Origin of the sequence: Vitiosangium sp. GDMCC 1.1324 (genome assembly GCF_003044305.1) — a bacterium.
Lineage (GTDB): Bacteria > Myxococcota > Myxococcia > Myxococcales > Myxococcaceae > Archangium.
Map to the genome: position 1 here is coordinate 55,848 of NZ_PZOX01000010.1, position 230,686 is coordinate 286,533.

General features: G+C 68.8%; 187 protein-coding genes and 1 tRNA gene (2 of these 188 only partly in view). 91 read left to right on the plus strand and 97 right to left on the minus strand.

All coding sequences use genetic code 11. From position 1 onward, the window contains the following. The 3 genes from DAT35_RS27590 to DAT35_RS27600 form a co-directional block, all read right to left on the minus strand. Positions 1 to 1,494: the 5' portion of a PhoX family phosphatase gene (locus tag DAT35_RS27590; RefSeq protein ID WP_108070430.1), read on the minus strand. It extends 513 nt beyond the left edge of the window; only the first 1,494 of its 2,007 coding nucleotides appear in the window; its start codon is at positions 1,492 to 1,494; the stop codon falls past the left edge of the window. Positions 1,495 to 1,670: 176 nt separating this feature from the next. After that, positions 1,671 to 2,192, minus strand: a complete 522-nt coding sequence (locus tag DAT35_RS27595) for a DUF192 domain-containing protein (protein WP_369946093.1) — start codon at positions 2,190 to 2,192, stop codon at positions 1,671 to 1,673. An 11-nt stretch (positions 2,193 to 2,203) separates the two neighbouring features. Then, positions 2,204 to 2,599 carry a TIGR02266 family protein gene (locus DAT35_RS27600; protein WP_108070985.1) on the minus strand — a complete coding sequence of 132 codons (396 nt, stop codon included), beginning with the start codon at positions 2,597 to 2,599 and terminating at the stop codon, positions 2,204 to 2,206. Positions 2,600 to 2,624: 25 nt separating this feature from the next. On the opposite strand from DAT35_RS27600, the gene DAT35_RS27605 reads away from it, so the two are divergent. Further along, the gene (locus DAT35_RS27605; RefSeq protein WP_108070432.1) at positions 2,625 to 4,991 is read left to right on the plus strand and encodes a hypothetical protein; all 2,367 of its coding nucleotides are present in this window, start codon (positions 2,625 to 2,627) and stop codon (positions 4,989 to 4,991) included. Positions 4,992 to 5,084: 93 nt separating this feature from the next. Beyond that, a complete protein-coding gene (locus tag DAT35_RS27610) occupies positions 5,085 to 5,552 on the plus strand; it encodes a nuclear transport factor 2 family protein (protein ID WP_108070434.1) in 468 nt (155 codons plus the stop codon). Positions 5,553 to 5,576: 24 nt separating this feature from the next. Here DAT35_RS27610 and DAT35_RS27615 read toward each other — a convergent pair whose 3' ends face one another. Continuing rightward, on the minus strand, positions 5,577 to 6,548 hold the full coding sequence (locus tag DAT35_RS27615; RefSeq protein WP_108070436.1) for a homoserine kinase: 972 nt from the start codon (positions 6,546 to 6,548) through the stop codon (positions 5,577 to 5,579). Positions 6,549 to 6,696: 148 nt separating this feature from the next. Here DAT35_RS27615 and DAT35_RS27620 point away from each other — a divergent pair, with 148 nt between their 5' ends. Beyond that, positions 6,697 to 8,292: a tetratricopeptide repeat protein gene (locus DAT35_RS27620; RefSeq protein WP_108070438.1), complete on the plus strand. Its 1,596-nt coding sequence runs from the start codon at positions 6,697 to 6,699 to the stop codon at positions 8,290 to 8,292. Between the two features lie 12 nt (positions 8,293 to 8,304). Here the strand turns inward: DAT35_RS27620 and DAT35_RS27625 are convergent, their stop codons facing one another. The 3 genes from DAT35_RS27625 to DAT35_RS27635 are packed head-to-tail and all read right to left on the minus strand — an operon-like array spanning position 8,305 to position 12,225. After that, on the minus strand, positions 8,305 to 8,796 hold the full coding sequence (locus tag DAT35_RS27625; RefSeq protein WP_108070440.1) for a hypothetical protein: 492 nt from the start codon (positions 8,794 to 8,796) through the stop codon (positions 8,305 to 8,307). 18 nt (positions 8,797 to 8,814) lie between these two features. Beyond that, positions 8,815 to 10,155 (minus strand): cyclic nucleotide-binding domain-containing protein, encoded by a 1,341-nt coding sequence (locus DAT35_RS27630; RefSeq protein WP_108070442.1) that lies wholly within the window; start codon positions 10,153 to 10,155, stop codon positions 8,815 to 8,817. A 42-nt stretch (positions 10,156 to 10,197) separates the two neighbouring features. Beyond that, entirely contained in the window at positions 10,198 to 12,225 is a 2,028-nt protein-coding gene (locus DAT35_RS27635; RefSeq protein ID WP_146209904.1) for an FHA domain-containing protein, read from the minus strand. A 355-nt stretch (positions 12,226 to 12,580) separates the two neighbouring features. Here DAT35_RS27635 and DAT35_RS27645 point away from each other — a divergent pair, with 355 nt between their 5' ends. From DAT35_RS27645 to DAT35_RS27655, 3 genes are all read left to right on the plus strand, one after another. Beyond that, positions 12,581 to 13,843 (plus strand): acyltransferase, encoded by a 1,263-nt coding sequence (locus DAT35_RS27645; protein ID WP_108070448.1) that lies wholly within the window; start codon positions 12,581 to 12,583, stop codon positions 13,841 to 13,843. Positions 13,844 to 14,107: 264 nt separating this feature from the next. Continuing rightward, a complete protein-coding gene (locus DAT35_RS27650; protein ID WP_233261769.1) occupies positions 14,108 to 15,019 on the plus strand; it encodes an MbnP family copper-binding protein in 912 nt (303 codons plus the stop codon). Positions 15,020 to 15,051: 32 nt separating this feature from the next. Next, a complete protein-coding gene (locus DAT35_RS27655) occupies positions 15,052 to 16,188 on the plus strand; it encodes a methanobactin export MATE transporter MbnM (RefSeq protein WP_108070452.1) in 1,137 nt (378 codons plus the stop codon). Here the strand turns inward: DAT35_RS27655 and DAT35_RS27660 are convergent, their stop codons facing one another. The 5 genes from DAT35_RS27660 to DAT35_RS27680 all read right to left on the minus strand — a co-directional run bounded on the left by DAT35_RS27660 (position 16,189) and on the right by DAT35_RS27680 (position 21,084). Further along, positions 16,189 to 17,973, minus strand: coding sequence for a cupredoxin (locus tag DAT35_RS27660; RefSeq protein ID WP_108070454.1), 1,785 nt, complete (start codon positions 17,971 to 17,973; stop codon positions 16,189 to 16,191). It abuts the gene before it with no gap. A gap of 2 nt (positions 17,974 to 17,975) precedes the next feature. Next, complete coding sequence (locus tag DAT35_RS27665; protein WP_108070987.1) at positions 17,976 to 18,854, minus strand: cytochrome c family protein; 879 nt, start codon at positions 18,852 to 18,854, stop codon at positions 17,976 to 17,978. A 14-nt stretch (positions 18,855 to 18,868) separates the two neighbouring features. Next, complete coding sequence (locus tag DAT35_RS27670; RefSeq protein ID WP_233261749.1) at positions 18,869 to 19,333, minus strand: copper chaperone PCu(A)C; 465 nt, start codon at positions 19,331 to 19,333, stop codon at positions 18,869 to 18,871. Next, positions 19,330 to 19,968 (minus strand): SCO family protein, encoded by a 639-nt coding sequence (locus DAT35_RS27675; RefSeq protein WP_108070456.1) that lies wholly within the window; start codon positions 19,966 to 19,968, stop codon positions 19,330 to 19,332. The genes DAT35_RS27670 and DAT35_RS27675 overlap by 4 nt, the downstream gene beginning before the upstream one ends. A gap of 90 nt (positions 19,969 to 20,058) precedes the next feature. Then, a complete protein-coding gene (locus DAT35_RS27680) occupies positions 20,059 to 21,084 on the minus strand; it encodes a deoxyhypusine synthase (RefSeq protein ID WP_108070458.1) in 1,026 nt (341 codons plus the stop codon). Between the two features lie 367 nt (positions 21,085 to 21,451). Here DAT35_RS27680 and DAT35_RS27685 point away from each other — a divergent pair, with 367 nt between their 5' ends. The 20 genes from DAT35_RS27685 (at position 21,452) to gspN (ending at position 41,971) form a co-directional block, all read left to right on the plus strand. Beyond that, the gene (locus DAT35_RS27685; RefSeq protein WP_158501903.1) at positions 21,452 to 22,801 is read left to right on the plus strand and encodes a hypothetical protein; all 1,350 of its coding nucleotides are present in this window, start codon (positions 21,452 to 21,454) and stop codon (positions 22,799 to 22,801) included. Between the two features lie 90 nt (positions 22,802 to 22,891). Further along, complete coding sequence (locus tag DAT35_RS27690) at positions 22,892 to 23,881, plus strand: ParB/RepB/Spo0J family partition protein (RefSeq protein WP_108070462.1); 990 nt, start codon at positions 22,892 to 22,894, stop codon at positions 23,879 to 23,881. Between the two features lie 138 nt (positions 23,882 to 24,019). After that, positions 24,020 to 24,493: a hypothetical protein gene (locus DAT35_RS27695; protein ID WP_146209906.1), complete on the plus strand. Its 474-nt coding sequence runs from the start codon at positions 24,020 to 24,022 to the stop codon at positions 24,491 to 24,493. Beyond that, positions 24,477 to 24,944, plus strand: a complete 468-nt coding sequence (locus DAT35_RS27700) for a hypothetical protein (protein ID WP_108070466.1) — start codon at positions 24,477 to 24,479, stop codon at positions 24,942 to 24,944. The genes DAT35_RS27695 and DAT35_RS27700 overlap by 17 nt, the downstream gene beginning before the upstream one ends. A gap of 197 nt (positions 24,945 to 25,141) precedes the next feature. Next, positions 25,142 to 25,780, plus strand: coding sequence for a hypothetical protein (locus tag DAT35_RS27705; RefSeq protein ID WP_233261750.1), 639 nt, complete (start codon positions 25,142 to 25,144; stop codon positions 25,778 to 25,780). Positions 25,781 to 25,880: 100 nt separating this feature from the next. Beyond that, positions 25,881 to 27,281 carry a sigma-54 dependent transcriptional regulator gene (locus DAT35_RS27710; protein ID WP_108070470.1) on the plus strand — a complete coding sequence of 467 codons (1,401 nt, stop codon included), beginning with the start codon at positions 25,881 to 25,883 and terminating at the stop codon, positions 27,279 to 27,281. 192 nt (positions 27,282 to 27,473) lie between these two features. Beyond that, the gene (gene gspC, locus DAT35_RS27715) at positions 27,474 to 28,388 is read left to right on the plus strand and encodes a type II secretion system protein GspC (protein WP_108070472.1); all 915 of its coding nucleotides are present in this window, start codon (positions 27,474 to 27,476) and stop codon (positions 28,386 to 28,388) included. A 24-nt stretch (positions 28,389 to 28,412) separates the two neighbouring features. After that, a complete protein-coding gene (gene gspD, locus DAT35_RS27720) occupies positions 28,413 to 30,971 on the plus strand; it encodes a type II secretion system secretin GspD (protein ID WP_108070473.1) in 2,559 nt (852 codons plus the stop codon). 2 nt (positions 30,972 to 30,973) lie between these two features. Then, positions 30,974 to 32,767, plus strand: coding sequence for a type II secretion system ATPase GspE (gene gspE / locus DAT35_RS27725; RefSeq protein ID WP_108070475.1), 1,794 nt, complete (start codon positions 30,974 to 30,976; stop codon positions 32,765 to 32,767). A 66-nt stretch (positions 32,768 to 32,833) separates the two neighbouring features. Then, positions 32,834 to 34,090 (plus strand): type II secretion system inner membrane protein GspF, encoded by a 1,257-nt coding sequence (gene gspF / locus DAT35_RS27730; RefSeq protein WP_108070477.1) that lies wholly within the window; start codon positions 32,834 to 32,836, stop codon positions 34,088 to 34,090. Positions 34,091 to 34,103: 13 nt separating this feature from the next. Then, positions 34,104 to 34,271, plus strand: a complete 168-nt coding sequence (locus DAT35_RS60035) for a hypothetical protein (RefSeq protein ID WP_199243015.1) — start codon at positions 34,104 to 34,106, stop codon at positions 34,269 to 34,271. A 39-nt stretch (positions 34,272 to 34,310) separates the two neighbouring features. Further along, entirely contained in the window at positions 34,311 to 34,724 is a 414-nt protein-coding gene (gene gspG, locus DAT35_RS27735) for a type II secretion system major pseudopilin GspG (protein WP_108070479.1), read from the plus strand. Positions 34,725 to 34,771: 47 nt separating this feature from the next. Then, positions 34,772 to 35,254, plus strand: a complete 483-nt coding sequence (locus tag DAT35_RS27740; protein ID WP_108070481.1) for a type II secretion system protein GspG — start codon at positions 34,772 to 34,774, stop codon at positions 35,252 to 35,254. Beyond that, complete coding sequence (locus DAT35_RS27745) at positions 35,251 to 35,970, plus strand: Tfp pilus assembly protein FimT/FimU (protein ID WP_108070483.1); 720 nt, start codon at positions 35,251 to 35,253, stop codon at positions 35,968 to 35,970. The genes DAT35_RS27740 and DAT35_RS27745 overlap by 4 nt, the downstream gene beginning before the upstream one ends. Next, positions 35,967 to 36,812, plus strand: a complete 846-nt coding sequence (locus tag DAT35_RS27750) for a prepilin-type N-terminal cleavage/methylation domain-containing protein (protein WP_108070485.1) — start codon at positions 35,967 to 35,969, stop codon at positions 36,810 to 36,812. The genes DAT35_RS27745 and DAT35_RS27750 overlap by 4 nt, the downstream gene beginning before the upstream one ends. Then, positions 36,809 to 37,483: a type II secretion system protein GspJ gene (locus DAT35_RS27755; protein WP_108070487.1), complete on the plus strand. Its 675-nt coding sequence runs from the start codon at positions 36,809 to 36,811 to the stop codon at positions 37,481 to 37,483. The genes DAT35_RS27750 and DAT35_RS27755 overlap by 4 nt, the downstream gene beginning before the upstream one ends. Position 37,484: 1 nt before the next feature. Continuing rightward, positions 37,485 to 38,819 carry a general secretion pathway protein GspK gene (locus tag DAT35_RS27760; RefSeq protein ID WP_108070489.1) on the plus strand — a complete coding sequence of 445 codons (1,335 nt, stop codon included), beginning with the start codon at positions 37,485 to 37,487 and terminating at the stop codon, positions 38,817 to 38,819. 3 nt (positions 38,820 to 38,822) lie between these two features. Next, complete coding sequence (gene pilM, locus DAT35_RS27765; RefSeq protein WP_108070491.1) at positions 38,823 to 40,421, plus strand: pilus assembly protein PilM; 1,599 nt, start codon at positions 38,823 to 38,825, stop codon at positions 40,419 to 40,421. 3 nt (positions 40,422 to 40,424) lie between these two features. Continuing rightward, a complete protein-coding gene (gene gspM, locus DAT35_RS27770) occupies positions 40,425 to 40,982 on the plus strand; it encodes a type II secretion system protein GspM (protein WP_108070493.1) in 558 nt (185 codons plus the stop codon). Positions 40,983 to 40,984: 2 nt separating this feature from the next. Beyond that, positions 40,985 to 41,971, plus strand: coding sequence for a type II secretion system protein GspN (gene gspN, locus DAT35_RS27775; protein WP_108070495.1), 987 nt, complete (start codon positions 40,985 to 40,987; stop codon positions 41,969 to 41,971). Here gspN and DAT35_RS27780 read toward each other — a convergent pair. Further along, positions 41,968 to 42,408 carry a hypothetical protein gene (locus tag DAT35_RS27780; protein ID WP_108070497.1) on the minus strand — a complete coding sequence of 147 codons (441 nt, stop codon included), beginning with the start codon at positions 42,406 to 42,408 and terminating at the stop codon, positions 41,968 to 41,970. The two genes, gspN and DAT35_RS27780, sit on opposite strands and share 4 nt — an antisense overlap. 218 nt (positions 42,409 to 42,626) lie before the next feature. Here DAT35_RS27780 and DAT35_RS27785 point away from each other — a divergent pair, with 218 nt between their 5' ends. Beyond that, entirely contained in the window at positions 42,627 to 44,264 is a 1,638-nt protein-coding gene (locus DAT35_RS27785; RefSeq protein ID WP_108070499.1) for a sigma 54-interacting transcriptional regulator, read from the plus strand. 114 nt (positions 44,265 to 44,378) lie between these two features. Further along, the gene (locus DAT35_RS27790; protein WP_108070501.1) at positions 44,379 to 44,888 is read left to right on the plus strand and encodes an RNA polymerase sigma factor; all 510 of its coding nucleotides are present in this window, start codon (positions 44,379 to 44,381) and stop codon (positions 44,886 to 44,888) included. A gap of 13 nt (positions 44,889 to 44,901) precedes the next feature. Here the strand turns inward: DAT35_RS27790 and DAT35_RS27795 are convergent, their stop codons facing one another. Further along, entirely contained in the window at positions 44,902 to 45,570 is a 669-nt protein-coding gene (locus DAT35_RS27795) for a hypothetical protein (protein WP_108070503.1), read from the minus strand. Continuing rightward, a complete protein-coding gene (locus DAT35_RS27800) occupies positions 45,570 to 47,741 on the minus strand; it encodes a S46 family peptidase (RefSeq protein ID WP_108070505.1) in 2,172 nt (723 codons plus the stop codon). The genes DAT35_RS27795 and DAT35_RS27800 overlap by 1 nt, the downstream gene beginning before the upstream one ends. Positions 47,742 to 47,939: 198 nt before the next feature. On the opposite strand from DAT35_RS27800, the gene DAT35_RS27805 reads away from it, so the two are divergent. Continuing rightward, entirely contained in the window at positions 47,940 to 48,671 is a 732-nt protein-coding gene (locus DAT35_RS27805; RefSeq protein ID WP_108070507.1) for a M50 family metallopeptidase, read from the plus strand. A 3-nt stretch (positions 48,672 to 48,674) separates the two neighbouring features. Here the strand turns inward: DAT35_RS27805 and DAT35_RS27810 are convergent, their stop codons facing one another. Continuing rightward, entirely contained in the window at positions 48,675 to 49,334 is a 660-nt protein-coding gene (locus tag DAT35_RS27810) for an MBL fold metallo-hydrolase (RefSeq protein WP_199243016.1), read from the minus strand. Between the two features lie 141 nt (positions 49,335 to 49,475). Between DAT35_RS27810 and DAT35_RS27815 the strand changes: the two genes are divergently transcribed. After that, the gene (locus tag DAT35_RS27815; protein WP_108070511.1) at positions 49,476 to 50,138 is read left to right on the plus strand and encodes a hypothetical protein; all 663 of its coding nucleotides are present in this window, start codon (positions 49,476 to 49,478) and stop codon (positions 50,136 to 50,138) included. Between the two features lie 20 nt (positions 50,139 to 50,158). Here DAT35_RS27815 and DAT35_RS27820 read toward each other — a convergent pair whose 3' ends face one another. Beyond that, complete coding sequence (locus DAT35_RS27820) at positions 50,159 to 50,911, minus strand: immunity 52 family protein (protein ID WP_369946103.1); 753 nt, start codon at positions 50,909 to 50,911, stop codon at positions 50,159 to 50,161. Beyond that, complete coding sequence (locus DAT35_RS27825) at positions 50,908 to 52,008, minus strand: Tox-REase-5 domain-containing protein (RefSeq protein ID WP_233261752.1); 1,101 nt, start codon at positions 52,006 to 52,008, stop codon at positions 50,908 to 50,910. The genes DAT35_RS27820 and DAT35_RS27825 overlap by 4 nt, the downstream gene beginning before the upstream one ends. A 515-nt stretch (positions 52,009 to 52,523) precedes the next feature. Here DAT35_RS27825 and DAT35_RS27830 point away from each other — a divergent pair. The 6 genes from DAT35_RS27830 (at position 52,524) to rho (ending at position 63,944) form a co-directional block, all read left to right on the plus strand. Further along, entirely contained in the window at positions 52,524 to 54,908 is a 2,385-nt protein-coding gene (locus tag DAT35_RS27830) for a DNA topoisomerase (ATP-hydrolyzing) subunit A (RefSeq protein WP_199243017.1), read from the plus strand. Between the two features lie 12 nt (positions 54,909 to 54,920). Next, a complete protein-coding gene (locus tag DAT35_RS27835; RefSeq protein ID WP_108070517.1) occupies positions 54,921 to 56,858 on the plus strand; it encodes a type IIA DNA topoisomerase subunit B in 1,938 nt (645 codons plus the stop codon). A 93-nt stretch (positions 56,859 to 56,951) separates the two neighbouring features. Beyond that, entirely contained in the window at positions 56,952 to 58,373 is a 1,422-nt protein-coding gene (locus DAT35_RS27840; RefSeq protein ID WP_158501904.1) for a PEGA domain-containing protein, read from the plus strand. A 47-nt stretch (positions 58,374 to 58,420) separates the two neighbouring features. Beyond that, complete coding sequence (locus DAT35_RS27845) at positions 58,421 to 59,641, plus strand: PEGA domain-containing protein (protein ID WP_108070521.1); 1,221 nt, start codon at positions 58,421 to 58,423, stop codon at positions 59,639 to 59,641. A 48-nt stretch (positions 59,642 to 59,689) separates the two neighbouring features. Then, on the plus strand, positions 59,690 to 62,173 hold the full coding sequence (gene sppA, locus DAT35_RS27850; RefSeq protein ID WP_108070523.1) for a signal peptide peptidase SppA: 2,484 nt from the start codon (positions 59,690 to 59,692) through the stop codon (positions 62,171 to 62,173). A gap of 256 nt (positions 62,174 to 62,429) precedes the next feature. Next, a complete protein-coding gene (rho, locus tag DAT35_RS27855; RefSeq protein WP_108070525.1) occupies positions 62,430 to 63,944 on the plus strand; it encodes a transcription termination factor Rho in 1,515 nt (504 codons plus the stop codon). A 107-nt stretch (positions 63,945 to 64,051) separates the two neighbouring features. Here the strand turns inward: rho and DAT35_RS27860 are convergent, their stop codons facing one another. Continuing rightward, on the minus strand, positions 64,052 to 65,662 hold the full coding sequence (locus tag DAT35_RS27860; RefSeq protein ID WP_108070527.1) for a serine/threonine-protein kinase: 1,611 nt from the start codon (positions 65,660 to 65,662) through the stop codon (positions 64,052 to 64,054). 301 nt (positions 65,663 to 65,963) lie between these two features. On the opposite strand from DAT35_RS27860, the gene DAT35_RS27865 reads away from it, so the two are divergent. Then, positions 65,964 to 66,338, plus strand: a complete 375-nt coding sequence (locus DAT35_RS27865; RefSeq protein WP_108070529.1) for a glutaredoxin domain-containing protein — start codon at positions 65,964 to 65,966, stop codon at positions 66,336 to 66,338. A gap of 19 nt (positions 66,339 to 66,357) precedes the next feature. Here DAT35_RS27865 and DAT35_RS27870 read toward each other — a convergent pair. The 3 genes from DAT35_RS27870 to DAT35_RS27880 all read right to left on the minus strand — a co-directional run bounded on the left by DAT35_RS27870 (position 66,358) and on the right by DAT35_RS27880 (position 69,032). After that, a tRNA-Gln gene (locus DAT35_RS27870) sits at positions 66,358 to 66,428 on the minus strand. 113 nt (positions 66,429 to 66,541) lie between these two features. Beyond that, positions 66,542 to 67,726: a heparin lyase I family protein gene (locus DAT35_RS27875; protein ID WP_108070993.1), complete on the minus strand. Its 1,185-nt coding sequence runs from the start codon at positions 67,724 to 67,726 to the stop codon at positions 66,542 to 66,544. Between the two features lie 430 nt (positions 67,727 to 68,156). Continuing rightward, a complete protein-coding gene (locus tag DAT35_RS27880; protein ID WP_108070530.1) occupies positions 68,157 to 69,032 on the minus strand; it encodes a LysR family transcriptional regulator in 876 nt (291 codons plus the stop codon). Between the two features lie 2 nt (positions 69,033 to 69,034). Here DAT35_RS27880 and DAT35_RS27885 point away from each other — a divergent pair, with 2 nt between their 5' ends. Then, positions 69,035 to 70,135, plus strand: coding sequence for a medium chain dehydrogenase/reductase family protein (locus DAT35_RS27885; RefSeq protein ID WP_108070532.1), 1,101 nt, complete (start codon positions 69,035 to 69,037; stop codon positions 70,133 to 70,135). Positions 70,136 to 70,218: 83 nt separating this feature from the next. Here DAT35_RS27885 and DAT35_RS27890 read toward each other — a convergent pair whose 3' ends face one another. From DAT35_RS27890 to DAT35_RS27920, 7 genes are all read right to left on the minus strand, one after another. Further along, entirely contained in the window at positions 70,219 to 72,981 is a 2,763-nt protein-coding gene (locus tag DAT35_RS27890; RefSeq protein ID WP_146209908.1) for a hypothetical protein, read from the minus strand. 137 nt (positions 72,982 to 73,118) lie between these two features. Next, on the minus strand, positions 73,119 to 73,862 hold the full coding sequence (locus DAT35_RS27895) for a hypothetical protein (RefSeq protein ID WP_108070536.1): 744 nt from the start codon (positions 73,860 to 73,862) through the stop codon (positions 73,119 to 73,121). A gap of 12 nt (positions 73,863 to 73,874) precedes the next feature. Further along, positions 73,875 to 75,989, minus strand: coding sequence for a PilZ domain-containing protein (locus tag DAT35_RS27900; RefSeq protein ID WP_108070538.1), 2,115 nt, complete (start codon positions 75,987 to 75,989; stop codon positions 73,875 to 73,877). A gap of 414 nt (positions 75,990 to 76,403) precedes the next feature. Continuing rightward, a complete protein-coding gene (locus tag DAT35_RS27905; RefSeq protein WP_158501905.1) occupies positions 76,404 to 77,003 on the minus strand; it encodes a DUF2378 family protein in 600 nt (199 codons plus the stop codon). Between the two features lie 83 nt (positions 77,004 to 77,086). Next, positions 77,087 to 79,195, minus strand: a complete 2,109-nt coding sequence (locus DAT35_RS27910; protein WP_108070542.1) for an ATP-binding domain-containing protein — start codon at positions 79,193 to 79,195, stop codon at positions 77,087 to 77,089. Between the two features lie 39 nt (positions 79,196 to 79,234). Further along, on the minus strand, positions 79,235 to 80,017 hold the full coding sequence (locus DAT35_RS27915) for an ATP-grasp domain-containing protein (protein ID WP_108070544.1): 783 nt from the start codon (positions 80,015 to 80,017) through the stop codon (positions 79,235 to 79,237). Then, a complete protein-coding gene (locus DAT35_RS27920) occupies positions 80,018 to 80,587 on the minus strand; it encodes a DUF2780 domain-containing protein (protein WP_108070546.1) in 570 nt (189 codons plus the stop codon). It lies immediately after the preceding gene. Positions 80,588 to 80,827: 240 nt separating this feature from the next. Between DAT35_RS27920 and DAT35_RS27925 the strand changes: the two genes are divergently transcribed. Genes DAT35_RS27925 through DAT35_RS27935 form a run of 3 tightly spaced genes read left to right on the plus strand, consistent with a single transcriptional unit; the run spans position 80,828 to position 85,648 of the window. Continuing rightward, positions 80,828 to 81,466 (plus strand): YfiR family protein, encoded by a 639-nt coding sequence (locus DAT35_RS27925; protein ID WP_108070548.1) that lies wholly within the window; start codon positions 80,828 to 80,830, stop codon positions 81,464 to 81,466. After that, entirely contained in the window at positions 81,463 to 83,406 is a 1,944-nt protein-coding gene (locus DAT35_RS27930; RefSeq protein WP_108070550.1) for an ATP-binding protein, read from the plus strand. Before DAT35_RS27925 ends, DAT35_RS27930 begins: the two co-directional genes overlap by 4 nt. 7 nt (positions 83,407 to 83,413) lie before the next feature. Next, positions 83,414 to 85,648 (plus strand): TonB-dependent receptor, encoded by a 2,235-nt coding sequence (locus tag DAT35_RS27935; protein ID WP_108070552.1) that lies wholly within the window; start codon positions 83,414 to 83,416, stop codon positions 85,646 to 85,648. A 28-nt stretch (positions 85,649 to 85,676) separates the two neighbouring features. Here the strand turns inward: DAT35_RS27935 and DAT35_RS27940 are convergent, their stop codons facing one another. After that, on the minus strand, positions 85,677 to 86,162 hold the full coding sequence (locus tag DAT35_RS27940) for a hypothetical protein (RefSeq protein ID WP_108070554.1): 486 nt from the start codon (positions 86,160 to 86,162) through the stop codon (positions 85,677 to 85,679). A gap of 162 nt (positions 86,163 to 86,324) precedes the next feature. Between DAT35_RS27940 and DAT35_RS27945 the strand changes: the two genes are divergently transcribed. From DAT35_RS27945 to DAT35_RS27970, 6 genes are read left to right on the plus strand one after another with little or no spacing between them, the layout of a single operon-like run. Next, positions 86,325 to 87,218: a phosphate ABC transporter substrate-binding protein gene (locus DAT35_RS27945; RefSeq protein ID WP_255415214.1), complete on the plus strand. Its 894-nt coding sequence runs from the start codon at positions 86,325 to 86,327 to the stop codon at positions 87,216 to 87,218. A 50-nt stretch (positions 87,219 to 87,268) separates the two neighbouring features. Next, the gene (locus tag DAT35_RS27950) at positions 87,269 to 87,541 is read left to right on the plus strand and encodes a hypothetical protein (RefSeq protein ID WP_108070558.1); all 273 of its coding nucleotides are present in this window, start codon (positions 87,269 to 87,271) and stop codon (positions 87,539 to 87,541) included. 1 nt (position 87,542) lies between these two features. Then, on the plus strand, positions 87,543 to 89,426 hold the full coding sequence (locus DAT35_RS27955) for a DUF4129 domain-containing protein (protein WP_108070560.1): 1,884 nt from the start codon (positions 87,543 to 87,545) through the stop codon (positions 89,424 to 89,426). Beyond that, a complete protein-coding gene (locus DAT35_RS27960) occupies positions 89,419 to 90,714 on the plus strand; it encodes a DUF4350 domain-containing protein (protein WP_108070562.1) in 1,296 nt (431 codons plus the stop codon). The genes DAT35_RS27955 and DAT35_RS27960 overlap by 8 nt, the downstream gene beginning before the upstream one ends. Then, positions 90,711 to 91,712 carry a MoxR family ATPase gene (locus DAT35_RS27965; RefSeq protein WP_108070564.1) on the plus strand — a complete coding sequence of 334 codons (1,002 nt, stop codon included), beginning with the start codon at positions 90,711 to 90,713 and terminating at the stop codon, positions 91,710 to 91,712. Before DAT35_RS27960 ends, DAT35_RS27965 begins: the two co-directional genes overlap by 4 nt. After that, the gene (locus DAT35_RS27970) at positions 91,709 to 93,016 is read left to right on the plus strand and encodes a DUF58 domain-containing protein (protein WP_108070566.1); all 1,308 of its coding nucleotides are present in this window, start codon (positions 91,709 to 91,711) and stop codon (positions 93,014 to 93,016) included. The genes DAT35_RS27965 and DAT35_RS27970 overlap by 4 nt, the downstream gene beginning before the upstream one ends. Positions 93,017 to 93,049: 33 nt before the next feature. Here the strand turns inward: DAT35_RS27970 and DAT35_RS27975 are convergent, their stop codons facing one another. The 10 genes from DAT35_RS27975 to DAT35_RS28020 all read right to left on the minus strand — a co-directional run bounded on the left by DAT35_RS27975 (position 93,050) and on the right by DAT35_RS28020 (position 115,979). Next, complete coding sequence (locus DAT35_RS27975; protein WP_108070568.1) at positions 93,050 to 93,430, minus strand: DUF4288 domain-containing protein; 381 nt, start codon at positions 93,428 to 93,430, stop codon at positions 93,050 to 93,052. Positions 93,431 to 93,584: 154 nt separating this feature from the next. Beyond that, the gene (locus DAT35_RS27980; RefSeq protein ID WP_233261753.1) at positions 93,585 to 94,103 is read right to left on the minus strand and encodes an O-methyltransferase; all 519 of its coding nucleotides are present in this window, start codon (positions 94,101 to 94,103) and stop codon (positions 93,585 to 93,587) included. Positions 94,104 to 94,737: 634 nt separating this feature from the next. Next, on the minus strand, positions 94,738 to 97,233 hold the full coding sequence (locus DAT35_RS27985; RefSeq protein ID WP_233261754.1) for a serine/threonine-protein kinase: 2,496 nt from the start codon (positions 97,231 to 97,233) through the stop codon (positions 94,738 to 94,740). A gap of 100 nt (positions 97,234 to 97,333) precedes the next feature. Further along, positions 97,334 to 101,305: a serine/threonine-protein kinase PknK gene (locus DAT35_RS27990; RefSeq protein WP_108070995.1), complete on the minus strand. Its 3,972-nt coding sequence runs from the start codon at positions 101,303 to 101,305 to the stop codon at positions 97,334 to 97,336. 65 nt (positions 101,306 to 101,370) lie between these two features. Continuing rightward, a complete protein-coding gene (locus tag DAT35_RS62145) occupies positions 101,371 to 105,354 on the minus strand; it encodes a serine/threonine-protein kinase PknK (RefSeq protein WP_108070572.1) in 3,984 nt (1,327 codons plus the stop codon). After that, entirely contained in the window at positions 105,347 to 109,306 is a 3,960-nt protein-coding gene (locus DAT35_RS28000) for a serine/threonine-protein kinase PknK (protein ID WP_108070574.1), read from the minus strand. Before DAT35_RS28000 ends, DAT35_RS62145 begins: the two co-directional genes overlap by 8 nt. Before the next feature lie 129 nt (positions 109,307 to 109,435). Continuing rightward, positions 109,436 to 110,446 carry a stage II sporulation protein M gene (locus DAT35_RS28005; protein WP_108070577.1) on the minus strand — a complete coding sequence of 337 codons (1,011 nt, stop codon included), beginning with the start codon at positions 110,444 to 110,446 and terminating at the stop codon, positions 109,436 to 109,438. A 37-nt stretch (positions 110,447 to 110,483) separates the two neighbouring features. Further along, entirely contained in the window at positions 110,484 to 112,856 is a 2,373-nt protein-coding gene (locus tag DAT35_RS28010) for a FecR domain-containing protein (RefSeq protein ID WP_146209909.1), read from the minus strand. Continuing rightward, on the minus strand, positions 112,834 to 114,126 hold the full coding sequence (locus tag DAT35_RS28015; protein WP_108070581.1) for a serine/threonine-protein kinase: 1,293 nt from the start codon (positions 114,124 to 114,126) through the stop codon (positions 112,834 to 112,836). Before DAT35_RS28015 ends, DAT35_RS28010 begins: the two co-directional genes overlap by 23 nt. Next, the gene (locus tag DAT35_RS28020; protein WP_108070583.1) at positions 114,126 to 115,979 is read right to left on the minus strand and encodes an adenylate/guanylate cyclase domain-containing protein; all 1,854 of its coding nucleotides are present in this window, start codon (positions 115,977 to 115,979) and stop codon (positions 114,126 to 114,128) included. The genes DAT35_RS28015 and DAT35_RS28020 overlap by 1 nt, the downstream gene beginning before the upstream one ends. A 192-nt stretch (positions 115,980 to 116,171) precedes the next feature. On the opposite strand from DAT35_RS28020, the gene DAT35_RS28025 reads away from it, so the two are divergent. Together DAT35_RS28025 and DAT35_RS28030 are read left to right on the plus strand one after the other, a co-directional pair. After that, positions 116,172 to 116,873, plus strand: a complete 702-nt coding sequence (locus tag DAT35_RS28025; protein WP_108070585.1) for an expansin EXLX1 family cellulose-binding protein — start codon at positions 116,172 to 116,174, stop codon at positions 116,871 to 116,873. A 20-nt stretch (positions 116,874 to 116,893) separates the two neighbouring features. Further along, positions 116,894 to 119,473 (plus strand): hypothetical protein, encoded by a 2,580-nt coding sequence (locus DAT35_RS28030; protein WP_146209910.1) that lies wholly within the window; start codon positions 116,894 to 116,896, stop codon positions 119,471 to 119,473. Here the strand turns inward: DAT35_RS28030 and DAT35_RS28035 are convergent, their stop codons facing one another. Further along, positions 119,474 to 120,520 carry a hypothetical protein gene (locus DAT35_RS28035; protein WP_108070589.1) on the minus strand — a complete coding sequence of 349 codons (1,047 nt, stop codon included), beginning with the start codon at positions 120,518 to 120,520 and terminating at the stop codon, positions 119,474 to 119,476. A gap of 244 nt (positions 120,521 to 120,764) precedes the next feature. Here DAT35_RS28035 and DAT35_RS28040 point away from each other — a divergent pair, with 244 nt between their 5' ends. After that, positions 120,765 to 121,562, plus strand: a complete 798-nt coding sequence (locus DAT35_RS28040) for an RDD family protein (RefSeq protein ID WP_108070591.1) — start codon at positions 120,765 to 120,767, stop codon at positions 121,560 to 121,562. Positions 121,563 to 121,860: 298 nt separating this feature from the next. Beyond that, a complete protein-coding gene (locus DAT35_RS28045; protein ID WP_158501906.1) occupies positions 121,861 to 122,346 on the plus strand; it encodes a hypothetical protein in 486 nt (161 codons plus the stop codon). Between the two features lie 78 nt (positions 122,347 to 122,424). Here DAT35_RS28045 and DAT35_RS28050 read toward each other — a convergent pair whose 3' ends face one another. Beyond that, positions 122,425 to 122,940 carry an outer membrane beta-barrel protein gene (locus DAT35_RS28050; protein ID WP_108070595.1) on the minus strand — a complete coding sequence of 172 codons (516 nt, stop codon included), beginning with the start codon at positions 122,938 to 122,940 and terminating at the stop codon, positions 122,425 to 122,427. A 114-nt stretch (positions 122,941 to 123,054) separates the two neighbouring features. On the opposite strand from DAT35_RS28050, the gene DAT35_RS28055 reads away from it, so the two are divergent. Then, on the plus strand, positions 123,055 to 124,110 hold the full coding sequence (locus DAT35_RS28055) for a tetratricopeptide repeat protein (protein WP_199243018.1): 1,056 nt from the start codon (positions 123,055 to 123,057) through the stop codon (positions 124,108 to 124,110). 33 nt (positions 124,111 to 124,143) lie between these two features. Next, on the plus strand, positions 124,144 to 125,253 hold the full coding sequence (locus tag DAT35_RS28060) for an FHA domain-containing protein (protein WP_108070597.1): 1,110 nt from the start codon (positions 124,144 to 124,146) through the stop codon (positions 125,251 to 125,253). 54 nt (positions 125,254 to 125,307) lie between these two features. On the opposite strand, the gene sctV is transcribed toward DAT35_RS28060, so the two are convergent. Next, positions 125,308 to 127,431 (minus strand): type III secretion system export apparatus subunit SctV, encoded by a 2,124-nt coding sequence (gene sctV / locus DAT35_RS28065; RefSeq protein WP_108070599.1) that lies wholly within the window; start codon positions 127,429 to 127,431, stop codon positions 125,308 to 125,310. Positions 127,432 to 127,504: 73 nt separating this feature from the next. Next, on the minus strand, positions 127,505 to 127,897 hold the full coding sequence (locus DAT35_RS28070; RefSeq protein ID WP_369946111.1) for a tetratricopeptide repeat protein: 393 nt from the start codon (positions 127,895 to 127,897) through the stop codon (positions 127,505 to 127,507). Between the two features lie 268 nt (positions 127,898 to 128,165). On the opposite strand from DAT35_RS28070, the gene DAT35_RS28075 reads away from it, so the two are divergent. Beyond that, positions 128,166 to 128,390, plus strand: coding sequence for a hypothetical protein (locus DAT35_RS28075; protein WP_108070604.1), 225 nt, complete (start codon positions 128,166 to 128,168; stop codon positions 128,388 to 128,390). A gap of 136 nt (positions 128,391 to 128,526) precedes the next feature. Here DAT35_RS28075 and DAT35_RS28080 read toward each other — a convergent pair whose 3' ends face one another. Both DAT35_RS28080 and DAT35_RS28085 read right to left on the minus strand, forming a co-directional pair. Then, positions 128,527 to 129,105, minus strand: coding sequence for a hypothetical protein (locus tag DAT35_RS28080; protein WP_108070606.1), 579 nt, complete (start codon positions 129,103 to 129,105; stop codon positions 128,527 to 128,529). Between the two features lie 202 nt (positions 129,106 to 129,307). Then, entirely contained in the window at positions 129,308 to 129,685 is a 378-nt protein-coding gene (locus DAT35_RS28085; RefSeq protein ID WP_108070608.1) for a hypothetical protein, read from the minus strand. 212 nt (positions 129,686 to 129,897) lie between these two features. On the opposite strand from DAT35_RS28085, the gene DAT35_RS28090 reads away from it, so the two are divergent. After that, complete coding sequence (locus tag DAT35_RS28090) at positions 129,898 to 130,122, plus strand: hypothetical protein (RefSeq protein ID WP_108070610.1); 225 nt, start codon at positions 129,898 to 129,900, stop codon at positions 130,120 to 130,122. Between the two features lie 168 nt (positions 130,123 to 130,290). Here the strand turns inward: DAT35_RS28090 and DAT35_RS28095 are convergent, their stop codons facing one another. The 22 genes from DAT35_RS28095 to DAT35_RS28200 form a co-directional block, all read right to left on the minus strand. After that, on the minus strand, positions 130,291 to 130,854 hold the full coding sequence (locus DAT35_RS28095) for a hypothetical protein (RefSeq protein ID WP_108070611.1): 564 nt from the start codon (positions 130,852 to 130,854) through the stop codon (positions 130,291 to 130,293). Positions 130,855 to 130,956: 102 nt separating this feature from the next. After that, positions 130,957 to 131,436 (minus strand): SycD/LcrH family type III secretion system chaperone, encoded by a 480-nt coding sequence (locus DAT35_RS28100; RefSeq protein WP_108070613.1) that lies wholly within the window; start codon positions 131,434 to 131,436, stop codon positions 130,957 to 130,959. 4 nt (positions 131,437 to 131,440) lie between these two features. Next, complete coding sequence (locus DAT35_RS28105) at positions 131,441 to 131,917, minus strand: hypothetical protein (RefSeq protein WP_108070614.1); 477 nt, start codon at positions 131,915 to 131,917, stop codon at positions 131,441 to 131,443. Between the two features lie 50 nt (positions 131,918 to 131,967). Further along, a complete protein-coding gene (locus tag DAT35_RS28110) occupies positions 131,968 to 132,249 on the minus strand; it encodes an EscU/YscU/HrcU family type III secretion system export apparatus switch protein (protein ID WP_108070616.1) in 282 nt (93 codons plus the stop codon). 30 nt (positions 132,250 to 132,279) lie between these two features. Continuing rightward, complete coding sequence (sctU, locus tag DAT35_RS28115; protein ID WP_108070618.1) at positions 132,280 to 133,344, minus strand: type III secretion system export apparatus subunit SctU; 1,065 nt, start codon at positions 133,342 to 133,344, stop codon at positions 132,280 to 132,282. Between the two features lie 15 nt (positions 133,345 to 133,359). Further along, positions 133,360 to 134,178, minus strand: a complete 819-nt coding sequence (locus tag DAT35_RS28120) for a flagellar biosynthetic protein FliR (RefSeq protein WP_108070620.1) — start codon at positions 134,176 to 134,178, stop codon at positions 133,360 to 133,362. Further along, positions 134,175 to 134,441, minus strand: coding sequence for a flagellar biosynthesis protein FliQ (gene fliQ, locus DAT35_RS28125; protein ID WP_108070622.1), 267 nt, complete (start codon positions 134,439 to 134,441; stop codon positions 134,175 to 134,177). Before fliQ ends, DAT35_RS28120 begins: the two co-directional genes overlap by 4 nt. Before the next feature lie 7 nt (positions 134,442 to 134,448). Continuing rightward, a complete protein-coding gene (gene sctR / locus DAT35_RS28130) occupies positions 134,449 to 135,285 on the minus strand; it encodes a type III secretion system export apparatus subunit SctR (protein ID WP_108070624.1) in 837 nt (278 codons plus the stop codon). 11 nt (positions 135,286 to 135,296) lie between these two features. Next, positions 135,297 to 135,950, minus strand: coding sequence for a flagellar biosynthetic protein FliO (locus DAT35_RS28135; RefSeq protein ID WP_108070626.1), 654 nt, complete (start codon positions 135,948 to 135,950; stop codon positions 135,297 to 135,299). 155 nt (positions 135,951 to 136,105) lie between these two features. Then, positions 136,106 to 137,473: a type III secretion system cytoplasmic ring protein SctQ gene (gene sctQ, locus DAT35_RS28140; RefSeq protein WP_108070628.1), complete on the minus strand. Its 1,368-nt coding sequence runs from the start codon at positions 137,471 to 137,473 to the stop codon at positions 136,106 to 136,108. Continuing rightward, on the minus strand, positions 137,470 to 138,366 hold the full coding sequence (locus DAT35_RS28145) for a flagellar hook-length control protein FliK (protein ID WP_108070630.1): 897 nt from the start codon (positions 138,364 to 138,366) through the stop codon (positions 137,470 to 137,472). Before DAT35_RS28145 ends, sctQ begins: the two co-directional genes overlap by 4 nt. 28 nt (positions 138,367 to 138,394) lie before the next feature. Next, the gene (locus DAT35_RS28150; RefSeq protein WP_108070632.1) at positions 138,395 to 138,886 is read right to left on the minus strand and encodes a flagellar assembly protein FliH; all 492 of its coding nucleotides are present in this window, start codon (positions 138,884 to 138,886) and stop codon (positions 138,395 to 138,397) included. A 33-nt stretch (positions 138,887 to 138,919) separates the two neighbouring features. Next, entirely contained in the window at positions 138,920 to 140,230 is a 1,311-nt protein-coding gene (sctN, locus tag DAT35_RS28155) for a type III secretion system ATPase SctN (RefSeq protein WP_108070634.1), read from the minus strand. Positions 140,231 to 140,233: 3 nt separating this feature from the next. After that, positions 140,234 to 140,905 (minus strand): FliH/SctL family protein, encoded by a 672-nt coding sequence (locus DAT35_RS28160; RefSeq protein ID WP_108070636.1) that lies wholly within the window; start codon positions 140,903 to 140,905, stop codon positions 140,234 to 140,236. 30 nt (positions 140,906 to 140,935) lie between these two features. Beyond that, positions 140,936 to 142,747: a hypothetical protein gene (locus DAT35_RS28165; RefSeq protein ID WP_108070638.1), complete on the minus strand. Its 1,812-nt coding sequence runs from the start codon at positions 142,745 to 142,747 to the stop codon at positions 140,936 to 140,938. A 53-nt stretch (positions 142,748 to 142,800) separates the two neighbouring features. After that, positions 142,801 to 143,598, minus strand: coding sequence for a type III secretion protein (locus DAT35_RS28170; protein ID WP_108070640.1), 798 nt, complete (start codon positions 143,596 to 143,598; stop codon positions 142,801 to 142,803). Between the two features lie 132 nt (positions 143,599 to 143,730). After that, positions 143,731 to 144,120 carry an ATP-dependent helicase HrpB gene (locus tag DAT35_RS28175; protein ID WP_108070999.1) on the minus strand — a complete coding sequence of 130 codons (390 nt, stop codon included), beginning with the start codon at positions 144,118 to 144,120 and terminating at the stop codon, positions 143,731 to 143,733. Between the two features lie 31 nt (positions 144,121 to 144,151). Next, a complete protein-coding gene (locus DAT35_RS28180) occupies positions 144,152 to 144,982 on the minus strand; it encodes a sigma-70 family RNA polymerase sigma factor (RefSeq protein ID WP_108070642.1) in 831 nt (276 codons plus the stop codon). 9 nt (positions 144,983 to 144,991) lie between these two features. Then, positions 144,992 to 145,396 carry a hypothetical protein gene (locus DAT35_RS28185; RefSeq protein ID WP_108070644.1) on the minus strand — a complete coding sequence of 135 codons (405 nt, stop codon included), beginning with the start codon at positions 145,394 to 145,396 and terminating at the stop codon, positions 144,992 to 144,994. Positions 145,397 to 145,439: 43 nt separating this feature from the next. Further along, the gene (locus tag DAT35_RS28190; RefSeq protein ID WP_108070646.1) at positions 145,440 to 145,877 is read right to left on the minus strand and encodes a tetratricopeptide repeat protein; all 438 of its coding nucleotides are present in this window, start codon (positions 145,875 to 145,877) and stop codon (positions 145,440 to 145,442) included. 95 nt (positions 145,878 to 145,972) lie between these two features. Further along, positions 145,973 to 146,506 (minus strand): hypothetical protein, encoded by a 534-nt coding sequence (locus DAT35_RS28195; RefSeq protein WP_108070648.1) that lies wholly within the window; start codon positions 146,504 to 146,506, stop codon positions 145,973 to 145,975. 141 nt (positions 146,507 to 146,647) lie between these two features. After that, a complete protein-coding gene (locus DAT35_RS28200; protein ID WP_108070650.1) occupies positions 146,648 to 146,926 on the minus strand; it encodes a hypothetical protein in 279 nt (92 codons plus the stop codon). A 258-nt stretch (positions 146,927 to 147,184) separates the two neighbouring features. Between DAT35_RS28200 and DAT35_RS28205 the strand changes: the two genes are divergently transcribed. From DAT35_RS28205 to DAT35_RS28240, 8 genes are all read left to right on the plus strand, one after another. After that, entirely contained in the window at positions 147,185 to 147,760 is a 576-nt protein-coding gene (locus DAT35_RS28205; RefSeq protein ID WP_108070652.1) for a hypothetical protein, read from the plus strand. Positions 147,761 to 147,977: 217 nt separating this feature from the next. Next, complete coding sequence (locus DAT35_RS28210; protein WP_108070654.1) at positions 147,978 to 148,502, plus strand: GbsR/MarR family transcriptional regulator; 525 nt, start codon at positions 147,978 to 147,980, stop codon at positions 148,500 to 148,502. 47 nt (positions 148,503 to 148,549) lie between these two features. Beyond that, entirely contained in the window at positions 148,550 to 149,311 is a 762-nt protein-coding gene (locus DAT35_RS28215) for an ABC transporter ATP-binding protein (protein ID WP_108070656.1), read from the plus strand. Beyond that, entirely contained in the window at positions 149,311 to 151,416 is a 2,106-nt protein-coding gene (locus DAT35_RS28220) for an FtsX-like permease family protein (protein WP_108070658.1), read from the plus strand. Before DAT35_RS28215 ends, DAT35_RS28220 begins: the two co-directional genes overlap by 1 nt. A gap of 4 nt (positions 151,417 to 151,420) precedes the next feature. Next, on the plus strand, positions 151,421 to 152,722 hold the full coding sequence (locus tag DAT35_RS28225; protein WP_108070660.1) for an FtsX-like permease family protein: 1,302 nt from the start codon (positions 151,421 to 151,423) through the stop codon (positions 152,720 to 152,722). Positions 152,723 to 152,727: 5 nt separating this feature from the next. Further along, a complete protein-coding gene (locus tag DAT35_RS28230; protein WP_108071001.1) occupies positions 152,728 to 153,513 on the plus strand; it encodes an outer membrane lipoprotein-sorting protein in 786 nt (261 codons plus the stop codon). Then, complete coding sequence (locus tag DAT35_RS28235; RefSeq protein WP_108070662.1) at positions 153,510 to 155,075, plus strand: hypothetical protein; 1,566 nt, start codon at positions 153,510 to 153,512, stop codon at positions 155,073 to 155,075. Before DAT35_RS28230 ends, DAT35_RS28235 begins: the two co-directional genes overlap by 4 nt. A 31-nt stretch (positions 155,076 to 155,106) precedes the next feature. Further along, positions 155,107 to 156,432: an NAD(P)/FAD-dependent oxidoreductase gene (locus tag DAT35_RS28240; protein ID WP_108070664.1), complete on the plus strand. Its 1,326-nt coding sequence runs from the start codon at positions 155,107 to 155,109 to the stop codon at positions 156,430 to 156,432. Positions 156,433 to 156,438: 6 nt separating this feature from the next. Here DAT35_RS28240 and DAT35_RS28245 read toward each other — a convergent pair whose 3' ends face one another. After that, a complete protein-coding gene (locus DAT35_RS28245) occupies positions 156,439 to 156,855 on the minus strand; it encodes an OsmC family protein (protein ID WP_108070666.1) in 417 nt (138 codons plus the stop codon). Positions 156,856 to 156,891: 36 nt separating this feature from the next. Continuing rightward, entirely contained in the window at positions 156,892 to 157,443 is a 552-nt protein-coding gene (locus DAT35_RS28250; protein ID WP_108070668.1) for a YceI family protein, read from the minus strand. Positions 157,444 to 157,572: 129 nt separating this feature from the next. On the opposite strand from DAT35_RS28250, the gene DAT35_RS28255 reads away from it, so the two are divergent. The 3 genes from DAT35_RS28255 (at position 157,573) to DAT35_RS28265 (ending at position 160,253) form a co-directional block, all read left to right on the plus strand. Then, complete coding sequence (locus tag DAT35_RS28255) at positions 157,573 to 158,493, plus strand: LysR family transcriptional regulator (RefSeq protein WP_108070670.1); 921 nt, start codon at positions 157,573 to 157,575, stop codon at positions 158,491 to 158,493. A 110-nt stretch (positions 158,494 to 158,603) separates the two neighbouring features. Continuing rightward, on the plus strand, positions 158,604 to 159,533 hold the full coding sequence (locus tag DAT35_RS28260) for a pirin family protein (RefSeq protein ID WP_108070672.1): 930 nt from the start codon (positions 158,604 to 158,606) through the stop codon (positions 159,531 to 159,533). Positions 159,534 to 159,617: 84 nt separating this feature from the next. Beyond that, on the plus strand, positions 159,618 to 160,253 hold the full coding sequence (locus DAT35_RS28265; RefSeq protein ID WP_108070674.1) for a hypothetical protein: 636 nt from the start codon (positions 159,618 to 159,620) through the stop codon (positions 160,251 to 160,253). Here DAT35_RS28265 and DAT35_RS28270 read toward each other — a convergent pair. Beyond that, complete coding sequence (locus tag DAT35_RS28270) at positions 160,247 to 161,344, minus strand: EAL domain-containing protein (protein WP_108071003.1); 1,098 nt, start codon at positions 161,342 to 161,344, stop codon at positions 160,247 to 160,249. The genes DAT35_RS28265 and DAT35_RS28270 overlap by 7 nt on opposite strands. A 9-nt stretch (positions 161,345 to 161,353) precedes the next feature. Next, entirely contained in the window at positions 161,354 to 162,790 is a 1,437-nt protein-coding gene (locus DAT35_RS28275) for an LVIVD repeat-containing protein (protein WP_108070676.1), read from the minus strand. Positions 162,791 to 162,970: 180 nt separating this feature from the next. On the opposite strand from DAT35_RS28275, the gene DAT35_RS28280 reads away from it, so the two are divergent. After that, positions 162,971 to 166,510 carry a PD40 domain-containing protein gene (locus DAT35_RS28280; protein ID WP_108070678.1) on the plus strand — a complete coding sequence of 1,180 codons (3,540 nt, stop codon included), beginning with the start codon at positions 162,971 to 162,973 and terminating at the stop codon, positions 166,508 to 166,510. Positions 166,511 to 166,522: 12 nt separating this feature from the next. On the opposite strand, the gene DAT35_RS28285 is transcribed toward DAT35_RS28280, so the two are convergent. Beyond that, a complete protein-coding gene (locus tag DAT35_RS28285) occupies positions 166,523 to 166,993 on the minus strand; it encodes a hypothetical protein (protein WP_108070681.1) in 471 nt (156 codons plus the stop codon). Positions 166,994 to 167,143: 150 nt separating this feature from the next. On the opposite strand from DAT35_RS28285, the gene DAT35_RS28290 reads away from it, so the two are divergent. Then, entirely contained in the window at positions 167,144 to 168,373 is a 1,230-nt protein-coding gene (locus tag DAT35_RS28290) for a phosphatidylserine/phosphatidylglycerophosphate/cardiolipin synthase family protein (protein WP_158501907.1), read from the plus strand. A gap of 56 nt (positions 168,374 to 168,429) precedes the next feature. Here the strand turns inward: DAT35_RS28290 and pbpC are convergent, their stop codons facing one another. Then, positions 168,430 to 170,799, minus strand: coding sequence for a penicillin-binding protein 1C (gene pbpC, locus DAT35_RS28295; RefSeq protein WP_108070685.1), 2,370 nt, complete (start codon positions 170,797 to 170,799; stop codon positions 168,430 to 168,432). A 60-nt stretch (positions 170,800 to 170,859) separates the two neighbouring features. Beyond that, on the minus strand, positions 170,860 to 176,571 hold the full coding sequence (locus DAT35_RS28300) for an Ig-like domain-containing alpha-2-macroglobulin family protein (protein ID WP_108070687.1): 5,712 nt from the start codon (positions 176,569 to 176,571) through the stop codon (positions 170,860 to 170,862). Positions 176,572 to 176,901: 330 nt separating this feature from the next. Here DAT35_RS28300 and DAT35_RS28305 point away from each other — a divergent pair, with 330 nt between their 5' ends. Then, positions 176,902 to 177,966: a tetratricopeptide repeat protein gene (locus DAT35_RS28305; RefSeq protein ID WP_108070689.1), complete on the plus strand. Its 1,065-nt coding sequence runs from the start codon at positions 176,902 to 176,904 to the stop codon at positions 177,964 to 177,966. 66 nt (positions 177,967 to 178,032) lie between these two features. Next, positions 178,033 to 178,764: an RNA methyltransferase gene (locus DAT35_RS28310; protein ID WP_108070691.1), complete on the plus strand. Its 732-nt coding sequence runs from the start codon at positions 178,033 to 178,035 to the stop codon at positions 178,762 to 178,764. Here the strand turns inward: DAT35_RS28310 and DAT35_RS28315 are convergent. Next, positions 178,761 to 179,756: a DUF1028 domain-containing protein gene (locus tag DAT35_RS28315; protein ID WP_233261756.1), complete on the minus strand. Its 996-nt coding sequence runs from the start codon at positions 179,754 to 179,756 to the stop codon at positions 178,761 to 178,763. The two genes, DAT35_RS28310 and DAT35_RS28315, sit on opposite strands and share 4 nt — an antisense overlap. Positions 179,757 to 179,924: 168 nt before the next feature. Between DAT35_RS28315 and DAT35_RS28320 the strand changes: the two genes are divergently transcribed. Next, entirely contained in the window at positions 179,925 to 180,158 is a 234-nt protein-coding gene (locus DAT35_RS28320) for a hypothetical protein (protein ID WP_233261757.1), read from the plus strand. Positions 180,159 to 180,185: 27 nt separating this feature from the next. Continuing rightward, positions 180,186 to 181,013, plus strand: coding sequence for a pseudouridine synthase (locus DAT35_RS28325; protein ID WP_108071009.1), 828 nt, complete (start codon positions 180,186 to 180,188; stop codon positions 181,011 to 181,013). Between the two features lie 26 nt (positions 181,014 to 181,039). Here the strand turns inward: DAT35_RS28325 and DAT35_RS28330 are convergent, their stop codons facing one another. Then, positions 181,040 to 181,378 (minus strand): hypothetical protein, encoded by a 339-nt coding sequence (locus DAT35_RS28330; protein WP_108070693.1) that lies wholly within the window; start codon positions 181,376 to 181,378, stop codon positions 181,040 to 181,042. Positions 181,379 to 181,702: 324 nt separating this feature from the next. Here DAT35_RS28330 and fusA point away from each other — a divergent pair, with 324 nt between their 5' ends. The 8 genes from fusA to DAT35_RS60980 all read left to right on the plus strand — a co-directional run bounded on the left by fusA (position 181,703) and on the right by DAT35_RS60980 (position 195,382). Further along, positions 181,703 to 183,817 carry an elongation factor G gene (gene fusA / locus DAT35_RS28335; RefSeq protein ID WP_108070695.1) on the plus strand — a complete coding sequence of 705 codons (2,115 nt, stop codon included), beginning with the start codon at positions 181,703 to 181,705 and terminating at the stop codon, positions 183,815 to 183,817. Between the two features lie 134 nt (positions 183,818 to 183,951). Beyond that, positions 183,952 to 185,469: a DEAD/DEAH box helicase gene (locus DAT35_RS28340; protein ID WP_108070697.1), complete on the plus strand. Its 1,518-nt coding sequence runs from the start codon at positions 183,952 to 183,954 to the stop codon at positions 185,467 to 185,469. A gap of 48 nt (positions 185,470 to 185,517) precedes the next feature. Beyond that, positions 185,518 to 187,440: an ABC-F family ATP-binding cassette domain-containing protein gene (locus tag DAT35_RS28345; protein ID WP_108070699.1), complete on the plus strand. Its 1,923-nt coding sequence runs from the start codon at positions 185,518 to 185,520 to the stop codon at positions 187,438 to 187,440. A 64-nt stretch (positions 187,441 to 187,504) separates the two neighbouring features. Then, complete coding sequence (locus DAT35_RS28350) at positions 187,505 to 189,127, plus strand: ABC-F family ATP-binding cassette domain-containing protein (protein WP_108070701.1); 1,623 nt, start codon at positions 187,505 to 187,507, stop codon at positions 189,125 to 189,127. Positions 189,128 to 189,519: 392 nt separating this feature from the next. Beyond that, positions 189,520 to 192,039 (plus strand): bifunctional aspartate kinase/homoserine dehydrogenase I, encoded by a 2,520-nt coding sequence (gene thrA / locus DAT35_RS28355; RefSeq protein WP_108070703.1) that lies wholly within the window; start codon positions 189,520 to 189,522, stop codon positions 192,037 to 192,039. A 56-nt stretch (positions 192,040 to 192,095) separates the two neighbouring features. Beyond that, positions 192,096 to 193,268, plus strand: a complete 1,173-nt coding sequence (locus DAT35_RS28360; protein ID WP_108070706.1) for a PLP-dependent transferase — start codon at positions 192,096 to 192,098, stop codon at positions 193,266 to 193,268. Between the two features lie 8 nt (positions 193,269 to 193,276). Then, on the plus strand, positions 193,277 to 194,452 hold the full coding sequence (locus DAT35_RS28365; protein WP_108071011.1) for an aminotransferase class I/II-fold pyridoxal phosphate-dependent enzyme: 1,176 nt from the start codon (positions 193,277 to 193,279) through the stop codon (positions 194,450 to 194,452). Positions 194,453 to 194,560: 108 nt separating this feature from the next. Next, entirely contained in the window at positions 194,561 to 195,382 is an 822-nt protein-coding gene (locus DAT35_RS60980) for a peptidoglycan-binding protein (RefSeq protein WP_108070708.1), read from the plus strand. 27 nt (positions 195,383 to 195,409) lie between these two features. On the opposite strand, the gene DAT35_RS28375 is transcribed toward DAT35_RS60980, so the two are convergent. After that, positions 195,410 to 196,780, minus strand: a complete 1,371-nt coding sequence (locus DAT35_RS28375; protein ID WP_108071013.1) for an FAD-binding oxidoreductase — start codon at positions 196,778 to 196,780, stop codon at positions 195,410 to 195,412. Positions 196,781 to 196,885: 105 nt separating this feature from the next. Between DAT35_RS28375 and DAT35_RS28380 the strand changes: the two genes are divergently transcribed. Continuing rightward, on the plus strand, positions 196,886 to 197,584 hold the full coding sequence (locus tag DAT35_RS28380) for a hypothetical protein (RefSeq protein WP_108070710.1): 699 nt from the start codon (positions 196,886 to 196,888) through the stop codon (positions 197,582 to 197,584). Positions 197,585 to 197,646: 62 nt separating this feature from the next. Here the strand turns inward: DAT35_RS28380 and DAT35_RS28385 are convergent, their stop codons facing one another. From DAT35_RS28385 to DAT35_RS28405, 5 genes are all read right to left on the minus strand, one after another. Further along, positions 197,647 to 199,533: an OPT family oligopeptide transporter gene (locus DAT35_RS28385; RefSeq protein WP_108070712.1), complete on the minus strand. Its 1,887-nt coding sequence runs from the start codon at positions 199,531 to 199,533 to the stop codon at positions 197,647 to 197,649. 67 nt (positions 199,534 to 199,600) lie between these two features. Further along, positions 199,601 to 200,083, minus strand: a complete 483-nt coding sequence (locus DAT35_RS28390; RefSeq protein WP_108070714.1) for a peptidylprolyl isomerase — start codon at positions 200,081 to 200,083, stop codon at positions 199,601 to 199,603. Between the two features lie 72 nt (positions 200,084 to 200,155). Further along, entirely contained in the window at positions 200,156 to 201,442 is a 1,287-nt protein-coding gene (locus DAT35_RS28395; protein WP_108070716.1) for a dicarboxylate/amino acid:cation symporter, read from the minus strand. 64 nt (positions 201,443 to 201,506) lie between these two features. Then, positions 201,507 to 202,340, minus strand: coding sequence for a DNA methyltransferase (locus tag DAT35_RS28400; protein WP_108070718.1), 834 nt, complete (start codon positions 202,338 to 202,340; stop codon positions 201,507 to 201,509). A gap of 31 nt (positions 202,341 to 202,371) precedes the next feature. Beyond that, on the minus strand, positions 202,372 to 202,614 hold the full coding sequence (locus DAT35_RS28405; protein ID WP_108070720.1) for a hypothetical protein: 243 nt from the start codon (positions 202,612 to 202,614) through the stop codon (positions 202,372 to 202,374). A 266-nt stretch (positions 202,615 to 202,880) separates the two neighbouring features. On the opposite strand from DAT35_RS28405, the gene DAT35_RS28410 reads away from it, so the two are divergent. Continuing rightward, the gene (locus tag DAT35_RS28410; protein ID WP_108070722.1) at positions 202,881 to 203,273 is read left to right on the plus strand and encodes a hypothetical protein; all 393 of its coding nucleotides are present in this window, start codon (positions 202,881 to 202,883) and stop codon (positions 203,271 to 203,273) included. A gap of 20 nt (positions 203,274 to 203,293) precedes the next feature. Here DAT35_RS28410 and DAT35_RS28415 read toward each other — a convergent pair whose 3' ends face one another. Continuing rightward, the gene (locus DAT35_RS28415; protein WP_369946118.1) at positions 203,294 to 204,484 is read right to left on the minus strand and encodes a TfuA-like protein; all 1,191 of its coding nucleotides are present in this window, start codon (positions 204,482 to 204,484) and stop codon (positions 203,294 to 203,296) included. Beyond that, a complete protein-coding gene (locus DAT35_RS28420; protein WP_233261758.1) occupies positions 204,481 to 205,623 on the minus strand; it encodes a YcaO-like family protein in 1,143 nt (380 codons plus the stop codon). The genes DAT35_RS28415 and DAT35_RS28420 overlap by 4 nt, the downstream gene beginning before the upstream one ends. A gap of 105 nt (positions 205,624 to 205,728) precedes the next feature. Here DAT35_RS28420 and DAT35_RS28425 point away from each other — a divergent pair, with 105 nt between their 5' ends. Then, positions 205,729 to 206,196 carry a peroxiredoxin gene (locus DAT35_RS28425; protein WP_108070726.1) on the plus strand — a complete coding sequence of 156 codons (468 nt, stop codon included), beginning with the start codon at positions 205,729 to 205,731 and terminating at the stop codon, positions 206,194 to 206,196. Here DAT35_RS28425 and DAT35_RS28430 read toward each other — a convergent pair. Both DAT35_RS28430 and DAT35_RS28435 read right to left on the minus strand, forming a co-directional pair. Continuing rightward, on the minus strand, positions 206,193 to 206,774 hold the full coding sequence (locus DAT35_RS28430; protein ID WP_108070728.1) for a TIGR02265 family protein: 582 nt from the start codon (positions 206,772 to 206,774) through the stop codon (positions 206,193 to 206,195). The genes DAT35_RS28425 and DAT35_RS28430 overlap by 4 nt on opposite strands. Positions 206,775 to 206,889: 115 nt before the next feature. Continuing rightward, the gene (locus DAT35_RS28435) at positions 206,890 to 207,522 is read right to left on the minus strand and encodes a hypothetical protein (RefSeq protein WP_108070730.1); all 633 of its coding nucleotides are present in this window, start codon (positions 207,520 to 207,522) and stop codon (positions 206,890 to 206,892) included. Between the two features lie 234 nt (positions 207,523 to 207,756). On the opposite strand from DAT35_RS28435, the gene DAT35_RS28440 reads away from it, so the two are divergent. From DAT35_RS28440 to DAT35_RS28450, 3 genes are read left to right on the plus strand one after another with little or no spacing between them, the layout of a single operon-like run. Next, positions 207,757 to 208,338: an RNA polymerase sigma factor gene (locus DAT35_RS28440; RefSeq protein WP_108070733.1), complete on the plus strand. Its 582-nt coding sequence runs from the start codon at positions 207,757 to 207,759 to the stop codon at positions 208,336 to 208,338. Beyond that, positions 208,338 to 208,886, plus strand: a complete 549-nt coding sequence (locus tag DAT35_RS28445; protein WP_108070735.1) for an anti-sigma factor — start codon at positions 208,338 to 208,340, stop codon at positions 208,884 to 208,886. The genes DAT35_RS28440 and DAT35_RS28445 overlap by 1 nt, the downstream gene beginning before the upstream one ends. Continuing rightward, positions 208,886 to 209,437, plus strand: a complete 552-nt coding sequence (locus DAT35_RS28450; RefSeq protein WP_233261759.1) for a hypothetical protein — start codon at positions 208,886 to 208,888, stop codon at positions 209,435 to 209,437. The genes DAT35_RS28445 and DAT35_RS28450 overlap by 1 nt, the downstream gene beginning before the upstream one ends. An 11-nt stretch (positions 209,438 to 209,448) precedes the next feature. Here the strand turns inward: DAT35_RS28450 and DAT35_RS28455 are convergent, their stop codons facing one another. Next, positions 209,449 to 210,420: a 3-oxoacyl-[acyl-carrier-protein] synthase III C-terminal domain-containing protein gene (locus DAT35_RS28455; RefSeq protein ID WP_108070738.1), complete on the minus strand. Its 972-nt coding sequence runs from the start codon at positions 210,418 to 210,420 to the stop codon at positions 209,449 to 209,451. Positions 210,421 to 210,565: 145 nt separating this feature from the next. Here DAT35_RS28455 and DAT35_RS28460 point away from each other — a divergent pair, with 145 nt between their 5' ends. After that, positions 210,566 to 211,204 (plus strand): SGNH/GDSL hydrolase family protein, encoded by a 639-nt coding sequence (locus tag DAT35_RS28460; RefSeq protein ID WP_108070739.1) that lies wholly within the window; start codon positions 210,566 to 210,568, stop codon positions 211,202 to 211,204. A gap of 12 nt (positions 211,205 to 211,216) precedes the next feature. Here the strand turns inward: DAT35_RS28460 and DAT35_RS28465 are convergent, their stop codons facing one another. Together DAT35_RS28465 and nrfH are read right to left on the minus strand one after the other, a co-directional pair. After that, positions 211,217 to 212,641: an ammonia-forming cytochrome c nitrite reductase subunit c552 gene (locus DAT35_RS28465; protein WP_108070741.1), complete on the minus strand. Its 1,425-nt coding sequence runs from the start codon at positions 212,639 to 212,641 to the stop codon at positions 211,217 to 211,219. Then, positions 212,638 to 213,165, minus strand: a complete 528-nt coding sequence (gene nrfH / locus DAT35_RS28470; protein ID WP_233261760.1) for a cytochrome c nitrite reductase small subunit — start codon at positions 213,163 to 213,165, stop codon at positions 212,638 to 212,640. Before nrfH ends, DAT35_RS28465 begins: the two co-directional genes overlap by 4 nt. 182 nt (positions 213,166 to 213,347) lie before the next feature. Here nrfH and DAT35_RS28475 point away from each other — a divergent pair, with 182 nt between their 5' ends. Continuing rightward, entirely contained in the window at positions 213,348 to 214,751 is a 1,404-nt protein-coding gene (locus DAT35_RS28475; RefSeq protein WP_108070743.1) for an aminotransferase class V-fold PLP-dependent enzyme, read from the plus strand. A 52-nt stretch (positions 214,752 to 214,803) separates the two neighbouring features. Here the strand turns inward: DAT35_RS28475 and DAT35_RS28480 are convergent, their stop codons facing one another. Together DAT35_RS28480 and DAT35_RS28485 are read right to left on the minus strand one after the other, a co-directional pair. Continuing rightward, positions 214,804 to 215,514, minus strand: coding sequence for a hypothetical protein (locus DAT35_RS28480; RefSeq protein WP_146209912.1), 711 nt, complete (start codon positions 215,512 to 215,514; stop codon positions 214,804 to 214,806). Positions 215,515 to 215,765: 251 nt separating this feature from the next. Beyond that, a complete protein-coding gene (locus DAT35_RS28485) occupies positions 215,766 to 216,767 on the minus strand; it encodes an aldo/keto reductase (protein ID WP_108070747.1) in 1,002 nt (333 codons plus the stop codon). A gap of 73 nt (positions 216,768 to 216,840) precedes the next feature. Here DAT35_RS28485 and DAT35_RS28490 point away from each other — a divergent pair, with 73 nt between their 5' ends. The 3 genes from DAT35_RS28490 (at position 216,841) to DAT35_RS28500 (ending at position 221,837) form a co-directional block, all read left to right on the plus strand. Continuing rightward, the gene (locus DAT35_RS28490) at positions 216,841 to 217,815 is read left to right on the plus strand and encodes a LysR family transcriptional regulator (protein WP_108070749.1); all 975 of its coding nucleotides are present in this window, start codon (positions 216,841 to 216,843) and stop codon (positions 217,813 to 217,815) included. Positions 217,816 to 217,941: 126 nt separating this feature from the next. Continuing rightward, positions 217,942 to 219,519 carry a DUF6119 family protein gene (locus DAT35_RS28495; protein WP_158501908.1) on the plus strand — a complete coding sequence of 526 codons (1,578 nt, stop codon included), beginning with the start codon at positions 217,942 to 217,944 and terminating at the stop codon, positions 219,517 to 219,519. Between the two features lie 176 nt (positions 219,520 to 219,695). After that, a complete protein-coding gene (locus DAT35_RS28500) occupies positions 219,696 to 221,837 on the plus strand; it encodes a DUF262 domain-containing protein (RefSeq protein WP_108070753.1) in 2,142 nt (713 codons plus the stop codon). A 38-nt stretch (positions 221,838 to 221,875) separates the two neighbouring features. Here DAT35_RS28500 and DAT35_RS28505 read toward each other — a convergent pair whose 3' ends face one another. The 5 genes in view from DAT35_RS28505 to DAT35_RS28525 are tightly spaced (at most 30 nt apart) and all read right to left on the minus strand, a layout consistent with a single transcriptional unit that may run on beyond the window. Then, the gene (locus tag DAT35_RS28505; protein WP_108070755.1) at positions 221,876 to 223,447 is read right to left on the minus strand and encodes a serine/threonine-protein kinase; all 1,572 of its coding nucleotides are present in this window, start codon (positions 223,445 to 223,447) and stop codon (positions 221,876 to 221,878) included. An 18-nt stretch (positions 223,448 to 223,465) separates the two neighbouring features. Continuing rightward, positions 223,466 to 224,965 (minus strand): serine/threonine-protein kinase, encoded by a 1,500-nt coding sequence (locus tag DAT35_RS28510; RefSeq protein WP_108070757.1) that lies wholly within the window; start codon positions 224,963 to 224,965, stop codon positions 223,466 to 223,468. A 30-nt stretch (positions 224,966 to 224,995) separates the two neighbouring features. Then, a complete protein-coding gene (locus DAT35_RS28515) occupies positions 224,996 to 227,791 on the minus strand; it encodes a DUF1998 domain-containing protein (protein ID WP_108070759.1) in 2,796 nt (931 codons plus the stop codon). Continuing rightward, positions 227,788 to 230,184: a hypothetical protein gene (locus tag DAT35_RS28520; RefSeq protein WP_108070761.1), complete on the minus strand. Its 2,397-nt coding sequence runs from the start codon at positions 230,182 to 230,184 to the stop codon at positions 227,788 to 227,790. The genes DAT35_RS28515 and DAT35_RS28520 overlap by 4 nt, the downstream gene beginning before the upstream one ends. A gap of 1 nt (position 230,185) precedes the next feature. Further along, on the minus strand, positions 230,186 to 230,686 hold the end of the coding sequence (locus DAT35_RS28525) for a tubulin-like doman-containing protein (RefSeq protein ID WP_108070763.1). The gene runs 2,724 nt beyond the window's last position; 501 of the gene's 3,225 nt are visible here — the last part of the coding sequence; its start codon lies beyond the right edge, outside the window — the gene reads right to left on this strand; the stop codon is at positions 230,186 to 230,188.

Sequence of the window (230,686 nt, forward strand, 5' to 3'; positions counted from 1 at the left end):
GACCATCTCGTAGACCGCGCCGCAGTCATTGCGGGCGACCTGGACGTGGTTCGGCCCGCCCAGATCCCTGCTCGCCGGATCGTTGATCATCCCGTTGTTCAGCTCGCTGAAGGACACGTAGAGCCGGCTGGCGGTGGGGTTGAACGTGATGCCCTCCGTCTTGCGGAACTCGGTGGTGGCCCCCACGTAGGCCGCGTAACGACGGCTCTCCAGGCGCGAGGCCGCCAGTTCCTGCCCGGCCTTCAGCCGCAGGCACTCGCGGCCGGTCTCGGTGTTGATGGCGCGGAACCCGGAGGCCGCGCTCGGGCAGGTGCCATCCGTGGCCTGGGCCTCGGTCTCGAAGATGTCGGAGAACTTGATGCCGCCGTCGATCAGCGCCTTCACCTCCGCGTCCTTCGCGCTGGGGCCCAGCGGCAGCCAATAGATGTCCGCCCGGCCCGCGGGCTGGCCCGAGATGCTGGTCTGGAACCACCGCGCCGCGTAGAGCTGGCCCTCGGACAGGTCTCCGGCCCTGCGCGCCACGAACATGTAGAAGCCGTCGTTGGTGCCGTCGTCGCTCAGGTACACGGTCTTGTTGTCCGGCATCACATAGGCGAGCTCGAGCGCGCGCCGGCCGGCCGCGTAGTGCTTCTGGACGGTGGTGGTGCCCGAGCCATCCACCGCGACCTCGACCACGTAGCCATAACGGTACGGGGAGTAGGCGGCCTTGGCCTCCTCGATGGTGGCCGTGGCCGGATCGAGCCCGAAGTACCGGAGCATCGAGCGCTCCGCCGAGCTGAGACCGAGCACCGTCGTCGCGTTCTCATACAGCTTCGCATCCGCCGGGTACTCCTCGCTGCCCAGGTGCGTGTTCCACGGGGACACGCTGCCAGCGCACGGAGTCCAGAGCCCGTCCACGCCCGAGAAGTCGACGGGCCGGGTGCTGATGGCCGTGAGCTTGCCGTTCGACTCCTGGCGAAGCTCGGAGACGTACATCGCCGCCGGCGTGGTCTCGAAGTGGGTGACCTCGAAGAGCCTGTTGCTCACCGGCAGGATCGACGAGAAGTCGTTGGACGGAGAGATGAAGTCGGAACCGTCCGTGTTCTTCACCGGCGTTCCATCCTTCCGGGTCAGGCGCCCGAAGACGTTGCCCGTCAAGGACTGACCGCTGCGCAGCACGGTCTCATAACCGATGGAGACCTCCTTGCCGTCCACGAGCGCCTTCGGGCTGGCGTAGACGGACTTCTTCTGCTCCGGCGTGAACGCGGCATTCACCGGCGTGAAGCTGAGCGACTTGCCATTTCCGGCCGGGCCCTGCGACCCCGGGGTGCCAGGGGCGCCAGGGGCGCCAGGGGCACCAGGGGCACCTGGGGCGCCAGGAGCACCCGGCTCGCCCTTGGTCCCCGTGGCGCCCGGAGCTCCCGCTTCACCCGTGCACGCGGAGAGACCGAGCGCAACCAGGGACGCCAACACCACGCGCCCCGTGCGGCGCTTCCAACTTGAATCAGCTCGCATCCTGTCCTCACCTCGCGAAGTGAAGGATGGCGGAACGCGCTGGCGCCCCCGTCATCCTCGGAGACCCTGTCGATGAGCCGGCTCCGACGGCGCGCGGACGCTACGAGCGCCAGGTGGCGTTCATGCGAACTCTTCGTGTCGCGACTGCCACGAACGCATCGGCCAGGCCGGGCGTCTCAGGGAATGACCCGGATGCCTTCCAGACCCTGGAACCGCACGGTGCCGCCGCTCGCGAGGCCTACCTCCCTGGACCAGCCTCCAGGCACTTCCAACACATAGCGCCCGGGCTCTCCCACCGAGCGCGGGGTGCGCGTGCGAGGCTCGGCGCGCTCGACGATGCCCACAATCCGCCTCGCCGAGTTGATGAAGATCATGTCCAGCGGGATGAGCGTGTTGCGCATCCAGAAGCTCTGGACCTCGTCCTCGGGGAAGATGAAGAGCATGCCCTGGCCGGCGGGCAGCTCCGTGCGCCACATCAGTCCGCGCGTGCGCGACTCGGGGGTGGCGGCCACTTCCACCTCCACCCGGTGCACGCCTCCAGACGCGTCCTCGAGAATCACCCACGCCCTGGGCAGCGTGGGTCTCACATCCTCCGCTCTCACGTCCTTCACCTTCCTACCCGCCGGCGGGGACGACCTGTCCTTGGCCTCGGAGGCCGGGCAGACCGTCAACATCAGCACGAAACAGAGCGCTCGCAACCCGCTCCGGCTCATCCCAGGTGGAGTTGTTTGTTGAGCAGCTTCTCGGTGAGCTTCGTCCCGAGGCTGTCCGCCATCAACCGCTCCACCACGCCCTCGAACTCGCCGCGCTGGCGCTCGTCGTTGTAGATGAAGCGGATGCCCATGCCGGGCTCCTCGGCGTCGGCCTTGGACCAGACCACCTCGCCCAGCAGCTCGAAGGGCGCCTCGCGCTGGGGCACCGTCAGCTTGAACAGGAAGCGCGTCCCGATGGGCAGCGGCTTCTTCGTCTTGATGAAGGTGCCTCCCTTCGAGATGTTCTTCGTGTAGTCCGCGAAGAACGAGTTGAGCTTCTTGTAGTCCACCTTCAGCTCGATGGGCGCCCGAGCGTGTTGGCGGATTTCAGCGCCTGTCTTCTGTTCGGCCATGCTGGGCGGAGTATAGGAGAAGGCCATGCGCCAAGTCCTGTTCCGTGCCATCGACCTCCTCCGGCGACCGCCCGTGCTGGTCCTCGCCGGGGCCCTGGCGCTCGGCGGCTCGGCCCTCGTCTTCCTCCCCCTCTTCGGGGTGCCGGGCTTCGAGCTGGGGCTCACCCTGTCCATCGCCGTGGGCCTGCTCGGGGGCGGGGTGGGCATTGCCGCGGTGCACCAGGAGCGCCGCCTGCTCGCCGGACAGGCCACCGGGGAGGGGCAGGCCGCGGAGGCCCGCCGTCCGGATAGCCCGGCTCGAGTGGTGTGGGGACCCCTGGCCACCGCCCTGCTCATCAACCTGGCCGTCCTGGTTCCCCCCTTCCTCGCCGCCACCCTCTACGCCCTGGCCGGCACCCAGTGCGACCCCTTCGCCCTGGTGGGCTTCTACCCCCTGCTCACCCTCCCCTCCGCGGTGCTGTCCGCCACCGTGGGCGTCTTCTGCGGCTTCGCCACCCGCCGCGGGGGCCGGGCCGTCCTCCTCTACGTGGGGCTCGTCCTCGTGTCGGCCGTGTTCACCGCCTGGCCCATCGTCTTCGGGCCCCAGGTCTACGCCTTCAACCACTTCCTCGGCCACCTGCCGGGGCCCCTCTATGACGAGTCGCTCGCCATCTCCGGCGCCTTCCTCTGGTTCCGGCTGGAGACGCTGCTGCTCGCCCTCGCCGTCTTCGCGCTCACCGTCCTCTCGGTGGACGTCGCCGAGGCCCGCCTGCGCCGCCCGCGCATGCGCCTGGGAGCGCTCTCCCTGCTCGTGCTGGTGCTCGCCCCCATCATCCTCATCGAGGCGCATGGCACGGACCTCGGCCTGCGGATGACGGACGAGGCCCTCCAGGCCCGGCTCGGGGGCGTGCGGGACTCGGAGCACTTCCAGCTCATCTACCCGCGCGGCCTCCCCCGCGAGCAGGTGGACCGGACGGTGAGGGACCTGGAGTTCCGCTACGCCCAGCTCTCACGCTTCCTCGGCGGCGCGCCCGAGGGCCGCATCCGCATCTGGCTCTACCGCTCCGAGGAGGAGAAGCAGGCCCTGGTGGGCGCCGGCCGCACCCAGTTCGCCAAGCCCTGGCGCCTGGAGCTCCACATCAACGGGCGCGACTTCCCCCACCCCACCCTCAAGCACGAGCTGGCGCACGTGATGGCGGCCCCCGCCGGCAGCGGCCCCTTCCGCGTCACCACCCGGCTGGGCCTCTACCCGCTCATGGGCATCATCGAGGGCATGGCGGTGGCCGCGGACAACCCCGTCCAGGGAGACCTCACCCTGCACGAGTGGGCCGCGGGCATGCGCCGGCAGAAGCTGGCTCCGGACATCCGCAAGCTGGTGGGCCCCGAGGGCTTCTACCAGTCCGCCCCCGCCCGCGCGTACACCCTGGTGGGCTCCTTCCTGCGCCACCTGGCCGACACCCACGGCTCGGACAAGCTGCGCGCCCTCTACGCCCACGGTGACTTCGTGGCCGCCTACGGCCAACCGTTGGATGCCCTCGCCACCGAGTGGGAGAAGTACCTGGACTCGCTGCCCCTGGACGAGGCCACGGTGAGCCGCGCCTTCCAGCGCTTCCGCACCGGCAGCCTCTTCGCCCGCGCGTGCGCCCGCGAGGTGGCCCGCATCCAGGAAGAGGCCCGCGACTACCTCGCGAGCAACCCGCAACAGGCGCTCGAGCTCTACCAGCGCGCCGCCCACCTCCAGCCCCAGGAGCCCTCCTTCCTGCTGGGCCAGGCCACCGCCCTGGACAGGCTCGAGCGGCCAGAGGAAGCCTCCCAGGTGCTGGTGAAGCTGGCCGAGCAGGTGAAGGGCCAGCCCGCCCTGGAGGCGGAGGTGGCGCTCGCCCAGTCGGACGTGGCGTCGCGGCAGGGCAACAAGGAGCAGGCGCGTGCCCTGCTCGAGCGCGTCCTCTCCCTCTCTCCGAGCCCCGAGGCGACACGCACCGCCCAGGTGAAGCTCGCCGCCCTGGACTCCGAGGCCCGCGCCGCCCCCATCCAGGCCTACTTCCGGGAGAGCCATGAGGAGCTGCGCCTGCTGCGGCTCGCCAACGCCCTGCAGACGATGCCGAAGGACCCCTACCTCCATTACCTGCTCGGCCGGCGCCTGCTCCAGGTGGACGCCCCCGCCGAGGCCCTGCACCACTTCACCCAGGCGCTCGAGGGCGAGCTGCCCGAGGCCATCCGCCGCGAGGCCCTCCGCCTGCGCGTGCAGGCCGCATACCTGGCCGGCGACTGCGGGGCCGTGCGGCACGAGGTGGGGGCCCTGCCGGATTACGGCCCCGGCTTCCGCGCGGTGGCCACCGAGTGGGCCGAGCGCTGCGACTTCGAGGACACCCACTTCGGCGGCCCCCTGGTGCCCCGCGACGCTTTCCGCTAGACGCGCCTCACGCGAGGCCTCACCTCCTCCTCCCGGCACGGGGAATGCACGTTCCCGTGCGCGGTTTCCCCCTTTACGGAGAACCCCACGACCATGAACGTCCGTCCGTTGCTTGTCTGTGCCCTCCTGGTGTTCGCGGCCTGCGGCCCCCGCTACATCTCGGGCACGCAGATCCCCGATACCAATGAAACCCGCGCCATCCTCAAGGTGCTGGAGCAGTACCGCTCCGCCCTCGAGGCCCGCGACGCCAAGGCCATCCAACAGCTCGTGTCGAAGTCGTTCCGCGACAACGGCGGCACCGAGGACCCCGAGGACGACCTCACCTACGACAACCTGCCCGAGCAGCTCCCCGCCCTCTTCGCCCGGCTGCAATCGCCCAAGGTGGACCTGGACATCCGCTCGGTGGATGTGAAGCGCAACGGCATCGCCACCGTCGTGTACTACTGGAACGCGAGCTACCGGGTGCCCGGGCTGCTCGACAAGCCCCAGCGCGACTCCGAGCTGGAGCAGATGGTCCTCCAGAAGGAGGAGGGGCAGTGGCGCATCGTCAGCGGCTTCTGAGCCCCTGAGCCCCGCCGCGCGCGCTCACACGCCCACGAGCGCGCGCAGGCCCTCGGGCCCCATCTTCGCGAGGGCCCGGGCCCGGGCCAGGTAGGTGCGGAAGTCCTTCGGTGCCAATTTGTCAGGCGGCAGCCCGGAGAGGTGGAAATCGCGGATGCGGCTGGCCGTGTAACGCACTGCTCCGAAGAGCGCGTGGCCGAAGAGGCTCTCGCGCTCCACCGGCACCAGCGCGCGCTCCACTTGGTAGCCGCGCAGCAGCCCCCGGCACAGCTCCGGCCGGTAGGTGCCGTTGTCGAAGCACCACGCGTTGAGGGTGATGGCCACGTCCAGCGCGAAGAAGTCCCGGCACGCCATCTCGAAGTCGAAGAAGGCGCTCACCCGGTCCCCCAGCCACTTCACGTTGTCCAGGAAGAGGTCCGCGTGGATGACGCCGCGCGGCTCCAGGCCTCCGCGCGCCGACTCGGCCCGCTCCAGGTAGCCCTCCAGCTCCCCGGCGATGGCCGACAGTTCCGCGTCCGGGTGACGTTTGAGCCCCTCCAGCCAGCCGCGCACCACCTCCGGGCCATACGGGTTGGCGCGCTCGCCGCCGAAGGACAGGCTGATGCGGTGCAGCTTGCCCAGCTCCAGCCCCAGCGCCTCCAGGTGTTCGGGGGTGAGCTGTGCGCGGGTGAGCTCCTCGCCCGAGAGCCACGCGAAGACACACGCCCGGCCTCCCTCCCACTCCAGGAAGGGCGCGCCCTCGCGCGTGGAGACGAGCCGCGGCGAGGGGAAGTGTGACTCGTTGAGCAGCGTCAGCAGCGCCGCCTCGAAGCGCAGATCCTCCGCCGAGCGCACCGTGGTGTGGCGCACGAAGTAGCGCCCCGAGGTCGTCACCAGCCGGGAGTTGGTGTTGATGGAACCCTGCGGAATGCCGGTGAACTCGCGCACGGTCCCCAGGCCATAAGCCTCCGCCAGCCGGTGGAAGGCCGCCGCGTCGAGCGTGGTGTAGAGCGCCATGATGATGTCCTGTCCGCGGCATACGCGCCGCGCCCGATGAGCCCCCCTCGTTGACGCTCCGGGGGGCCGTGCCTATCTACGAGCCACCCCATCGTCTCATCCATAAACATCTGAAACCATTCAAATTCTCGTTTCGGAGGCCACCCCCATGCCCGCGACGAACGGAAGCCACGACGGACCGAGGGACTGGCGGAGGCGGGAGAGCCTGCCGAGCGCGCTCGTGCAGGTAGCCGTGGTGGGAGTGCTGCTGGCGAGCGCGGTGACGTACGTGGTGCACCGGGGCTCGGTGCGCCAGCAGATGGGTGCGCGGATGAAGGCGGCGCGGACGCTGGCCCAGCGCGACAACCCGGCGGACCTGCGCAAGGCGCTGGCCGAGCTGGAGGCCCTCTTCCGGCTGGACGCGGATGCGCGCGACGCCCAGGCCCTGGCGGCGGACGTGAACGCGCGGCTGTGGCTGGAGTACCGCCAGCCGGACGCCGAGGCCCCGGCCCGCGAGCACCTGGCACGCGCCGAGGCGTTGGACTCCCGCTCAGGCGAGCGCTACGGAACGCGGGCTCTCATCTTGCTGGCCGAGGGCAAGGCCACCGAGGCGGAGCAGTTCCTGGAGGGGCTGAAGGCGCAGGGCGCCAAGAGTCCCAAGCTGTCGCTGGCGGAGGCCCAGGCGCTGCTGGCGCGCGGGCGGCTATCGGAGGCGCGGCAGGCCTTCGCGCGAGCCAGCGAGGCGGCCTGGCGGGAGCCGCGCTACCCCGTGGCCCACGGGGAGGCCCTGCTCGACGAGGGCCTGTACGCCCAGGCCGCCGAGGCGTTGAAGAAAGCCACGGCCGCCAACCCGGACCACCTGCGCGCGAGGCTCTCCCTGGCACTCGCGCGGCTGTACCAGGGCACGGGACGAGACGAGGCCACCAAGATCGTGACGGATGTGCTGGCGCGCGAGGCCGAGCTCTCCCCGGCGTTGAAGGCCCGGGCCCGGGTGGTACGGGCCGCGGTGGCACTGGCGGACGGCAACACGGACGAGGCGCTGAAAGACGCGGGTGAGGCGCTCGCCGCGTCTCCGGAGGAGCACCATGCCCTCTTCATCCGCGCGCGGGCGCTGGCCCTGAAGAAGGATCCGGGGGCTCGTGCTGCCTTCCAAGAGGCGGTGGCGAAGCGGCGGACGGCCCCCCTGCTCTACCTGGACGGCGCGAGGGCCTTGCAAGAGGCGGGGGATGGCGAGGGCGCACTGGCGCTGCTGGATGCCTACGAGGCCGTCTTCCGCGGTGTCCAGGTGCCAGCTCCCGAGGGAAAGACGGTGGGCGCGCTGGAGCGGGATGAGCGGTACTGGCTGGCACGAGGCCACGTGCTGGAGGCGCTGGCACGCGCGGATGACGCGATGGCGGCGTACGACCGGGCCCTGGCGGTGAAGGGCGTGGGCATGGCGCGGGCGCAGTACGCGAAGGCGGCGCTGCTGCTGGCGCGCAAGGACTACGACACGGCCCGGCCCCTGCTGGTGGAGGTGGCGCCGGAGAGCGGCATGGGCACCCTCCCCGAGGCCTACGAGGCCATGGGCGAGCTGCTCTTCGCGAAGGGCGAGTTCGCCCACGGCTGCCAGCACTACTTCTTCGGGCTCACCCGGGCGCGCCTGCAGGGGGCTCCGCTGGAGGCGCTCAAGGTCAAGGCCTCGGACGTAGAGAAGCACCTGGCGGCCGCGGGCCAGCCCACCATGGCCAAGGCGTGGAAGACCGAGACGGACGCGCTGCTCCAGTAGGCGCGCAAGGGCTCAGAACAGCTCGGTCGGGCTCAGGGGGCGGTGTTTGGCCTGCACCACCCGCCACTCCCCATCGCTCTGCTTCTCGAAGGTGCCTTCGATCAGGTAGGCGCTCAGCACGCTGTCCTGCGCCAGCTTCTCGAGCTGATCCGCCTCCGAGCGGCCGAAGATGATCTTCACCTGCACGTCGCCCCGGCTGGGGTTCACCTCGGTCACCTGCAGGTCGCGCACGAAGACGCGCATCCAGTTGCCCCTGAGCACCTGGCCCAGCAGCACGCCCTTCACGTCCTGTTTGCTCCACCCCTCGCCCGAGCTGAAGGTGTCGGAGACCCCCGCCATCAGCTCGGCCATGTCCTTGCGCTCGGCGGCATCCGTCATCTTCACCACCTTGCGCGTGATGGCCTCCTTCACCCCGGGCTCCTCCTGGGGCCAGAAGGCCAGCACCCCGCCGGCCGCCAGCAGCGCCAGCACCACCCCCAGCACGTGCCCTCTCGACAAGGTCATCCGAGTGCTCCCACGGCCTCAGGCCGTCCCCGTTCCTTCGCTCTCCAGCAAGAGCTCGTCCGCGTCGAGGATCTCCGCGGGCCGCAGCGCCTCGCCGATCTGCTTCAGCCGGCGATCCGAGAGCTGCTCCAGGTACTTCTTGATGTGCGGATAGGTCTTCACCAGCTCGTGGAAGGCCGCGCGCTCCAGGAAGGCCGCCGCCGTCTTGCGCGCGGACACCACCGTGGCCGTGGCACGCAGGCCGGTGAGCAGGGAGATCTCCCCCGCCACCTCGCCCTCGCGCAGCACGCCCAGGCGCACGGCGCCACCGGCCGGGTCGTCCTTCTGCACCACCAATTCGCCCGCGAGCACCAGGAAGAGGCCCGGCGAGTGCTCGCCCTCCACCAGCACCTTCTCCCCCGGCTGCAGCGCGCGGAAGGCGAAGCGCTGCAGCAGCGCGGTGCGCTCGGACTCGGGCATGGGCTGGAACAGCGGCGAGGTGGCCGTCAGGTTCCGCTCCATGCGCTTCTGCGCGAAGTTGGCCAGCACCTGCGGCATCGCGGGGAAGCTCTTGGCCACCGCATTGAGGTGCTCGCGGCGGATCTCGAACACCTCCATGTCCGAGACGGCCGTGATGGTCGCCGAGGGCGGAGCGCCCGTGAGCAGCGACAGCTCGCCGAAGATGGAGCCGCCGCCGAGGAAGCCCAGCGTGCGCGCCTCGCCCTCCACCTGCCGCGTCACCTCGGCCTTGCCGGCGACGATGACGTGCAGCCGGTCCGAGGCCGCGCCCTCGGCGCTCACCACCTCGTCGGGCTTGATGGAGCGCAGGCCCATGCGGCCCACCAGGTCGATGAACGCATCGAGCTCCAGGTCCGCGAAGAGCGGCAGCGGGGGCCGGTCGTTCGGGTTGGCGGCACCACCCGGGTCCGGCGCGGCGAGCACCTCGATGGCGCGATCGCTCAGCTCCTCACCGGACAGTCCCATCAGGTCCGTGTCCACCTTGCCGTCATAGAGCGTCTCCGGCGGCAGCGGCGGGGGCACCGAGGCACGGCCCGCCACGTTGCGCGCCGCGCGAGTGTGCAGACGCACCAGCGTGTCCTTGAGCCGCCGCTCCTGGGGTGCCAACTCCAACCCCAGCTTGCATGCCGCCATCGCGGACAGCAGGTAGTCGCGCCGCAACAGGCCCTCGGCACAGGCGTGATACGCGGTTACCGCCCGCTCACGCTCTCCCAACTCCGACAGGCAGCGCGCGGCCAACATCCGCGAGCGGTGATCCGCGGGCACCCGGCGTACCGCCTCGGCGAACACCGCGAGCGCACGCTCGAACTGCCGGTCCTCCAGCAGATCCAGCCCGAGCTCCCGCAACGATGACTCGTTCATCCCTCTCCTCCACGAACCATGGGGGGTGACCCTACTCCATCCCTACTGTTCCAGCGCCTGGAGTTGTGCCTGTGCCCTGCTCTTGAGCTCGGAACCCTCGGCCGCAAGCTGGGCGATCAACCGGAACTTCTCCGCCGAGCCCTCGGGATCTCTATCCCGCTGGATGTAGGCCTGCTTGAACAGATCGCTCAGCTTGCCCTGGATGGCCTCCATGCCGGACTGGACCTTGGGGTCGTCCGGGTTCAGCCGCAGGGCCTCATTGAAGTAGGTGGCGGCGTTGGCCACGTCATTGCGAGCCAGGGCGGCCTTGCCCGCGACGACGGCGGACGAGGCGAGCTGACCGTTGAGGGTATCCCCGAGGGCCCCCTTGAAGCCCATCTGCCGGTACAGGTCCGCCGCCGAGCGCAGCGGGCGCGCCGCGGACTCCAGCGCGTTGGCCTGCAACTTGCGCTGCGCGTCCTGGTAGAGCCGCGCGAACTGGGGGATGAGCTTCTTGAGCGCCTTGGCCCGATCGCGGATCTCCTTGTCGTCCGAGTGGTCCTCGATGACCCGGTCGCACTCGAGCACCGCACGCGAGTAATCCCCCGCGTTGAAGCGCGACTCCACGCCGCTGAAGGCGGAGGCGATGAACGCCTCGCGCTGCTCCTTCGCCCTGCGGGCCGCGGCGGCTCTCTGGGCCCGGTCCTGGGCGGCGGCGTCCTTGGCGGCCTCGGCGAGCATCGCCTCCAGATCCCCCACCTTGCCCAGATAGAGAGGCTGGCGCTCCAGGGGCAGCCGCTGGATGAGAGCCCGAGCCCCCTCCGCGTCCTGGGCCTCCAGCGCCGCTTCCACCTGCTTCACCAGGAAGGCGACCTCCCCCAGCGCCAGCTCGGCGTCGAGCGTCTCCCGCTGCTGCTCCGTGGGCTGCATGGTGCTGGTGGGCGTCTTCGTCAGCAGCTCGCGCGCCTCGGTGAACTTGTTCTCGCCCGCCAGCTGGCGCACCTGGGCATACGCCTCCACGATGGCCAGCTCCTTGCGCGCCGCGTCCAGGAGGCCGCCCTCCGCGTCCACGCCCGCGAAGGTGGCGTCCGCCTCTTCGGCCAGCTTCACCGCCTTCTCGTACTCGCCCATCCGGAAGGCGACGCGCGCCTCCTTCATCAGTCCCCGAGCCTGCTCCTGCTTCGGGTTGGGAGGCGGCGGAGGGGGCGGACCCCGCTTGCTGAAGAGCGCCCCAACTCCGATGAGGGCCACCAGCAGCACCAGCACGCCCGCCACGATGAGCCCCACCGGGTTGCTCTTGGGCGGGGCGCGGCGCGGGATGTCCTTGATGGAGCGGATCTGCGTCTTCTTGTCCTTCTCGCCGTCGACTCCCTCTGCGTTGGCGCCCTCCTCACCTCCGGCAGCCGCGGCCTCGGCGGCCTTCTTCTTGGCCTCTTCCTTCTCGCGGGCCTTGCGCTCGGCCTCTTCCTTCTCCTTGCGCTCGGCCTCCTCGGCCGCCACGCGCATCTGCTTGATGCGCTCCTGCTCGTCGACGAAGCGGATCCTCGTGCGGCCGATGGCGATGACGTCGTCGTGCTTGAGCTTGCAGTCTTCCACGCGCTCATCGTTCACGCGCGTGCCGTTGCCGCTGACCAGGTCGCGCAGCAGCACACCATTCTCGCCGCCGAACACCAGCTCCACGTGGCGGCGCGACACGGACTGATCCAGGAGCACGACGTCGCAGTCCTGCCCCCGCCCGATGACCATGCGCACGCCCCTGAAGCGCTTGCGCCGGCCCTTGTCCGGGCCCTCGATGATCTCCAACGTCAGGGGCGGACCGGCACGCGTGGCGTCCGGATTGTCGTCATCGTCCTCCTGGACGGGCGTGCCATCCTCGTCATAGGACCCCGTGTCATAGGAGCCCTCGTCGCCGGACTCGTTCCCGGCCACGTCGCCCGTATCCTCGGAAGACTCGTACGCCTCCTCTTCCTGGGCAGCAGGGCGACGCACCGCGCTGACGGACTTGATGCGGGTACGATCCTGCGAAGCCGGCATCGATTCGCCGGACGGCTCGGCGGGCCTGCGGGGTGAGCGGCGATCAGGGGGAGCCATGCGGGCTCGCATATTAGAGACCCCCGGAAACGCATCCAACCCCGCTGAACGAAAGGCCTTCCGGGCGCCAGCGGACCGCGTTCAGCCCCCTGGAAGCGGATCACCCGTCGTCGACCACGAGCGAAGAAAAACACACATGTAGGCCCAAGACCCACCCGCATTCGTAGTCGACGACGAGTGCTCGCAGCTCCCGGCCATTTTCCTGGCGGACAGAAGCGGCCAGCAGACGGCGCACCGTTTGTCCTGTGATGGCGCCCCCGGTTCCCGCGAACGTCATCGACTCCAGTACCACGCAGATCAACGTCACGCCCGCCGCTCTGTGCGGCAGCGGAACTCCCGGATATACGCCGGAACCATGGACGGGACCGACCCTTTCTTCCTCACCCTGGAGAGCCGATGGCACTGGGTGGGAGCGCTGAGCGCGCTGGCGGTGGCGCTGGCGACGGCAGCGTGGCTGCTGCGGCGTGACGCCTTCTTCCGAAAGGAGGTGGAAGCCGCGCTGGCGGACCCGTCCTACAACACTCAGCTCGAGGGCCTTCGGGGGTTGCTCGCAACGGGCGTGTTCCTCTGCCATGCGATCGCGACCCGGACCCTGCTCACCGTCAATGAGTGGAAACACCCTCCCCACGGAGAGATCCTCGAGAACGCCGGAACCTCCTCGGTGATGATCTTCTTCTTCATCACCGGCTATCTCTTCTGGTCGCGCGCCCGGAAGGGGCCGCTCCACCCCGTGGCGTTTCTGCGCGCCCGGGTCCGTCGGCTGGTCCCCGCGTACCTGGCAAGTGTGGGCGCCATCTTCCTCATCGTGGCGGTGCTCTCGGGTGGCACGCCGCGGCTCCCGTTGGCGGTGCTCGGCAAGCAGGTGGTGGACTCGCTGACCTTCTGCCTGTTCACCGGCTACTTCCAGGATCTCAACGGCGTCCCCCTGGCGAACCTGATCGACGCGGGCGTCGTCTGGTCCCTGCGGTTCGAGTGGATGTTCTACGCGCTCCTGCCAGCCATTGCCTGGGCGGCACCACGCTGGCGGTGGCTCTGGCTCGCGGTGGGGCTCGCGGTGTTCAGGTGGGCGTGCCCGAGCCCGGTGCTCCAGTCGATCCTCGACGCCACCCGGTTCGCCCACCCGTACTTCCTCCATGGCTTCCTGCCCGGAATGCTCATCGCGTACCTGGTGGAGCTGGCGCCGTTCCAACGGCTGGCGCGAAGCGGGGTGGGCCAGGTACTGCCGCCCTTGCTGGCGGGCTGGCTGACCGTGACGATGCACCCGGAATGGGATCTCCTCCACTCCGCGGTCTTCGGCAGTGCGTTCGCGCTGGTGGCCGGAGGGAGCTCGGTGTTCGGTCTACTGAAGACCCGACCGCTGCTGTGCCTGGGGAAGATGAGCTACAGCATCTACCTCTTCCACGGCATTGTGCTGTTCCTCGTCACCCGGACCGTCGCCGCGTTCGTGCCGATGCGGTCCATCCCCATGGCGGCGTATTGGGGACTGATCGCCGCTACCTCGGTGGGAGTCATCGCCGTGAGCGGATGCGTGTACCGGTACGTCGAGTGGCCGTTCCTCCGCAAGGAGACGGCGAAGCGGCGGGAGGTGCTCCCCGCCGCCGTCCCGCTCGCCAAGTGACGAGCGATTGGACCCTCACCCCCGGCCCCACACTCCGAGGGCCTGTCGGCCCGTGCGGACAGGAAGCGTCAGGGTAATGCCGCCCCAACCATCGCGCCCCCGCACGCGCTCCATGGCTCTCGGACCTTGAGAGTGGTGAACACCTCCAGCACGCCGGGTGGGAGCGATATGCCCGAGGGGACGAGACGTTCGCCCTGTGGCCAACATGCGGCCGTCCCTTCGATGCGACACAATGCCGCACGAAGCAGCGGAACCGTGACTGCTATGGCTGGCATCACCTACTCCGCTGGCCATGCCCAGCACGTCCCGAGGTGGATGATGAAGTTCCTGAAGAAGCCTCTCCCGACCTGGCTGCTGATCTCCGCGCTCCCCCTGCTCCAGGCGTGTGGTGGAGATGGCTCCGCCCAGAAGAAGTTCACCGTGAGGTTCAGCCCGCAGGTGGGCGAGCAGCCGCTGCGCTGCGACACCTCCTATCCCCACATCGGCAAGACGGGCACCACCATCGAGCTGCTCTACTTCAAGCTCTACGTGCGGGACGTCACGCTGGTGCGCGCCAACGGAGAGAGGCACCCGCTCGTCCTGGACCAGGACGGAAAGTGGCAGCAGGACACCATCGCGCTGCTCGACTTCGCGGACGGGACGGGCACCTGCGACACCGACAACCCCGACACCCGCGTGGAGGTGGTGGGCCAGGCGCCGGACTTCAATGACTATACCGGCGTGGAGTTCAAGATCGGTCTGCCCGAGGAGAAGAACCACCTGAGCTTGACCGCTCCGCCGCCGCTCGGCCTGCCGGGAATGTGGTGGGGCTGGACGGCCGGCTACAAGTTCATGCGCCTGGACGTGCGTAGCTCGATGAATGACAGCTGGGTCTTCCACCTGGGCGCGTCCGGCTGCACCGGCAACACGGCCGAGGGCTACACCTGCGCCAGCACCAACCAGTCCACGGTGTCCTTGAGCGGTTTCGATTCGACGAAGAACCAGGTGGTGCTCGACGTGGCGGCCCTCTTCGCCGACTCGGATCTCGACCACGCCATCGACAACAAGACGGACCACGACGCCGGCTGCATGTCGCACCTCAGCGACCCCGAGTGCCCTGCGCTCTTCGCCCAGGTGGGGCTGGCGGCGGATGGCACTCCGCAAGCCGTGCCCGCCTCGTTCATCCGCGTCCGCTGACCCGCGCCGCGGAGTGAAAGGAGTCCACCCCGATGCCCTCACGAGCCCTGTTGACGTGGAGCACCGCGCTGCTGTCGGTGCTGCTCCTCACCGCCTGTGGCGAGGAGAAGAAACCCTATGCGTGGCAGTTGCCACCGGGCTTCCCGGAGCCCTTCGTCCCCGCGGACAACCCCATGTCCGAGGAGAAGGTGGTGCTGGGCCGCTACCTCTTCTACGACGAGCGCCTGTCCGGCAACGGCACCATGGCCTGCGCGAGCTGCCACGAGCAGAAGCGGGCCTTCAGCGACGGCAAGGCCACGCCCACCGGCTCCACGGGGCAGCATGTCGCGCGCAACTCGCCCGGCCTGGCCAACGTGGCCTACCTCGCCACGTACACCTGGGCCAACCCCGTGCTCGACACGCTGGAGAAGCAGGCGGTCGTGCCACTCTTCGCGGAGGCGCCGATCGAGCTGGGCATGGGCACGCGCCCGGACGAGGTGTTGCAGCGGCTGCGCGACGACGCGCGCTACCCTGCCCTGTTCCGCGAGGCCTTCCCGGACGACGAGCAGCCCATCACCAAGGACAACGTCGTGAAGGCGATCGCGTCCTTCCAGCGCACGCTGCTGTCGGGCAACTCCCCCTATGACCGCTACCTCCAGGGGGACATCAACGCCCTGTCCGCCTCCGCCAAGCGGGGCCTGGAGCTGTTCTTCGGTGAGCGCGCCGAGTGCTACCACTGCCACAGCGGGCCACACATGACGAACTCCTTTCGCTCGAAGGACACGGTGCTGACCGAGCGGGACTTCCAGAACACGGGCCTCTACAACGTGGACAGCCAGGGCGCCTACCCGGCGGACAACACCGGCCTCTTCGAGTTCACCGGCCTCGCCAAGGACATGGGCCGCTTCCGGGTGCCCGGCCTGAGCAACGTGGCCCTGACGGCGCCCTACATGCACGACGGCAGTATCGCCACCCTGGAGGGCGTGTTGGACCACTACATGGCCGGCGGGCGCGACGTGACGAGCGGCCCCTACGTGGGGGATGGACGGACGAGCCCGTTGAAGAACCCGCTGGTGCGCCCCTTCGACCTGAACGCCCAGGAGCGCGCGGACCTCATCGCCTTCCTGGAGAGCCTCACCGACACGGACTTCGTGAACGACCCGAGGTTCAGCAACCCCTTCGAGGAGTAGTCACGGGGCCCGGCCGGGCAAGGGGGCGAGCTGGGGCTGGCGCTCGGAGAACACGCGCCAGGAGAGCCGCTCGCCCCCGGTGGAGTGGTTGGGCATGTGGCAATGGACGACGAAGTCCCCGGCCATCCTCGGAAACCCCTCCGTCCCGGCAGTGGCCAGGGTGAGGCCACGGCCTGGGCTCAGGAGGTGGGGCAGCTCGAGTGAAGAGCCCGAGGAGGGCCGGGCACCACGGCCCCGGCGCTCGTCCCAACCATGCAGGTGATGGACGTGGAACTCCGCGCTTCCCGCGTGCGCCACGCGCAGCTTGACGGGCTCGCCCAGGTACGAGCGAAGCAGTGGAGTCGCCAGCCCTCGGGTGGTGGCGCGGCGCGGCTCGCCGTCCTCGGACAGGAGCGCCTCCCGCTCGAAGTGGGGCTCGCTGCGGTAGTTGACGGCGAAAGCACCGGGCCGGAAGGGACCCGCCATCTCGTCCAACACGGGCAGGAGAGCGCCACGGGCGGAGCGCACGTCGGCCACCTCGGGCGGACCCATGGCGTGGTAGAGGAGCACCATCTCCCGGAAGGCCTCGCCCGAGGGAACGTCGATGATGGCCTCCCACCCACTGCCGCGCCGCAACGGCTCGCCCGTGGACGAGTCCCGGTACACCGCACCCGCTGGCTCCAGGACGAGCGCTCCGAAGAGCCCGCGCGCCTCGCGCTCCCCACCGTCCTCCGAATCATGCAGAAGGTAGATGCCCTCCTCGGCCACCGGCTCGGACAGGGAGAGGACGTACGTGAGGCGCTGGCCTGGATCCACGGACGTACCCGGAACGAACCCACCGGCACTGCCCCTCACGGTGGCTCGCAGGCCCTCGATGCGCAGCGCCGCGGGCCCGTCGGCCAGCCGGTTGGTGAAGTGGAGGACGAGGCACTCCCCCAGGTTGGCGCGCAATACCAGCGGCTGGAGGGGCCCGGCATTCCTCTCCTTCTCCCGGACGGCCGGCAGCTCCTCTTCGAGGACGTACATGAAGCTCCGCGGCACATGATCCCCCCACGCATTGAGCGGGAGGTCCACGGAGATGGCCGCCACGAAGTACGACCTCACCGGAGCACCCGGAAGACACCCACTCTCCTCCTCGCGAGGGGACGGTTCGCCTGGAAGAGGACGCTCCCCATCCGTCTTCCAGACCCAGAAGAGCCCCAGGCAGAGCAGGAGCGGAAGGAGACTCCCGACGGCACGTGAGCGGGACGCGGCGGGCCTCGAGCGGCGACGCAGCAGGAGGAGCATCAGGGGAAAGACGGGAACCTGAAGCAACAACGCATCCCGCACTCCGGCCTGGGCCACGGCCACCCGAGAGTCATTCTCCCGCACCACCGAAGCAGTGGGGACCTCTTGAGCAATCGCGGCACAGAGGAAGCGATCCGCGCGCTCCCCATCTGGGCCAGCGACGGAGACAGCCCCCCTCGCCTGTGCTCCCGTTGGCTGACGCGGGACGTTGCGGCCGAAGGTCACGGGGAGCAGCATCAAGAGGAAGCTCGAGGACACGGCGGCGGCCTTCTGCACCGTCGTCCGGGCCAGACCGCCGCTCCGAGGACGAGGGCCCGCGAGGGACAGTGCCACCACGGCCACGAGGAAGAGGCTCGCCGCGTCCCGGGCGAGCCGAGGCCCCAACACGCTCACCGGCATGCCGAAGTCCCCCGAGAGGAACCACAGCAGGACCAACTCCCAACCCAGCAGGCCGAGCGTGAGGAGGACGGCGAGCCGCACCAGCGTTCGCCACCACGGCCTCGCGGACTCACCGTCCATGCTCACTCCTCCGCTCGCGAGCCCACGAGGTAGCTGATGAGATCCGCCATCTCCTGCTGCGACAGCACCTCTCCATACAGAGGCATGATGCTGGGGCGGGAACAGGGAGCCTGCCCGGAGCACTCCGGGGCGATGAAGGCGTTCGGGTCGAGCAGGGACTCGTAGGCGTACTGCGCCGCGCTCTGGCCCGCGACGCGGGTGGCGCCCACCCGGGCGAAGTCGCCGAGAGAAGGCCCGAGGCGGGGACTGTCCGGCTCCGCGGGATTGCCGTGGCAGGAGATGCAAGCAAGCCGGCCCCGGTAGAGCGCGGAGCCCGCGACCGCGTCGCCCTGTGGGAGCCCTTCCACGAGCCGGGGCCATCGCGCCACCGGGGCTCGCGGTGGAGCAGCACCCTGGGGCCGCTGCGTGGAGAAGAGCAACGCGCGCTCCACTCCCCTCCGCCACTCCAGACGAAGGGCCTCCGGAGTGGGCGGTACATCGAAGCTCAGTGTCACGGGCAAGAGCTCCGCGGGCCGCAGGGTGAACGCGGTGGAGCCCTCCAACGTGGGCGCCCACACCGTGCCCTCCGAGGATTCAGCGAGGAAGAGCTCCCGGGGAGCGAAGTCCCGCGGGGTACGCCCCGGATTGAAGAGGGTGAGCGTCACGGAGAGCCGGCGCTGACCGGGTTTCGGAGCGCCCTCCGAGGAGGGCAGAGAAGCCGCGTCGCCATGGTCCGTTGGCTCGTGCATCCAGACGGCGCGCTCGAGCCGAAGTCGAAGCCCTCCCAGCTCCGCTTCCCGGCGTGGCTGGAGGAGCCGCGCGCGGACGACGAGCACGCTTCCGGCGAAAGTGGCCAGCAGCACGAGGACCAGGAGGGCTCGCGCCCATGAGTGCGCGAACATGAAGCCCCTGGAGCTCACGGCTCGTCGGCACCGGGCGGTGAAACGGGAACGACGAGCTGGAGGGTGCCCGCCTTCTCGAAGTGGAGGGTGAGGGATAGCTGCGCGGGCGCGTCCCGGACGGAGTACAGCATGAGGTGCTTGCCACCCGGCCTCAGCTCGACGCGGCCTCCCGCTGGCACCACGAAGCCCTCGGGCCTCGCGAGCATTCGCAGGACCTCTCCCTGGGCAACCACCTCGTGCATCTCCACCCGCTCGGCGGTGGAAGTCTCGGCGGAGAGGAGCCGATCCTCCTGCGCAGCGGTATTGACCAGCGTGAGGTAGACAGCCCCGACCTGAGCGGGGGTCAGCCGGGCGCGAGCCCGCTCCACGCGAAGCCCGGGCTGGACCGGAAGGGGCGCCTGCGTCTCCGAGCAGGAGCAGCCCCCCATGAGCACGGCCACGAGAACAACCACCGCCCGGCCTTCGCGTCCGTGACTCACGGCGAGCCCTCCTCCGAGAGGAGCCGGTCGACCTCCGCCCGGAGTTGCTCAGCGGTCACGGTATAGGGGATGCGAGCGCGCAATGCGCCCCGCTTGTCGATGAGGAAGTAGGCCCCCGTGTGGTCGACGGTGTAGGGGATGTCCCCGGCAAACGGATGCTCCCGGTAGCGCGTGGCCTCCGGGTAGCGGCGGGACGCGGTGACGCGGTAGGCGGCCAGCACCTCCGAGAGCGCCTGTCCCTCCAGACGCAGGCCGATGAAGCGGGGGTTGAAGGCATGCACGTACGCCTCGAGCCGCTCCGCGCTATCGCGCTCCGGATCCACGGAGACGAAGACCACCTCCACATTCTGGGAAGCAGTGCCCAGCAGCCCATAGAGGTGGGCGAGCCGAGACAAGGTGGTGGGGCACACGTCCGGGCAGGTCGTGTAGCCGAAGGACAGCACCACCACCCGCCCCCGCTGCTCGCTCAGCCGGAAGACACCGCCGGAGGCCCGAGGAGCCTCCAGCACCGGAGCGGGACGCACCGGCTCCACGGCGAAGTCCTCACCCTGGCCGCGCTGGCAACTGGCAGCCAGCAGCAGCGCGGCCCATGGCGACAACCACCGCCAGGCCAGTCCACGCCTTCGTGCGCCCATGTCGAGCCCCCCTGCCGGGCAGGTGGGGGCTGAGTTAAGGCGGATGAGCCGGACAGGCGAGGTGCCCTGGAAGGCGATTCATCTGTCGGGTCAGAGACACGCCTCGACCAGCCTGCGTGCGGGCCGCTTCTCCCAGGAGCGCTGATGGAAGGCGTAGCCCACCACCAGGGGCATCGTCACCGTGGCCTCGCCGTACACCATCTGCTCGTGGGTGGTGGCCACCTTGCCCCAGCTGCTGGCCTCCCGGAGCGTGGAGCCGGAGAGGGCTCCGTCGCGCTCATCGGCGACCGTGAGCTGCAGGGCGTACTTGTGCATGGGGACGGGCTGGCCGATGAAGTCCGCGGCCACGACCACATCCTGGGCGAAGTTCTTCGGCACGCCTCCGCCCACCATGAAGAGCCCCGAGTCCTTCAAGGCGAGCCGGCAGCGCGTGAGCTCCAGGAAGTCCCGTGCGCTGTCGATGGACAGATGGGGCCTGCCCCGCCGCTCCCACTGATGGTGGACGAGGCCGAAGCCCGCCGAGCAATCACTGAAGGCCGGGCAGAAGATGGGGACACCCGCCTCCCAGGCGGCGAGCACCACGCTATCGCGCGTCTTGCCATGCCGAGAGAGGTAGCGCCCCATCTCGCCGATGAACTCCCGAGACGAATAGGGACGCGGCTCCAGCTCGCTGGCGAGCTTCGCCACGGTGGCGTCGCACACACGCAGCTCGTCCTCGTTGATGAAGGTGTCGTAGATGCGATCGATGTGCAGCTCGCGCAGGGCGTTGTCGTCCGCATACGGGCTGCCCAGGTAGTGCCGGAAGCCGAGGCCCTCGAAGAAGTCCTGGTCCACGATGAGGGCCCCGGTGGACACGATGGCGTCCACCATGCGGTGGCGCACCATGTCCACCACCACCTGCTTGAGGCCGGCCGAGAAGAGCGAGCCGGCCAGGCAGAGGATGACGCCGCACGGCTCATCGCTCAGCATGGCGTCATAGAGCGAGGCCGCCCGGTGGAGGTTGCGGGCCTGGAAGGCCATGTGTCCCATGGCCCTCACGAGCGGGCGCACGTCGTGGGTCTTGATGTCGATGTGCTCGACGGTGTCGCGGAGCAGCTCGGATTGAGAGGGGTTCATCTTGCTTGCGTCCAACGCAGCCGGTGGAACATCCCGGGGACTCTGGGCCACAAGCAAAGCCACCCGGAGCGTCCTACGGTTCAACCGTGAGGTGAACCGCCATCGAGACGCCGAATGGCTTGCGCGGATGCACCTACCACGAACCGGCGCGGGCACGCGAGCGGGAAGCGTGGGCCCGCATCGGAGCACGGCAACCGCATCCCTTCGACGATGGGCGGTGACACATCCCGGAACGAGAAGTGTTCCAGGGACGCGGGCCGAGAAGCCCGCTCTCTCACCACCTGGAGCCGATGTCATGTCCCGAGCCGTCCCTGGGCCCGAGGGTCACCGCCCTCCGTCCGTCCCCGTCCAGGCTGTCTCAGTTGCCATGCTGGTACATCTGTTCACCGGATGCAGCCCATCCCCCTCCCCTCCCCCGCCCGCCACCTCGCCCACCTTCAGCGAGCACGTCGCCCCCATCATCGAAGCGCAGTGCGTGTCGTGCCATCGAGAGGGAGGCGTCGCGCCCTTCCGGCTGGACAGCTACGCCGGCGCGCGAGACTACGCCCAGGCCATCAAGGCGGCCACCTCGGCGCGGACCATGCCGCCCTGGGGCGTGGAGAGCGACGGGAGCTGCAACACGTTCCGTGACGCGCGCTGGCTGAGCGACGAGCAGATCGACACCATCGCCCGCTGGGTGGATGCCGGCGCGCCCGAGGGAGCACCAGGCTGGAAGCCACAACCGGTGGCGTCCTCCTCGCTCGGTGCGGGCGCGCTCGAGCTGGCCATGTCGGCGCCCTACACGCCGGCCCCCAGCGAGGCCAGCACCACGGATGACTACCGCTGCTTCCTGCTCGACCCGAAGCTGGACGAGAGCCGCTTCATCACGGGCTTCGAGGTGCTGCCGGGCAACACCGCGCTCGTGCATCATGCGCTCGTCTACTCGGTGGATCCGGCGCAGGTGGTAGGCCAGACAGAGGACGGGCAGCCCATCACCAATGGACAGAGGATGGAGGCCCTCCAGAAGGAAGCGGGCCCGAAGGGTGGATGGCCCTGCTTCGGCGCCGCGGGCGAGGGCGTCACCCCCAACGGCTTGAGCGTCACCTGGGCGCCGGGCACGGGCGTGACGCACTATCCCGAGGGGACGGGGCTGGCCCTGGCCAAGGGGCATCAGCTCGTCATGCAGATGCACTACCACCTGCACACGTCGGCCGCCCACCTGATGCACGAGGAGACCGGGGGCACGGACCAGACGCGGCTCCGGCTGGAGCTGACTCGGAGCGTGGCCCGGCCCGCCATCTCGGTTCTCCCCGACGAGTTCCTCAACACCCGGGGCACGCCCCGGGAGCAGCCGCTCCCACCGGGCCAGGCCGCCGTCCCGGTCGAGTGGACCATCCCCGGGCAGGTGGCGATGAGCTACGTGGAGGAGATCATGGGCATGAAGCCCTCGCGCATCGACGTCTATGGCGTCTTCCCGCACATGCACGGAGCCGGGCGCGAGCTGAGCGCCACCTTCGAGGGCAAGGGCACCTCCACCTGCGCGGCCCAGGTGTCCCGGTGGGACTACAACTGGCAGCGGACGTACTTCTACGAGACGCCCCTGAGCTGGACGGCGGAGCAGTCGATACACGTGAAGTGCACCTACGACACGCGCGGGTACAGCAAGCCCATCCGTCCGGGACTCGGGACGGAGGACGAGATGTGCCTCTTCGGCCTCTACATGGTGCCGGTGCCATGAGGTGACACAGGCACGGGGCCGGGCGCGAATCCCCCTGCACCCGGCCGCCGCGATGACCTAGGGTCCTCCTTCCGCGACAAGGGGGACCCCATGGCAGCGAAGTCACCGCGCAAGAAGGCAGCGACCACCACGACGACCCGCCGGCCCCGCCGCAAGAAGGCCGAGCCCGCCTCCAAGGGACTCAACGCCGCCGAGGTGGCGAGCGAGGCCGCCACCCCACCTGTCGAGTTGGTGCAAGGCATCCAGGAGGACGGCGGCCAGGTGCTGAGCGTCTACCGGGATCCGCTCGGCGGGCACACGGTGGTGTTCGCCGCCCTGCCCATCGACAAGGTCGAGCCCACTCCCTATCAGCGAGACGTATCCGAGCCGCACATCAAGAGGCTGGCCTCGGCGATGGAGCGGCTGGACCGCTACCTGGATCCCATCATCGCCATCCGCAAGGAGGGCCGGTACTGGACGCCCAACGGCAACCACCGGCTCCAGGCGTCGAAGCTCCTGGGCGGCAAGTCCATCATGGCGCTGGTGTTGCCCGAGGAGGACGTGGCCTATCAAATCCTCGCGCTCAACACGGAGAAGGCCCACAACCTGAAGGAGCGCTCGCTCGAGGTCATCCGCATGCACCGGGGCCTCACCGGAGCGAGGGCCGGGCGCGAGTCCGCCTTCGCGCACCTCTTCGAGGAGCCGGCGTTCCTCACGCTCGGAGCCGCCTACGAGAAGCGCCCGCGGTTCTCCGGAGGCGCCTACCATCCCTTCATCAAGCGGGCGGAGTCCTTCCTCGACCTGCCTCTGGCCGAGGCGCTTCAGGTGCGAGAGACCCGCGCCGACAGGCTGCTGGAGCTGGACGACGCGGTGGCGAAGGTGGTGGAGGGCCTCAAGGCGCGGGGCATGCAGAGCCCCTACCTCAAGAACTTCGTGGTGGCCCGCATCAACTTCCTCCGCTTCAAGAAGGAGGGCCCGGTCGAGTTCGAGCCCACCGTGGCCCGGATGATCTCCAGCGCCCAGCGGTTCAACCTGGACAAGGTCAACCGCGAGGACCTCAGCAGGATGAGTGGCCCCCTCCTGGCCGAAGACGCAGAATAGGCCATGGAGCGCGCGCAGAGGAACACCGGTCCAGGAGCGCGGTGTTGGGCGGCCCTGCTTCTCGTGTGGATGCTCGCCGGCTGCGCTACGGCTCCCGGCACGCAGGCCCCCTCCACCTGGAGCCAGGGGGCGTCACGATTGAGAACGCCGCTGAGCCCCGCTTCGCCGCCGCGGCTCCTGTTGGCCATGAGCGACGGCCCGGCGACTGGTGCAGAGCCCACCAGCCCGGCTATCCAGGGCTACAACGTCCCCGGCCGGAATCCCAACTCGCAAGCACCCTGGAAGTTCTTTCTCGGCAACGCCGCGCACCGGATGATTGCGTACATGTATGGCGTTAACCACCCAGGCGGCCAGATCTATTACAACACCGCGACAATCAAATTCATCCTCGAAGAAGCGAGGCTCGGGGACACGTCCCGCCTGCGTCCGGACGAGCGCAATCTACGCCCGGACATCACCGACGTTGATGCACTGTCTGTCTTCGAGATCAAGCCCTGGAATGTTCAGGGCCTCCAGGAAGGCAGACGGGAAGTCACCCTCTATCTGGCTGCGTTGAACCGGGCCGCGGCGCCAAGAGTGAGCTTCTCGGGGGGGCATGGAATTCCAGGGTGAAATCCTCATCCGATTCGCCCAGGGGGAGCACATCTGGCGCCTGGAGTGGCAGACCACCGAGCCAGGAGTGGTCCCGTACCGCTGGACCCACAGCCAACAGCGCTTCGAGTCCAAGGAAGCGGCGTATGAGGCCGGGCAGTGGGTGGAGCTCACCGAGCAGGAGATGCGGCAGTACGGTGGGTGGGTGGCCCAGGCCGTGGAAGACATCGTCAACCGACGCGAGAAACTCGCCTCATTCAGTGGGGCCGTGGGCCTCGTCATCGACATCGTCGGCACCGCCGCGACGGCGACCTTCTCGAGTGCGATTTTCGGCCAGATGGGCTCGGGCTCGAAGGCTCAGCAGCCCCCCACTCAAGGAGGTGGGCAGGTCATCCCCTTCCCAGCCCGGCCTCCACCGACCGCGCCACCAGCCCGGGTGCCGGCCGCCGCGGGCATGTCCCTTCCTCAGTAAGGACTCGGCTTGATAGGACGCGCACCATGGCACCTGGACAGCCTGCTTCTCTTCAACTGCCGTCCTTCCTGCATGGCACCTTACGCTCGGTCCAGCAGAAAACGAGGAAGGAGGGCCTGCGGTGCGGCGAGCAATACCGCAAGGACGGCACCTTCCCCGCCCCTTCGCAGATGCTGGAGGTGCCTCCTGGCGAAGTAGTGCTGACGCACGAGGTGTCCGACTTCCAGCGCGAGCGCCCAGCCTGGCGGCTGTACATGGTGTCCACGCTCATGGGCAACTTGTCCGAAACCCTGTCCGGCGAATGGCAGAACCCGTTCCCCGTGAGGGATGCTTATGAAGCGTTCTTTCGCGAGACTGCCTGGGGCGCGCTGTACTTCGCGATTGATCCTGATGCTCCGAGGAGCGCGGCGCTCACGGCGCTGCGCCTCCAGGCGGCGCTACGCTTCTGGGAGCCGCTTCATTCCGCGCGCTACTTCTTCAAAACCCTCGGTGCCGCGCATACCCTGGAGGAATTGATGGCGGCCTCCTGCGCTTGGGCCATGGATGCGTGGTGCCCGGTAGGAGAAGCTTCGGTGCGTGCGCGCCTGGAGATCGCGGCGGAGCGTATGGCGCGGGCGACGCGGGAGGACAGCATCGAGGCCATCTTCCGGGAAATGCCGCGGGCCCTCGCATATGCCCGCAACCTGAAGAATCGGAACGTGGTGGCCGATCCCGCCTTCCAGCGCCAGCGCCTCCTTGCGCTCGATGCCGAAGATTTCGAGCGGGTGTCCGGTGCCTGCACGTCGGATCTGCTGGGGCTGCTGTATGCCTGGGATCGGCAACTCGGGAAGCACTAGCGGCAAACACCCGGCGGGATGATCTCCAGCGCCCGGTGGTTCTACCCGGACCCGTTTACCCGCGAGGACGCGGAATAAGGATTGCAAGGTAGCCAGCGCCATGACGACACCGCCCACCACCGTCCTGGTCGTCGATGACGACCGGGCCAACCTCGACTCGGTCGCTCGCATCTTCCAGCGCGAGGGCCTGGAGACGCTCATCGCCAGCAACGGCACCGAGGCGTTGGATCTGCTGCGCCGGCCCGAGGTCAGCGTGATGGTGACGGATCTGATGATGCCCGGCATGGACGGGCAGGAGCTGCTCAAGGCCTCGCGCACCATCCGTCCAGACGTGGAGGTGGTGCTGATGACGGCCTACGGCACGGTGGAGACGGCCGTGGCCGCCATGAAGGACGGCGCCTACGACTTCATCACCAAGCCCCTCAAGCGCCACTCGCTGGTGAAGTCGGTGCAGAAGGCGCTGGAGAAACACGACTTGGCCGCGGAGAACCGCGTCCTCAAGGCGAAGCTGGCCGAGATGGGAAGCACCGGCGGCCGCTCCATGGTGGGCCAGTCCCCCGCCTTCCGGGCGATGATGGACACCCTGCGTCAGGCCGCTCCCTCCACGGCCACGGTGCTGCTGCTGGGCGAGTCCGGCACCGGCAAGGAGCTGGCCGCCCGCGCCCTGCACGAGCAGTCCAACCGGGCCAAGGGCCCCTTCGTCGCCATCAACTGCGGCGCCCTCCCCGAGAGCATCCTCGAGGCGGAACTCTTCGGCGTGGAGCGCGGCGCCTTCACTGGCGCGGTGGCTCGCCGCGAGGGCCGCTTCGAGCGCGCCACCGGCGGCACCCTCTTCCTGGACGAGGTGGGCGAGATGCCCCTGTCCGCCCAGGTGAAGCTCCTGCGCGTGCTCCAGGAGGGTGAGCTCGAGCGCCTGGGTGGCACCCAGACCGTCAAGGTGGATGTCCGCATCGTGGCCGCCACCAACAAGGACTTGCAGCGCGAGGTGGCCGAGGGCCGCTTCCGCGAGGACCTCTACTACCGTCTCAACGTGGTGGAGGTGCGCATCCCCGCGCTCGCCTCGCGCCGCGAGGACATCCCCCTGCTGGCCGACGCCTTCCTGCGCCGCTTCGCCTCCAAGAATGGCAAGGTGCTGCGCGGCTTCTCCCCGGACGCCCTCTCCGTCCTGGAGAACTACGCCTGGCCGGGCAACGTGCGGGAGCTCGAGCACGCGGTGGAGCGCGCGGTGGTGCTCGCCCGGAGCGACGTGCTCGAGGTCAGCGACCTGCCCGAGACCGTGCGCAAGGGGCCCCAGGGCTCGGCCGGACAACTCGTCATCCCCATTGGCACCCCCATGGAGGAGGTGGAGCGCCGGGTGATCCACGAGACCCTGCGCCACACCAAGGGGGACAAGACGCTGGCCGCCCGCCTGCTGGGCATCGCGGCGCGCACCATCTACCGCAAGCTCGAGCGCGAGGCCTCGGGCGGCGGTGAGGGGCCCGGCTCGCCCCCCGCCGAGTGACAGCCCGTCATGCCGGCCGCCCGGCCGCTGACATTTTGTCCCACGCCGTCACGACGCCCGCTTCTGCCACCAGCGGTCCGGCTTATTCCGGAATGATTTCAAGTACTTGGCTGTAAGGGTCGGGCTGCCCGCTACCCTTCGTGAGTGGCACCCCGCTTGCTCAATCCCGGGCAGGCCCTCTCTGGACGCGTGATGGAACTCTTCTTCCGCAAGTACTTCTGGACCGTGAACCTGGTCTTCATCCTGCTCGTGGCCCTGTTGGCCGCGCGCACGGTGAACCTGTTCGTCGAGTCCGCCCTCACTCCCATGCCCTCGGGCGAGGTGTCGGCACGGCAGAAGGCGAAGCCCACGGAGGCGCTGGCCTCGCTGGATCTCAAGCGCCTGTCGGAGCTGACGGGCGTGAAGATCCCCGAGCCCGAGCCCGTCGTGGCCGAGCCCACCGCTCCGGCCGTGGACCCCAACGCCGCGCCCGTGAAGAGCGGCCTGCGGGTGAAGCTGCTGGGCACCCTGGTGGCCAACGACAACCTGTGGTCCGTGGCCTCGGTGCTGGACATGGGCAACCAGCGCTCCACCACGTACATGGTGGGCGACCGCATCCAGGGCGCCGAGGTCATCTTCATCGAGCGCGAGCGCGTCATCATCCTCAACAACTCCCGCAAGGAGTTCATCGACGGCCAGCCGGGAGATGGCGCTACGCCCGTGGCCTCCTACACCCCGCCGCCCGTGCCCAGCGGCCCGCCCGTGCAGCCGCCCAACGGCCTGGGCAATGGCATCAAAGCCGTCAGCGAAAACGACTACGAGGTGCCGCGCACGGAGATCGACCGCACGCTGGCCAACCTCAACGACGTGGCCATGCAGGCGCGCATCGTCCCCGCCTTCAAGGATGGCCAGGCCCAGGGCTTCAAGCTCTTCTCCATCCGCCCGGACTCCATCTACTCGAAGATTGGCGTCCAGAACGGCGACGTCATCAAGCGCATCAACGGCTTCGAACTCAACAGCCCGGAGAAGGCCCTCGAGGTCTACACCAAGCTGAAGGAAGCCTCTCGGATTGAAATCGAGCTGGAGCGCAACGGCTCGAGCATCCGCAAGAACTACACCATCCGCTAACCCACCGCAGTACCCCGTCCCTCCATGAAGACGCTTCCGTCCTGGTTGCTCCTACTGTGCCTGGCGCTCGGCTCGCCCGCCCTGGCGCAGCGCCGCCCCGGTCAGTCGCCTCCCGCGGGAACTCCCGCTGGAGCCGCTGGCGAGCGGCAGATCTCCCCCCAGTCACCCACCGGCCCCGAGGCGGGGGGTGCCAACGTGCGGCCCACGCCCACGTGTGAGGAGGTCCGCCGCCGCGCCCGCTACGGCATCTACTTCGACAAGGTGGATATCGAGAAGCTGGTGCAGACCGTGTCGGATGCGACCTGCAAGACGTTCATCCTCCCGGAGAACGTGCGCGGGAAGATCTCCATCATCGGCCCGGAGAACGGGCGCGTGGAGGTGGACGCGGACCAGTTCTATGCCGCCTTCCTCGCGGCGCTCGACGCCAACGGACTGGCCGTCTACCAGCACGGGCGCTTCCTGAAGATCGTCGACAAGCGCGCCGCCAAGCAGAACCCCATCCCCACGATCATCGGCGAGGAGGGGCCCTACACCACCAACGAGCAGATGATCACCAAGCTGTTCCGCATCAAGAACGTGGAGGTGGAGCCCCTCCGCGGCGTGCTGCAGCAGCTGGTGTCCAAGGACGGCGACACCATCCCGTACCCGCCGGACATCATCATCATCAACGACGTGGGCTCCAACGTGCACCGCCTGGAGCGGCTGATTGATCAGCTCGACTCGCGCTCGGCCAGTGACGAGGTGCGCATCATCCAGGTGCAGTACGCCACCGCCCAGGACATCGCCGCCACGGTGCAGAAGCTCTTCGAGCAGAAGGGCGGCACTGGCCGGCCCGGCGGCCGCGCGGGCGCTCCCACGGTGATGCCCGTGCCCGGCGGCCCCGTCGGAGAGGGCATGCCCATGCAAGCGGGCGGCCCGGAGGGCAGCTCCAGTGGGCCGGTGACGTTCTCGCAGATCATCCCCGACGAGCGCACCAACAAGCTCATCGTGGTGGCCAGCCCCGCCGCCTTCGAGCGCATCCAGAGCATGGTGCGCGAGCTGGACATCCCCACCGCCGGCACGGAGCGCATCAACGTCTACCCGCTGGAGAACGCCAACGCGGAGGAGATCGCCAGCACGCTGCAGACGCTGTCGCAGGGCACCTCGGGCAGCCGTCCGCGCCCGCCCATCCCCACGCAGCCCACCCCGGGCGCGGCCCGTCCCGCCGGCACCACCGGCTCGGCCGAGCTCTTCGCCGGTGAGGTGAAGATCTCCGCGGACAAGGGCACCAACTCGCTCGTCATCATCGCCAGCCAGAGCGACTACCGCAGCCTCGTCCGGGTCATCCGCCAGCTGGACAAGCCGCGGCGCCAGGTGTTCGTCGAGGCGGTCATCATGGAGGTCAACCTGGACCGCAACAACCAGTTCGGGCTCAACCTCCACACCGGCTACTCGCTGAGCACGCCGCTGGGCCAGGGCTCGGGCATCATCGGGACCAAGTACACCAGCAGCGGCACGCCCCCCTCCTTCTCGCTGACGAGCCTGGCCAGCTACGGCGGCTTCCTCGCCGGCCTCCAGGGCCCCGTCATCCCCGAGCTGAAGGCCCTGGGCATCGACATCCCCGCCTTCGGCGTGGTGCTGCACGCCCTGCAGCAGAGCTCGGACGCCAACGTGCTCTCCACCCCGCACATCCTCACCAGCGACAACGAGGAGGCGGAGATCACCGTGGGCCAGAACGTGCCCTTCCAGTCGGGCTTCACGCCCTCCTCGCTGGGCACCGGCATCGGCACCACGGGCACCACCTCGGGCACCAGCGCGTCGCTGCTCGGAGCCCTGGGCGGCCTGGGCAGCCTCTACGCCCCCATCACCCGCCAGAACGTGGAGCTCAAGCTCACCGTCAAGCCGCAGATCAACGAGAGCGACTTCATCCGCCTCACCATCACCGAGCAGACCGAGGAGATCGCCTCGTCGGACCCCGTGCTCGGCCCCACCACCGCCAAGCGCAGCGCCAAGACGACGGTGGTCGCGAAGGACCAGGAGACGGTGGTCATCGGCGGCATCATGCAGGACCGCACCATCGAGTCCGTCTCCAAGGTGCCCATCCTCGGCGACGTGCCCCTGCTCGGCCACCTCTTCCGGGATACCACCCGCCGCAAGACGAAGACGAACCTGCTGCTCTTCCTCACGCCCTACATCATCCGTGAGCAGTCGGACTTCCGGCGTATCTTCGAGCGCAAGATGCTCGAGCGGCAGCAGTTCGTGGAGCAGTTCTACGGCCAGGTGCCCGGCTACGACGTGCCGGTGGACTTCAGCCGCAAGAGCGGGCCGCTCAGCCGCATGCGCCAGGTGGTGTTTACCGAGGAGCAGAAATTGGAGAACGGCGGCCCCGGGCAGCCGGGCGAGCGCGTCGTGAAGCCGGCCAGCCCCTCGCCTGCTCCCTCGCAGCCAGCGCCCCGGAGTGGGGAAGTCCCGCCGTCCACGGGGGGTTCCTTGACTCCAGCGCCATCGGAGGGGCCGGTCCCCGTGCAGCCGCCTCCGTCTGCGCCTCCTCCGGAGGACCAGGAGCGCCTGCGTATCCAGCCTGACACCGGGGACGAGAGATAGACATGAGCCTGCTCGCTGACGCCCCCCTCGCCAAGCCCGCGACCGACGCCACCCAGGTCGTCTCCCATGGTCCCGCCTATCTGTGCGGCCGGCCGCTGGGGGAGATCCTCCGCCACACGAGCGGCCTCACGGAGGAGAAGCTCCAGGAGGCCCTCCAGCTCCAGGCCGAGAAGGGTGGCCGGCTGGGTGAGGTGCTGGTGGGCCTGAAGGCCATCGGCGAGGAGGACGTGGCCAAGGCGCTCGGCCTCCAGCTCGATCTGCCGTACCTGGCGCGCATCTTCCTCGAGGAGGTGGACGCCGAGCTCATCAAGCGCGTGCCCATCAACTTCGCCAAGCAGGCGAAGATCCTCCCGCTGTCCGTGGAGGGGGACGTGGTGGCCCTGGCGGTGGCGGATCCCCTGGACACCACCGTGCTGGACCACGCGCGGATGCTGCTGGGCCGGGACGTGAATCCGCGCATCGCGCTCGCCTCCACCGTCGTGGACGCCATCAACAGCGTCTACGACCGCGCGACCAACGAGGCCGAGCAGCTGGTGGACGAGCTGGAGGCGCAGGACCTGGACTCGCTCGCCCAGGAAATCGAGGAGGTCAAGGACCTGCTCGCCGACGAGGGTGACGAGGCGCCCATCATCCGCCTCATCAACTCCGTGCTCTTCCGCGCCGCCAAGGAGCGCGCCAGCGACATCCACATCGAGCCCATGGAGCGCGAGCTGCTGGTGCGCTTCCGCATCGACGGCGTGCTGCAGGAGATCATCAAGCCGCCCAAGCGCTACCAGAACGCCATCGTCGGCCGCGTGAAGGTCATGGGCCAGCTCAACATCGCGGAGAAGCGCCTGCCCCAGGACGGCCGCATCCGCATCAAGCTGGCCGGCCGCGACATCGACATCCGTCTGTCCACCATCCCCACCACCTACGGGGAGCGCATCGTCATGCGCTTGCTGGACAAGAACACCACGCTGCTGGATCTGACCGAGCTGGGCATGGCTTCCCAGATGCTCGAGCAGATGGAGCACGTCATCCGCCGCCCGCACGGCATCATCCTGGTGACGGGCCCCACCGGTAGCGGCAAGACGACCACGCTCTACGGCGCGCTCTCGCGCATCAACACCCCGGACCTCAACATCCTCACCGTCGAGGATCCGGTGGAGTACCAGCTCAAGGGCATTGGCCAGATGGCCATCAGCCCGAAGATCGGCCTCACCTTCGCCCAGGGCCTGCGCTCCTTCCTCCGCCAGGATCCGGACGTCATCATGGTGGGCGAAATCCGCGACAAGGAGACGGCGGAAATCGCCATCCAGGCATCGCTGACGGGCCACCTGGTGTTCTCCACGGTGCACACCAACGACGCGGCCAGCGCCATCACCCGTCTGGTGGACATGGGCGTGGAGCCCTTCCTCGTGGCCTCCTCGCTCACGGCCGTGCTCGCCCAGCGCCTCGTGCGCCGCGTGTGCCCGGACTGCCGCGTGCAGTACACGCCCACGGACGAGGAGCTCAAGGAGATCGGCCTCAACCGCGCGCAGCTCAAGGAGCGCTACGGGCTGGAGAAGATCTACAAGGCCACTGGCTGCCCCTCGTGCAACCAGAACGGCTATCGCGGCCGCACCGGTATCTACGAGCTGCTGCTGGTGGATGACAGCGTGCGCCAGCTCGCCCTGAAGAACGTGGACTCCTCCACCATCAAGAAGGCCGCCATGTCCAACGGCATGCGCACGCTGCTGGACGACGGTGCACGCAAGATCGCCCTGGGCGAGACCACCATCGCCGAAGTCCTCAGCATCACCCAGGAAGACCTCTAAAGAACTGCCGCCCCCCCTCTCCCGGAAGGGAGAGGCTCGGGGTGCGGTTTTACTCCGCGACCCACCATGCCAGTCTTCGAGTACAAGGCCCTTGATCAGGCCGGAAAACCCATCCGTGGAATGTTGGAAGCGGACTCGCCGAAGACCTTGCGCTCGCAGCTGCGCAAGGACGGCAAGTTCCTGACGGAGGTCATCGGCCAGGCCGAGGGCGGCCGGGCGGGCGTGCGCAAGGGCGCCAACGCGGCCCAGGCCAACCGCGAGGTGAACTTCGGCAAGCTGGCCCGCGGCCGCATCACCACCGACGACATCGCCATCACCACGCGTCAGCTCGCCACGCTGCTGGGCGCGGGCGTGACGCTCGTCGAGTCCCTCACCGCCCTGGTGGACCAGGTCGAGAAGGAGCGGCTCAAAATCATCCTCTCGGACGTGAAGGGCCGGGTGAACGAGGGCGCGTCCCTGGCGGACGCGCTCGGGGTGCACCAGAAGGTGTTCGGCTCGCTCTACGTGAACATGATTCGCGCGGGCGAGCACTCGGGCGCGCTCGACACGGTGCTGCTGCGCCTGGCGGACTTCACCGAGAGCCAGTCCAAGCTGCAGCAGAAGATCATCGGCACGATGACCTACCCCGCCATCATGATGCTGGTGGGCGCGGGCATCCTCACCATGCTGATGGTGGTCGTCATCCCGAAGGTCACGAAGATCTTCACCACGATGAAGGCCACCCTGCCCATCACCACCCGCATCCTCATCTGGGTGAGCACCTTCCTGCAGAACTGGTGGTTCATCATCTTCCCGGTGCTGGGCGTCACCATCTTCGCGCTGACGTCCTACTTCCGCAGCCCGAAGGGCAAGCCCGTGTGGGACCGCTTCGCCCTCAAGGCCCCCATCTTCGGCGGCCTGCTGCGCCTGCTGGCCATCTCGCGCTTCGCCCGCACGCTCGCCACGCTCCTCAAGAGCGGCGTGCCCCTGCTGACGGCCATGGACATCACCAAGGCGGTGGTGACCAACTCGGTGCTGTCCGACGTGGTGGAGAAGGCCCGCGACGCCGTGCGCGAGGGTGAGAGCATCGCCTCCCCCCTCAAGCGCTCGGGTGAGTTCCCTCCGCTCGTCTACCACATGGTCGCCATTGGAGAGCGCTCCGGTCAGCTGGAGGACATGCTGCTGTCCGTGGCGGACAGCTACGAGAACCAGGTGAACGTGCGCATTGGCGCCCTCACCTCCATGCTCGAGCCCATCCTCACCGTGATGATGGGCGTGGTGATTGCATTCGTGGCGTTCTCGGTCCTGATGCCGATTCTGCAGGTGAACTCGGCCATCCGGTGACGGAGACACCTTGATGAACGACACGCTCGACCGGTGGATTCAGCGCGTCACCCTCGCGGCGCTGCTCGCCCTCACGGCGACGCTGCTCACCGTGGGGGTGGCCCTGTACGCCGCCGACTCCAAGGCCGGTACGTCGGCCAGCAGCCCGTCTCCGGACATTTTGACAGGAACAACGCGTTAACAGCCCGGTGGCTTGCCGAAAAGTCACGAGAGGAAAGACATGAGCGACAAGAAGACGAAGCAGCAGCGCCGCCGCCGCGGCATGACCCTCATCGAGATCATGGTCGTCATCACCATCCTCGGCCTCATCATGGCCGCGGTGGGCGTGGCGGTGATTCCCAAGCTCGACGAGGCCAAGCAGGACACGGCCCGCCTGGACATCGCCAACATCCACAACGCCCTGAAGCTCTACTACACGAAGAAGGGCAAGTACCCCGACACGGGCACCGGCCTGCGCGCCCTCGTGGAGACGCAGAACCTGGAGAAGATTCCCCAGGATCCCTGGGGCCACGAGTACGTGTACATGAACGAGGGCGGCAAGCCCGTCATCATCTCCTACGGCGCCGACGGCACGCAGGGCGGCGAGGGTCCGGACTCGGACATCTCCTCGAAGGACGCCGCGGCCCAGAAGTAGCAAGGAAGCGAACCGGCCCCCGCGCCAGGCAGGAACAGGAAACGACCATGAGCCACGAGCACGCACCCACCCAGCAGCAGACCGGAGCGCCGGAGCGCCCGTCCCGCGTGGGGCAGGTCATCGTCGCCGGGGTCATCGTCCTGGCCACCGCGGGGGCCTTCGGCATCGCCGCCCTCACGTTCGACAAGTCGCTCAGCCCCCTGCAGCGGCAGGCGCGCGCGGAGATCCGCGGGCTGGAGGGCTACTTCAAGTCCTTCCACCGCATCACCGGGCGCTTCCCCTCCCAGGCGGAGAACTTCTATCCGCTGCTCCAGGTGGGGCTGCTCAAGGAAGTGCCGAACGATCCCTGGGGGCGTCCGTATCAGTACCGGATGTCCGACGAGGGGAAGGGCTACATCATGTCCTACGGCTCGGACGGGCTGCCGGGTGGCAGCGGCGACGCCGCGGACCTCATCAGCGGTGGCGTGCTGAACAACGCCATCGTGGGGACGCCCGAGCAGCAGGAGGCGGCCAAGGGAGAGCACCCATGAGCACCCTCGCCCAGCGCAGGGCGCGCGAGCGCGGATTGACGCTCATCGAGGTGTCCATCGCGCTCGGTATCGCCGCGGTGTTGTTCGCCGCCGTCACCGTCTCTGTCGGTGCCATCACCGGGGCCAAGGCCAAGGCCTCCGCCAGCGAGCTGGCCGGTGTCATCCGCTCGCTGTACGACACCGCCGCGCTCAGCGGGAAGACGTGCCGGCTCGTCTTCGAGCTGGCCGACCCCAAGGGCGAGGGTGGCACCACGCGCTACCACGCCGAGTGCGCCGCGGGGAACGTCACCACGGCCCGCGACCGCGACGCGCTGCTGCGCGAGGAGGACCGGGCGCGCGAGGACGACAAGCGCAACAAGGGCCGGAGTGACACGCGCCGCAACTACACCCGCGGCAGCGATGACCAGCCGGGACTGGACGAGCTGCTCGCCCAGGAGGAGGGCCGCGTGGAGAACGCCGCGCGCTTCTCCGCCTTCACCGCCGAGGAGGTCCGGCCGCGCGAGCTGCCCCAGGGCGTCACCATCTCCGTGTGGACGCGCCACCAGCGCGAGCCCGCCGACAAGGGTGTGGCCTACCTCTACTTCTTCCCCCAGGGCTTCACGGAGAAGGCCCACGTCTACGTGCGCCAGGGTGAGAATGTCTGGACGCTCGCCGTGTCACCGCTGACCGGTAAGGTCGACATCGCTGGCGAGGCGCTGGAGGTGCCCAAGTCATGAGACGCTCCCGTGGCTTCACCCTGTTGGAGACGGTCGTGGCGCTCGCCATCCTGGCGCTGGCGCTCATGGCCATCTTCGACATCAACTCCGGCGCGGTGTCCAACCACGCCTACGCCAAGAAGCTCACCGTGGCGACGCTCCTGGCCCGCTCGAAGATGACGGACATGGAGCAGAAGCTCTACGACGAGGGCTTCTCCAACGACGACCAGGAGGAGTCCGGCGACTTCTCCCAGGAGGGTTGGGGCAGCTTCAAGTGGCGGGCGAAGATCATCGCCCCGCGAACCGAGGGCGTGTCGCCGGAGCAGCTCATCGGCGCCATCTTCAACCTGCCCATCGGCGAGGGAGGAGATCTCAGTGGCATCGCCTCCATGTTCGGCGGCGGCGGAGGCAAGGACGCCAAGAGCGGCTCCTCCACGACGACCGCCAACCCCATGGCGGGCGCCATGATGGGCATGGCCCAGCCCATGTTCACGCAGATGGTGCAGCAGATCACCCAGACGGTCCGCGAGGTGCACCTGACCGTGTACTGGAAGGAAGGCACGCAGGTGGAGAGCCTGGACCTGGTCACCCACGTGGTGTCGCTGGGCCCCGGCTCGGATCGCAACGGTGGCTTCTCGCCCAACAACGGCACGCAGTCCCAGGACATGACCAACCAGTGGGTGGACCCCGCCACCGGCTTCATCGTGCAGGGCACGCCCGGCGCCAATGGCCAGATGATGAACCCGCAGACCGGCCAGCCGCTGATGCGGCGCTCGGACTACCTCCAGCAGCGCGGCGGTGGCACGGGCGGCGTGGTGCCGGGCGGTGGCCTGCTGGGCACTCCCGGGAGGTTGACGCGATGAGGCGGACGATGCGTCGTGGCTTCACGCTGATGGAGGTCATGATCGCCGTGGCCATCACCGCCCTCATGGGCGCGATGGTGGGCATGGCCTTCCAGACGGGCTTCCACGCCAAGGAAGTGGTGGAGGAAGAGGCCGACCACTACCGCATGCTGCGCACGGCGATGAACCGCATGGCGCGGGAGATCGGCTCCGCGTACGTGAGCGATCGCTACGACGCCCAGCGCTACCGCGATCAGAACGACCGGCCCACCAACTTCATCGGCGAAGAGGACAAGCTGACCTTCACCACCTTCGCGCATCAGCGGCTGTACACGGATGCCAAGGAGTCCGACCAGGCGATCGTGGAGTACTCCGTCCAGACGTCCTCGGAACGAGGGGCCAACGGCCGCATGGATTTGATGCGCCGCGAGAATCCGAATGTTGAAGGCCGAATGGATCGCGGCGGAACCACGGACGTGCTCTTCGAGGGAGTGAAGAAGCTGGAGCTCTCCTACTGGGACTCCGAGCGGAAGGAGTGGCGGGACGAGTGGGACACGCGCCGCACGGAGTTGAAGTCCAAGCTCCCCACGCGTGTTCGCATCACCCTGGTGGCGCTCGACGAGAATGGCAAGGAAGCGCGCTACACCACCCAGACCCGTGTGATGCTCAACACGGAGCTTCCCAGGTACTGACATGACGAGCCCCCAGCACACAGAGGCCCGGCGGGGAGATGCCCGCCGCGACGCCCGGGCCAACCGCCGCCGGCGGGGCGTGGCGCTCATCATCGCGGTGGTGGCCATCACGATCCTCACCGTCGTGGCCACGGAGTTCGCCTACAACACCCGCGTGGACCTGCAGCTGGCGGCCAACCAGCGCGACGAGGTGCAGGCCATGTACATGGCCCGCTCCGGCGTGGCGCTCTCGCGCCTGCTGCTGCGCTTCCAGAAGCAGGTGGACCAGACGCCCATCCCCAACATCGGGGACCTGGCCCGGCAGCTCACCGGAGGGGCGGCGGGCGGCCAGCAGCCGGCCTCCACGCTCAACATCCAGCTGTGGAAGCTGGCGCGCGTGGACTGCCACATGCTCAAGGGCCTGGTGCCCGCGGGTGGGGCGGACGGCGAGGAGGAGGCCGCGCCCGCCCCCACGCTCCACGAGGACGACGCGGTGGAGCCCGAGCTGTCCCTGGGGACTTCGGCGAAGCGCTCCTTCGGCAGCTTCTCCGGCTGCTTCCTCTCCACCATCTCCGACGAGGAAGAGAAGCTCAACCTCAACCGTCTCAATGCGGGCAGCGGCGATGCACTGCCCACCGTAATGCGGCTGGTGGACCTGCTCGAGGACAAGCGCTTCGAGTTCCTGTTCTCGCGCGAGGACGCCAATCGCGTTCGCGCCAACCCGCGGGACGTCGTCATCGCCATCAAGGATTGGATCGACGAGGACAAGATGAAGTCCGGGCTCGACCTCACCAACGCGGTCGGCCCGTTCGCCAATGGCTTCTCCGACGAGGGCTCGGACTATAGCCGCTACGAGCCGCGCTATGAGCCGAAGAACGCCCGCTTCGACAGCATGGACGAGCTGTACCGCATTCACGGGGTGAACGACCGCTTCATGGCGGCCTTCCGGGACCGGCTCACGGTGTACCCGGACGTCAACTCCAAGCCCAACGTCAACACGGATGACCCGATGATGATGTACATGGCCATCCTGTCTGCGGCGGATCCGGCGCGTCCGGACCCGCGCTTGAAGGATCCGGTCTTCGTCCAGGAGCTCATCACCCGCATCCGCTCGGCGCGCGCCTTCAGCTTCTTCGGCACGAGCGTGGCGGACTTCGTGAGCGCCATCGAGACCGCGGGCATCGCCGTCAACCCAGCGCTCAAGGCGAACGTGGCCGGCAACCGGCTGCTGGGTGACAAGAGCACCACCTTCACCATCAAGTCCGTAGGAGAGGCGGGTTCGGTCCAGAAGACCATCACCGCCGTGGTCCGGCTCGACGACGGGCTGGGCAAGCTCCTGTACTGGAGAGAGGAATAACGAATGGCCCGGATTCTTGGTCTGGACCTGGGCAGTCACTCCGTGAAGGGGTTGCTGCTCGACGCGAACGTACGAAGCTCGACCGTGAAGGCCTGGGCCGAGGTGCGCCGCGCGGCGGAGGGAGATCGTCAGGAGACGCTGCGCGCGGCGCTGCGCGAGCTGCTCGCGCGCCCGGAGCTGCAGCACGCGGATCAGGTGGTGGTGGCGCTGCCCGGCCCGTCGCTTGCCACGCACCAGCTCGCCCTGCCCTTCAGCGACCCCAAGCGGATTGAAGCCACCATCCCCTTCGAGGTGGAGAGCCAGATTCCCTTCGACCTGGGCGAGGCCGTCTTCGACTACCAGGTGGCCTCGCAGGTGAAGGACAAGGGCAGCGAGCTGCTGGTGGGCGTGGTGCGCCGCGAGGAGCTGGCGTCGCTGCTGGGGCTGATGCAGGAGGCGGGGGTGGACCCGCGCGTGGTGACCCACCCGGGCATCACCTACCAGAACATGCTGCTGCAGCAGCCGGGCCTCTTCGCGGGCATCGACGCGGAGGCGGTGGCCATCGTGGACATCGGCCACGAGCGCACGACGCTGGCCATTGGCCGGCCCGGGGTGGGCGTGGAGTTCGCGCGCACCTTCTCCGGCGGCGGGTTGAACCTCAGCCGCGCGCTGGCCACCGAGTTCCAGACGGCACTGCCGGAGGCGCACCACTGGAAGGAGACGCACGGAGCGCTGGCGAGCGCCGCCCAGGCCCAGGGGCCGGACGGTGAGCGCGCCGCGGCGGCCTTCGTGCGCGGCCTGCAGCCGGTGCTGCGCGAGCTGCGTCCGTCCTTCAAGTCCTTCACCGCGCGCACCCGCCGGCAGGTGGGCGCCGTGCTGCTGTGCGGTGGGACGGCGCGCATGCCGGGCATCGCCGAGCAGCTGGGCAAGGACCTCGGGCTGCCCACGCGCGTGCTGGCGCTGCCGCAGGAGGCCTCGGCCACGGTGCCCGCCTCGGATCAGCCCGCGGTGATGCAGGCGTACTCGCTCGCGCTGCGCGGCCAGGCCACGGGCGCCAAGGCACCGCGCTTCAACCTGCGCCGGGGCGAGTTCGCCTTCAAGGGCGACTACGACTACGTGAAGGACAAGCTCGGGCTGCTGGCCTCGTTCGCCGCCACCCTGCTCCTGCTGCTGATCGCCAGCGGCGTGGTGCGCAACTCGGTGCTGGCGCGGCGCGAGGCCCAGGTGGACGCCGTGCTGTGCGACGTCACCCAGCGCATCCTCGGCGCGTGCGAGAAGAACTACGACATCGCGCTCAACCGGCTCAAGGGCGTGGAGAGCCCCGCCGCGGCGCTGCCCAAGCTGTCGGCCGTCAACCTGCTGGCGGAGATGACGCAGCGGGTGCCGGCGGATGTGCCGGTGACGTTCGACCGCATCGACATCGACCTCGAGCGCATCACCGTGCGCGGCCTCACGGACAGCTCCAAGCAGATCGACACCATCGCCGCGGCACTCAAGGGCCACCGCTGCTTCAAGGAAGTGAAGGAGGGCAAGGTGGAGAAGACTCGGGACGGCAACAAGGTCACGTTCCGCCTGGACATCCAGGTGCAGTGCCCCGAGCAGCCGCAGGGCGGGGAGGGCTAGGACATGGAAAAGATTCGAGGACTCCTCAACGACGCCCGGGCCTGGTTCGAGCGGCTGAGCACCCGGGAGCGCCAGATGGTGCTGGGGACCGGGGGCGCGGTGCTGGCCTTCGTGCTCTTCATCATCCTCTTCTCCTTCTCGAACAGCGCGGACGGCTACCGCAAGCGCACGGACCAGAAGATGGCGAAGCTGCGCGAGGTGCAGGCGCTGGCGGCCAGCTACCGCGAGGCCACCCAGGAGCGGCAGATGGTGGAGCAGCAGCTCACGGGCAACAACGTGCGGCTGATGAGCTACGTCGAGGAGAAGGCCACGCAGGCGGGGCTGACCGTGCCCAACATGACGCCCAAGAACGACGTGGGCATCGGGGATGGGAAGATCGTCGAGAGCTCGGTGGAGCTGACGTTCACCGACGTGGACCTGCGCAAGCTGCATGACTTCCTGTCGATGGTGGAGCGCGGCCCGGGCGTGGTGAAGGTGAAGAGCCTGCGCCTCGAGCCGCATGACGCCACCGAAACCCTGACGGCGTGGACGACCGTCGCCACCTACAAGATGAAGCAATGACCATGGCCGCAGAGACCAAGATCGCCCGCTGGAAGCTCGCTCTTGGCTACGGTGCTTTCTCGCTCGTGGCCTTCGTGTTGTGTCTGTTCCTCACCTTCCCGTACGACACGCTGCGGCGGCGCGCCGTGGACGCGGCGGCGGACGCGGGGTACGCGCTGCGCATCGGCTCACTGAGGCCGGGGCTGCGCGGACTGACGGCCACCCAGGTGCGCATCAGCAAGGTGCCCAACGGGATGACGCCCGAGCTGCACGGCATGCTCGCCAGCAACGCGTCCATGCTGCCCGGTCCCGAGGAGCTGGGTGAGCCGCTGAACATCGACTCGGTGGCGGTGCGGCCCTCGCTGCTGCCCCTGGGGGTGGCCTTCCACGCGGGGCTGCTGGGCGGCAGCATCAGCGGCAACGTGGGCGGGCTGAGCGACGTGCAGGTGTCGGTGAAGCTGTCGGACCTGGATCCCTCGGGGGGCAACCTCAAGGGATTCAGCGGGATGGACCTGACGGGCAAGCTCAACGGCTCGCTCAACCTCACCCTGCCGAAGACGCGGGGGCAGCCGGACCTGAGCCAGGCCAACGGCCAGCTCACGCTGGACTCGAAGGGACTGCTCATCCAGGGCGGCAACATCACCGTGCCCATGTACGGCCAGCCCACGCCCATGGACCTGCCGAAGATCGCGCTGGGTGACATCGACGCGCGCATCAAGATCGAGAAGGGCCAGGGCACCGTGGAGGCCTTGCAGGCCAAGAGCGAGGACCTGGAGATCCAGGGCTCGGGCACGGTGAAGCTGGGCCAGCGGCTGGACGTGAGCCAGCCGGACATGGACTTCAAGCTGCGCGCCGAGCCGGAGTTCGTGAAGCGGCTGGGCCTGCTGGGCGCGGGCCTGTCCATCCTGCCCGCGGACAAGACGGACCCGAAGTTCCGCGTGGCGCACCTGAGCGGCTTCTTCAACCGCCCGACCTTCGGCCCCGCTCGCCAGCAGCCGCAGATGCATTAGGCCCCAGGCCCGGACTGGAAACCGGTCCGGGCCCGGAGCGCCAGCAGACGTGCCAGCAACTCCTCACGGCGCGTGTTTCCGCGTGGAAGGCGGCGGATGCGCCGCTCGGCTTCATCCAACAAGCGACGAGCCTCTCGAGCATCGTGTTCCGGATGCTCCCCGCACCACTGCGCGTACAGGCATGCCACGTGGTAACGGCGCTCGACGTCCGTGTAGCCCAATCGTTGGATGCGCCGCAGGGTGCAACCAAAGACCGGCCATGGACAGTTGCGCCCGAATGCTTCAGTGAAGAGCGCCTCGGCGATACGCCGCCGGACTTCCCGCTGCTCGAACTCCGTCTTCACAACAGAGCGCAGCAGGCGGCGCTCCAATGCGGCGAATCTGGGCTCCAATTCCTCAAAGGAACTCTCGAAGGTTGTCACGAGCAGTTGATCCATTGCCCGTGCCACTTCTCCGAATCGTCGCTTCGAACGCTCAGACATCACCATCGTCGCCTCCTCCGGGAGGAGATTGAGCAGGCACGCGCACAGAACGAAGTGTCCTGGCTACTCTCCTGGTCGGACAGTCCGGCACTACCCCGCTAATCATGTTTGGGTGTTGCGTGTCGGACACTCCACGGGTTAGGAGTGTCCTGTAACCACACAGGGAGTGCTCGATGCCGGAGCTGGTTTTTTTTCGTCGGGGCGAGGAGGTGTTGCGGGTGGGTCTGGGGCTCGAGCGCATGGTGCTCGGCCGCGGCGAGAAGAGCGACGTCGTCATCCCAGACCCCGAGGTGAGCCGGCAGCAGGCCGCCCTCGTCTTCGATGGCGAGCAGTGCACCCTGGAGGACTTGTCGGGTAAGGGCACCCAGGTGGCGGGGTCCTCCATGAGCAAGGGCGTGCTCGCGGATGGCTCGGACATCGCGCTCGGCCAGTGGCGTGCCGTGTTCCGGCTCCACGGCAGTGGTCAGTCCGAGGTTCCCACCGAGGTCGGCTCCCGCACGGCGCTCCAGCCCCGCGACTCCACCTCCCGCTGGCAGCCCGCCCAGGTGCGCATCAAGCAGGGCGCCGACGAGACCGTCCACAAGCTCGGCAGTGACACGGACAGCTTCACCGTGGGCAAGGATCCGTCCTGCGACCTCGTCGTCCAGGATCCCTTCATCTCCGGCCGCCACCTCAAGGTGACCCGGCGCGATGGTCACTTCCACGTGGTGGACACCAACTCCACCAACGGCACCTGGATGGGCTCCGTGCGCGTCTACGAGGTGCAGGTGGGCCTCCCCACCACGCTGCGCCTGGGCGAGACGGACCTCATCCTCGAGCCCGTCACCCCCACCCGCAAGGACCTGTCCTTCCACGGCATCATCGGCGGCGACCCGTCCGTGCGGCAGCTCAACGAGCTCATCGAGCGCGTGGCGCCCTCCTCCGCCGCAGTGGCCATCCTCGGTGAGTCCGGCACCGGCAAGGAGCTGGTGGCCCGCGCCATCCACGAGTGCTCCCAGCGCGGCGACAAGCCCTTCATCCCCGTCAACTGCGCCGCCATCTCCAAGGAGCTCATCGAGAGCGAGCTGTTCGGCCATGAGAAGGGCTCGTTCACCGGCGCCACCAACGCGCGCAAGGGCGCCTTCGAGGAGGCCGACGGCGGCACCCTCTTCCTCGACGAGATTGGCGAGCTGCCGTTGGATCTGCAGGCCAAGCTGCTGCGTGCGCTGGAGAGTGGGGAGATCAAACGCGTGGGCGCCAGCCGTCCCACCCACGTGGACGTGCGCGTGGTGGCCGCCACCAACCGCGACCTGCTCAGCGCCGCGCGAGAGGGCCGCTTCCGCGAGGACCTGTACTACCGCCTGTGCGTGGTGCCTCTGCATCTGCCGCCCCTGCGCAACCGGCGCGGGGACATCCTCTCCCTGGCCGAGCACTTCCTGCGCACGTACTCGCCCCGGGGCCAGACGGTACGGCTCACCCCCACCGCCGTGGACCGGCTGCAGCAGCACACCTGGCCGGGCAACATCCGCGAGCTGCGCAACGTGGTGCACCGCGCCCTGCTGCTGCGCAAGGGCCCCAACATCGAGCCCACCGACATCTCCTTCGACCAGGAGGTGAACCGCGAGACGGGCGTGGCGGTGCCCGAGCTCCCCCCCGGCATGACGCTGGAGCAGATGCTCCTCAAGCTGGAGCGGCAGATCGTCGAGGCCGCCCTGCGCCGCTACAACAACAACCGCGAGCGCGTGGCCCGCGAGCTGGGCGTGGCCCGCTCCACCCTCTTCAAGCGGCTCAAGGAGTGGGGTCTCACCAAGCAGGAAGAAGAGGCGGAGTAGCTCTCGGACCCGCCGGGCTTCACGGAGAGTGAATTCCGTTCCATTAGATCCTTTTGGCGGCCCATTCGTTCCAGCTTCCAGACACCCGATGAGGGTGTCCAGGAGGCAGACATCATGGATGCCGCGGTCATCGCCCTTCCCCCATTCGCCGAGCTGTACCGCCAGTACCGCACACGGGCACTGGCCATCGCACGCCGCATCGTGGGCGACGCGGACGACGCAGAGGATGTGGTGCAGGACGTCTTCACCCGCCTGGCGCAACGCCCCAACGGCTTCGATGGCCGCTCCTCATGTTCCACGTGGTTGCATCGTGTGATGGTGAACAGCAGCATCAACTGGCTGCGCGCCCGCAAGCGCCGCGAGCGGTTGCAGCACGAGCCCGAGGCCCCGGCTTCGCCCGAGGCCCAGGCGGTGGGCACCGAGATGCAGCGCCACTTCGAGGAGGCCCTGGAGAAGGTGAGCGAGCAGCAGCGCCAGGTGCTGTGGCTGCGGGAGATGCGCGGCTACAGCTACCCGGAGATCGCCACCATGCTGCGCATCCCCGAGGGCACCGTGAAGAGCGCCCTGCACCGGGGCCGCCAGCGCGCCCTCGCGGAACTGGAGGAGCGCGACCAGGAGCTGTGAAGGTAACGGAGGCTCACTCCTCCGTCTTGGAGCCCACGAAGTGGTCTTCCTTGTCGCGGAAGAGCAGGTTGAAGCTCGTCAGCGAGCCGTAGATGCGGGTGATGTAGCTCTGCATCTCCACCTTCTCGGCGTCCGACAGCTTCGGGTGAGCGTTGAGCTTCTGCTCCATCACCCGGAGCTTGTCGCGCACCATGATGATCTTGTGGAAGAAGGTGTCGATGGGGATGTCCTTCCCCTGCACGTCCGACTTGCCGGGCACCAGCTTGAGGGTGCCGCCCTCCCACTTGTTGGCCAGTGGCGCCTCACCGCCCTCGCCCACCGCCTCCCGGATCAGCTCCATCAACTCCGCGCGCGTCATGTTCAGCTCCAGCCCTTCCAGGTCCACCACTTCGTTCGGATCCCGCTCCCGCCGCCGCACCACCACCGGCCCCACGCCGCGCACCGGGCGCTCGCGCCGGGCCGTCTCCTCGGCCACCTTCGCCGCCACCCCGCGCTGCAGGAACTTGTTGCAGAAAGGCGCCGAGGGCGGGAACAGCCCCCGCTCCGGCTGCAACCGGCAGACGCCCACCCAGCCGCGGTGATCCACCGAGTGCGCCGCCCACAGCTTGCAGTTGCCGCACACCTTCTCCTCCGGTCCGAAGACCGGCAGGGAAGGCGGCCCGCTCCCGGCACCATCCGACATCAGCGGCTCTCCTGGGCCTTCGGCCCCTTGCGGACGCCCAGCTCCCTCAGCAGCCCATCCGCGTCCTCGACCTGATCCAACAGCCACAGCACGTAGCGCACGTCCACGTTCACGTTGCGCGCCACCTCCGGGTTGTAGCCGAAGTCGTTCGCCACGTTCTCCCACACGCGGTCGAAATTGACGCCCACCAACTGTCCCTTGCCGTTCACCGTGGGGCTGCCCGAGTTGCCGCCCGTGGTGTCCGCGTCCGCCAGGAAGTTCACCGGCACGTCCTTCAGGCGCTTGTCCGCCCACGGCCCGTAGCGCCGGGCCTCGGCCGCCGCGGCCACCTTCTGCGGGACGTTGAAGGGCTCCTCGCCCGTGTGCTTCTCCATCACGCCCGCCAGCGTCGTCTGCGGCGTGTAGATGGCACCGTCGCGCGGCGCGTAGCCCTTCACCTTCGCGAACGTCACCCGCAGCGTGCCGTTGGCGTCCGGCGCCACCGGCTTGCCCGCATGCGCCAGCACCGCCCGCCTCCACTCGGGCATCAGCCGCACGTTCGCGCCCGCGCGCCGATCTCTCAGGTCATCCAGCGCCACCAGCTCGGCCGCCAGGTCGAAGCCGAAGTCGAGCAGCAGATCCTTCCGCGCCCGGAGCTGCGCCTCCGTCTCACCGGCCATCTTCTGCCGCTCCGCCAGGTCCAGCACCTTCGAGCTGGCGTACAGCGCGTCGATCTTCGCGGACGCGTCCTTCTCCGAGTACGTACGGCCGAAGAGCTTGTCGATCGCCGCGATGCGCTCGCCCTCGCCGAGCGCCTGCGCCCGCCGCACCAGCGAGAGGAACGCCCGCTTGTCCGCCGGCGCGAAGTAGTTCTTCTGCTCGCGCTCCAGCCGATCCTTCAGCCGGGGCAGCTCCCGGTCCATGTACTCGGGCTCGCGCTCGAGGTCCGGCTTCGCGCGCTCCTGCGCCATCCGCACCAGCGTCACCGCGAGCGACGACCCCTTCGACGCGCCCCGCATCGCATCGAGCAGGAACTCGCGCTCGAAGGTCTTCGTCTTCTCCGCCTGCAGCGACAGCAGCTCCGTGCGGGCCTTCAGCGCGCCCGCGTACTCCGGGCGCTTCTCCGCCCAGGCCACCACCGCCGCCTCGGCCTCGCGCTGCTTCTCCACGATGTGCCCCCGCTTGAGTCCCGCGAGCTGCCCGCCCGCGTTCTTGTAGCGGTTGTGGAGGCCCTTGAGGTTCGACGCCACGGCGATCTTCCCCGCCGGGTCCTTCTCCCCCTCCTCCTCGAGGATGCGGATGAGCTCGCCGTACACGTCGACGACGCGCGGGTAGTAGCGCGCCTGGCGCTCGGCCATGTCGTCCGCCAGGAGCGCACGGAAGGTGGCGCCGGGGTAGCCCAGCACCATCACGAAGTCGTCCGGCTTCACGCCCTCGGTGGCCAGCGGGAAGAAGAACTCCGTCTTGTAGGGCACGTTCTGCGCGCTGTACTGCGCCGCCGAGCCGTCCGGCGCCGCGTAGGCCCGGATGATGGCGAAGTCACCGGTGTGGCGCGGCCACATCCAGTTGTCCTCCTCTCCGCCGTACTCGCCCACCGCGCGGGGCGGCGCGTACACCAGCCGCACGTCCGCCAGCTCCACCGAGTCGATCAGCACGAACTGCAGCCCGCCGTCGAAGCTGGCCACCCTGCAGCGCGTGGCCGGGCGCTTCTCGCACTCGGCGACCAGCTCCTTCTCCTTGCGCTCCATGGCCTTCTGCCGCGCGAGGTCGTCCGCCCCCGCCGGCACCGCCGCCTGCATCTCCTTCGTCACGTCCGTGAAGCTGCGCGGCACCTGGACACGAGCGCCCTTGCCCGGCAGCTCCTCCTCGCGGCTCTTCGCCAGGAAGCCCTGGGTGATGAGGTCGCGCTGCGGCGTGCTGTGCTCCTGGATGATGGAGAAGGCACAGTGGTGGTTGGTGATGACGAGGCCCGACTCGGAGATGAAGGCCCCCGTGCAGCCGCCCACGTTCACCGCGCCCGCCAGCAGGCCAGTGCCCCGCTTGGGGTCCCACAGCCGCTTGGGCGGCACCTGGAGACCCTGGGCCTTCAGCCACGCCGGATCGAGCTCGAGGACCTGCTGGGGGGTCCACTTCCCTTCCCCGGCCAGCGCCGGGGCAGCCATGAGCGACAGGAACAAGAGCGTCTTCTTCATGTTGTCTCCTCCCTATCGCTTCTTCCGCCCGCTGGCGATGGCTTCGGACGGACAGTGAGGGTGGGGACTCCCCCACCCGGGAGAGGCGACATCCGCGGAGCCTCACTCCCAGCGACTGCCCGCCCCCCCCACGGCCAGCCCAGGGAGAGGAAGAAGTGCCGTGGAAGAAGTCGCGCACGAGCGTGTTGTGGGCCCCGCATGCAGACCTCGAGCGGTGCAAAGCTGGACTTTGGCCGGGTGGCCCTCCTCCTCGTGCTCCTGGGCGTGGGTTGGTTCTTCTGGGACTCGCCCGCCCTGTGGCCCCTGAAGTTGCTGGTGGTGATGATGCACGAGAGTGGTCACGCCCTCGCCACCCTGCTCGCCGGGGGCGCCGTGGACCGCATCACCCTGGCCGCCAACGAGTCCGGTGCCTGCCTGTCCCGCCTGCCCGCCAGCATGCTGGCCCAGGTGGCCGTCTACTCCGCCGGCTATGTGGGCAGTGCGCTCGCGGGCGCCTTCCTGCTGCTGGCCACCTTCCGCTTCCGGCTGCGCCGCCTGATGCTGTTCGCCTCCTGCGCGTGCCTCGCGGCCATGGGCGTCCTCTACGCGGGGGATGGCTTCACCCTGGCCTTCTGCCTGGGCACCGCGCTCGTGCTGGGGCTCGCGGCGAAGTACCTCCCGGATGGCGGCGTGGACATGCTCAACCTCTTCCTCGCCGCCTTCACCGCGCTCTACGTGGTCGTCGACCTGCGCTCGGACCTGTGGAACGGCGCCGCCCGCTCCGTCAGCGATGCCGCCCTGCTCGCCGACCTCACCCCCGTGCCCTCCTGGGCCTGGGCCGCGCTCTGGTCGTTCCTGTCGCTCACGCTGCTCGGCCTGTTCGCCCGCTGGTCCCTGCGCGCCGCGCGCCCGGAGGGCCTGGGCTCCTCGCTGCTCTCCAGCCGCCGTTAGGGCTCAGCGCCTCGGGCGCATCCGGTAGGCCACGAAGGAGGCCACGTCCGGAAAGCCGAAGTAGGGGTTGTGGTGGCGCACATCCCCCAGCTCCGCCACCGGCACGTCCGCGTAGTCATGCCCGGGGAAGAGCCGGGTGTCGTCCGGCACCTTCAGCAGCACCTGGGACAGGGAGTGGTACATCGCCTCCGGGTCTCCCCCGCGTAGGTCGCACCGTCCGCAGCCGTTGATGAAGACGGTGTCGCCCGACACCAGGGCGTCCTGCGCCAGCAGGCAGTGCGAGCCCGGCGTATGTCCCGGGGTGTGCAGCGCCTGGAAGCCCCGCCCCCCTACCGTGAGGGGATCGCCCGGCCCCAGGGGACGCAGCGCTCCCGGGGCCAGCCCGCGCAGCTCCGCCGAGAAGTCCACCTCGGCGCGCTGGGCATACACCGGCACGTCATGGCGCGAGAGCAGCTCCGGCAGCCCGTTGGTGTGGTCGCCATGGCAGTGCGAGACGAAGGCCCCCACCAGGCGCTTGCCGTCCGCCACGAGCGCCTTCTCGATGGCGGGGACGTCCCACGCCGGGTCCACCACGAGGACTTCGTCCGAGTCCTTCGGGCCCACCAGGTACACGAAGTTGTCCATCGGCCCGAGCTTCAACTGGCGCACGTACAGAGATTCCATCGGCATCCTCCAGGCGGACCTCCGCCCCACGGCGTCCGGCCCCACTCTACGCGCTGGGAGGGAACGTGGAACCGAGCTTGAGGCGGAACACCGCTTCGCATTTGAATGTGGCCCCTTTTTCCCACCGAGGAGGCCCCCCCCTTGAGGACACCGCTCATCCCCCTGGCCCTCACCCTGCTCGCCACGAGCGCCATGGCCAAGGACCGGGCCAGCTTCCGCTACACCCCTCCCATGGACGAGGAGCGCCCCGTGGTGGTGGACGCGACGGTAGGCCCCCAGGGCAGCGACTTCGCCCTGCGGCTGCGCTTCCAGAAGCCGCCCTTCGGACAGGACTGTGGCAGCCGCTGCGCCAATGCCACCCTGCTGCTCGACACGGATGCCAGCCTCCAGTCCGGCATGAAGCTCCCCGACAAGGCCGCCGAGAACGGCGCGGACCTGGCCATCATCGTCCAGGGCACGAGGGACCTCTCCGGTTCGACCTCGGACCACTTCGTGCGCGTGAAGGTGCGGCGGCTCACGAACGAGGCCCGCACCGTGGATGAGGGTGAGCTGATCACCGAGCTCGACAGCCGGAAAGATCCCGAGCGCATCCACATCGAGGGCAACACCGTCTTCCTGCTCATCGACGGGAGCAACGACCTGCCCTCGGGGCGCAAGGTGCGCGTGGTCTACCACCCGCCCGGCAGCAAGGCGATCCAGGCCACCGTCCCCGGCATCCTCAGCGGGAGCGCGAACAGCAAGGTGATGCTCTTCCGCCGGGGCTCGTGGGGGAAGGCGCAGCGCGTCGGCAGCGAGAACAAGTAGGCGCGCGAGGAGGACCGCGCTCAGAGAGAGGGAAGCGGGGGACCCAGCAACCCGGCGCGGTCGAGCAGTCCGCGGACACGCTCGGCCAGGGCGACGTGCTCGGGGTTGCGCGCGGTGAAACGCTCGGGGGTGAGGACGAGGAGCGTTCCCTGGTTCTCGACCCGCTCCATGCGCACGGGCGCGGGCAGCGGCGGCACCCGGCCCACCGCGTCCGAGTAGTAGGTCACCCAGCCCCACAGTCTCGCCGGCCGAGGCCTCGGTATGAACTCATCCCTGTGCGCGTGAGACGTGGCGATCGCCCATTCCGGCTCCCAGGCCACCGCCATGGCACGCACCAGACCGGAGAGCACGGTTGCCGTCAGCACCCGCTGCGAGCTCGGGCTTTCTTTGCCGTCCAGCCCTGGACTTGGCAGATTGAACACGCACGCATTGGTGACGAACTCCGAGTAGATCCCCACACTGAAAAGGAAGGAACTGGCCTCGTCGTCATCCGCGCCGTTCCAACCGCTGATGCGAAAGCCAAGATCTTCAAACATCCGGTCCTTCCCGCGCCGGAACATCTTCGTCAACGTGGCTCGGTCCGTTTCGATGGGATGCTGAAGTGCCTCTCTACGAGACCGCCCCTGCTTGAGCCAATGGGCAAAATCCGGCGCAACCGTGCGCAGCGCGGAGAACATTGACTCCGCGCGACGGCCACATTCCTCTGGAGACTCCTTTCGAGCGCCCCAGTAGGCCCCCGCGTAGTAGGTCTCGATCACGTCATCCTCCGTCACGGAAGCGCCGGGGTGTGAATCACCTCAATCCCATGTAGACCGGCGTCATCCAACATCTTTCGGATGGCATCTGCGGCCCTGGCTTCCGCGACGTGCCAGCGGATGGGCGCGCCACGAGCGGCTCGGAACTGCCGTTGAGCCTGATCGACTATGTTGCGCGCCCCCCTTGTGAACCACGGCTTGGGTTCAAGCCTATCGGTGAACTTGTTCGCGTAGCCGGGCCCCTTGGCCTCCAACATCAGCCGGAAGCGCTCGAGGTATTCCGGCGAGTGCAGGACGAGCTCCGCTACGCCCCGAGGCATCCGCGAGAGTGCCGCGAGCGAATCCGCCGGGTGGAACACCAGCCCGCCCAACGCCAGCACGGTGTCGCGGAAAACGTCCTCCGCGCCATCCAGCGAGCGGTTGATGACATCCCCATCGTCGTACACCTCGGCCAGGGGAGGACGGCTCCGCACGCGCTCGAGGCGCTCATCCACCGGGAAGAAGGCCCCACTGCGACCGTCGTAGAAGACGCCCACCTCGAAGGGCCCAGCGCGCAGAGCGCCGTCCTTCAGCGCGACCGCTCCCACGCGCTGCTGGGTCCTGCCGCTCAGCGCCCAGGCCACGTAGCCGTCGGGGCGCAGCACCGCCAGCCCCTCGAAACGCGCCACACGTGCGAGGAGGGCCGGGCGCGGCAATTCCTCCTCGCCCTCCATGACCTCACGCAGCAGGGTCGAGGCCACCAGACGTGGGCCAAATCTGGCCAGGGTCACAGGCCTGCCGAGCAGTTCCTCGTACAGTTCCGCCGCGTCCTCGGGCGTGAAGTCCGCCGTGCGAGAGAGAAGCTGTCTGGAGTCCTCCAGCCCGGCCCGACGCAGGAGTGCCTCGAAGCCGTCCAGTTCCACCAGCCGGCCCTGCACCAGGTAGGGGGGCATCGAAGCAGGGCCGCCTCCACCCACATCGCGGGACGCATCCCTGCCATCCAGCGATGACCCTGAAAACGGCCGCCCCGTCGCACAGCCCGCGAGCGACAGCAGGGCCACCAGGACCCACAGGAGTCTCGTGCGGTCACTCCACCTGCTCCAACGGGGCGCCAGGACAGCGGGATGCATGGACATGGGATGCCTCCTCGGCAGGAGGGCTGAAGGCCCATCCCCACGCTATGTCGCCCGCCTGACGTCCCTTCGACCGAGCAGACCGCCCAGGTCGTGTCAGACCCCTGAGGCAGTATCCGCCAATGGCCCTCGACTCGGGTCCACGCCGTCCCCCCATGTCCTCCCCGCCCCATCCTCCAGGGCAAGCAGGGCCTTCTCCGCCGCTCGCCCGCCTACCCTCTGAGTAGGCACTCCCCCCTGTACACCGCGCCCACCACCCGTCCCGTTTCCAACCCAGGCAGGCAAGCGCGGCCACCCCACCCTCGGCACCTCCTTCGACTGGATTTCGTGGATCAAAACACTGAACATGCGTATAGCAACCCCACCCCCGAGGCGTTGCAACCCCTCGAATTTGTTCCCTTTGACGGATGGCCGTGGTAGTCCCGCCGGTTCATCACTAGCTGGCCCGGGCACGGAGTGCGCGAGCCGCGCCCCGCGTTCCACTGGGATACGGACGGTCCTGACCTGAACACATGAGCATGCTCGCACAAGCGGAAAACAAGACTCGCAAGAAGCACGGAGCCTCGGGTGGCGGCGGTGATGGCTCCGCCGCGGCCGCTGGTGGCGGTGGCGGTGGTGCCACTCCCGCTCCGCTCGCCGACGAGGCCCGCCGGCGCTACCTCAACTACGCCCTGTCGGTCATCACCTCGCGTGCCCTGCCCGACGTGCGTGACGGCCTCAAGCCCGTGCAGCGCCGCATCCTGTACGGCATGTGGAACGACCTGAACCTCACCCACGACGCCAAGTACAAGAAGTGCGCCCAGGTCGTCGGCGCCATCATGGGCCCCTACCACCCGCACGGCGACACCGCCATCTACGACGCCCTCGTGCGCATGGCGCAGGACTTCTCCCTGCGCTACCCCCTCGTGGACGGTCACGGCAACTTCGGCTCGCTCGATGGCGACGCCGCCGCCGCCTACCGCTACACCGAGTGCCGCCTGGAGAAGCTCGCCGACGAGCTCCTCAACGAGCTGGGCCAGAAGACGGTCGACTTCCGGCCCAACTACGACGGCACCCGGCAGGAACCCATCGTCCTGCCCTCGCGCGTTCCCCACCTGCTGATGAACGGCACCACGGGCATCGCCGTGGGCATGGCCACCAACATCCCGCCCCACCATCTGGGCGAGCTGATCGACGCGCTCGTCGCGCTCGTGGATGACGCCAACCTCACCACCAAGCAGCTGCTCAAGTGGGTCAAGGGCCCGGACTTCCCCACCGGCGGTGAGATCCTCAACTCCCAGAAGGAGCTGCAGGAGATCTACGAGACCGGCCAGGGCAGCGTGCGCCTGCGCGGCGAGTACGAGCTCGAGGACCTCAAGCGCGGCGGCCAGCAGATCGTCATCACCTCCATCCCCTACGCGGTCAACAAGTCCACGCTGGTGGCCAAGATTGGAGAAATCGTCCGCGAGCGGAAGCTGCCGCTCGTGGTCGACGTGCGCGACGAGTCCACCAAGGACGTGCGCATCGTGATGGAGCTCAAGAAGGAGGCCAGCCCCGAGCTGGTGATGGCGTACATCTACAAGAACACGCCCCTCCAGACGAACTTCAACGTCAACCTCACCTGCCTGGTGCCCAACCCGGAGAACCCCGAGGTCGGCACCCCCAAGCGCCTGGGCCTCAAGGAGATCCTCCAGTACTTCCTGGAGTTCCGCCTGGAGGTCATCAAGCGGCGCATCCAGTACCAGCTCGACGAGCTCAAGAAGCGCGTCCACATCCTCGAGGGCTTCGAGAAGGTCTACGACGCCCTGGACGAGATGATCCGCATCATCCGCGCCTCCGAGGGCAAGCAGGACGCCGCCAAGAAGCTCATCGCGCGCTTCAAGCTGGATGAGCTCCAGGTGGACGCCATCCTGGAGATGAAGCTCTACAAGCTGGCCCGCCTGGAGATCCTGGTGGTCCAGAACGAGCTCAAGGAGAAGCGCAAGCAGATCAAGGACCTGGAGGCGCTGCTCAAGAGCAACACGCGTCTGTGGGGCACCGTGAAGGACGAGCTGGCCGAGGTGAAGGCCGCCTACGGCATGCAGAAGCGCCGCACCAAGGTGAGCCGCGGCGGCGCCGAGGAGATGACCTTCGACGCCGAGGCCCTCATCGCCGACGAGGACGCCCACGTCGTCATCACCCGCGACGGGTGGATCAAGCGCGTGCGCGAGGTGAAGGATCCCTCCTCCACCCGCCTGCGCGAGGGCGATGCCGTGATGACGGTGCTCGCCGGCAGCCTCAAGGCGAACCTCGTCCTCTTCAGCAACTTCGGCACCGCCTACGTCACCCGCTTCAACGACGTGCCCGCCTCCACGGGCTACGGCGACCCGGTGCAGAAGCTGTTCAAGTTCGACGACGGCGAGCGCATCGTGGCCGCCCTGTCGCTCGACACCCGCCTGTGGCGCCCGGAGAAGCTGCTGGGTGTCACGAAGCAGGGCCTGGGCATGCGCTTCCCGCTCGCCCCGCACCTGGAGATCTCCACCCGCGCCGGCCGCCGCTACGCCAAGACGGGCGAGGGCGATGAGATCGTCGGCGTGCAGCCGGTGGAGGACAAGGACCTGGTGGGCGTGCTCACCGAGCACACCAACGCGCTGGTGTGCAAGGTGGCGGAGATCAACGAGCTGGCCGGCCCGGGCAAGGGCGTCACCGTCATCAAGGTGGACGACGGCGACCGGGTGGTGGAGTTCGTGGTCGCGCCCCACGGCAACAAGGAGGCGGGGATCACCTTCGAGACGCAGAAGGGCCGCAAGCTCACCCTGCACGCGGGCCGTTACGAGGTGACGGGCCGCGGCGGCAAGGGCCACGAGATGTCGCGCAAGGACGCGGTGAAGGAGGTGGCGCGCGCGCCTCTCTACATCCCGCTGCCGGAGCAGAAGAAGGAGTAGCCGGAGACTGTCATGGCGACGACCAAGAAGACGACCTATACGGGCGCGGACATCCAGGTCCTCGAGGGCCTGGAGCCGGTCCGCAAGCGCCCCGCGATGTACATCGGCGGCACCGACAGCACGGGCTACCACCACCTGCTGTGGGAGATCCTCGACAACTCGGTGGACGAGGTCATCAACGGCTACGCGTCCACCGTGGAAGTCGTGCTCCACAAGGACGGCCGCACCGTGACGGTGGTGGACGATGGGCGAGGCATCCCCATCGACATCATGCCCAAGTACAAGAAGCCGGCGGTGGAGATCATCCTCACCACGCTGCACGCGGGCGGTAAGTTCGAGCAGGGCAACTACGTCCACTCGGGCGGTCTGCACGGCGTGGGCAGCTCCGTGGTGAACGCGCTCGCGCGCAAGCTCGTCGTGGAGATCAAGCGCGACGGCAAGCGCCACGTGCAGACGTACAGCAAGGGCAGGCCCACCAGTCAGCTCAAGGTGGAAGGCCCCGCGCGCGGCACCGGCACGTCCACGACGTTCGAGCCGGATCCGGAGATCTTCGGCGAAAAGCTCAAGTTCGACGCCAAGCTCATCCGCGAGCGGCTCGAGGCCAAGAGCTACCTCCACAAGGGCATGACCGTCATCTGGAAGGACGAGACGGCCACCCCGCCCGTGAAGGAGGAGTTCAAGCACGACGGCGGCATCGCCGAGTACCTCACCATGGTGGTGGGCGAGCGCGGCAAGCCGGTGGTGCCCTCGGGCAGCACGGCCATCTTCTACCACTCGCGTGACAACGGGGTGCGCCTGGAGGCCGCGCTGGTGTGGACGGAGGCCACGGACGAGCACATCCGCTCGTACGTCAACGGCATCCCCACGCCGCTGGGCGGCACGCACGAGGCCGGCCTGCGCAGCGCGGTGGTGAAGGCGGTGCGCAACTACATCGAGACGCACGACCTCACCTTCAAGGGCGTCACGCTCACCGCGGAGGACATCCGCGAGGGCATGACGGTCATCCTCTCCACGTACGTGGTGGAGCCGCAGTTCCAGGGCCAGACGAAGGGGCGCCTCAACAACCCCGAGACGACGGCCCAGGTGGACGGCGTCATCCGCCCCGCGCTGGAGAAGTGGCTCAACGACAACAAGTCCATCGCCGAGGCGGTGGTGGCTCGCATCGTCCTGGCCGCCCGCGCCCGCGAGGCCAGCCGCGCCGCCTCCCAGGCCATCAGCCGCAAGACGGCCGTCAGCCACCGGCTCAACCTGCCGGGCAAGCTGGCGGACTGCTCCTCCACCGACCCGCTCACGAGCGAGCTCTTCCTCGTCGAAGGTGACTCCGCAGGTGGCAGCGCCAAGCAGGGCCGAGACCGGCGCACCCAGGCCGTGCTCCCGCTGCGCGGCAAGGTGCTCAACGCCGAGCAGGCCTCCACCGACAAGGTGGTGGGCAACAAGGAGCTCACGGACATCGTCAGCGCCCTGGGCTGCGGCATCGGCAGCGACTTCGACATCAGCAAGCTGCGCTACGGCCGCGTCTTCCTGATGATGGACGCCGACAGCGACGGCAACCACATCGCCACGCTGCTGCTCACCTTCTTCTACCGGCACCTGCGCCCGCTCATCGAGCAGGGGCACGTCTACCTCGCCCAGCCTCCCCTCTTCCGGGTGGACATCGGCAAGGAGACGTACTGGGCGCTCGACGAGGCCCACCGCGATCGCATCATCCGCGAGAAGACCAAGGGCAACGCCAAGCCCAGCGTCATGCGCTTCAAGGGTCTGGGTGAGATGACGCCGGACGAGCTGAAGGAGACCACGCTCGATCCCAATCAGCGCCAGAGCCTGCAGGTGACCATCGACAACCCGCTCCTCACCGACCAGGTCATCAACGACCTGATGGGCCGGGATGTCAGCGCGCGCTTCAAGTTCATCATGGAGAGCGCGGACGAGGTCGAGGACCTCGACGTGTAGGACTCCGCCGGGGGCGGGCTCCGGGCCCTTCCGGAACCGCCCCCTTGGCGTGGCATGGTGCCCGGCCCCCCGGCTCGGCTAGCATCGTGCCCCGTGAGCCTGAAGACCCCCCTCGCCCTCTCGCTCGCGCTCCTGCTGGGTACGGCCTCCGGTGTCAGCGAGGCCGCGTCCCGCCGTGGCGCGTCCACTTCCTCGGTCCGCAAGTCCAAGAAGAAGGCGCAGCCGCAGGCCGGGCAGGATGAGTCCGCTTCGGAGCCCACACCCGCCCCGGCCGACCAGGAGCCAGCGCGCGCCGCGGATGCTCCCGTTCAGGCCCACAAGCCCGCTCCCGTACAGCCCACGGCGGCCTCCACGCCGCCTCCTCCCGCCTGGGCGGGCCGCGTCGCGGTGCTGGCCGTTCCCATGGACGGCAGCGCCTCCGAGTCCGCCTCCCGCCTGGAGACGGGGCTGCGCGGGGAGCTCGGCGCCTGGACGGACCTCCAGTGGGTGGACATGGCCGCCGTCTTCCCCCCTCCGCCGCCTGCCTCCCTCGCGCAGGGAGATGCCCTCTTCGAGGAGGGCAAGGGCCTCTACGACAACCTCGACCCGGAGGCCGCGTCGAAGAAGTTCAGCGAGGCGGCGGCCTTCTACCAGCGCCACCCCGTGGACACGAAGCCGGAGCGGCTGGCCCGCGTCTTCATCTTCCTGGGCGCCTCGCGGCTGCTCAACGGGGACTCCGCCGGAGCCCAGGAGGCCTTCACCCACGCGCTCCTCTCGGCGCCCACCCTCCAACCCGAGTCCGAGCTCTTCGGGCAGGAGGTGCTCGACACCTTCAACGCCGCGAAAGCGGCCCTGTCCCGCCAGCCCCGGGGCACGCTCGCCGTCGACTCCCTCCCCGCTGGCGCGCAGGTGCTGCTGCACGGACAGAGCCTGGGCACCACGCCGCTGAAGGACGTGGAGCTCGCGCCCGGCCCGCATCAGGTGGTGCTCACCCTCCCCGGCTACAAGCCCCTGGGGACCTTCCAGGAGGTGGAGCCCTCCCAGCGCGACGAGCTGCGCCCCACGCTGGAGCCCCTCCCCGAGCTGGCCTCGGTGCGGGCCCTGGCCGCCGAGGTGTCCACCTCGAAGGCGCTCGACTCCGACCCGCTCCCTCCCGGGGTGGCCCGAATCGCCGAGAAGCTCGGCGCGCGCTATGTGGTGCTCGCGCGGGTGGCGCAGGAGCGCCAGGGCCGTGCCGAGGTCTCACTCTACGCCTGGGACGTGCAGCTCAAGAACCGCCTGCGCGGGGTGAAGGTGAACCCCGCGGATGCCCGCGAGCGCCAGGAGGCCGTGCGCCAGGTGCACGACTTCCTCACCGGGAAGCTGGCGCCCGACTCCTCCCTGCCCATCGCGCTGCCCGCGGTGGTGAAGAAGCCCTGGTTCTGGGCAGCCGTGGGCGGCGTGGCCGTGGCCACCACCGCGAGTATCCTGCTCGCGACCCAGCCCCAGAAACCGCCGCTGGGCATCCGCCTGGGGAACCCCGGCGCCGGTTGGTAGCGCTCCTCGCGGCCCACCCCCGGGCTCGCGCACTCGAGGTCCAACGAATGAAAGCCCTAGCGATCCTCCTGCTCCCCACCCTCGCGCTGGCGGCCCCGCCCTCCGGGCCCCGGCGCATTGGCGCCGTCATCGTCCCCATGGATCCCACGGCCGAGGCGAGCGGGCCCAAGCTGGAGAGCTACATGAGCGAGGCCCTGGGCCAGTTCCAGGACTTCACCGTGCGCAAGTCCGAGGACTTCTTTGGCCTGCCCGCCGACGACGAGGCCCTGGTCGCGCTCAAGCGGGGCCAGCAGGGCTATCAGGAGAGCCTCGCCGCCTTCGACAAGAAGGAGTACGAGGACGCCGAGCGCAAGGTCCGCGCCACCCTCAAGGAGTTGCAGAAGGCCGCCGCCGCGATGACGGCCTCCTGTAACCCGCTGTGTGACGCCACCGCGCTCTACGCCGCGGTGATGCACCAGCGCGGCGACGCGGAGGAGGCGAAGCTGGCGCTGCTGGACCTGATGGCGCTCAACCCCACCTACGAGATGGACACCAAGCGCTACAGCCGAGACTTCATCTCGCTCCGGGTGCAGGTGGCCACGGGCGTCAACGCGGCGCTGCGCGGCGGGACGACGGTGAAGTCCCGCCCTGCCGGTGCGCGTGTCTTCATCGACAACGAGTTCAAGGGGTACACCCCGGTGACGGTGTCCACACTGCCCGTGGGCAAGCACCTGCTGCGCCTGGAGCGCCCCGGCTTCCGCATCTACGGACAGGTGCTCGAGGTGAGCCCGGACGAGAGCGAGGCGAGCACCGCGTTGCAGCCCACGGACGACTACAAGGCCTTTGACGCCCGGCTGGACAACGTGGCCACCGAGGTGATGCGCGCGACCTCTCCCAACAACCCGGCGGTGGCCGCCCTGGGCAAGGCGCTCGGGCTGGAACGGGGCCTGGTGGGCACGGTGCGTGACATTCCGGACAACAGCACCACCGAGCTGGTGCTGGGCCTGTATGACATGGGCACCGGCAAGCGGCTCGGCGTCAAGCGCGTGGTGCTCCAGGGCGACGAGTTCGGCCAGCTCAAGTCGGAGGTGAACCGGCTGGTCAATCACCTGCTGAACAATGCCGACGGCGGCGCGGAGAAGCGGGTGAAGTCGTCGGATCCACTGGAGAACGCCCACGGCATGGACGAGTGGAATGGCGAGGACAAAGGCGGCAAGCGGCGCACCCAGGAGAAGAAGGCCAAGAAGGGGGATCCGCTGGAGGGAGTGAACGGTACCGAAGATTGGTGAACCGCGGCGCTTGTGCGCGGGAATGCGGTGCCTAGAGTCCGAGGGCCTATGCGTGCCCTCCCCTTCCTGCTGCTGCTTCCCGGCCTCGCGCTCGCCCAGACGGGGCTCATCGTCCAGCCCGCGGTGCCTCCTCGGGGGGTGACGCTGCCCCCCACCTCCGCCGCGCTGGTGGACGAGGCCACCGCCCTCTCCGTCAACCCCGCGGGCCTGCGCTTCATCGGGCCCGGCCAGCTCTTCTACCTGCACGAGCGGGACCTGGCGCGGGACCAGTTGGGCGACGGACTCTTCCTGGGCACGTCGCTGTTCGGCGGCCTGGGCGTCGGCTTCAGCCTCGAGTGGATGCGCGGGCACGGGCTGCCGGACTACCGGAAGACGTCTTTCGGACTGGCGCTCGGCTCGGGGAAGCTGTCGCTGGGCGCGGGCTACCACAACATCTCCTCGCGCGATGGCTCGCTCGACAGACTCTACGGCTGGGACCTGGGCCTCACCGTGAGGCCCGCGCGCTACCTCTCCGTGGGCGCGGTGGTGAAGGACGTGAACGCGCCCAGTGAGGGGCCCTACACGATGCCCCGCAGCTACAACCTGGCCGTGGGCGTGCGCCCCTTTGGCGAGCGCCTGACGCTGGGCGCGGACTACCTCGCCTCGGAGGGGAACTGGGGCGACGGCCGCCTCTCCTACACGCTGCAGGGCACCGTCATCTCCGGCGTGCGCCTGGGCGCCGGCCTCTCGCATGGCCTCGGCACGGACAACGCCCTGGCGCTGCAGTTCTCCCTCACGCTGGACTCGTCGAACTTCGGCCTCACCTACGCGGGAGGCGGTGCCGAGAGCGGCGGGCTGGACCACGTGGTGGCGGTGCGCGTCTCCAGCCAGAGGTACCCGAACCTGCAGCTCGGCGGCGGCTCGGTGGCGCTGGTGGACCTGGATGACCAGTTGGTGGAGCGCGGGGGCCTCGGGCTGCCGCTGATTGGTGGCTCCGGAGAGGACCCCTTCATCCGGTTGATGCGGTGGATGGACGAGGCCACGAAGGATCCGCGCCTCAAGGGCGTGCTGCTGAAGGTGTCGGGCCTGCCAGGCGTGGACTGGGCCAAGGCGGACGAGCTGCGCCAGGCGGTGCTGCGGATGCGCGCGGCCGGCAAGCGGGTGATGGCGGTGCTCTACAGCGTGGATGACCGGGCCTACTTCGTGGGCTCGGCCGCGGACGAGGTGTATGCGCTGCCCGCCTCCTCGCTGCTCGTCAACGGCCTGGCCGCCAGCATCCTCTACCTGGGTGGGACGATGGAGAAGCTGGGCGTCACCTGGGACGTGGCGCGCGTGGGCGACTACAAGACGGCCCCCGAGCAGTTCACCCGAAAGGATCTGAGCCCCGCAGAGCGGGAGACGGTCGAGGCCTACCTGGACGCGCAGACGGCCCACGACGTGGAGGCGGTGACGACGGCGCGCCACATCACCCCCGAGCGCCTGCGGGAGGCGTGGACCGCGGGCATCCTCACCGCCGTCCGGGCCAAGGAGCTGGGCCTGGTGGACGGGGTGCTGCTCCCCGAGGAGCTGGACTCCAAGCTCAAGACGCTCGTGCCCGGAGCCCACTACAACCCCTACTACGCGCCGCACGACGAGAGGGATCCACGCTGGAGCGGGCGCCGGCGCATCGCCGTGGTGCCGGTGCTGGGCACCATCGCCGGGGGCAAGAGCCGCAAGACTCCGCTGGCGGGCGAGGCCATCGCCGGCGCCGAGACGGTGGCGCTCGCCCTGGAGCGGGCCCAGAGGGACCCTTCCGTGGTGGCCATCGTGCTGCGGGTGGACTCGGGCGGTGGCGACGTGCTGGCCTCGGAGCTGATGTACCGCGCCGTGCTGGAGGCGAAGAAGTACAAGCCCGTCATCGCCTCCATGGGGGACGTGGCGGCCTCGGGCGGCTACTACACCGCCATGGGCGCGGATGAGATCTGGGCCTCGCCCACCACCCTGACGGGCAGCATCGGCGTCTTCTTCGTCAAGCCCGCGCTGCGCGGCCTGCTGGGCGACAAGCTGGGGGCGAACGAGGAGATCATCAGCCGCGCCCCGATGGCCACCCTCCTCAACTCGTGGAATCCCTGGACGGAGGCGGAGCAGAAGGCGGTGCAGGCCTGGGTGAACTCGGCCTACGACGACTTCATCACCCAGGTGTCCGTGTCGCGGAAGCTGGACAAGACGAAGGTGGACTCCGTGGCGCGCGGGCGGGTGTGGACGGGCGCGGCGGCGAAGGAGCGCGGGCTGGTGGACCAGATGGGCGGACTGATGGACGCCATCACCTCGGCGCGCAAGCGGGCGGGAGTGCCTTCCCAGGAAGAGCTGGAGCTGAAGGTCCTCGGCGAGCCGGGCGGGCTGTTCTCCTCCCTGGGCGGAGAGCCGGGAGTGGACTCCGTGCTGCGCCCCGCCGAGACGCCCGCCCTTCCCCCGGGAGTCCAGGCGCTCGTGCGCGACTCGGGCCTGGATACCCCCTGGCTGCTGGAGCCGGGCCTGAAGGCCGTCCAGCCCTTCACCCTGACCGTCCGCTGACGTCACGGAGAGGACACCCGGGAGCGAAATTCTCCAGTCGTCCGGCGTGTCCTCTGTTAGTGTTGCCAAGCGCTTTCCGGTCGGCCTCGATGCCGCCGGGACGCTCCAGGAGCCGGCGGTTCGGTCGGCGGGTGGCTCGTGCCAGACGCGGGCCTTCTCGAAGACCCCGCGCCGGGCTCCTGTCCCACAGACCGCAGAACCTCGTGCGCCTTCCGCCGGGGAATCCCTCCCAGGGACGCGCCGAATCCCGTAGACCATGAGCGAAACCGATAACCGAGATCCCCGAGACCTTCCGCCCCCCATCGCCGCCGGAGCGGAGGCGCCGCAGGACGTGGATGAAGGCGATGACGAGGGCGACGAGGGCCCCGACGAGGGCGAGGGCTCGGCCCACGCGCCGGGACAGTCCGCGGGTGGCCCGCCCGGCCAGGGTGGAGGCCGCCGCCGCCGCCGCCGCCGCCGTCGCAGGGGTGCACAGGTGCACTTCACTCCGGACGGACAGGCCTACCGCCTGGTGCCCGGCCCGGATGGCCAGCAGCAGCAGGTCTTTCTCACGCCCCAGGAACTGCAGCAGCACCAGCAGCGGATGGCCCAGCAGCAGCAACAGCAGCAGGGCGGCGGTCATCCGGGCGGCCAGCAGCAGCAGCCGAGGGCTCCTCAGCCGGCCCCCCAGCCCTCGCTGGCACCGGTGGAGGGCGTGCTCGACACCGAGGCGAAGGGCCCCAACGCCTTCCTGCGGCAGCTCAAGCGCAACCTGCTGCCCGCGCCGGACGACGCGGAGATTCCGAAGAACCTGGTGCAGAAGCTGCGGCTGCGCTCGGGCCAGTACCTCAACGCGTACGCGCAGATGAAGGGCTCCAAGGGCATCATCCAGCGCGTGGAGCAGGCGGATGGCCGCCCGCTGGAGCAGATGAGCCGCCTGCCGCACTTCGCGGACCTGACGTCGGTGGATCCGGTGGAGCGCATCAAGCTGGAGAACGGCCACCGCGAGATGGTGACGCGGGTGCTGGATCTGATCTCCCCCATCGGCAAGGGCCAGCGCGCACTCATCGTAGCGCCGCCGAAGACGGGCAAGACCATCATGCTGCAGCGCATTGCCCAGGCAGTGGTGGCCAACCACCCGGAGATCCACCTCATGGTGCTGCTCATCGACGAGCGCCCCGAGGAAGTGACGGACATGCGCCGCAGCATCAAGGCCGAGGTGCTGGCCTCGAGCTCGGACCGGCCCACGGGAGACCACCTGAAGGTGGCGGAGCTGGCGCTGGAGCGGGCGCGGCGGCTGGTGGAGAGCGGCAAGGACGTGATGATCCTCCTGGACTCCATCACGCGGCTGGCGCGCGCCTACAACAAGGAAGTGGACAACTCGGGGCGGACGCTGTCGGGCGGTATGGACAGCCGGGCGCTGGAGCGGCCCAAGCGCATCTTCGGCGCGGCGCGAGCCACCGAGGAGGCGGGCAGCCTGACCATCGTGGGCACGGCGCTCATCGACACGGGCAGCCGCATGGACGAGGTCATCTTCGAGGAGTTCAAGGGTACGGGTAACTCCGAGGTGACGCTGGACCGGTTGCTGGCGGAGAAGCGGGTGTTCCCGGCCATCAACATCGGCCAGTCGGGCACGCGCAAGGAGGAGAAGCTCTTCACCCACAAGGAGTACGAGAAGGTGAAGAAGATGCGCCAGATGCTCTTCGCGGTGAAGCCGGTGGAGGCGATGGAGGCGCTCGTGAAGCGGCTGAGCCGCTACACCTACAACGACGAGTTCCTCGACGAGCTGTGAGCGGCTGAAGCGCGCCACCGCGAAACGAGAAGCACCGAGGGCCCGCGCTCCGCCATCACCGGCGGGGGGCGGGCCTTTCGTTTTGCGCGGGAGCGGTGAGCGGACCCCTACGCCACGCGGCCGATCAGCTCCGTCACCAACGTCTGCGTCCCGGTGAGGGCCGAGGGATCCTTCCGGGGCCGGGCCACCTCCACCTTGGAGCCGTTGGCCTCCCACCAGAGATCGGCGTCCACCTCCGTCCACCTGCTCGAATCCGCACAGGCCTCCAGCGCCGTGCGCAGCTCCCGGGCATTGGCGAACCGGTCATCCGGATGCTTCGCCAGGCAGCGCAGGAGCACGTCACACAGGTCTCGAGGCAGCTCACGACCCAGCCGCGCACTCGGCGCGGAGGGAGTCGTGTGCAGGTGGTGCGAGCAGATCTCCACCGAGGTGCGGCCCTCGAAGACATGGCACCCGGTGAGCAGCGCGTAGCCCACCGCCCCCAGCGAGTACAGGTCCGCGCGGCCATCGACTCGCCCCGGGGAGACGATGGCCTCGGGCGCCATGTAGAGCGGCGTGCCGACGACCATGTGCACCCGTTGAGGGGTGACCTCCTCGGAGCCCCCCACCTCCTTCACCAGCCCGAAGTCGAGCACCTTCACCATGTCCGGCATGCCGCGCCGCCGGCACAGGAACAGGTTGGCCGGCTTGATGTCGCGATGCAGCAGCCCCAGTCCATGCGCCTCCTCCAGCGCGCCACACGCCTGGCGCAGGATGTGGATGACCCGCGCGGGAGACTGGGGACCGGAGAACGCCAGCAACCCATCCAGGTCCACGCCCTCCAGGTACTCCATCACGTAATAGAAGAGACCATCAGCGGTGCGGCCATAGTCATAGATGGCGATGGTGTTGGGGTGCGTGAGCTGGCTGGTGAGCTGGACCTCACGCTCGAAGCGCTCCAGACCATGGCCGTCCACATCGGCGCGCAGCAGCTTGATGGCGGTGCGGCGACGCAGCAGGGCGTGACTGGCCAGATACACCTCGCCCATGGCCCCGGCGCCCAGCAACTTGAGCAGCGTGTACTGACCCAGCTTGCGAGCCGCCTGCACCTCCTTCCGCAGGCCGTAGATGACATGGGAGACCAGGGTGGCCATGAAGACGGCGACCGCGCTCCACAGCACGGCATCCAGCGTGGGCACGGCCGAGCCGGAGTGAGCACGCGCATGGAGCAGCGCCATCAAGGCGACGACGGCCCCATCCGGCAGGGCGCCCATCAGGGAGATCCAGAACGTCCTGCGCACGGAGCTGGGGACGATGACCGCGTGGGAGATGAGCGCACCATTGGTGCCCAGCAGGAGCGACAGGGGATCCATGTCGAAGTAGGCATCCAGCTTGAGCAGGAAGAGCACCCCCAGCAGACCCGCGCCGTCCAGCCAGGACAGGGTGCGCACGGAACGGGGCGTCTTGCGGCACACCATCCAGAAGACGAGCGACATCAAGGCGCCAATCAGGTGGAAGGCGTACGCCGGGTCCACCAGGGCGTGGGTCCACGGCACGCCGACCACGAGGATCGCCGCCAGGGTGGTGAGGGCGTAAAAGGCGGAGGTGAGGAAGAAGAGCGCCCGGTAGAGCAGCTCGAGCCGCGCCTGAAGGAAGGCGCGCGCCTCCTCGGACACGTGCGAGGTCGCGTCGAAGGAATGAGGCGATGAGAAGTGGGGCTTGACCGGGGGGAGCTCCATCGCCCCCCTGTTCTACACTACCCGGCCAGCAGGTGTGGATCCCCGGCCAGACCCGGAAGAGCGGATGCTGGATATCAAACCCATGTCATCGGGATGTCATCGGGGCGGTGGCCACGCCCGACCCGGCGAGCGCGCTGAGGAACCGGCATCGGCAGAATGCTTGGGGTTCATCGCGCCCGGCGTCGCCGTCACCGGCATGACCACCGCCCCTCTCGGCAAAGAGAGACGCGAGGCGTGCCAATGGCTGACATGGCCTTTTGGATTGCGAGCGCGAGGAAGGACTCGTTAGGGTGAGCACCCCATGACAACCCCCCGCCCTCTCCTCTCCGAAGACAAACGCTCTCCCGCCGTGGCCGAAGCAGCGGCCCGCTTCCATCGTGACATCATCGACCAGGTGCGTGCCGCCGTGGAGAAGGACCCCGTGGTGGTCGTGGGCATGGCCCAGAACCCCTTCGTCAAGCGCGCCCGCCAGGCACTCGAGCAGGCGGGAATCCAGTTCACCTACCTCGAGTACGGCAGCTACTTCGGCATGTGGAAGCAGCGGCTCGCCATCAAGATGTGGAGTGGCTGGCCCACCTTCCCCCAGGTCTACGTTCGCGGCGTGCTCGTCGGCGGCTTCGATGACACGCGCAAGGCCCTGGAGGATGGGTCCCTCAAGAAGCTGCTCGGCGGCTGAGCACGGCGCGCTCGAGTGAATCCGGGAGCAGGGGTCGAACCTGCACCTACGGGGTCAAAGCCCGCCGTCCTGCCGTTAGACGATCCCGGAGAGAGTTCCCTCAGGGACGCGACGGCGGATGGGGCCTGACAGGCTCCGCTCCCCTGCCCTCCCCCCGAGCCGCCGGGCACACCCACGCCCGGCGGGGAGGAGACGATGGGTGGCTACTGCACGTCCGCCAGGCTCCGGCCCTGGATCCACCCGTCGTGGTACACCACGCCCACCTGGGAGATGGTGCTGTTCCGGTAGAGGCCCACCTTCAGGTAGTTGGTCTGCCCGGAGTACATGGTGGCGACGTTGCGCTTGGGCAGGACGCGCTGTCCGTTGAGGTACAGCTCGACGAAGCCGACGCTCGAGTTGGCCGACCACTTCACGTGGAAAATGAAGTCCTGCCACTGCCCGCGCACCAGCTTCGTGCTCCACACCACGGTGCTGCCCTGGACGCGCAGGTAGACGGTCTCTCCGTTGACGTAGAACTCCACCGGCGGCGAGCCGTTGTCACCGCTGTGGTGCCACTGGGTGAAGAGCTGCCAGGTGTTCGCGCTCGGGAAGTCCGAGGCGAACATCGTGCTCCAGCGGTAGAAGTACTCGTCGCCTTCCTTCTCGTTCGTCATCCGCACCAGCTCGTTGCGGTTGCCGCTGGCGCTGATGGGGTTGTCCCCCTGACGCACCGTGGCCTTGAGGGCGTAGCTGCCCTGGTGCACCGGTGAGGCCACCACCTGCAGCCGGTCCGCGTTGACCATCTGCGTGCCGCTCCACTGGCTGCGGTCACCCGTCTCGAAGTCGCCGCGCCACACCACGCCCGAGCCGCCGCCAGACGTGGAGGCGCCACAGATACGGGCCTCGGCGATGCTGGCCCAGTCATTCAGGGTGTTGCCGTTGACGGTGATGCGCACGCGGCGCGTGGAGCGAGCGGCGAAGGAATACGTCTCCGCCGCCGTCGTCGCGCCACTGCTCTTGCCAGTGTAGATGGGGGTGTAGTTGATGCCATCCGAGGAGACGGACAGGGCGAAGTTGTTGGCGCGCAGGTTGCCCTCGTGCCACGCGATGGCCACGCCCGAGATGGAGCGCACCGAGCCCAGGTCGTAGTCGATCCACGAACCCTTGCCGAGGCTGCTCCAGCGCGTGTCGAGCCGGTCGTCGCCCGTGTTGCCCGGCCCGTTGCCGTCATCCCCCGAGGCCACCACCGCAGTCGTGGGGAGCTGCACGCAGTTCTGTGTGGTCAGCGCGTCCGAAGCGACCGCCACCGTTTCGGGTGGCAGCGCGTTGGAGACCGTGTCATCGGGGTTTCCGCAACCCACACCAGCGAGGACGAGCAGGGCTTCAACCAACAGGAGAGTCTTCTTCACGTAGCAGCGCTCCGGGGAGATGAACAACAGACAAGGGGGACACCGGACCGCGAGCAGCGGCCGGCGATTGATGGACTGGGTTGTTTTTCGAGACGCGGCGCTCCCGTTGCGCCAATCAGGACCAGGCCCGATCAACGAAAGGGATTACCCCGCGTGTGAGACGTTGACTCCTTATCCAGACGCCCGCGATCAGCGGACGCACTGGATGGTCAGGAGCATCCACGAAATCTGTCGACCAGGCAACACACCGCGTCGGAGCTCGCGCGGAGAGCAAGGTGACAGGCATCCACGAGCCGGAAAGCGCCTGGAGAGAATTTCGTTGCTAATCACAGACAGCCTTGCCAAGGGCAGCGTCCACGTGACAGCCCGCGCTGCCCAGCGACACACAATCCACGGCCACGCATGGGGCACTCTCGTCGAAGGGTCCAGACTATCCCGGGTCGAGCAGTTCCCTGACACGCGTGGCCACGACCCGGACCGCGGCACGCTCCCAGGCCTCGGGCTGGATGACCAACCACATGGGCCGGCGCGGAAGCTCGGGGACGTCGAAGAGGCGCTCCAGGTTCTGCTCGACCTGGGCCCACCCCGCCGGCAGCACCCCCAGACCCACTCCGTTGCGCACCGCCGCCACCAGCGCCGGCATGCTGTTGGTCCGCAACACGATGCGCCCTCCCTGCTGCCCCTCCATCCACCGCGCTTCCGGCAACGCCCCCAGCTCGCCTCCCACCACCACCAGGTCGTGCCCTCCCAGCTCCCGCTCGCTCCGAGGCCGTCCCCGCTGCCGCAGATAGCCCGGCGCGCCGTACACCGCGAACCCCTGCGCCTGGAGTTGTCTCACCTTGAGGGTGGCGCCCTCGGGCTTCGTCACCCGGAGGGCCATGTCCGCCTCGCCCCGCGCCAGATCGACGGGTCGGTTTCCCCCGAGCAGCTCCAGCACCAGCCCCGGGTGCTCCTCCTTCAACGCGCACAGTCCGCGATCCACCAGGTACGCGGCCAGGGCCTCCGTCGTGGCGAGCCGCACCGTGCCGGCCACCGCCTCGGCCGGCGTCAGCTCGCCCCCGATGAGCCGCGCCAGCTCCGGCTCCAGCTTCGCCAGCCGTTGACGAAGCTGCTCGCCCGCAGAGGATGGACGCAATCCCTCGCGCGTGCGAAGGAAGAGGCGCACGCGCAGCGACTTCTCCAGCGCCTGGATGCGGCGCCCGGCGGTGGAGGCATTCACGCCGAGCTCTCGGGCCGCCGTGGCCAGCGTCCCGTGTCTCGCCACGGCGAGGAAGAAGCGCAGATCGTCCCAGCTCGCTGATTGCATGGATGCAATGCAGTATTGCACGCGTGCGCATCGACGCCCACGGCCCGCGGCGCTACTTCATGGGCATGACATCCACCACCTATCGTGCGGTCCTGTTGACGAGGAAGGGCGGCCTCGATGCGCTCGAGCCGAGGGAACTGCCACTCGAGCCACCCGGTCCCGGCCAGGTGCGCGTGCGTGTGCGCGCCACCGGTGTCGGCTTCACCGACATCATCATGCGGCGCGGCTACTACCCCTACGCGCCGAAGTTTCCCTTCACCCCGGGTTACGAGGTCGTCGGTGACGTGGACCTGCTCGGCCCTGGTGTCACCGGGCTCCGGGTCGGCCAGCGTGTCGCGGCGCTCACCGTGCACGGAGGCCAGGCCGAGTACCTCACCCGCGGCGCGGAGGAGTTCGTCCCCGTCCCCGAGGGGCTCGATGACGCGGAGGTCACTGCGCTCATCCTCAACTACGTGACGGCGTACCAGATGATCCACCGCGTCGCCCGAGTCCAGGCGGGTACACGCGCGCTGGTGACGGGAGCGGGAGGCGGTGTGGGCTCGGCGCTGCTCCAACTGCTGCGCGTGGTTGGCGCCGAGGTGTATGGCGTGGACTCCGCGCCCAAGGCCGAGGCCGTGCGCTCCCAGGGAGCCACGTTCATCGACTACCGGGAGCGCCCCTTCGACCAGTCGCTGAGGGCGCTCGTCCCCCAGGGCGTGGATGTGGCCTTCGACGGCATTGGTGGAGCGAACATCTCCCTGTGCTCGCACGCGGTGCGCCGGGGTGGACAGGTGGTGTCCTACGGCTTCACGAGCGCGGTGCGGCGCGACGGAAGCAACGACAACGTGGGCAGCCTCCTGGGCATGCTGTCCCTCTTCGTGGGGACGCGCCTCCGGGGCCGCCGCTCGGCCTTCTACGGCATCACCCAGCTCTACCGGAAGGATCCGAGACCCTTCCGTGAGGACCTCCCGAAGCTCTTCGAGCTGCTGGCGAAGCGGAAGGTGGAGCCCCTCATCGCGCACCGCCTGCCGCTCCTGTCAGGACAGGCGGGCCAGGAGCTGCTCGAGCGCGGAGGAGTCCGGGGGAAGATCGTCCTCCTCCGCGAGCTCACCGAGGCCGCTTGAGAGATGAGCGGCATCTCGGAGCTCGAGGTGATTCACGGCACGTCCGCCGGAGCACGCCCGGCACTCCGGCGGACGGAATGGGCTCACGGCTGGAACGAGCTCGTGAGCGCCGAGGCGTAGTGGAAGCTCGGCCCGGCCATGAACGGCAGGTCCGGACTGGAGCCCGGCATGTACTGGGCGTTGATCTGCAGATAGTAGGTCTTCCCGGCGACCAGGAAGCCCGGCGGCACGCGGAACTGCGTCTGCGACGTCAAGAAGTAGCCCACCTGCGTTCGGGTCGTGCCACCGGTCGCCGAGGCGCTGAGCACATAGAGGCGCACCTGGTAGCGATTCGCAGTCCCCAGGGCCGGCACCGTCCAGCTCACTACTGGAGTCGTCCCCACGCCCGAGAGGCTGCTCGTCGCGGACAGCCCGTTGATGCGCAGGTCGCGGGCCGGGCCCACCTGGGGCACGAGCGTCTGCGTCACCCCATCCGTCACCTGCGCCTGCGAGAAGGCATTCGCCGAGTACCAGGCCGTGCGGGTCGTGCCGCCATCGGGCTGGCTGACGGAGAAGGGAACCCGCGAGAGCGCCTGGGCGACGACGACCCGCTGCCAGTGGCTCGGGTACGGATTGCCGTACTGCAAGTTCACGTGGAAGTCGCCCTCGCCGGGCGACCAGTTGTTGGCAAGGGCGAGGTCCGGGAAGCCTTCGTACTGGCCGTAGTCCGAGAAGCGCGGCAGCGTCCCGACGTCCACGTAGTCATAGTACGGCACCGCGCTGGGATGGGCGGCGAGCACCTGGGTCTCGAACTGCGACGCGCGGAAGTCGAAGGCCTGCGCCGTGGTGGGCAGGGGCGCCAGCGTTCCCTTCAAGAAGATCGTCCCCGCATCCGAGGAGCCACCGTCGGCCGTCCCCAGGGAGTGGATCTGCGTGGACAGGCGCGTCTCGGTGATATCCAACCCCGACGGCAGCCCCGCGTCCCAGTCGAGGCGGTTCACGTTCTGGGTGACGTAGACGAAATCCCCCTTGGCCGGCTCGATCCGGGAGGGCACGGCACCACAGAGCCTGAGGGACCCGACATAATCGATGGTGTCCGTGTAGACCGTGGTGCCCTCCGGGGGATCATGGTACGGCGTGGAGCAGGATCTCGAGAAGTAGCCGATCCCCGCGCCCGTCGAGTGGATCTGCAGCTCATCCGAGACCTGCCAGGGAGAGAGCCCGTCGATCTCGAAGGCGAGCTGGGTGCCCACCGGCTCCTCCAGCGTGTCCGGGCGGCCCAGTCTGGCGAAGCTGAGGTCCAGGTTCCGGCTGTTCATCCACAGGTAGGTGGTGCCAATCCGGAGGAAGTAGGGAGTGCGGTCCACGCCCGGGATGAGGAAGGTGCCGTTGGCCTGGCCGGAACCGTCGCGGTAGACGTAGCCCGAACCATCCGCGGTGGGCACCCACGCGCCGATGACGACAGTGGACAGGTCGGCTGGGAGCACGATGACCGAGCCATCCTCCTGGACGTGGTGGGTGTTGCGCACGCCGGTCACCGCCAGCGGGCCGCACTTCGCGCTCTCGAGCGGGGCGATGGAGAACGTACGCGACACCGAGGCCCCGTCCGCATCCGTGACGGTGGCGATGACGGAGATGGGATTGTCGAAGCACACCGGCGCCACCCAATCCGCCTCGCTCGAGCCCGAGGTCCAGCGGGGGGGCCGCAGCGTCCCGGAGGCCGCGCTCCAGGAGAAGACCACGGCCTTGCCCTCGGGGTCATGCGCGGCCAGGCCCACGGTCACCACCTCGCCACCAGCGGCCTGGGTGGTGCTCTGCCAGGTGCTGTCGATCTTCGGCGCCACGTTGACGCGCGGCGCGTTCCCCACCTGGAGGATGAGGGTGCCCACGTTCTGGCCCCCGCGCCCGTCTGAGACCGCCACCCGGAAGGCGCAGCGGCCGGAGGCCGGCACCGTGCTCAGGGTGAAGGAAGGAGTACGGCTCGCCGGAGTGGCCAGGGTTCCCGCGCAGTCGGTGGTCCAGACATAGGACAGGGTGTCTCCCTCGGCGTCCACGGCCGTGACGGACAGGGCGGTCGTCCCGCCGAGCGCCAGGACGGACGGCGTCCCCTTCATGGCGTTGATCTCCGGCCAGGTGTTGAAGCCAATCGACACGTCGGCGCTCCCCGTGGCGCCATCGTGTTGCACGCCGATGTCGAAGTTGACGGAGACGCTCGTGCCCTTCGCGTCCGTCACGTCCAGCTGGATGCGCTGCACGCCCTCGGTGGTGGGCGCCGTCCAGGTGGTCGTCGCCGCGGCGGCGGAGCTGAAGCTCCCGGCGGTCGCCGTCCAGGAGTAGCTCAGCGCATCTCCGTTCGGATCATGCGCGGTGACCGCCAGGTTGATGTACGACCCCGGCTGCACCGTGTTGGCGGACACCACCACGGAGTCGATCTGCGGCGGCTCGTTCTCGTAGGGCGGCGGAGGCGTCACCTGCTGCAGCGTCAGCATGACGCTCACCGTGGCACCCGTGCCGAGCGACGTGGAGCTCGAGCTGCCCCGGTAGAGGACTGCCCCGGCCGCGTCGTACGCGAAAGCCTCGAAGACACGCTCGGGGCCCGCCGGAATGTTGCCGATGGTGCCCTGCCACGCACTGCCCGTCTTGACGAGCTCGGCGGTGACGGGGGACGAGATGCCCGGGCCCCGGACCTCGACGCGCACGCCCTTCACATCCGCGCTCGAGAGCTCCTGCGGCAGCGCGACCTGGACCTGTGCGCTCCCGTTCTGGGCAACCCCTTCCTGCTTCCCGCAGCCCGCGGAGACAGATACGACCAGCAACACGGCCGCCCACATGGCGGCGGCTCGCGTCCACCCATACCAAGACGTCATGAGAGACTCTCCCCTTGAAACAGCAAACTGTCTGAGGGTTTGCCTGTATCAGAGGTTTTGCAGGGAGAGCCAGCAGGGGTGACTTCAGGTTAGACGCCAACCGCTGTCGCACACGCGCCACCGGTTGCCCGGCGGTTTCATGCCACGGCGCGCAACGGGGCCAGCAGATCCTCCGCGATGTGGAGGCAGTCACCCATGAAGCGGATGTACGTGTTCATCGCCCGGGCGCCCGTCTCCGCGTAGATGCGCGCCTGCTCGGGCGAGCGGGAGATGGCCTCCTCCAGCATCTTCTCGTTGAGCAGGGTATGGCCCACATCCACGGCCGTGTGCTCGGCCAGGAAGGTGAGCTTGTCGGCCACCTCCTTGCCCAGGACGTTCTTCACCTGCTGCATCACGCGGGGGACGTAGTGCACCGCCAGGAAGCCGATCTCCCGCTCGATGGCGATCTGCCCCACCGGGTACGGGCCCTCGATGGTCTCGTCATGGAGCTGGCGGTACTCCTTCATGGACTCGGTGGGCGTCTGCGCGAGCAACTCCTCGAGGTTGAGCTTGGACGCGTAGCGCGTGTTCCAGTGGCCCACCAGGGAGCGGGCGTCGTCGATGGTCATCAGGTGATGGCCCGTTTCACTCTTCGCGTGGGTGATGAGCGACTGGCCGAGCTTCTCCATCCCCAGCTCGATACAGCGCTGGCCCGTGCGGCGGATCCATCCGTCCACCGGCTCGGTCATGTACGCCGCACGCGACATCCACTCGATGAGGAAGCGCTCCAGCACCGCGGGCCGGATGGACGGATCCACGAGCCGGCGCATGGAGGAATCAGAATCCAGACGGCTGCGCGCCAGCAGGGTGTGCGGCTCATACAGCTTCTTCAGCAGATCCATGGTGTGACTCCTTTACGACGCGTGGTGGGAGTTCTCGTGATGAGGGTTTGACCGCGAGCGTCCAACGGACTGCTCGTTGATGTGCTCCAGGAACTCGGGGATCAGCGAAGCGGAGATGATCCACAGACAGGGCTGAGCCGAGGGATCGTCATGCAGACGGGCCGCCTGCGCGTAAGCGCCATCGTCCTCGCACAGGTAGACGAAGGCGGTGCGCCCCCGTTGCGCGAACCACCGGCGGGCCTCGTCCAGCAGCGCCACGTAGGCATGGCGCCCCTGCGGTGCCAGCGGGAACAGACGCGCGGAGTCGAGCAACCGGAAGAGGTTCGTCCCGGGGTGTCCCAGCTCGACCACCAGCGCGGCCAGCGGGAGTCCCTGACGGCGCGCCACGAAGATCTTCCGCTCCCGCTCCAGCCCCTCGCCCTGCCAGGTCCGGGAGATGCCCCACATCTCCAGGCGCTCCCGGGTGAAGTCCAGCGACTCGACGTAGGCGGCCGGGCGGGTGCGGGCGATCTCCCGGGCGAGCAGGTACTTCTCACCGATGGACGCGGGCCCGATGTCCAGGTCTCCCGTGGGCAGACCGCTCGGCTCGTTGCACTCCGCGTCCATCATCCGCAGACCCATCACCAGCGTCTGGCCACTGTCCTGCAGCCGCTGAGCGAATCGAACGTGCGTTCGATACATCCAGGGCACGGTCGACTCGCAGTAGGCGACCATCCACCGGAAGTCCGAGTCCCCCTGCGCGTGCTCCAGCGTGCGCTGGTAGGTGTCGCGGAGAATCTGCCCCGGCACCGGAGGCAGGTTGGCCGGCTTTCCGGGCCTGCGGCCCAACTGATGGATGAGCCACGAGTGACGGTAGGCCTTGAGCGAGGACAGCGACGCCTCCACGCCCCGCTCCGACGGCCACACCGTCTGACAGAAGAGCTGGGGCAGCTCCCCCGCGCGCCTGCCGAGGTCGATGAAGCTCCGGCGCAGCTCGTCGAACTGCTCGGTCGACCTGCCCGCCAGGCTGAAGTAGCCCGAGGCGTCGTACAAGTCCCACAGCGGCTCGAGCAGCGTCTCGCTGGTGCGCGTGGAGGGGCAGAGCGACTGGGAGACGAAACGCTTCCACAGCGCGGCGTCCCGCTCCGTGCGCGGGCGGACCTCCAGACCACACAGCCGCCGCCCGTCCTCCCGGGCGAACGACACGTGACGCACCTCGCCAGACAGATAGATGCACTCGCCGTCGGCCATCTCCAGCTCGAGGGTCAGGAAGAGCCCCGGGAAGACCAGGTCTCCGGGGTCGATGCTCAGACCCAGCCCGGTGAAGGAGAGATCGACGACCTCGCGCTCGCGCCGCCCCAGATCCCTCCACATCGGATGATCGAAGCGGGCCCGCAGCCCCGCGGGCGCCGGGATGCGCCGGTGAAAACGGTGGCGCACCCGCCACAGCTGCTCGGGCAGCCGCGTCACCATCCGGTCCCCGTCCACGCTGGCGGCCTCCAGGCGCATCCGGTAGGCCGAGTTGTACCCCACCAGCTCGAGCTCATAGGGCGCCTCGCCCCAACCGGCACCCGGCTCGGTGCACCGCCAATGCACCAGGCCCCGCTCCGAATCCAGACGCTCCAGCGCCACCCGCACCGTCCGCCCCGGCCGGCGCAGTACACCCCTGTTGCGCATGGCGGAGATCGCCGTGAGGATGGATTCAATCCGCTCGCCGTCGGAGATCTCCTCCTGCACCGGCAGGGGCGAGGCCTCGGGCTCGGCGCTGCCCTGACGCAGTGCGTCCTCCAGCAATGACAGGATTTGCCGGCCCTGCGCCGAGGAGACGCCCACGAGCTGGATTCCCAGTGCGCTGCCCCGCCCTCCGGCGTCGCTCCACCGGGCCTCGCCCTTGAAGGGCCCGAGGGAGGTTCCTCCCGTATCCAGACACACGCGCAGCATCCGCTCATGCGACAGCGGCGCGGGGGCGAACCCGGGCTGGGTCCACACCGCCGCGGGGCTCAGCAACGTCGCGCGGCCCAGCACCATGCCCTGCTCGGGCAACACCACCTGGATGCCACTGGAGTCATGGAGCGAATACCCCGAGTAGGGGTTCGCGCCAGAGGCGCCCAGCGACAAGCCTGTCAGTCGTTGCGTGATGGCATGCATGGATTTCCCCTTCGAGGCTCCCAATCCCTTGCATCCAACAGGAAACATACCCGGCCAACCCCCGTCAAGGCCCTGGCTGAAAGTCATTGACACGCACCTGAATTTCAGCCTGAGACGGGAAAGCGTGACCCGAGCCGCACCGGATCTCCAGGCTTCCGCTCTCTCGCGGCATACTCCGCGGGAGCGCATGTCGAGAGGAATCCTGAAAAGCTCTCACGCACTTTGGACCCGCACGACCCTTCCGCCAGTGTTTTCAACTCATTGCGCCCGGACCGCGAAAAGGCGTGCGAGGAATTGAGGCTCTCACCGGGCTTCCCTCACTGTTTGAGGCTGGCGGGAAATACACGACCCGCAACCGCGGCCACACGTCGCCCGTGGTGAAGGGATTGGGAACCGCCAGTGAGAAAGGGGGCCCTACCAGCTGATACGCAGCAGGAAACTGCTGGCATCCGCGTCCGTCGGGATGGCCTCGAATTCCAGCTCATTCCGGCCCAGGGACAGCGCCGCGGAGGTGCTGGCCACCACCATGCCCGTGTTCCAGGACATGCCAATCAGGTCCTGCTTGAAGACGAGCTCGCCCGAGTTGGGGCTCAGCCGGCGGTAGGAGACCTCGCCGAAGTTCACCGCCAACGCGGCCGCGCTCGGGATGCCTTCCAGCGTGCGATGCAGTCCCGAGGCGGAGGCCACCAGGGCCCGCATGCGTCCCACGGAGGTGCGGACATAGGAGAGCCCCGCCTCGCGCCCCGTCTGGAAGAGGGCCTCACCGTAGTCTCCACCCCGGGCTACCGCGGCCTGCCCGATGACGTCGAGCATCCCCAGCATCCAGGCCACCGGGTAGCGGTAGTTCTCCACCAGCCGCCCCCCATCGGAGATCTGCTTCCGCGCGAGCTCCGCCACCTCGGTCCCCCGAGCCTCCGCCGACTCGAGCGCCGCTCCCAGGAACATCCCGGGCACCAGATGCTCAGGCCTGCATCTGGCCAGCCGAGCGAGCAGCTGTGGGCGGTCCTCCATCATCACCCACATTCTGCCACAATTGTTCAAATCCGGTCACAACGATTTTCTCAAGGGCCGGTACTCGCCCCCTCCCCGGGGGGCCCTCACGCTCCGGCGAGCAGGGGCGAGCGGACTCCGGCGGAAACAACCCAGAGCTGGTGCGAGGTGCGGGTGATGGCGATGTGCAACCTTCGACGCGCCTCGTCATGGGCGGGGTAGGCCCAGGCTGTCGCGTCCGGGATGACGACGTAGTCGAACTCGAGCCCCTTGACGTTGTCCACGTCCGTCACGTCGACGCCCGGCTCGAAGGAGAAGTCGCCCTCCAGCACGAGGCGGGCGGACATGTCCGCGACGACCCGGTGGAAGGTCCGCGCCTGCTCGGGGCCGCTGGCGATGACGGCGATGGAGGCGTGGGGCTCACGCTCCATCAAGTCCCTCAGCGCCTCGCCGATGAACAGGTACGCCTGGGCCTCGTCCGGGAAGTGGTGCAGCCCCACGGGCGCTCCCTCCCGGCCCGCCTGCGGCGCCGCGGTGGTGGCCTGCGAGCCCAGGACCTTGCGCGCCAGCTCCGTCACGGGCCTCGGGCAGCGGTAGGACACCTGGAGCCGGCACGTGGCCGCGTCGCGGATACCGAGCTCCGCGAGCACCGCCGGCCACCCCGCGAAGCTCGTCGAGGTCTGCTGCATCTCGTCGCCCGCGAGCGTGCAGCTGCGCGCCTCGCCCAGCAGCTTGCCCACCACGAAGAGCTCGACGAGGGAGAAGTCCTCGACCTCGTCCAGCACGACGTGCACCAGCCGCCCCACGGCCCCCAGGCTCCCCGCCTGGGCCCGGAGGAACAGCAGCAGCGGAAGGTCCTCCAAGTCCAGCGTGCCGGCCAGCTCGTCGGGCGTGTCGCTCTCCAGGGACTTGCCATCCAGCGTCTGGAGGCGCTCGGGGTCCACGCCCTCCAGCTCCTGCGCGAGCGGCGTGGCGATCTGCAGCATCGTGTGGCGCACCGTCTCGTCCACGGCCGTGAGCGGCAGGTCTCCGTTCGAGTGGGCGACGACCCCCTCCAGGAAGCGCCGATCCGTGAAGATCTCCGCGAGCCGCTTGCGCAGGCGCGACAGCGAGGTGGCGGACGACGACCGGGGAACCCCCAGCCGGGCCGCGAGCGCGCGGCGCAGGGCCGGGTGGCGCTTGAGCTTGGACACGAGCGGCGGCGTGTCCTCCCACTGCTTGATGGCCTTGGCGCCGAACGAGACCCGCGCGGCCGTGGCCGCCCAGCCATCGAGCGTCTCGACGGACACCTTGCCCAGGCCCAGTGGCGCGAGCAATCGCCGGGAGAGCCGCGCCAGGCCCTCCTCGGGGACGATGACCTTCATCCGGGACTCGGGGTAGCGCGCATGGTCGTCGAAGGCGATCTTCGCAAGCCGGTGCAGGGCCACCGTCGTCTTTCCGCTGCCCGCGCTCCCCAGGACGAGCAGCGGCTCGTCCGCGGCCACGCTCACGGCCTCGAACTGCTCGGCATCGAGCATCGCCGTCACGTCGAGCATGCCCTCGCGCCGGGTGATGCCCTCCCCCACCCCGAGCTGCCCCGGACGCACCGCCGTCCCCGTTCCGCCGCCCGTGAGCTGGGAGGCGGGCCCCGAGCCCATCATCCGCCACGTGCCCTCGGCGGTGCGCGCGAGCACGAGCATGCCGGACTGGATGCGTGTCAGCTGGCCGCGATCGATGACCACCAACCGCCGCACCTCGACGGTGCCCTCGGACAGCCGCTCGCCGAAGTACTCCTCGTATGAGTCCCCTTCCCCATAGCGGTAGAAGACCCGGGCCACCGGAGCGAAGCGCCAGTCGATGATGCGTACGTCCGCGGAGGCGTCGGCGAAGCTGGTCCGGCCCAACAGGTAGTCCCGGATGCCCGTGGGTCCATCCACGCGCAGGTGCGCGAAGTACGGAGCACTCACCTCCGGAAGAAGGGCCGTCTCCTGACGCTCGAGGAGGGCTCGCGCCTGGTTCATCTGGTGCAACAGGTGCGGGAGGTCCGCCACAGGGGCGGTCGCCGCCTCGTCGCGCAGCACCTGCAACTGGGCCACCAGCCCCTGCGTCTCCTGGTTGCGGCTGGCCCCCCGGTGCCGCGCGGCCTCCACCGAGGCGAGCACGCGGCGGAGGAGCTCTTCCTCCTCCGCGATGATGGCCTTTGCCTCCGCGGGCAGCTCTCCGTCAGGGTTGCTCATGGTCGTGGGCAAGCAAGGTGACGCGGTGGGTCGAGCCGGTCAACCGGGAAGATCGCGCGAGGCCTTGCGGGAGGACGCTCCCCCGGTCAGCTCGGCCCAGCGCGTGAGCGTCAGCTCAGTGTAGAGCGCTCTGTCCAGCCCGTAGGAGCCCAGCGCGAAGCCGTCATTCCACTCGACGAGCGCCGTCTGGCCGTCCTCCAGGACTCCGAAATCGACCCCGTAGGCCGAGGTCCCCTCGCCCGCGTCCTCCATCAGCCGCACCGCCTGCTCCACCCGTGTTTCGTCCACGCGAAGGGCCGGGTCTCCCGCGTAGTGCTGGATGCCCACGATGCGGCCCTGGATGACGAACACCCGGTACTCGCTGAGCCACCGCACCACCTCGGAGCACAGGATGGGCGTGCTCAGCGATGCCCTGCGCAGAAAGAGCAGATCGTCGTAGCCGCCGAAGACGTGACCGGTGAATCGCTTCTTGCGTCCCAGCGGCTTGGCGAACACCGGCGGCCCCGAGCCATTCTCGACGGCGGCGGTCAACTCCCGGACGGTGCTCGTCCAGAAGCGCCGGTGCAGGAAGGGCTCGAGGCTCCTCGGGTAGTCGTTCGTCGGCGGCGGCTCGATACCCAGCTGCGCCAACGCCCCCAGCACGGAGGGCACGTCACCCGCGACCAGCGTCTCCCGGTCCAGGGGCAACTGGCGCCGTTCGATGCGCCTCGCCGTGAACAACTCGGCGGGAATGCCTCGCTCCTGGAGCCCGGCGAGCAGATCCCTCATCTCCGGCTCCATCCGCCCGCTGCCCAGTTCCTGGATGAACGCTCGACGGATCATTCAGCGGATGAGTCCGCCCAGGAGCCCGCCCAGTCCTCCGCCTCCGCCCTGGGAGCCCCCACCCTCCGGCGTGGTGCCTCCTCCACCGCCCAGGTTGGCGAGCATCGGCATCACCGCGAGGATGCCGCCCACCAGCTTCGGATCGAGCCGGGACTTGAGGAAGTTGAGCAGCAACGGCGCCACCAGCGAGGCCTTGCCCGCATCGAGGTTGAAGCGCTGGAGCAGCGCCACCAACCCCGCCACCTCGCCCGCCTGCCCCATGGCGCCACCGAGCGCCCCCATCAGCCCGCCACCCCCGGACTGACCCTGCCCTCCGAGCAGCCCGCCGAGCCCTCCCAGCGCCCCCATCAGCCCGCCCCCCTCTCCTGCCCCTCCTTGCTGGGTCTGCGCCTCCGCCTGCTGCTGCCACCCCTGCATCTCGGGGATGGCCTGGCCCAACTGGTCCGCCGCCTGCGGCCCCATCTTCTCCTGCACGGTCCCCTGCACCAGCTTCAGCAACGAGCCCGCGAGTCCCTGCGCCTGGTTCGAGTCCACGCCAAGCTGCTGCGAAAGCTGTCCGATGAAGTCCATTCCGTTCTCCTCCCCTGCTCGGGGGCGACGGTTCTAGCGGACCTGACGCCTCACCCCACCGGGAAACCTCCCACCTCCCGCATCGGCGTCCGTTGCAGAACGGACAAACCGTGTCAGCCGCTTCCGCGAGCACCCCCTGATTCGATGAAAACCAACACCCGGAGTCACACCTGGACCCCCCCTGATGCGAATTCTCAGAAAGAGGTGAATACTGGATAAGTCGCAGGTGGGGGGAGTCCCATGCAGCAGTCATACGGCACCGTGTCCTGGAGGAGGCCCCGCCGGGAAGTACGGCAACCCTGGCTGAGCGCCCTGAGCGTGCTGCTCGTGCTGCTCATCGGCGGGGCTTCACGAGCCGAGGGACTGCCACCCACCCTTCAAGCCTCGTTGCTGGTGCGCATCCTCGCCTACGACCGGCGGATGAACACCACGCCTCCGCCCCTGACCGTCGCCGTCCTCTACCTGGAAGGGAATGGAGATTCGGAGAACGTGGGCCAGGAGCTCGCCCGCGCACTGGAGGCGGTCTCCCGCGGGAGGACCATCGCGGGACGGCCGGTGCGGATCATCCGCGTGGGCTTTCGTGATCCACCGCAACTCCAGGAGGAGCTCTCCCGGGCTCGCGTGGCGGCGCTCTACGCGTGCGAGGGGCTCACGGCCTACACGGACAGCATCGCCCGGGTGACGCGACAGCTGTCCATCCTCTCCTTCACCGGGGACAGGACCGAGCTCGAGCAGGGTCTGGCCATCGGGCTCGGCCGGCAGGGCGATTCGCCCATCATCCTCGTGCACCTCTCGGCGGCTCGCGCGGAGGGCGCGGACCTCGACGCCGGGTTGCTCAGCCTCTCGCAGCTCGTCGAGCCCACCCGGAGGACTCCATGAACATCGAGCCCCGTCACCTCTCGCTGCGGGCCCGGCTGGTCTCCCTGGTGGTCCTGCTCTTCGCGGCCTTCTCCGTCTTCTTCCTCCTCTTCTTCCCCGCGCGCATGGATGATCAGGCGCGGCGCTGGATGCTCGACCGGACCCTGGTCATCGCCCGGCTGCTGGCCAGCGCCACCGAGCCCGCGCTCGACTTCGGGGACGCGGCCAATGGACAGCGCCACCTGGAGACGCTCGCCTCCAGCCCCGAGGCCCTCTTCGGCCTGCTGCTGCGCGAGGACGGCATGCCGCTGGCCGCCTGGCACCCGGAGCTCGCGCCCAGCGAACCCCTGGACGAATCCCAGGAGACGTTCATCCGCGGGCAGGTGGTGTTCGCGCGAATCCTCATCCAGACCCGCGGGGGTCAGCGGGGCACGCTGCTGTTGGGATTCAGCCTCGCCCGACTGCGGCAGGAGAGCCTGCAGACGCAGCAGCTCGCCGCCGGCATCTCCACGCTCATCCTCGCCATCGGCGTGCTGGCCGCCTTCGGACTGGGGACGCTGCTGGTGAGGCCCCTCAAGCGCGTCACCCATGTGGCCCTGCGCATCTCCGAGGGCGAACACGAGGCCCGGAGCGAGCTCGACCTGACCCGGCGCGATGAGATGGGCACCCTGGCCGCGGCGTTCTCTCGCATGCTGGACCGGCTCTACGAGCAACGCACCCTCATCGAGACCCAGGTGCGCGAGCTGCGCAGCGCCCAGGACCAGCTCATCGTCGCCGACCGGCGCACCTCCGTGGGCACGCTCGCCGCCGGCGTGGCGCACGAAATCAACAACCCGCTCGCCTATGTCACCGCGAACGTCCAGTTCGCGCTCCGGGAGCTCCCGGAGCTGCGGCAGCTCGCCCGGAAGGACGCCCCGGACCACCGCCCCCTGGAGGACGAGGAGGACTGGGAAGAGGTCCTCAGTGCCCTCAACGAGGCCCGCGAGGGTTGCGCCCGCGTGCAGCATATCGTCCAGAGCCTCAAGTCCTTCTCGGCCGGAGACGACGACAAGCGCGAGCCCACGGATCTCTCACATACCCTCGAGGCCGCCATCAACATGGCTGGCAATGAGATCCGCCACCGGGCCCGGCTGGTCCGCGACAACCAGTCCGCGCCACCCGTCGAGGCCAACGAGGTGCGGCTCGCCCAGGTCTTCCTCAACCTGCTCATCAACGCCGCGCATGCCATCGAGCCGGGCGCCGCGGACCAGAATGAGATCCGTGTCTCCCTCCGCACGGGCGAGGATGGACGGGCACGGGTGGCCATCACCGACACCGGCAGCGGGATGACGCCCGAGGTCCGCGCCCGGCTCTTCACCCCCTTCTTCACCACCAAGCCCGTGGGCGTGGGCACCGGGCTCGGGTTGTCCGTCTGCCAGGGCATCGTCACCCGGCTGGGCGGGCTCATCGAGGTCCAGAGCGAACCGGGGCACGGGAGCACCTTCACGGTGGTGCTCCCGCCCGCCGCCACCCCGGTGGAGAGAAAGAGGCCCGGCGAGACGGCTCCGCCCGGGAAGCTGAAGCGGGCGCGCATCCTGGTGGTGGATGACGAGCCCCTCGTGGGAGCCGCGCTGCGTAGGACCCTGGGCAGCGAACACGAGGTGCTGGTGATGACGGACGCACGGGAGGCGCTGTCCCGGGTGCGCCAGGGCCCGCCGTTCGACGTCATCCTGTGTGACCTGATGATGCCGGAGATGACGGGCATGGAGTTCTTCACCGAGCTCCAGCGCACGAGCCCCGCACAAGCGGAGGCGGTGATCTTCATCACCGGCGGAGCCTTCACCGAGGTGACGCGCGCCTTCCTCGAGCAGCACCAGGAGCGGGCGCTGGGCAAGCCCCTCGACATGAAGGCCCTGCGCGAGCGGCTCCGCGTCCTGCTTGAGGGCCAGAACCCACCACCCACGCTCGCGCCCACCGGCTGAGACACCCATGCCGCACCTCTCGCTCCGCTCCCGTGTCCCACGTCCGGGCACGCTGCTGCTGACCCTCACCCTGTGCGCGAGCCTCGCCGCCGCCCAGTCCCCTCCCACCGAGGAGGCTCCCGCGAGCACCGAAGGGGAGCCGCTCTGGTCCCACGAACTGTCCCTCGACGAGCTGCTGCGCATCGAGCTGTCCACCCCGTCCAAACAACTCCAGACGGCCCGGGAGGCGCCCGGCGTGGTCTCGCTGGTGACGCGCGAGCAGATCCGCCAGTTCGGCTGGAGGACCCTCGACGACATCCTCTTCAGCCAACCCGGCTTCTTCCCCTCGCACGACTTCGAGCGCACCGTGGTGGGGGCGCGGGGACTCCAGGAGGGGTGGAACAACAACCACCTGCTGCTGCTGGTGGACGGCGTCCCCATGAACGACAACGAGGCGGGCTCCGCCTTCACCTGGGACATCACGCCCCTCTTCATGGTGAAGAGCGTGGAGATCATCCGCGGGCCCGGCTCCGCCCTCTATGGCTCCAGTGCCATCAACGGGGTGGTGGCGCTCAACACCATCTCCTCGGCCCGGGTGCTGAGCGAGAACGAGCGCCTGGAGGTCAACAGCGAGGCCCGGCTGCTCGTGGGCAACCTCGGCACCGCGAGCGTGGAAGTGGTGGCGGCCACCTCCGCCCCGCATGTCTCCGCGGTGGTCGGGTTCCAGCACCTGCGCACCGACGGGTTCTCCTACCTGTCCTCCGACGGCTCGGGCCGGGTTGACGGCTCGGGCACGCTCGAGCGCTTCCTCATCCGGGACCGCCACGGGAGCGACTACCTCTTCGTCAAGCTGGAGGGCCACAAGCACCTGGAGGGGCTGTCCCTGCAGTACCACCTGCAGGACTGGGACTACAGCACCGGCCACGGCTGGCTCTACTGGGCACCCGACTCCGACGGGACCATGCGCGAGCGCAGGCACATCGCGGTGCTGCGCTATCACTCCGAGCCCGGCGGCCGGGTGGAGCAGGAGTATGTGCTCAAGTACCAGCGGCACGAATACGACAACCAGGTGCGCTTCTACCCGGATGGAGCGCTCGACGGGTACTACCCCTCCGGGGTGACCGAGGTGGCCAAGTACGCGCTGGACGAGCTCTTCGGGCGGCTCCAGCTCTCGTTCAAGCCCGCCGAGCCCCTCACCCTGCTGGGCGGCGTTGAGTACTCCGCCATCCTGTACCGGGGCGACCAGGAGCACTACAGCAACGCCGACCTCACCAGCACCGCCGAGGACCCCCCTCCCATGCCCACCCGGGTGCAGCTCGGCCCGGTCTATGCGCCGATCCTCGATCGGCCCAACCACAACGTGGGTGCCTACGCCCAGCTGAGCTGGACCCGGCTGCTGAATCTGCCCCTCTCGCTCACCGCGGGGCTTCGCTACGACCTGAAGTTCTTCCAGTACGTCGACCCGTGGCAGACCGAGCAGCCCCCGCGCTCGAAGCGGTACGACCAGCTCAGTCCCCGGCTCGCGCTGGTGTTCACCCCCAGCCCCGCGTTGAGCCTCAAGGCCCAGGCCAGCCGCGCCTTCCGCGCTCCGGCGACGAGCGAGCTCTTCGGCTTCAACACGTGGATTGTGCAGTCCACCGTCGAATCGATACGCCCCGAGCAGGTCACCACCCTCGAGCTCAGCGCGGACTGGAGGATCAGCCCCCAGCTGAGCTGGCGGAACACCCTCTTCCACTCGCAGTACAGGAACCTCATCGGCTACGGCTACGACGACACGGGCAACGTCTCCAACCAGCTCACCCAGCGCAACGCGGGCCTGGAGACCGAGTTGATGGCGGAGCTGGACCTCGGCAGCCGCGGCCGCTGGAGCGCCTTCGGCAACTACAGCTACGTGCACCTGCTCGATGGAGCGGATGGCTCCGGGAGCCTCACCTGGGCGCCCGCCCATCTGGCCAGGGCGGGAATCAACTACCGCTGGCAACGGCTCGGCCTCGCGCTACGAGCCCAGTACCAGGGAGCCGTGCGGCGCCGGGACGCGGATCGGGTGACGCCCCTCTTCGTCGAGGCGAGGTCCATGAATGTGCCCGCCTGGGTACAGCTGGACTTCAACGCCCGCGTGCAGCTCACCGATTGGGCCAGCGCCGGGCTCTCTGTCACCAACCTGCTCGACGCGGAGCGCTACCTGGTGAAGACCGGCGACTTCCCCTTCGACTACCGGATGGAGGGCCGCCGCGTCTTCGCGACCCTGGAGCTCAACCTCTGAGGGCTGGGTGAGGGACATGGACTCCCGCTCACCTCATGTGCGGGACCAGCCAGGGCCGCGTCGGCAGGAAGCTCGACTGGCAGTCCTGCAGCAGCCCGTAGTTCAGGCTCGGGCTGCAGAGCTGGAGGATCTGCGGCGTATCCAGGGTCGTCTCATGGTCCGCCCGCTGGAAGCACTCCGCCGGCTCGGTGGACGTCGCACAGCGGCAGAGCTCGATGGCCTGCTCGGGCTCCAGGAACACCCCGGGAGACTGGCTGGCGATGTAGCACTCGGCCGGCTCCACGGATGCCGCCCCCTGGCAGAGCCGGAGCGCCTGCTCCTCGGAAAGTGAGACCTCGCGCTCCGCCCGCTTGAAGCAGGCCAACGCCCCCGTGGCCGCCTCCTCCTGGCCCGTGTCCCCCCCGCCCGTCTGCTGGGCCCTCGCGCTCCCCGCCCCCAGGAGCACTCCCGCTCCCCAGAGCCCCAGCCCGAAGAGCCTCGCGACCCGGAAACCGCCTCCGTGCTTCCCCCGCATCGCCGTGCACCTCACTCCCCGTCCTGAAGAAAATGGAGCCCGCGAAAGGGCGCTTCAAGCGGATGGAACCGGAAAGCCATGCCCTCGCGCCCGCCAGAGAGGCGACCCACCGTGTATCCTCGGGGATGTCCTCGAACCGGGGCCCGGCCCCAGGTGGTGTCATTGAGAACGGTGCTCTCCCTGCTCTTCACCCTCGGGCTCGTCACCCTGGCCTCCGGGTGCAGGCGCCCGACCGGGTCCGCTGGAGAGGACGCGGGCCTGCCGAGCCCCCAGGGTGCCCCCAAGGTGCCCCAGGAGACCATGACAGTGAAGGGCTCGGACACCCTGGTCATCCTCGTCCAGCGCTGGGCCGAGCGGTTCATGAAGGCCCACCCCGAGGCGAAGATCCAGGTGACGGGCGGCGGTTCGGGCACGGGCATCGCGGCGCTCATCAACGGCACCACGGACATCGCCATGTCCAGCCGCCCCATCAAGGACGCGGAGAAGCAGAAGCTGCGGCAGCGCGAGCCCCACGGCCCGGTGGAGCTCCCCGTGGCCCGCGATGGCATCACCTTCTATGTCCACGAGAGCAACCCCCTGGACACCCTCTCCATCGCGCAGCTCAAGGGCATCTACCTGGGAGACATCACCAACTGGAAGGACGTGGGCGGCAAGGACGCCCCCATCGTCGTCTACTCGCGGGAGAACTCCTCGGGCACCTACGTCTTCGTGAAGGACGAGGTGCTCGGCGGCGAGGACTTCACCGTGCGGGCCCAGACGCTGCCCGGTACCGCGGCGGTGGTGCACGCGGTGGCCCAGGAGAAGAACGGCATCGGCTACGGCGGCGCCGCCTACGCCAAGGGCGTCAAGGAGTTGAAGGTGAAGAAGGAGCCCCAGGGCGAGGCCGTCGCCCCCACCGCGGAGAACATCCAGAGCGGCACCTACCCGCTGTCGCGTGGCCTCTACTTCTACCTGCCCCAGGAGGCCTCCGGCGTGGAGAAGTCCTTCATCGACTACGCCCTGTCGCCCGAGGGTCAACAGATCGCCACCCAGACAGGCTACTTCCCGGTGAAGTAGCGCTCGCGACCCGCTGGCACGAGCGGCCCCGGATTGCGTAGGCTGCGCGAATGATTCAGGGGTCGGGCCGCTGCCACTACCACCCGGAGCGAACCGGGTTGGGCATCTGCGTGGAGTGCCGCCGCGTCATCTGCCGCGAGTGCACCACGCAGTTCGAGGGCGTCAACCGGTGCGCCAGTTGCCTCGAGAAGCGCCTGAAGGCGCTGCAAGGGCCGGCCGAGCGCCGGGAATGGAGCGTGAGCAACGTGCTGCTGGCCCTCATCGGCGCCGCCGTGGTGTACGGCGGAGTCCTGCTGCTCGCGCAGATGGCGTCGGGGCTCTGAGATGGCCATCTCCGCGCTCGAGTTGCGCCCCCGGGGGGCGATCGCCATTCTGGACGCGGGCCTGCGCGTGTGCGTGCGCAGCTCCGGCGTGTGGGCCCTCACCCTGCCCGGCGGGGCGCTCGTCACCGCCGCCCTGCTGCACCTGACGGACGCGGTGAGCCACCGTCATTCGCTCGCCCTGCCCGCGCTGTGGTTCACCCTGGCCTGGCTGGCCCGCGGCCTCTTCCAGGGCGCCGCCTGCCACCATGTGCAGGAGCTGGTGCTCGGCCAGGGAACTGGAGAGCCCACTGCATGGGCCTCGCTGCGCGCCGCGCTGGCCCGCGCCCCGAGCCTCCTGTGCGCCGTGGCGTACCTCTTCACCTTCAACCTGCTGACGCTCGGCCTCTCGCTGGGCTTCGCCTTCTTGTTCCTGTCCGCACACCTGGTGGGCTACGCCGTCACCCTTCAGGGCAAGGGCAGCCCCCTGGGTCTGTATGGGGTGTGCTCGCAGATGCTCGGCCCGGCTCGAGCGAGCGCCACCGGCGTACGCATCCTGCTGCTGGTGCAGCTCCTGGTCTTCTTCAACCTCCACATCGGGGCCAACACCCTGCTCTACGTGGGCCGCAAGCTGATCGGCATCGACCTCACCTTCGCCGAGCGCTTCGCCTCGCTGGACAACGCCTCCTGGGTCGTCTTCCTGGTAGCCGTCACCTTCACCCTCTTCGAGCCCCTGCGCGCCGCCACGGCCACGCTGCTGTTGGTGGACGGGCGGGTGCGCCAGGAGGGATTGGATCTGCTCGCGGCGGTGCAGCAGATTCCCTCCCGGAGCCCGGCCACTGGCACGGGAGCCCGGAGCGCGGCGCTCGTGCTGCTCGCCTTCCTGGGCACCTGCCTGCTCGCCACGCCCGCCCGGGCCGAGCAGTCCGAGGCGCCCGTCTCCCGCGCGGCCCTGCAGCAGCGCGTGGAAGAGCTGGCCGGGGCGTGTGAACTGGAGGACTCCGAGACAGTGGAGTGGAAGCGGACGCTCACCTCGCTGAGCCAGTCCGAGGCCCAGAAGCTCCAACGGCTCGTGCGCGACGTGGAGCACGAGGTGTACGAGAACGAGGACTGCGAGGCCGTGGAGCGGCTCGAGCAGGGACTCACGCTGGCGGCCCAGACGGCGGAGCTGGAGAAGCAGCAGGCGGACGCCCGGGCGAGCCAGGCCCGCGCCCGGGACATCCTGTCGCGGCCCGAGTTCCAGGTGCCCGATCCCGAGGCCCCGAAGGGAGAGACTCCCAAGGAGGAGGAGCCCCCCGGTGCCTGGCAGCGTTTCCTCAAGTGGTTGGCGGAGCTGCTCGAGAAGCTCTTCCGCCGCGACGAGAACGACCCCGTGAGGTCGACCCCCGCCGTCCCGGGAGGCGGCCAGGGCGTGGCCAACGTGCTGGTGGTGGTCCTCATCGCCGGGGTGCTGGTGGTGCTCGCGCTGGTGCTGTTGCGCGCGCTCGGCAAGGACAAGAAGGCTGGCGAGAACCAGCAGCTCGAGGTGAGCACACAGGACGCGGCGGCGCTGGCGGCGGATCCGATGAACGCCCTCTCCCGCCCTCCCGAGAGCTGGGCCCACCTGGCCGACGAGCTGGCCGCCCGGGGCGAGTACCGCGAGGCGGTGCGCGGCCTGTACCTCGCCCTGCTCTCGCGCCTGCACCGCGAGGGCGTCATCCACTACGACACCACGCTGAGCAACTGGGACTACCTGCGTCAGTTCCGCAGCCACCGCGAGTGGCTGCCTCCCTTCCGCGAGCTCACGCTGCGCTTCGACTTCGCCTGGTACGGCAACCTGCCGGTGGGCGCGGACGGCTACCGTGACTTCCGCGCGCTGTGCGCCCCCATGCTGTCCACTCCCGCCACGCAGGAGGCCTCCGGTGCGTGACCGTTTCCCGCTGCTGGTGGTGGGCGGCCTGCTCGTCACCGCCGTGATGGGCACGTGGCTCGTGCGCGGCGCGGCCCGCGGCGGCTTCGCCGACACGCTCTCCACCTGGCGCGCCCAGCCGGATGGGGCTCGGGGCCTCTACCTGCTGGCCGAGGAGAGTGGCCTGCCCGTCTCCCGCCGCACCACGGACCTGCAGATCCTCCACGGCACCAACCCCCTGGTGCTGCTCGCGGTGGAGGTGAAGGGCGCGCGCGAGGACGATCCGGACCAGACGGCGCTCGCCGCCGAGAAGGACTCGACGCTGGAGGACGAGGACGTTCCCCGCCACGGCTTCAACCGGCTGCACGTCCCCGAGCTGAGCGACTCCGAGACGGAGAAGCTGCTCGACCACGTCCGCGAGGGGAGCAACCTCATCTATGTCCCCTGGGGCTCGAAGGAGAACCGGCTGCTGGACGCGCTCGGGGTGAAGCTCTTCAAGGCGGACACCTCGCTGCCCATGCGCACGCTCGTCCCGCCCCTGTCCAGTCCGTACACGCTGGGAGTGGAGCGCGTGGAGGCGAAGGTGCAGGCCTACCTGACGCTGCCCGAGCAGGGCGCGGTGCCGGTGCTGAAGGACGAGCCCCTGGACATGACGGTGGCGGCGGTGGTGCCCTACGGTGCGGGCAAGGTGCTGGTGGTGGGCGCGCCGGAGCTGGCGATGAACCAGGCGCTCGGACGCGCGGACAACGCGCAGTTCTGGCTGAGTGCCCTGAGTGCGCTGGGCCCCGGGCCCTTTGAGTTCGACGAGCACCACCACGGCTTCACCAACGAGCGCTCCATCGTGGACTTCGCGCGCCGCTACGGCCTGCACTTCGCGGTGGCGCAACTGCTGCTGGGGCTGTGCCTGTGGGCGGTGGCCCTCAAGCGCTTCGGCCGGCCGCGTCCGCCGCCCGAGTCCACGCGCGTGGGAGCCACGGATGCCCTCTTCGCCATGAGCCGCCTGTACCGAGAGGGCCGCCACCACGCCTTCGCCGCCGGCCTCATCACCCGAGGCCTCACCCAGGAGCTGGCCCTGCACGCGGGAATGCCACCCCATGCTCCGGCGAAGAACGTCGCCGAGGGGCTGGCCGCTCGCGGGCGGGAGGACCTGGCCAACGGCCTGCGTGCCGTGGTCCGCAACGCCGAGTCCGTGTCCGGCGAGAGTGACTTGCAGCAACTGGCCACGCGCGCCGCGACGCTGCGCCAGCGCATCCATCCTTCCGGGCCGCCCGAGCGCGCGCCCCTTGCTTCGACCCACGAGGAGTCATGACTTCGTCCCCCTTCGCCCCCGCCTCGACCTCTCCCGCCGGCAACGCCGTGGCCGCCGCCCATGCCATCCGAGAAGGCGTGCTCTCCGAGGTGCGCAAGGCTGTCGTCGGCCAGGACGAGCCGCTCGAGTTGATGCTCGTCGGGCTCATCGCCGGTGGCCACGTGCTGCTGGAGGGCGTGCCCGGCGTGGCCAAGACGCTGATGGCCAAGGCGCTCGCGCGCAGCGTCAGCGCGGACTTCAAACGCATCCAGTTCACCCCGGACCTGATGCCCGCGGACATCCTGGGCACCAGCATCTTCGACTTGAAGAGCCAGTCCTTCGTGCTGGTGCGAGGCCCCATCTTCACGGACCTGCTGCTGGCGGATGAGATCAACCGCGCTCCCGCCAAGACGCAGTCCGCGCTGCTGGAGGCCATGCAGGAGCGGGGCGTTTCGCTGGAGGGCCGGAACCTGGCGCTCTCGCCGCTCTTCACGGTGTTCGCCACGCAGAACCCGGTGGAGTCCGAGGGCACCTACCCGCTGCCCGAGGCGCAGCTGGACCGCTTCCTGCTGAAGATCGACGTGGGCTACCCGGCGCCCGAGGAGGAGGACGCCATCCTCGCGTCGGTGCACCGGGGCTTCGACGCGGGCGACCTGGCGCGAGCGGGCGTGGGGGCGGCGGTGACGAAGGAGGGGCTGCTGGCGGCACGGGCGGCGCTCAACGAGGTGACGGTGGAGCCGCCGGTGCTCGCGTACGTGCGCAAGCTGGTAGCGGCCACGCGCACCTCCAGCCGCATCCGCCTGGGCGCGGGACCTCGCGCGGGCGTGCACCTGCTGCTGGCCTCGAAGGCGCTGGCGGCGCTGCGAGGCCGGGGCTTCGTCACACCGGATGACGTGCGCTTCCTCGCGGGGCCGGTGCTCAAACACCGCCTGCTGCTGTCGCCGGACGCGGAGCTGGACGGGGCCACGCCCTCGGATGTGCTGCGCGAGGTGGTGCAGTCCGTCGAGGTCCCCCGGTGATTCCCACCGGGCGCCTGTGGGTGCTGCTGTGCCTGCTGGCCGTGCCGATGATGGCGGCGGGATTCTTCCCGGGCCTCGGCGGCATGGTGCTGGTGCTGGACGCGCTCGCCCTGGTGCTGGCGGCGCTGGACTTCCTGATGGCCCGCCGGGTGCGCCTGGAGGTGAGCCGGAAGCTGCCCGCCCGTCTGTCCGTGGGCGCGCCCAACAAGGTGGAGCTGCTGCTGGTGCACCGGGGCGGCCAGGCGGTGGACGTGCGCGTGCGGGACGACGTGCCCGAGTCCTTCACCGCCACGCCCGAGGAGGCCCCGCTGCACCTGACTCCGGACAGCCAGACGCGCTGGGTGTACCGGGTGTCTCCGGCGAAGCGGGGCAAGTTCGGCTTCGGGGACGTGAACGTGCGGGTGCGAGGGCCGCTGGGGCTCGTCTTCCACGAGCGGCGCTTCCCCGCGGCGCAGAGCGTGTCGGTGTTCCCGGACCTGCGGGGCGCGAGCCGCCTGTTGCTCTCCGGCGCGGCGTTGGACCTGGTGAACCTGGGCCTGCGGCAACTGCGCCGGGACGGCCGGGGCAGCGAGTTCGCACGGCTGAGGGACTACGCGCAGGGAGACTCGGTGCGCGAGGTGGACTGGAAGGCCACCGCCCGGCGCACGAGGCCGGTGACGCGAGTGATGGAGTCCGAGCGCTCGCAGTCCATCCTCATCTGCGTGGACGCGGGCCGCTCGATGGCGGCGCAGGTGGACGGGCTCACCAAGCTGGACCACGCCGTGAACGCGGCGCTCTTCCTGGCCTTCGTGGCGGTGCGCAACGGAGACCGGGTGGGGCTGGCGGTGTTCGCGGACGGGGTGAAGGCGTACCTGCCTCCGGCGGCGGGACGCATGCAGTACCGGAAGATCTTGGACACGCTCTACTCCACCACGCCGAGCCTCACGTATGTGGACTACCTGGCGCTCTTCAAGGAGCTGAACGTGCGCCTCACGCGGCGCAGCCTGTTGTGCGTGTTCACGGACTTCCTCGACGAGGAGCAGGCCTCGACGATGGTGGCACCGCTGCACCGGCTGGCGAGACGGCACGTCCCGCTGTGCCTGTCCGTGCGGGACACGGCGCTGGCGAATCTGCTGCGCACGCCTCCCGCCGGGGCCGAGCAGGCCTTCCAGCAGGCCGTGGCCAGCGAGCTGCTCACGGACCGCGAGGTCCTCAAGGCCAGGGTGAGCGCCGGGGGCGTGCAGATGCTCGACGTGCAGCCGGATGAGCTGAGCCTCGCCGCGGTGAATCGCTACCTCGACATCAAGGCGCGCGGCGTGCTGTAGGCGCCGCATTGAAGGGCCGGCCCACGAGGAAGTTCATTCCTCGTAGAGCACACGCACGGGCTCGCCCTTGATCAAGGCATTGAGCTCTTGCCGGCTGGAGACAACCAGGAACGAGTACGTCGCCTCGACACCATCATCGAGGGTTTCAACCGTGGAGGGGCCAGGCTTCTCCGGATCGGCGGCACAGGAGATGATCTTTCTCACGCCACCGAAAACGAGACGGGCGGGCCGACCATTGACGCGCAAGCTCTCATCGTCCGTGCAGTCGGAACGTCCACGCTTCTCGGCCTTGGCAAAGGCCTCATCATCGGTCTCGGCCTGGATGAGATAGACGTTCTCCATGACCGGGAACTCCTCCTGAGGTCCCTCCCTGAACTCGTGATAGAGCACGACATGCGCGGCATACCAGGGCATCGTATTCTCGATTCCTTCACTCCTTGCGCCTCTGCTTGTTACGACAACGGAGGAACTTCTGGGCGAGTTGAATCTTGTCACGCTCTTCCCCCGTCGCTATTCGAACGGAACGTCAGGGGCGAGCATTTGAGGCGTGCTGTAGGCGCCGACGCCGCTATTCGCCCACGTAGACGGAGTACTCGAAGCCGTCGGCGATGGTCAGCGTGGTGGACTGAAAGCCATTGCGCCCTGACTGCATGTGTTCGACGTAGGGCCTGAGCGCCTTGCGGAAGGTGAAGATGTTGTCCGCCAGCACCACCGCCCCCTTGCGCAGCTTCGGCGTCAGCACCTGGAGGACCGGCAGGTAGAGGTCCTTCCACCCATCGAGCAACACCAGATCGATGGGCCCCTCGACAGTGGCCAGCGTCTTCACCGCATCTCCGAGCCGGACCTCCACCAGGTCCGAGAACCCGGCCTCGGCCATGTTCGCCGTCGCCTGCCGCTGCTTGCTCTCCTCGAGCTCCGAGCCAATCACCCGGCCACCGCCCGCGTCGCGCACCGCCGCGGCCAGGTACAGGGTGGAGATGCCAAACGAGGTGCCGAACTCCACCACCGTCCGGGCGCCAATCGACCGTGCCACCAGGTAGAGGAACTTGCCCTGCTCGGCGCTGATCGGGATGTACACGTCCTTCATCGCCCGGCTGCGCATCTCCGGCGTGAGGCGCCGACCGCTCAGCTGGGTGAGAGCATTCCCTACAACCGCCCGAGGCAGCCTGAAGAGGTCCCCCCGTGCGGAGCGGTGGAGACGCTCCAGCACGCCCCGGACCCGAGCGTCCTGCAACGAGCTCCCAGCGGCCTGCATATCCCTTCGCGTCCCATTCCCAGCGGTCATGCGCCCCTCTTTAACGCCGCAACCGTCCCACGGAACAGACATACCGTCTCGCGCTCCGGACACACCGTCTCATTCCTCGGACTCCACGATGCACCACATGAGACTCCCCTCCTCTGAATCCACGTGGCATCGGTTCTGCAATGCCTGGAAAGCACCCACGCGCGCACCGTCCGAGAAACTCACTCACGTTGTCCCCCACTTGGCGCAGGACGGACGGTGCGCGCGCGGGTTTTTGGCGCCTGTAACCGTGGGCAGGCACCGTGCGCGCCCTACCTGAGAGCACCCTGGGGCAGGCGGTGAAGGTCCGCGCAGCGCCGATACCTCTGCGACATCAGCTCGCACTGTCCGGCGCTGGCTGAAGCGTCACGGCACTCACTCCTGCATGTCTGGGCTGGCCGGGCTCTGCGGTGGCTGTCGCACCGCGGTGAGCGCCTCGTCATTCCCTGCGCTCGTCGTCAGGTTCCTCGATGACGGGGCTCGGCGAGGACTGACGAAGATGCTGGCCACCCTCAGCACCTGACGGGCCGCCGGGCTCCATCCGCATCAAACGCACCTGGAGTACCGCCAACACCGTCTCTGGCTCGCGCTCCTCTTTCCCTTCGGCCACCCTGCGGATGAGCTCTTCCAGGAAGAGTGCATTGCCGCCCGACTGACGCACGGCCCGCCACACCACGTCCTCGGGCACCTGCGGCCCCAGCACCTCTCGCACCAGTTGCGCGCCCGCATTGTCGCTCAAGCCCTTGAGCGGCAACTCCTGCAGGCGCCTCGTCCACAATCCCGGGAAGAGCTCCTTCACCTCCGGCCTCGCCAACGCCAGCACCATGAAGGGCTGCTCGGCCAGCTCCCTCAGCGCCTCCTCCACCAGCTTCACCGTCAGCGCATCACTCCAGTGCAGATCCTCCAGCACCAGCAGCACCGGCTGCCGGGCGCACTCGGCCCTGAGGAAGGCCACCAGTGCCCTGCCCATCTGTGCACTCATCAACCGCGGGTCGCTCCTCGCGGCACGCAGGCGGGGACTGTCCTCCTCCGGGAAGGGGATGGCGCACAGCTCTCCCAGGAACCCCGCAGCCTCCTGGGCTTGCGCATCGGGCAGGTGCCGGGCCACCCGCTGGTACAACCGGGCGCGGCGCGTCTCCAGGCTCTCCCCCTCCACAATGCCGCACAGCCGCCGCAGCACCTGGCCCAGCAACCCGCACGAAGCCCCCGCGCTCGTCGGGTCTCCCCGCCCCACCAGCAGCAGCGGAGACTGCTCCCGCCGCTCGAGCCGCCGCAAGAACTCGTGGCGCAGCCGGGACTTTCCCACTCCTGCCGGCGCCGTCACCAGCAGCTCCTGGGCGGCGGGTTCATTGATGCAGGAGTTGAGGGTGAAGTCGAGCAGGGTCAGCTCCCGCTTGCGGCCCACACAGGGCGTGGACTTGCCCAGTAACGGGCAGGAGGCGTCGGCGGCGAGCTGCTCGCCTGGGAGCGGGAAACTGTCCGATGGTGGGCGGGAGAGCTGGAAACCATGGCCGAGCAGACCCACCGTCACCTCGTCCATCACCACGGAGGAGGAGGACGGTATCGGCTCGAGCTGGCGCAGCAGCCGCCCCGCCCTGTTCATGGCCTCGCCCACCGGCAGGTACTCATCGAGGGAGCCCTGTCTCGTGGTCAATACCACGGAGGCCTCGGGCCAGCGCGCCTTGAAGGCGAGGGTGCAGTGCACCGCCAAGTCCGTGGCGGTGCCGCGCTCCGACCGCAGCGTGGCCATCAGTGCGCCATTGGCCAGCAACTCCACCTGCCCACTATAGGACGAGAGCACCGAGCGCAGCGTGTCACGCAGAGCCCCCTCCCGGCGCGAGTCCTCCGGGGCATCGCCAGAAACCTGGACCTGGAGCGACACCAACAGGACGCTGCTGTGCTTCTGCTCGGCGTCCGTCAGGCTCGACGGGGTTGGCTCCTTCCCGGCTCGAGGCACCAGCAACTCGTACGTCAGGCTCCAGGGGTTTGGCTCCTTCCCGGCTCGAGGCACCAGCAACTCGTCCGTCAGGCTCGGGGGGGTTGGCTCCTTCCCGGCTCGAGGCACCAGCAACTCGGAAACGGAGCCCAGGGCCGAGAGCGCCTTCAGCAGTTCGTCGGCATTCGCCAGACGCCGCTGCCGGTCCTTGGCCAGCATCTGGTCCACCAGCGCCTGCATGCCCTGGGGCAGACCGGGGCGCAGCGTGTGCAGGGGCTCCGGCTCGGCGAATAGCATCTTCGCCAGCGCGACAGAGAAGTTGGGCGCGGCGAAAGGGTTCTTGCCCGTGAGGCACTCGTAGAGCACGCACCCCAGCGCGAAGATGTCCATGGCAGGAGTGAACTCCGACGGGCTGGAGGCCATCTCCGGTGCCACGTAGCCCGGAGGGTCCGCCAGCGAGAGGCGCCCCGTCTCACTCAACAGCATGGGCACCACATGCCGGGCCAATCCGAAATCCAGCACCACCACGTCCCCGGGCCGGCCCTCTCTCAGCCACAGGGTGTAGGGTCTGATGTCTCGGTGGGCGAGGCCCTGCTGGTGCGCTACCGACAAGGCCTCGGCCGCCCGCCGCAGCAGCGACAAGCTCTCCGACAGACTCAACGGCTGCCGGGCCAGGCGGTGGAACAGTGTCTCTCCTTCGAGCCACTCCATGGCCAGATAGGGCTGGTTTCCCACCGCGGAGCCATGAGCGACATAGGAGGCAAGGCCAGGGTGGCGCAGCATCGACAGCCGCGAAACCTCTCGATTGAAGCGATACATCCCCTCAGGGGAAGCAATGACATGCAAAACATTGAGGGCCACGGGATGGCCCGTGGAGGAGTCCGTGGCTCGATAGACCGTGCCAATGCTGTCACTGCCCACCTGGTGCTCGACCCTGAAGCGGGCGTCGACGACAGTCCCCGGCAGCAGGGAGATAAGGTTGAATCGGGAGGGTGCCATATCGTCGTCATCCACCGGGTTGTCGTTGTCCTTGACGCGTACGTGCGGTTCCAATCATGCCCCGAGCAGGAAGGCTTATTCCCTGGAGAACCTCGCTCACCTACATCGCGGCCTCTCCCCAACGTTGACGAGCCAACTCCAGCGTCCGGGCGTTCTCGGGCACCTGATACAGGAAGCGCTCACGAGCAGCGGCCTCGGGAATGTCGCTGGCCCGGGCGCGTACACACCGCAAGGCCTTGCGCAGGGCCTCTTCCCCCGCGCGGGCATCCCCTTCCGCAAAGCAGGCTTCCGCCAGTGCCAGGCGCATGGACACGGCGTACACGCCCTCACTGCCCATCCGCTCCAGTTCCTGCACGCCGAGCGACGCGACCCGCAGGGATTCCGTGGCCCTCTCCTGTGCGAGCAGGATGGCGCTGAGAACCGTTCGCGCGAACACCACGTAGACAGGAATGAGCGCCAACAGTTCACAGGCCTTATGCGCATGGAGCTCGGCTTCGCGAAGCGCGCCACTTGCCGCCATCACCTGCGCCAGTATGGCGTGCTTCATTCCCGGCACGAAGGGAAGTGAGCTTTCTCTGTCCAACCACTCGAACATCGATGCGTGAGCCTCCTGCCGGTCCGCCTGGTTGGGGCTACCCGCCAGCACCAAATTCAAAAGGAACCGGGCACTCTCCGCCACGAGAGGCTGCTCCGTACGCAGGGCAGTAGCCAATGCCTCTCGCGCCATCTTCACGGAACCCGACAAGTCTCCCATCGCCGCCAGGGTCATCCCCAACGTGATTTGCATCATATTCGTATTCCGCTCCGACCCCACCGCGCTGAAATCTTCCCGTCCCTGCTGGGACACACTGAAGGCCTGCCACGGCCTCGCTTCGAAGTAGTAGAGGGCTTGGCACTTCAGCAAGCTCATGAAGCCACGCACCGTGGAGGCGTGGGTCTTGATGTCAGCACCTATCGTGATGAGCCGCCCGAGCACGGATTCCACCTTCTGGCGATCGCCCGACCACAGGATCGCGGCTCCAACAATGGCGACAGCCTCGACATAGGGCTCGACTGCTTCGGGCTCTGGATCGGTGCGCAGCAGCCACTCGGCCAGCCTGCCCCCCTGCTCCTGATGACCTTCATAAATGCTCGCGAGGATCAGCCCGGTCATCAACCTGCACCACAACGGGCTGCCCGCCTTCAGCCCGGCCAGCGCCGGAATGCCAAGCTCCAGGGCCATGGTCAGCCGAGCCATCCAGAAGAGCACCAGGGACTGGAGCGCACGCAGTCGGGTGAGGGCCTCGCCGCTCACGCCACAGGACAGGGCAGACTCCACACACCGCATCGTCCCCTGCAGATCGTTCCGCTCGAAGAGTCGCTCGGCGGCCCGGGTGTAGAAGTGGATGGCGCGCTCCGGCTGCTGCCCCAACCGAGAGTGCGTGGCAAGCACCAGTGCATCGGGCTCGCCCATCCGCTCCAACCACGCACCCGCGAGCTGGTGGCCCATGGGCCGGTGGCTGTCGGTCACCAGGCCGTAGGCCGCATCCCGTACCAGCGCATGGCGGAAGCGGTACTCGGCCATGGTGGGGAATCGGCTGTCGGACAGTGACTCGATGACCTCCTGTTCCACAAGCAGTCGCAAGTGCTCCTCCAACAGCCCATCCGCTGTCTGGCGGCCCAGCAGCTCGCTCACCCCTTCTGGCCAGAAGAAGCGGCCGAAAATGCTGGCCGCCATCAGCACCTGACGGGCGCCGGGCTCCATCCGCATCAAGCGCGCCTGGAGTACCGCCAGCACCGTTTCTGGCGCCGTCTCCCCTCGCCCTTCGGCCACCATGCGGATGAGTTCCTCCAGGAAGAGCGCGTTGCCGTCCGACTGTTCCACGGCCTTCCGCACCACGGCCTCGGGCACCTGCGGCCCCAGCACCTCGTGCACCAGCCGGGTGCAGGCCTTGCGACTCAATCCCTTCAGCGACAGTTCCTGCAGGCGCCTCGCCCACAGGCCCGGGAAGAGTTCCTTCACCTCGGGCTGCGCCAGCGCCAGCACCATGAAGGGCTGTTCGGCCAGTTCCCGGAGCAGCCCATCCACCCGCTGCACCGTCAGTGCATCGCTCCAGTGCAGATCCTCCAGCACCAGCAGGACCGGGGAGTGGGCACACTCCGCCGCGAGGAAGGCCACCAGCGCCCGGCCCACCTGCATACTCATCAGCTGCGGGTCGCGCCGTGCCGCGTGCAGGCGGGGACGACTCTCTTCTGGAAAGGGAATGGCGCACAGCTCGCCCAGGAACTCCACCACATCCCCCGCCTCCGCCTCTGGCACATGCAGGACCACGCGCTGGAACAACCGCGCACGCTGCGCTTCCAGGCTCTCCCCTTCCATGACTCCGCACAGCCTCCGCAGCGCCTGACCCAGCAGGCCATACGAAGCTCCCATGCGCATCGGGTCTCCGCGCCCCACGAGCAGCAGCGGCTGCTGCTCCCGCCGCTCGACGCGGCGCAGGAACTCGTGGAGCAGCCGCGACTTGCCCACTCCGGCTGGCGCCGTCACCAGCAGCGCCCGGGCAGCGGGCTCCTCGATGCAGGAGTTGAGGGTGAAGTCGAGCAGGGCCAGCTCCTGCTCGCGGCCCACACAGGGCGTGGGCTTGCCCAGCAGCGGGCGGGAGGCATCGGCACCGAGCTGTTCGCCTTGCAGCAGGAAGGCACCCGAGTCCAGACGGGAGAGTTGGAAACCCGGGCCGAGCAGGCCGGCCGTTACCTCGTCCATCACCACGGCGGAGGAAGAAGGCATCCGCTCGAGCTGGCTCAGCAGCCGCCCCGCCCTATCCATGGCCTCACCCACCGGCAGGCGTTCGTTGAAGACGCCCAGGCCCGTGGTCAATACCACCGAGGCCTCGGACCAGCGCTCCTTGAAGGAGAGGGCACAGCGCGCCGCGAGGAGTACCTGGTCCGTGGCGGTGCCGTGCTCCGGCACCAGCGTGGCCACCAGCGAGCCGTCCGCCAGCAGTTCCACCTGCCCCCCTTTGGGCGGGAGCGCCGCGCGCAACGAGTCGCGCAGCATCAGCCCTCGTGCCTCGTTCTCCCGCTGCGCCCCCGTGGCCATCGCCTGGAGCGATATCAGCAGAACACTGACGAGCATCTGCTCCGCACCCGCCAGACTGGAGGGCTTGCTGGATTCCACGACGTTCAGCAACAGCAACTCAGGAACGGACTCCAGAGCCGTGAGCGCCTCCAGCAGCTTGCCGGCATCCGCCAATCGCCGCTTCGGATCCTTGGCCAGCATCCGGTCCACCAGCACCTGCAAGCCTTGAGGCAGACCTGGGCGCAGCGTGTGCAAGGGTGCCGGCTCGGCCTGCAGAATCTTCGCCAGCGCGGCGGCGAAGTGGGGCGCCTCGAAAGGAGGCTTGCCCGTGAGGCACTCGTAGAGCACGCACCCCAGAGAGAAAATGTCCGCGGCGGGAGGGATTTCCGGCTGGCTGGAAGCCTGCTCCGGCGCCATATAGCCCGGTGTGCCGACCACGGTGTAACTCCCCGTCACCCCCAACAGCGTGGGCACCGCATGACGCGCCAATCCGAAATCCAGCACCACCACGTCCCCGGGTCGGCCTCCTCTCAGCAACAGGTTCGCGGGCTTGATGTCGCGGTGGACGATGCCCTGCTGGTGAGCCACGGCCAGGGCCTCGGCGACCCGCCGCACCAGCGACAAGCTCTCCGACAGGCTCAGCGGCTGCCGGGCCAGGTGTCGTGACAGGTCCTCGCCTTCGAGCCACTCCATGGCCAGATAGGGCTGATTTCCCACGCCGGTGCCATGAGCGACATAAGAGACGATGCCGGGGTGGCGCAGCATCGAGAGCAGCGAGGCCTCGCGATTGAAGCGGTACATCACCTCCGGGGATGTGACGGCATGCAACAGCTTGAGGGCCACGGGCTGGCCCGTGGAGGTGTCACTGGCACGATAGACCGAGCCCATGCCCCCACGGCCCACCAGGACCTCGACCCTGAAGCGGGTGCCGACAACCGTCCCCGGGGCCAGAGAGCCAGAGGGGACGCTGGAGGGTGCCGTCTTGTCGTCATCCGCAGGGTTGTCGTTGTCCATGATGTCCACGCACGCTCCAATCGTCCCCCGGGCAGGAAGGGTCCCCCCTGGAGCACCTCACGTCCCTACACCACGGCCTCACCCCAGCGCCGGTGAGCCAGTTCGAGAGTCCGGGCGTTCTCGGGCACCTGATGCAGGAAACGCTCGCGGGCTTCGGCCTCGGGAATGTCGCTGGCCCGGGCGCGCACACACCGCAGGGCCTCGCGCAGAGCCGTATCCCCCGCGCGGTCATCCCCCTCCGCGAAGCAGGCTTCCGCCAGCGCCAGGCGTATCCCTACGGCGTACACGCCGAAGTTCCTCATGCGCTCCACCTCCTGAACGCCGAGCTCCGCCACCTGCCGGGCCTCCGCGATGTTTCCCTGGGCGAGCAGGACGGCGCTGAGGACCGTGCGCCCGAAACCCAGATAGGACTTGAACGCCACCAACAGCTCACACGCCTTGCGCGCATGCGGCTCGGCTTCGCGCAGCTCTCCGCTGGCCGCCACCACCTTCGCCAGCGTGGCGTATGCCATCCCCTGCATGAAGGGATCGAAGTCCTCGAGCCTTACCCACTCGAGCGCCAGGTCTCGTGCTTCCCGCTGATGCTCGGGTTCCTGGCGATCGGCCAGTGCCTGGAACAGGTAGTGCTGGGCACTGGCGACCACCATGTGCTGCTCCGCCCGCCGGGCATCGGCCAGACTCTCCCTCAGAAGCGCCACGGCGCCTGACAGGTCGCCCAGCGCGGCCAGGGCCGCCCCCACGAGGCTCCGCATCAGATTCACGTTCCTCTCCGTCTCCGCGCCGATGATCCGGAAGTTCCGCATGCCCTCTTCGGCCGCCGTGAAGGCCTGCCAGGGCCTGGCTTCCAGGAAATAGAAGACGTAGCTCTTCGCGAATCCCATCCAGCCACGCGCCATCGCATCGTCGGTCGTGGCGGCAGCACCCACCGACAACAGCCGCCCGAGCAGCAGCTCCACCTCCTGACGGTCGCCAGACCAGACGGCCGAGACCAGGAGGAAGGTCACGGCCTCGACATAGTCCGCGATCGCCTCGGAGTCCGGCGTGGTGCGCAGCAGCTTCCTCCCCAACTCGACAGCCTGCTCCGAGAGTCCGCCATGAGCACTCCCGATGATCAGACCGCCCATCAACCTGCACCACAACGGGCTCCCCGCCTTCAGCTCGTCGACCACCGGGAGGCCAATCATCAAGGTCTGCGCGGGCTGCACCACCCAGAAGGCAACCACCGCCTGAAGCCCGCGCAACCTCGCCAGCTCAGGTCCATCCACCCCACACCACAGGGCCGCCTCCACGTACTTCATCGTCCCCTGCAGGTCATGCCGCTCGAAGAACCGTTCGGCGGCCTGGGTGTAGAAGCGGATGGCTCGCTCCGACCGAAGCCCGAACTGGTAGTGCGTGGCGAGCACCACCGCGTCCGGCTCGCCCATCTGCTCCAGCCACTCGCCCGCCCGCCGGTGGCCCTCGGGCCGATGCTCGTCAGGCACCAGGCCGTACGCCGCGTCTCGCACCAGGGCGTGCCGGAACCGGTATTCGCTCTCGGCGGAGAAGCGGCTCGCGGGCTGCGGTTCGATGACCTCCTGGTCCACGAGTTGCCGCAGGTGTTCTTCCAGTCTCTCGTCCTCGTGCCGCCAACCCAGGAGTGTGCTCACGCCACCGGACCAGAAGCTGCGGCCGAAGATGCTGGCGGCCAGCAGCACCTGACGGACCCCGGGCTCCATCCGCGTCAAGCGCGCCTGGAGCACCGCCAGCACCGTCTCCGGCGCCGCTCCTCCTCGCCCCTCCGCCGCCATGCGGATGAGCTCCTCCAGGAAGAGCGCGTTTCCATCCGACTGCTCCACCGCCCTCTGCACCACCGCCTCGGAGACCTGCTGCCCCAACACCTCTCGCACCAGTTGCACGCCCGCCTTGCGGCTCAGGCCCTTGAGCGACAACTCCTGCAGGCGCCTCGTCCACAACCCCGGGAAGAGCTCCTTCACCTCCGGCCTCGCCAACGCCAGCACCATGAAGGGCTGCTCGGCCAGCTCCCTCAGCGCCTCCTCCACCAGCTTCACCGTCAGCGCATCACTCCAGTGCAGATCCTCCAGCACCAGCAGCACCGGCTGATGAGCGCACTCGGCCCCGAGGAAGGCCACCAGCGCCCTGCCTACCTGTGCACTCATCAACCGCGGGTCGCTTCTCGCGGCACGCAGGCGGGGACTGTCCTCCTCCGGGAAGGGAATGGCGCACAGCTCTCCCAGGAACTCCACGGCCTCCTGGGCTTGCGCATCGGGCAGGTGCCGGGCCACGCACTGGAACAACCGGGCGCGGCGCACCTCCAGGTTCTCTCCTTCCACGATGCCGCACAGCCGCCGCAGCGCCTGGCCCAGCATTCCGTACGAGGCCCCCGCGCGCATCGGGTCTCCCCGCCCCACCAGCAGCAGCGGAAACTGCTCCCGCCGCTCGAGCCGCCGCAGGAACTCGTGGAGCAACCGCGACTTGCCCACGCCCGCCGGCGCCGTCACCAGCAGCGCCCGGGCGGCGGGCTCCTCGATGCAGGAGTCGAGGGTGAAGTCGAGCAGGGCCAGATCCTGCTCGCGGCCCACACAGCGCGTGGGCTTGCCCAGCAACGGGCGGGACGCATCGGCGGCGAGCTGCTCGCCTTGCAGCAGGAAGAGGCCCGATTGGGGGCGGGAGAGCTGGAAACCTGGGCCGAGCAGGCCCGCCGTCACCTCGTCCATCACCACGGCGGAGGAGGACGGTATCTGCTCGAGCTGGCGCAGCAGCCGCCCCGCCCTGTCCATGGCCTCGCCCACCGGCAGCTGCTCGTTGAAAACACCCAGGCCCGTGGTCAGGACCACCGAGGCATCGGGCCAGCGCTCCTTGAAGACGAGGGCGCAGCGCGCCGCCAGCGCCGCCTGGTCCGTGGCGGTGCCGCGCTCCGGCAACAGCGTGGCCACCAGTGAGCCATCGGCCAACCACTCCACCTGGCCCCCATAGGACGAGAGCGCCGTGCGCAGCGTGTCGCGCAGCACGACCCCTCGGCCCGGGTCCTCCGGCTCATCATTGGAAGTCAGGACCTGGAAGGACACCAGCAGGACGCTGATGAGCTTCTGCTCGGCATCCGCCAGGCTCAGGGGACGCGGCTCCTTCCCGGTTCGAGGCAGCAGCAGCTCGGGGACAGACTCCAGTGCCGAGAGCGCCTCGAGCAGCGCGTCGGCATTCGCCAGGCGCCGTTCCGGGTTCTTGGCCAGCATCCGATCCACGAGCACCTGTAAGCCCTCGGGCAGCTCTGGGCGCAGGGTGTGAAGGAGCGCTGGATCGGCGAAGAGCGTCTTCGCCAGTGCGGCGGTGAAATGCGGGGCCGCGAAGGGAGGCCGGCCCGTGAGGCACTCGTAGAGCACGCACCCCAGCGAGAAGATGTCCGCGGCGGGAGGGATTTCCGGCTGGCTGGAGGCCTGCTCCGGCGCCATGTACCCCGGCGTGCCCACCACGGTGTGCGCGCCCGTCACTCCCATCAGCGTGGGCACCGCGTGGCGGGCAAGGCCGAAATCCACGAGGACGACATCCCCAGGTTGGCCTCCTCTCAGGAAGAGGTTGGCGGGTTTGATGTCGCGGTGGACGATGTCCTGACGATGGGCGATGGCCAGCGCCTCGGCGGCCCGGCGAAGCAGCGACAGGGCCTCGGACAAACACAGGGGCCCGCGGGCAAGACGCTGCGCCAGGTTCTCACCTTCGAGCCACTCCATGACCAGATAGGGTTGGCCCCGCTCGGTGTTGCCACGAGCGACGAAAGAGACGATGCCGGGATGGTGCAGGCCGGCCAGCAGCGCCACCTCGCGGTTGAAGCGGTAGAGCTGGTCCGCGGAGAGTGCGCCCTCCACGAGCTTGAGGGCCACGGGCAGACCCGTGGAGGCCTCGCGGGCACGGTAGACCACCCCCATGCCGCCACGGCCCGTCAGGGCCTCGATGGTGAAACGCTGGCCGATGACCGTCCCCCTCGCCAGGGAGCCAGGGACGTTGGCGGATGGAATCGTCACCGTCTTGTCGCTCTCGGTTGTCTCGTCACTATCCATGGTGAACCACCGCATCTCCCCACCGCTGGCGAGCCAGGTCCAACGTCCGGGCGTTCTCGGGTACCTGGCGCAGGAAGCACTCGCGAGCCTCGGCCTCGGGAATGTCGCTGGCCCGGGCGCGCACACACCGCAGGGCCTCGCGAAGGGCCGCATCCCCCGCGCTGCCATCCCCCTGCGCGAAGCAGGCCTCCGCCAGCGCCAGGTGCATGGCCACCGCGGAGACCCCCGCCCCACCCATCCGCTCCAACTCCCGGACGCCGAGCTCCGCCACCTCACGGGCCTCCGTGGCGCGGCCCTGGGCTCGCAGGATGGTGCTCAACGTCTCGCACGCCAGGGTCTGGTAGGACCGGAACGGCCTCAGCAGCTCGCACGCCTCGCGAGCACATTCCTCGGCCTGGCTCAGCGCCCCCTGGGCCGCCAACACCTTCGCCAGCACCGCCAACCCCGAGCCCCGCCTGAAGGAGGAGTCCTCACTCCCCATGTACTCGAGTGCCAGGGCCCAGGCCTCCTGCCAGTGCGCGGGCTCGGAGCTGCTGGCCAGCACCAGCATCAAGTAGTGCTGGATGTAGCCCACCGTCGCGTGCTGCTCCTTGTGCTCGGCCACGGCCAGGGCCGTCCTCATCCGCGCCAGGGCTCCGGGAAGCTCGCCCAGCGCGGCGAGTGTCATCCCGGAGTAGGTCTGCAGCAGGCTCGCGCTCCGCTCCGCGCCAATCTCGAGGAAGTCGTGCGCCGCCTGCTCCGCCACCCGGAAGGCCTCCCACGGCCTGGCTTCGAACAGGTCCAGGAAGTAGCTCTTCGTGAACCCCATCCAGCCACGCGCCATGGCGTCGTGGTCGATGACTCCGGCCCCCACCTCCGTGAGCCGCCCGAGCAAGGCTTCCATCTTCTGGCGCTCGCCCAGCCAGGAGACCGGAAGCCCCAGCAAGGCCACGGCCTCGATATAGGCGGCGATCGCCTCGGGCTCCGGCCCGGTGCGCAGCAGCCACTCGATCAACCCGCCCCCCTGCTCCTGATGACCTTCATGGATGCTCGCGAGGATGAGCCCGGTCATCAACCAGCACCACAGCCGGCTGCCCGCCTTCAGCCCGGAAAGCACCGGGATGCCCAGCTCCAGGGCGCGGGAGAACTCATCCATCCAGAAGGCCACCACGGCCTGGAGCGCGCGCAACCGGGTCAGCGCCTCGCCGCCCACCCCACAGGCCAGGGCCGACTCCACGCACCGGTTCGTCCCCTGGAGATCACTCCGCTCGAAGAGCTGCTCGGCGGCCTGGATGTAGTAATCGGCGGCGCGCTCCGGCTGCCCCCCGAGCTGGTGGTGCGTGGCGAGCACCACCGCATCCGTCTCGCCCATCCGCTCCAACCACCCGCCCGCCAGCCGGTGGCCCACCATCCGATGGCTCTCCGAAAGCAGACCGTAGGCCGCATCCCGGACCAGGGCGTGGCGGAAGCGATACTCACTCCCACCGGGAGAGCGGCTGCCGGGCTGCGGCTCGATGACCTCCTCCTCCACGAGCCGCGGCAGGTGACGTGCCAGCACCTCCTGGCCGACCTGCGCACCCAACAGCGCCCCCACTCCGCCAGACCCGAAGGAGCGGCCGAAGATGCTGGCGGCCAGCAGCACCTGACGGACTCCGGGCTCCATCCGAGTCAGGCGCGCCTGGAGCACCGCCAACACCGTCTCTGGCGCCGAGTCCCCCCGTCCCTCCGCCGCCATGCGGATGAGCTCCTCCAGGAAGAGCGCGTTGCCATCCGACAGATCCACGGTCCGCTGCACGACGGCCTCGGGCACACGCTCTCCCAGCACCTCGCGCACCAGCCGGGCCCCCGCCTTGTGGCTCAGCCCATACAGGGGCAACTCCTGCAGGTGCTTCGACCACGAGGGGGGGAAGAGTCCCTTCACCTCGGGCCGCGCCAGCGCCAGCACCATGAAGGGCTGCTCGGCCAGCTCGCCCAGCAACTCATCCACCAGCTTCACCGAGAGCGCATCGCTCCAGTGCAGGTCCTCCAGCACCAGCAGCACTGGCTGCCGAGCGCACTCGGCCCCGAGGAATGCCACCAGCGCCCGGCCCACCTGCGCGCTCATCAACCGCGGGTCTCTCCTCGCGGTGCGCAGCCGGAGATGGTCCTCCTCCGGGAAGGGGATGGCGCACAGCTCGCCCAGGAACGCCACCGCCTCCTGGGCCTGCTCCTCGGGCAGATGCTGGACCACCCGCTGGTACAACCGGGCGCGGCGCGCCTCCTGGTTCTCCCCCTCCACGATGCCGCACAGCCGCCGCAGCGCCTGACCCAGCAACCCGCACGAGGCTCCCGCGCCCATCGGGTCTCCGCGCCCCAGCAGCACCAGCGGCGGTTGCTCCCGCCGCTCGAGCCGCCGCAGGAACTCGTGGCGCAACCGGGACTTGCCCACTCCGGCTGGCGCTGTCACCAGAATGGCCCGTGCGGAGGGCTCCGCGATGCAGGAGTCGAGGGTGAAGTCGAGCAGGGCCAGCTCCTGCTCGCGGCCCACACAGGGCGTGGGCCTGCCCATCAACAGGCGGGAGGCATCGGCGTCGAGCTGCTCGCCTCGCAGCTCGAAGGAGCCCGAGCCGGAGCGGGCCACCAGGAAGCCCGGCCCGAGCAGCCCGGCCGTGACGTCATCCACCACCACGGAAGACGAAGGCGTCCGCTCGAGCTGGTGCAGCAGCCGCCCCGCCCTGTCCATGGCCTCGCCCACCGGCAGCCGCTCGTTGAAGACGCCGAGGCCGGTGACCAACACCACGGAGGCCTCGGGCCAGCGCTCCTTGAAGGTGAGGGCGCAGCGCGCCGCCAGCATGACCTGATCGGTGGCGGTACCGCGCTCCGGTGCCAGCGTGGCCACCAGCGAGCCATCCGCCAGCAGCTCCACCTGGGCTCCGTAGGGAGAAAGCGCCGTGCGCAGGGCGTCACGCCGCACGCTCCTGCGCGCCGGAATCGAATCCGTCTCGTCCGTCTCCAGTTCCAGCAGGGACACCAACAAGACGCTGACGAGCCGCTGCTCGGCACCTTCCAGGAGCGAGGGGCGTGCGGCCTCCGCCGGTAGCCCCAGCAGCTCCGGGACCGAGTCCAGCGCCGAGAGCGCGCCCAGCAGGCGGGTGGCATCCGGCAGCCGCCGCTTCGCGTCCTTCACCAACATCCAGTCCACCAGCATCCGCAGGCCCTCGGGCAGGCCGGGACACAGCGTGTGCAGGGGGACGGGCTCGGCGTAGAGAATCTTGGCCAGCGCGGCGGCGAAGTGAGGGGCCGCGAAGGGCGGCTGTCCCGAGAGGCATTCGTACAGCACGCACCCCAACGAGAAGATGTCCGCGGCGGGAGGAATCTCCGGCTGGCTGGAGACCTGCTCCGGCGCCATGTACCCCGGCGTGCCCACCACCGAGCCCGTCCTCGTCACCGCCACCAGCGAGCCCGTGGCATGACGGGCCAGGCCGAAGTCCAACAGCACCACGTCCTCGGGCCGGCCTCCTCGCAGGAACAGGTTGGAGGGCTTGAGGTCGCGATGGACGATGCCCTGCTGGTGCGCCGTGGCCAGGGCCTCGGCGGCACGGCGCAGCAGCGCCAGGGACTCCGCGAGGCCGAGCCGCTTCCGGGCCAGGCGGTGCAACAGGTCCTCTCCCTCGAGCCACTCCATGGCCAGGAAGGGCAGGCCTCCCTTGGCCTGGCCATGGTGAACGTAGGAGACGATGCCGGGGTGGCGAAGCTCGGACAGCAGGAACGCCTCGCGGTTGAAGCGGTAGACCGCTTCCGGCGAGGTGATGGCGTGCATCAGCTTGAGGGCGACGGTCCGGCCCGTGGCGGAGTCGGTGGTGCGGAAGATGAAGCCCATGCCGCCACGGCCCGCCAGGGCCTCGAGGACGAAACGCCCGGCGATGACCGACCCCAGGGGAGGAATCCCCACGGGTAACCTGGGAGGAGTGGGAACCGTCGAGTCGTTGCCCATGGTGTGCGCGTCCCCCTCGTGACCGCGAACACATGACACTCAGAGACGTGCGCGATTCCCCCGGAATATCGCTGTCAAACCACCCGTCTGTGCAGATTCGAACAGACGGCGCGGGCCCCACCGGAAGCGCTAGTGCGCGCCGCCGCTCTCGGCCTCGGACCGGCGCGCCCCGCGCATCCAGTCCGAGCCCAGGTATGCGTAGACGCCCAGGCCCACGGTCAGCGCGAAGGACACCTTGAAGGCCACCGACAGCTTCGGCGGGTGGATCTGCGAGACGGTGCCCTCGATGAGGCCCGCGAGCACGAAGAGCACGAGCGTGCCGAAGAGGAGCTTCACCGCGCGCACCGCCTCCTGGCGCAGCGCCAGACCCCGGGGCAGGCCTCGAGGCGCCACCTGGCCCCGGGCGATGACGAAACCGGCCGCGCCCGCGATGCAGATGGCGGTGATCTCCGGAATGCCGTGGGGGAGGATCCACGCCCAGAACCAGCCGGCAATGCCCTTGGCCGTGTACACCTGCGCGAGCGCGCCCAGCATCAGGCCGTTGAGGAAGAGCATCAGCGCCGTGCCCACACCCACGGTGATGCCCAGCGCGAAGGCGAAGAACGCCACCTCGATGTTGTGCGTGAAGAGGAAGGAGGAGAACGCGGCCTGCTGCTGCACGGACATGCCCTCTCCCTTGGCCTCGTCGGCGGCGCGCTGGACGGGGTCCAGTTCCAGGTGCTGCTCGGGGACGAGGTAGGGTGCCGCATCCGGGTCCACCAGCATGCCCAGGTACCCGAAGCCCGCCCCCGCGAGGAAGAGGAGCACGGAGGCCGCGTACATGCGCCACTCCTGGCGCAGCAGCGCCGGGAAGCCGCGAGCGACGAAGCCCCACACGTCCGAGAACCGCGGTCGCTGGCCCGGGTAGGTGATGGCGTAGGCCCGGCCCACCAGATCGTTGAGGTACTCGCTCACATCGGCCGAGCCGCTGCGCGCGCGCACCCACAGCAGATCGCTGGAGACGGCGCGGTACAGCTTGCCCAGCGAGCGGGCCTCCTCCAGCTCGAGGGCGCGCAGGCCCCGGCCCTCGGCCTTGTCGAGCAGGGACTCCAGCTGCTGCCAGCGCGGCCGGCGCGCCTCGATGAACTCGGGCATCTCCATGCGAGGAGACTCTAGCCCAGTCCGCGAAGCGGCGAGCCTACTGCGGCTGCGCGGGACGCAGGCCGGACCAGCCCAGCGTCACCTGTCCGCTCCACCCGCCCCAGACACTCGCTCCATCCGGGCCGAACCCCCGGCGGAACGAGGTGCCCAGCTCGAATCCGGAGAACGTCAGGCGGGCCCCCACACCGGCGGCGAAGGACGACGGGCCGGGCTCCCGGGGCGTGGCATCCAGCAGGGCATCCAGCTCGGCCCCGAGCGCCAGCCGCGGAATGGGCAGGAACCAGGCCTGATACGCGCTGTCCCAGGTGGCGCGCGCCTTGCCCGGCCGGAGGGCATAGCCCTGGCTGGTGGAGAAGGCCCAGCGCCCCCACCGCGTCCCCGCGAGCAGCGCCGGACGCAGCCGCAACCCCCGCGCGTCCTCGTCGAAGCCGGAGCCCGCCAGGGTGCCATCGAAGGCCAGCAGCACGCGGAAGGCGGGATGGTCCGTCAACCGCACCCGTCCCGACAGCGAGGCGGACAGGGCCGTCGCGGGAAGCTCGCCCGAGCCACCACCGCCCAGCAGCCCGCCCGGACGCATTGCCAGCGCGGCGCCCAGGGCCACCCGCTCGGACACCCGCCCCTCCGCGGCGAGCGTGGTGCGCCCGCGAGCGAAATCCACGCCCGCCGTCCCCAGCTCGGGCTGGGCGCGCAGCTCGAAGAGCCAGGCCTGCGGCAGGAAGGCCGTGGGCAACGGGGCCGCCTCCACCAGGCCCCCCGAGGGAGCGCCCAGCATCGGCATCAGCGGCGCCTCCACGTCAGAGCTCGCGACGACGGGCTCGGGCTCCTCGGCCACCACGGAAGCGACGGGAGCCTGCTCCAGGGGCACCTGGGCCTTGACCTGCTGCACGGGTGTGCCGCCCCAGAGGGCCTCCAGCGCGGCGAGGCGCTCACCCTCGCGAGCTCCCGGCACGGCCCGCGTCAGCAACGAGCCATCCGGCTGGCGCTGCAGCGGCTCCTCCACCTGGGTTCCATGCAGCCCGCGCAGCTTCAACGCGGGGAAGGGGCCCTCCAACAGCTTGCCTTGCTCGTCGAGCACCTGGACCTTCACCCGGAACACGCCAGCCATGGGCTCGAGGTCCACGTCCACGCGAGGCGGCACCACCGTGAGCGTCAGCTTCTCCGGGCGGGCCTCGGGCACGCCGCGCGGCAGCAGCTCCAGCGTGTGCGTCCCCACGGTCTCCACCCGCACGGGATGCGCCGCCGGGGCCCCATCGAGACGAAGCTCCAGCGACTCGGCGCCGTCCACCGAGAAGTCGAGCCGGTACGCCCCCTGGATGCCCTGGGGCCCCACCGTGCCGCGCTCCGTCTTCACGCGCAGCACTTCGACCTGCCGCACCGCGGACGGCTTGCCCACCAGGCCCGCGGTGTCCACGGCTCGCACCCGAGCGAAGTACCGGCCGGGAACCAACGCGCGGACCACGGACTTCAGCGCCTCCTGTCCCGCCTGCACCGTCTCACCGTGAACCCGGTCGTTGAAGCGCTCGTCTCGCGCGAGCTCCACCCGGTACGACGCCGCTTCCTTCACGGGCGCCCACGCCAGCTCCTCGTCCACGCCCTTGTCGTCCAGCAGCACCCGCACCGAGCGCACTCCCCCCACCCACGCCGGCGCCTCGGGGAGGGGGCGAGGCTTCTCCGGCACCTTGCCCTTCTCCACCCGCGTGCCGTGGTCCCTGGGCACCTGGACGCTCTGGCCCTGCGCGCTCACGTCGGCCTGGCCGTCGAAGACGGAGACGCGGCTCGTCTGCTGCGCGTCCACGCCCACGAGGAGATCCTTCGAGCGCGCGGCCACCGTCGCGGCCGGCATCTGCACGCCCACGGGCTCGCCGCGCAGCTCCGCCAACGAGACGTTCAGCTCGCCTTGCAGCAGCTCGACGGCACCGGACTTCTTCACCTTGTCCGTCGCCTTGGCGGCCTGGCCGTAGATGACGACGAGCGCGTTCTCGTTCATCTGCAGCCGCGTCAGGTCCTTGAAGGTCACCTCGGCACCGGCCTCGCGCAGCGTGTTGACGGAGTCCAGCCGCCACAGCCCCTGGCCGGTGTTCGCCCGGTTCCACTCCACCTTGCCCGCGCGCTTCGCGTTGACCTCGGGCTTGATGAAGGTGAGGCGCGCGTCCGGGTCGCCCTTGATGCGCAGCACCGTGCCCGGCTTCAGCTCGTGCGGCGGCGGCCCCATCTTGTTGAGCGCATGCAGCTTCGCGGAGCCGACCGTGGCGTCGCCGAACACCTTGCGTCCCACGCTGCCGCACGTGTCTCCAGGCTGCACCACGTAGACGTCGTCATCGGCCACCTGCTGGGCCCACGACACGGCCGGGAGGAACACCACCAGGGCCAGCGCCGTGGCGAGCCCTCTAACGCTTGAGCTTCTGAGCACGCGACACCTTCCGGGTCAGATCGATCGGGTCGAGCGGCAGGGGGACGAAGTCGAACAGCCCTCCCTCCAACGCGCCGGTCACCAGGTCCCAGTCATCCGCGGGACCACATAGCAGAACAGGAGGAGAATCCGGGCGCGCGGCCAGGGCCCTCGCCTGTGCGAGAGACCCGGGCCCGTCCGCGATGACGAGCAACGCGCTGAACTCCCCCAGTGGCTCCTCCGCCGAGGGCACCCGCGCCCGAAAGCCACACGCGCCGAGCGACATCACCAGCGTGTTCCCCGCGCCCTCCTGATTCTTGGAAACCAGCACGGCCACGGGAGCCCCGCCGGCCACGGGCCTCGGCACGGGCACCTCATGGCGCACGAGCCCGGCTCCGCGCTCCGTCTTCTTCCCCTCGCCTCGCTTCTTCGGCGCGGCCACCACGGGGTCGGCGAGCACGGCCAGCAACTCCTGGCGCAGGGCTGTCGCGTCCGCCGGGCGCGCCTCGGGCAGCTTCTCCAACGTCCTCATCACCACGGCCTCGAGCCGCTCGGGAAGCGAGAGGTCCGGCCGGGCCTCGCGGAACGAGGGCACCGGCTTGTAGAGGTGCGCGGCGGCCATCTCCGCCGAGGCCATCACCGGGAAGGGAGGCACCCCGGTGAGCAGCTCGTAGAGCACGCACCCCAGCGAGTACAGGTCGCTGCGTCCATCCAGCGGCAGCCCGCGCATCTGCTCCGGGGACATGAAGCCCGGAGTGCCCACGGCCATGCCCTCCTGGGTGAGGCGCACGTTCAGCTCTCCGCCGAGCGCGGCCAGGCCGAAGTCGAGCACCTTCACGCGCTCGCCGCCCGGGTGGGGCTCGAGGAAGAGGTTCGCGGGCTTGAGGTCGCGGTGGATGATGCCGAGCGCATGTGCGGCCTCCAGCACCTCGAGCACCTGCACGGCCAGGCCCACCGCACGCGGCACGGGCAGCGCGCCCTCGCGCATCAACAGGGAGTCCACCGTCTCCCCGGACACCAGCTCCATGGCGAGGAAGAGGAAGCCGGTGTCGAGCCCGTAGTCGTAGACCTCCACCGAGCCCGGGTGGCGCAACCGGGCCAGCACCTGGGCCTCGCGCTGGAAACGCTCGGAGAAGCCGGGGGCTCTGGCGATGTGCGGGTGCATCACCTTGAGGGCCACGCGGCGGCCCAGGCCGAGCTGCTCCGCCTCGTAGACCGCGCCCATGCCCCCCTGGCCGAGCGCACGCAGGACGCGGAAGCGCTCGCCGACGATCTGGCCCGGCCGAGGCATCACACCGGCACCTCGTAGACGCTGGTGGCGGCGGAGCGGCCATGCAGCTTGCGCTCACCCACGGGCACCAGCTCCAGGGCGCTCTGACCGATGCGTTCGCGCGTGGCCTCGCTGACGAGGATCTGCCCGGGCTGGGCCATGGACTCGAGCCGCGCGGCCACGTTCACCGTGTCGCCGATGACGGTGTACTCCATGCGCTTCTCGCTGCCGACGTTGCCCGCCACGGCGGGGCCGGTGTGCACGCCGATGGCCAGTTGGATCTCGATGCCCCAGCGAGCGCGCCAGCGGCGGTTGCCCACGTCGAGCCAACGGCGCAGGTCCTCGGCGGCCTGCACCGCGCGCAGCGCGTCATCCGGGTGCGACTGGGGCGAGCCCCACACCGCCATGATGCAGTCGCCGATGAACTTGTCGATGATGCCGCCCCGCCGCTGGATGATCTCCGTGGCGAAGGTGAACAGCTCGTTGAGCAGCGCGACGATGGTCTCCGGAGACTGGGACTCGGACAGCTTGGTGAAGCCCACCACGTCCGCGAAGAGGACGGTGACCTCGCGGCGCTCGCCTCCGAGCCGCAACTGGTCCGGGTTGGACACCACCAGATCCACCACGTCCGGAGACAGGTAGCGGCTGAGGGCCGCGCGCACCTGGGTCTGGGTGATGACCTCGCGCTCCTTGGCCTCCAGCGTCAGGGCCATGCTGTCGAAGGCGCGGCCCAGGGTGCCCAGCTCATCCGCGCGCCGGGTGACACGCTCGCCCACGCCGCGGAAGGTGCGCTCGGCGAGCGCCCGCGTCGCCGCCACCAGGTCTCGAATGGGCCGGGTGAGCTGCCGGGCTCCGAGCAGGCCCACCACGAGCGCCACCAGCGCGGCCACCACGAGCGCGACGAGGATGAGCCTGCGCATCTCCGACAGCGAGGCGTACGCCACGGACCGGGGCTGCTGCACCGCCACCGCCCAGCCCCGCTCGGAGAGTACCTCCAGAGAGCCGAGCATCTCCTGATCGCCCTGGCGGAAATCCGAGACGGCGGCCATGTCCGTGCCGAACGAGGAGTCGCCACTCAGCGCCGCGAAGAGACCATACTGGGAGAGGTCCTCACGTGCCGCCACGCGAGCCGGGTCCGCGTGGAGCACGAGCCGCCGCTGCCGGTCCACGACGAACACATTCTCGCGCGAGCCGAGGAACTTCTCGCCGAGCTCGCCCATCAGCTTGCACAGATCGCCAAGCTTCACCTGGGTACCCAGGATGGCGCGCACGGACCCATCACGAACGATGGGGAAGAACACCTCGAGCACCGGTTCGCCCTGCGCGCTGGCGCGCACGCCCTGGACGACGAGGTGCCCGCTGGAGGCGAGGGCCTGGAGGAGCCCCGGCTCCAACCGGGAGGCGAGCTCCGGGGCCGGCACCTCGTTCGCCTTCACGGTCTTCACACTCTGGCCGCTCGGGGCGTAGAGCGTGACGAAGTCAAAGTTGCCCAGGGCCGCCATCCGGGAGCCCACGAGGGCGAAGCGCGTGGCATCGTCCCCCTGCCCGGGCGCGAAGAGGATCTGCCCGATGCCCTCGAGATCCTGCTCGACGCGCGCCACCTCGCCCCGGACGGCCCGCTGCATATCACCAACGATGGACCGCTGCAGGTCGCGGACGAGCACATCAAGGGCGTTCGCGTTGATGTCGATCATCGCCCAGCCCAGCCCCACCAGTGGAGGCAGCGCACAGACCAGGATGAGGAGGAACAGGCGCGTGAAGAGCGGAATGCCACGCGAGGCCGCCGGGCCCTTCTCGTCGGACGGGGGACCAGGCACCTGCGTGCCGCGCTCCGCGCTGCGAGTCTCCACTACGGGGACAGGGGTCGCCGCCATCGGGGTATCTGGGGGTGCCGCGGGTCGGAAGTGGACGTCGGGGATTGCTCCCGCTTACCACACTCCCGGTGGGTGTGCGGAATGAGCCCTTGACCCGCTCCACAACCCGCCCGCCCCCTCCACGAGGAGGCGCGTGGATCGCGGGCGCCGCGCTACACTTCGCGCTCCCCTTCCCTTCGAGGAGATCCGGTCATGAGCATCGACAAGCCCGCTTCCGCCCCCTGGCTCGCGGCGGTCCTGCTCCCGCTGCTGGCGGCCTGTGGCCCCACGGATGCCGGCGAGGCCCTGCGCGCCCTGGGCGAGTATCAGGACGGCCTCATCACCTTCTATGACGCGGATGGCTCGGGCAACTGCAGCTTCGCGCCGAGCCCGGGAAACCTGGACGTGGCGGCGATGAACATCGGCCAGTACCAGGACAGCGCGGTGTGCGGCGCGTGCGTGGAGATCGAAGGCCCCAAGGGCAACCTGAACGTGCGCATCGTGGACTCCTGCCCCGACTGCCCCGACAAGGGCCACCTGGACCTCAGCCAGGAGGCCTTCGCGAAGATCGCCAACCCCGTCGACGGCCGCGTGAAGGTGCGCTGGCGGATGGTGACCTGCGATGTGCAGGGCCCCATCCGCTACCACTTCAAGGACGGCAGCTCGCAGTGGTGGACCGCCATCCAGGTGCTCAACCACCGCCTGCCCGTGGCGAAGCTCGAGTACTGGAAGAACGGCGCCTGGGTGAACGTGAAGCGTGAGAGCTACAACTACTTCGTCGAGCCCAACGGCATGGGCACCGGCTCCCTCAAGGTACGGGTGACGGCCTCGGATGGGCAGACGCTCGAGGACACCCTCCCTGGCGCCGCCTCCGACAAGACCTTCGACGGGGCGGCCCAGTTCAAGGCAGGCTGAAAAAGTGAAATAATCCCGCCATGGGCCTGTTGGAAGCTGGGACCCTGGCGTCGCCGATCGTTCAACGTCGTCTCGAGCTGGCGAGCCAGCTCTACGGGCGTACAGGAGAGCTGTTGCGCCTGGAGCCGGGCCGGCTGCGCTTCTCGCTGGGGGTGTCGCTGGCGGATATCCGGCTCCCCTTCCACATCACCCCCGAGGCCGCCGCGCTCTTTTCCCAGGGCGCGCGCCAGCTCGCGATGATGCTGCTGTCGAGGCACCGGGACCTGGTCTCCACCGGGGAGTTCGATCGCTTCCTCCTGGTGGAGGAGTACGCCACCCTGCCCGCGCTGCCGGCGACGCTGACGCCCGGCACGGGGGGTCCGGACACGCGAGCGGCCGCGGACCTGGCGACGCTCACGCACCCGTTGCTGACGGGCGGGGTGATGGCGGCATGGCTGGGGCCTGGAGGCGGAGGCCGCTCCCTGGTGGCGCTGGTCATCGAGCTGCTGCGGCGCGCCTTCGGCGAGATGCGCGAGTCGCGCGGGCGTGAGGAGACTCCGGCGCTGGTGGCGCTGATGCTGTCCACGCAGCTGCCGGGCGTGGAGAGCGCCCTGCGCGCGTTGAACCTCCCGCCCGCGGTGCAGCGGCAGGTGATGACGGCCGCGAACACGGGCCTGTACCTCGCCCTGCGGCTGGGGGTGGAGCGGGCGCTGCGGGAAGCCCAACCTTCCGAGGAGCTGGCCGTGCGCATCGAGTCGGCGCTGGGGCCCATGGCGGTGCTGGGAGGAACGAAGCCGCTGCTGACGGGCGGCGCCACGCTCTACGGCTGCGAGCTGCTGGCCGGAGTCCCCGACGCGGAGAAGCTGGTGGCGCAGTACCCCGGTGGCCTGCCGGTGGACACGGTGCGGGCCACGCTGGAGAAGCTGCTCGCGAGCGACGACACACTGGCGCGCAAGGCCGAGCAGGCGGTGGGCGTGAGTGCCCTGCACGAGGGGCTGGTGCGCTCGACGCGCCTGGGCGAGGCCGGCGGCTTCCAGTCGGCGCTGACGCAGTACCTGCGGGAGCTCGCCACGCGCCCCGTGGCCCTGACGGCGCTGCTGGCCGATGACAAGGCGCGCAAGCAGTTCGTGAAGGACTTGCGAGGGTACGCGGACACGCTGAAGGGCACCGCGGCCGAATCGCTGAAGGACCTGGCCACGAGCCTCAAGGAGTACTCGGCCAAGGCGCCGGCCGAGGCCGCTGGACTCTCGCGCACGGAGGCCCAGGCCATCTACGCGAGGGCCGCCACGGCATTCGTCTGCGACCTGTGGCTGGAGCGCTCGCTATTCCCGCTGCGGCGCATGCTGAACCTGCGCACGGGCGCCGAGGAGGAGGGAGGGCTGGAGGCGGAGTACCAGACGGGGCGGCTCTACCTGCTCTCCACGCGCCCCGAGCCCATCCTGCGCTCGGCGGTGAGCACCCCGGTGGCGCACCTGTTCGTGGACGTGAAGGACTTCACCCGGCGCACCCAGTTGCTCGGCGGCGCGGCGATGGCGGACTTCCTGCGGCGGGAGTTCTACCTGCCCATCCTCACCGAGGCGAAGGCGCTCTACGGCGGCATGAGGCAGCTGGCCGACAAGGGTGGCGTCTCGGTCAACAACCTGCTGGGGGACGCGCTCTCGATGAGCGGGACGGTGGACCGGCTGGTGACGCTCGCGGTGGCCATCCAGCGCCACCTGGTGTCGTACGAGAAGCGGCTGGCACAGGCCATCTCCCACGAGCAGGTGGAGGCGGCGCTGAAGGCGCTGGAGGAGGAGTACGAGCGCAAGCTGCAATCGGCCCGGCCAGGGGTGCGGCCCATCCTCCAGAGGGAGAAGGAGTCAGCGCTGGCGCGAGCCCGGGGCGAGGGCCTGGAGGCGGGAGTGTTCGTCTCCTACGGTCCCGCGCCCCTGATCATCACCCTGGAAGACGACGTCTTCGGCCTGTCGAAGGTGGCCATCGCGGACCGCATCAACGAGAGCGCCCGGGGCACGGCCCGCTCCGGAGCGGCGAGGGCGAAGGCGGACGCGATGCTCGCGCAGGAGAGGCAGCGGCGGGGAAAACCTTCGCTGGCACATCCCTGGAGGGTGTTCGTGGGCGCGCCGCTGTCCCTGCACATCCCCTACTCGGCCGAGGCAGAGGCCCGCGCGGCGCTGAAGGCGGGAGACGTGGCGGGGGCGATGCGAGCGCTGGAGCAGTCGGTGCGCGACTCGCTGGAGGACACCGCGAAGCAAGGAGAGGACGCCCCGGGAGACATCTACAACGCGGGCGTCGCGATCTCCGAGGAGACGCTGCTGGCCTACCAGGAAGCGGTGGGAGATCAGCGGCTCTTCTGCCAGTTCGAGCTGGCGCCGGAGGCGCTGCACCCCGACATCCGCGAGCGCTACTTCTTCCCGCCCGAGCCGCTGCGGCTGACGGTGGGCTTCCACCCGACCGGCGAGTTGGCGGAGGTGTTCCGCTTCGCCGGGCGGGTGATGTTCAAGGGGCTCGAGCGCAAGGGAGGGCTCGGAGTCTGGGAGCTGGTGGAGGAGCATGGCGTGGGCCGGCTCTTCGCGCGGCACCACGCCTCGGAGTGGCTCCGGACCCGCTGGCGGACGGCCTGACTACAGCCGCTGGAGGGCGAAGCGCGAGTGGGTCTTCATGCCGCCCATGCCGCCCGAGGACTGGTCAGTGGTCTGAGAGCCCTCGATGCGGATGAGCCGGCCAGCGGCCACGTCGAAGCCGCCGGTGACGTCGACATCCACCTTCATGCTCATCGCGCTCGGGCCGGCGCCGCCACCCATGTTCATGCCGCCCATGTTCATGCCACCCATGTTGGCCTGAGCGGAGCCTTCGTCCTCGTCACCGGCGGGAGCCTCGGCCTTCTGGGCCACGGTGGTGTGGAGCTGGGCCACGTTGTTCTCAATCTCGGAGAGCGTGGTCGCCATGGCACCCATGGGGGTGGACACCTCGACGCGGCCGCCCGGAGACATGTCGCCCTCGGGGAGCACCATCATCTCGAAGATCTGCTTGGGGAGGGCGTCCACACCGGGGTCCTCCTCCTTGATCTGCACCGCCTTGAGCGCGGGAGGCACCTTCTTCTCCTCCATGGCGAGGGAGACGGAACCGGACTTCGGGTCCACGGAGGCGACCACGTCGACGCGCGAGTCGCCCGCGGACAACGAGGCACTGGCGCCCCTGGGGCCCACGGTCGCGTTGTGCACGCCCACGAAGGTGCGGCCCTCTTGGACGTAGATGGTGACCATCCGGTAGAACTTCGCGTGGCCCTTGCGGTCCACCTCGGCCTTCACCTTCTTGGCGGCGGGCGGGATCTTGTCGAGGGTGGTGACGCGCTTGTCGCCCTGGATGAGGGCCATCTTCTCCAGGGTGAGCTCCATCTCGGCGGTACCGTCCGGGCGCACGGCGAGCACCTTCTGGCTGAAGGTCGACTGGACCTTCACGCGGATGTTCATACCGCCGGCGCCCATGTCCATGCCGGGCATCTGCATGCCGCCCATGGCGGGCATCTTCATCTCGATGGTCGACTCGTCCTCGTACTGGAAGCGGTGCACATCCCCCTTCTTCCATTGATAGTTCAGCTCCACGGCGGAAGCGGAGCCAGCGGAGAACAGGACCAGAGCGGCGGCGAGACTGCGAGAACAAGGACGCATGAGAATTCCCCCCTCCCGGGGGATGACGGTGGGCGCGACCGCCCACCGGTCACGATCAGCGTTGCGAGGTATGGCGCTCGGGACGTGGCGCCGCCGGAATTATTCTCCAGGCCTCGGTCCCACGAGAAGACACGCAGTGCGTCAGTGGCACGCACGGCGCACCGGGAGGATGAACGGTGCACCGGGTGGATGAAGAGACATCGCGCTGGGCGGGAGCACCCCACTCTGGCCTAGACTGGGGAGCGTGACGGACACGCCCGACACCCTCCTGGATGGAACCCACACTGTGCTCACGCCCGAGTACGTGGAGTTCCGCTTCACGCTGGCGGGCATCTACTCGCGCTTCCTGGCGTGGCTGCTGGACACGGTGCTCGTGATGATGGGCACGAGTGCGGTCCTCATGGGACTCAGCATGGTGATGCTGGCCTTTCCCGGCTTTGGCAACGCCCTGAGCTTCGTCGTCTACTTCCTGGTGGACTGGGGCTACGGCATCGCGCTGGAGTCGGCCTGGAGCGGGCAGACGGTGGGCAAGCGGGTGATGGGCCTGCGCGTCATCCAGCAGAGCGGGGTGCGCATCGGCTTCTACCATGCGGCGCTGCGCAACCTGGCGAGGCCGGTGGATCGCCTGCCCTTCCTCTACCTGGTGGGAGGGGTGACGGCTCTGCTGTCCGGCTCGCACCAGCGGCTGGGGGACATGCTGGCGGGCACCATCGTGGTGCGTGAGCGCCGCCTCAAGGCCCCCTCGGCCATCGGGAACGCGGCCGGCGAGGGGCTGCTGGCGGATCCCCTCTTCGTCGCGCGGGTGAAGCGGCTGAGCGCCGAGACGCGGGAACTGGTGCTCTCCGCGGCGCTGCGGCGCGAGGAGCTGCGGATGGAGGCCCGGTTGCGCCTCTTCTCCGCGCTCGGCACGAAGCTGCAGGAGCTGCTGGCCATGGAGAAACCAACCCACCTCTCGGACGAGAAGTGGACGCTCCTGGTGGCCGCGGCCCTCATTCCCCCTCCCGGCGCACGGTCCCTCGCCGGGGCGCGCGCGGTGGCCTGAGCAGGCCAATGACAGACTTCACCCCAAGGCCTTACATGACAGACATGGAGTGAAGCCAGGGTTGGCCATCAAACACCGTGGGCCGGCCGGGCATCTCCGGATGACGCCAGCCTCAGGGGGTGTAATCACTCGCATGCTAGAGGTGGAGACGACCCCGCAGCATGGAGACAAACCAATGCAGGTCACACGTGTATCTTTGCGAGTTCTCTCCCTCTTCGCCGTGATCCTTTCCGTGGGATGCACCCGGCACCTGACGCCAACGGTCAAGGTGGACCTCCCGGCGGCCGCGCCTCGGACCATGAAGGTCGCGCTCGTCATCCCCGAAGCGCTTCGGACGCGGACGGACGTCTACGGCTCCTTCGGCACGCTGGGCGCTGCCAATACCTGGGTGTGTGAAACGGGCGAGGGGCTCATCCCCGCGCTCGAGCGGGTGGCGAAGGCGACCTTCCAGGACGTCCGGGTCGTATCGACCGCCGAGGAAGCCAGCGACGCCGAGCTCCGTCTCGAGCCCACGGTCACCGAGCTCCGCCAGATGCCGGAACGAGAGGGATTCTGGATCTCCTTCCAGCTCCGGGCGGTCGCACGCAACGGCGCTGGAGCGCCCTGGCTGGACAAGACGTACTCGGAGATCGAGGAAGGGAGCACGGCCGCGGCGGTGTGGGGCGGTGCCTTCGCCGCGACGGAGGCGCTCCTGACACCTACGGAGCGCGCCATGGGACGGGCGCTCCAGCAGCTCGCGCAGGACCTGCGGCAGGTGGCCGAGCCTCAGCAGCCTCGGACCTGATCATCTGCCCGAAGTGCCCGGCGAGCAGGTCCGTCGGGCACGCCCGCCGAAGGGCGCTTGAAACGGCGGGCGATGACCCTAGAAATAGACGGCCGTGCCCGCGGACAGGATGAGCGAGGTCTGCACCCGCTCCGACAGCGACAGGTAGGCGTTGAACTGCGCCCGCGCGCCCAGGCTGACGGAGTCCGACACGAAGAACTCGATGCCCGCGTTGGGCCCCAGGCCCACGAAGTTCTGCTCCCCCTGATCCTTGAAGACGTGCAGGTAGCTCAGGTCCGCGCCGATATAGGGGCGGATGTTCTCCTCCATGAAGAGGTAGCGGATGCCCAGCGACGGGGCCAGGCCCACCACCCGATGCCCGGTGATGGGGTCCTCCGGAAAGGCGATCTTCGTCAGCGAGACGACCTCGAAGCCATTCTCGATGTAGAGGCTGGCGTCGAAGCCGATGAACACGGTGCTGTCGAGGCTCGCCGTGTTGTTGAAGTTCATGTAGCCCGCCGACAGGCCCAGGCTGTGGTTGGCGAACTGGGCGTGAGCAGGAGCGGCCATGACGAGGGCCGCCAGGAGACCAAGAGCGGAGAAGAACGAGCGCATGGCGCCGGACTCTACCGCCCCGGGCGCGTCGGCTAAACCACCGAAACCGCAAGGGTTCCCCCGCGCCTGGGGCGTTGATCCTGGAGGGGGGCATCTCCTACACTCCCGCCGATCATGCCTTCCCTCCGTTCCGCGCTCGCCCTTCCCCTGCTCCTGGCCACCAGCTGCGTCAACACGCCGCCCCCGTCCGACCGGGCCCTGGTCAACAACGAGCTGTGCACCCAGGAGATCAGCAAGGGGGACCTCAAGCAGGCCGAGGTGTACTGCGACCTGGGTCTGGAATTCGCTCCCCAGTACTCGGACCTGTGGTCCAACAAGGGCCTCATCGCCATGTACTCGGGGAACAAGACCAAGGCGAAGGAGTTCTTCATCAAGGCCATCCGCTTCAACCAGGAGCAGGCCTCCGCCTACATGAACCTCGGCAGGCTGTACCTGGACGAGGGCGCGCTCGGGAAGGCGCACGACAACCTCCAGCGCGCGCTCAAGGTGAATCCGGACTACGTCGAGGCCCGGTACAACCTGGGGCTCACCTACCTCAACATGGAGAAGCTGGACAAGGCGGAGAAGGAGTTCCTCACCCTGCTGGCGATCGACCCCAACAACGCCCAGGTCCACCACGACCTCGGCATCGTCAAGTACCGCCTGGACGACAAGGAAGGGGCCGTGGAGGAGATGCAGAAGTGCGTCCAGATCGCCCCCGGCTTGAACCCCGAGTGGTGGAACAACCTGGGCGCGATCTTGATGGAGCTCAGCCGCTTCGAGGAAGCCCGGCAGGCCTTTGGCAGCTGTCTGGCCATCAAGGCGGACCACCCGCAGTGCATCAACAACCTGAGCATCTCCCAGCGCAAGGCGGCCCTCACCAGCTCGGGCCTCAAGGAGTTCCGCGACACGCAGAAGGCGGAGAACACCCCGTCGGCCCTCTTCGTGCTGGCGCGCAAGTACAAGGACCAGGGGCTGCTGTCCGAGGAGGAGCGCACCTACAAGGACTGCCTCAAGCTGGACAACAAGTACGCCCCCTGCCACTACGGCCTGTTCCAGATCTACTCGGACGCCCAGAAGCGCCAGGGGGCCGAGGTCGCCTGCAAGAACTTCCTCAAGTACGGCTCGGTGGAAGAGTTCCCCACCGAGACGGAAACATGCGAGAAGTTCCTCAGCGCGCAGTCGTACTAGCGCCCGTTCCCGGTCTCGAGTTCCGCCATCGCGATGAGCGTCAGGCTTACGGTCAAGCAGAGCAGTGAGGCAGGTGGCGGCGCCACCGAGCACGTCCTGGACGAAGCCACCATCACCCTGGGCCGCGACAAGGGCTGCCAGGTGGTGCTGGCGCAGCAGGCGGTGTCGCGCAACCACGCCCGCATCACCCAGGAGGGCAACCTCTTCTTCCTGGAGGACCTGGGCAGTGCCTACGGCACCCAGGTGAATGGCAAGGCGCTGCCCAAGGGAGAGAAGCGGCTGCTGCGCAATGGTGACGTCATCGCCATCGCCCAGTTCGACATCCGCTTCGACAAGGTGGCGGACCTGCCGCACGACGTGGACTCCCAGAAGACGTCCTTCGTCGCCCGCAACATGGTGAAGGACGTGATGCGGGGCCTGTCCGGCGGCGAGGAGCGCTACCTCCGGGTGATGAACGGCCCGCGCGAGGGCGAGCGCCTGGAGATCAACGACGCCCAGGAATTCGTCATCGGCCGGGACGAGTCGGCGGACATGATCTTCCAGGACGACCTCATCTCCCGCCGGCACGTGAAGGTGCGGCGCGACTGGTCCGGCACGCACGTGGAGGACCTGGGCAGCCGCAACGGCATCAAGGTCAACCGCAAGCGCGTGTCGCGCAAGATGCTCCGGGACGGCGATGAGCTGGAGGTGGGCGGAGTCCGCTTCGTCTACGTCTGCCCGTCCGAGGCCCCCGAGGAGCAGGCCGAGGTGCTCGCCGCGGAAGTGGCCGCGGTCTCGTCCGCGAAGGAGGAGGCCAGCGCCACGAACTCGCTCCCGGCCGCACGCGAGCGCACGGGCTCGACGAAGCGGGCGGCTGCCGCCACCGAGAAGCCCTCGGAGCCGGAGGCCGCCCAAGCCGAGGCCCCGGAGCCGGAAGCCGCCGCCGAGGAGCCCGCCGCGGCTCAGCCGGAAGAGCAGCCGGCCGCGCAAGAGGAGCCGCCCGCGGAGGAGCCCGTGCGCGCTCCACCCTCGAGGCCCGTGCGCCATGAAGAGCCCGCGGATGAAGCGTCCGAGAAGGACGTGAAGCGCTACATCCCGCTGGTGGTGCTGGGCGTCATCGGCCTGATGGCCCTGGCCGTGCTGATCGCCCTGTTCGCCGTCTGAGGCTGAGGCCTCGGCGGGTCCGATGCCACCATCGGACCCGCGTCCCCGGGTGGCCTAGCGGATGGAGATGCGGGCCACCGGCTGGATGTTGAGGTCCGGCGACAGCTCCTGGAAGCTGACGACGGAGAACGGCGGGTTGAACTCGAACTCGAGCAGCTTGCGCACGTAGCGCCGGATGTCCATCGCGGTGAGGATGACGGGGCGCTGCGCGCTGGGCGGCAGGTGGCCGCACTCGGTCTTGACCGCCTGGACGATCTCCTGGGCGATGTCCGGCTCCAGCGCCAGGTGGGTGCCCGCCGAGGTGCGCTTGATGGAGCCGCGGATGGCCTCCTCAATCTGCGGATCCAACAGGTAGACGACCAGGGTGCCAGTGCCTCGCGCGAACTTGTGGGACACGTAGCGCCGCAGGCTGGAGCGCACGTGCTCGGTGAGCATCACGTTGTCGGCCTCGACCTGGCCGTACTCGGCCAGAGCCTGGAGGATGCCGCGCATGTCTCGGATGGAGATCTCCTCCTCCGCCAGGCGCCCGAGGATATCCGTGAGCTTGAGGACGTTGATGACCTTGGGGATGACTTCCTTGACGATGGCGGGGAAGGCCTTCTCCAGCTGGTCGAGCATCGACTGCGTCTCCTGGACGCCGATGAACTCGCGAGCCTGGCGGCGCAGAACGGCCGCCAGATGGAGGATGATGTAGCCGGGCACATCCCAGGTGGTGAGGCCCGCGGCCTCGAGCGTGTCCTTGTACTGCTCGGGCACCCACGCGGCCGGCTGGCGGGTGGCGGGATTGATCGCCTCGAAGCCCTGGATGTTCATCAGCTTCAGGCGCTCCACCGTGTCGTTGACGAGCACGTGGCCGATGGTGGCCTGGCCCGTCACCACGGGAATCTCGTTGATCTGGACCTGGTACGAGCCGGGAGGCAGGTTCGGGTTGCCACGCGCGCGCACGCCGGGGAAGCGCACGCCCAGCTCCACGAAGAGGCCGTCGCGCATGAACGGGATGAGCTCGAAGAGGAACTTGCCGCTGTCCTGGCGCGAGTCCACGTAGGGCACCAGGGCGTCGGAGACCTCCAGCACGATGGGCGTGACTACGGGGATGAAGAGCTCGGAGTCCGGGTTGATGGGCTCCTTGGGCTGCGGCTCGGTGGCGGCCGGCGTCTCGCCCGGGGGCGTCTCCCCGGCGAGTCCACCCTCCTCGCCCCCCGCGCCCGCCTTGTCCTTCTTCAGCATCACCCAGGCGCCGTAGCCAGCTCCACCGCCGAGCAGGAAGAAGGGAATCTTGGGCAGACCGGGGATGAGGCCGAGCACGAAGAGCATGCCCGCGGCGATGGCGATGGCCTTCGGATAGGCGGTGAGCTGGTCGCCAATGTCCTTGCCGAGGTGGTTGCCCTCCTCGTCGCCGCCCACGCGCGTCACGATGATACCGGCGCAGGTGGAGATGAGGATGGCGGGGATCATTCCCACCAGGCCGTCACCGATGGTGAGCAGCGTGTACTTCTGCGCCGCGCTCGCCACGTCCATGCCCTTCTGCATCACGCCGATGACGAGGCCGCCGACGATGTTGATGACGGTGATGATGATGCTGGCGATGGCGTCGCCCTTGACGAACTTCATCGCGCCGTCCATGGCGCCGAAGAGCTGGCTCTCGCGCTCCAGGTCGCGGCGCTTGCGCTTGCCCTCCTCCTGGTCGATGGAGCCCGCGCGCATGTCCGCGTCGATGGACATCTGCTTGCCGGGCATGGCGTCCAGGGTGAAGCGCGCGGCCACTTCCGCCACGCGCTCGCTGCCCTTGGAGATGACGATGAAGTTGACGATGACGAGGATGACGAAGATGACCAGACCGACGACGAAGTTGCCCTGAACCACGAAGTGGCCGAAGGCCTCGACGACCTCGCCCGGATCACCCGTGAGCAGGATGAGGCGCGTCGTGGAGATGGTGAGCGCCAGCCGGTACATCGTGGTGATGAGCAGCAGCGTCGGGAACACCGACAGCCGCAGCGCCTGGGGGACGTACAGGGAGATGAGCAACAGCACCACGGAGATGCTGATGTTCAGGGTGAGCAGCACGTCCAGCAGCAGCGTGGGCAGCGGGACGATCATCATCCCGATGATCGCCACCACCACGCAGGCCAGGACGATGTCGGAGTATTTGGACAGGAAGCTGTTGCTCTGGGCTGACATTCAGCCCGCAATCCTAGCGAGACCCGCTTACTTTCCCAAGCCTCCGCCAGCCCCCCCCTTCAGGTAGCGGCGCTCAGCCCTTCGCCGAGTCCCCACCGGCGTCGCGCTGGGCTTCCTCGGCGCTCTGAAGGGCCGCCGCGGCCAGGATGCGCGCACGCTCGGTCAGTGGATCCTTGTTCTCGGGGTCCAGCTCCACGACCCGGGAGAAGTCACGGGCCGCTTGCAGGATGTTGCCCAGACGGAGGTTGACTTCCCCGCGGTTGACGAGCGCGGCGCAGTCCTCGGGGTTGAGCGCCAGGGCCTCGTTGAAGTACGCGAGCGCGGTGTCCAGCTCGTCCACGGCCAGGCAGATGGCCCCGAGCGCCGTGCGGTAATAGCCCTCGGAGGCATCGCGCGCCGCCAGGTCCTCGAAGATGGCGCGGGCCTCGTCGTAGAGCCCCTGCTCGTAGGCCTGGAACCCCTGCATGGCCCTTTCAAGAATCTCGGGTCCCGACAGCGGACGTGGAGCCTCGGTCGAAGCCATAGCCTTGGGTTCAGTCGTCATCTGCGCGGATCCCTCATGCAGGCGCGGAGCCCGGAGTGCGTGCCCCGGAGCCTAACCCGCGAGCGCCTCGACCACCAAGAGCCGGATGAACCCGAAATCCGATGAAAAAGAGGAGGAAACTCCTGGGGTCACTTCCCGATAATTCAGGTGTAAGCTGCGCCACTCCACCCCCCTCCCTGGAGATACCACCATGGGCGTCACCAACGATTCCCTCAACGCCATCCGCAACGCCTCCACCGCCACCTTCAAGCAGGGCATCAACCAGGACCTGCTGGCCGGCCTCGAGGGCGCGGACCGTACCCGCATGGAGGCCCAGCTCAAGCTCCAGCAGCAGCAGGAGACCGTCGCGTTCGTCTCGAACACGCTGAAGAAGCTGAACGAGATCGCGATGAGCGTCATCAACAACATGCGCTAACTGCTGGCGGCTCCTCGCCGCTGTGCCCCGAGCCGGATTCGCATGGCCCTGCCACCGCGAGTCCGGCTTCGTCATTTCTGGAGAGCAGCCCTCACCACCGGGCGGACCTGGCCAGCGACCTCACCCGGTGCGTGAGCTACCCCTTCAACTTCCCCAGCGCAGGGTTCTTCATCCACGTCTTGAACGACTCGAGGTCCTGCTGCTGCTGCTTCTCCGGGGCGGCGGGCTGGGCGGGAGCGGCTGGCACGGGCACCTCGCCCGTGAGGGACCGGGCCCGCTGGGTGGAGCTGGTCTCGAAACTGTCCTTCTTGGCGGCGGTCTTCGCGGCGGCCCGTGGCGCGGCGGCACTCGCGGGAGCAGGTGGCGAAGCCGCTTCGGACTCATCCCCCGGCCTGGCGAAGCCCCGCGCCACGAAGAAGGCCTGCGTCCACTCCAGGGCTTCCGTGAGGATGGCGGGCACCGCGGCGGAAGTGTCCTCCGAAAAACGGAGGAAGGCTTCTTGAACGTCCTGGAAGACCTGGGGCTCGATCCCCGCGCCCTGCCGGGTGCTGCTCACCAGGACCACCATCTTGCGCAACACCTGATGCAGGGTGCCCGTGGGACTGGCGCTCTTCGCGGCCTTCTCCAGGCCCGCGATCAATGGGTCCCTCCTGGCGAGCAATTCAGGCGGCGCCTCGGGGTGCGCTTCAGTCACTCGAGGCTTGGACGTCGACATGGACGATTCCCTCCAGAGGCGGCCGGAGTCTAGCAGAACCCGTATCACCCTTGTCCCCGCGGAAGAGCCCCTTCGGATGCGCGGTGTCGCGGGACTTCCACGTGCTGAAAAAATGATGGCCGCCCGCGCCCTCACGCTCTCTCTGGAGCGGAAGAACCGACCGGGCGACCATGTCGCTGCTCATGGATGGGAGATCCGGAGATCACCCCCACATGTCCTGAGACAGCTCCTTGCCGCGGGCCATGATCTTGCTCATGAAGTAGTCGTTCGCCATCTTCATGGTCGTCTCGTAGCCCCTGTGCTTGGAGACGCTCTTGTTGGCGGCGTCCTGGATCTCCTCCGCCGTGGCGTTCGGGTTCTCGCGAACGAACTTCTCCATGTCCGCCGATACCTTCTCCTTGTAGCGGTTGATGCGGGAGTCACCGAGGTAGGCCAGGCTCGACTTGGCCTTGATCTTCTGCTCAGAGGAGACGGCGCTGTTCAGCACGCCTTCCCAGGCGGCCTTCGCCTCGCTGGGGGAGAGCTTCTGCGTCTGGGTGGCCTGAACCTGGGAGCTGCCAACGTTCGAGATGGTCGACATGGAATGCTTCCTCCGTAATTTGGAACTCTGTAGGGCATTATCGCCGCAATCGGTCGCGAGTTGCGTCCCCTGAAGGATTTTCCGATCCCCAATAGGGCTCGAAATGGGCCGGAAAATGAGGAGGAAACTCCCGGCGGCCTCCACCGATAATCCTGGTGTAAGCAGCTTCGCACCCCACTTCCAAACCGCTTTCCTCCTTCGGAGATACCACCATGGGCATCACCAACGACTCCCTGAACGCCATCCGCAACGCCTCCACCGCCACCTTCAAGCAGGGCATCAACCAGGACCTGCTGGCCGGCCTCGAGGGCGCTGACCGCACCCGCATGGAGGCTCAGCTCAAGCTCCAGCAGCAGCAGGAGACCGTCGCGTTCGTCTCGAACACGCTGAAGAAGCTGAACGAGATCGCGATGAGCGTCATCAACAACATGCGCTAACTGCTGGCGGCTTCTGGCCGCTGTGCTCCGAGCCGGATTCGCGTGGCCCCGCCACCGCGAGTCCGGCTTCGTCGTTTTTGCGGGCAACCCTCCAGCGGGCCGGTCCGCGCGACGGGCACTTCTCGGGCCGGTGTGCCCCAGGACAGGGCACACCGCCCGGCCTTCGAACTAGCCCTTCACCTTCCCCAGACCCGGGTTCTTCATCCACGTCTTGAAGGACTCGAGGTCCTGCTGCTGCTTGTCCGCGGGAGGAGCCGGCTGGCCGGCCGGCGGCGGAGGCACGTCACCGGTGATCGCGCGGGCCTTCTGGGAGGCACCCGACTCGAAGCTGTCCTTGCCACCCCGCGCCGGCGCGGGAGCCGCGGTCGCCGCCGGAGCGCTGGCCGGCGCACCCTGTACGGCGAAGCCGCGCGACGAGAGGTAGTTCTGCATCCACTCCACGGACTGCATCAGGATGGCGGGCTGCGGCTTGGCCGAGGCCTCCGGATCCTGCGCATAGCGCTGGAAGGCGTCCTTGACGTCCTGGAAGAGCTGGGGGTCGAAGGGCGCGCCCTGCTTGGTGCTGCCCAGCAGCGTCGCCATCTTCCGCATCACCTGCTGCTGGGTACCCGTGGCCGACTTCGCGGCGGCCTCCAGGTCGGCCACGAGCTTGTCGCGCTTGGCGAGCAGTTCGGCAGGCGCCTCGGGGGGCATCTCCGCGGGCACGTTCACTTTGGGATTGGACGTCGACATGAAGGATTCCTCCAGGTAGGTGCTGCAGACACTACAAAAACTCCGCGTGTCCAGAAAGAGCCGTAAACTCTCGAAATACGAGACGCCGCGCGGGGAACGAGCTCACCGGCGCGAGAGCGCGTCGATCATCGCGTTCGCCTTGCGAGCCACGGGGTCCTCCTCCGGAGCCAGGGAGGCGGCGCGGCGCAGATCCTCCACGGCCTGCGCCTTCTGCCCCATGGTCAGCCGGACCTCGGCGCGGCCCACGTAGGCCTGCGCATCGCGAGCGTCCAGCTTGAGGGCCACGTCGTAGGCGGCCAGTGCGCCCTGCGCGTTGCCGGCGGCCATCTCCACCACGCCGAGCGCCTTGGCGAAGTAGGCATCCGCGGGGTTGATGGCGTAGAGGCCCTGGAAGAGCGTGCGCGCCTCGGCGATCCGGCCCTGGTAGTAGAAGAAGTAGGCCGTCTTGGCGATGGCGTACAGCTCCTCGTCCGAGTAGCCGCGCACCTCGCGCAGCGTCGCCTTGCCTTCCGCCCAGCGCTGCACCAGCGCGGTGAGCCGGGCCTCGTCCTGCTGAGGGTTGTTGCTGTCCGATGCGGCCATGGTGCTAGTACCCCTCGTCCTGCTGCTCCTCGCGCATGCGGCGCTGGATCTCCTGAATCTCCGAGTGGACCTGGCCCACGAGCGCCAGCATCTGCGACTCGCGCTGCAGCAGGCCCTTGAGGCGCTCCATCCGCTCCGGCGGCGCATTGATGCGCCCCAGGCTCCGCTCGAGCATCTGCCGCTGCTCGCTGTCCCCGCGCCCGGCCACGCTGCCCAGGTACGGCCGGTCCGACATGCCCTCCAGGTCCGCGTCATGCCCCTTGGGGTGCGGCGGCTCGGGCAGGCGGATCTCCTCGGAGGAGTGCGCCGGGCCGATGAAGTCCAGCAGCGCCGCCGAGGCGAGCGCCGGGCTCTTCGGGTTGCCGGCCTTGCGCTTCTTGCGGTCGAACTGGGACGGGTCGACCAGCTTCTCGCGGACGGCGCGGGGTCCCCCCCAGGGCCAGACGGGTGCTCTCGGAGGCTGGTTGTTGATTTTGGCCATGGTCGGGTCCGAACCTCACTCCAGGTGGAATATCAGAGTCTACCCTACTCTCAGCGTTTGCCGCCTGACTGCTGTTCGCGCTGGAGCTCGTAGATGAAGTTGAGGACCTCCGCGACGGCGTCGTAGAGCTCCTCGGGAACCTCGTGGCCCACGTCGACACGGTAGAGCGCGTTGGCCAGGGGCACGTTCTTCAGGATGGGGATCTTGTACTGCCGGGCGAGCTCCCGGATCTTCTCCGCCTTGAGGCGCAGCCCCTTGGCCACCACGCGCGGCGCGGGATCCTTCTCCTTGTCGTACTTGAGCGCGATCGCCATCTCGACATCATCACTCATGGGAACCTCGCGTCAGGGTCGGGGCCTGCCTCAGGCCCGCGCCGCCGGGGTGTTGTTCTTCAGGCCGTAGACGAAGTTGAGCACCTCGGCGACCGCGTCATACAGCTCCTCGGGGATGGGCTCGCCCACCTCCACGCGCAGCAGGGCGTGCGCCAGGGGCACGTTGCGCAGCGTGGGGACGTCCACCTCGCGAGCCAGGGCCTTGATGCGCTCGGCCTTGAAGTCCAGGCCCTTGACCAGCACGCGCGGCGCGGCGTCCTTGTCCTTGTCGTACTTGAGCGCGACCGCCACGTGGTCCGGATTGGTGACGATGACGTCCGCGTCCTTCACGGCCTCCATCTGCGCCCCTTCCAGAATCTCGTGCGCCATCTCCTTGCGCTTGGCCTTCTGGTGCGGATCGCCCTCGCTCTCCTTGTATTCCTTCTTCACGTCGTCCTTCGACATCATCATGTCCTTCATGTAGGACTTGCGCTGCCACCAGACGTCGAAGATGGCGAAGAGGAAGAAGACCATGCCCACGCGCACGGCGACGCGGTACACCAGCTCGCCCATGACCGCGAGGATGGTGGGCACGTCCCGGCGCACCGTCTCCACCACCAGGGGCATGGCGTCGCGCACCACGCCGTAGGTGACGTAGGCGGCGATGGAGATCTTGATCAGGTTCTTGAGCAGCTCGACGATCTGCTTCTTGGAGAAGAGGTTCTTGAAGCCCTCGAGCGGATTGAGCTTCTCCAGCTTGGGCATCAACGGATCCATCGTGAACAGCGAGCCCACCTGGAGGAACTCCAGCAGGCCGCCCACGACAGCCACGGCGCCCACGATGGGCACGGTGAGCATGAGCACCGTGTTGAGCCCCATCAGCATGAGCTGGAAGGTGGCCTTCTGCAGATCGTCCGGGTGGGCGATGTGATCGAAGCTGTACCGGAACAGCTCGGTGACCTGCTCCTCCACGTTGGACCAGGTGGACTTGACCACGCCCAGCCCCACCACGAAGCCGAACACGGCCGTCAGGTCCTTGCTCTTCCAGACCTGACCCTTCTTGCGTGAGTCGTCGAGCTTCTTTTGTGTGGGTTCTTCTGTCTTCTCGTCGGACATGGCGAGGACCCTGAATCAACCGAGCAGGCGCACCGCGTCGCGAAGCATGGCCAACATGGCGGCGAACTCCGTCTGCATGCGGCCCATGATGAGGCCGAGCGACATGAAGACGATGACGACGCCCACCAGCGGCTTGATGGCCATGGAGATGAAGAACACCTGGACCTGGGGCGCCACGCGGTTGACGGCACCCAGCGCCATGTCCGTGAGGAAGGCGGCCAGGGTGGGCGGCGCCGCGAGCGCGAGGGAGATCTTCAACAGGTCCGCGAAGGAACGAATGAACAGCTCGAAGAAGGCCCACTCGCCCGAGCTGAAGCGCGGGAAGCGGTCCAGGGGCACGACGACGAGGCTGTCGGCGAGCGCCTCGATGACCAGGTGGTGGCCGTTGAGCGTGAGGAACAACACCACCGCCAGCTGGACCTTGAGACTGGCGAAGATGGACACCTGCTGGCCGAGCTGCGGCACGTAGAGCTGGGCGTTGTTGCTGCCGGACATGGTGTCGACGATGTTGCCGGCCACGCGGGCGGCCTCGAACACCACGTTCACGATGGAGGACAACGCCACGCCGATGAAGATCTCCTTGAGCATCAGCCCGATGTAGGGCAGCGCGCTGGTGGGGATGGCGCCCATGCGCGGGCTCACCGCGGGGAAGAGCACGGCGGCGATCATCACGCCCACGCCCATCTTGACCTCGGGAGGCACCACCTCGCCGCCGAGGAATGGCGAGAGCACCAGCACCGGCATGACCCGGCACAGGAGCAGGCCCATGGTGAAGATGACGAGCGAGAGGTTGGCCTGCTCCGTCATCCTGGCGAGGACTTCGGAGACGTTCATCTGGCGATCAAGGCCGGGAACTGGTCGAAGACGTGGAAGGTGAAGCGCACCAGCTGGTCGCCAATCCACGGGCCGGTGAGCGCCAGCACGCCGAAGACGATGATGACCTTGGGCGCGAACGAGAGCGTCTGCTCCTGGATCTGCGTGGTGGCCTGGAAGACGGCGATGATGAAGCCCACCACCAGGCTCATCAGGACCGGCGGGGCCGAGACCACGAGCACGAGGTAGAGCGCCTGCTGGAGGATGGAGTTCAGCTGGTGCATGTGCGTCTCACAGGTAGCCGATGACCAGGCCCTTGGCGATGAGGTACCAGCCGTCGACGAGCACGAAGAGGAGCAGCTTGAAGGGCATGGAGATGGTGGTGGGCGAGAGCATGTGCATGCCCAGCGCCAGCAGGATGTTGGCCACCACCATGTCGATGACGATGAAGGGCACGAAGAGCAGGAAGCCGATCTGGAAGGCTTCCTTCAGTTCGGACACCACGAAGGCCGGCACGATGACCATGAAGTCCTGATCGCTCAGTCCCTTCCGGTCCTCCTCGGAGGCCCGCATCTTCTTGGCCAGGTTGAAGAAGAGCGACCGGTCCTTGGGGGTGATCTTCTTGATGAGGAAGGCGCGCAACGGCTCCTTGGACTTGTTGGCCGCCTCCAGCAGGTTGCCCACCGTCTCCGAGGACAGCAGGCCCGGCCCCTTGGAGAGGATGTCCACCTCCGAGGCCCGGTACATGGCCTGGCCCACCGGGGCCATGATGTAGACGGTGAGGATGATGGCCAGGCCGGTGATGACCTGGGTGGGCGGAATCTGCTGGGTGCCGAGCGCCGAGCGCACGATGGAGAGCACCACCGAGATCTTCACGAAGCTCGTCACCATCATCAGCACGAAGGGGACGAGCGACAGCGCGGCCAGCGCCAGCATCAGCACCAGCGGCCGCGAGGCGAAGGAGTCGGGGCTCACCGACTCGACGGGCACGGAGGAATCCACGGCGCCCCCGCCTCCGCGCTTGGCGCGCTGGGCGAAGGCGATGAACGGCTCCAGCGCGAAGAACACGGTGAAGAGCCAGGGCGAGAAGCGGAGGGCGGGGAGGCGAACGTTGGGCGTGAATCTCACGGGTCGTCTCGTCAGGCGCCCGGCGGCTGGGTGCCGCTCGGTTGGGTGGCGCCCGGCTGTGTGGCGTCGCGGCGGGCGAGGAGCTTCTGGAGAAAGGGAGACAGGGAAATGACGTTGGACGGAGGGCGCTCGGAACGGATGCGCTCCACCGCCTCGGTGTCGAGCTTCGACAGCAACTGCAGACCGCCCTCACCACCGCCCACCAGCAGGTACTCGTCCGCGGCCTTCAGCACGAAGAGGGTGCGGCGCTGATCCAACGGCACGCGCTCCACCACCGACACCACCGAGGGCCGCCCCATGGGCACGCCCTGCAGGCCCATCAGCCTGCGCAGGCCCACGTTGAGCGTGAGGTAGATGGAGGCCACCACCGCGCCGAACAGCAGCAGCGTGCGCGTCAGCATCCACCCGAGGCTCTCGGGCTCCTCTTCCATGCCCGGTGGCAGCGAGGCTCCCGAATGCTCGCCGGTGAAGGGTTGTGGCGTGGCGGCCGGAGCCGGGGCAACGGGGGCCGGAGCGGACGCACCGGGGCTCACGGCCTGTACCTCGGGGGCCGGAGGGGGCTGCGCGCCAGGGACGGGGGCCTCGGCCCGGGCCAGTGACGCCAGCAGAACGCACGCGCACACCAGCACGGCCGGACGCGGGGGGAAGAGGGGGGACACTGCCATGATGGGCCGCGAGGCTAGTGCATCGGGCAGGAGACCGCCACGGGCCCCCGCTCCCCTGCTCCGCCTCATCGCTCGCCTGCCTGGGTCACCCCACCGCGACACGCTGCTCTCCTCGTTGCAATGCCACGGCGGCTCCCAGGCCCCGAGAGCGGACCTCAGCCCGCGAGCGAGAGAATCCGCACACCCAGCTGCCCCTCGATCTCCACCAACTCGCCCCGGGCGATCACCTTGCCATTCACCGACAGGTCCACCGCCTCGCCGGGCGCCCGGTGCAGCTCGAGCACCTGACCGGCCCGCAGGGACACCACCTGGTCCGCCGTCACCGGCACCCGGGCCAGCTCCACGGAGATCTGCAGCGGGATGTCACCCAGCAGCTCTCCCGAATCCATTCTGTCGTCCACGGCTCCACTCTCCGCCTGGGGGTTGCTCATCTCGGGGTTGGTGAACTCCTCGTCATCCCCCGACTCTCCGGACTCGCTCAGGGACTCCGCCGCGGCCTCGTCCGACTCGGAGGGCACGTTGCGCTGGAGGAAGGGCTGCTCACCGAGCACCACCTCGGTGATGCGCGCCTGGTACTCGCCGTTCTCGACGAAGACCTCGGCATTCATGTAGCCCTGGCGCCCCAGGCCCAGGCGCAGCCGCGCGGTGCCCTCCTCGCCCCGGTCCGGCCGGGCCGAGAACTCGTCCACCAGCACCACGTCCTTTACCCGGAGGCTCGACAGGTCCTGGCTGGAGATCTCCGCCAGGCCGATCTCCGCGCGCACCCAGGAGCGGACCGCCGAGAGCCGGCCCAGGTGGGCCCGCCTGTCCACCTGGAGCATCGCCCGCCGCTGCTCGGACTCCTGAGCCGGCTCCATCGCCTCCATCACGCCCGAGGGCACGAAGAGGCGCACCATCCCGTCCTGGGAGCCGAGCTTCGCCCGGAGCTGCACCATCAGCACCGGCCCCTCCTCGCCCAACCGCGCCGCCGCCTCGTCCACCCCGCTCGCCACGCCTTCCAGCCGCAGCTTGGGCTGTCCCGGATCCATCCCCGGAGCCAGCGCCTTGAGCGCCTCGAGGAGGACAAAGCCCGCCACCCCTTCCTCGATGTCCGTGAGGGGCCGCAGACCGACCGTCTCGCCCGCGCCGCCCAGCAGCGTGTCCACCGCCGCGTGCGCCAGGGCCAGTTCGACCTCCAGCACGGCGCGCCCGCGATGCGCACCCGGCACCAGGAAGGACAGGAAGGTGGGCTCCGCCAGATGGCGGCGCACCTCGGCCGGCGCGAGCACCCGCACCGACTCCTGCGTGAAACCCACCTGCGTGTCGAAGATGGACTTGAGCCGGGCACACAGCGCCTCGGCGGCCTCGGGCTTGGGCGTCAGCCACTTGAGCCGCCCGACGAGCCTGGACTCGTTGAGCGACACCTTCTCCAGCTTGGAGAAGGTGTAGGGCCGCCAGGTCTTCGACGACCGCTTCAGCAGCCGGGCGTCGACCACCATGGTCCGCTCCTGCGAGCCGTGCCCGTCGTCCGCATCAAGACTCATGTCTTCGCCTCGACCCGCAGCTCCTCGAGGGTGAGGCCGCGTCCGGCCAGCGCGTTCTTGAGCCCGTCGCGCTGCTCCTCGAGCATCTTCAGCACCTCACGGTTGCTGCCGCTGAAGACGGCCTGGATCTTCCCGTTCTTGGCGGTGAGCTTGATGGACAGGCCGCTGAGCACGTCGTTGCGCAGGTCGATCTGGAACTCCGCGTTGCCCGCGGCGTTGGTGCCCACGCGCACCCGCTCGACGATCTTCTGGGCGATCTCGTTGGCGATGGCGCGCAGCCGCTCCGAGCCCGAGGAGGGCTTGGGCTGCGCCACCGGCACGGGGGCCATCAGCGCGGGGTTGAACCGGAAGCCCGCGGCCATCTCCGGCGAGCCCTCCTTCTTGTCCTTGCCGTCCCCGCTGCCCTTGCCACCGCCGCCGTCCGCGTTCGCCCTGAGAGCCCCCTTGCCGTCCCGGCTCACCTGGGCGCCCAACGCCGAGTTGTCGCCGTCCTTGTTGAAGGCCTCGCTTCGCTCGTCCTGGGTCTCGCGGGTGACCTTGGCGTCCGCCGTACGCGACTCGGAGCGCGTCTGCACCACGCCCTGATCCTGCCGCCGCCCCTGGTTCACCTGGCCCTGCTCGCCGGCCGTCTGGCCCGTCTGACGCTGCTGGCTGCGCAGCTCTCCCGACTTGCCCTCCTGCTGCAGACGCGCCAGGACGGACTTGCCCAGGTTCTGCTGCTGCTGGGGCTGCTTGGGCTGCTGGGTCTGGGCGGCCTGCTGCTGCTGCACCAGCTTGGAGAAGGTGGACTCCCCCTCCTGGCGCTGCTTCGCCTTGGACTCCTGGAGACGCTTCTCCTGGACCAGCCGCTCCGCAGCTTTCTGCGCCTGACGATCGTCTTCGACTCGGCTCATCGCGTCACCACCTGGGGGGAACCCGAGGTTACTTGCGCTGGCGCATCAGGAACAAGGTGTTCCCGATTTCCTCCTGGTTCAGCTCCTCCTTCGCCTGGCGCTCGGCGCGGACCTGCTTCTGGAAGTTCTCCTTGTTCTTCTCGATGGCCTTGAGTTCCTTGGCGGCCTCGGCCATCTCCCGGCGCCGCTGCTCGACCAGCTTCTCGGCGACCTTGACGGCCTCCTTCTGCTGCTCGATTTCCAGCGCGAGCTGCGCCTCCTCGTCCTTGAGGCGCTCCTCGTAGCGGTTCATCATGGTGAAGCTGTTGGGGCCGGCGTTGCCCTTGGCCAGGATCTGCTGGAGGTACTCCTGGACCTTCTGCTTGCGCTCGGCCTTGCGCTTCTCGAGCTCCTGCTCCATGCGCTTGAGCTCGGCCTTCTGTTTCTCCGCGGCCTTGACGGCGTCGGAGAAGGCATTCTCGGCCTCCTCCTTCGCGCGTGCGCGTATGTCCAGCAGGGCCTGCAACCGATAGGGGGGCATGGGGAGATCCTACCCCGGAATGCCCCCGGGACGTCACTCCTCGAAGAGACCGATGAGCTTCTCGACAGTCTCCTCGAAGGGGCTGTTGGAGTGGGTGTCCTGCTTGAGGAAGTCGATGATGGCGTCGTACTTGTCGATGGCGTAGTCCGTCCGGGGGTCCGTGCCGTACTGGTAGGCGCCCAGGAGGATGAGGTCGCGCTGTTTCTCGTAGGTGGAGAGCGTCTCGCGCAGCTTGCCCGCGGCCTTCTTGTGTTCCTTGGAGACAATGCCGCTCATCACACGGGAGAGACTGGCCAGCACGTCCATGGCGGGCCACTGGTTGCGCTCGCCCAAGGCACGGTTGAGGATGAAGTGGCCGTCGAGAATACCGCGGACTTCGTCGGCGATGGGCTCCTCCATGTCACCGCCGGCCACGAGGCAGGTGTAGATGGCGGTGCACTTGCCCTTCTCCGAGTTGCCCGTGCGCTCGAGGATGCGCGGCAGCATGGAGAACACGCTGGGCGGGTAGCCCTGACGTGCCGGGGGCTCACCGATAGCGAGGCCGATCTCACGCTGGGCGCGGGCCAGACGCGTCACCGTGTCGAGCATGAAGAGCACGTTGCCGCCGCGCTCGCGGAAGTACTCGGCGATGGCCGTGGCCACGTAGGCGGCGCGCAGACGCACCAGGCTGGGCTGGTCCGAGGTGGCGCACACCAGCACGGAGCGCTTCATGCCCTCCTCGCCCATGGCGTCCTCGATGAACTCGCGAACTTCGCGGCCACGCTCGCCGATCAGGGCCACGACGCACAGGTCCGCCTGGGTGTTCCGGGCGATCTGCCCCATCAGCGTGGACTTACCCACGCCCGAGCCGGCGAAGAGGCCCACGCGCTGGCCCTCTCCCACGGTGAGCAGCCCGTCGATGCAGCGCACGCCCAGCGGCAGGGGCCGTTCAATCCGCTGGCGCGTGAAGGGGTCCGGGCAGTCACGGTCCACCGACCAGTCGAGCAGGCCCTCGGGCAGCGGCCTGCCGTCCATGGGCTCGCCGATGCCGTTGAGCACGCGACCCAGCAGCTCGTCCCCGCACTTGATGGCGAGCGGCCGGCCGGTGGGGATGACCTCGCTGTCCGGACCGATGCCCTGGAGCTCGCCCAGGGGCATGAGCATGACCTCGTCCCCCTGGAAGCCAACCACCTCGGCCTTCACCGCGGAGCGGGTAGCGCCCTTGATGAGCACCAGCTCGCCCACGCGCACGCCGGGCACACTCGCCTTGATGACCAGACCCGTCAGCTCGGTGACGCGGCCGCGCACCCGGTACAGCGGCGCTTCCTTGATGAGCGCGTAGTAGCGCGAGAGATCGAGAACCATGGCCTACGGAGGGCCCTCCTTCTTGCCCTGATCCGGGATCAGCACGTTCTGGAGCATCTCGAACTGGGTGGGCAGCTGCGCGTCCACCTTGCCGAACTCCGTCTGCACGATGCAGCCCACCGGAGCCACATCCGGGTCTTCCTTGATGGCCACGTCCACCGCCCGGCCGATGAGCTCCATCAGCTCCGCCTTGCGGGCGCGCAGCACCGCCGCCGACTTGGGATTCACCCGGAGCACCACCGCCCGGGCGCTGCGCAGCTCCTCGATGGCCTTGGAGCAGATGTCCACCAGCAGCGAGGGGTCCCTCTCCACGTCACGGCCGATGATCTTCTCCGCGATCTTGCAGGCCAGTGAGATGACGTCCCGCTCCTGCTGGGCCAGGAGCTCCCCGGCCTGCATCTTCGCGCGTAGGAGGGTCTCCGTGGCCTGGGCCAGTCCTTCCTGCCGGCCCTGCTCGCGGGTCTTCGCCAGGAGCTCCTCGCGCTCCCGCTGGGCCTCGGAGAGGATGCGCTCCTTCTCCCGCTGCGCCTCCTCGACGATGCCCTGGGCGGTCTGCCGGGCATCGAAGACCTCGGCGTTCATCACGCCCGGACGTGGAGGACGCAAGACGGGCCTATCCCCGCCGGGTAGCGGCTCGGCCCCCGAATCGCCCTTGATCACCTTGCCGATCGCCATGATGCAAAGCTCCTTGTCAGCGGGGGGATGCTAGCGCGATCCGCCCCGCGATCCACGCCCACTCGTACCCGGCGCTCCCGGCCGTTCGCGCCGGGGGGCCTGTGCCCCCTCGGGCCGCACCGCCGGCAGGTTGGTACTGGTCCCCAGCACCCTGGGCGGGCGCTCGGGCTCCACCTGGGACTCGGCCCGGGGCACGGAGCCGCGGCTGTAGGTGCGCGCTATCGGAGAACGGATGATGCGCGAACCCTCCCCGTCCGCCACGGGCGGCTCGTTGACGCGGGACCGGGGGCTGGCTCCGGCGCTGGTCCGCGACGGCGGTGGCCCGATGCGCGCCCCGGTGGGGTCCGGCTTCACATCCGCGCCATCCCGGGCACTCCGAGGAGTCACCCGGCTCACCCGTGAGGGCGAAGCTTCCGGCGGAGCCTCCTGCCCACGTCCCGCGGAACTCAGATTGGCTCCGACCCGGCTCACCCGCGAGGGCGAGGCTTCCGGAGGCACCTCCTGCCCACGTCCCGCGGAGCTCAAGTTGGTCCCGACCCGGCTCACCCGCGAGGGCGAGGCTTCCGGAGGCACCTCCTGCCCGCGTCCCGCGGAGCTCAAGTTGGTCCCGACCCGGCTCACCCGCGAGGGCGAAGCTTCCGGAGGCGCCTCCTGCCCACGTCCCGCGTAGTTCGAGCTGGCCCCTGCCCGGCGTGCCTCGCGCTCGGCGATGGGATCCCTCCGCACGCCGGACAACGACTGGGACTGGGTGGACACGGACCGGCGAACCGACCCCTCCGAGCTGGCTCCCGCGCGCCCCTCACGCGACACCACCGGAGCCCGGCTCGCAACGGGTGCGACCACCCCCTTGCCGCCACTGGCGGGAGGAGGCCCGAGGGCCGGAGGACGCGGCGGGGTGAGCCGCACCGGACGATCGATGAGGCCCCGGGCCGCGAGCCGCTCCAGGTCTGTGACGATGTCCGTGCGGCCTCCGTCGCCGCGGGTCGTCGGCCTGGAGCGCTCCTCGCGCACCCACTTCGTGAGGATCTGCCCGAAGTCGCCGCGGTGCTTCTCCAGCAGGCGCGCCGCGAACTCGGCGGACTGGGCCACGCTCGCGCGAGCCAACCGGTGCACCCCGGCCCCTCGAATGGCGGCGGCCAGATTCTCCAGGCCTCCGTACTGCGCCAGCTGCGCCCGGGCGTCCTCCTCGGCGAGCTTGCGCGGAGCATTGGCCGTCACGGACCGCGTGGCGAGCTGGCGCAGGTGGGGCGGCAGCCCCGTGAAGGCCGGCTCGCGATCGGCGTCCGGCACACCCGCCAGCGCGGGCCCCAGCACCCGAGCGCCCAGCCGATCACACACGGTGAGCAGCTCGCGCGTCTGCAGCAGCAGCACGTCGGTGAACTTGAAGGGCACGTGCGGCGAGGACTCGCGGGAGAGCCGCTCCTCCAGCTTCCAGCGCACGATGTCCAGCACCTGGGGCCGCACCTCGCGCGTGAGCTTCACCTTGCCCGCGGACGGCAGGTGGGAGCGCACCGCGTCCGCCAGGGGCCCCGGCAGCGCGCGCATCACCACCTCCACCAGGGCGGCGCGCTCGCGCTTGAGCAGCCCCGCCAGACGCTCCGGCTCCGCGCTCCACAGCTGCCCGCGCCGGTCCTTCACCAGCCGCTTGATCTCCTGGACCAGCAGCGGGATGCGCTTCTCGCGCGGAATCTGGAGGATCTCCTGGGCGCGGTGCTGGAGCAGCTCCGCCTCTTCTTCGGGCAGATGCTCCAGAGCGGCGACGCCCTCCTGACCGCCAAAGGTGATGGCGGTCAGCAGCATCATCGTCTGTCGTTTGTTCAGCGAGGTGAAGAACTGGTCCAACGGTCACCCCGCGGGTGGAAGGCGTTCCAGGGAAACGACAGACGGGACTCGTATCAATCGCGCTTGGGCCGAGCCCGGGCCGTGGCGGCGCCTCCTCCCCCACCCCGGAGCAGCGGCCATACCGCCAGACCGATGGAAGCCAGGATGAGCAGCACGGCCACCGCGGCCATCGTGCGGAACTGGCTCACACTGCCCGCCGTCATGCGCATGCCGAACACGTCCTGCAGGCGGCTCTCCGGGCCCACCTCCGCGTCGGGCGGCAACGCCGGCGTCAGCAGCACCGTCACCGCCGCCGGCTTCAGCTCCGGCACCGCGGTGGAGACAAACTGCTGGATGTCCTCGCGCTTGATGGGAGGCTCGTTCTTCGGCCCCGGCCGGTACTTGATGAACACCGACGCCGACGGCATCGGCTTGTTCTCCGGCTGGGTGAGATCATTGTTCTCCGGGATCATCACGATGGCCCGGGCCTCCAACACGCCGTCAATCTGGTTGAGCGCGTTGGACACCTCACCGGCGAGCGACTTGAGCAACATGGCTCGCTCCTCGGTGGCGGTGGGCACCATGCCGCCCTTGGCGAAGTGGCTCAGGCCCTTCTCCATGGGGCGCGGCAACGAGTACGCACGCAGCAGCTCGGCGGCCTGGGCCGCGTCCGCCTTGGGCACCTGGATGCGGAACTTCAGCTCGTTGCCACCTTCCTCCTTCACCTTCGTGGCGGCGATGCCGTTCTTGCTGAGCAGGACGTAGATTTCGTTGGCGTCCTGCTCGGTCAGGTCGTGCTGCAGGTCGATGGTGCAGCCAGTCCCCACCGCGAGAGCGAGGAGGGCGGCGAGCGCGTACGGTCGAAGCGTCATGGGCGCGCCTAGCTTAGAGGCACGACGTCGCTCCCAACAAGAGCCAAGCCGGAAACAGCCCGGAAAACGAGGAAGGGCGCCCCCTCGCAGCGAGGAGACGCCCTTCGTGAACCGGCAGAGGCCGGCCGAGCACTACACCTGGGTCTTCAGGGTGTCCTTGAGACCGCTGGTGGCCTTCTCCACCACCTTGCTCGTCAGGTCCAGCTCCTGGGTGTACTTGTACATGCCGGCCTGGAGCGACAGCAGCTCGGAGTTGGAGAAGTTCTTCCCGGACGCGCCCGCCTTGATGAGCTTGTCCATGTTGACCTGGCCCTTCTCCAGCTCGCTGACCACGTGGGACAGCATGCCTCCGGTCTTGTTCGTCTCCTGCTTGCCGGAGACGGCCTCGGCGCCGCGCGCGGTGGCGGGCTGCTGAGCCGTGTTCACCTTGTTGAGCGCCGCCTTCTCCGTCTTGTTGACGGCCTCGGTCTGGCGCACCTGCTCGGCGCGCTGGGTCTTCTGCGCGGCCTGGGCCTGGTTCACCTGCTCCGGCCCACCCGCGGCCTGAGCCTTGTTAGCGAGAGCCGCGTCGAACTTCGAGGCCCCCTGCTTGTTGACCTGCTGCGCGCCCTGATCCTGCAACTTCTGCTGGGCGATCTGCGCCGCCGAGACGCCGGCCATCGGACCCGCCATGTGACTGCCTCCTTGAATCCGCAGGGGAGGAAGATTCCTCCTCGTTCAAAAGCTCTTTGAGCCGTTCAATCGCCCGCGCATGCAGACGCGACGCCCAGCTCTTCGACTGCCCAATCTCCGACCCCGCCTCTTCCAGCGTCTTGCCCTGGAAGTAGTAGCCCTGGAGCAGCCGGCGCTCCTTCTCCGGCAGCTTCTCGATCGCCGCCCTCACCCTCACCCGCTGCTGCTCGAGCTCCAGCCGTTGATCCACCGGCAGGGACTCGTCCGAGAACCCCAGCGAATCCGCACCTTCGAGGCTGGTCGCGAACACCATCGCCAGCCCCGCCACCGCGTTGGAAATCTCCATGACATCATCGTCAATGGACCCTCCGCGGTTGCCTCCTCCCTGCTCGCGATCCGAAAGATTTCCCAAATACGCCGTCGCGCGCTCGCCCATGTAGGCGCTCCGCGCATCTCCACCCTTGAGCACCCCCATCTTGCGCAGCCCATCGTAGATGGCGCCTTTGATGCGGTAGTGGGCAAAGGTGAGGAAATTGGCTCCGACCTTGGGATCGAAGCGGTCCGCGGCCTCCAGCAGGCCAATCTGGCCGTAGGCGATGAGCTCATCGAGCTCGAGCTGGGCGGAGAACTGCCTGCGCACGGTCGACGCGAGCGACCGGACGTAGGGGCCGTACTTCTCCAGGAGGACCTTCTTGTCTTCGCCGAGACCCAAGAGTGCCGCTCACTCGGCCTTCGACCACAACCGCTCGAGGGCCTGATTCAAACGAGGGTCATCCTGCAGGGCGTCGGCGATCTTGGTCGTCAAGGCGGCCGACTTCATCCGCAACTTCTCCTTGAGAACCTCGGCGATGAGCTTGCGCGTCGCCTCGTCCTTGCTCTTGAAGTCTCCGTTCTTGAGCTGCTTGGCGATGGCGAGCGCCTGGGCGGTGATGGGATCCGTGGCTTGGGGCCCCTGCACATTGCCGGAGCCCACCAGACCCGAGGGACCCACCAGACCCGCAGTGCGATCCACCGCTCCGCCGAACGTCGATGGCCCCGCCTTACCGGCGGGCGCCTTGCCGGAGGCCCCCTTGGCGCCTCCCGCGCGTCCCTTTCCGCCCCCTCGTCCGACTCCACCGACCGACATCGGCATCTCCTCCTCTCAATGCATCCTGACTTCCTGATGCATCCTACTTCTTGGACGCGGGCGGCGGCAGGGCCCCCGCCTCCTTCGCATCGATGAGCGCCTTGGCCAGCCGAGCCCCATCCCCTTCCGGGTCCAGGTCGATGGCGGCCTTCAGCTCCTTCAGGGCCTCCGGCACCTTGCCCATGAAGAGCAGGGCCTCGCCCGCATGGGCGCGAGGCAGGCCGGAGTTGGGGGCGATCCGCTGGGCGGCGCGGTAGGCCTGCAACGCCTTGTCGTGCCTGCCCTGGGCGAACTCGAGCGAGCCGAGCGCCAGCTGGGGCACCTCGCTCTTGGGCATCAGCACCGCCGCCCCGGCGAAGACATCACGCGCCTTGTCGAACTGGCCCATGTCGAGCCAGAGGTAGCCCGCCTCGAGGAGGATCATCGCCTCCTTCTTGGCGAGCGGAACGAGGCTGCCCGAAATCTCCGAAGTCTCCGCCATGTGACGTCTGCTTCCTTTCCCGGCCCGGGCCCGGAGGGGTGGAACCCTGCCCACCCCCCAGGCACCAGACCCGTGAGACCGCCAGCGGCCGAGCGCTAGCGGATGTTGCCGATCGCGTTCTTGGCCGTATCGTGCCGCGTCTTCATCACGTTGGAAATGGTGCTGAAGACCTGATTCTCACGCTGCAGCGACATCTGGACGCCCAGCAGCTTCTTCTGCTCGGCGAACATGCTCTGCATCTCGCCGTTGAACTCGCCACCCACCGTGCCGCTGCCCACGTTGCCGATCTGGCCGTTGCTGCCGGTGGTGCCGCCCAGGGTGGAGACGCCACCGCCGCTGTTGAGCGTGGTGTTCATGGGCGCGCCGCCCGAGGACAGGGCCGCGCCGACGTAGGGAGCCGAGCCGGAGCCGGTGCTGTTGCCGAAGGTGGTGAGCGAGGACACCGCGGCGGACACCACGGAGCCACCGGGCACCAGGTTGGCCACCACTCCCACGCCACCGGCCACCGCGTTGGCCGCGGTGCCCACGCCGGACTGCACGCGAGCGGCGAAGCTCGTGTCCGGGGTCACGCGCGCCGTGGTCACGTTGGTGGACATCCGCGGCATGTTCAGGGTGCTGTCGATCTTCATGGATCCTCTCCAGGCGATGAAACGACCAAAGGACTCGGAGTGCGGGGGGGTCCAGCACTCCCATTTCACGAATTATCGGTGATCGCCCGGCACAGTTGCGTCTGATCCGCCAGAAAGTGGCTCGGGTCGAAAAAAAGCCAGTTATTTCCGGCCCTTGGACTTGGACTCGGCCACCAGCCGCTCGCGCGTTTCCAGCAGCACGCCGAGCAACTCCTCGGTGCGGGAGATGGCCGTCTGGACCTTCTTGGCGTGCTCGGCCTTGGGGCCCTTGAGGTTGGCCAGCTCGGTCTTCACCGGGGCGAAGAGGGACTGGACCTCCTCGGCGCTGGCACGCTCGATGAAGGACTCGATGGCCGGAAAGGACGGCGCGGGCAGGGGCTCGGCGGCGGGCGCGGGCTGCTGCTTGGACGGCGGAGGCATGGTGGAAGGCGACTCCTGTCAGTGCCGGCGTTGAGGCCGGCGCGGTCGGGTGACTCGACGGTAGGGGAAAGCCCCACCGGGTTCAAGCCGCCTGCTCTCCAGGCAGAGAGACGCTCCAGAAAGGGACGGCCGGGGAGGGAACGGGCACTCCCGTTTCCAACGCCCTCCCTGGCCGCTACCCCGAACGCACCTAGGTTTTGCCCAGCGGGGGGCACGGCCATGGGGGGCACGGCCACCGCCTGACGAGGAGATACATCCATGACGAAGAAGCTTGTGGGGCTGTTCGCGTCCGTGGCGCTGCTGAGCTCTGGCCTGGCCCTGGCAAACAACCAGGAGAAGGGCAAGCAGCACACTCAGAGCAGCCAGCAGATGGGCAGCGAGGCCTACGGCGGCGCGGGACAGATGGGCGCCCAGGCCGGCCAGATGGCGGGCGAGAAGCAGATCGTCGGCACGGTGGTGAAGAGCAGCAGCGATGAGCTGAAGCTGCGCACCGACAACGGCATCATCGCCGTCAAGGTCGACAAGAACACCAAGTTCGAGGACCCCTCCATCAAGAAGGCGAAGGACCTCAAGGAAGGCCAGCAGGTCCGCACCAGCTTCACCGTGGAGAAGGACAACAACCTGGCCAAGTCCATCTCGCTGAACACCAGCATGGGCGGCAGCGGCATGGGGACGGACCAGGGCATCAACCAGGACACGGGTGGCTCGGGCCTGAACCAGGACATCAACAAGGGACAGCAGGGCCAGGACGTGGGCGGTGACGTGGGCGGCTCCGGCACCATGGGCGGCTCCGGCCAGCAGGGCTCCGGCCAGCAGGGCGACATCAACAAGTAGGGTGTCTTCCCATGCCGAGACACCTGAAGCTCGCGGCACCACCGGTGCCGTGAGCTTCTCGTGACGTGCACGGCGGACGGGGTAGCGATAAGCCGCCACCGCCGCGCACACCCACCCGGTCCCACCGGGTCGGACATCAGTTCCTTCAGTATTGACTGAACGTCCTGACATCAGTAGACGAGTGCGCGACTTCCACAGTCCGGGGGGGGAGCGGCACATGCGTCAGGACAGCGTGAGCGCAGACGAGGAGCGGTTCATCGAGTCGATGGGCCTGTTCTTCGAGCGCCAGGGTGTGCCGCGCATCGGTGGCCGCCTCCTCGGATTGCTGCTGGTGGCCGACAAGCCGCTGGCGCCAGGAGAGATCGCCGAGTTGCTGAAGGTGAGCCCGGCCTCGGTCTCCACCAACATCCGCCAGTTGCAGGCCAGCGGCCTCGTGGATCCCGCCAGCATCCCGGGAGATCGTCGGCACTACTACGTCTTCAACAGCGTGGGCTGGGACCACCGGCTCGAGCTGGCGATCTCCGCCATGGACGCTATGGCCCAGCTATGCCAGGACGCGCTCGCCAGCCCCAAGCTGAAGGGGCGCCACAAGCTGCGCGAGGCCGTGGAGTTCTGCGACTTCTACCGCCAGGAACTGATGGGAGCCGCCGAGCGATGGCGCGCCCGCTTCGCACGCCGGCCCGGCACCCAGGCTTCCAACCCCTCGCCTTCCGCGCGCCCGCGCCGGAACGCAACCCGCTAACCCCCTCCCCCTTTTCCCCCGGTTCGCTGAAAGGACCGAACCCGCCTATGACCCAGCTCACTGCCGTATCCGGCGGCGCCAAGCCGATCGTCTCCCTCACCGACGTCACCAAGACCTATACCCTGGGCAAGGTGGAGGTGCCCGCGCTCCGGGGAGTGACGCTCGAGGTGTTTCCCGGAGAGTTCATCTCCATCGCGGGCCCGTCCGGCAGCGGCAAGACGACGGCGCTCAACCTCATTGGCTGCGTGGACACCGCCACCGCGGGCGTCGTCAGGGTGGACGGCCAGGACACCAAGCAGCTCACCGAGCGGCAGCTCACCAACCTGCGGCTGCACACCATCGGGTTCATCTTCCAGAGCTTCAACCTGGTCTCGGTGCTCAGCGTCTTCCAGAACGTGGAGTTCCCCCTGCTGCTGCAGCGCAAGCTGAGCGCCCCCGAGCGCCGCCAGCGCGTGATGACCCTGCTGGAGCAGGTGGGCCTGGAGAAGCACGCGAAGCACCGCCCCAACGAGCTGTCCGGTGGCCAGCGCCAGCGCGTGGCGGTGGCTCGCGCGCTCGTCACCCGGCCCAAGCTGGTGCTGGCCGACGAGCCCACCGCCAACCTCGACTCCGTCACCGGCCAGAACATCATCGACCTGATGAAGGAGCTCAACCGCAAGGAGGGCACCACCTTCATCTTCTCCACCCACGACGCCAAGGTGATGAACCACGCCAACGCGGTGGTGCGGCTGGCGGACGGGAAGATCCTCGACCGCATCACCCCCGCCGAGGCCCAGAAGGCCATGGCCGCCGGGGCGGAGGGTCACTGATGAGTCAGCTCAAGCTGCTGCTCCAGGTGGCCCTGCGCAACCTGTTCGTCAGCAAGATCAACATCCTCATTGGCGGCATCATCTTCTTCGGCACCGTGCTGGTGGTGGTGGGCGGCGCCTTCGTCGACAGCATGGACGAGGCGATGAGCCGCAGCATCATCGGCAGCGTCGCCGGCCACATCCAGGTGTACTCGGAGCGCTCCAAGGACGAGCTGTCGCTCTTCGGGCAGATGGGCGGCGAGCCGGACCTGAGCGCGCTGGATGACTTCGCGCACATCAAGGAGCTGGTGCAGAAGCACCCCAACGTGAAGACGGTGGTGCCCATGGGCACCAGCGGCGCCCTCATCACCTCCGGCAACACGGTGGACCTGACGCTGGCTCGCCTGCGCGACCTCTACAAGAAGGCCGCCCAGGGCGACACGCCCGAGCTGCGCGAGCAGATCCACAGCCTCCAGGCCCATGTGCGCCACATCATCAGCCTGATCGAGGAGGACATGAAGCGGCGCAGCGCCATCGTGGACGAGGCGGCCACGGATCCGGCGGACGTGGAGGCCCTGGCCCGCGCCCGCTCCGAAGCCTTCTGGGCGGACTTCGACAAGGCTCCGTTCGACTCGCTCGAGTTCCTGGAGAACCGCATCGCCCCCCAGATGACGGACGGGGACATGGTCTACCTGCGCTACGTGGGCACGGACCTGGTCAACTTCCAGAAGACCTTCGACCGCATGCGCATCGTGGATGGTGGGCCGGTTCCCCAGGGCCGCCGCGGCATGCTCCTGTCCAAGTTCTTCTACGAGGAGTCCTTCAAGCTGAAGACGGCGCGCCGGTTGGATCTCATCAAGGAGGCGCGCGACCTCAACCACAAGACGATCGCCCTGGATCCACAGCTCGAGCGCTGGGTGAAGGAGAACCAGTCCCAGACGCGGGAGATCATCTTCCAGCTGGATCCCATCAAGACGAAGCAGGCCGTGGAGCGCCTCCAGCGCGCGTTGGGCAGCCAGGAGACGGACCTGGGCAAGCTGCTGCCCACCTTCCTCGCCATGGATGACGCCAACTTCGACACGCGCTACCAGCAGTTCTACTCCGAGCTGGCGCCGCTGCTCGACCTGTACCGCATCCGCATCGGGGATGACCTCACCATCACCGCCTTCACGCGCACCGGCTACGTGCAGAGCATCAACGTGAAGATCTTCGGCACCTACCAGTTCGACGGGCTGGAGAAGTCCGCGCTGGCCGGCGGGCTCAACCTGATGGACCTGATGTCCTTCCGCGAGCTGTACGGCTACCTCACCGCGGAGAAGAAGGCCGAGCTGGAGAAGCTGCAGGCGGCCAGCGGTGTGCAGGAGGTGAAGCGCGAGGACGCCGAGTCCGCGCTCTTCGGCGAGGAGGGCAGCGCCACCCTCGTGGCCGAGGCCACCCCCGGCCTCATCGACGAGGACAAGCAGCTCGACGGCCTCGCCCAGAAGCTGCACCGAGAGGAGCTGGCCACCCGCGTGTACACGCAGCAGGAGATTGAAAGCGGCGTGGTGCTCAGCGCCGCGGTGCTGCTCAAGGACCCGGAGAAGCTGGAGCAGACCCTGGCCGAGCTGCAGGCGTCCGCGAAGGACTCGGGGCTGCCCCTGCGGGTCATCTCCTGGCAGAAGGCCTCCGGCCTCATCGGCCAGTTCGTCCTGGTGGCCAAGCTGGTGCTCTACGCGGCGGTCTTCATCATCTTCGTGGTGGCCCTGGTCATCATCAACAACGCGATGATGATGGCGACGCTCCAGCGGGTGCGCGAAGTGGGCACCCTGCGGGCCATCGGCGCCCAGCGCTCGTTCGTGCTGAGCATGGTGCTGGTGGAGACGCTGGTGCTGGGCCTGGTGTTCGGCACCCTGGGCGCGACCGTGGGCGGCATCATCATGCGGATGCTCGGCCGCGTGGGCATCCCCGCCGGCAACGAGGCGCTCTACTTCTTCTTCTCCGGGCCCCGGCTCTTCCCCAGCCTGCACGTGTCCAACCTCGTGGAGGCCTTCGTCATCGTGCTCGTGGTGTCCGCCCTCTCCACCTTCTACCCCGCGTTCCTCGCGACCCGGGTGTCGCCCCTCCGGGCGATGCAGACGGACGAGTGAAGCCATGCAACAGCTCCTCCTCATCGCAATCCGCAACCTCGGCACCCACAAGCGCCGCACGCTGCTGCTCGGCGGCGCCATCGCCGGTGTCACGGCCCTGCTCGTCATCCTCATGGGCCTGTCCAATGGCATGAAGCAGACGATGCTCGAGTCCGCCACCACCTTGATGACCGGACACGTCAACGTGGCCGGCTTCTACAAGGTGACGGCGGGCCAGTCCGCTCCCGTGGTCACCTCCTACCCCAAGCTGCTGGAGCAGCTCCGCCAGGAGGTGCCCGAGCTGGACTACTCCGTCCAACGCTCGCGCGGCTGGGTGAAGCTCGTCAGCGAGTCCGGCTCCGTCCAATCCGGCGTGGGCGGCATCGACGTGGAGGCCGAGTCCGGCATCCGCAAGGTGCTCCAGGTGCGCTCGGGCAAGCTGGATGACCTGGCCCAGCCCAACACCATCCTCCTCTTCGAGGAGCAGGCGAAGAAGCTCGAGGTGAAGGTGGGCGACACCATCACCCTCTCCGCTCCCACCATGCGAGGCACCAGCAACACGGTGGACGTGCGGGTGGCGGCCATCGCCGCCAACGTGGGCATGCTCAGCTCCTTCAACGTCTTCGTGCCCAACTCCACCCTGCGCGGCCTGTACCAGTTGCGCGAGGACGCCACCGGCGCCCTCATGCTCTACCTCAAGGACATGGCCTCCATCCCCGCCGTGCAGGCGCGCCTCACCAAGCGCCTGCCCGAGCTGGGCTACCAGATGATGGAGCACAACCCCCAGCCCTTCTTCATGAAGTTCGACGCCGTCAACCGAGAGGCCTGGACGGGGCAGAAGCTGGACATCACCAACTGGGAGGATGAGATCTCCTTCATCAAGTGGACGGTGTCCGCGCTGGACGCGCTCACCGGCATCCTCACCTTCGTGCTGCTCATCATCATCGCGGTGGGCATCATGAACACGCTGTGGATCGCCATCCGCGAGCGCACGCGGGAGATCGGCACCCTGCGCGCCATCGGCATGCAGCGCTGGTATGTGCTGGTGATGTTCCTCCTGGAGGCGCTCGTGCTGGGGCTGCTCGGCACCGCGGTGGGCGCCGCCGCGGGCCTCGGCGTGTGTCTGGCCGTCAATGCCTTGAATCTCTCCGTCCCGGTGGCCGTCCAGGTCTTCATCCTGTCCGAGAAGCTCCACCTCGTCGTCAACCCCGGCTCGGTGATGGGCGCCGTCACGTTCATCACACTGTGCACCACCGCCATCTCGCTGGTTCCCTCCTTCCTCGCCGCGCGGATGAAGCCCGTCACGGCGATGCACCACATCGGGTGATGATCATGACCCTGCGCAACCTCTTCGGCGCCGTGCTCGCGGCGGCGCTCTTCGCTGCTCCGGCCGCCCGCGCGGACCTCAAGGACCCGGCCGAGCTCAAGAAGCTCCTGGAGACGATCGATGACCGCCAGCGCAACGGCGGCGACTACAAGTCGCTGATGTACATCGAGCAGAAGGAGAAGGACAAAACGGACGTCGTGCGCGAGGCCGTCATCTACCGGCGCGACGCGAAGGATCAGCTGATGATCCTCATGACCAAGCCCAAGGGCGAGGCCGGCAAGGGCTACCTGCGGCTGGACAAGAACCTCTGGAGCTATGATCCCAACACCGGCAAGTGGGAGCGGCGCACCGAGCGCGAGCGCATCGCGGGCACCGACAGCCGCCGCGCCGACTTCGACGAGTCGCGTCTGGCCGAGGAGTACGACGGCAAGTTCGAAGGCGAGGAGAAGCTCGGAAAGTTCACCGCCTGGAAGCTCGTCCTCAACGTGAAGCAGAGCGTGGACGTGGCCTACCCCGTGGTGCACCTGTGGGTGGACAAGGACACGTCCAACATCCTCAAGCGCCAGGAGTTCGCCCTCTCCGGCCGGCTGATGCGCACCGCCTACTTCCCCAAGTGGATGAAGCTCTTCAGCGAGTCCAAGAAGGCCGACATCTGGTACCCGCAGGAGATGCGCTTCTATGACGAGGTGGAGAAGGCCAACTCCACCGTCATCGTAGTGAAGAGCGTGGACCTCCACGCGCTCGAGGAGAACATCTTCACCAAGGCCTGGCTCGAGAGCAAAAGCCGATGAGCGCCCGCACCCACCTGGCCCTCGTCGCGGCGCTCGCCGCGCTGCCCACGCTCGCCCAGGAGCGTCCCAACGAGGGGGATCTCTTCGGCGGCGACAGCTCGGAAGCCAAGCCCGCCGACGCCAAGGCGGACGCGCCCCGTCCCGACGAGGGCTCCCTCTTCGGTGACTCCAACGGCTCCGACCCGGCCAGCGCTCAGCAGGCGCCGGCTTCCGAGACGCCTGCTTCCCACTCCGACCGGGACGCGCAGGCGCTCAGCGGCCCCGCGGCCACCAATGCCTTCGAGACGGACGACGCCGTCGAGGATCCGCTGAAGATCGGCGGCCGCTTCTACCTGCGCGCCCTCTCCCAGGGCCGGGACGAGGTGTCCTTCGCCAACACCACCTTCTCCGCTCCCATGCTGGTGGACGGCTACTTCGATGCCCGTCCCACCGACCGGCTGCGGGGCTTCGTGCTCGGGCGACTCACCTTCGACCCCGCCCGCCGGGATGGCTCGAACAGCTTCGTCACGTCGACGTCCACCGCCGTCGCCGACCCGCGCGTGGTGCTCGACCAGGCGTGGCTGCGCTTCGACGTGGGCCACACCCTCTTCATCACCGCCGGCAAGCAGCATGTGAAGTGGGGCACCGCCCGCTTCTGGAACCCCACCGACTTCCTCACTCCCCAGCGGAGGGATCCGCTCGCCCTCTTCGACGCGCGCACTGGCGCCACCATGCTCAAGGTGCACGTGCCCTGGGAGGAGAAGGGCTGGAACTTCTACGCCGTCGGCATGCTCGACAACTCCGGCCCCGCCGACACGCTCAGCCGCGTCGGTGGTGCGGCTCGCGCCGAGGTGGTGCTCGGCACCACGGAGCTGGGTGTGGAAGCCGTGCTCCAGCGCGGCCGCAAGCCCCGCTTCGGCCTCGACTTCTCCTCCGGCCTCGGCCCCATCGACATCTACGGCGAGATGGCCCTCAAGAAGGGCTCGGATACACCCCTCTTCCGGCTGCCTGAAGGGGTCTCCATCGGGGACCTGCTCGGACAGGTCCAGGGCAACGGCGGCGCTCCCGCCGACCTGGGCTCGCTCCCCATCGAGTCGTACTACCCCAGCGGCTACACCCCGCAGCTCAGCGTCGGCGCCACCTGGACGTTCGCCTACGCGGACAACGATAGCGCCACCGTGGGCGTCGAGTACTTCTACAACTCGACGGGCTACCCCACCTCCCTGGCCTACCCGTACCTCATCCTCCAGGGCCAGTATCAGCCCTTCTACCTGGGCCAGCACTACGGCGCCGTCTACGCCCTCCTCTCCGGACCGGGCTCCTGGGACAACACCAACTTCATCCTGTCCAACCTGGGCAACCTGTCCGACCGCTCCTTCACCACCCGGCTGGATGTGACCCACCGCGCCCTGCGCTACCTGAGCGTCGAGGCCTTCGTCGCCGTCAACTACGGCCAGAAGGGCGGCGAGTTCCGCTTCGCGCTCGACCTGCCCGCCACCCGCGTGGGCGAGCAGGTGAACCCGCCCATCGTCGTCGCTCCGCCCAACGTCCAGGCAGGCGTGGGTCTGCGCATCGACCTCTGAGGCTCGTCCCGAGCGTGTCCATGGAAGAGGCATGGACCGCTCTTCCGACGTCGTCGTCCTGGGAGCCGGGGCCGCGGGGCTCGCCGCCGCGGATCGGCTGACCCGCGCGGGCCTCCGCGTCACCGTGCTGGAGGCCCGGGACCGCCCGGGCGGCCGCGTGGACACCGTGCGCGATGCCCTCGAGGGCGTCCCCCTGGAGCTGGGCGCGGAGTTCATCCACGGCAAGCCTCCCCTCCTCCTGAAGCTGGCCCGGCGCGCCCGGGTGAAGCCTGGCACGTGCAACGACGCGCACGCCCTCCTCTGGCGTGGCAGGTTGCGGGACGGAGACGCCTCCCTCGGCGTCGTGGAGGACCTCGCCGCCGCCGAGCCTCCGGACCGTCCCGTGGGCCAGTGGATCGCCGAGCACGCCCGCTCCGGTCACTGGTCCGAGCGCGAGGTCCAGATGGCCCGCTCCTACGTGGAGGGCTTCTACGCGGCCAGCGTGGACACGGCCAGCGCGCTCGCCATCGCCTGCATGGAGCGCACCGCGGGGCAGTTCGGCGGCATCACGCCCTCGCGCCCGCTACAGGGCTATGACCGCGTGCTGGAGCCACTCGTCCGGGGCTTGATGCGCCGGCCCCAGACGCTCTTCTTCAACGCCGTCGCCGAGCAGGTGCGGTGGTCCTCCCGAGGCGTCGAGGTGCGCGCGAGAACGCGCGAAGGCACACCGCTCGGAACCTTCCGCGCCCGGCGGGCCGTGGTGACCTTGTCCGTGGGCGTATTGAAGGCGTCGCCTCCCGCCCCCGGCGCGGTGCGACTCCTTCCCCGCATTCCGGAGAAGGAGCGCGCCGTGGCCCGGCTCGAGATGGGACCGCTGATGAAGGTGCACCTGCGCTTCCGCTCGCCCTTCTGGGAGGAGCGGGAAGACACCCGGCGCTACGGCTTCTTCCACGCGCCCGGCCTCCTCTTCCCCACCTGGTGGACGCTCTCACCCCTGCGCTCGCGCCACCTCGTGGGCTGGAGCGGCGGACCCTCGGCCGAGGCCCTCTCCCGGCTGCGTGAGGAGGAGATGCTACGGCATGCATTGGAGGCGCTCGGGCGCATCTTCAAGCTCCCCAGGCGGACCCTCCAGGAGCAGATCGAGAGCTGGCGCATCCAGGACTGGCAACGCGAGCCGTTCACCCGTGGGGGGTATTGCGTCATCCCCGCGGGGGCGGTGGATGCCCTGGAGGCACTGGCGCGGCCAGTCCAGGGCACCCTGTTCTTCGCGGGTGAGGCCACCCACTTCGAGGGCGAGGAGGGGACCGTTCACGGCGCGCTGGCCACGGGCATTCGCGCGGCTCGCGAAGTCCTGGCCATGGCCCGCGCTCGCGGTTGAAGACTGTCACCCCGCGGAGGAAACCTCGAGGGGCTCCGTCACGATCTCGACCTCCGTCGAGGTCATGAGCTTGTGGACAGGGCATTGGGCGACCGCGGCATAGAGCCTCTGCTTGTCTTCCGCGGACAGCGCGCCATGGAACGCGAGCTTCACCCGGAGCGAGTAGAAGCCCTGCCGCTCGCGCGAGTCGTCGCGCTCGACGTGTGTCTCGACGCGCTCCAGGGCGATTCCGTGCTTCTTCGCGTACCACGTGGCCGTCAGCGCCTTGCACGCCGCCAGCGAGGCATCGAAGTACTCGTGGGGACCCGGAGCCGAGTCCTGGCCGCCCAGCGCAGGCGCGACGTCGGCGTGGAAGGTATGGGTGCCGGCGTGAAGGACCTGCCGGAACGCACCACTCTGCTCGGTTTTGGACTCGATGGTCATACTGTCTCCAGAGGGCTCAGGTTGCCGTCGGTTCGCTCAGGCCGCCTTCTCCGAGGTCTGCGCCTTGACGGCCTGGATCTCAAGGGCAATCTCGATCTTCTCGCCCACGAGGACGCCACCGGTCTCGAGTGCCTGGTTCCACTGCAGGCCGAAGTCCCGGCGATCGATGGAGGTCTTCGCCTCGAAGGCCGCCTTGGTGTTGCCCCAGGGGTCCTTCCCGATGCCGAGCTGCTCGGTCTCCAGCACCACCTCGCGGGTGACGTCCCGGATGGTCAGGTTCCCCGTCACCCGGAGGCCGTTGTCCCCGGACTTCTCCACCTTCGTGCTCTGGAAGGAGATGGTGGGGAACTTCTCCGCGTCGAAGAAGTCCGGCGAGCGCAGGTGCCCGTCGCGCTGCTCGACACCGGTGTCGATGCTCGCCGTCTCGATGCGGGCGGAGACCGACGAAACGGCGGGGTTCTGCTCGTCCAGCGACACCGTCCCGCTGAAGCGGCGGAAGCTCCCGCGTACCTTCGAGATGACCATGTGGCGGACAGTGAAGTGGATGCCGGAGTGGGTCAGGTCGATGTTCCAGGTTGCGCTCGCCATGTGTTCGTCCCTTTCGGTACCGCGTGTTGTTTGATGAGCAGAAGGTAGCGATGGGCACCGGCCTTGATTAGATGGGACGAACTGGAAGGACTGTTCCACCCATGGAACAACCCTAGGACGGGAACCGGAATGGACCTCAACGAGCTCCTCGTCTTCGCCAAGGTGGTACAGGCCGGCAGCTTCACGGCGGCGGCACGCGGGCTGCGAATGCCCAAGTCCACCGTCAGCCGGAAGGTGTCGGAGCTCGAGCAGCGTGTCGGCGCGCAGCTCCTCCAGCGCACGACGCGTAAGTTGCGCCTCACCGACGTGGGACAGGCCTATTACGAGCACTGCGCCCGCATCGTGGCCGAGGCCGAGGAGGCCGAGCTGGCTGTCACGCGCATGCAGTCCGCGCCTCACGGGCTGCTCCGCGTGACGACGCCACTCACCTTCAGCTTCCTCGGGCCCATCGTCGCGGAGTTCATGAAGCGCTACCCCGAGGTGCAGCTCGAGTTGGTGTGCACGGATCGCACGGTCGACCTGATGGAGGAGGGCTTTGACCTGGCCGTGCGCGCGGGGCGGCTGGCCGATTCATCGCTCGTGGCCCGCAGGCTCGGGAGCATCGAGCGCGTCGTCATGGCGGCCCCGAGCTACCTCGCGGCGCGAGGAACACCCAGGACGCCCAAGGACCTCGAGAAACATGACTGCCTTCTCTTCGGCGCGGGGCAGGAAGGGAACGTCTGGACCCTGCACTCGGGGAACCGGTCGGTCGAGATCCCCATCCGTGCGCGCCTCGTCGTAAACGAGCCCGACATGCTGCGCGCGGTGGCGCTGGCCGGCTCCGGGGTGACGCTCCTGCCCAACATCCACACCGCCGCGGACATCGCGACCGGACGCCTGCAGCGCATCCTGCCAGACTGGAGCTCGTCCGGAGCCCCGGTGCATGCGGTCTACCCGAGCAGCCGGCACCACTCTCCCAAGGTGACGGCCTTCGTGGACTTCCTGCGCGAGCGCTGGTCCGCCCATCTGCCCGACGCACCTCGACGGGGTGAGCGCCTCCCCGCGGATTGATGGGGCAAGGTCTCCACTCGTCCCACCGATGGAACGGTGTTTCCCGCCATCGGTGGCTGGTGCGGATCGGGGTGATCCCACATGATGACTTCATCAGTCAGGAGCCACGCATGAGCTGGGATTTCACGAACGAGACGACGCCTCACCCCACACTGGAGACCCTCATCGTCGCCCCGACCCGAGACCTCGGCGACGGGTTCAACGTGCGGCGGGCGCTGCCCTCGGCCCGGCGCAGGATGGTCGGGCCCTTCATCTTCCTCGACCAGATGGGGCCCGCGGTGTTCCGCTCGGGCCAGGGACTGGACGTGCGACCGCACCCGCACATCGGCCTGTCCACCGTCACCTATCTCTTCGAGGGCCAGGTCCTCCACCGGGACAGCCTCGGCGTGGTGCAGTCCATCCAGCCCGGTGCGGTGAACTGGATGACCGCGGGGCGCGGCATCGTCCACTCCGAGCGCACCTCCCCCGAAGCGCGGGCCGCGGGCGGACGGCTCTACGGCATCCAGGCCTGGGTGGCGCTCCCGAAACAGCATGAGGAGACCGCCCCCTCCTTCGTCCACCATGCCGCCGACACGCTGCCCTTCATCGAGGGCGAGGGCGTACGGCTGCACCTCATCGCGGGAGAGCTCTACGGCAAGCGCTCGCCCGTGCAGACGCTCTCGGACATGTTCTACGCGGACGCGGCGCTGGAGGAGGGCGCGGGCCTCGTCCTCCCGGCCAGGCACGAGGAGCGCGGGCTCTACCTCGTGGAAGGCTCGGTGGAGATCGACGGCACGGAGTTCAACCCCGGCGAGCTCCTCGTCTTCCGCAAGGGCAGTGAGATCTCCTTCCAGGCCACCAGTCCCGCGCGGATGATGCTCCTCGGTGGCGAGCCGATGGATGGGCCGCGCTACATCTACTGGAACTTCGTCTCGAGCTCGAAGGAGCGGCTGGAAGAGGCGAAGGCGGATTGGAAGGCCAAGCGCTTCGCCGCGGTACCGCACGAGACGGAGTTCATCCCGCTGCCCGAGGAGCCCGCCCCCCACCCGAAGGAGGGGTGACGGCTGCTCACCCTGGAGGCGGACACACGGGGGCCCGGCGGCCCCTGTGTACCGGTTCGTCCTCCGGTGGACACGTTTGGGGGGATGAACGGCTGGCTCGCACTCTCCTTGTCCCTGATGCTCGGGCAGACGCCCTCCCCTTCGCCCTCGGCTGGCGCGAGCCCCACCGCCGAGTCCGCAGCACCCCAGCAAGGCCAGGCCCGAACACCGGAGGAAGTGGAGGCCGAGCTCGCCCTCCGGAAGGCCGAGGTGGAGGAGCTCCGCGCCCAGACCGAGCTGCTGCAGGCCCAGCAGGAGGCCCAGCGGCAGGAGCACCAGGCCCGCATCGAGTCATTGGAGCAGCAGGAAGCCCTCAAGAACACGCGCGCTCAGGAGTTGGAGCAGCTCCGGCAGCAGCAGCTGGCGAGCATGTCGCGCGGCTATGACTGGCTCATCACCGCAGCGGACCAGCTCGAGGCCGGCGAGTTCAGCATCGGCCCGGCCATCACCTCCGCGCAGCAGGAACTCTCCAACGCCCTCTCCACCTCCGTCGGTATCGGCCGCGGTGAGAGCGCACGCCTCATGCAGAGTGCCATGGCCCGGATCTCCACCGTGGAGGGGCTCGTGGCGGATCGGAACTTCTTCCTGGCCCGCCGGCAGGTCCAGGACGCTGGCTTCGAGCTGCACCTGGCCTGGCAGCTCACCCTCAACCGCTCCGGCACCACGCTCGTCAATCAGTAGTAGTGCGGCGTGGCCATCACCGGCGGGCTCGCCGGCTTCGCGATCAGGTAGCCCTGCACGAAGTCCACCCCGTGCTCCCGCACCCACCGCAGCTCCTCCGGCGTCTCGATGCCCTCGGCCACCGTGAGGATGCCCAGCTTCTGCGCCAGCTCCAGCAGCTTCTCCGTGATGGAGGCCTTGTAGCTGTCCTGGTGGATGCCGCGGATGAGCTCCATGTCCAGCTTCATGATGTCCGGCCGCAGCTGGTGGATGAGGTTGAGCGACGAGAAGCCCGCCCCCAGGTCGTCCAGCGCCACCCGGAAGCCCGCCTGCCGGTAGTAGGCGATCAGCGACTTCAGATGGTTGGCGTTCGGCGTGTGGTCCGACTCGATGATCTCGAACACCACGTTCTGCGGCGGCATGCCCAGCTCGCTGATGGCGGCCACCGTGGAGCGCAGGCAGTACGCCGGATCATAGATGGCCGTGGGCGTGAAGTTGATGAAGAGCGGGACCTGCAGCCCCAACCGCGAGGCCTCGTGCACCGCCGACAGCCGGGCCGCCAGATCCAACTGGAAGAGCAGATCCGCGTCGCGCGCCAGCGTCAGCATCCGCCCCGGATTCACCAGCGACCCATCCGGCTCCAGGCCGCGCAGCAGCGCCTCGTAGGCGTACACCTGGCGCGTGTCCTTCGCGTAGACGATGGGCTGGTAGTGGCTGGTGATGCGCTTCTCGGCCAGCATGTCCACCAGCCACCCCGAGCGTGTCATGGTGAAGAGCTGCGGCAGCGAGCCCACCCGGGGGAAGTCCCCCAGCCCCGGCTCTCCGTCACCCTCGACGAAGAGGGCGCGCGTGGCCCGGGACTCCTCGCCCGTCAGCGCGCCCATGACGTCGGCCACGAGGGCGCTCAGGTGACCGCCGTCCAGCCGGACCGCCACGCACTGGGACTCGGGCATCGCCTGATGCTGCCGGCCCGAGTCTCCCAGTAGCCGCACCAGCTTGCCGTAACTGTGACCCAGCGGGAGCCAGAGGAAGAGCCGACCAGGCCCCTCCTTCTCCAGCTTCTCGGGAAGGGTCTGGCAACGCTCACACGACTTCGACACGCTCTGGCTCATGCGCCTCACTCACTGCTCTCGGAAGACGAGCAATCCTCGCGAGGTCTCCGTGGCGTAGATGTACCCGTCACCGGGCACCCTCAGCCCACTGAGGCCGTCGATGAATGTCCGTCCCCGGCCTGGATCCGTCTCCCGCCAGGTATTGTAGTAGGCCAGCTGCCGCGGTGTACTGGGGTTGGACATGTCGAGGATGCGCAGGCCGTCCTGGGTATGAGCCACGTACAACTTGGAGCCCACCAAGGTCAAACCCCCCACCGTGGACTCCGGGCGCATCTGGAACTGGCCCACGACTGAGATATGCTCGGGGTCCGTCACGTCCAGCGCACGAATCATCGACCCCCACCCCTCGCTGGACTCGAAGGCAATCGTTCGGTCTCCGATGGTGCCCGCCGCCACCGGACGGCTGGTGGCATTGTCATACCCGAAGTGACCCATCACCACCGGCTTGGTCCCATCCGTCACGTCCGCCACTCCCAGCCCATAGCGCCAGTAGCCGATGTAGAGCCGGTTGTTGACGGCCACGGCCTCGACCGGGGTCTCCCCCGCGCTGATGGTGGCCTTCGTGTCGTAGTAGCGCGACAGCAGCTTGGGCGTCGCGGGCGTGGAGACGTCGTAGATGAGCACCTCGGCGTCGGGCGAGGGGGACACCAGGTAGAGCCGGTCCCCGTCCACGTAGAGCCCCCACCCCTGCACGCTGGGGCTGGGCAGCGCACCGACCCGCTTGGGCGCCGCAGGGTTGCTCACGTCGTAGATGATCAACCCCTCCTTGGCGCTCGACACATAGAGCGTCTGGCCCTTCACCCAGGAGCGGTACCAGGTGTCGCTCGTGGGGGTGATCTCCGCCACCTTCTTGGGCGCGGCCGGGTTCGACACGTCGTAGACGAAGAGGCCATCCGCCAGCGCCGTCACGTAGGCGTACCCACCCGACACGAAGACGTCCTGCGGCACGCCGCGCGGCAGGGCCGTCTCCGACACGAGCTCCACCCCGGACTGCTCCTGCTCTCCCGCCACCCGCTTGACGCGCACCGCCTCGAAGGTGCCCTGCAGGTCCATCGTGCCATCCGCGCACCGCCGGAACTCGCCCTTCACCTGCTCGGGCGTGGGCGCCTGGCAGCCCGCGATCGCGAAGCGCATGGGCGAGTACGTCCCCTGGTAGTCGCTGGCCAGGAAGAAGGTGTCCCCCTCCACCTGGCTCACCGACAGCGGAGTCCCGAGCAGATGGGACTGCTGCGGCACGAGGCTGAAAGTCCCCGGGGAGGGAACGCCGCTGAGCGTCACATTCGCATGCCAGATCCCCTCCGCCTTGACGGAGGCAAACCCGGACCGATCACAGGCGGAGAGGTTGAAGGACTCGAGCTCGCACTCGTGCTTGGGTTCCACCACCGTGTTCTTGCACCCGGTTGAGAGAAGCAGGACTCCCGTCGTGGCTACCAGTAAACGGTTCATGGGCCCTCCATACCGGGCACCGAAACGGGACGAAAGCACTGGTTCATCCAACACCCTGAGTGGCTGGGACGTGCACCGCTGAGCAATCGTACCGAACCGCTCGCCCGCCCACTCGTTAATATGGGGGGGCCTGCCTAGGTTCGCCCCGTCCCTCGTCTCCCCACCCGGGAGGTCGCCCCTGTGAAACAACGTCTATTCATCGCCACCCTGCTGGCCCTCATCCTCCCCGAGGCGGCGCTGGCCCAGGTCTACGTCATCCCGCGCCGTGCCTACCGGTCACCGGTGCACACGTATGACTTCGAATGGCGGCACCTGGACATCCTCGTCGGCCCCGAGGCCGAGGGTGTCGCCGCCCCGCCCGCCCACAGGGCCCACCAGCAACCGCCCGGAGCCCCGGGTGGCCCCAATCCCACGGCCCTCACGTCGCCGCAGATGCGCTCGCCAGGTGCCTCCTCCTCCGACGCGACGAAGGGTCCCCCGCCCGGGCAGGAGACACCCGGCAAGCCGGGCGAGCAGCAGGGCATCGGTGGCAGTCCCCTGGACTCCATCGAGCCGGGCAGTCCCACGCCCGTGGTGCGGAACCAGCCGGATGGCGGTACGCCCGATGCCGCGGTCGCGAGCGGAGACTCCCTCTACGTCCCCATCGCCCTGCCCACGGATGGAGGCACACCGGACGGCGGCCCCGCCTATGCCACGTCGCTGGGCGTCAAGAGCGGCGGCGTCCGCTTCTACTTCTACGAGAGCGAGCGCAACGTGGCGCAGTACGCCGCGCCCCAGCTCGAGGACACCTACCGCTACCTCGTCGACCGCTTCAAGTTCGTCCCCACGCAGACGTTCCCGTACATCCTCTACAGCAGCTACCAGGAGTTCCTGCAGACCAACGTCACCTCGGTGTCCGAGGGCACGCTGGGCGTCACCAGCACCCAGGGCCACCTGGAGCTGACCCTGCCCTACCTGGGTGACCACCGGCTCTTCGGGGAGATCAGCTCCCACGAAATGACGCACCAGTTCACCATCCAGAAGGTCCGCTATCTGGCCGAGCAGGCCAAGGTGGCGGGGGATCCGCTCAACGGCATCCCCCTCTGGTTCATCGAGGGTCTCGCCGAGTTCTACGCCAAGGGCGGCCTGGATCCCGAAGGCGAGATGATGGTGAGGGATCTGCTCATCAACCCGGACCTGATGCGCGGGTACGCCTTCCTGGACTTCTGGTCGCCCGGGCCCTACGGCTTCCTGTGGATCTACAAGGTGGGCCAGGCGCGCTGCCAGTTCCTCGAGGAGACGTACGGGACGGGCTTCATCCAGAAGGTGCTGGAGAACTCCCCCAAGCTCGTCTCCGGCACGGGCATGACGCCCAACCTCCAGTTCGAGGGGTTGATCGAGATGCTCACCGGGGATGATCCGCAGAAGGTCGCCGCGAAGTTCGAGGAATGGCTGAAGCAGCGCGCCTACCGCACCTACCTCAAGGCCGAGCAGTCCACGCCCAACATGGAGCTGCTGCGCGAGCGCAAGGGCATCGTCACCGCGCTCAACAGCTCGCAGGACGGGCGCGTGCTCATGTACCGGAGCATCATCCCGGAGACGGGTCAGAGCCAGCTCATCATGGTGGATCCGCGCGCCCCCAATGACAGCGTGCGCGTGCAGGGCGACGGCGTGCCCGGCTACGAGTCGCTGCATCCCATCTTCGGGCGCAACTTCGCCCTCACGGATGATCGGTTCGTCTTCATCGCCGAGTCCCTGGCGCGCGACATCCTCTACGTCCAGAGCTACAAGCACACTGCCCAGCCCTACACCCTGGGAGGGACGCTGCCAGCCATGGGCCGCAGCCCCTACGTGACCAACCCCTCCGGGTTGCGCAAGGAGCCGCCCTACAAGGTGAGCTTCGAGCTGGGCGAGCGCGTGGCCTACAGGCTCGCCGACCATGGGCTGATCGCCGCGTACTCGCCGGCCTTCTCGCCGGATGGCAAGCAGGTGGCCTTCATCGGCCTGAGCGAGGTGGGCACGCGCGACATCTACGTGCTGCGGTTGGATCAGGGCCTCAACGCCGAGCCCCAGCAAATCACCCACGACGTGTACGCCGAGCGCAGCCTCGCCTGGGGCCCCGCGGGCATCGTCTACACGTCGGACGCCACCTCGCACGGCTACTACAACCTCTTCCGGGTGAAGCCGGAGGATCCCTCCAAGGTGGAGCGCCTCACCACCGAGGCGAGAGACCACGCGGACCCCACGGTGCTGCCGGACGGCCGCCTCTTCTTCGTGGCCTACGAGAAGAGCCGCTCGGACCTGCACGAGTACACCGGGGGCGGCAGCATCGTGCGGCGCACGGACGTGGCCACCGGCCTCTTCGAGCCCTGCCCCGCCCCGGATGGCAACGTGTGGCTGCTCTACCACCTGTCCGGTGAGCGCAAGCCGGCCCTGCTGCGCTCGCAGCAGTTGATGACCTTCCAGGTCCCCCAGGTGTCGAGCGCCGAGGTGGCACCGCCCAGCCCCCTGCCACAGCGCTCGCTGGAGGGCGCCCAGACCTACAAGCCCTTCGCCCGGGAGAACATCGATCTGGGGCCCATCCTCGGCTTCGCCGGCGCGGGCGGCGGAGGCTTCTACGGCCAGGTGTTCGCCTCGGCCACGGACCGGCTGCGCAACCACGCCATGCTGCTGCAGGTGGCGGTGTACGGCTCCTTCGCCCTGACGGACGGCTACCTGCTCTACCTCGACCAGTCCCGACGCATGACGTGGGGCGGCGGCCTCTTCCAGTCCCTGCGCTTCCGCGTGGACGAGACCCTGCGCAAGGCCACCAAAGGCACCAACCTGCCCTACTACACACTCATCTCCGGCGAGCGCTTCTTCGGCGCCACCGGACTGGCACGCTACCCGCTGAGCACCTTCACCTTCCTCGAGGCCAACCTCAGCATCGGCGGCTCCTCGTACTTCCTCGACCCGGCGACGTCCTTCTACCTCAACCTGCCGGAGCTCAACGGCGTCGGGGACCTCTACAACCTGTGGCGCCAGACCCAGCCCGGCCTGCGCTTCCAGACGGAGGGCTCACTGGCCTTCGGCTACAACACCCTGCGCTACCACTACACGGGCGTGGCCATCTCCGGCAGCTCGTTCATGGCCGAGGTCACCACCGGCGTCCAGCCCTTCCAGGGCGAGCTCTACGGCAACGTGCGCCTGGACGCCGAGCGCTACTTCCCCATTCCCCTGGGCAGCACCCACGTCATGCTGCGCGGCGGAGCGGGCACCTCCTACGGCGGACGCTTCGCCCGCTCCTTCTACCTCTCCAGCTTCGACACCCTGCGCGGCGTGCCGTTCGGCGATGAGCGGTGGTTGCTCGGCCCGCACTACCTGTACTCCACGCTCGAGCTGCGCGTGCCGCTGGATGCGCTCATCCGCATCGCCTTCCTCAACACCCTCATGGGCGTGGCGGGCTTCGACGCGGGTGGCGTGGGGAGCTCGGCACGTGACGTGTGGGATCACCGCGTGCTGGATGCGGCCGTGGGCGTCAACGTCGGCCTCGGCCCCATCCTCCTGCGCCTGCACTTCGCCTACCCGTTCGACATCAATGCCGCCGCCGGCAGGCCCGCCACCAAGTGGGTGACCCAGTTCTCCATCGGCCTCGCCGGACTCGAGGGCTACCTGTTCAAACAGCACCGCGCCCCGGCCGGGAGGAAGGAGGCGCCCCGGCCCCCCGTGACACTCGGGGGGATGCAGATCGGGGCGAACTGAGGCACGGGCGCCTCAGGATTGGGCGGCCACCAGCGCGGCATTGGCTCGCGCCAGGGGGCCGCCCTCGTGCGGAATCCGCTCGAAGTCGCCTCGCAGGGCCTTGAGCGCGAACTTCTCCAGGTCCATCTCCCTGCGAGTCCGCACACCCATCGCCCGGATCAGCTCCGCCATCGGACTGAAGCCCAGGAGGCCGTGCAGCAGCAGCATCCCCGCCGCCACCCCGCTCACGCGCCTCCACCCGCGGCCGGCCTTCTCCGACAGCAACAGCCCGAGCACCGAGACCGATGACATCGCCACCGTCACCACCCGGTTCAGATCCCACTCGGACTCCAACTTCTCCAGGTAGCGGGTGATGGCCGCGCGATCCATCCGCTCCGCCATGTGCCGGACACACCGCTCCACCCGCTCATCAATCTTCCGGTTCACCACCTCCGGTGTGTGCGAACGCACCGCATCGGTCGACATCCGGTTCCAGGATTCCATTGCGCCTCACCTCCACTCTGGCAGGCCATCTGTCCGAAGGTAGGGACGCGGACACTCCCGGGTCAGGACGGGCAGGCATGCAGGCCGGCTGCTCGCCCGTCCCCGTCCCGCCCCTGCGCGGCGCACGGACGGATGCCTAGCTTGCACGGGGTGAATCGTCTTCCGCGCTTCCTGCTCGTCTGCCTGCTCTCCGGCACGGCGTGCATCTACCGCGAGCATCCACAGCAGCTGCGCATCCACGACGACCTGCCGGACTCGGGGCCGGAGCTGTCACTCGCCCTCTACCAATCCGTGGGCGTGGGGCTGCGTCCAGGCCATGTGGTGGAGCTGGTCCAGGACGAGCACATCCCCGAAGCCCTCGAGGCGGAAGCCCGCCAGGCCCGCGAGTCGCTCCACCTGCTCGTCTCCAGCTGGCAGCCGGGCGAGGCCTCGGAGCGCCTCGTGCGCGCGCTCGCCGAGCGACGGCCGGGCGTGGTGTGCCGCATCCTGGTGGATGCGCTCCACAGCCCGGGCTTCGTGGACACGGTGCAACCGCGGCTCGTCCAGCTTGGCTGCGAGGTGCGCGACTTCCGCCCCTTCGTGGGAGAGACGGTGGTGTTCAATGACGAGCGGCTGCAGGCGCGCAACCACCGCCAGCTCGTCATCCGCGACGGCCGCAGCGGCCTCACGGGAGGCGCCGGCGTGGGGCCCTCCTGTCGCGACACCTATGTCCACGTGGAAGGTCCCGCCGTGCGTCAGTTGCAGCAGACCTTCGCCAGGGACTGGCTGGAGGCGGGCGGCGGGTTCCTGCCCGAGTCTGCCTTCCCCCCGCTCGAGCCCCGGGGCGAGGCCCGCGCGGGCTTCGTCGCGAGCACCGGCTCGCCCTCGCTCAGCTACTCCGAGCGCATGGTGCAGGTGCTCATGGCCGCGGCCCGGCGCCGGCTGTGGCTCACCAACGCCTGCTTCATCCCCACCACCGCCACCGTGGACACGCTCATCCGCAAGGCCCAGGAGGGCGTGGACGTGCGCATCCTGGTGCCCGGCATCCCGCCCGAGGGCCTGCCCGGAGGGCTCGCCGCGCAGCGCGTTTCCTATGAGCGCCTGCTGGAGAACGGCGTGCGTCTGTGGGAGTACCAGGCGGTCCCCCTGCACTCCCGCACCCTCGTGGTGGACGACCGGGTGGCCGCCGTGGGCTCCAACAACCTGGAGGCCAACTCCCACACCCTGCTCGAGGAGGGGAGCCTCGTCGTCGAGGACGCGCCGCTCGCCAGCGAGCTCGCCTCCAGCTTCGAACAGGACCTGACGCACGCGAAGGAGATCCGCAGGGACGACTGGCGGAAGCGCGGGCTGTTCCAGCGCTTCGACTACCAGCTTCCGCCCTCGACCACCGGATGCCGCTGAGCGGGTACTCCCGAGCCCGGTCTGGCGGCACAGGGGATGGCCCATCGCCTCGAGGCTCAGCGCCGCGCACGCACCTCCAGCGTCCTGCGCGCGCTGAGTCCCCGGTCGTCCGAGACGAGAATCTCGTGGGTGCCCACCGTAGGGGCCCACCACACCCGCTCATCCGCTCGCGCCGAGGCCAGGAAAGCCCCATCCACGAACCACGTCAGCTCCCCGTCTCCCTCGGCCTCGGCCTCCAGCGGCACTTCCTGTTGGTCCGCCGGAACGCCCGGGATGAGGAGCGCCACCTGCCCCTGTCCGGGTGAGATGATCTCCGGAGCGCGCTGAGCACCCCCGGGCTCGCAGCCGGGCGCGGGAGCGGGGGGCTGGGGCAACAGACGGTGCTGCTCGGCCAACCAGCGCCGGATGCTCGCCGGCCAGGAGAGATACACGCGCGACTCCGTCCGCCTCCCGGCCCGGCACGAGGGGCCCACCGCGAGCCCCGTCTTCACGTCCACCTCCACCCGCTGGTGATAGGGGCAGGTCTCGGTGGGCACATGGCTGCGCCTGGCGAACACGAGGCGCCGCTGGGTGCAGGCCTCCGTCGGCAGGTGGCCCGAGTAGGCGCACACCTCGACCTGGGTGAGATCCGAGGGCACCACCGCGTCCGCGTCCTCAAGCCGTCCTCGGGGCCCCAGCCCCTCCAGGATGTCGAACAGGAGCGGCCCCGCCGCCTCCGCGCCCACGATGTGCACGCTGGGGGTGTTGTCGAAGTTGCCCACCCACACCACCGCGGTGTGCCGGGGCCCCGAGCCCGCCGCCCACGCATCCCGGTGGCCGAAGCTCGTTCCCGTCTTCCAGTGCACCCGTGGCGGCAGACCCGTCAGCTTGCGGCGCGCGGGGAAGTCCGGCCGATCCTTCAGCGACAGCGCGCGCCGGGTCAGCCATGCCGCTCCGGGAGAGAAGATCTCCTGGGCACCTGACTCGGGCTGTCCCTCCTCCAGCAGCTTCAGCGGACGCGCATGACCGTTCTCGGCGATGGCCAGGTAGACGCCCGCTACCTCCATCGGCGTGAGCTCGATGCCGCCCACCGACGCAGACAGCCCGTAGTGGCCCGGATCCGGGTTCAGGCTCGTCACTCCCGCCAGCCGCAGTGCCCCCAGGAAGCGCTCCACCCCGAGCCGCTGCAGCAGCTTCACGAAGGGCAGATTGAGCGACTGCGAGAGCGCGTCCTCCAACCGCACCAGTCCCTGGAAGCGCCCGTCGAAGTTGCGCGGAGCGTAGGTGCCGTAAGAGGTCGGAATGTCCGCCACCAGCTGCTCGGGCCCCGCCAACCCCTGATCGATGGCGAGCGCGTAGATGAGCGGCTTGAGCGCCGAGCCCGGCGAGCGCGTCATCGCGAAGCCCGGCAGCTGCCCCCCGTGCGCCGTGTCGAAGAAGTCGAAGTTGCCCACCAGCGCGACCACCTCCGCGCGCTCCCGGTCCACCACCACCGCCGTCCCGTTGTAGATGCCCTTGGCGCCCAGCTCCGGCGCGGACTCGCGCATCACCCGCTCCACCAGCCGCTGCGAGCCCGCGTCCAGCGTCGTGCGCAGTCGCGACTGTCCGGGCCGCTGGGTCCGCAGCCACACCGCCGCATGCGGGGCCTCGCGAGGAAAGGGCGTGAGCTGTGTGGGCACCGCCGTGGCGCGCACCTCCGCCAACGCCGCCTCCGGTGTCACCCGAGCCCCCTGCGGTCCCAGCGGCAGTGCCACCTCATCGAAGAGCCGCTGTGCCACCTCGTCTCGTGCCGCCTTCAGCCGCGCCGCGTTCTCCGGCGTGGGGAAGCGCCGGTTGGGGTTCTGCGGCACCGCCAGCAGCGTTGCCATCTCCGCGGGGCTCAGATGCGTCGCCCGGTGCCCGAAGTACGCCAGCGCCGCCGCCTCCACGCCCTCCATGTTCCGCCCGTAGGGCACGAACTGGAGGTAGGCCGCGAGGATCTCCTTCTTGGACAGCCGCAGCTCCAGCTGTGCCGCCCGCAGGGACTCGACGACCTTGGACACGAGCGTGCGAGGCCGGGGCTCCAACACCCGCACGAGCTGCATGGTCAGCGTGGACGCCCCGGACACCCGCCGGCCGCGCAGCACGTTCGTCACCGCCGCGCGCACCACCGCGACCGGGTCCACTCCCGGGTGCCACAGGAAGCGCTTGTCCTCGAGCGCCAGCAGCGCCTGGACGTATGCCGGATCCACCTCCTCCAGGACCGTGGGCACCCGCCACCGCTCATCCGGAGCCAGGAAGACGTGCGCCGGAGTGCCATCCCGGTACTCGACCACCACCGAGTGCGGCTCGGAGAGACGCTCGGGGAGAGGGATCAGCCAGGCCGCGGCGAGGGCAGCGAGCGTGAAACACAGGAGGAAGAGGGCTCCCTGGAGAACCCGCTTCCTGGAGATGCGAAGTGCCGGCATGTAAATCGTACCGCGTACGGCGGAGCGCGGTGCCCGAGAGCACCGCGCCCCGCGAATGAACTACAGCAGGAAGTCCTTCCAGGGGCCGGAGACCTCCACCGAGCCTCCTGCCTCGCGCGCCCAGATGCGGGGCTCGTACATCGCCTCCGCCTCCACCGGCGGCAGCGTGAACTTGCCAGACGTCACCGCGCGCACCGCGTAGACCACCGTCTTCGTCTCGCCCGCGTCCAGGCTGCCGAAGACCTCCACCCGGTCATCCCGGATGTTCACGTAGTCCGCGCTCCACTGATCCTCGGAGGAGGCCCACTCCACCTTGCCGCCGCGCCCGAGCCGCGCGTTCTCGATTTCCCAGCCCGCCGGCAGCCGATCCACCAGCGCGATGTTCTGGATGCGCTCGCCCGAGGTGTTCTTGATCTTCACCTCCACATAGATGAGGTCCGCCAGCTTCACCGAACCGCCCTCCACGTCGAGCTCATCCCCCTCGAGGTTGCGGTACTGGCGCGAGAGGGTGAGCCCCTCGCCGCCCGTGCGGTACTGGCCATCCGAACGGACGCCATCGCTGGCGAGCACCAGGTAGAGCTTGCCCTCGCCCTTCTCCGGGACCTTCAGGGTCAGCCCCTTGCGCTCGCTCGCGCGCACCAGGGCCCACGTCCGGTCGGAGGCGCGCTGCTTGGAGCCATCCTGCGCCGGCACCTCCTTGCCGTCCGCCGTCAGCACCGGCGGAGTGAACTTCGAGGCCGCTCCCGCCACGCGCTTGCCCAGGCCGGTGATGCCCCAGACCAGTTCCTGCGTGGTGTAGTAGCTGCTGCGCTCCTGCTTGAGGGCCTCGGCCACGCGCTGCGCAAGCGGCTCGCCCGACGCGTCGTTCCCGAACAGGTCCTGGAACGTGCTCAGCATGAAGCCGCGCCGGCGCCGATCCGAGTAGAAGGACCAACTGTTCCACCGCTCGTCCACCACCGCGGAGACCTCCGGGTTGCGCAGGTCCTTCTCGTAGCGGCGGTCACCGGCCTGGTACAGCGCGGCCTTGAGCATGAACTCCTGCTCCGCCCGCTGGCCGTTGCTGTAGAACTTCTGGCTGCCGAGCTGATCGATGAGCTTCTGCACCCGCGCCTTGTGGCCCTTGCCAGCCATGGCCAGCACGTAGTGCATGTAGGCCTCGGCACCATCGTTGTAGGAGTCCGACGCCGAGCGGTTCTCGCGGCGTGTCACCTGCTGGTTCATCCACCCGATCGCATCGTCGATGCGGTCCTGCGGCACCGCGTACTTGCGCTTCTGCGCGTCCAGCAGCATGTGCGTGACGTAGGCCGTGCCCCACTCGACCGGCTCGGTGGCGCCCGGCCAGTAGCCGAAGCCACCCCCGGGCGTCTGCATGGAGAGCACCCGGTTCACGCCCGACATCACCATGTCCTCCACCTTCGCGTTGGCCGTGAGCGTCGGATCCACGCTGTCGATGAGCTCGGAGACGTAGAGCAGCGGGCGGGTGGAGGACGTCGTCTGCTCGATGCAGCCGTGGGGGTATTGCACCAGGTACGACAGGTGCTGGAAGGACTCGGCGTAGGGATTCGTAGTCACCCAGAACGTCGAGCGCTCGCTGGTGGGCAGCCAGCCCTGGAGGTACTTCGACAGGTCCAGCGTGCCGGAGGCCAGCTCGATGCGCTGCACCTTGCGCTCGCGCGGGCCCGAGGGGAGCAGGGGCACGTCGAGCTGCTCGAAGGAGGTGTGCCCGCCGCCCTCGGCGGTGACCTTGAGGCGGGCCGCCCCCACCGCCTGCACCGCCCTGGCCTGGAAGACGAGCGTGGCCGCCTTGCCATCCTCGAGCCGCACCTTGCCCTCGCTCTTGCCGAGCAGTTGCAGCGGTGAGGCCATGGACGCGGGCATGGCCATGCCCGGCACCGGGAGGTTCTCCGCGGAGAGGGACACCTTCACGTCCTGCGCCTTGCCGGAGAGGTTGGTGACGAAGACGGGGACTTGAATCTCATCCCCCTGGCTGAGGAAACGGGGCAGCGTGGTCTGCAACACGAGCGGGTCGCGCACCAGCACCTGCGCGCTGGCGTGGCCGATGCGCTTGGGACCGCTCGTCACCGCCATCACCCGCACCGCGCCGCGGTACTGCGGCAGCTTGAAGGGGACGCGCAGCTTGCCATTGGCGGGCACCGGCAGCACGCCGCTCCAGAGGGCCACCGGCTTCACCGGCTGCACGCGGCCCGAGGCATCCCCGCCCTCGCCGTCACCACCGGTGGAGCGGCTGGCGCCCGCGGGAGGAATCAGCAGCGTCCACCCGAGCGTCTCGTACGTCTGCACGCCCAGGGCCCGCTTGGTGAAGAGCTCCGCGAGCGGATCCGGGCTCTTGAAGCGCGTGAGCGAGAGGATGCCCTCGTCCACCACCGCCACCGTGGCGACGGTGCCGTTGTCCACCGCGCCCAGCTCCAGGTCCACGGTGAGGGTGTCATTGGAGCGCACTTCCTTGGGCACGTTGAGGGTGACGGCCTGGGTGAAGTCCACCGGCTCCAGCGTCATGCTGGCTACGCCGAAGGCCCGGTCCGGCATGAAGGCCTGGGCGGACTCGAGGTGTGGGTCCTTCACCAGGAAGGTGCTGACGTAGACGTTGGGCGCGAAGGCCGAGGGCTTGAAGGTCCACGTCACCTCGCCCGGCTCCACCGCCTTCCACTCGGCGGCCTGCACACCGTCCGTCTCGGCGGTGAAGAGCATGCGGCCCCGGTAGGGCGCCTTCACCTTCACCGTGATGGAGTCTCCCACCTTCGCCGAGCGCGGCAGCTCCACCGCGAGCGAGGTGGGCCGCGCCGGCCGGGGCGTCTGGTCCACCCGCGTGGAGGACTCGTCCCACCAGTAGTAGCGGCCGTGGCCCTCGAGCTGAAGGTCCGTCTGCGCCGCGCCGGACTTCACCCGCACCAGGTAGCCCGCGGCGTCCGTGGACGGCGTCACCTGGAGGGAGAACTTTCCGCCCTCGGGCTTGACGGTGGCGCGACCCTCGCGCACGGGGCGCAGGTGGCGCTGGTAGCGCTCCTCGCCGGAGCTCTCGTCGTAGAAGTAGCCATACTCCTCGTCCAGCCGCAGGTACTCCACCTGGAGGGACTTGAGGGCCTTGCCGTAGAGAGCGCCCTGCCAGTCCACCACCACGCCGGTGACGGTGAAGGGCTGGTTGGCCTTCACCTTGTCCACATTGGCCTGGAGGCCCACGTAGTACGCCTCCGGGTGCACCGGCACGTTGGCCTCGCCCAGCGTGGAGCGGCCGCTGCCGGCCTCGAAGACGCTGGCCTGCGCCACCAGCTTCGCCGGGCCCTTGAAGCCGCCCGCGTCCTGCTGCGCCGGGCATCGAACGATCGTTCGACCCTTTCCATCCAGCTCGGCCTTCACCTGCCCCAGCACGGTGGCCTTCGCGTCCGCGCCCTCCGGACGCCACACGCCATAGGCGTACTGCGCATTGTCCTTCGGACGGAAGACGGACGGCTCCAGCCTGCACGTCACCTCCACCGGGCTCTTCTCCGCCGAGCCACCGAAGAGGTACGCGGCCTCCACCGTCAGCGGCACCTCCTCGCCCTGCACATAGCCGGGCTTCTCGGTGGTGGCCGTCACCTTCATGCGCTCGGGGACGAACTCCTCCACGTTGAGGCCGTACGAGGCCACCTGCTTGCCGGCCACGCTCAGCACCACGCGGTAGGCGCCCGTGTCCTGGTAGGCCTCGAAGGGCACGTCCTGCGACACCAGGCCCGCCTCGTTCGTCTTCAGCATCACCTTCTTCAGGTCGCGCTCGCGCGGGTCCACCACCTTCAACTCCACGGGCATCCCCACCGGCGGCGCCATGTCGTCCTGGCCGCGCAGCACCGCCGCCACATGGGCGGTGTCACCCGGGCGGTACACGCCCCGGTCCGAGTAGATGGAGGCGCGATAGGGCTTGTCCGAGCGGTACGGCTCGCCCTGCACGTCCGAGTTGGCGATCTCCGTCTTCAGCTCGCTGTACTTGAGGTAGGTGAATTCGTCGCCCTTGCGCGCGAGCAGGGCGAAGGGCTCGGCGGTGTCCACGCCCGGAGCGGGGACGGTCAGCTTGCAGCCGTCCGAGCCACCGGTGGTGCAGCGGGCCACCACCTGACCGCTCTTCTTCACCAGGGAGACCTCGACGCCGGGCAGCGGCTCGGTGCTCTCCATGCCGAGCGCCCACACGAACACCTCCTCCTTCGCGTCCGAGCCCCGGGGCGCCATGCCGCGCTTGGCCACCAGGCTCAGGTCCGTGAGGAGGATGCGCGAGGAAGCCGACTTGTAGCCGCCCGAGGCGGTGATCTCCACGAGTCCCCGGGTGCTGGCGGGCACGAGGCTGCCCACGTCCAGCCAGGTGGTGGCCAGCGTGTCCTGAGCGCCCTGGAGAGGCAGCGTCTTGCGCACCAGCACGTTGGAGGTGCGCTCGTCGGCGACCTCCTGGCCGTCATTGCTCATCCAGAAGAGGAGGTTCTCCTGGGGCACGTTGCGCACCACGAGGTCCACCGAGTCCAGGTTGAGGTGGTTGAGGGGCAGGTTGCGCCAGGCGCTGCGCGGCAGGTAGCGGCCGGTGGAGCCGAAGCTGATCTGCGGGCTGCGCGCGGAGATGGAGAAGGACCTCTCGTAGGTGGACAGCAGCCGGCCGCCCGTCGACGACACGGCGCCCGCGTCGATGCGCATGGAGTAGGAGCCGCGCTTGAAGTCACCGAAGACACGGAAGCCCCAGCGCGAGGGAGACACGGAGAACTTCACCGGCGGGTTGAAGTGGAGGGTGTCCGCGGCGGAGTCCTCGTCGAGGCTGCAGCGCTCGGTCTTGTCGCCGTAGTACTCGTAGTCCTCCTCGCCCTCATCCCGGCTGGGCTCGGCGTCCCCGCCCAGCTCGCGGCAGCGGACCTCGATGTAGTGGCCGGTGGAGCCCTCCCGCGCGTAGGCGTTGGTGATGTCGAGGCGATTGCCCCCGGTCAGCCCGAAGGAGCCCTCGCCCGCGGCCGCGGTGCCCGCCTTGGACCCGGCCGAGGCCATGCCCGGCTTGAGGGTGAACTTCACCTGAGCGCCCGAACGGAGGCTCGCGCCACCGAGAGCGGCGGTGACGATGTAGCGGTCCGTGGGGTGCGAGCGCAGCTTCACATCGGACAGCGCCTTGCCATCCACGGAGAAGGAAACGAAGCGGCGCACGTTGGCCACGTCCACCGGGCCGGAGAAGACGAGGTCCGCCTCCACCTTGCCCTTGCCCACGTCCATCTGCCGGGGAGACAGGCGCACGAAGGCGAAGGCGGGTGTGGTGAAGGAGCGGGTCCACTCACCCGAGGCCGTGGGCTTCACCACGGTGCCATCGGCCAGCTCCAGCGATTCGAGAGAGACGGTGTACTGGGTCGTGAAGGCGAAGCTGTCGCGAGGGGTGAAGACGAGCGTGGAGCTACTGCGGAAGGTCAGCGAGCCCTGCACGTCCGGAGACACGGTGACGACGGTGCCCTTCTTCACCGTGTTGTCCTCGGGAGCCACGGCGCGGGGGAACTCCAGCACCACCTCGCGAGGCATCATGCCCTCGGAGCCGATCTCGTGGATGACGGGAGTGAGGGACTCCGCCGAGGGAGGGACGCCCGTATCGGGCGAGCCGCTGGCCGGGGCGCCCGGGGTGGAAGACGTGCCGGACGATGCCGGGGTGCTCTTGGACTCGTCCTTGTTGCAGCCGGCGAGCGCACCCACCAGCAGCGCCGCCAGCACCCAGCGGGCTCTGCCCATGCGGGGTGGCTTCGGCATCGGAACGAACTGCGGACCCATGATTCCTCCGAGGAAATGACTCGTGTTGTTCACGCGGCGTGCCGGAGAGCCGGACGCCGTTCCTGATGGGGGTTGTGGCTGGTAGCACACGGCCCGTTCGCGTCCCCCCGCGCGGTCGAGCGCCCACACAGTGGCCAGCGAGCCGCAGCCCGTCTCCAGCCCGAGTGGGACCTTGGAATCGGCCACGGACGCTAGGGCGGCTCACGGCCGGCGGTCAACGGCGGTGGCTCGGTGTCACCCACCATCCCGGCCGCCTCCGAGCCACTTCGAGAGTCACCCCCTTCATCTGCCCCATCAGGTAGAGTATCCGGATTCGGAGGCCCACCACCCATGACCCTCGCCACCGCGGGCTTCGCCCATTTCCCCCCGGAGCTGCTCCTCGTCCTTGTGGCCTCGCTGCTGCTGTGGACCCAGGTGCATCGGGTCCTCCTGCGGCTCACGGCCTGGTGCTGCTTCGAATGGGGCGCCTTCCGCGCAACCCTCGCCCTCACCCGTCTCCTGGGGTGGCGTCCCCTTGCGGCCAGGATGAAAGCCCCGCTGTGGCGGGAGGAACTCTACGCGCACTCGGCGCTCGGCAACACCGAGACGGCCGTCGCGGGTGCTCGCCGCCTCGCGGCCCATGCCAAGGCGGACGGCTGCCTGCCTTGCGCCAACTGCGCCATCAACCTCTTCATCAACGCGGGCCTCTATCTGGAGGCACTCGACATCGAACGGGGCTGGCAGGGTCCGTCGAATCCCCTGGAGCCGACCGCGGCGTATTGGTGGACCCTGGTACGGTTCAACCTCGTCGAGGCCGTCTATAACCTCGGTGGCTGGGAGGCCGCCAACGCGCGTCTGTCCACCCTGGAGGAGGCGGCTCGTGGGGAGCCCCTCCTGTGGAACTTCTTCCCCGTCCAGCGTGCGTGGATCCTCTCCCACACCGGACGCGGAGAGGAGGCGCTCAGCGCACTCGCCCAGGTGGACTGGCGACGTTTGCCCCGGCCGTACCGGAGCGAGGCCCACTTCACCCTCGCCGCAGCGCTGCTGGCGGTGCATCGGTATGAGGAGGCACGACGGGAAGCGCTGGTGGGGATGAAACGCTCGCGCCGGGTGTCGAGCACGCGCAATGGGCTGTTTCTGCTCGGGCGCATCACCCTGGCCGCGGGGCGCCCGGAGGAGGCCCTGCGCTTCTTCGAGGCAGGTGCCACGCACCCCTACCAGGGCCAGGGAGGAGATGGGTTGCTGGCCTGGGGTGATTGCCTCGCCGAGCTCGGCCGTCATGACGAGGCCCGGGAGGCCTGGCGGCTCGTCCTCGCGCGAGACAAGCAGAGCGGTGCGGCTTCGCGGGCGGCCTCGCGGCTCGGACTCCACGCGCCCGTTTCTCCCAACGAGGGCCTCCGCGCCGCTTGTTCGTAGACGTCCACCCGCGAGGCGAGCACTCGCGAGCAGCGTCCGCGCAAGCCGCGCTAAGGTGCGCGGGTGATGCCTCTGCCCATCCGGCTGGTGCTGCTACGTCCTCGCAACGCGGAGAACCTGGGTGCCGCCGCCCGGGCCATGAAGAACTGTGGGCTGTCCGAGTGGACCTGGGTACACCCCGAGGCCGAGGACCTCGCCCCCGCGCGCCGGCTCGCCGTCCATGCCGAGGATGTGCTGGAGGCCTCGGGCCGAGCGGACTCGCTCGACGCAGCCGTGGCCGACTGTGTGTGGGTGGTGGGCACCAGCTCTCGCAAGGTGGAGGGCAAGCGGCGGTTGTCTCCCCGCGCGGTGGCGGAGGAATTGGTGCAGCGCGCCGCCCAGGGTCCCGTGGCCCTCGTCTTCGGCGATGAGCGCAGCGGGCTCACCAACGCCGAGGTCGAGCGGTGTCATGACCTGTCCGCCGTCCCCACCGCTCCCGAGCAGCCCTCCATCAACCTCGCCCAGGCCGTGCTGCTGTACGCCTATGAAATCCGCATGGCCACGCTGGCTGCCTCGCCGCCTCCCGCCGCTCCCCTTCCCGTCGCGGCCACCGACACCGAGCTCACCCAGGTGGAGTCCGCTCTGGAGGAGGCACTCGTGACCGGCGGGTTCCTCGTGGACGAGCAATCCCGCGGACGCACCGGGCTCCGGGACCTGTTCGCTCCGCTGCGCCGCTCCCGGCTCACGCGCAAGGAGGCGAAGCTGTGGCTCGCCGCCCTGCACACGTTGGCCAAGCGGTTGAGGAAACCGGAGACCTAACGCGAGGTCCCCAGCAGCCGGTTCATCAGCTTCGGATCCTCCGGCAGCAGCCCCGACTTCGGCAGCCGCTTGAGCAGCTCCTTCCAGCGCGCGTCCGCCTTGTACGTCTTCTGCAGCAGCGGCAGCGCCTCGTCCACCTTCCCCGCGTTGACGAGCGACACCGCGTGCCAGAACACCATCTCCGCGTTGCCCGGAGCCAGCGCCTCGGCCGCCGAGTACGCCTTCAGCGCCGCCTCCGTGTCGTTGTGCTCGATGGCCAGGTCGCCCTCGTTCATCAGGTTGTAGGCGCGCTGGAGCGTCACCAGCCGGCGCAGTTCCTTCAGCGGCACGGGATGGTCGTCCACCCGCAGGTCGAACTTGCGATCCGCCCAGGGACGTCCCGAGGGCTTGCCCGACACCATGATGAGCGCCGCCGACTGCCTCCCCCGGATATCGCCGCCCTGAGCCTCCGCCGCCTCGAGCGCCGCCAGCATCCGCTCGGCCAGGTCGCCCTTCGTCTCCCGGAAGGCCTTGGCCATCGCCGGCCACACGGTGTCCTTCTCCATCATGTTGGCCTGCACCGAGAAGTTCTCGCCCACGATGTGGCCCGCGGCGGCGATGCACTTGTCTCCCGTGTGCGCCGCCACCCGGCCCTTCGCGTCGATCATCGCCACCTGCCGCACCTGGCTCGCCGAGTCCGCGGCCAGCAGCCCGGCGAGGGACTCGGGGGCGCCTCGGCCCGCGCGCATCAGGTCCAGGCCGAGCTTCCCGTAGGACGGGTCCACGAAGGACTGGGTCGCCACGGCGCCCACGCCCGCCTCCGCCCAGGGCACCGCCGCGCCCACCGAGAACCAGTGGGACTGCACCGCCACGCCCAACTCCCCCGTCTCGGGGTCTCGCGCGACGATGGAGTAGGTGTGCACGGGCCGCTTGGGAACGGGTGCAGGAGCGGGAGCGGGCTCGGCGGCAAGTGCCGGCATGGCGAGCAGGACGAGCAACGGGATGGAACGCACCGGGAGGCCTCCTAGGGAAAGAGCCCGGGGAGCCTGGGCGAGCGGGCATCCAGCCGCAAGCGCCCTCCTCCTCGGAGCCGCCCGGCGAGCAGCCGGGAAGTGTCCCCGGTGGTGCACGCCCCAGGTCCCTACCTTTTCTGAAGATTCCACCCAGACCAGGAGCGGACCATGTGGCACATGCCCTATGAGCGGATGGCCATCAGTGACGGGCCCGACGACACGCCGGAGACCTTCCCCAGCCGGCACGCCCCCGCCGAGGACGAGCACGAGAGCGGGCCCCCGCGCACGCCCAACGCCGCCGAGGGCACCGAGGGCGAGGAGCGGCGGATGCCCCAGGACGAGCCCGGCCCGACGCCCGGCTCGGCCGAGGGGGAAGATCTGGAAGAGCCCTCGCGGCACTGACTCGCGGCCGTTACAGTGGCCCCGAGCATGAACCGCAAGCCGCCACCCCGCCGCCCCTCGCAGCCCTCCTCCAAGCACGCCCATCCGGGGCGCTGGGAGGGCAAGGCCAAACCGGACTGGCTGTCGAGGGCGCTCGCGCGGGCAGGGGTGCTACCCCTGGAGGAGGCCGAGGAGGCCATCGAAGCCGGCAGGGTCTCCGTGAACGGGCGGGTGGTGAAGCAACCACTCGCTCCGGTGCCTCCAGGAGCCAGCGTGCGCGTGGACGGGCTGCCCGTGTCGCTCGAGGCGCCCACCCGGGTGCTGGCCTTCCACAAACCGGCGGAGCTGCTCACCTCCACGGTGGGCCAGCACGGGGTGGGCACCGTCTACGAGGTGCTCCTGCCCCAGTTGCCTCCGGAGTTGGCCGGCTTCACCTGGCACGCGGTGGGCCGGCTGGACCGGGGCACCACCGGGCTGCTGCTCTTCACCAATGACGACAAGCTCGTCACCCACGTGACGTCCCCCGAGACGAACCTCACCAAGCGCTACGTGGCCACGGTGTTCAGCGAGGCGGACGAGGAGAAGGTGGAGCCCCTGCGCCACGGCGTGCAGTTGGAGGACGGCCCGGCCCGGCCCGCGAAGGTGCGGCTGCGTGACGAGCATACCGTAGAGGTGACCGTCACCGAGGGCCGCCACCACCAGGTGAAGCGGATGCTCGGAGCGGTGGGCCTGCCCGTGCGCGCCCTGCACCGGGAGGCGGTGGGGGGCGTGGAGCTGGACGTGCCCGAGGGCTCCTTCCGGCTCCTCACCGACGCCGAACTCGCCGAAGGGCTCCGCTACCCCCGCCCCGCGTCCCCGAAGAGCGGGCCCGGGTGAGAACCGTCCTCCGGCGTGTCACGGATTCATGACTGCCGTTTCAGACTGCCCACGGTGAGCCCGGCCTGGCGCGGCTGCTCCCGGTTGATCTCATCGGCGTGGGCGCGGGCCAGTCCCGGAATGGACGAGGACGTGCTCGGGCTCACGGCCGCCTGGGCCCCGGAAGCAGCAGACGGAACCTCCCGCCCCGCGGCTCCCCCCAGGAGTTGCTGGATGCGAGCCCAGCGCACCTTCTCCTCGGCCATGAGGCGCGCCAGCTCCTCGCGAGCACTGGCCTCCGGCAGCTCGGCGGCCGCGGCGGCGACCCGATCCAGGAAGGGCATCAGGTAGCCGATGTCCCTGTCGAAACCAGCGGGCTTCGCCATGTGCATCCTCCTCGAATGGGGGAGTGGGCCCCTCGCCCCCTTCTCGCGTCCCGGACGGCCATCCGAGCGGAGCCTCCCACCTCTACCTCTGGAAATCGCCCCGGGCGACAGAAGTATCGGGGCTCCTTATTGGTTATGAACTCCGAGTGTAGGCAGGGCTCCTCCAGCAGCCCAGCACCCGGGGGGGCTTCCCCTCCGGCCCGAGAGGGAGTAGACGCTCCCCCGGCTCCATGCCGATTTGGCTGGAAACTTCAAGCAGCGGGAAGTAAGGGCGCCCCCTGCCCTGTTCTCGCAGGAATTCAATCAGCAGAAGGACCGACCCTCGTGGCCACCCAAGTTCCCATCGAAAAGGTTCGTAACATCGGCATCTCCGCCCACATCGACTCGGGCAAGACGACGCTCTCCGAGCGCATCCTCTTCTATACGGGTCGCATCCACGAGATCCACGAAGTGCGTGGCAAGGACGGCGTGGGCGCGAAGATGGACTCGATGGACCTGGAGCGTGAGAAGGGCATCACGATCCAGTCTGCCGCCACGTACGCGATGTGGGGCGAGTACAACATCAACCTGATCGACACCCCGGGACACGTCGACTTCACCATCGAGGTGGAGCGCTCCCTGCGCGTGCTCGACGGCGCCATCCTGGTTCTCTGCTCCGTGTCCGGCGTTCAGTCCCAGTCCATCACGGTGGACCGGCAGATGAAGCGCTACAAGGTTCCCCGCATCGCGTTCGTCAACAAGATGGACCGCGCGGGCGCCAACTACGAGCGCGTTGCCGCCCAGCTCAAGGAGAAGCTGAGCCACCACCCGGTGCGCCTCCAGGTCCCGATCGGGGCCGAGGAGCGCTTCCAGGGCCTCGTCGACCTCATCCAGATGAAGGCCTTCTACTTCGACGGTGAGAGCGGTGAGACCATCCGCGAGGAGGCCATCCCCGCCGACCTGCTCGACAAGGCCAAGGCCGACCGTCTGGAGATGATCGAGAAGGTCGCCGAGGTGGACGACCAGCTCGGCGAGCTCTTCCTGGCCGACGCCGCCATCAGCAACGAGCAGCTGATGGCCGCCATCCGCCGCGCCACCATCGCGCTGAAGATGACGCCCGTCATGTGCGGCTCCGCCTACAAGAACAAGGGCGTGCAGCTGCTGCTCAACGCCATCTGCTCCTTCCTCCCCAACCCGGCGGAGGTCTCCAACGAGGCGTTGGATCAGAAGAATGCCGAGGCGAAGGTCATCCTCGAGTCCAACCCGGACAAGCCCTTCGTGGGCCTGGCGTTCAAGCTGGAGGACGGCCGCTACGGTCAGCTGACCTACATGCGCGTCTACCAGGGCCAGGTGAAGAAGGGTGACTTCATCGTCAACCAGGCCAACCAGAAGAAGGTCAAGGTCCCGCGCATCGTTCGCATGCACTCGAACGAGATGAACGACATCACCGAGGCCCGGGCCGGCGACATCATCGCCCTGTTCGGCGTCGAGTGCGCCTCCGGCGACACGTTCACCGACGGCACCGTGAACTACACGATGACGTCCATGTTCGTGCCGGACGCCGTCATCTCGCTCGCGGTGGCTCCGAAGAACCGCGACTCCCAGGCCAACTTCTCCAAGGCCCTCAACCGCTTCACCAAGGAAGACCCCACCTTCCGCGTGACCCGGGACGAGGAGTCCAGCGAGACGATCATCAAGGGCATGGGTGAGCTGCACCTGGAGATCTACATCGAGCGCATGAAGCGCGAGTACAACTGCGAGGTGATCGCCGGTAAGCCGCAGGTGGCCTACCGCGAGACCATCTCCCAGAAGGGCGAGTTCGCCTACACGCACAAGAAGCAGACCGGTGGTTCCGGTCAGTTCGCGCGCGTGTGCGGCTACGTCGAGCCCCTGCCCAGCGACGCCGTGCAGCAGTACGAGTTCGTGGACGACATCGTGGGCGGCTCCATCCCCCGCGAGTTCATCCCCGCGTGCGACAAGGGCTTCCAGGAGGCCGTCAAGAAGGGCAGCCTCATCGGCTTCCCCGTGGTGGGCCTGCGCGTGGTCATCAACGACGGCGCGTTCCACGCGGTGGACTCGTCCGAAATGGCGTTCAAGACCGCCGCCATCATGGGCTTCCGCGAGGGCTACTCGGCCGCCAAGCCGATCATCCTCGAGCCGATGATGAAGGTGGAGGTCCAGGCTCCCGAGGACTTCCAGGGCTCGGTGGTGGGTCAGATCAACCAGCGTCGTGGCACCATCCTCGAGTCCAGCACGGCCGAGGGCTACGTGACGGTGGTGGCCGAGGTGCCGCTGAACACCATGTTCGGCTACTCCACGGACCTCCGCTCGGCCACCCAGGGCAAGGGCGAGTTCACCATGGAGTTCGCCAAGTACTCGCCGGTGCCCCGCAACGAGGCCGAGGCCCTGATGGCGAAGTACAAGGAGAAGCAGGCCGCCGAGCAGGCCGCGCGCAAGTAGTCCCGCGCCGCACGGCCTGACAGTTCCAGGCTGTTGAAGGAAGGCGCCTCCCCCGGGGGCGCCTTCGCTTTTTTCGGGCCCGGCGGTTCATCTCCGCGCGGGCCCTCCGGGGATACCCCCACTCTAGAGAACTCATGACTTTTGAAGACCTGAAGCTTGCCGAGCCCCTCCTGCGCGCCGTGAAGGCCGAGGGCTACACCACGCCCACCCCCATCCAGGCACAGGCGATTCCGCACGTGCTCACGGGCAAGGACGTGCTCGGCTGCGCTCAGACGGGTACCGGCAAGACGGCGGCGTTCACGCTGCCCATCCTCCAGCGGCTCTCCGTGGGCCGCCCGCCGCCGCCCGCCCGTGGGCGCCCCATCCGCGCGCTCATCCTCAGCCCCACGCGCGAGCTGGCCGCCCAGATTGGCGACAGCATCCGCGCCTACGGGCGCTTCACCGGCCTCACCAGCTCCGTCATCTTCGGCGGCGTGGGCCAGAGCGCCCAGGAGCAGGCGCTCAAGCACGGCGTGGACATCCTCGTGGCCACCCCCGGCCGCCTGTTGGATCTCATGAAACAGGGCTTCGTGTCCTACAAGTCGCTCGAGGTGTTCGTCCTCGACGAGGCGGACCGGATGCTGGACATGGGCTTCATCCACGACGTGAAGCGCGTCATCGCGACGCTGCCGAAGCAACGGCAGACGCTGTTCTTCTCGGCCACCATGCCGCCGGAGATCCAGGGCCTGGCCAACAGCATCCTGGTGAACCCCGTGCGGGTGGAGGTGGCGCCGGTGGCCACCACCGCGGAGACGATCGACCAGCGGCTGTACTTCGTGGAGAAGGAGCAGAAGCGCGGCCTGCTGGTGCACCTGCTGCAGACGGACAAAGCCATCGCGCGGGTGCTCGTCTTCACGCGCACCAAGCACGGTGCGAACCGGGTGGCCCGGCATCTGGAATCGTCCGGCATCGGGGCCGAGCCCATCCATGGCAACAAGAGCCAGAACGCGCGAGAGCGGGCGCTGGCGGCCTTCAAGTCCGGCGAGTGCCGGGTGCTGGTGGCCACGGACATCGCCGCGCGAGGCATCGACATCGACGGCATCACCCACGTCATCAACTTCGACCTGCCCAACGTCCCCGAGACGTACGTGCACCGTATCGGCCGCACGGGCCGGGCGGGCGCCGCGGGCATCGCCCTCTCCTTCTGCGACACCGAGGAGCGCGCGTACCTGAAGGACATCGAGCGCACCATCCGCCGGCGCGTGCCGGTGGTGGAGGCCCATCCGCACCGCTCGGGCCAGCCGGCCCCCGCGCCGGGACCGCTCGAGCCCGCTCCGGCGGCCCGGCCCCCGCAGCAGAGCTCCCGGCCCCCGCAAGGCGCCCGTCCGCCGCAGGGACAGCCCGGGCAGCAGGCCCGTGGTGAGCGCAGTGGGAAGAACGAGGGACGCCGCTGGCGTGACGGTGGACGGGGTAACAACGGTGGACGGGGTAACGGTGGAGGACGCGGTGGGAACGCGGGGGGCCCCAAGGGCAACAACCGCACGTCCAACTCGCAGGCCGCTTCGGGCCAGCGTCCTGCGGCACCGGCCAACCAGGCCGCTCGGCCCTCCACGTCCGCTCCGGCGGCACCGCCCGCCGTTTCCCAGAGGCCTCGCGCGCCCAAGTGGCTGTAAAGAAGGGCCCGCGACGAGAACCTCCGCACTTCCTCCGAGGCACCACCCGTGACCCTGCTCCGCGCCGCCGACGTCCAACTCTCCTTCGGCAGCCGTACCGTCTTCCAGGGCCTGACGCTCACCATTGAAGAAGGCGAGCGGGTGGGCCTCGTGGGAGTGAACGGCTCCGGCAAGTCCTCGTTGATGAAGATCATGGCGGGGGTGTCGCGCCCCGATGCGGGGGAGCTCCAGGTCCGCCGGGGCGCGCGCGTCACGTACCTGCCACAGGAGCCCGAGTTCGCCCCGGGCGCCACGGTGGCCTCGGAGCTGAGCGTGGCCCAGGGGCCTCTGAAGGAGGTCCTGGCCGCGCACGCCGAGCTCACCCGCCGCCTCGAGTCCACCCCCACCCAGGGCCAGGGCAAGCTGCTGGAGCAGCTCGCGGCGCTCTCGGACCGTGTCGAGCAGCTCGGCGGTTGGGACACGGAGCACCACGCCAAGACGCTGTTGGACAGGCTGGGCGTGAAGGACTGGGACCGGCCCGTGGCCGAGCTCTCCGGCGGCCTGCGCAAGCGGGTGGCCATCGCCCGCGCGCTGCTGACCCGGCCGGACATGCTGATGCTGGACGAGCCCACCAACCACCTGGACGCGGATACGGTGGATTGGCTCGAGGACGAGCTGGATCAGCTCCCCGGCTCACTGTTGCTGGTGACGCACGACCGCTACTTCTTGGACGGGCTGGTGGACCGCATCGTGGAGATCCAACCCGGCGCGGGCGTCATCTCGTACCCGGGCAACTACGAAGCGTACGTAGAGCAGAAGCTGGTGGCGCAGGAGAACGCGTCCATCGCCCAGCACAAGCGCGAGCGCTGGATTGCCCAGGAAGTGGCGTGGCTGCGCAAGGGACCGGAGGCGCGGCGCACCAAGAGCAAGGCGCGCATCGAGCGGGCGCGCAAGCTGATGGAGGAGAAGGGCTTCCAGCGGCCGAAGGTGGCGGGGCTCCAGGTGATGCAGGCGCCCCGGCTGGGCCACACCGTCATCGAGGCCGAGGGCGTCCACAAGTCCTACGGCGAGCGCAACGTGCTCAAGGGCGTGGACCTGCTGCTCCAGCGCGGCGAGCGCGTGGGCCTGGTGGGGCCCAACGGCGTGGGAAAGACGACCTTCCTGCGGGTGCTGCTCGGGGAGCTGCCGCCGGACTCCGGCAAGGTCGTCATCGGGAAGAACACGAAGGTGGCGTACTACGACCAGACGCGCGCCTCGCTGGATCCCGAGCAGACGGTGTACGAGGCGGCCTCGCCGCGCGGCGACGACTGGGTGGAGCTGGGCGACCAGCGCGTGGCCCTGCGCGACTACCTGGACGACCTGCTCTTCCCGGTGCCCATGCAGCGGATGAAGGTGAAGGCGCTGTCGGGTGGCGAGCGCAACCGCCTGCTGCTGGCGCGGCTCTTCCTGGAGGGCGCCAACGTCCTCGTGCTGGACGAGCCGACGAACGACCTGGACATCGTCACGCTGAACATCCTCGAGGGGCTGCTGCTGGGCTTCACCGGCAGCGTGCTGCTGGTGACGCACGACCGGTACTTCCTGGACAAGGTGGCCACGTCCATCCTGTCCTTCGAGGGCGACGGCAAGGTGGTGCGGTACGAGGGCAACTTCGCGATGTACCGGCGGCTGAAGGAGCAGGCCCAGGCGCGAGCCGCGGCGGCCGCCCCCGCTCCCGCGTCGAAGAAGGCCGAGCCCGTGGCCGAGCCGAAGCAGGCGCGCAAGCCGGGGAAGCTCTCGTACAAGGATCAGCGCGAGCTGGAGGGGATGGAGGCGGCGATCGAGGCCGCGGAGACGCGCAAGGCCGGGCTGGAGGCGCAGCTCGTGGATCCCAGCGTCTACTCCAACGGCGCGAAGGCCGCCGAGGTGCAGAAGGAGCTGGACGTGGCGGCGGCGGAAGTGGAGCGCCTCTACACGCGCTGGCAGGAGCTGCAGAACCTGGCCGCCGGAGCCTGAGCCTTCCAAGAACCCAAGTATGCAATGCCCCTCTCCCCTACGAGAGGGCCGAGGTCCCAGTCCCATGATTCGTCTCGACAACATCGGCAAGCAGCACGGACAGCAGATCCTCTTCGTGGAGGCCTCTGCGCAGCTCAACAAGGGCGAGAAGGTGGGCCTGGTGGGCCCCAACGGAGCGGGCAAGTCCACCCTCTTCAAGATGGTCGTCCAGCGCGAGCACCCGGACGAGGGCCAGGTGTCCGTCGATCGCGGCGTCACCATCGGCTACTTCGACCAGGACGTGGGCGAGATGGCCGGCCAGAGCGCGGTGGCCGCGGTGATGGATGGCGCGGGGCCGGTGTCCGAGGTGGCGGCGGAGCTGAAGCAGCTCGAGGCGGCCATGGCGGATCCGGAGCGCATGGACGAGATGGACAAGCTCGTGGAGCGCTTCGGTGTGGTGCAGGGGCGCTACGAGGAGCTGGGCGGGTACGCGCTGGAAGGACGGGCGCGGGAGATCCTCGCGGGCCTCGGCTTCACCGAGGAGATGATGGACGGGGACGTGGGGGCGCTGTCGGGCGGATGGAAGATGCGCGTGGCGCTCGGACGCATCCTGCTGATGCGCCCGGACGTGATGCTGCTGGACGAGCCCAGCAACCACCTGGACCTCGAGTCGCTCATCTGGCTGGAGAACTTCCTCAAGGGCTTCGAGGGCGCCCTGCTCATGACGAGCCACGATCGCGAGTTCATGAACCGCATCGTGACGAAGATCATCGAGATCGACGGCGGCGAGCTGACGACGTACTCGGGCGACTACAACTTCTACGAGCAGCAGCGGGCGCAGAACGAGAAGCATCAGCAGGCGCAGTACGAGCGCCAGCAGGCCATGCTCGCCAAGGAGCTGAAGTTCATCGAGCGCTTCAAGGCGCGCGCCTCGCACGCGGCCCAGGTGCAGAGCCGGGTGAAGAAGCTGGAGAAGATCGAGAAGGTGGAGCCTCCGAAGCGGCGGCAGACGCTGCTGTTCGAGTTCCAGCAGGCCCCGCGCTCGGGCGACGACGTGGCGAAGCTGGAGCGGGTGGTGAAGGGGTACGGCAAGCGGCGCATCTACAGCGGGCTGGACTTCCTGGTGCGGCGCGGCGAGCGCTGGTGCGTGATGGGCGTGAACGGCGCGGGCAAGTCCACGCTGCTCAAGCTGATCGCGGGCGAGTCGCGGCCGGATGATGGTGCCGTGTCCGTCGGCGGCAGCGTGAAGATGGGCTACTTCGCGCAGCACGCCATGGAACTGCTCAAGCCCGAGCAAACGGTCTACGACTCGCTGGTGGACAAGTTCCCGAGGGCCTCGCAGGGCTCGCTGCGGGCGCTGGCCGGGTGCTTCGGCTTCTCCGGCGATGAGATCGAGAAGAAGTGCCGGGTGCTCTCCGGAGGCGAGAAGGCGCGGCTGGTGCTCGCGCAGATGCTCTACGACCCGCCCAACTTCCTGGTGCTGGACGAGCCCACCAACCACCTGGACATGGCGACGAAGCAGATGCTCATCACCGCGCTGGCCAACTACGAAGGCACCATGCTCTTCGTGAGCCACGACCGGCACTTCCTCGCCGCGCTGTCCAACCGCGTGCTCGAGCTGACTCCGGAAGGCATCCACCAGTACGGCGGCGGCTATACGGAGTACGTGGCGCGCACCGGCCACGAGGCCCCTGGCCTGCGCAGCTGACCGAGGACAGGACGTACAGCGAAGCGGAAGTAGTTTCATCGAGCCGTCGTGCTCGATGCTGAACTGTCACACGCGACCGAATTGACAGCGCGCCGCATCCCTTGTTATTTCGGCGCCACTCGTCTGGAGATTGTCTTGTCCTGTCCTGCCACCCGAATGCCGATGTCCATGGAGGCCATGCTCATGCGTGGCCCGGGCATGCGCGCGTTCGTGGGAGGATGGGTTTCCAGCCGTTTCTAGCTGACCTCTCCCAGTGAAGAGCCGCGGGTGCCCGGGTTTCCCACCTGACACCGCCCGCGGCACGGCTGCGTCCTGAGTTCAGCTCGGGTCTTCGCCTTTCGCCGTGGGCCGCGGTTCCTCGACCCACGTAGTTCCTCGAAAGGCAGGACCCCTTGAGCAACGCCTCTCTCCACGGCGCCGAGCGCCGTGATTGGCATGTCTACAAGTTCGGTGGCTCCTCTGTCGGTACTCCCGGACGGCTGCCCCGTGTTCTCTCCCTCATCACCGAGGCCCAACGCCCGATCACCGTCGTGGTGTCCGCGCTCGGTGACACCACGGACTGGTTGATCTCCGCGGCCCGCGCCGCCGCCAGCGGAGATTCCGCGGGCTCCAGCGCCGAGCTGGCCCGTGTCCAGAGCCTCGCCGCGACCATCGCCAGCACGGTCCTCGAGGGCTCCGTCCTCACCGCACAACAGGCCACGGTGGATCAACTCCTGGCTCCCATCGAGCGGCTCCTCACGGGCGTGGAGCTGACCCGGGAGTGCACGCCCGCCACGCTCGATGAGGTGGTGTCCGTGGGAGAGCGCATCTCCTCCGAGCTGGTCGCGCGGGCCCTGACAGCTCGGGGAGTGCGCGCCCTCGCCGTGGACGCACGCACCTTCCTCGTCACCGATGAGACCGCGGGCTCGGCCCGGGTCGACATCGAAGCGAGCCGCGCGAAACTCGCTCCGCTCGTCTCCGGCTGGGAGGGCGTGGTGCCCATCATCACGGGCTTCATCGCCCGCTCGCATCAGGGGCGGACCACCACGCTGGGCCGCAATGGCTCCGACTACACCGCCACGCTGCTCTCGTGGCTGCTCGGGGCCCGCCATGTGACGGTGTGGACGGACGTGCCCGGCGTCATGACGGCCGACCCGGCCCTGGTGCGCGACGCCTACCCCGTGCCGCGCATGACCTACGCGGAGGCGCTTGAGCTGGCCCACTTCGGCACCCGCATGTTCCACCCGCGCACGATGATTCCGCTCCTCGAGAGCGGCGCCGCCCTGCACATCCGCAGCACCACCGAGCCGCAGGCTCCGGGCACGCGCATCGATGCCGAGGGCAATCCGGATCCCCACCGCCCCACCAGCGTCACCAGTCTGGAGCGGCTGGCCCTCATCCACATCGAGTCGCTGCGCCCCACGCTCAGCGAGCCGCTCGGGTTGCGCGTGTTGCAGGCGCTCGAGGCGGCCCAGGTCACCGTCTGGGGAGGCACCCTGTCCGCGCTGGCGCCCTCCATCTCCGTGGTGGTTCCCCAGGCCCAGGCCCAGAAAGCACACGCCGTGCTCGAGGCCGCGCTACGAGCCGAGCGCGACCGGCACGAGGTCCGGGTCCCGCCGCCCCACTCGCCCGTGACCCTGGTCACTCTGGTCGCCGAATCCATGGGACACCGGCCCAATGTGGCGGGCCGGTTCTTCCATGCGCTCGGGAACGTGGGCGTGAACGTGCGCGCCATCCTCCAGGGCGCGAGCTCCCGCAGTGTGTCGTGCGCCGTGGACGCCGAGGACACGGCCGTAGCGGTGCGCACCGTGCACAGCGCCTTCAACCTCAACGAGACGGAGATCAACGTCCTGCTCGTCGGCAAGGGAACGGTGGGCGGGCGGTTGCTCTCCCAGCTCGCGGAGAACACGAAGACCCTCCAGGCCCGGCACGGCGTGGCCCTGCGGCTGGTGGGAGTGGTGGACAGCCGCCGCGCGCTCTTCGATCCCACGGGGATTCCTCCCGCCGAGGCCGGCAAGAGGCTCGCGGAGCTCTCTCCGGGCAGCGCGTCTCCGCCGGACGTGGTGCCGCTGCTCGACCGGCTGTCGCGCCTGTCCGTGCCCGTGCTGGTGGACTGCACCGCGGCGGACGGCATCGAGACGCTCTACGCGGCGGCCTTCCGGCGGGGCATCCACGTGGTGGCGGCCAACAAGAAGCCCCTCGCGCGCCCCTGGAAGGAGAGCGAGGCCCTGCACGCGCTCTCCCGTGAGCAGTTCCGTGCCTGGCACTACGAGACCACCGTGGGCGCGAGCCTCCCCGTCATCGAGACGCTGAAGAACCTGGTGCGCACCGGCGACCGGGTGGAGCGCATCGAGGGGTGCTTCTCCGGCTCGCTCGGCTACATCTGCCACGCCCTGATGGACGGAGTCCCCCTGTCCCAGGCGGTGCGGACGGCTCGCGCGAACGGCTACACCGAGCCCCACCCTCGCGATGACCTGTCCGGCCTGGACGTCGCTCGCAAGGCCCTCATCCTCGCTCGCGAGCTGGGGTTGGAGCTCGACCTGGAGGACATCGCCGTGGAGCCGCTCGTCCCGCGCGAGCACCTCGACGTCGAGGAGCCGGAGGCCTTCCTTCGCTCCCTGACCTCTCTGGACGCGGACGTGAGCGCCCAGGTGGCTCGCTACCGGGCGGCGGGCAGGAACCTGCGCTACCTCGCGCAGATCCTCCCGCATGCACCCGGAGGCCCCCGCGTGAAGGTGGGCCCGGTGGCGGTGGACGCGGAGCATCCGGCCACGGGGTTGAAGGGCGCCGAGGCCCTGGTCTCGTTCTTCACCGATCGCTACCGCGAGTTCCCCCTCATCGTCCGCGGCGCGGGCGCGGGCGGCGATGTCACGGCCGCCGGCGTGCTCGCCGACATCCTGCGGCTCGCCCAGAACGTTCGGGGCCGCAGATGAGCGCCTCGTCCCTTCCCTCCCCTCTCTCCACCTCCAGTCCCACGAGTCTTCCGAACATGAAGATTGAAAGCCAACTGGCACAGATCGGCTCCGTCTCCGACTCCGTCACGGGAGCGGTCAGCGTTCCCATCCACCACGCCACCGCCTTCCGGCACCCGCGCCTGGGTCAGAGCACGGGCTTCGACTACTCGCGGAGCAAGAGCCCCACGCGCTCCGTCCTGGAAGACGCGATCGCCCGCCTCGAGTCCGGTGACGCCGGCTTCGCCTGTAGCTCCGGCATGGCGGCGCTCCAGGTTGTCTTCTCCCTCTTCAGCCAGGGAGATCATCTGCTCGTCTCGGTCGACCTGTACGGGGGAACGTACCGGTTGCTGGAGAAGGTCCTCTCCCGCTTCGGCATCTCCGCGACCTACGTCGACACCAACGACATCGACGCGCTCGAGGCGAACCTCCGGCCCGGCACGAAGGCCGTGTTGATCGAAACGCCCACCAATCCGCTGATGAAGATCACCGACCTCGCGAAGGTCTGCCGCTGGGCCAGGTCCCGCGAGCTGCTCTCCATCGTGGACAACACGCTGCTCACGCCCTACTTCCAGCGCCCCATCGAGCTGGGCGCAGACATCGTCGTCCACAGCGCTTCCAAGTACCTGGGCGGACACAACGACGTGCTCGCGGGCCTCATCGTGACCCGGCACAAGGCACTGTCCGAGAAGATCGCCTTCCTCCACAACTCCATCGGGGCCGTGCTGGGGCCGCAGGACAGCTGGCTGCTCGTGCGCGGAATGAAGACGCTCGCGCTGCGGATGGAGCGCCACCAGCAGAACGCGCTCCGCATCGCATCCTGGCTGGCAACGCACCCGCTCGTCGCGGAAGTCTTCTACCCGGGCCTCGAGACCCATCCCGGCTTCGCCCTCCAGCGGAAGCAGGCCTCGGGGAACACGGGCATCTTCTCCTTCAAGCTGAAGGATGCCCGCCTCGTCGAGCCCATCCTTCGCCACATCCGGCTGATTGCCTTCGCGGAGAGCCTCGGCGGCGTGGAGTCCCTGATGACGTACCCGGCGGTGCAGACCCACGCGGACATCCCCGAGGAGATCCGCCGCCGGGTGGGAGTGGACGACCGTCTGCTCCGGTACTCGGTGGGAATCGAGCACGTGGACGATCTGATCTCCGACCTGTCCCAGGCACTTGAAGCGGCCCGCCAGGAAGTCGCTGGCTGTACGGAAACCCGGTGAGGAACACCATGCGCCATCCCAGAGACATCCAACGTCCCGGCAGGAAGCTGGCCACCCGGGTGCTCCACTCGGCCTCGAGCGTGGACCGGAGCACCGGTGCCTCCAGCATCCCGCTCTACCAGGCCTCCACCTACCACCACTTCTCGCTGGAGCACCCGCCCCAGTACGACTACGCCCGCTCCGGAAACCCGACCCGTCAGGCGCTCGAGGACACCATCGCCGAGCTCGAGGGAGGCGTGCGGGGCTTCGCCTTCGCCTCGGGCATGGCGGCGGTCTCCACCGCCTTCATGCTGCTCTCCCAGGGCGACCACATCCTCTGCTCCGAGGACGTGTATGGCGGGACGTATCGCCTGCTGACGACGATCCTCAACCGCATGGGCATCACGACGACCTTCGTCGACATGACCGACCTGGACAGGCTCGAGGCCGCGCGCAGGCCGAACACCCGCGCGGTGTTCGTGGAGACTCCGTCCAATCCGAACCTGAAAATCACAGACATCGCCGCGGTGGCCGAGTGGGCGAAGAAGCACGGCCTGCTGTCCATCCTCGACAACACCTTCATGACGCCCTGCCTCCAGCGGCCGATCGAGCTGGGCATCGACATCGTGCTCCACAGCGCGACCAAGTTCCTCTGCGGCCACAGCGATGTGATTGCCGGGCTCGCGGTGGTGGCCAATGAGAAGCTGGGCCAGCAGCTCAAGCATCTCCAAAACGCCGTGGGGGGTGTGCTGGGCGTCCAGGACTCGTGGCTGCTGATGCGCGGGATGAAGACGCTCTCCGCCCGGATGGAGTGCTCCGAGCGCAGCGCACGGCAGCTCGCGGACTGGCTGACCCGGCACCCGGCGGTGACTCGGGTCTACTACCCCGGACTGCCGGACCATCCCGGCCGGGCCATCCACGAGCGCCAGTCCCAGGGCCACGGAGCCATGGTGTCCTTCGACGTCGGCACGGGCGCCCGCGCGAGACAGGTGCTCGAGCGCGTCACCCTTCCCCTGGTGGCGGTCAGCCTGGGCGCGGTGGAGAGCATCCTGTCCTACCCGGCCATGATGTCGCACGCGGCCATGCCTCGTGAGGTCCGGCTCGAGCGCGGAATCGGGGATGGGCTGCTGCGCTACTCCGTGGGCCTGGAGGCAGTCGAGGATCTCATCGCGGACCTCGAGCAGGCGCTCGACGAAGCACGCTGATACGCGCCGGAGCACGAGGCATGGAAGGGAGGGTCCGCCCGTCCGGGTGCCGCGAGCCTTCACAAACGCGCTGGCATTACCGCACCTTCAGTCAGATGGAGGTTCGCCATGCCAGCGCCCACCGAGATTGATACGTCCTTCCTCCAACTCACATCCATCGGCCAACCCACCGTGTTGCATAAGGGCTCGCGTGGCCCTCTGGTCATCGAGCTGCAACGCAGGCTGATGTCCGCCGGCTTCGACCCCGGCCCGGCGGATGGCTTCTTCGGCTCGCAGACGGAGGACGCGGTGCAGGCCTTCCAGAAGGCGCGGGGGTTGGAGGTGGATGGGCTCGTGGACTCCGGAATCTGGCATGAGCTCGGGGTCCAGTTCCGGCCCGCGGAGCGGCAGGCCCCCGAAGGCGCGGGCTTCTCCGTGGAGCAGTTGCAGACCGTCCTGCCTAACTGCTCGGAGATGCGGGCCACCGAGGTCCTGCCATACCTCAACAAGGTGATGGCCGAAGCGGACATCATGACCCCCCAACGACAGGCGGCCTTCCTCGTCCAGCTCGCCATCCCGAGTGGTCAGCTCAACCTCTTCGAGGAACCGGATTCCGGCGAGCAGTACGAGGGCCGCGAGGACCTGGGCAACGTGCAACCCGGGGACGGCCCCCGCTACAAGGGCCGAGGCCTCATCCCGCTCATCGGCCGGGCCAACTACCGCGCCGCCGGCAAGGCGCTGGGCATCGATCTGGAGAACAACCCCGAGCGCGCCGCAGACCTCGATGTGGGCTTCCGCGTGGCGGGCTGGTTCTGGACCAGCCGTGACCTCAACACCGTGGCAGACGAGGGGGACTTCGAGGAGATCAACCGCCGCCTCACCGGGAGGGACCGCGTGCTGCCCAAGCACGTGGCCTTCTACCGGCACGCACTGGCCATGCTCACCCACTAGCGCCTGCCCGGTGGCCGGGCCCGCGAATCAGAGCAGCTTGCCGGGGTTGAGGATGCCGAGCGGATCCACCGCGGCTTTGATGAGGTGGTGGAGCCGGTGGGTCTCGGGGCCGAGCTGCCTGGCGATGAACGGGCGCTTGAGCGAACCGACCCCGTGCTCACCCGTGATGGTGCCGCCCATGTCGAGCACCACATGCAGGATGTCGTCGAACGCCGCCTTCGCCCGTGCCACCTCGTCCGGATTGTTCCGGTCGAAGACGAGCGTCGGGTGCATGTTCCCGTCGCCCGCGTGCCCGAACGTGCCGATGAGCACCCCGCGCTGCTCGGCGATGCGCTCGACCGCCGCGAGCAGATCCGCGATGCGCGAGAGCGGCACGCCCACGTCATCGAGCAGCGTCGAGCCCCGCTTCTCGAGCGCGGGAAAGGCGAACCGGCGCGCGCCGAGCAGCAGCTCGCCCTCGGCCTCGTCGGAGGAGTGAGCAACGAAGGTCGCGCCGGCGGCCTCGCAGGCGGCCACCATCCGCGCACACTCGGCCACGCCCTGTTCGCCCCCCGCGTCGGAGCGCGCCAGCAGGAGCGCGGCGGCCTCGACGTCCAGGCCCATGGGCATGGAGGCCTCGACGGCTCGAACGGTCGTTCGATCCATCAGCTCCAGGAGCGAGGGCCGGGTGTCGGCCATGATCTCCGTGACCGCCGCACCGGCCCCGACGAGCGTGGGGAACGAGGCCACCAGCGTCGTGGCCTTGGGGGGGCGGGGCCTCAGCTTCAGTGTGGCCTCGGTGATGATGCCGAGCGTGCCCTCGGAGCCGACGAACAGCCGGGTGAGGTCATAGCCGGCGACGTTCTTGACGGTGCGGCCTCCGGTGCGGACGACGGAGCCATCCGCGAGCACGGCCTCGAGCCCGAGCACCGCGTCCCCGGTCACGCCGTACTTCACGCAGCACAGACCGCCGGCATTGGTCGCGAGGTTGCCGCCGATCGTCGAGAACTCCCAGCTGGCGGGATCCGGCGCGTACCAGAGCCCCTGCTCCGTCGCCGCGGCCTTGAGTGTGCCGTTGATGACACCCGGCTGGACGACGGCGAACAGGCCTCGCCGGTCGAGTTCCAGGATGCGATTCATCCGCGTGAGCGAGAGCACGATGCACCCGTCCACGGCATTGGCACCGCCCGACAGCCCGGAGCCCGCGCCGCGAGCGACCACGGGCACACGGTGGGCCGAGGCGACCCGGAGCACGGCCTGAACCTCCACGGTGGAGGCCGGGCGGACGAGGACACGAGGGGAACCGGCCTGGGCCCATCCAGCCTGATCGTAGCGATGCGCCTCGAGCACATCAGGGTCAGTGACGAGGGCCTCGGGCGGCAGCACCGCCGCGAGTTCACGCAACAGGTCCGTACTCATCGGCGCGGACCCTACCACGGCGAGCGCGCGCCACACCGTCTTCCACCCGAGAGAACCCCGACTCTTTTCATGCGCCGCGGCGCCTGGTCGGCTACATGCCCGCCTATGCGCTGCCGCCTCTCCCTCGCCCTCCTCAGCCTCACGCTGGCCGCCTGCACCACCCCGCAGCACAACACCCGCGAAGTGATTCATCGCACCGACAGCCGGTTCTTCCTCCGGGAACTGTGCCAACCCAAGAGCACGGCTCCTCTTCCCCGTGAGCAGGTCACCGGGCTCGAGGAGTTGCCTGCGGCCCTTCGAGACCGCGTGCTCGCGGACCTTCCGGTGGAGGCCGTCGGGAGCAGACCGTTCATGCAGTGCCAGGATGTGGCGGCCCGGCTACTGGAGGACCGGCTTCACGCGCTCTGCTGGCCGGAAGCGCTCGTGACACATCAGAACGGCACCGGGACGGCCGGAGCACCCGCCGCTCAGCCCCGGCTGAACGTCCAGCTCGGAGCTCGCTACCAGGTCGACACCATCTGGGTCGTCCAGGGCAAGAACGCAACGGTGCCACCGGCACGCATCACGCATGCGGCGAAGAGCGCGCTCCCCAAAGACAAGGCCTGCACGGCGCGCACGCTCGAGGACATCCAGGCGAGCGTCTCCCGGCTCGGGACATTCCAGCGCGTGCTGGTGGTGCCGGGCCCGCCTGACAGCGAGAAGAAGACGGTGCCCGTGGTCGTCGACATCTCCGAAACGGCTCCGGCGACCCAGAAGACACAGGCCACGCCGAAGACCCAGGAGCCTGGCCGGAACTCGAAATGAAGGGACTGTGAGCTGGAACACGGAGCGAGGAGACCTCGAGTCTCCCTACTCCGCGCCTGTCCCTACTTGGGCATCACCCCGAAGGCCTTGAGCATCGCAATGGCGATTCCCATGAGGCTCTCTCCGGCGATGAAGCCCGAGCTCACGGGGAGCACGGTGGCCTCGGCCAGCTGCGCCTTCTTGCGGCGCAGGTACTCGGCGATGGCCGCGCCCACGAAGAAGCTGATGGAGCTCGCCCCGGGAATCACGATGGCCAGCCCCAGGCCCGACGCCGAGGGGATGAACGGCTTCGCCTTCTTCGGCGCCCAGCGCTCCAGCAGCACCAGCGCCACGCCCAGCGCCAGGCCGCACAGCGCGCCGATGCGGGCCGACGTGTGCAGCGAGCTCACGCCATTGACGAGCATCTTCGACACGCCGGCCCACACCAGCGACGAGGGCGCTGGGAACTCCTCGGTGCCCAGCACATCCGCACGCGGCACCAGCAGGTTGAACGCGGGCACCACCACGGCCGCCCCGGCCAGCACGCCGAAGAGCTGGGCCTGGAACTGCTTGCGCGGGCTGGCGCCAATCAGCCACCCGGACTTGAGTCCCGTGAGCAGGTCCGCCGCGTGCAATCCCACTCCGCCCGTGGCATTCGCGCTCATCACGTTGGCCGCGAGGTTGCCCGGCAGCAGCCCTCCGTAGAGCAGCTGCGTCACCGGCCCGAGCGCCTTGGTAGGGGTGGTGTCCGTCTCCCCCGTGACGCGCGAGGCGATGACGCCCATCACCACCGACAGGGGCAGCGCAATCACTCCCGCCCACCACGGAATCTGGAAGAGGTATGCCATCAGCGCCACCACCACCGGGCCCAGCACCAGGAAGCCCAGGGGAAACCACGTGGGCGGGCACTCCACTCCGGCGAGCGGATCCTTCTCCTCCTCGGCCTTCTTGCCGAAGAGACCCGAGAGCGCCTGGAACGACTTCGCCACGCTGCGCCACTGGAAGGCGAAGGACAGCAGGCCCGAGGACACGAGCACCGAGGCCCCCGTCCACAGCGCCCAGGCGTTGATGGCCTTGTAGGACACCTCGGGGATGACGCCGCGGCTGACCATCTCCGGAGCGAGGACGCCGTAGGTGAGGAGGGCGCCCACCAGCATGGACCAGCCCGTCTTGAAGCTCACCAGCGCCCCGGCGCCAATCAGCAACAGGCTCAGGTCGAACGAGAGCGTCCACGCCCCCGCCGGCTTGCCTCCAATGTTGAACGGAAGGCTCAGCTTCGCGGGCAGGTTCCACACCAGCCACGACCCCCGGGCGTCCTTCCAGAAGGCGACCAGGGCTCCGATGAGTCCCGCGATGCCCAGGTAGCGCGCCTTGCCTCGCGAGCGCTCGTCATGTCCGTGGAGCGCCTGGAGCGTCTCCGCGGTGGCGGTGCCCGTGGGGAACGGGAGCTGCTCGATGTTGATGAGCTGGCGCTTGATGGGGATGGCGGCGAAAACGCCCAGCGCCGACACCACCGCGAACCACGCCACCAGCCACCCCGTGGGAGGCAGCGTCCCGGTGAGCATCAGCAGCGCGGGCACGGCCGCCATGTTCCCGCCGCCCGTCATGTACCCCGCCGCCGAGGCCACCGAGGCCACCGCGTTGTTCTCCAGCGCGGAGACCTCCGTCTTCACCAGCTTCACCGCTCGCAACGCGCCGAAGGCGGCGAAGGACAGGATGCACGCGGTGATGGTGACGCCCAGGCTCCAGCCCGTCTTGAGGATGACGTACAGGTTGGACAGGCACATCACCGCGCCAATCAGCATGCCCGCGATGACGGCACGCACCGTGAGCTGGTTCTCCTCGCCCTTGTAGACGTTCTCGAGCCAGTAGCGCTCGGGATCCTGGGACGCGGCGGAGGGCGCCTGCTCGGGCGCGGACTCGGGCGGAAGCTTCGGCTGCTGGGGCGAGGGCGAGGCGGACTGAGTCATTGAGGAGCCGACGATATCGGAACATCCCCTACCCGACGAGTGGGTATCGCCCGCCTCGGGCGCCGGCTCAGTGCGCGCCGCCAGGCCCGTGGGCGTGGCCGTGCTCCTTCTCCTCGTCCGTGGCCGGGCGGACCTCTCGCACCGTCACGTCGAAGTGGAGCGTCTTGCCCGCCAGCGGGTGGTTGAGGTCCACCACCACCGTGTCGCCCTTCAGCTCGCGGATGGTGATGGGGATGACCTCTCCGTCCGCGGTCTGCGCGGTGATGCTCTGCCCCGCCTGGAGCTGGGCGTTGGGCGGGAACATGGCGCGAGGCACCTCCTGGAGGCCGCGCGGATCATGCTCGCCGTAGCCCTGCGAAGGAGGCACCACCACCTTCTTGGACTCTCCGGCGGTCATCCCCTCGATCTGCCCCTCCAGGCCCGGGACGATCTGCCCCCGGCCATGCATGTAGGCGAGCGGCCGCCCGGGCTCACTCTCATCGATGGTCTGCCCATCCCCGAGGTGCAACCGGTACTCCAACGAGACAACGTGGTCCTTGGACACCTTCATGTGGCTGCTCCTTCTTTTCTACGGGTATGGGACACCCAGCGGGCCGGGGCAACCCCGAACCTGTCTGGAGGCTCAAGAAGCGGACGATCCGGGCTCGAGTCGGGAGGGCTCGGGGTCGGTCACGAGCGAGGGCTCGCCCCGGGAGACGTAGACAGCGGCGGCCAGGTCGCCCGTCACGTTGAGTGTGGTGCGGCACATGTCGAGGAAGCGATCCACGCCCAGCACCAGTGCGAGCCCCTCGGGGGGAATCTTGAAGAGGCCGAGGATCATCGCGATGACGGGGATGGAGCCGGCCGGGACGCCCGCGGTGCCGATGCCCGCCAGCACACAGATGAACATCACCACGGCCTGGTCCGACAGGCTCAGTTGCACGCCGAACACCTGCGCCAGGAAGAGCACGGTGACGCCCTCGAAGAGCGCGGTGCCGTTCTGGTTCATCGCCGAGCCGGCGGTGAGCACGAAGCGCGACACGTTGCGCGGCAGCTTGAGGTTCTCCTCGGCCACCTTCAGCGCGGTGGGCAGCGTGGCGCTGGAGGACGCGGTGGAGAAGGCGGTGACGATGGCCAGGCGGCAGTCGCGGAAGAAGGCCAGCGGGTTGCGCCCGCCGAGGAAGCGCACGGACAGCGAGTACACGCCGAACATGTGCAGCCCGAGCGCCAGCAGCACCACGCCCACGTAGGAGGCCACCTGCATCAGCACGCCCACGCCCAGGCGCGCCATCATGCTGAAGAGCAGCGCTCCCACGCCCACGGGCGCCAGCTTCAGCACGCCGTCGATGAGCTTCATCATCACGTCGTGCAGGCCTTGAATCGTCTCCCGCAGCCGCTGTGCGCCCTCGGTGGGCGTCATGGCCAGCCCCAGGCCGAAGATGAGCGAGAAGACGATGAGAGCGATCATGTCCCCGTCCGCCGCCGCCTTCAGCGGGTTGCTGGGAACCATGGCGGCGATCAGCGAGGGCACCGAGGTGTCACTCGGCGTGGGAGCCGCCTTCACCGAGGTGCCCTTCATCGCCAGCGCGCGGGCCTCGTCGCTCAGCCCGAGTCCCGGCTTGAGCGTGTTAACCAGCACCAGGCCGATCAGCACCGCGATGCAGGAGACCACCACGGTGTAGCCCATGGTCCGCAGGCCCAACCGGCCGAGCTGCTTCAGATCCAGCTCGCACACGCCCATCACCAGCGCGGAGAAGAGCAGGGGCACCACCAGCATCAGCAGCAACCGGAGGAAGAGCTGCCCCACCAGCGCGGTGATGTTCGTCACCACCCAGTCGAGCCATGGCGTGCCTCCTGCCAGGGTGTTGGCGGCGATGCCCGCTACCGTACCGATGACGATGCCCAGGAGCATCTTCTGGTGCTGCTTCATCCGGGAGCCTCTTCGCGTATCGCTGGGGGAGAGCACCCCCTGGAAGCCCAGGGGGCAGCGCAGACTACCGGTGATCGGGAGTGGCGGATACCCTCTCGTCGGGGGTGGCCGTCTCCGGTTGGACTCCCGGTCCCCGAGCCAGCTCGCTCGCCGTCTCACTCAACCGCCGGCTCACCCGCTCGGCCCACTCGGGCTCCACCTCCAGGCAGGCGGGTTTGCGTCCCAGCCGCAGCGCCGCCGACGGCATGGAGCCACTGCCCGCGAAGGGGTCCAACACCCAGTCCCCCGGCCGGCTCCACGTCCTCACCAGCGGCTCCAGCACGGAGAAGGGCTTGTGGTGGGGGTGGTTGCCCCAGCGCGCCGCCTCGGCATCGTCGTCGTAGCCCCCCACCACCGCCCAGACGGTGGGCAGGTCTCCGGGGCCCAATACCGGAGCGGGCGTGCGCGAGAGCACCAGCGCCACCTCGTACACGCGCAGCAGTTGCTCGTTGGCGTTCTTGTCCGTGGTGCGCTTGCCCCAGACGTACTCGCCCCGCAGGTGGCCGAAGCCCAGCGAGCGGGCCACCGCGAGGATGGGCTCCTTGCCCAGCAGGTTCGTCCAGATGGCCAGCGTGGCGTCCGGAGTGAGGTGCGTGACCGCACGCGTCATCCACGCCTCGGTGAAGGCGCGGTAGTCGCGCACCGTCTCGAAGCGCACGATGGGGTTGCGATCGATCTTCTTGTGCGCGCGGGGGTCTCTCTCGTCTCCCCCCTTGCGGCGCCGGGTGAGCAGGCAATACGGCGGGTCCGTGTGCAGGAAGGTGGCCTTCGCCTCGCCCAACACCGTCCGGTAACCCCCGGGCTCCCGGGCATCGGCCCGCATGCAGCGGAAGGACTCGCTCTCGTCGTGAGGATTCATCCGGCGTGCACCCTACCCCAGCCGCCCTGCTTCACCACCTCGCCGCGGGAAGCCCCGCCCGGGTGACGGCCAGGATGTTTCCCACGGACACCCGCGCGTGCGTCTTGAAGACGGCGAAGTCGTCCCCCTGCTCGGTGACCACGTCCACCACCTCGTCGATGAAGGACTCGCCCTCGCGCAGCTGGACCGCCACCGGGCGATGTCTCAGGACGGCCTCCTCGAGCACGTCGAGGAAGTCACAGCGCCCCACGTCGTCCTGGCATATCCGGGTCATCGTCTCGCGACCTCCGGCGCGCCGTCCCTCCGCGCCGCATCCCCCAAGCGTAGCGTCCCTTCCATCCCCCCGCCCACCAGAGCGGCCTCCGAGTTGCCCCTGAACCGGCCCACGGTCCAGGTCACAGTGTCGGCCGTTGACCTCGAACCCGCCCGCCGCCGTTGGCTGACGCACACCTCCGGGCGCCGCGCCCGCCCGGGAACGGCCACGCCAGCGGGGCGGGTGGTAACTCGCAGGGGCCCCTTCCTTCCAGGAGATGAACCGCCATGCGTCCGACCCTGTTCACGGGCAGTGCGCTGCTCACCGTCTCCCTCGTCGGTTGCGCGCCCTCGCCGGATGAGGTGTGCCGCCGGATGGTCGATCAGCTGTGCGAGCGCAACTTCGCGTGCCGGACGGACAAGGACACCCCGACCTTCCAGTACGTCTTCGGGGCGGACGTGGCCGCGTGCAAGACGAAGTTCTACGACGCCAATGGCTGTGACGCGCGCACGGAGGACGCGCAGAACTGCGTGGGCTCCAACGCGGGCAAGAGCCAGTTCAGCGCCAGCAGGTTCTCCGACTGCCAGGACGCCCTGGAGTCCCTCTCGTGTCAGGCCTACATCAACCAGCAGAATGACCCGAGCCAGGCGCCTGCTGTCTGCGGGAAGATCTGCGAGTAACACGCGCGTCCGCTCCGGGCTCACCGCTTGCGCCGGCTCCGCCGCGGAGCCCCGAGCCTCCGGGCCTCCTCCACCCAGCGGCCCCGGAAGCGAGCCCCGGTCGCGAGCGCCTCGTCCCACGAGGGCCCATCCGGCAACAACCTCGACGAGTGCTCGAGCGTGAGCCGCTCCAGCGCACGCTCCTCGCACAGCCGCCGCAGTTCGTGCGCGTCCAGGCCACAGGCGGCCAGCCAGGCCTCCCGCTCCGCCGGCGGGATGCCGAGCCGCGCCCACCACTCCGCCTCGGCCCGAGCCACCTCCTCGGAGGTGGGAACGAGCCCCAGTGTGCGGGCCCACCCCGCGAGCAGTGCCCGCCGCAGGCCCTCCTCGGCCAGCTCCCCCGCGTCGGGCGCGGCGCGCAACCGCTCGAGCACCTCCTCCGAGGACACGAGGTCATCCCCCGTCGCGCACAACCCCTCCACGAGGCGGCGGCGGCGCACGTACGAGGACGGCGGGGCCAGCCTGGAGCGCGCTCGTGAGGGGGCTCGCGCGCCCGAGGCGACGAAGGCCGCGGCGGCCTGGATGCAGGCACGAGCGTCCTCGCGCTTGAGGTCCTCGAGGCCCCCAGCGGCCCACGCCTCCCACTTCGACCGGGTGGCCGGACGCCACGCCTCTCCCACGGCCGCCAGCACCCGGGGCCAGGTCCGGTCCTGGTAGAAGATCGCCACCGCCGCATCCACCAGCGCTCGTGCCTCGCGAGGGGCGAGCACCCGGGCGCGCTGAGCCAGCCGAGCCGCGTGGCGCACGTTGACCAGCGGCACCGTGAGGGGACGAAAGCCGTGCTCCTCGTCTGCGTGGAGCAGCGCCACCTCGGAGTCATCCACCAGCTCGCCCCGGTGGTACGCCTCGAAGATGTGGCCCACGCCCACCACGCCATGCTCGACGAGCTCCGCCGCTCGCAGGGCGCCCATGCTGCCCCCGCCGAACACCGCCACTCCGGCATCGAGCGCGGCCAGCAACTCGTGGTGCCAGACGGAGGGCTGGGCCTCGAAGACACCGTCCACCAGGGCGATGGCCTTGGGACGCAACGAGAGTGCCCGCCAGATATCACCCTGGCGCGCGGGCGGCAGCACGCGGCAGGGCACCAGGGCCCGGGCCTCCTCCTCCGGCATCGAGGGGCCGAGGAAGACCACGAGCTCATCGGGACGCGAGGGGACTGGACGCCGTTTCACAGCAACTCCGAGACGCGCAGGCCCGGCACCACCACGCGCACCACGTGGAGTCCGGGGAGAGGGGCCTCCAGCTCGACGGCGGCGGCCTGGGAGAAGCCCGCCCTGTCGAGCCGGGCCAGCACTTCGCGCACGGCCTCGTCCGGCGAGGACACCTCGTCGGAGAGGTCGGGCATGGACTCCACGGCGCGGCGCGGACGCACCGCGGCACACGCGGACGCGAGGGCCAGGGCGGCTTCGTGGTCCGTCGCGGCCACGTCCTCGCGCGCTCCGTGGATGTCGGTCAGACGGGACTGCGCCGCCTCGAGCAGGGCCCCGAGCAGGGCCTGGTCCCTTCCCAGCGCGCACGCATAACCCGCCGCCAGGGGCACGGGTCCCTGGTCCCGGTCCACGAGCAGCGCCGCACCCACGGGCAGGCCCACGGCTCCAGGAGCCCGCGCACCGGGCGTCAGATCGAAGAGGTGCACGTCGAAGCCTCGCTCCCCCAGGGTCCGCGCGAGCGCCGCCGTGCGAGCAGCCCCCTGCTCCAGTCCACCCGGGCGCAGCATGCGCGAGCGGAGCACCTCCTCCGTCCACCCGTCCGGGAGCAGCCGCGCGAGCTGATCTCGCTCCGTCGCCTCCAGCAGCGCATGCAGGAGCGCCCGCGCCCGCTCGGGGTGAGCGCCCGAGCCGTTGCTCGTCCACTGTACGCTCACCGGGCCGAGGGCCGGTGCCCCCGAGGGCGGGCAGTACACGCCCTGTGCGGGGACGAGCACCCGCTGTCCGGAGTGCAGCCCGGTCGCCTCGCACCAGGCGCAGCGCACCTCGCGGTTCCACAAGCGGGGGACGACCACGCCGCCCCGCGTCCCCAGGGCCTCGGCGCCCCAGACGGTGAGTCCCTGGGCCTCCAGTCCTGCCTGCGTCCCCCAGAGGAGCCGCCCTCGAGGCACCGTCTCCGCGGCCCACAGCTCCGCCGTCTCCAGGAGGGCACCCGCGGACGCGGCCTGGAAATCCAGGCCCTTGCCGTTGCACACCTGCAACACGTAGCCGCCTGGACGCACTGCGGCGGCCACCTCCACTCCAGCCCTGTCCAACCCGGTCACCCGTGCCACCCGGGTGACACCGAGCGCACGGGCGAGCCGTTCGAGAAAAGAATGCGTCAAGGGTACGGCAGTCGGAAGGGCCACGGGGGAGCTCGGTGTTGGGTGAGCGTGGTCGTATCAGCGGGAAGCATGCTAGGGGAGACCGGGCACAGGAGGCCGAAGAAGATGCTCGACGTGGGACAAGCCGCCCCGGACTTCACCGGCATCGACTGTCAGGGACACCCCTTCTCGCTCTCCGCGCTGAGGGGACGACGGGTGGTCCTCTTCTTCTTCCCCAAGGCCTTCACCATCGCCTGCACCGAGGAGATCCGGCACTTCCAGGACAACCACGAGCACATCCAGGCACTCGGGGCGGAGCTGGTGGGCATCTCGGTGGACTCGGTGAAGACGCAGTGCGCTTTCGCGGAGAAGGAGGACATCCACTTCGCGCTGCTCGGAGACGAGGCCCGCACCATCAGCAGCGCCTATGACGTGCTCTGGCCCGTGCTGAAGGTGGACCGGCGCGTCACCTACATCATTGATCCGAAAGGTTCCATCGAGTCCGTCATCCGCCACGAGGTGCGCGTCTACAAGCACCTGGACGACGTGCTGAGCTACCTGCGGCAGCACCCGCTCCCGGCGGAGGAGAACTAGGCTTCCCAGGTGCAGCGGTACTCGCAGTGGCCATTGCCCCGGGCGCGGCACTTGGGGTGCTCGACGAGCACGTTGCGCCCGCCGCTCAGCTCGATGGCGCGCTGGTGCCAGCCGATGATGGTGAGACAGTCCGCCTCGGTGACGCTCTCGGCGCCCACGGTGCGCAGCACCGCGCTCCGCTCCCCTGTCTTCTCGTAGGAGCGCGAGCCCACCGCGTAGTAGAGCCGGTAGATCTCCGGCGCGTGGCTGAGGAGGAAGTGCGGATCCCCCTTGCGGATGAACACGTGGTGGGGACCGTTCAGGTTGTCCTCGGCGGAGGCGCGGCCCATGTCGATGAAGGCCTTGGCTCGGTCCTTGGGCGAGAGCACATCGGCGATGGCCGCGTCGAGCCGGAGGTTCAGCTCCAGGGGATACCAGCCGATGGGCATGATGACGCCCTCGAGCACCTTGCGATCCGCCGGAGGCAGCCGCTGGAGCACCTCGTGAAGACGTCCCGCTCCGCCCTGCTTCGTCAACAGCTTGAGCCGGGCGATGAGGACGCTTCCCTTGATGCGTGCGGCCGCGCTGTCCGTTGACATGTTGGTGCTCCCCCTCAGGGTCCCTTCATTGTGTCAGCCGGTGAATGTGGGCAGCAACCTGCCTGGGGGAAACCTCCAGAGTGGAGCAAGCAGGCGAGCCCACGCGCGAGCACTGTCAGTGCGCCTTGATCTCCCGCAGTTGATTCTCGAGTTCCTCGCCGAGCTCCGTCGGCCGACGCAACACCGAGGCCATCAGGACCACGGTGCTGTCCGTGAGGTCGAGGCGCGCCTGGAACCGGCGAAAACCGTCATGCACCTCCGTGCGCAGGTCCTGGATCTCCGCCTTCAGCTCCGCGCGCGGCTGATGGACCTCGCCGCGCACCAGGTGCATCTCCCCTCGGAACTGCCGGACCTCCCCACGCACTTCTTCACGCCAGTTGATGAACTCGCCCCCCAGGCGCTCCAGCCATCCTTCCTGCCGGGTCATGCGGGATTCCATGCTCGTCATTCGGGATTCCATGCCCGTCATGCTGGATTCCAGGCCGGTCATTCGGGATTCCATGCTCGTCATGCTGGATTCCAAGCCGGTCACCCGAGACTCCAACCTCGTCATGCTGGATTCCAGGTCGGTCATTCGGGATTCCAAGCCGGTCACCCGAGACTCCAGCCTCGTCATGCTGGATTCCAGGTCGGTCACCCGGGACTCCAGGCCGGTCATTCGGGATTCCAGCCTGTCCATCCGGACCTCCAGACCCTTCACGGCCTGCAGAATCTGGACGCCAATATCCCCCTCAATGCTCGCCGCCATCGTCACTCCTCCTCGCCCTGCCGGGCTTCCGTGAGCCCCTCAAGCCTACGACGCACAGAATAGCGGAACACGCCTCGGATGCGAACCTTTTTCTAACCTTTCGAGTAGGGTCATCTCCACGCCCCCCACAGAACCTCCGCCGTCACCCCGGGTACCCGCGGAAAAACCCCCTTTAACTTTTCGCCGGCTCCGGGGTTTGTAGGGGACGTGAAGGCCCTGGAGACATCCCTGGCAATGGCGGACGCCGCCACCGAGCCAAGCGATGAGGCCCTCTGCCGAGCCTTCCTGGCCGGTGACGAGGCGGCCTTCGGCACGTTGGTGGAGCGGCACCGGGCCCTGGTCTTCTCCCTGATGCGCCGCTATGCGCCCCGGCCCGAGGATGCGGCGGACCTCGCCCAGCAGGCCTTCCTGCGGGCGCTGGAGGCCTCGCGCCGCGTCTTCTCTCGCTGGAGCCCCTCGAGCCCCGCGCCCTTCCGGGCCTGGCTCCTGCGCATCGCGCTCAACCTGGCGAAGAACCACGCCCGCCAGGGACGCCGCTGGTTGCAGGTGGTGGACGTACCGGAGACCGAGGCCCCGGACGAATCCGCCCATGAAGCCCTGGAGCGGACCGAGCGGGAGCGGAGGGTGCGCGCGGCGGTGCTCACCCTGCCCCGCCGCCAGCGCGAGGTGCTGACACTCCGGGTGGACGGTGGGCTGGGCTTCCGAGACATCGCCGAGACGCTCGGCATCACCGAGACGAACGCCAAGGTGAACTTCCATCACGCCGTGAAGCGCCTGCGGGCGCAGGTGGCTGACACTCCCGAGGAGGGACGCTGATGTCCGCGTGCCCGGATCAAGACGAACTGCTCACCCTCTACGCCGCGGGAGCGCTGGAGCCCGAGGAGGCCTCCCGCGTACGCACGCACCTGGAGTCCTGCGCGGCATGCCGCTCCGAGGTCGAGGCCCACCACGAAGTGCTCGGGCTGGCCGCGCTGCCACCGCCGTCCCCACGGGAACAGGCCGTGCTGGCGGCACTGCCCCGGACGACAGTGAGCGTCTGGCGGAGCGAGCAGGTCCGGCAGGCAGCGCGAATGAGGACCGCTGGAGCGCTGATGGCGGCGGCCGCCGTGGTGCTGCTCGCGCTGGGCCCGGTGGTGCTGCGCCATGTCACGCCTCGCACCACGTCGGCCGCCCCCGTGGAAACGCCCGCCAGTTCCTCCGAGGAGACGTCCTCCGACCTGGAGCAGTGGGCGCTGACGGATCCTCTGTCCGACGCACTCGAGCTGGCCGAAGCGGACCTGGATGACGCCGAGGCCGGAGACGAGTCCTGGGACCTCGAGCCGGAAGATGTCCTCTCATCCCCCAATCCTGGAGAGTCGCTGTGATGAAGCCCTTTCGACTGGCGGTGCTGACCCTGGCCCTGTTGCCCCTGTTCTCGTTGGCCGCGACGCCCGAGGGTGACGACGCGGCGCGCGACGAGAAGCGCACGCGGATGATGCGAGTGCTGGGGCTGGCGGAGGAGCTGGAGTTGAACGAGTCCCAGGCGCTGAAGCTGGCGGACACGATGCGTCAGTTCGACGAGCGCCGGAGGCCCCTGGCCCAGCAGGTGCGCGAGTCCGCGCAGGTATTGAGGAAGGCGGCACAGGGAGACACGTCGGCGCAGTCGCAGGTGGACCAGGCGGTGCAGCGGGTGTTCGACGCTCGGGCGCAGCTCACGGCGTTGGATCGTGAGATGTACCAGACACTCGCGAAGGACCTGCCGCCGCAGAAGCGGGCGCAGCTCGCCATCTTCATGGCCCGCCACGAGGGGAACAAGCTGAAGCTGCTCAAGGAGATGGACCGGGAGGGCCGTCGCGAGGAGCGGCAGAAGCGGATGCAGGAGCGCCTGCAGCGGATGCAGGAGCGACTGCAACAGCGCGGCGCTGGCGTCCCGTAGCGCCCCGAGCCCTACACGCGCACCAGCAGCGCCATGTGGTGCGCGCCGATACCGATGCCGAAGAGGACGAGGTACTTCGTGCGCAGCTCGCGGTGGTGGCGGGCCAGGGTGACGGGAATCGAGGCGAGCGCCATGTTCCCGCAGTCCTCGATGGTGTGCAGGTACTCGCGCGGGCGGATCTTCTCGTTCCAGTGGTCGAGCAGCTTGCGCGTGGCCTGATGTGACACGAGGGTGATGTCGTCCCCGGTGAGGCCGTGCTTGCGCAACAGCCGATCGACGAGCCTCGGCGGCCCGTCCATGCCGGTGTTCAGGAAGGCATGGAGGCCCCGGGCAGGCTCGAGCCCGTACACGGGTTTGTCGATGCCCACCTCGGGACGGGGGCGCATGGTCATGGCCCCGTACTCGTCGCTGAAGGTCTCGGCGGCGTAGTCCACCAGGACGAGCCGCTCCCCGAAGCCGAGCACGGCCGCCCCCGCTCCGTCTCCAATGCCGAAGGCATGGCCCTGCGCGTAGTCCACGTTGCGCGTCCACCCGGCCCCCACCGCCACGAGCGCCCGCTCCGAGTGGCCCGCCAGGATCGCCTCCCAGGCCAGCACGGACCCCATGAGGAAGTTGGCGAAGTCGGACTGCACCGGAACCACCAGCACGTGCGGGCCCAGGCCCGCCTGCCGGTGCACCTCGTACAGCTCATTGGGGGTGATGAACTCGGACACGGAGACGTAGCCGTAGAGCCGGTCCACCCACTCCGGCCTCACGCCCGCGTCCTCCAGCGCCGCGCGCCCCGCCTTCGCGGTGAGGGAGGCCAGGGACTCGCCCGGCGTCAGGCACCGGTGCTCGCGGTTGCCGTAGAAGAGCGAGGCCTCGGACTGACCCTGGGCCCGGGCCGCCTCGCGGATCCGATCGAAGATGGGGTCGGCACTGGTGCGCACCCGCTCCGGCAGCGCGGCACCAAAGCCCAGGAAGGAAATCGAAGGTCGCGTCATCGCCTCGGCTCCCAGAGAGGAAACCTGTGGGGTGCGGCACTAGAGCACACCCGGAGCGCGGAGAGTGAAATCAGACGCCCGCGGGGCGAGGAGGCATGCGAGCGCCGCTGCGAACACGACTCTCGGCCGCTATGGAAGGACACTCATGAGCGCACTCTCCCTGAGATACGTGGCCCTGGGTGACTCCTCCGCCGTCGGAGTGGGCGCGCGCCAGGGCGGCTACGTGGAACACCTCTTCCAGCGGTTGCGCCGCACCCGTCCGGGCGTGGGCCTGCTCAACCTGGCCGTGAGCGGCGCCACCAGCGCCACGGTCCTCTCCGGGCAGCTTCCCAAGGCCATGCGCTCACGCCCCCACGTGGTGACGCTCGCGGTCGGCATCAACGACCTGTGGCGCGGCGTGGAGCCCCACCCGTTCGAGTCCAACCTCGATCAACTGGCGCGCGGGCTCGTGGGCACGGGGGCCGCCGTGGTGCTGGCCAACCTGCCGGACATGTCGCTGGCGCCCGTGGCGCGGCTGGCCACGCACTTCCTCCCGCTCGAGCTCATCTCGGCGCGCATCGCCGCCTTCAACGCGGCGGTGGCCCGCGTGGTGTCCCGCCATGGCCTCATCGGCGTGGACCTCCACACCCCCAGCCTCGTGGAGCTGCCCGGGAGCCCCGACTACTTCTCCGCCGATGGCTTCCACCCCTCGGACACCGGCTACACGCGAATGGCCGAGCACTTCTGGCCCTCCCTGCTCCACGCCGCCGAGCGCGCCGTCCCCACCGCCCAGGCCACGGGCTGAGACCGCCCGGCGTCACTCGCTCCCGCGCGCCTCCGCGCCCTGCCCTCCTGGCTGCCGGCGCAGCGCGTTCTGGCCGAGCCGCGAGAAGTTGATGGAGTCACCGAGGATGCGGGCCGCCTCCTGCGGCGCGTGGAAGCCGTTGGAGTTCTCCGCCTCCACGAAGTCCAGGTAGAACTGGGCCTTGCGCTGGAAGCCCCGGGCCGCGGCCAGCTCGACGTCCGTGGCGCCCGCCCGCTTGCGCTCCCCCAGCTCGTGGATGAGGTCCACCAGCGCGTCCATGGCCGTGTTGCGCAGCTTGTGGTGCCGGTCCTGGATGGTCTCCACCCGGCCCTTCAGCTCCTCCTCGGACCACTTGTGGCACGTCTGGCAGGCGCGGTTGATGTTGAGCAGCGGGCTGCGCACGTGGTGGTCGCTGATCTTCATCGCGCCCTCGCGCTTGTAGGCCATGTGGCAGTCGGCACAGGCCACTCCCGAGCGGGCGTGGATGCCCTGGTTGTACAGCTCGAACTCGGGGTGCTGCGCCTTGAGCACCGGAGCGCCCGTCTCGGCGTGGACCCAGTCCTTGTGACCGTTCTCCTCGTAGTAGGCCATGATGGAGTCGATGTTCAGCCCCTTGGCCCACGGGTACGTCAGCCGCTTCTCCGGACCCTTGAAGTAGTACTCGACGTGGCACTGGCCACAGACGTACGAGCGCATCTCCTGGCGCGTCGCCATGCTGTTGACGTCGTAGTTGGCAACCCCCTGGCCCGCCTTGAGCGCGCGCATGCCCTCGATGAAGCCGGGGCGCGTCACGCGCAGCGCCATCGTCTTCGGATCATGACAGTCGATGCACGCCACCGGGTGATCCACCAGCTTGCGCGCCTCCGAATAGGGCATCGCGTTCATCTTCTCGAAGCCCTTGATGAGGTCTCCGTCGCCCAGCTTCTTGTAGGGCAGGTAGACGGAGCCGTGGCAGTGCATGCACGTGCCCGGCTGCTTCGTGACGTGCTGGCGCTCGGTGAACGTCTGGTCGTCCAACATGTACGCGTGGCCGCGCTCCTCGCGGAAGTCCACCGCGAAGGCATAGCCGGCCCACATCGTCTTCAGCCGAGGGTCCTCCTCGAGCCGCGACTGGGCCACCACCGAGCGCGGATCCGCCTGGGTGGGCGTGTGAGGCACCGCCTCGCTGCCGCCGTACTTCGTGCGCACCTGGTCCACCGTGCGCTTGTAGTCGTCGTACTGCAGAGGGAAGTTCTTCCCCCAGATGGCCGGGTCCTCGATGGTGTCGTCCAGCTCCACCACCCGGTAGAAGGGGTTGCGCGCCTCCTGCTTGCGCTCGGAGATGTTCACCAGCAGGGCCGTGGCCGCCACCGCTGCCGTGGCCGCCACCACCGCCGTGAGGATGACGATCCGGGTCTTCCAGAGCCTCGGCTCCGGCTGTGTCGAGGGGTTGCTCATGGTCTGGACTCCTGGGCCGTCAGCCCGGGCTGGCCGAGCCCTTCCGGGTGGCCCACCGAGTTATGGCAGCGAAGGCACGAGGTCTCCCCAGCGCCGTGGGGAGCTTCGAGGGGCTCCACCAAGCTGCTGTGGCATTTGCGGCACGCCCGCTCCGTCACCTCGCGGTTGCCGGGGCGGATCTGGATGGGCTCGTGGAAGCTGCCGGTGGTGAAATAGAACGAGTGCCAGAAGCCATTGGACGCCTTGGTCGCGTACTTGCCGACCAGGCCCGGCGGCGTGTGGCAGTCATTGCAGGTGGCCACCGCGTGGTGGCTCGACTTCATCCAGCCGTCGTACTGCTCGTGCATCACGTGGCAGTTGGCGCAGGCGGCCGGGTCATTCGCGAGGTACGAGTAGCCCTTCGCGTAGGTGAAGGTGAAGCCGCCGATACCGAGGGCGAGCCCCACACACGCGCCCAGTGCGATGAGCAGCCAGGTCCGGGCCCTGAGGGCTCCTCCCATCTTCCTGTCCGCCGCGCGTTCCATGACTCGTGTCGATATCAATTCCCGGGCCATGGGGCGGTCACCCGGAAACATGGCTTCCGGGGTGCAGGATTTGCGCGCGAGGGGAGGAGCGAGGTGAATCTTGCGCGAGCCTCGCCCAATCCACGCGGACCTGCTACGCCTGCGCCCCCTCTGCCCCCGTGCGGCGCCACCTGGATGTGACCATGAATCCGCTCGAGCTCTCCCCCTCGGACTTCCGGCGCCTGGCCGACCGGCTCACCACCCTCGCCGAGCGGTGGCTCTCGGAGCTGGACACGCGCGCCATCGCGCCCTCCACCACGGGCGCCGCCACCGAGGCCCTCTTCGCCGACGGACTCCCCGAGGAGGGCTTGAAGGACGCCGCGCTCGACGTTCTGGGCCCGCTGATGGCCGGAGCCCGCGCGGGCAATGCACGCTTCCTCGGCTACGTGCTCGGCTCGGGGGAGCCGGTGGGAGCGCTCGGGGACTACTTCGCGAGCGTGCTCAACCAGAACGTCACCGCGTGGCGCTCGGGCCCCACCATGGTGAGTCTGGAGCGCGCGGTGGTGCGAGGACTGGCGGCCGCCGTGGGTTGCGAGGGCTTCACCGGGAGCCTCACGGGAGGAGGCTCGTCGGCCAACCTCATGGGCCTGGCGATGGCGCGCGAGGCGAAGGCCCCCGCCAACGAGGAGGGCTCGCCCTCGGGGGTGGTGTACGCCTCCACCGAGGTCCACATGTCCATTCCCAAGGCCCTGGCACTGCTCGGCCTGGGACGCAGGAACCTGCGCCTCATCCCCACGGACGCGGAGTGGCGCATGCGCCCCGAGGCCCTCGAGCGCGCCATCTCCGAGGACGTGGCCGCCGGCAGGCGCCCGCTGGCTGTCGTCGCCAGCGCGGGCACCGTCAACACCGGCGCGGTGGATCCTCTGAAAGACGTGGCGGCCATCGCCCGGCGGCACGGGCTCTGGATGCACGTGGACGGGGCCTATGGCGCCCTGGCCGCCCTGGCCGTTCCCGAGCGCTTCGAGGGCCTCGCGCTCGCGGACTCGCTCTCGCTGGACGCGCACAAGTGGCTCTACCAGCCGGTGGACTGCGGCGTGCTGCTCGTCCGAGACGCCTCCGCCGCGCGCCGCGCCTTCTCCTTCTCCGGAGACTACGTGCGCACCATGACCTCGGACGCCGTGGAGGGCTTCGCCTTCTTCGATGAGTCCGTGGAGCTCTCCCGCCGGGCCCGCGCACTCAAACCCTGGCTCTCCGTGCGCTACCACGGGCTGCGCGCCTTCCGGGAAGCCATCCGCAAGGATCTCGCGAACGCCCAGCGGCTGGCGGAGCTCGTGCGGGCGGAGCCGAAGCTGGAGCTGCTCGCCCCCGTGCCCTTGAGCGCGGTGTGCTTCCGCTACGTCGCGGGGCTCGCCGAGCAAGAGCGCGACGCCTTCAACACGAAACTGCTGGCACGCCTCAACGCCCGCGGCCGCGTCTACCTCTCCAACGCCACGCTGTCCGGGCGGTTCGCCCTGCGCGCCTGCTTCGTGAATCACCGCACCACGGCGGAGGACGTCCAGACGGTGGTGGCCGAAGTGCTCGCCACCGCGGCGGAGCTGGCGCGCTAGTCAGGTCCGGGCGCGGCTCTATGCCGCGCCACCGTCCCCCTGAGAGGGCTTGCTACTCGACGACGAAGGGCACGTCGATCCGATTGAAGAAGTCGGCACGGCAGGAGCTGAAGCCTTCGCACGCCTCCACGCCGATGGCCCCCTGGCCGAGCAGGCTCACGACGTAGCGGCCGGGCTTCAAGGTGGGCAGGGTGAAACGGACGTGGTTGCCCTCCACCTGGGGGGCCTCAATCCAGTGCGAGCCCGAGCCACCCTCCGACTCCACGTGAAGGTCCACCTTCTCGAGCTGGTCGGTCACCGGCAGCCACTCGATGTCGATCGCCGCCCCACTGCGAACGGTGGCCTGCTCCTGGCCATTCACACGGAAGCGCCGTGGCGCGCGGAGCTCCTGGAAGACCGCGCGCATCTTCGAGCGGTCATCCGAGAGGATGAACTCGGTGCGCGGCTCGTCGGCCGGACGCAACGAGCCCTTGAAGCTGGGCTTATCGCAGCTGAAGGCCCCATCGAAACTCAGGTGCGTATCTCCCCGGCTCTCCAGGGTGGCGGCCTCCGAGTTGATGGTGAGGCGGGTGTCGGCGGGAATCTGGTAGCAGGCTCCGCCCCTGCTCCAGTCGAAGTGGAGCACGGCATCCTCGGAGTCACTGAATGAGTACGTGGACGGGAGGTAGAGCCCCAGGCTCGGGATGTCTCGCAGGTCCCGGTCGAGGAGCGGGGGTCCGCAGGCGGTGACGGCGACGGCAAGCAACGGCATGAACTTTTTCATGGGCGCGCTGCATTGCAGGGTCCGCGCCAGCACCTGGACACAGCGAGCCGCGCCGCGCGGTGTGCAGCCAGTTGTACGGACGTTGCACACGGGAGGACACGCCGTGCACCGCTGACCACGCATTCTCTCCAGGGAGAGCAGCGTCATGAGCCACACTTCCGGCCGCGAAACGCGGACCTACTTCCGATGTGCGGCATGCCGCTCGTCCCCGGAGTGAAGTGGAACGAGCGGCACGAAATGACGCCGAGGCGTTACCGGCGTTCGCTGTCGAGCTGCTTCATCTGCTCCGCGCCGTAGCGCTCGCCGGAGATCGTCACGAGCGACTCGAGCGCCGCGAGGTCCTCCTTCGACAGCGGCCGCTCCAGGGCACCAAGCGAGTCCTCGAGCTGCGCGATGGTCTTCGCTCCCACCACGGGAACCAACCCGGGCTGGCGGCCGAGCACCCAGGCGAGAGCGAGTTGCCCCGGCGTCATGCGGCGCTCGTGGGCGAACTGCTGGAGGGCGCTCACGACATCCTCGTTCTTCTCACGATTGGCGCCGGTGAAGCGCGGAAGGTGGGCGCGGTAGTCTCCCTTCTCCTTCGGCTTGCTGCCCGTGAGGAGCCCTCGCGAGAAGACGCCGTAGAGCGTCGCGCTGATGCCGAGCTCGGCGAGCACGGGGAAGATCTCCGCCTCGGGGCCGCGGCTGGCGAGCGAGTACTCGATCTGCAGATCGACGATCGGGTGGACGCGGTGGGCGCGACGGATCGTCTCGACGCCGACCTCGGACAGCCCGATGTGGCGCACGTAGCCCGCCTTCACGAGGTCCGCGATCGCTCCAATGGTGTCCTCGATGGGGACGTTGGGATCCAGCCGCGCGGGGCGGTAGATGTCGATGACGTCCACCCCCAGCCGCTTCAGGCTGTAGGCGGCGAAGTTCTTCACCGCGGCCGGGCGCGTGTCGACCCCGAAGAAGCTCCCATCCGGCCCTCGGAGCGCGCCGAACTTCACGGAGAGTTGGACCTGCTCCCTCCGGCCCGCGATGGCCCGCCCCACGAGCATCTCGTTGTGGCCCATCCCGTAGAAGTCTCCGGTGTCGAGCAGCGTGACGCCGCGATCGATCGCCGTCTGGATCGTCCGGATGCTCTCGGCGTCATCGGTCGCGCCGTACATGCCCGACATTCCCATGCAACCGAGCCCCAGCGGGAATACCTCGGGACCCGTGGCGCCCAGCTTCACCCTGCGCTGCGTCTTCTTGGACTCGTTCGTGCTCATCGTTCGTCTCTCCTTCTGCGCAAAGACTAAGGATCGACACGCTTAAATCCAATGAATAGGATGTATCTGAATCATGCACGGCATCTATGGAAGGAACCTCGACCTCAACTTGCTCCGCGTCTTCGTCGTCGTGGCGGAGGCAGGCAGCGTCACGGAGGCAGCGAGCCGCCTGTACCTCACGCAGCCCGCGGTCAGTGCGGCGCTGAGGCGGCTCACGTCGGCGGTCGGAGCGCCCCTCTTCGTCCGCGCGGGACGCGGGCTCGCGCTCACGACCCGCGGGCAGCGCCTGCTCGCTTCAGCACGGCCGCACCTCCAGGCGCTCGTCGAGGCCGCCATCTCTCCGCCCACGTTCGACCCGAAGACGAGCGAGCGGGCCGTGCGGATCGGCCTCTCGGATGCGAACGAGTCCTGGCTCCTTCCGCCGCTCCTTCGCCTGCTCGCCGAGGAGGCTCCGCGGATGAGGCTCATCGTGCTGCCAGTCCAGTTCCGCACCATCGGCGAGGCATTGAGCTCCTCGGCGGTGGATCTCGCGGTGACGGTGGCGGACGAGCTTCCGGCCGACATCCGGCGCCTCACGCTGTACACCGGGGGCTTCGTGTGTCTCTTTGATCCACGGCACGCCCGGCCAGGCAAGCGTCTGACGCTGGAGCGATACCTCGAACACGAGCACGTCATCGTCTCGTACAACGGAGACCTGCGGGGCGTCGTCGAGGACGTGCACGGCATCCAGCGGCGCGTGCGGGTGTCGGTACCGAACTTTCACAGCATCGGAGCGCTCGTGGAGGGCAGCGCCCTGCTCGCCACGGTGCCCGGCGTGGTCGCACGAGAGCACATGTCCCTGCGCCCGAACCTCCGCACGACACCCCTGCCGGTGCCGCTGGCCCTGAGTGGCGCGCCCATGGAGCTTCTCTGGCGGAGCACGGTCGAGGACGACGAGGCCATCCGCTTCATGCGCGACCTGGTGGTCCGGGTGGCGAAGTCAGCGGAAGGCACCGGGGAGACGGGAAGCCGCGCGACGGAAGCGGCGGCTTCGGGCCGTCCGCGCTGAGAATCCGCTCCCTCTCGAGGTCGAAGGAAGCGCGGCAGTCAATACCCCCTGGGAGGGATGGCGACAGGAGGAACCGTCGGATTGGATCCGGTCATTCGAATCAAGAATGGAACGGGGAAGTCACTCATGAATCTGACGGTGTACCTGCTCCGCGACACGGTATCGGGAATCAGCCAACTCCCTGCTGTAGAGGGGTACAAGAAGCTGGACCCCAGCGACGAGCTGCCCTTCCCCTGTCTGGCGTGGTTTCAGGCCAATAGACCCACGCCTCCAAAGTGGTCCTCATGGCTGGGGACGGCGTTCAACGTCCATGCACTCAATCCGCGGAACCAGTCCAACTCCTTTGTCCTTTTCCTGGAGGTGGACAAACGCGTCTTCGCGATCACCTTTGGCTATGGGTTCAATGCCATTGACCGCTCGCTCATCGAGCCCGACTTCGGGCTGAAGGTCACCCTGAACGAAGTGGATCCCAATGCCTTGGACATGCTGGACACACGAAGGGTAGACCGTGTCAGCCGCCAACGGAGGACCCATCTCAATGTCGGACGCGGCGTCAGCGATTTTGACATCAGCACCGACATGGATTGGATCCGGCGGGTGAGCGGCCGGACTCTCGACTCGGACATGACGAAGAAGCTCGCGGGTTCGGACTCGCTCAAGATCTCCATGAAGTGTGCAGTTTCGGAGCTGGGTGAGCACTGTCGCACGTTCCTCAAGCAGTATCGGAAGAAGAGCTACAAAAAGCACTTCGCGTTCATCGATCACCTGCGCCCGCTCAAGCCCAAGGATCCGCTCTGCCCCTCACTGGAGGCACGGCTGGTCGAGCTTCTTGAAGCCCGTGACCAGGAATGGGTCTCCATCGCGCTTCTCGAGATGCCCGATGACCAGATCGTGAACTGGCGCCTCTCGCACGGTCACACCTGGGAGGAATACGAAGACCTCGACATCGACCGGGTCTATGACTTCCTGGACAAGCACCCGGACGTCCCCATCTCTCCTGACAAGCTCTGGGTGGTCGGCAAGAATTCCGATGGCTTTCCACAGACACCGAGGGAGCATCTTCGCGAGTACCTGGTCGCACAGGTCGAGCTCAAGGAGGCGACCTATGTTCTGTCGCTCGGACAATGGTTCCGGGTCGACAAGGATTACATCGCCAGGGTTCGAGAGAAGGTGCGCCAGCTACCGGATGTCACGAACGACCTGATGCTCCCCGTATGGACCCACACCTTCAAGACGGAAGGCCAGTACAACAAACACGTAGGCCAGGAGAAGAAGTGGTTGGTGCTCGACGCAGTGCCCTTCTATCCCGAAAGCCGCACGGGAAAGCTCGAGGTGTGCGATCTGCTCAGTCGGGACCGTGACTTCATTCACGTCAAGGACATGAGGGACTCGGCGACGTTGAGCCACCTGTTCAGCCAGGGGAGCGTCTCCGCCACCGTGTTCAAGCTGGAACCCGCTCACGCGGACGAGGTGAAGAAGCAATTTCACAGCTTCTATGGGGTCGCGCACGCCTTTGACCGGGTCAGGAGTGGACCTCGAGTTGTCTATGCCATCGCCACATCCAAGGAGGGAGCGCTCGCAGACACGCTCTTCTTCTTTAGCGTCGTCAACCTTCTTCAGCATGTAGAGGCAGTGAAAGTGGCCGGCTTCGCCGTCGCACTCTGCAGAATCGAGCGCGAGACAGCGCTCGAAACAGGTGATTGAGACAGTCGGTGTACCTCTTCGCACCTGTGGTCGGATTAACAGTTGAACAACTCACTTCTTCCCTTCTGGGCATGGAGCCCTTGTACTTCCCATGGACCTCACCCCAGCAGGTACGTGCCATCGCATGACCCCCTTCAGGTAGTCCCCACGAAAACACTGCGTCACCGAGAGAGCCCATGAAGATCTACGACGAAGGGTCCGAACCACTCCACGAACTGCTGCGTGCCGCAAGCTCCGACCAGGGTGCGACACTGTTGGTCCCCGACCTGCAACGCCCATACGTGTGGAGTCCGAGCCAGGTCACTCTTCTGGTCGACTCGCTCCTCCGAGGTTGGCCCTTTGGCACACTGCTCCTTTGGAGCGTCCACAAAGAAGATCTCGCCGGCATTCCCTCGCGTCCCTTCTGGCGGGTCGCGGACAGAACTGGGGAGTTCGATGACGCCCAGGTGAGCAAGAGCAACCCGCCCGCGCAGTTCCGGATGGTCCTCGATGGGCAGCAGCGGTTGCAGAGTCTTCTCCTCGCTTTCGGTGGAGATAGCTGGGGTTTTCGCCTCCTCGATCATGAGTGGTCCACAGTGCTCGACGCGGAGCGCCCGCGGGGACGAAACGCGAAGCGCCACTGGTCGCTCGGTCATCTATCCCTCGACGTCTGGGCCTTTCGTGATCGCATCCAGGAATTCGGCCAGGTCACCAAGATCGACTTCCGTGACGTGCTGTCCTGGGTCGTGCAGAGTCCAGATGGAGGGCGCTCGACGCTCAAGCGCCCTTCGAACTACAAGCATCCCATCCCGAGTGGTCTGGACGCAGAAAACAAAGGCCGCTACGTTCGACTGAGTCGGTTGTGGGACCTGGCCTCGACCCAGCCGGGGCTCTACGAACGGCACTTTCGCGAGCGACTCGCTCCGCTCCTGAAGGACCATGACGTCCCGCAGGACATCATTGCGACTGTCCTTGAGCCGCTCGCCGAACTCGTCGTCACGCTGGTCGCGATCAAGCAGTCGAAGGTGTCCTACCTTCAGCTGTCTCCGTTCAACGATCAGGTGTTCAGCCAGGACCTCTACAACGACGCGATCGTCAACATCTTCACCCGCTTGAACACCGCCGGCCGCGCGCTTACCCGACAGGAAATCACTTTCGCCTGGATCAAGACCGGCTGGGACGCCTCCAAGACAGGGAACCGGAGCGCCGGGAGGTGCTTTGATGAACTGAGCGAATCCCTCGCTGCCGAGGGCGTATCTGTCGACATCGATGCTCTTGTCGGCACTGTCTCCGCAATGTGGTCCGTGCTACACCGAGATGGGAGTCTTCTCACCGCGAACGACCTGCTTCGTGGCGAGAAGGTTCGGCCGATGGCGCAAGATCTCGTCCATAACTGGGACACGGTGTCATCGAATGCGATCGAAGGTGCTCAGCTCGTCGACGACCGGGGCTTCCGTTTCGGTGAGCACTATCGATCACTGAATGTGCTCACGTTGCTCCTCTGCTGGCGCCTGTTGGGGCGGCAGTGGCTTGCCGAGCATGCACTCAGTGTGACGGCAAAGGACAGCTTCGAAAAGTCGCTTGACGCTGCTTTCGCCTCCTTCTGCGACCGCTGGATTCTCATGTCGCAGTGGTCTGGACGCTGGGGAAAGTCCACGGACAAGGCATTTGCAGATTACATCAAGGACCTCTCGTCGGATTGGTCGAGCATCCGGAAGTCATCGTCGCCCGACGACGTCATCGCGGTCCTGAAACAGCGAATGGACACATGGATCGGTGCGCTCCAGGCCGAGTCCGCCAAGTATATCGACGATCTGGGCGTGCTCACGCGCGACGCCGTCCACCAGTACTACCTTCCTCTCTGGCTATGGCATCGCTTGGACGCCGAGCGGTGGAAGGCTTCTGCCCTGCCCCTGCGAGAGTCGAAACGAGGTAGCCTGAGCTTCGATGTGGACCATGTGGTCGCAGTCAAGCTTTGGGAGACACTCCATGGCGCTTCACTTGACAGTGAAGATGTCGGGGATGCCGGGCCGTTGACCACCGACGATCTCTCGACCACGATAAACGCCCTCGGCAACTGCTGCCTTCTCGAGAAGTCCTTCAATATTGCCAAGGGAGCGGAGCCGCTCCAGGCGTTCCTCGACCGGGTCCACGAATTCAAGACGGGGACGCTGAAGGTGGCGGACTGGGCGAGGAACATCGGGATTGACTCGAATCTCGTGAACCCAGGCGGAAGGGCTACAGCCGACGTCCGGCTTGTCGTGGAGCAACGCACCGTGCGAATGAAGACGGAATTGAAGGAATACCTCGCGGGAACTCGACAGCGGGCAGATGTCTGATCCCTCGAGGGACTCGTTGGCGTGTCGACCACTTCTCGTCAGGGCGTATTGCTGCCCACGCGCAGCGCGAGGCTCACACGCAGGCTCGCGGGCTTCCCCGGCGTGACGTCGACGGTCCACCGCTCATCCTCGTACCCCGGGGCCTTCGCCGTCACGTGCCAGACGCCCGGCGCGGGCTTCCGCTCCACATAGGGGCTCGTCACTGTGAAGCTCCTGCCCCGGGGATCCATCAACTCCAGCGTCGTGCGGTGCGCCGGGCGGACTTCGATGAGGAGGCTCTCGTCCCGCTCGGCCGAGGACGACCGGGCACCCGGCACGCCACCGGGCGGAGCTCGGTTCACTGACCCCTTCGGCGCGGGCAGGCTCGGAGGCTCCGCCACCCGGCCCAGGAGCATCCCGATGAGGCCCGGGCCGAACATCGCCGCCAGCCCCGCGAGCGCGAAGAGCAGTGCCCAGCGCCACGCCCTGCGACGAGGGGGAGCGGCATCCTCCTGAGAGGAAGGCTCGGGCTTCTTCGCTGGCAGCGAGCGCTCACGTACCGGAGCGGGCGCGCTCTTCTGGATGGGCGCGGGAGGCTCCGGCTCGACGACCCGGATGGGGGCGGGAGGCGTCTGACGCACCGCCACGGCACGCGGTGCGGGCACCTGGGCGGGCGCGGGCTCGGGCTCCACGGCGGGCGCGGGAGCGGGAGCGCTCGTCACGGGCACTCGCGGCGGCGTCGCCACCCGGGGCGCGGGTGGGGCCTCCGGGACTGGCTCCTCGGCCTGCTCGACCGGGGCCTGCTCCACCAGCGCGGCGGCGAACTCCTGGCACGAGGCGAAGCGCCGCTCCGGCTCCTGTTCCATCGCCCGGAGGATGACTGCGGCGAGCCCTCGGTCGATTCCCGGATGCGCCACGTCCGGAGGCACGAACTCGGCCCGGACGACCTTCTCCATGATGTTGAAGTCGCTCTCGCCCTGGAAGCACGGCAGCCCGGTGGTCAGCTCGTAGAGCGTCACCCCGAGCGAGAAGATGTCCGAGCGGAGGGTGACGTCCCCGGCCCCCCGGATCTGCTCCGGGCTCATGTACTGCGGCGTGCCCATGCGCGTGCCCGTGCGCGTCGTCGGCCGGCCCTCGGCGCCGGTCACCTTCGCGATGCCGAAGTCGAGGACACGCACCACCCGCCGGCCGTACACCTGCTCCAGGAAGATGTTCGAGGGCTTGAGATCCCGGTGGATGACGCCCTGCTCGTGGGCGAACCCCATGCCCTCCAGCACCTGCCGGAAGATGTCGCGCACCTCGTCCGCGGCCGGGGGCTGCGTCGCGCGTGCCAGGTATTTGTCGAGCGACTCGCCCTCCAGGTAGTCCATCACCAGGCCCGCGACCCCGGGAGCCGCGACCACGTCCGTGATGCCCAGGATGTTCGGGTGCTTCAGGCGCGCCTGGATGCGGCCCTCGTCGAGGAAGCGGGCCCGGAGCTCGGCGTTCCCTACCAGCTCGGGATCCAACACCTTGAGGGCATGCACGCTGCCCAGGGCCACGTGGCGCACCTTGTAGACGCGCGCCATGCCGCCGCCGCCCAGCTCGCGCTCCACCTCGTAGCGCTCGACCACGTTCCCCGGGCTCAACATGCGGCGACTCTACTCCAACTAGAAGAACTCCCAGGGGCCCACGCGCAGGCCACGCTTGCGCTTGGCGGCGATGCGGTACGCGTCCACCGCGAACCCGATATACCCCATGAACCAGAAGCACCCGCCCACCGGCACATTCGCCAGCAGCACGATGGACAGGCCCAGCGCGCACAGGCCCTTGAGCACCTGGCCGTTGTAGATCTGCCCGAACCCGGACACGCACGGCAGGCTGAACGCCAGGGCCAGGCCGGGCGAGACATTGGGGGCCGGCGCGAGCCACTCGCCGTGGGGAGCCACACCGGGTGCCACATGCGCCATCTGCTGCGAGCGCACGGCGTTGGCCGGGGCCCGCTGGAGCGCCGAGGGGGGCAAGGGAGCCAGGGCCGAGGGAGCCTGCGCGGACGGAGCAGGCAAGGGAGCGGGCGGAGGCGGCACGGGCGTGCCGGGCTCGGAGGGCGGCTGGGAGGAGGGGAACCTGGCCGTGTCCGGAGCCCGAGGAGACTCGGCCGAAACGAACGTCGGCGCGAAGGCGGCCGGATGCGAGTCGGGAGTGACGCCAGCGGGCGGCGAGGAGGGCGCCCGAGCCGGGGATGGCGGGTTGCCCACCTGCGTCACCGCGTAGGAGCGCGACGGCTTCTGGGGCACCGTGGGGTCCGCATCGAAAACCTTCTCCAGGGCCTCGCGGAAGGCCGCGCAGTCCTGGAAACGCTCGGCGGGGTCCACGGCCAGCGCCTTGCGGATGCAGCCCGCGATGACGGGATTCAGGCCGCCCACGACGCGCTCGGGGGGCTCGTAGGTGCCCTCCACGATGCTCTTCATCGTCTCGTAGTCGCTCGAGGCGTGGAACGCGACGCGCCCCGTGGCGGCCTCGTAGAGGATGGCGCCCAGCGCGAAGATGTCGGTGCGCGCGTCCACCTCGCCAGCCCCGCGGATCTGCTCCGGGCTCATGTACAGCAGCGTGCCCATGCGAGCGCCCGCCTGGGTGCGCGCCTTTCCGTCCGTCCCCTCCCCTTCCAGCATCTTGGCGATGCCGAAGTCCGTCACCATGGGCTGGAGCCGCCCCCGGCTGTCCCTGCCGACGATGACGTTGTCCGGCTTGAGATCCCTGTGCACGACGTTGTGCTTGTGCGCCTCCTCGATGGCGTCCAGCACCGGCAGGAAGACCTCGAGGAGCACCTTCGGCTCCAGCCCCTGGCCCCGGCAGAGCTCACTGAGCGTGGGGCCCTCGATGTAGTCCATCACCAGGCCCGCCACCGGGTTGGTGACGATCTCCGTCACCTGGACGATGTGGGGGTGGCGCAGACGCGCCTGGATGCGGCCCTCAGCGAGGAAGCGGGCGCGGATGTCGTCGGTGCGCGCCAGGTCCTCGTTGAGCACCTTCAGGGCGTGCGTGCTGTGCAGCCCGAGGTGGCGAACTTCATACACGGTGGCCATGCCGCCCTGCCCGAGCAGCCTCACCACCTCATAACGGCCATCCAGCTGCGTTCCCGGCTGGAGGAGGTTCATGTCACGGCTCATACGCTCATCCGTCTTGGCGATTGCATCCGCCTATCCCAGCAGCCCGAGCACACCCGACTTGTCGGGGCCGGACGCCAACACGTCCTGCGGAGTGCACTCGGGGCACCCATTCGCGCACTTACAGTTGGCAAGGATGGCACGGACCCACTTGAAAGTGTCGTCCACGAGCGACAGGTCCAGCGCCTCGGCCACGCCCATGCCCTGGAGGTACCGGTCCACCACCACGATGCCGGCGGGGGCGTCCGGGAACATGCCCGGCCCCACCGGCACCACGTCCATGTCCTCGTCGTTGGAGAGCAGGTGCGCCACCAGCACCCCATCCACCGAGCGCGCCAGGTGCACGAGCACGTTGGGCGTGGTGGCTGCGGGGAAGAAGATGCCTCGCACGCGGGTGCGGTAGCGGCAGCTCACCGCGCCCACGTCCACCCTCCCCGGCCGCCCCACCTGTGAGTAGCCGGTGACGCTCTCCACCACCGTCGCGTCCAGCGTGCACACCTGGTACACGCACCGCCCGGTGCGCACCGTCTGCGGGGACTCCACCACGTGGGCGGACTCGAACTGGATGCGCAGCTGCGGCCGGGTGAGCGGCCGGTCGTTGGGCACCGGCTTCACGCGCAGCTCGTTGCGCTTGGTGTCCAGCGAGTGCAGCGGCACCTCGTAGCGTGCATCGCCCACGGCGAACACGCGGCCCGGGTAGTAGCGCGTCTCCACCAGCAGCCGGTCCACCTCCGTGAGGAGCTGGCCGCTGTGCACATCCAGGATGCGCACCACCTGCTCGCTCACAGTGCGCCGCAGCGGGTTGACGGCCTCGGAGACTCCGGCGGGGACGACGGGGCTGCGCACGGGCTCGCGGCCGGGGGCCAGCCGCACCACGTGCCGCTCGGGCCGGAACTTCGGCCCCAGCACCTGCTCCACGCGCGAGCGCCCGAAGACGGCCGCCAGGGACTCCACGTCCTGCGAGCCCTCCTGCATCGCGGCCTTGAGGTGGGCCGATGCCAGCGCGCCGTTGTGGTAGCCCACGAGCGGACGCGGCGGCATCAGCATGCCGTGGCGGGACAGGCCATCCAGGTTGCCATCCCGCGTGAGGAAGCGCGTCACCGGGTTGTCGGCGAGCCCCCACAGCGCGTCATGTGGCTGCCCGTCCGCCAGCGGCACCCGGTGCGGGAGCGCCCGGTACGCGGCCACCAGCCACGCCTCATCCAGCGTGCCCACCGAGGCCACGCCGAAGAGGGACACGTCGCGCACGAAGCGCAGCTCGCCGCCCCAGAAATCCACGGCCTTGAGATCGAAAGCACCTCCCGGGTCTCCCACCGCCGCGGGCAGCTTCGCCCCCACCACCGGCTCCAAGGCCCGGCGGACCCAGGGCGTCCCGGGTTGGGCTCGGAAGCCCTCGGCCACGCGCCAGACCCGCACGGGAGCCGCCGCCCGAGGCGTGAAGGGGACCTCGCGGACGGAGATGCCCGGGAACATCTGCTCCACCAGCCCCCGGGTGCCCGCGCCTCCCACGCCCGTGGCCAGCACATTCCAGCGAGCCCCCGCCGCCGACAGCGCCAGCTCCAGCCGCCGCAGGGTGAACATGCGGTGCGTGGAGGCGAGCGGTGTGCCCCGGTCGACGCGAGACAGGAGCACCAGCCCCACGGAGCGGGCCCACAGCCGGCCACAACCGCCGCGTGTCTCGGAGAGCGCGCGGATGCCGCCGGCGGACAGCTGCTCCACGTCCAGGAAGACGGCGGCCGGCATCCGGTTGCCCGCGAAGGCCTCGCGCATCGCCGCCTCGCCGGCCAGCAGCGGCCCCGAGGGCCATGAGCCACTGCGGGCAATGGCCTCGAGCACCGCGTCGCGCAGCGCCTCCGGCTCGTCGCTGATGACGAGGCAGGGCAGGCCCTCGCGCTGGAGCGCGAGCAGCACGCTCGAGGTGAGGAAGTGGCGCTCGGTCGGGTCGGGCAGGTCTCCCACCAACCAGCCCTGGGTGGGGGTGCTCCACGCGTTGGCGATCTCCTCGAGCGCCCGAGGCGGAGCCCCGGTGGCGCCCGCGTCCCGCCATGCCGAGGCGCTCCAGGCCGGAGCCGGCTCCTGGTGGTCCGTTCCCTGGGTCGCGAGAAGCGGACGACCGTTCGATTCGATGGCCCCCAGCTTCCGCCACATCGCCGGGACGTCCGCACGCAGGGGCGCTGGCGTCTGGGGCTGCGGCGCTTCTTCCTTCACGGGAGGAGGCGCGACACGCTCGGCGCGCGTCCACACCGCGAGCGCCACGCACAGCATGGGCAGCACGGCCGCGACATCCAGCAGCACGCGGGGCTTGTCCTGCCGCCACGGCGCATCCACCGCGATGAGGGCCAGCACCGGCACCGCCATCAGGACGAGCGCCAGCGGATCCGCGAGCGGCACGCGGAAGGACGTGAGGCTCTGGTGGTTCGACTCCTGGAGAGCGAACACCGCCGTCGCGAGGAGGAAGACGGCGGCATGAGGCAGGGCCACCAGCAGGACCGCGTCCACGGGGAGCCAGGTCGCCTGCACCGACACCGGAGCGCCGCCCGGGCCCGTGAGCTGGGGCAGCGCCGTGAGCGTGGCGAGCCACCCGAGCGGTCCGCCCTGCATGGAGGCACTGGCGGCCTCCACCAGACGGGTGACGAGCACCAGTGCCAGGGTGACGAAGACGGCCTTGCCCACGGGGAGGGCGGCACGGCGCCAGCGCGAGTTGGGGCCGGGACCCACCACGAGCGCCGCCAGGGCCCAGGCCAGAGCGGGCGTGACGAGCACCGACCCCCAGACCATCAGGTAGGCGAGCGTCGCCAGGACGGACGGATGCGGGAGCTGCAAGGTCATCGCACACCTCGCGGGGCGGCCACGGCCTGCTGCGGCATGGAGCGAGCCCCTCGCGTCATCTCTTCCACGGAGAAGCCCTCCCAGGTGCGCAGGAAGATGACCCGCGCGGCCTTCGAGGGAGACCAGAGCACGGGCAGGCGCGTGGGCACATCGCGCAGGCCCGCATCGAGCGTGTCACGCCCCGCGGACGGAGCGATGACGAAGCCCTCGCCCGGACGCAGGCCGAGCACCGGGTCTCCATGCGCGTTCAGCGGCTGGCACGGCGGAGCGAGCACCGCCCCCATCCTCGAGCCGAAGTCGCGCAACACATCCGCCGCCTGCTGGCCGCCCTCGGCGTCATCCAGCACGCTGCGCTCACCCATCGGCTGCACCTGGCGCCGGCTCAGCTCGGCGATGCGCTCGGGGTCTCCGCACGGGACGTCCTCGAGCAGCCCGCCCTCGGGCCAGGCACCTTCGAGCAGCCGGTCCGCCCAGACACGATCCTCGGAGATCTCCCGGCGCGCGGCGATCCACCGGCTGATGACCTCCGGCGGCACCAGCGAGCCATGGAGCAGCCCCCCCGCCCCGAGCAGTGGCCCGAGGTCATCCAGGCGGGCCTCGGCGGCCGGAGTCACCCCGAGCGCCAGGAGTTCCTGACGCTTGCGATCTCTCGCCTCCAGCAGCGCGTGACGCACGGCCTGCAACCGGGCCACGGCGTTCTCCAGGGCGAGGATGGCCCCTCGGCGGGCACGCTTGCGGCGCACCACGAGTTGCAGCTCCGCCTGCTTCGCGCGCCGCCCTCCCCCACCCCGGCTGACGAGCGACTCCAGAGCATCACGCCGGAGCTTCAGCACGCGGCGCACTTCCTTTCGCGTGTGGTGGCCAACGAAGTAGAGCCACCCGCCCCCGGCGCCCAGCGCGGCGAGCACTCCGAGAATCCACGGCAGGGCCTCGTGCCAGTCGAAGCCCGGAGTGGCCGGGGTGGCCGAAGCCGACACCACGACGTGCGAGGGGACCGTGCCAGCAGGAGCCGCGGCCGGAGTCATGAAGGACAACGTGCCGAAGGAGACTCCCAGCAGCACGGCCAGGGCGAGCGCCGCCGCGGCCGCCAGCGCCAGCCTTCGCGAGGGCAGCTCCATGAGGGCGTGCTCCAGCTCCTCGCGATGAGGATCCACGGGAGGGCCCGAGGGCTGCGACGGGTCCAACTTCCGCAGCGCCGCGTCCTCCTGGACCTGCTCGTCATGCAATTGCGCGACGACGCGCTTCAGCCCCTGCTCGACGGCGGGGAGCTGGGACAGGCCCGACGTGGGCCCGAGCGAGGCATCGAACACCGCTTGGATGCCCTGCTCCACCGCGGTGGCCACGTCAGCCTCGGCACGGTCGAGCGCGCGGAAGGTCTCATCGGTGCGGGCCTGGTCCACGGTGGTGGTCGCGGACTCCACGGACGCTGGCTTGAAGAGCCCCGAGTGGTTGGCGCGGATCTCCTCCGGAGTATCGAGCGGCCCCACGCGGATCTCCGCGGGCAGGTCCACTGGCGATCGGGACAGCTCCGCCGCGAGACGACGGGAGAGCTGCGCGGCCTGACCCTCGACAAAGGGCGCGAGCCACCGGTCATGCTGGAGCGCGGAGACAGCACCCATGGCCAGGGTGGCATCCGTCCCGGGCTCCTGCACTCGCTCCACCAGCACACCCAGTCCGTCATAGGCGGCACGGGCGGCGGCGTAGGAGCGCAGGCGCGATTCGGGCAGCTCCACCGAGGCCAGCGAGACGAAACCCACGAGCCCCTCGTCACGAGCCGGGTGGGCCATGCGGCGGGACACCTCGTCCTCGATGCGCAGCCCCGAGGCCACCATGCCGAGCGCGAAGGACGCGCAGGTGGACACCATCTCCTCGGAGGTGAGGGTGCCCGCGGCGGTCTGCTGGGACACGACCCAGATGCGGGCCAACAGGGGGAACACGGGACGCGAACGGGCCCAGCTCTCCAGGGCGGCCAGCCGCGCGAGCGCCACGGACGCCCGGGGATTGGACAGCGCCGGCACCTGCACGACGAGGTGCAACATGGCGGTGCGCTGCTCCGGCGGCCGGTCCGGAGGGAACATGGCGCCATAACCCTCGGCCAGCAGGCGCGCGGCCTGCTCGCACGCGACGAGCAGATCCTCGTCACCGCCCTGCAACGCGGCGGCGAAGGCCATGACATCCAACCGCTGATCGCGCCGCTCGCCTGAGCCACGGCCCGCGCGCAACAGGTCCTCCAGCAGGGGATGGAGCCCGGCGGCCACGCCCGAGGGCTCGCAGCGCAGCACGCCCAACAGCGGCGAAGAAGCCTCCAGGGACTGGAGGGCGCGGCCGATGACATCGTGGCCGAAGCGCCCCAGTCCGAGCAGGACGGTGGGGTACGAGACGGCGGCGTCCAAGCTAGCTCCTCAGTTCGGCGGCGAGCGCCTCCACCACGGTCCGCTCGTCCTGGAGGAAGCGGCGCTCGGAGTCCTTCTGCTCGGAGACGGCGCGAGCATAGGCCTCAGTGAGGCGGCGCTGGTGGGCCTGCACCTCCTCCAGCAGCTTGTTGCGCGCGGGCCGCTCCGCCGTCGCGTTCACCCACGAGTCCCGGGCGTTCTGCTCCAGGTCGCCCCGCAGCACGGGATCGAGCGCCTCGAAGGCCTCGAAGGCACGCGCCCGGTCCGGCGCCAGCTTGTTCTTCGTGCCGGCGAAGCTCCAGTGGTAGCCCTCGTCGTCGCGCGAGATGCCGCCGAACAGGGCGCACAGCGTGAAGGCGCGCAGCCGGGTCTCTCGGGCCTCGCGGGAGGCCTGGGCGGAGCGCTCGGTGGCGCGGCGCTCCTCGGCGCGCTTGAGCTCCACCGGGTCCAGGTCGGGCAGGCCCGGCGAGGACTCCCAAAGCGCCTCGATGTGCAACGGATA

Coding starts and splice junctions, on each gene's coding strand:
- DAT35_RS27600 (WP_108070985.1), bottom strand. CDS start 2,599: ATGGCCGAACAGAAGACAGGCGCTGAAATCCGCCAACACGCTCGGGCG.
- DAT35_RS27605 (WP_108070432.1), top strand. CDS start 2,625: ATGCGCCAAGTCCTGTTCCGTGCCATCGACCTCCTCCGGCGACCGCCC.
- DAT35_RS27610 (WP_108070434.1), top strand. CDS start 5,085: ATGAACGTCCGTCCGTTGCTTGTCTGTGCCCTCCTGGTGTTCGCGGCC.
- DAT35_RS27615 (WP_108070436.1), bottom strand. CDS start 6,548: ATGGCGCTCTACACCACGCTCGACGCGGCGGCCTTCCACCGGCTGGCG.
- DAT35_RS27620 (WP_108070438.1), top strand. CDS start 6,697: ATGCCCGCGACGAACGGAAGCCACGACGGACCGAGGGACTGGCGGAGG.
- DAT35_RS27625 (WP_108070440.1), bottom strand. CDS start 8,796: ATGACCTTGTCGAGAGGGCACGTGCTGGGGGTGGTGCTGGCGCTGCTG.
- DAT35_RS27630 (WP_108070442.1), bottom strand. CDS start 10,155: ATGAACGAGTCATCGTTGCGGGAGCTCGGGCTGGATCTGCTGGAGGAC.
- DAT35_RS27635 (WP_146209904.1), bottom strand. CDS start 12,225: ATGGCTCCCCCTGATCGCCGCTCACCCCGCAGGCCCGCCGAGCCGTCC.
- DAT35_RS27645 (WP_108070448.1), top strand. CDS start 12,581: ATGGACGGGACCGACCCTTTCTTCCTCACCCTGGAGAGCCGATGGCAC.
- DAT35_RS27650 (WP_233261769.1), top strand. CDS start 14,108: ATGGCTGGCATCACCTACTCCGCTGGCCATGCCCAGCACGTCCCGAGG.
- DAT35_RS27655 (WP_108070452.1), top strand. CDS start 15,052: ATGCCCTCACGAGCCCTGTTGACGTGGAGCACCGCGCTGCTGTCGGTG.
- DAT35_RS27660 (WP_108070454.1), bottom strand. CDS start 17,973: ATGGACGGTGAGTCCGCGAGGCCGTGGTGGCGAACGCTGGTGCGGCTC.
- DAT35_RS27665 (WP_108070987.1), bottom strand. CDS start 18,854: ATGTTCGCGCACTCATGGGCGCGAGCCCTCCTGGTCCTCGTGCTGCTG.
- DAT35_RS27675 (WP_108070456.1), bottom strand. CDS start 19,968: ATGGGCGCACGAAGGCGTGGACTGGCCTGGCGGTGGTTGTCGCCATGG.
- DAT35_RS27680 (WP_108070458.1), bottom strand. CDS start 21,084: ATGAACCCCTCTCAATCCGAGCTGCTCCGCGACACCGTCGAGCACATC.
- DAT35_RS27685 (WP_158501903.1), top strand. CDS start 21,452: ATGCTGGTACATCTGTTCACCGGATGCAGCCCATCCCCCTCCCCTCCC.
- DAT35_RS27690 (WP_108070462.1), top strand. CDS start 22,892: ATGGCAGCGAAGTCACCGCGCAAGAAGGCAGCGACCACCACGACGACC.
- DAT35_RS27700 (WP_108070466.1), top strand. CDS start 24,477: ATGGAATTCCAGGGTGAAATCCTCATCCGATTCGCCCAGGGGGAGCAC.
- DAT35_RS27710 (WP_108070470.1), top strand. CDS start 25,881: ATGACGACACCGCCCACCACCGTCCTGGTCGTCGATGACGACCGGGCC.
- gspC (WP_108070472.1), top strand. CDS start 27,474: ATGGAACTCTTCTTCCGCAAGTACTTCTGGACCGTGAACCTGGTCTTC.
- gspD (WP_108070473.1), top strand. CDS start 28,413: ATGAAGACGCTTCCGTCCTGGTTGCTCCTACTGTGCCTGGCGCTCGGC.
- gspE (WP_108070475.1), top strand. CDS start 30,974: ATGAGCCTGCTCGCTGACGCCCCCCTCGCCAAGCCCGCGACCGACGCC.
- gspF (WP_108070477.1), top strand. CDS start 32,834: ATGCCAGTCTTCGAGTACAAGGCCCTTGATCAGGCCGGAAAACCCATC.
- DAT35_RS60035 (WP_199243015.1), top strand. CDS start 34,104: ATGAACGACACGCTCGACCGGTGGATTCAGCGCGTCACCCTCGCGGCG.
- gspG (WP_108070479.1), top strand. CDS start 34,311: ATGAGCGACAAGAAGACGAAGCAGCAGCGCCGCCGCCGCGGCATGACC.
- DAT35_RS27740 (WP_108070481.1), top strand. CDS start 34,772: ATGAGCCACGAGCACGCACCCACCCAGCAGCAGACCGGAGCGCCGGAG.
- DAT35_RS27745 (WP_108070483.1), top strand. CDS start 35,251: ATGAGCACCCTCGCCCAGCGCAGGGCGCGCGAGCGCGGATTGACGCTC.
- DAT35_RS27750 (WP_108070485.1), top strand. CDS start 35,967: ATGAGACGCTCCCGTGGCTTCACCCTGTTGGAGACGGTCGTGGCGCTC.
- DAT35_RS27755 (WP_108070487.1), top strand. CDS start 36,809: ATGAGGCGGACGATGCGTCGTGGCTTCACGCTGATGGAGGTCATGATC.
- DAT35_RS27760 (WP_108070489.1), top strand. CDS start 37,485: ATGACGAGCCCCCAGCACACAGAGGCCCGGCGGGGAGATGCCCGCCGC.
- pilM (WP_108070491.1), top strand. CDS start 38,823: ATGGCCCGGATTCTTGGTCTGGACCTGGGCAGTCACTCCGTGAAGGGG.
- gspM (WP_108070493.1), top strand. CDS start 40,425: ATGGAAAAGATTCGAGGACTCCTCAACGACGCCCGGGCCTGGTTCGAG.
- gspN (WP_108070495.1), top strand. CDS start 40,985: ATGGCCGCAGAGACCAAGATCGCCCGCTGGAAGCTCGCTCTTGGCTAC.
- DAT35_RS27780 (WP_108070497.1), bottom strand. CDS start 42,408: ATGGATCAACTGCTCGTGACAACCTTCGAGAGTTCCTTTGAGGAATTG.
- DAT35_RS27785 (WP_108070499.1), top strand. CDS start 42,627: ATGCCGGAGCTGGTTTTTTTTCGTCGGGGCGAGGAGGTGTTGCGGGTG.
- DAT35_RS27790 (WP_108070501.1), top strand. CDS start 44,379: ATGGATGCCGCGGTCATCGCCCTTCCCCCATTCGCCGAGCTGTACCGC.
- DAT35_RS27795 (WP_108070503.1), bottom strand. CDS start 45,570: ATGTCGGATGGTGCCGGGAGCGGGCCGCCTTCCCTGCCGGTCTTCGGA.
- DAT35_RS27800 (WP_108070505.1), bottom strand. CDS start 47,741: ATGAAGAAGACGCTCTTGTTCCTGTCGCTCATGGCTGCCCCGGCGCTG.
- DAT35_RS27805 (WP_108070507.1), top strand. CDS start 47,940: ATGCAGACCTCGAGCGGTGCAAAGCTGGACTTTGGCCGGGTGGCCCTC.
- DAT35_RS27810 (WP_199243016.1), bottom strand. CDS start 49,334: ATGGAATCTCTGTACGTGCGCCAGTTGAAGCTCGGGCCGATGGACAAC.
- DAT35_RS27825 (WP_233261752.1), bottom strand. CDS start 52,008: ATGTCCATGCATCCCGCTGTCCTGGCGCCCCGTTGGAGCAGGTGGAGT.
- DAT35_RS27830 (WP_199243017.1), top strand. CDS start 52,524: ATGCTCGCACAAGCGGAAAACAAGACTCGCAAGAAGCACGGAGCCTCG.
- DAT35_RS27835 (WP_108070517.1), top strand. CDS start 54,921: ATGGCGACGACCAAGAAGACGACCTATACGGGCGCGGACATCCAGGTC.
- DAT35_RS27845 (WP_108070521.1), top strand. CDS start 58,421: ATGAAAGCCCTAGCGATCCTCCTGCTCCCCACCCTCGCGCTGGCGGCC.
- sppA (WP_108070523.1), top strand. CDS start 59,690: ATGCGTGCCCTCCCCTTCCTGCTGCTGCTTCCCGGCCTCGCGCTCGCC.
- rho (WP_108070525.1), top strand. CDS start 62,430: ATGAGCGAAACCGATAACCGAGATCCCCGAGACCTTCCGCCCCCCATC.
- DAT35_RS27860 (WP_108070527.1), bottom strand. CDS start 65,662: ATGGAGCTCCCCCCGGTCAAGCCCCACTTCTCATCGCCTCATTCCTTC.
- DAT35_RS27865 (WP_108070529.1), top strand. CDS start 65,964: ATGACAACCCCCCGCCCTCTCCTCTCCGAAGACAAACGCTCTCCCGCC.
- DAT35_RS27880 (WP_108070530.1), bottom strand. CDS start 69,032: ATGCAATCAGCGAGCTGGGACGATCTGCGCTTCTTCCTCGCCGTGGCG.
- DAT35_RS27885 (WP_108070532.1), top strand. CDS start 69,035: ATGCAATGCAGTATTGCACGCGTGCGCATCGACGCCCACGGCCCGCGG.
- DAT35_RS27890 (WP_146209908.1), bottom strand. CDS start 72,981: ATGACGTCTTGGTATGGGTGGACGCGAGCCGCCGCCATGTGGGCGGCC.
- DAT35_RS27895 (WP_108070536.1), bottom strand. CDS start 73,862: ATGGATCTGCTGAAGAAGCTGTATGAGCCGCACACCCTGCTGGCGCGC.
- DAT35_RS27900 (WP_108070538.1), bottom strand. CDS start 75,989: ATGCATGCCATCACGCAACGACTGACAGGCTTGTCGCTGGGCGCCTCT.
- DAT35_RS27905 (WP_158501905.1), bottom strand. CDS start 77,003: ATGATGGAGGACCGCCCACAGCTGCTCGCTCGGCTGGCCAGATGCAGG.
- DAT35_RS27910 (WP_108070542.1), bottom strand. CDS start 79,195: ATGAGCAACCCTGACGGAGAGCTGCCCGCGGAGGCAAAGGCCATCATC.
- DAT35_RS27915 (WP_108070544.1), bottom strand. CDS start 80,017: ATGATCCGTCGAGCGTTCATCCAGGAACTGGGCAGCGGGCGGATGGAG.
- DAT35_RS27920 (WP_108070546.1), bottom strand. CDS start 80,587: ATGGACTTCATCGGACAGCTTTCGCAGCAGCTTGGCGTGGACTCGAAC.
- DAT35_RS27925 (WP_108070548.1), top strand. CDS start 80,828: ATGCAGCAGTCATACGGCACCGTGTCCTGGAGGAGGCCCCGCCGGGAA.
- DAT35_RS27930 (WP_108070550.1), top strand. CDS start 81,463: ATGAACATCGAGCCCCGTCACCTCTCGCTGCGGGCCCGGCTGGTCTCC.
- DAT35_RS27935 (WP_108070552.1), top strand. CDS start 83,414: ATGCCGCACCTCTCGCTCCGCTCCCGTGTCCCACGTCCGGGCACGCTG.
- DAT35_RS27940 (WP_108070554.1), bottom strand. CDS start 86,162: ATGCGGGGGAAGCACGGAGGCGGTTTCCGGGTCGCGAGGCTCTTCGGG.
- DAT35_RS27950 (WP_108070558.1), top strand. CDS start 87,269: ATGATTCAGGGGTCGGGCCGCTGCCACTACCACCCGGAGCGAACCGGG.
- DAT35_RS27955 (WP_108070560.1), top strand. CDS start 87,543: ATGGCCATCTCCGCGCTCGAGTTGCGCCCCCGGGGGGCGATCGCCATT.
- DAT35_RS27965 (WP_108070564.1), top strand. CDS start 90,711: ATGACTTCGTCCCCCTTCGCCCCCGCCTCGACCTCTCCCGCCGGCAAC.
- DAT35_RS27975 (WP_108070568.1), bottom strand. CDS start 93,430: ATGCCCTGGTATGCCGCGCATGTCGTGCTCTATCACGAGTTCAGGGAG.
- DAT35_RS27980 (WP_233261753.1), bottom strand. CDS start 94,103: ATGAAGGACGTGTACATCCCGATCAGCGCCGAGCAGGGCAAGTTCCTC.
- DAT35_RS27985 (WP_233261754.1), bottom strand. CDS start 97,233: ATGGCACCCTCCCGATTCAACCTTATCTCCCTGCTGCCGGGGACTGTC.
- DAT35_RS27990 (WP_108070995.1), bottom strand. CDS start 101,305: ATGGACAACGACAACCCTGCGGATGACGACAAGACGGCACCCTCCAGC.
- DAT35_RS62145 (WP_108070572.1), bottom strand. CDS start 105,354: ATGGATAGTGACGAGACAACCGAGAGCGACAAGACGGTGACGATTCCA.
- DAT35_RS28000 (WP_108070574.1), bottom strand. CDS start 109,306: ATGGGCAACGACTCGACGGTTCCCACTCCTCCCAGGTTACCCGTGGGG.
- DAT35_RS28005 (WP_108070577.1), bottom strand. CDS start 110,446: ATGGAGATGCCCGAGTTCATCGAGGCGCGCCGGCCGCGCTGGCAGCAG.
- DAT35_RS28015 (WP_108070581.1), bottom strand. CDS start 114,126: ATGCCTCGGCCGGGCCAGATCGTCGGCGAGCGCTTCCGCGTCCTGCGT.
- DAT35_RS28020 (WP_108070583.1), bottom strand. CDS start 115,979: ATGGCGGCGACCCCTGTCCCCGTAGTGGAGACTCGCAGCGCGGAGCGC.
- DAT35_RS28025 (WP_108070585.1), top strand. CDS start 116,172: ATGAGCATCGACAAGCCCGCTTCCGCCCCCTGGCTCGCGGCGGTCCTG.
- DAT35_RS28030 (WP_146209910.1), top strand. CDS start 116,894: ATGGGCCTGTTGGAAGCTGGGACCCTGGCGTCGCCGATCGTTCAACGT.
- DAT35_RS28035 (WP_108070589.1), bottom strand. CDS start 120,520: ATGCGTCCTTGTTCTCGCAGTCTCGCCGCCGCTCTGGTCCTGTTCTCC.
- DAT35_RS28045 (WP_158501906.1), top strand. CDS start 121,861: ATGAAGGTCGCGCTCGTCATCCCCGAAGCGCTTCGGACGCGGACGGAC.
- DAT35_RS28050 (WP_108070595.1), bottom strand. CDS start 122,940: ATGCGCTCGTTCTTCTCCGCTCTTGGTCTCCTGGCGGCCCTCGTCATG.
- DAT35_RS28055 (WP_199243018.1), top strand. CDS start 123,055: ATGCCTTCCCTCCGTTCCGCGCTCGCCCTTCCCCTGCTCCTGGCCACC.
- DAT35_RS28060 (WP_108070597.1), top strand. CDS start 124,144: ATGAGCGTCAGGCTTACGGTCAAGCAGAGCAGTGAGGCAGGTGGCGGC.
- sctV (WP_108070599.1), bottom strand. CDS start 127,431: ATGTCAGCCCAGAGCAACAGCTTCCTGTCCAAATACTCCGACATCGTC.
- DAT35_RS28070 (WP_369946111.1), bottom strand. CDS start 127,897: ATGCAGGGGTTCCAGGCCTACGAGCAGGGGCTCTACGACGAGGCCCGC.
- DAT35_RS28075 (WP_108070604.1), top strand. CDS start 128,166: ATGGGCGTCACCAACGATTCCCTCAACGCCATCCGCAACGCCTCCACC.
- DAT35_RS28080 (WP_108070606.1), bottom strand. CDS start 129,105: ATGTCGACGTCCAAGCCTCGAGTGACTGAAGCGCACCCCGAGGCGCCG.
- DAT35_RS28085 (WP_108070608.1), bottom strand. CDS start 129,685: ATGTCGACCATCTCGAACGTTGGCAGCTCCCAGGTTCAGGCCACCCAG.
- DAT35_RS28090 (WP_108070610.1), top strand. CDS start 129,898: ATGGGCATCACCAACGACTCCCTGAACGCCATCCGCAACGCCTCCACC.
- DAT35_RS28095 (WP_108070611.1), bottom strand. CDS start 130,854: ATGTCGACGTCCAATCCCAAAGTGAACGTGCCCGCGGAGATGCCCCCC.
- DAT35_RS28100 (WP_108070613.1), bottom strand. CDS start 131,436: ATGGCCGCATCGGACAGCAACAACCCTCAGCAGGACGAGGCCCGGCTC.
- DAT35_RS28105 (WP_108070614.1), bottom strand. CDS start 131,917: ATGGCCAAAATCAACAACCAGCCTCCGAGAGCACCCGTCTGGCCCTGG.
- DAT35_RS28110 (WP_108070616.1), bottom strand. CDS start 132,249: ATGAGTGATGATGTCGAGATGGCGATCGCGCTCAAGTACGACAAGGAG.
- sctU (WP_108070618.1), bottom strand. CDS start 133,344: ATGTCCGACGAGAAGACAGAAGAACCCACACAAAAGAAGCTCGACGAC.
- DAT35_RS28120 (WP_108070620.1), bottom strand. CDS start 134,178: ATGAACGTCTCCGAAGTCCTCGCCAGGATGACGGAGCAGGCCAACCTC.
- fliQ (WP_108070622.1), bottom strand. CDS start 134,441: ATGCACCAGCTGAACTCCATCCTCCAGCAGGCGCTCTACCTCGTGCTC.
- DAT35_RS28135 (WP_108070626.1), bottom strand. CDS start 135,950: ATGGCAGTGTCCCCCCTCTTCCCCCCGCGTCCGGCCGTGCTGGTGTGC.
- sctQ (WP_108070628.1), bottom strand. CDS start 137,473: ATGAGTCTTGATGCGGACGACGGGCACGGCTCGCAGGAGCGGACCATG.
- DAT35_RS28145 (WP_108070630.1), bottom strand. CDS start 138,366: ATGAGCCGAGTCGAAGACGATCGTCAGGCGCAGAAAGCTGCGGAGCGG.
- DAT35_RS28150 (WP_108070632.1), bottom strand. CDS start 138,886: ATGCCCCCCTATCGGTTGCAGGCCCTGCTGGACATACGCGCACGCGCG.
- sctN (WP_108070634.1), bottom strand. CDS start 140,230: ATGGTTCTCGATCTCTCGCGCTACTACGCGCTCATCAAGGAAGCGCCG.
- DAT35_RS28160 (WP_108070636.1), bottom strand. CDS start 140,905: ATGGCGATCGGCAAGGTGATCAAGGGCGATTCGGGGGCCGAGCCGCTA.
- DAT35_RS28170 (WP_108070640.1), bottom strand. CDS start 143,598: ATGACGCTTCGACCGTACGCGCTCGCCGCCCTCCTCGCTCTCGCGGTG.
- DAT35_RS28185 (WP_108070644.1), bottom strand. CDS start 145,396: ATGTCGGTCGGTGGAGTCGGACGAGGGGGCGGAAAGGGACGCGCGGGA.
- DAT35_RS28190 (WP_108070646.1), bottom strand. CDS start 145,877: ATGGCGGAGACTTCGGAGATTTCGGGCAGCCTCGTTCCGCTCGCCAAG.
- DAT35_RS28195 (WP_108070648.1), bottom strand. CDS start 146,506: ATGAAGATCGACAGCACCCTGAACATGCCGCGGATGTCCACCAACGTG.
- DAT35_RS28200 (WP_108070650.1), bottom strand. CDS start 146,926: ATGCCTCCGCCGTCCAAGCAGCAGCCCGCGCCCGCCGCCGAGCCCCTG.
- DAT35_RS28205 (WP_108070652.1), top strand. CDS start 147,185: ATGACGAAGAAGCTTGTGGGGCTGTTCGCGTCCGTGGCGCTGCTGAGC.
- DAT35_RS28210 (WP_108070654.1), top strand. CDS start 147,978: ATGCGTCAGGACAGCGTGAGCGCAGACGAGGAGCGGTTCATCGAGTCG.
- DAT35_RS28215 (WP_108070656.1), top strand. CDS start 148,550: ATGACCCAGCTCACTGCCGTATCCGGCGGCGCCAAGCCGATCGTCTCC.
- DAT35_RS28220 (WP_108070658.1), top strand. CDS start 149,311: ATGAGTCAGCTCAAGCTGCTGCTCCAGGTGGCCCTGCGCAACCTGTTC.
- DAT35_RS28225 (WP_108070660.1), top strand. CDS start 151,421: ATGCAACAGCTCCTCCTCATCGCAATCCGCAACCTCGGCACCCACAAG.
- DAT35_RS28230 (WP_108071001.1), top strand. CDS start 152,728: ATGACCCTGCGCAACCTCTTCGGCGCCGTGCTCGCGGCGGCGCTCTTC.
- DAT35_RS28235 (WP_108070662.1), top strand. CDS start 153,510: ATGAGCGCCCGCACCCACCTGGCCCTCGTCGCGGCGCTCGCCGCGCTG.
- DAT35_RS28240 (WP_108070664.1), top strand. CDS start 155,107: ATGGACCGCTCTTCCGACGTCGTCGTCCTGGGAGCCGGGGCCGCGGGG.
- DAT35_RS28245 (WP_108070666.1), bottom strand. CDS start 156,855: ATGACCATCGAGTCCAAAACCGAGCAGAGTGGTGCGTTCCGGCAGGTC.
- DAT35_RS28250 (WP_108070668.1), bottom strand. CDS start 157,443: ATGGCGAGCGCAACCTGGAACATCGACCTGACCCACTCCGGCATCCAC.
- DAT35_RS28255 (WP_108070670.1), top strand. CDS start 157,573: ATGGACCTCAACGAGCTCCTCGTCTTCGCCAAGGTGGTACAGGCCGGC.
- DAT35_RS28260 (WP_108070672.1), top strand. CDS start 158,604: ATGAGCTGGGATTTCACGAACGAGACGACGCCTCACCCCACACTGGAG.
- DAT35_RS28265 (WP_108070674.1), top strand. CDS start 159,618: ATGAACGGCTGGCTCGCACTCTCCTTGTCCCTGATGCTCGGGCAGACG.
- DAT35_RS28270 (WP_108071003.1), bottom strand. CDS start 161,344: ATGAGCCAGAGCGTGTCGAAGTCGTGTGAGCGTTGCCAGACCCTTCCC.
- DAT35_RS28275 (WP_108070676.1), bottom strand. CDS start 162,790: ATGAACCGTTTACTGGTAGCCACGACGGGAGTCCTGCTTCTCTCAACC.
- DAT35_RS28285 (WP_108070681.1), bottom strand. CDS start 166,993: ATGGAATCCTGGAACCGGATGTCGACCGATGCGGTGCGTTCGCACACA.
- pbpC (WP_108070685.1), bottom strand. CDS start 170,799: ATGCCGGCACTTCGCATCTCCAGGAAGCGGGTTCTCCAGGGAGCCCTC.
- DAT35_RS28300 (WP_108070687.1), bottom strand. CDS start 176,571: ATGGGTCCGCAGTTCGTTCCGATGCCGAAGCCACCCCGCATGGGCAGA.
- DAT35_RS28305 (WP_108070689.1), top strand. CDS start 176,902: ATGACCCTCGCCACCGCGGGCTTCGCCCATTTCCCCCCGGAGCTGCTC.
- DAT35_RS28310 (WP_108070691.1), top strand. CDS start 178,033: ATGCCTCTGCCCATCCGGCTGGTGCTGCTACGTCCTCGCAACGCGGAG.
- DAT35_RS28320 (WP_233261757.1), top strand. CDS start 179,925: ATGTGGCACATGCCCTATGAGCGGATGGCCATCAGTGACGGGCCCGAC.
- DAT35_RS28325 (WP_108071009.1), top strand. CDS start 180,186: ATGAACCGCAAGCCGCCACCCCGCCGCCCCTCGCAGCCCTCCTCCAAG.
- DAT35_RS28330 (WP_108070693.1), bottom strand. CDS start 181,378: ATGGCGAAGCCCGCTGGTTTCGACAGGGACATCGGCTACCTGATGCCC.
- DAT35_RS28340 (WP_108070697.1), top strand. CDS start 183,952: ATGACTTTTGAAGACCTGAAGCTTGCCGAGCCCCTCCTGCGCGCCGTG.
- DAT35_RS28350 (WP_108070701.1), top strand. CDS start 187,505: ATGATTCGTCTCGACAACATCGGCAAGCAGCACGGACAGCAGATCCTC.
- DAT35_RS28360 (WP_108070706.1), top strand. CDS start 192,096: ATGAAGATTGAAAGCCAACTGGCACAGATCGGCTCCGTCTCCGACTCC.
- DAT35_RS28365 (WP_108071011.1), top strand. CDS start 193,277: ATGCGCCATCCCAGAGACATCCAACGTCCCGGCAGGAAGCTGGCCACC.
- DAT35_RS60980 (WP_108070708.1), top strand. CDS start 194,561: ATGCCAGCGCCCACCGAGATTGATACGTCCTTCCTCCAACTCACATCC.
- DAT35_RS28375 (WP_108071013.1), bottom strand. CDS start 196,780: ATGAGTACGGACCTGTTGCGTGAACTCGCGGCGGTGCTGCCGCCCGAG.
- DAT35_RS28380 (WP_108070710.1), top strand. CDS start 196,886: ATGCGCTGCCGCCTCTCCCTCGCCCTCCTCAGCCTCACGCTGGCCGCC.
- DAT35_RS28385 (WP_108070712.1), bottom strand. CDS start 199,533: ATGACTCAGTCCGCCTCGCCCTCGCCCCAGCAGCCGAAGCTTCCGCCC.
- DAT35_RS28390 (WP_108070714.1), bottom strand. CDS start 200,083: ATGAAGGTGTCCAAGGACCACGTTGTCTCGTTGGAGTACCGGTTGCAC.
- DAT35_RS28395 (WP_108070716.1), bottom strand. CDS start 201,442: ATGAAGCAGCACCAGAAGATGCTCCTGGGCATCGTCATCGGTACGGTA.
- DAT35_RS28400 (WP_108070718.1), bottom strand. CDS start 202,340: ATGAATCCTCACGACGAGAGCGAGTCCTTCCGCTGCATGCGGGCCGAT.
- DAT35_RS28405 (WP_108070720.1), bottom strand. CDS start 202,614: ATGACCCGGATATGCCAGGACGACGTGGGGCGCTGTGACTTCCTCGAC.
- DAT35_RS28410 (WP_108070722.1), top strand. CDS start 202,881: ATGCGTCCGACCCTGTTCACGGGCAGTGCGCTGCTCACCGTCTCCCTC.
- DAT35_RS28425 (WP_108070726.1), top strand. CDS start 205,729: ATGCTCGACGTGGGACAAGCCGCCCCGGACTTCACCGGCATCGACTGT.
- DAT35_RS28430 (WP_108070728.1), bottom strand. CDS start 206,774: ATGTCAACGGACAGCGCGGCCGCACGCATCAAGGGAAGCGTCCTCATC.
- DAT35_RS28435 (WP_108070730.1), bottom strand. CDS start 207,522: ATGGCGGCGAGCATTGAGGGGGATATTGGCGTCCAGATTCTGCAGGCC.
- DAT35_RS28440 (WP_108070733.1), top strand. CDS start 207,757: ATGGCGGACGCCGCCACCGAGCCAAGCGATGAGGCCCTCTGCCGAGCC.
- DAT35_RS28445 (WP_108070735.1), top strand. CDS start 208,338: ATGTCCGCGTGCCCGGATCAAGACGAACTGCTCACCCTCTACGCCGCG.
- DAT35_RS28450 (WP_233261759.1), top strand. CDS start 208,886: ATGAAGCCCTTTCGACTGGCGGTGCTGACCCTGGCCCTGTTGCCCCTG.
- DAT35_RS28455 (WP_108070738.1), bottom strand. CDS start 210,420: ATGACGCGACCTTCGATTTCCTTCCTGGGCTTTGGTGCCGCGCTGCCG.
- DAT35_RS28460 (WP_108070739.1), top strand. CDS start 210,566: ATGAGCGCACTCTCCCTGAGATACGTGGCCCTGGGTGACTCCTCCGCC.
- DAT35_RS28465 (WP_108070741.1), bottom strand. CDS start 212,641: ATGAGCAACCCCTCGACACAGCCGGAGCCGAGGCTCTGGAAGACCCGG.
- nrfH (WP_233261760.1), bottom strand. CDS start 213,165: ATGGAACGCGCGGCGGACAGGAAGATGGGAGGAGCCCTCAGGGCCCGG.
- DAT35_RS28475 (WP_108070743.1), top strand. CDS start 213,348: ATGAATCCGCTCGAGCTCTCCCCCTCGGACTTCCGGCGCCTGGCCGAC.
- DAT35_RS28480 (WP_146209912.1), bottom strand. CDS start 215,514: ATGAAAAAGTTCATGCCGTTGCTTGCCGTCGCCGTCACCGCCTGCGGA.
- DAT35_RS28485 (WP_108070747.1), bottom strand. CDS start 216,767: ATGAGCACGAACGAGTCCAAGAAGACGCAGCGCAGGGTGAAGCTGGGC.
- DAT35_RS28490 (WP_108070749.1), top strand. CDS start 216,841: ATGCACGGCATCTATGGAAGGAACCTCGACCTCAACTTGCTCCGCGTC.
- DAT35_RS28495 (WP_158501908.1), top strand. CDS start 217,942: ATGAATCTGACGGTGTACCTGCTCCGCGACACGGTATCGGGAATCAGC.
- DAT35_RS28500 (WP_108070753.1), top strand. CDS start 219,696: ATGAAGATCTACGACGAAGGGTCCGAACCACTCCACGAACTGCTGCGT.
- DAT35_RS28505 (WP_108070755.1), bottom strand. CDS start 223,447: ATGTTGAGCCCGGGGAACGTGGTCGAGCGCTACGAGGTGGAGCGCGAG.
- DAT35_RS28510 (WP_108070757.1), bottom strand. CDS start 224,965: ATGAGCCGTGACATGAACCTCCTCCAGCCGGGAACGCAGCTGGATGGC.
- DAT35_RS28515 (WP_108070759.1), bottom strand. CDS start 227,791: ATGACCTTGCAGCTCCCGCATCCGTCCGTCCTGGCGACGCTCGCCTAC.